This window comes from Streptomyces sp. NPDC021622 (genome assembly GCF_040640795.1).
In the GTDB taxonomy this organism is placed as follows: domain Bacteria; phylum Actinomycetota; class Actinomycetes; order Streptomycetales; family Streptomycetaceae; genus Streptomyces.
Genome location: NZ_JBFACK010000012.1, coordinates 56160 through 284536, shown reverse-complemented (window position 1 = coordinate 284536; position 228377 = coordinate 56160). Strand labels below are relative to the sequence as shown.

Annotated in this window: 207 protein-coding genes, 5 tRNA genes, 4 pseudogenes and 1 riboswitch (2 of these 217 cut by a window edge); of the genes and pseudogenes, 145 read left to right on the top strand and 71 right to left on the bottom strand. The window is 70.3% G+C overall.

The features are described from left to right. The 3 genes from AB0G47_RS24920 to AB0G47_RS24910 form a co-directional block, all read right to left on the bottom strand. Window positions 1–1034, bottom strand: the 5' portion of a protein-coding gene (locus AB0G47_RS24920; RefSeq protein WP_360773831.1) for a M4 family metallopeptidase. It extends 601 nt beyond the left edge of the window; 1034 of the gene's 1635 nt are visible here — the first part of the coding sequence; its start codon is at window positions 1032–1034; its stop codon lies beyond the left edge, outside the window. Between the two features lie 300 nt (window positions 1035–1334). Beyond that, window positions 1335–3407, bottom strand: coding sequence for a M4 family metallopeptidase (locus AB0G47_RS24915; protein ID WP_360773828.1), 2073 nt, complete (start codon window positions 3405–3407; stop codon window positions 1335–1337). 379 nt (window positions 3408–3786) lie between these two features. Then, window positions 3787–4173: a Dabb family protein gene (locus tag AB0G47_RS24910; RefSeq protein ID WP_360773825.1), complete on the bottom strand. Its 387-nt coding sequence runs from the start codon at window positions 4171–4173 to the stop codon at window positions 3787–3789. Between the two features lie 18 nt (window positions 4174–4191). On the opposite strand from AB0G47_RS24910, the gene AB0G47_RS24905 reads away from it, so the two are divergent. From AB0G47_RS24905 to AB0G47_RS24895, 3 genes are all read left to right on the top strand, one after another. Beyond that, on the top strand, window positions 4192–4800 hold the full coding sequence (locus AB0G47_RS24905) for a TetR/AcrR family transcriptional regulator (protein WP_360773822.1): 609 nt from the start codon (window positions 4192–4194) through the stop codon (window positions 4798–4800). Between the two features lie 174 nt (window positions 4801–4974). Beyond that, entirely contained in the window at window positions 4975–5829 is an 855-nt protein-coding gene (locus AB0G47_RS24900; protein WP_360773819.1) for a hypothetical protein, read from the top strand. A 79-nt stretch (window positions 5830–5908) separates the two neighbouring features. After that, window positions 5909–7174, top strand: a complete 1266-nt coding sequence (locus AB0G47_RS24895) for an MFS transporter (protein ID WP_360773816.1) — start codon at window positions 5909–5911, stop codon at window positions 7172–7174. A gap of 67 nt (window positions 7175–7241) precedes the next feature. On the opposite strand, the gene AB0G47_RS24890 is transcribed toward AB0G47_RS24895, so the two are convergent. After that, on the bottom strand, window positions 7242–9434 hold the full coding sequence (locus AB0G47_RS24890; RefSeq protein ID WP_360773814.1) for an ABC transporter ATP-binding protein: 2193 nt from the start codon (window positions 9432–9434) through the stop codon (window positions 7242–7244). Further along, a complete protein-coding gene (locus AB0G47_RS24885) occupies window positions 9431–11449 on the bottom strand; it encodes an ABC transporter ATP-binding protein (RefSeq protein WP_360773811.1) in 2019 nt (672 codons plus the stop codon). Before AB0G47_RS24885 ends, AB0G47_RS24890 begins: the two co-directional genes overlap by 4 nt. A gap of 184 nt (window positions 11450–11633) precedes the next feature. Between AB0G47_RS24885 and AB0G47_RS24880 the strand changes: the two genes are divergently transcribed. Genes AB0G47_RS24880 through AB0G47_RS24865 form a run of 4 tightly spaced genes read left to right on the top strand, consistent with a single transcriptional unit; the run spans window position 11634 to window position 15216 of the window. Continuing rightward, window positions 11634–12536: an ABC transporter ATP-binding protein gene (locus tag AB0G47_RS24880; RefSeq protein WP_360773808.1), complete on the top strand. Its 903-nt coding sequence runs from the start codon at window positions 11634–11636 to the stop codon at window positions 12534–12536. Then, the gene (locus AB0G47_RS24875) at window positions 12533–13276 is read left to right on the top strand and encodes an ABC transporter permease (RefSeq protein WP_360773805.1); all 744 of its coding nucleotides are present in this window, start codon (window positions 12533–12535) and stop codon (window positions 13274–13276) included. The genes AB0G47_RS24880 and AB0G47_RS24875 overlap by 4 nt, the downstream gene beginning before the upstream one ends. Before the next feature lie 46 nt (window positions 13277–13322). Next, window positions 13323–14582, top strand: a complete 1260-nt coding sequence (locus AB0G47_RS24870) for a sensor histidine kinase (protein ID WP_360773898.1) — start codon at window positions 13323–13325, stop codon at window positions 14580–14582. Continuing rightward, window positions 14575–15216 carry a response regulator transcription factor gene (locus AB0G47_RS24865; protein WP_360773802.1) on the top strand — a complete coding sequence of 214 codons (642 nt, stop codon included), beginning with the start codon at window positions 14575–14577 and terminating at the stop codon, window positions 15214–15216. The genes AB0G47_RS24870 and AB0G47_RS24865 overlap by 8 nt, the downstream gene beginning before the upstream one ends. Before the next feature lie 252 nt (window positions 15217–15468). On the opposite strand, the gene glgX is transcribed toward AB0G47_RS24865, so the two are convergent. Beyond that, window positions 15469–17826, bottom strand: a complete 2358-nt coding sequence (gene glgX / locus AB0G47_RS24860) for a glycogen debranching protein GlgX (RefSeq protein ID WP_360773799.1) — start codon at window positions 17824–17826, stop codon at window positions 15469–15471. Window positions 17827–18119: 293 nt separating this feature from the next. Here glgX and AB0G47_RS24855 point away from each other — a divergent pair, with 293 nt between their 5' ends. From AB0G47_RS24855 to AB0G47_RS24825, 7 genes are all read left to right on the top strand, one after another. Further along, window positions 18120–19238, top strand: a complete 1119-nt coding sequence (locus AB0G47_RS24855) for an Ig-like domain-containing protein (protein ID WP_360773796.1) — start codon at window positions 18120–18122, stop codon at window positions 19236–19238. 171 nt (window positions 19239–19409) lie between these two features. Next, on the top strand, window positions 19410–20654 hold the full coding sequence (locus AB0G47_RS24850; protein WP_360773793.1) for an Ig-like domain-containing protein: 1245 nt from the start codon (window positions 19410–19412) through the stop codon (window positions 20652–20654). 63 nt (window positions 20655–20717) lie between these two features. Beyond that, window positions 20718–21488, top strand: coding sequence for an enoyl-CoA hydratase-related protein (locus tag AB0G47_RS24845; protein ID WP_266870938.1), 771 nt, complete (start codon window positions 20718–20720; stop codon window positions 21486–21488). Window positions 21489–21668: 180 nt separating this feature from the next. Beyond that, window positions 21669–22277, top strand: coding sequence for an ATP-binding protein (locus AB0G47_RS24840; protein WP_360773895.1), 609 nt, complete (start codon window positions 21669–21671; stop codon window positions 22275–22277). A gap of 394 nt (window positions 22278–22671) precedes the next feature. After that, a complete protein-coding gene (locus tag AB0G47_RS24835) occupies window positions 22672–23451 on the top strand; it encodes a polysaccharide deacetylase family protein (protein ID WP_360773789.1) in 780 nt (259 codons plus the stop codon). Then, window positions 23451–24638, top strand: a complete 1188-nt coding sequence (locus AB0G47_RS24830; protein WP_360773786.1) for a PQQ-binding-like beta-propeller repeat protein — start codon at window positions 23451–23453, stop codon at window positions 24636–24638. Before AB0G47_RS24835 ends, AB0G47_RS24830 begins: the two co-directional genes overlap by 1 nt. A gap of 108 nt (window positions 24639–24746) precedes the next feature. Beyond that, window positions 24747–25298 carry a glycoside hydrolase family 25 protein gene (locus tag AB0G47_RS24825; RefSeq protein WP_360773783.1) on the top strand — a complete coding sequence of 184 codons (552 nt, stop codon included), beginning with the start codon at window positions 24747–24749 and terminating at the stop codon, window positions 25296–25298. A gap of 10 nt (window positions 25299–25308) precedes the next feature. Here AB0G47_RS24825 and AB0G47_RS24820 read toward each other — a convergent pair whose 3' ends face one another. Continuing rightward, window positions 25309–26064, bottom strand: coding sequence for an NAD(P)-binding domain-containing protein (locus AB0G47_RS24820; RefSeq protein ID WP_360773892.1), 756 nt, complete (start codon window positions 26062–26064; stop codon window positions 25309–25311). Next, window positions 26061–27068 (bottom strand): zinc-dependent alcohol dehydrogenase family protein, encoded by a 1008-nt coding sequence (locus AB0G47_RS24815; RefSeq protein ID WP_360773780.1) that lies wholly within the window; start codon window positions 27066–27068, stop codon window positions 26061–26063. The genes AB0G47_RS24820 and AB0G47_RS24815 overlap by 4 nt, the downstream gene beginning before the upstream one ends. Before the next feature lie 101 nt (window positions 27069–27169). On the opposite strand from AB0G47_RS24815, the gene AB0G47_RS24810 reads away from it, so the two are divergent. From AB0G47_RS24810 to AB0G47_RS24800, 3 genes are all read left to right on the top strand, one after another. Next, window positions 27170–28090, top strand: coding sequence for an AraC family transcriptional regulator (locus AB0G47_RS24810; RefSeq protein ID WP_360773777.1), 921 nt, complete (start codon window positions 27170–27172; stop codon window positions 28088–28090). A 64-nt stretch (window positions 28091–28154) separates the two neighbouring features. After that, on the top strand, window positions 28155–28841 hold the full coding sequence (locus tag AB0G47_RS24805; RefSeq protein WP_360773774.1) for an RNA polymerase sigma factor: 687 nt from the start codon (window positions 28155–28157) through the stop codon (window positions 28839–28841). Further along, window positions 28838–29983 (top strand): CU044_5270 family protein, encoded by a 1146-nt coding sequence (locus AB0G47_RS24800; protein WP_360773771.1) that lies wholly within the window; start codon window positions 28838–28840, stop codon window positions 29981–29983. Before AB0G47_RS24805 ends, AB0G47_RS24800 begins: the two co-directional genes overlap by 4 nt. On the opposite strand, the gene AB0G47_RS24795 is transcribed toward AB0G47_RS24800, so the two are convergent. Together AB0G47_RS24795 and AB0G47_RS24790 are read right to left on the bottom strand one after the other, a co-directional pair. Next, a complete protein-coding gene (locus AB0G47_RS24795; RefSeq protein WP_360773768.1) occupies window positions 29947–30414 on the bottom strand; it encodes an ABA4-like family protein in 468 nt (155 codons plus the stop codon). The two genes, AB0G47_RS24800 and AB0G47_RS24795, sit on opposite strands and share 37 nt — an antisense overlap. Further along, complete coding sequence (locus AB0G47_RS24790) at window positions 30411–31385, bottom strand: hypothetical protein (RefSeq protein ID WP_360773765.1); 975 nt, start codon at window positions 31383–31385, stop codon at window positions 30411–30413. Before AB0G47_RS24790 ends, AB0G47_RS24795 begins: the two co-directional genes overlap by 4 nt. Window positions 31386–31518: 133 nt before the next feature. Between AB0G47_RS24790 and AB0G47_RS24785 the strand changes: the two genes are divergently transcribed. Further along, the gene (locus AB0G47_RS24785; RefSeq protein ID WP_360773762.1) at window positions 31519–32205 is read left to right on the top strand and encodes a MerR family transcriptional regulator; all 687 of its coding nucleotides are present in this window, start codon (window positions 31519–31521) and stop codon (window positions 32203–32205) included. Window position 32206: 1 nt separating this feature from the next. Here the strand turns inward: AB0G47_RS24785 and AB0G47_RS24780 are convergent, their stop codons facing one another. Continuing rightward, the gene (locus tag AB0G47_RS24780; protein WP_360773759.1) at window positions 32207–32899 is read right to left on the bottom strand and encodes an FCD domain-containing protein; all 693 of its coding nucleotides are present in this window, start codon (window positions 32897–32899) and stop codon (window positions 32207–32209) included. 244 nt (window positions 32900–33143) lie between these two features. Here AB0G47_RS24780 and leuA point away from each other — a divergent pair, with 244 nt between their 5' ends. Further along, a complete protein-coding gene (gene leuA, locus AB0G47_RS24775; RefSeq protein WP_360773890.1) occupies window positions 33144–34856 on the top strand; it encodes a 2-isopropylmalate synthase in 1713 nt (570 codons plus the stop codon). Further along, a complete protein-coding gene (locus AB0G47_RS24770) occupies window positions 34853–35644 on the top strand; it encodes an ATP-binding cassette domain-containing protein (RefSeq protein ID WP_360773756.1) in 792 nt (263 codons plus the stop codon). Before leuA ends, AB0G47_RS24770 begins: the two co-directional genes overlap by 4 nt. A 77-nt stretch (window positions 35645–35721) precedes the next feature. On the opposite strand, the gene AB0G47_RS24765 is transcribed toward AB0G47_RS24770, so the two are convergent. From AB0G47_RS24765 to gcvT, 5 genes are all read right to left on the bottom strand, one after another. Beyond that, entirely contained in the window at window positions 35722–35934 is a 213-nt protein-coding gene (locus tag AB0G47_RS24765; RefSeq protein ID WP_360773753.1) for an EF-hand domain-containing protein, read from the bottom strand. A gap of 369 nt (window positions 35935–36303) precedes the next feature. Continuing rightward, window positions 36304–37674, bottom strand: coding sequence for an L-serine ammonia-lyase (locus tag AB0G47_RS24760; protein ID WP_360773750.1), 1371 nt, complete (start codon window positions 37672–37674; stop codon window positions 36304–36306). A gap of 187 nt (window positions 37675–37861) precedes the next feature. After that, window positions 37862–39124 carry a serine hydroxymethyltransferase gene (gene glyA / locus AB0G47_RS24755; RefSeq protein ID WP_266870962.1) on the bottom strand — a complete coding sequence of 421 codons (1263 nt, stop codon included), beginning with the start codon at window positions 39122–39124 and terminating at the stop codon, window positions 37862–37864. Between the two features lie 20 nt (window positions 39125–39144). Continuing rightward, entirely contained in the window at window positions 39145–39522 is a 378-nt protein-coding gene (gcvH, locus tag AB0G47_RS24750; RefSeq protein ID WP_360773746.1) for a glycine cleavage system protein GcvH, read from the bottom strand. Between the two features lie 81 nt (window positions 39523–39603). Further along, entirely contained in the window at window positions 39604–40728 is a 1125-nt protein-coding gene (gene gcvT, locus AB0G47_RS24745; protein ID WP_360773743.1) for a glycine cleavage system aminomethyltransferase GcvT, read from the bottom strand. A gap of 147 nt (window positions 40729–40875) precedes the next feature. Beyond that, window positions 40876–40993: riboswitch (glycine riboswitch) on the bottom strand. 141 nt (window positions 40994–41134) lie between these two features. Here gcvT and AB0G47_RS24740 point away from each other — a divergent pair. The 12 genes from AB0G47_RS24740 (at window position 41135) to AB0G47_RS24685 (ending at window position 55556) form a co-directional block, all read left to right on the top strand. Continuing rightward, complete coding sequence (locus AB0G47_RS24740) at window positions 41135–41821, top strand: AAA family ATPase (protein WP_360773887.1); 687 nt, start codon at window positions 41135–41137, stop codon at window positions 41819–41821. 87 nt (window positions 41822–41908) lie between these two features. Then, complete coding sequence (locus tag AB0G47_RS24735; protein ID WP_360773740.1) at window positions 41909–42721, top strand: enhanced serine sensitivity protein SseB; 813 nt, start codon at window positions 41909–41911, stop codon at window positions 42719–42721. Window positions 42722–42912: 191 nt separating this feature from the next. Further along, a complete protein-coding gene (locus AB0G47_RS24730; protein WP_360773737.1) occupies window positions 42913–43686 on the top strand; it encodes an enhanced serine sensitivity protein SseB C-terminal domain-containing protein in 774 nt (257 codons plus the stop codon). Window positions 43687–44019: 333 nt separating this feature from the next. After that, window positions 44020–45024: an ABC transporter permease gene (locus AB0G47_RS24725; RefSeq protein WP_266870969.1), complete on the top strand. Its 1005-nt coding sequence runs from the start codon at window positions 44020–44022 to the stop codon at window positions 45022–45024. Between the two features lie 104 nt (window positions 45025–45128). Then, window positions 45129–46895: an ABC transporter substrate-binding protein gene (locus tag AB0G47_RS24720; RefSeq protein ID WP_360773734.1), complete on the top strand. Its 1767-nt coding sequence runs from the start codon at window positions 45129–45131 to the stop codon at window positions 46893–46895. 121 nt (window positions 46896–47016) lie between these two features. Beyond that, window positions 47017–48018, top strand: a complete 1002-nt coding sequence (locus AB0G47_RS24715; protein WP_360773731.1) for an ABC transporter permease — start codon at window positions 47017–47019, stop codon at window positions 48016–48018. Further along, window positions 48015–49115, top strand: coding sequence for an ABC transporter ATP-binding protein (locus AB0G47_RS24710; RefSeq protein ID WP_360773728.1), 1101 nt, complete (start codon window positions 48015–48017; stop codon window positions 49113–49115). Before AB0G47_RS24715 ends, AB0G47_RS24710 begins: the two co-directional genes overlap by 4 nt. Before the next feature lie 65 nt (window positions 49116–49180). Beyond that, the gene (locus AB0G47_RS24705) at window positions 49181–50437 is read left to right on the top strand and encodes a dipeptide ABC transporter ATP-binding protein (protein ID WP_360773885.1); all 1257 of its coding nucleotides are present in this window, start codon (window positions 49181–49183) and stop codon (window positions 50435–50437) included. Between the two features lie 109 nt (window positions 50438–50546). After that, complete coding sequence (locus tag AB0G47_RS24700) at window positions 50547–51938, top strand: M1 family metallopeptidase (RefSeq protein WP_360773725.1); 1392 nt, start codon at window positions 50547–50549, stop codon at window positions 51936–51938. A 59-nt stretch (window positions 51939–51997) separates the two neighbouring features. Then, complete coding sequence (locus tag AB0G47_RS24695; RefSeq protein ID WP_360773722.1) at window positions 51998–52666, top strand: trimeric intracellular cation channel family protein; 669 nt, start codon at window positions 51998–52000, stop codon at window positions 52664–52666. Window positions 52667–52833: 167 nt separating this feature from the next. Continuing rightward, on the top strand, window positions 52834–54627 hold the full coding sequence (locus tag AB0G47_RS24690; protein WP_360773719.1) for a coagulation factor 5/8 type domain-containing protein: 1794 nt from the start codon (window positions 52834–52836) through the stop codon (window positions 54625–54627). Window positions 54628–54686: 59 nt separating this feature from the next. Continuing rightward, window positions 54687–55556 carry a thioesterase family protein gene (locus AB0G47_RS24685; protein ID WP_360773716.1) on the top strand — a complete coding sequence of 290 codons (870 nt, stop codon included), beginning with the start codon at window positions 54687–54689 and terminating at the stop codon, window positions 55554–55556. Window positions 55557–55795: 239 nt separating this feature from the next. Here AB0G47_RS24685 and AB0G47_RS24680 read toward each other — a convergent pair whose 3' ends face one another. The 4 genes from AB0G47_RS24680 to AB0G47_RS24665 form a co-directional block, all read right to left on the bottom strand. Further along, window positions 55796–56827: a putative sulfate exporter family transporter gene (locus AB0G47_RS24680; RefSeq protein ID WP_360773713.1), complete on the bottom strand. Its 1032-nt coding sequence runs from the start codon at window positions 56825–56827 to the stop codon at window positions 55796–55798. After that, a complete protein-coding gene (locus AB0G47_RS24675; RefSeq protein WP_360773711.1) occupies window positions 56827–57399 on the bottom strand; it encodes a cysteine dioxygenase family protein in 573 nt (190 codons plus the stop codon). Before AB0G47_RS24675 ends, AB0G47_RS24680 begins: the two co-directional genes overlap by 1 nt. 102 nt (window positions 57400–57501) lie before the next feature. Then, a complete protein-coding gene (locus tag AB0G47_RS24670) occupies window positions 57502–58407 on the bottom strand; it encodes a LysR family transcriptional regulator (protein WP_360773708.1) in 906 nt (301 codons plus the stop codon). Between the two features lie 96 nt (window positions 58408–58503). Further along, window positions 58504–59100 (bottom strand): TIGR03086 family metal-binding protein, encoded by a 597-nt coding sequence (locus tag AB0G47_RS24665; protein WP_360773705.1) that lies wholly within the window; start codon window positions 59098–59100, stop codon window positions 58504–58506. Between the two features lie 129 nt (window positions 59101–59229). Between AB0G47_RS24665 and AB0G47_RS24660 the strand changes: the two genes are divergently transcribed. Next, window positions 59230–60234 (top strand): YafY family protein, encoded by a 1005-nt coding sequence (locus AB0G47_RS24660; RefSeq protein ID WP_360773702.1) that lies wholly within the window; start codon window positions 59230–59232, stop codon window positions 60232–60234. Here AB0G47_RS24660 and AB0G47_RS24655 read toward each other — a convergent pair. Further along, on the bottom strand, window positions 60179–61036 hold the full coding sequence (locus tag AB0G47_RS24655; RefSeq protein ID WP_360773699.1) for an alpha/beta hydrolase: 858 nt from the start codon (window positions 61034–61036) through the stop codon (window positions 60179–60181). The two genes, AB0G47_RS24660 and AB0G47_RS24655, sit on opposite strands and share 56 nt — an antisense overlap. 10 nt (window positions 61037–61046) lie before the next feature. Beyond that, window positions 61047–61667: a TetR family transcriptional regulator gene (locus AB0G47_RS24650; protein WP_360773696.1), complete on the bottom strand. Its 621-nt coding sequence runs from the start codon at window positions 61665–61667 to the stop codon at window positions 61047–61049. Between the two features lie 118 nt (window positions 61668–61785). Here AB0G47_RS24650 and AB0G47_RS24645 point away from each other — a divergent pair, with 118 nt between their 5' ends. The 4 genes from AB0G47_RS24645 (at window position 61786) to AB0G47_RS24630 (ending at window position 65078) form a co-directional block, all read left to right on the top strand. Next, window positions 61786–61956, top strand: coding sequence for a hypothetical protein (locus AB0G47_RS24645; RefSeq protein ID WP_360773693.1), 171 nt, complete (start codon window positions 61786–61788; stop codon window positions 61954–61956). Between the two features lie 29 nt (window positions 61957–61985). Beyond that, on the top strand, window positions 61986–62270 hold the full coding sequence (locus AB0G47_RS24640; protein WP_360773691.1) for a DUF4190 domain-containing protein: 285 nt from the start codon (window positions 61986–61988) through the stop codon (window positions 62268–62270). Between the two features lie 48 nt (window positions 62271–62318). Beyond that, complete coding sequence (locus tag AB0G47_RS24635) at window positions 62319–63482, top strand: cysteine desulfurase family protein (protein WP_360773882.1); 1164 nt, start codon at window positions 62319–62321, stop codon at window positions 63480–63482. Between the two features lie 306 nt (window positions 63483–63788). After that, window positions 63789–65078 carry a cytochrome P450 gene (locus tag AB0G47_RS24630; RefSeq protein ID WP_360773688.1) on the top strand — a complete coding sequence of 430 codons (1290 nt, stop codon included), beginning with the start codon at window positions 63789–63791 and terminating at the stop codon, window positions 65076–65078. A gap of 13 nt (window positions 65079–65091) precedes the next feature. Here the strand turns inward: AB0G47_RS24630 and AB0G47_RS24625 are convergent, their stop codons facing one another. Further along, window positions 65092–65769: an N-acetylmuramoyl-L-alanine amidase gene (locus AB0G47_RS24625; protein WP_360773686.1), complete on the bottom strand. Its 678-nt coding sequence runs from the start codon at window positions 65767–65769 to the stop codon at window positions 65092–65094. Between the two features lie 61 nt (window positions 65770–65830). On the opposite strand from AB0G47_RS24625, the gene mnmA reads away from it, so the two are divergent. Further along, the gene (gene mnmA / locus AB0G47_RS24620) at window positions 65831–66964 is read left to right on the top strand and encodes a tRNA 2-thiouridine(34) synthase MnmA (RefSeq protein WP_360773683.1); all 1134 of its coding nucleotides are present in this window, start codon (window positions 65831–65833) and stop codon (window positions 66962–66964) included. On the opposite strand, the gene AB0G47_RS24615 is transcribed toward mnmA, so the two are convergent. Then, a complete protein-coding gene (locus tag AB0G47_RS24615; protein ID WP_360773681.1) occupies window positions 66961–67332 on the bottom strand; it encodes a DUF427 domain-containing protein in 372 nt (123 codons plus the stop codon). The genes mnmA and AB0G47_RS24615 overlap by 4 nt on opposite strands. Here AB0G47_RS24615 and AB0G47_RS24610 point away from each other — a divergent pair. From AB0G47_RS24610 to AB0G47_RS24535, 16 genes are all read left to right on the top strand, one after another. Continuing rightward, complete coding sequence (locus AB0G47_RS24610) at window positions 67331–67870, top strand: TIGR00730 family Rossman fold protein (protein ID WP_360773679.1); 540 nt, start codon at window positions 67331–67333, stop codon at window positions 67868–67870. The genes AB0G47_RS24615 and AB0G47_RS24610 overlap by 2 nt on opposite strands. 31 nt (window positions 67871–67901) lie before the next feature. Beyond that, window positions 67902–68591 (top strand): SDR family oxidoreductase, encoded by a 690-nt coding sequence (locus AB0G47_RS24605; RefSeq protein WP_360773676.1) that lies wholly within the window; start codon window positions 67902–67904, stop codon window positions 68589–68591. Further along, the gene (locus AB0G47_RS24600; protein WP_360773673.1) at window positions 68588–69592 is read left to right on the top strand and encodes a methionine synthase; all 1005 of its coding nucleotides are present in this window, start codon (window positions 68588–68590) and stop codon (window positions 69590–69592) included. The genes AB0G47_RS24605 and AB0G47_RS24600 overlap by 4 nt, the downstream gene beginning before the upstream one ends. 30 nt (window positions 69593–69622) lie before the next feature. Then, entirely contained in the window at window positions 69623–71806 is a 2184-nt protein-coding gene (gene ligA / locus AB0G47_RS24595) for an NAD-dependent DNA ligase LigA (RefSeq protein ID WP_360773670.1), read from the top strand. A gap of 201 nt (window positions 71807–72007) precedes the next feature. Beyond that, entirely contained in the window at window positions 72008–74383 is a 2376-nt protein-coding gene (locus AB0G47_RS24590; protein ID WP_360773667.1) for a bifunctional diguanylate cyclase/phosphodiesterase, read from the top strand. 320 nt (window positions 74384–74703) lie between these two features. Next, the gene (gene gatC, locus AB0G47_RS24585) at window positions 74704–75000 is read left to right on the top strand and encodes an Asp-tRNA(Asn)/Glu-tRNA(Gln) amidotransferase subunit GatC (protein ID WP_010984178.1); all 297 of its coding nucleotides are present in this window, start codon (window positions 74704–74706) and stop codon (window positions 74998–75000) included. A gap of 5 nt (window positions 75001–75005) precedes the next feature. Further along, on the top strand, window positions 75006–76511 hold the full coding sequence (gene gatA, locus AB0G47_RS24580; RefSeq protein WP_360773663.1) for an Asp-tRNA(Asn)/Glu-tRNA(Gln) amidotransferase subunit GatA: 1506 nt from the start codon (window positions 75006–75008) through the stop codon (window positions 76509–76511). Window positions 76512–76516: 5 nt separating this feature from the next. Next, the gene (locus AB0G47_RS24575; protein WP_360773879.1) at window positions 76517–76750 is read left to right on the top strand and encodes a hypothetical protein; all 234 of its coding nucleotides are present in this window, start codon (window positions 76517–76519) and stop codon (window positions 76748–76750) included. 16 nt (window positions 76751–76766) lie between these two features. Beyond that, a complete protein-coding gene (gene gatB, locus AB0G47_RS24570) occupies window positions 76767–78278 on the top strand; it encodes an Asp-tRNA(Asn)/Glu-tRNA(Gln) amidotransferase subunit GatB (RefSeq protein WP_360773660.1) in 1512 nt (503 codons plus the stop codon). 191 nt (window positions 78279–78469) lie between these two features. Then, window positions 78470–80572, top strand: coding sequence for a phosphocholine-specific phospholipase C (locus AB0G47_RS24565; RefSeq protein ID WP_360773658.1), 2103 nt, complete (start codon window positions 78470–78472; stop codon window positions 80570–80572). A gap of 214 nt (window positions 80573–80786) precedes the next feature. Then, window positions 80787–83126, top strand: coding sequence for an MMPL family transporter (locus AB0G47_RS24560; RefSeq protein ID WP_360773655.1), 2340 nt, complete (start codon window positions 80787–80789; stop codon window positions 83124–83126). Then, window positions 83095–83697, top strand: a complete 603-nt coding sequence (locus AB0G47_RS24555; protein WP_360773652.1) for a GNAT family protein — start codon at window positions 83095–83097, stop codon at window positions 83695–83697. Before AB0G47_RS24560 ends, AB0G47_RS24555 begins: the two co-directional genes overlap by 32 nt. Before the next feature lie 35 nt (window positions 83698–83732). Continuing rightward, window positions 83733–84359, top strand: coding sequence for a hypothetical protein (locus AB0G47_RS24550; RefSeq protein WP_360773649.1), 627 nt, complete (start codon window positions 83733–83735; stop codon window positions 84357–84359). Between the two features lie 171 nt (window positions 84360–84530). Then, on the top strand, window positions 84531–84716 hold the full coding sequence (locus AB0G47_RS24545; protein ID WP_360773646.1) for a hypothetical protein: 186 nt from the start codon (window positions 84531–84533) through the stop codon (window positions 84714–84716). Window positions 84717–84805: 89 nt separating this feature from the next. After that, window positions 84806–87934 carry an AAA family ATPase gene (locus AB0G47_RS24540; protein WP_360773644.1) on the top strand — a complete coding sequence of 1043 codons (3129 nt, stop codon included), beginning with the start codon at window positions 84806–84808 and terminating at the stop codon, window positions 87932–87934. Window positions 87935–88019: 85 nt separating this feature from the next. Continuing rightward, complete coding sequence (locus AB0G47_RS24535) at window positions 88020–88238, top strand: DUF6191 domain-containing protein (protein WP_360773641.1); 219 nt, start codon at window positions 88020–88022, stop codon at window positions 88236–88238. Between the two features lies 1 nt (window position 88239). Here AB0G47_RS24535 and AB0G47_RS24530 read toward each other — a convergent pair whose 3' ends face one another. Both AB0G47_RS24530 and AB0G47_RS24525 read right to left on the bottom strand, forming a co-directional pair. Beyond that, window positions 88240–89415 carry a PQQ-dependent sugar dehydrogenase gene (locus tag AB0G47_RS24530; RefSeq protein ID WP_360773876.1) on the bottom strand — a complete coding sequence of 392 codons (1176 nt, stop codon included), beginning with the start codon at window positions 89413–89415 and terminating at the stop codon, window positions 88240–88242. A gap of 148 nt (window positions 89416–89563) precedes the next feature. Then, window positions 89564–90556 (bottom strand): aldo/keto reductase, encoded by a 993-nt coding sequence (locus AB0G47_RS24525; RefSeq protein ID WP_266871004.1) that lies wholly within the window; start codon window positions 90554–90556, stop codon window positions 89564–89566. A gap of 95 nt (window positions 90557–90651) precedes the next feature. Between AB0G47_RS24525 and AB0G47_RS24520 the strand changes: the two genes are divergently transcribed. From AB0G47_RS24520 to serA, 6 genes are all read left to right on the top strand, one after another. Beyond that, a complete protein-coding gene (locus AB0G47_RS24520) occupies window positions 90652–91602 on the top strand; it encodes a 2-hydroxyacid dehydrogenase (RefSeq protein WP_360773638.1) in 951 nt (316 codons plus the stop codon). 432 nt (window positions 91603–92034) lie between these two features. Next, window positions 92035–94911 (top strand): EAL domain-containing protein, encoded by a 2877-nt coding sequence (locus AB0G47_RS24515; RefSeq protein WP_360773873.1) that lies wholly within the window; start codon window positions 92035–92037, stop codon window positions 94909–94911. Window positions 94912–95145: 234 nt separating this feature from the next. Further along, window positions 95146–96996 carry an acetolactate synthase large subunit gene (locus tag AB0G47_RS24510; protein WP_360773634.1) on the top strand — a complete coding sequence of 617 codons (1851 nt, stop codon included), beginning with the start codon at window positions 95146–95148 and terminating at the stop codon, window positions 96994–96996. Window positions 96997–97025: 29 nt separating this feature from the next. After that, a complete protein-coding gene (gene ilvN / locus AB0G47_RS24505) occupies window positions 97026–97553 on the top strand; it encodes an acetolactate synthase small subunit (protein WP_266871008.1) in 528 nt (175 codons plus the stop codon). A gap of 100 nt (window positions 97554–97653) precedes the next feature. After that, window positions 97654–98652, top strand: coding sequence for a ketol-acid reductoisomerase (gene ilvC / locus AB0G47_RS24500; protein WP_360773631.1), 999 nt, complete (start codon window positions 97654–97656; stop codon window positions 98650–98652). Between the two features lie 275 nt (window positions 98653–98927). Beyond that, entirely contained in the window at window positions 98928–100532 is a 1605-nt protein-coding gene (serA, locus tag AB0G47_RS24495) for a phosphoglycerate dehydrogenase (RefSeq protein ID WP_360773628.1), read from the top strand. A gap of 104 nt (window positions 100533–100636) precedes the next feature. On the opposite strand, the gene AB0G47_RS24490 is transcribed toward serA, so the two are convergent. Next, a complete protein-coding gene (locus AB0G47_RS24490; protein WP_360773626.1) occupies window positions 100637–102193 on the bottom strand; it encodes an MFS transporter in 1557 nt (518 codons plus the stop codon). A gap of 96 nt (window positions 102194–102289) precedes the next feature. Here AB0G47_RS24490 and AB0G47_RS24485 point away from each other — a divergent pair, with 96 nt between their 5' ends. Further along, entirely contained in the window at window positions 102290–102883 is a 594-nt protein-coding gene (locus AB0G47_RS24485) for a TetR/AcrR family transcriptional regulator (protein ID WP_360773623.1), read from the top strand. Between the two features lie 68 nt (window positions 102884–102951). Here the strand turns inward: AB0G47_RS24485 and AB0G47_RS24480 are convergent, their stop codons facing one another. From AB0G47_RS24480 to AB0G47_RS24470, 3 genes and pseudogenes are all read right to left on the bottom strand, one after another. Beyond that, window positions 102952–103326 (bottom strand): hypothetical protein, encoded by a 375-nt coding sequence (locus AB0G47_RS24480; RefSeq protein WP_360773620.1) that lies wholly within the window; start codon window positions 103324–103326, stop codon window positions 102952–102954. A 108-nt stretch (window positions 103327–103434) separates the two neighbouring features. Beyond that, window positions 103435–103776: pseudogene (locus AB0G47_RS24475) on the bottom strand (response regulator transcription factor); the annotation flags it as partial. 34 nt (window positions 103777–103810) lie between these two features. Further along, a complete protein-coding gene (locus tag AB0G47_RS24470; RefSeq protein WP_360773617.1) occupies window positions 103811–104101 on the bottom strand; it encodes a hypothetical protein in 291 nt (96 codons plus the stop codon). Between the two features lie 689 nt (window positions 104102–104790). On the opposite strand from AB0G47_RS24470, the pseudogene AB0G47_RS24465 reads away from it, so the two are divergent. Continuing rightward, a pseudogene (locus AB0G47_RS24465) lies at window positions 104791–105949 on the top strand (alpha/beta hydrolase). Here the strand turns inward: AB0G47_RS24465 and AB0G47_RS24460 are convergent. Next, complete coding sequence (locus AB0G47_RS24460; protein ID WP_360773615.1) at window positions 105938–107125, bottom strand: helix-turn-helix domain-containing protein; 1188 nt, start codon at window positions 107123–107125, stop codon at window positions 105938–105940. The pseudogene AB0G47_RS24465 and the gene AB0G47_RS24460 overlap by 12 nt on opposite strands. 180 nt (window positions 107126–107305) lie before the next feature. Between AB0G47_RS24460 and AB0G47_RS24455 the strand changes: the two genes are divergently transcribed. Together AB0G47_RS24455 and pruA are read left to right on the top strand one after the other, a co-directional pair. Then, window positions 107306–108232 (top strand): proline dehydrogenase family protein, encoded by a 927-nt coding sequence (locus AB0G47_RS24455; RefSeq protein WP_360773612.1) that lies wholly within the window; start codon window positions 107306–107308, stop codon window positions 108230–108232. A 41-nt stretch (window positions 108233–108273) separates the two neighbouring features. Then, window positions 108274–109905 carry an L-glutamate gamma-semialdehyde dehydrogenase gene (gene pruA, locus AB0G47_RS24450; protein WP_360773610.1) on the top strand — a complete coding sequence of 544 codons (1632 nt, stop codon included), beginning with the start codon at window positions 108274–108276 and terminating at the stop codon, window positions 109903–109905. 104 nt (window positions 109906–110009) lie between these two features. On the opposite strand, the gene bla is transcribed toward pruA, so the two are convergent. From bla to AB0G47_RS24430, 4 genes are all read right to left on the bottom strand, one after another. Next, complete coding sequence (gene bla, locus AB0G47_RS24445) at window positions 110010–110897, bottom strand: class A beta-lactamase (RefSeq protein ID WP_360773607.1); 888 nt, start codon at window positions 110895–110897, stop codon at window positions 110010–110012. Between the two features lie 190 nt (window positions 110898–111087). Then, complete coding sequence (locus AB0G47_RS24440; RefSeq protein ID WP_360773604.1) at window positions 111088–111384, bottom strand: hypothetical protein; 297 nt, start codon at window positions 111382–111384, stop codon at window positions 111088–111090. Then, window positions 111369–111614, bottom strand: coding sequence for a type II toxin-antitoxin system prevent-host-death family antitoxin (locus AB0G47_RS24435; RefSeq protein ID WP_360773602.1), 246 nt, complete (start codon window positions 111612–111614; stop codon window positions 111369–111371). The genes AB0G47_RS24440 and AB0G47_RS24435 overlap by 16 nt, the downstream gene beginning before the upstream one ends. Before the next feature lie 84 nt (window positions 111615–111698). Then, window positions 111699–112070, bottom strand: coding sequence for a MerR family transcriptional regulator (locus AB0G47_RS24430; RefSeq protein WP_266871025.1), 372 nt, complete (start codon window positions 112068–112070; stop codon window positions 111699–111701). Window positions 112071–112156: 86 nt separating this feature from the next. Between AB0G47_RS24430 and AB0G47_RS24425 the strand changes: the two genes are divergently transcribed. Continuing rightward, on the top strand, window positions 112157–113251 hold the full coding sequence (locus AB0G47_RS24425; RefSeq protein WP_360773599.1) for an alkene reductase: 1095 nt from the start codon (window positions 112157–112159) through the stop codon (window positions 113249–113251). 7 nt (window positions 113252–113258) lie between these two features. On the opposite strand, the gene AB0G47_RS24420 is transcribed toward AB0G47_RS24425, so the two are convergent. From AB0G47_RS24420 to AB0G47_RS24400, 5 genes are all read right to left on the bottom strand, one after another. Next, the gene (locus tag AB0G47_RS24420; RefSeq protein ID WP_360773596.1) at window positions 113259–113966 is read right to left on the bottom strand and encodes a nitroreductase family protein; all 708 of its coding nucleotides are present in this window, start codon (window positions 113964–113966) and stop codon (window positions 113259–113261) included. 71 nt (window positions 113967–114037) lie between these two features. Next, window positions 114038–115294 carry a lysophospholipid acyltransferase family protein gene (locus AB0G47_RS24415; protein WP_360773593.1) on the bottom strand — a complete coding sequence of 419 codons (1257 nt, stop codon included), beginning with the start codon at window positions 115292–115294 and terminating at the stop codon, window positions 114038–114040. A 14-nt stretch (window positions 115295–115308) separates the two neighbouring features. After that, the gene (locus AB0G47_RS24410) at window positions 115309–116172 is read right to left on the bottom strand and encodes a phosphatidate cytidylyltransferase (protein WP_360773590.1); all 864 of its coding nucleotides are present in this window, start codon (window positions 116170–116172) and stop codon (window positions 115309–115311) included. After that, entirely contained in the window at window positions 116169–116447 is a 279-nt protein-coding gene (locus AB0G47_RS24405; protein ID WP_360773587.1) for a hypothetical protein, read from the bottom strand. Before AB0G47_RS24405 ends, AB0G47_RS24410 begins: the two co-directional genes overlap by 4 nt. Then, window positions 116444–117043 carry a CDP-alcohol phosphatidyltransferase family protein gene (locus AB0G47_RS24400; RefSeq protein WP_360773585.1) on the bottom strand — a complete coding sequence of 200 codons (600 nt, stop codon included), beginning with the start codon at window positions 117041–117043 and terminating at the stop codon, window positions 116444–116446. Before AB0G47_RS24400 ends, AB0G47_RS24405 begins: the two co-directional genes overlap by 4 nt. Before the next feature lie 76 nt (window positions 117044–117119). Here AB0G47_RS24400 and AB0G47_RS24395 point away from each other — a divergent pair, with 76 nt between their 5' ends. The 4 genes from AB0G47_RS24395 (at window position 117120) to AB0G47_RS24380 (ending at window position 121850) form a co-directional block, all read left to right on the top strand. Beyond that, entirely contained in the window at window positions 117120–117647 is a 528-nt protein-coding gene (locus AB0G47_RS24395; RefSeq protein ID WP_360773583.1) for a GNAT family N-acetyltransferase, read from the top strand. Window positions 117648–117872: 225 nt separating this feature from the next. Continuing rightward, window positions 117873–118676, top strand: a complete 804-nt coding sequence (locus tag AB0G47_RS24390; protein WP_360773580.1) for a glucose 1-dehydrogenase — start codon at window positions 117873–117875, stop codon at window positions 118674–118676. Between the two features lie 171 nt (window positions 118677–118847). Then, the gene (locus tag AB0G47_RS24385) at window positions 118848–119768 is read left to right on the top strand and encodes a PP2C family protein-serine/threonine phosphatase (protein ID WP_360773578.1); all 921 of its coding nucleotides are present in this window, start codon (window positions 118848–118850) and stop codon (window positions 119766–119768) included. Window positions 119769–119795: 27 nt separating this feature from the next. Next, window positions 119796–121850 (top strand): regulator, encoded by a 2055-nt coding sequence (locus AB0G47_RS24380; RefSeq protein ID WP_360773575.1) that lies wholly within the window; start codon window positions 119796–119798, stop codon window positions 121848–121850. Between the two features lie 28 nt (window positions 121851–121878). On the opposite strand, the gene AB0G47_RS24375 is transcribed toward AB0G47_RS24380, so the two are convergent. Beyond that, window positions 121879–122883 carry an NADP-dependent oxidoreductase gene (locus AB0G47_RS24375; protein ID WP_360773572.1) on the bottom strand — a complete coding sequence of 335 codons (1005 nt, stop codon included), beginning with the start codon at window positions 122881–122883 and terminating at the stop codon, window positions 121879–121881. Window positions 122884–122984: 101 nt separating this feature from the next. Between AB0G47_RS24375 and AB0G47_RS24370 the strand changes: the two are divergent. Both AB0G47_RS24370 and AB0G47_RS24365 read left to right on the top strand, forming a co-directional pair. Beyond that, window positions 122985–123802: pseudogene (locus tag AB0G47_RS24370) on the top strand (LysR family transcriptional regulator). Between the two features lie 212 nt (window positions 123803–124014). Next, window positions 124015–124143 (top strand): hypothetical protein, encoded by a 129-nt coding sequence (locus AB0G47_RS24365; RefSeq protein ID WP_360773569.1) that lies wholly within the window; start codon window positions 124015–124017, stop codon window positions 124141–124143. On the opposite strand, the gene AB0G47_RS24360 is transcribed toward AB0G47_RS24365, so the two are convergent. Continuing rightward, on the bottom strand, window positions 124137–125768 hold the full coding sequence (locus tag AB0G47_RS24360) for a metallophosphoesterase family protein (protein ID WP_360773566.1): 1632 nt from the start codon (window positions 125766–125768) through the stop codon (window positions 124137–124139). The two genes, AB0G47_RS24365 and AB0G47_RS24360, sit on opposite strands and share 7 nt — an antisense overlap. A 151-nt stretch (window positions 125769–125919) precedes the next feature. On the opposite strand from AB0G47_RS24360, the gene AB0G47_RS24355 reads away from it, so the two are divergent. Next, a complete protein-coding gene (locus tag AB0G47_RS24355) occupies window positions 125920–126969 on the top strand; it encodes a 3-isopropylmalate dehydrogenase (protein WP_360773563.1) in 1050 nt (349 codons plus the stop codon). Window positions 126970–127217: 248 nt separating this feature from the next. After that, window positions 127218–128309: a branched-chain amino acid aminotransferase gene (locus AB0G47_RS24350; protein ID WP_360773870.1), complete on the top strand. Its 1092-nt coding sequence runs from the start codon at window positions 127218–127220 to the stop codon at window positions 128307–128309. A gap of 57 nt (window positions 128310–128366) precedes the next feature. On the opposite strand, the gene AB0G47_RS24345 is transcribed toward AB0G47_RS24350, so the two are convergent. After that, window positions 128367–129827, bottom strand: coding sequence for a cytosine permease (locus tag AB0G47_RS24345; protein ID WP_360773561.1), 1461 nt, complete (start codon window positions 129825–129827; stop codon window positions 128367–128369). A 163-nt stretch (window positions 129828–129990) separates the two neighbouring features. On the opposite strand from AB0G47_RS24345, the gene ureA reads away from it, so the two are divergent. The 9 genes from ureA to AB0G47_RS24300 all read left to right on the top strand — a co-directional run bounded on the left by ureA (window position 129991) and on the right by AB0G47_RS24300 (window position 140141). After that, on the top strand, window positions 129991–130671 hold the full coding sequence (gene ureA, locus AB0G47_RS24340; protein ID WP_360773559.1) for an urease subunit gamma: 681 nt from the start codon (window positions 129991–129993) through the stop codon (window positions 130669–130671). Beyond that, window positions 130668–132365 carry an urease subunit alpha gene (locus tag AB0G47_RS24335; protein WP_360773556.1) on the top strand — a complete coding sequence of 566 codons (1698 nt, stop codon included), beginning with the start codon at window positions 130668–130670 and terminating at the stop codon, window positions 132363–132365. Before ureA ends, AB0G47_RS24335 begins: the two co-directional genes overlap by 4 nt. Before the next feature lie 28 nt (window positions 132366–132393). Beyond that, window positions 132394–133407: an agmatine deiminase family protein gene (locus tag AB0G47_RS24330; protein ID WP_360773553.1), complete on the top strand. Its 1014-nt coding sequence runs from the start codon at window positions 132394–132396 to the stop codon at window positions 133405–133407. A gap of 15 nt (window positions 133408–133422) precedes the next feature. After that, window positions 133423–134049: a TetR/AcrR family transcriptional regulator gene (locus AB0G47_RS24325; RefSeq protein WP_360773550.1), complete on the top strand. Its 627-nt coding sequence runs from the start codon at window positions 133423–133425 to the stop codon at window positions 134047–134049. 143 nt (window positions 134050–134192) lie between these two features. After that, on the top strand, window positions 134193–135233 hold the full coding sequence (locus tag AB0G47_RS24320) for a protein TolB (RefSeq protein ID WP_360773547.1): 1041 nt from the start codon (window positions 134193–134195) through the stop codon (window positions 135231–135233). 51 nt (window positions 135234–135284) lie between these two features. Continuing rightward, window positions 135285–135467 (top strand): hypothetical protein, encoded by a 183-nt coding sequence (locus AB0G47_RS24315; protein ID WP_360773544.1) that lies wholly within the window; start codon window positions 135285–135287, stop codon window positions 135465–135467. Between the two features lie 56 nt (window positions 135468–135523). Then, window positions 135524–136783, top strand: coding sequence for a hypothetical protein (locus tag AB0G47_RS24310; protein ID WP_360773541.1), 1260 nt, complete (start codon window positions 135524–135526; stop codon window positions 136781–136783). 341 nt (window positions 136784–137124) lie between these two features. Next, window positions 137125–138729, top strand: coding sequence for a citramalate synthase (gene cimA, locus AB0G47_RS24305; RefSeq protein ID WP_360773538.1), 1605 nt, complete (start codon window positions 137125–137127; stop codon window positions 138727–138729). Window positions 138730–138797: 68 nt separating this feature from the next. After that, window positions 138798–140141, top strand: coding sequence for a hypothetical protein (locus tag AB0G47_RS24300; protein ID WP_360773535.1), 1344 nt, complete (start codon window positions 138798–138800; stop codon window positions 140139–140141). Here AB0G47_RS24300 and AB0G47_RS24295 read toward each other — a convergent pair. Next, window positions 140138–140710, bottom strand: a complete 573-nt coding sequence (locus AB0G47_RS24295; RefSeq protein ID WP_360773532.1) for a GNAT family protein — start codon at window positions 140708–140710, stop codon at window positions 140138–140140. The two genes, AB0G47_RS24300 and AB0G47_RS24295, sit on opposite strands and share 4 nt — an antisense overlap. Window positions 140711–140778: 68 nt before the next feature. Between AB0G47_RS24295 and AB0G47_RS24290 the strand changes: the two genes are divergently transcribed. Beyond that, window positions 140779–141384: a TetR/AcrR family transcriptional regulator gene (locus AB0G47_RS24290; RefSeq protein WP_360773529.1), complete on the top strand. Its 606-nt coding sequence runs from the start codon at window positions 140779–140781 to the stop codon at window positions 141382–141384. 95 nt (window positions 141385–141479) lie between these two features. Here AB0G47_RS24290 and AB0G47_RS24285 read toward each other — a convergent pair whose 3' ends face one another. The 3 genes from AB0G47_RS24285 to AB0G47_RS24275 form a co-directional block, all read right to left on the bottom strand. Continuing rightward, window positions 141480–141812 (bottom strand): SDR family NAD(P)-dependent oxidoreductase, encoded by a 333-nt coding sequence (locus AB0G47_RS24285; RefSeq protein ID WP_360773525.1) that lies wholly within the window; start codon window positions 141810–141812, stop codon window positions 141480–141482. A 29-nt stretch (window positions 141813–141841) separates the two neighbouring features. Continuing rightward, a complete protein-coding gene (locus AB0G47_RS24280) occupies window positions 141842–142387 on the bottom strand; it encodes a hypothetical protein (protein WP_360773523.1) in 546 nt (181 codons plus the stop codon). Between the two features lie 136 nt (window positions 142388–142523). Beyond that, window positions 142524–143135, bottom strand: a complete 612-nt coding sequence (locus AB0G47_RS24275) for a YceI family protein (protein ID WP_360773520.1) — start codon at window positions 143133–143135, stop codon at window positions 142524–142526. A gap of 277 nt (window positions 143136–143412) precedes the next feature. Between AB0G47_RS24275 and AB0G47_RS24270 the strand changes: the two genes are divergently transcribed. The 3 genes from AB0G47_RS24270 (at window position 143413) to AB0G47_RS24260 (ending at window position 149279) form a co-directional block, all read left to right on the top strand. After that, window positions 143413–147213, top strand: a complete 3801-nt coding sequence (locus AB0G47_RS24270) for an endo-alpha-N-acetylgalactosaminidase family protein (protein WP_360773517.1) — start codon at window positions 143413–143415, stop codon at window positions 147211–147213. Between the two features lie 249 nt (window positions 147214–147462). Next, window positions 147463–149055 (top strand): acyl-CoA carboxylase subunit beta, encoded by a 1593-nt coding sequence (locus AB0G47_RS24265; protein WP_360773514.1) that lies wholly within the window; start codon window positions 147463–147465, stop codon window positions 149053–149055. A gap of 32 nt (window positions 149056–149087) precedes the next feature. Continuing rightward, window positions 149088–149279, top strand: a complete 192-nt coding sequence (locus tag AB0G47_RS24260; protein ID WP_266871063.1) for an acyl-CoA carboxylase subunit epsilon — start codon at window positions 149088–149090, stop codon at window positions 149277–149279. A gap of 151 nt (window positions 149280–149430) precedes the next feature. On the opposite strand, the gene AB0G47_RS24255 is transcribed toward AB0G47_RS24260, so the two are convergent. The 8 genes from AB0G47_RS24255 to AB0G47_RS24220 all read right to left on the bottom strand — a co-directional run bounded on the left by AB0G47_RS24255 (window position 149431) and on the right by AB0G47_RS24220 (window position 159963). After that, window positions 149431–150015: an ATP/GTP-binding protein gene (locus AB0G47_RS24255; protein WP_030361923.1), complete on the bottom strand. Its 585-nt coding sequence runs from the start codon at window positions 150013–150015 to the stop codon at window positions 149431–149433. Further along, on the bottom strand, window positions 149996–150595 hold the full coding sequence (locus AB0G47_RS24250) for a DUF742 domain-containing protein (RefSeq protein ID WP_360773510.1): 600 nt from the start codon (window positions 150593–150595) through the stop codon (window positions 149996–149998). Before AB0G47_RS24250 ends, AB0G47_RS24255 begins: the two co-directional genes overlap by 20 nt. A 93-nt stretch (window positions 150596–150688) precedes the next feature. After that, on the bottom strand, window positions 150689–151102 hold the full coding sequence (locus tag AB0G47_RS24245) for a roadblock/LC7 domain-containing protein (protein WP_135330751.1): 414 nt from the start codon (window positions 151100–151102) through the stop codon (window positions 150689–150691). A 10-nt stretch (window positions 151103–151112) separates the two neighbouring features. Beyond that, window positions 151113–154178 (bottom strand): nitrate- and nitrite sensing domain-containing protein, encoded by a 3066-nt coding sequence (locus tag AB0G47_RS24240; RefSeq protein ID WP_360773507.1) that lies wholly within the window; start codon window positions 154176–154178, stop codon window positions 151113–151115. A gap of 475 nt (window positions 154179–154653) precedes the next feature. Continuing rightward, on the bottom strand, window positions 154654–155238 hold the full coding sequence (locus AB0G47_RS24235) for an ATP/GTP-binding protein (RefSeq protein ID WP_266871066.1): 585 nt from the start codon (window positions 155236–155238) through the stop codon (window positions 154654–154656). Continuing rightward, a complete protein-coding gene (locus AB0G47_RS24230) occupies window positions 155219–155623 on the bottom strand; it encodes a DUF742 domain-containing protein (protein WP_135330730.1) in 405 nt (134 codons plus the stop codon). Before AB0G47_RS24230 ends, AB0G47_RS24235 begins: the two co-directional genes overlap by 20 nt. Before the next feature lie 131 nt (window positions 155624–155754). Beyond that, complete coding sequence (locus AB0G47_RS24225; protein ID WP_030787430.1) at window positions 155755–156168, bottom strand: roadblock/LC7 domain-containing protein; 414 nt, start codon at window positions 156166–156168, stop codon at window positions 155755–155757. Window positions 156169–156177: 9 nt separating this feature from the next. Beyond that, window positions 156178–159963 carry a nitrate- and nitrite sensing domain-containing protein gene (locus AB0G47_RS24220; protein ID WP_360773504.1) on the bottom strand — a complete coding sequence of 1262 codons (3786 nt, stop codon included), beginning with the start codon at window positions 159961–159963 and terminating at the stop codon, window positions 156178–156180. Window positions 159964–160540: 577 nt separating this feature from the next. On the opposite strand from AB0G47_RS24220, the gene AB0G47_RS24215 reads away from it, so the two are divergent. The 9 genes from AB0G47_RS24215 to AB0G47_RS24175 all read left to right on the top strand — a co-directional run bounded on the left by AB0G47_RS24215 (window position 160541) and on the right by AB0G47_RS24175 (window position 164470). Next, window positions 160541–160741 carry a hypothetical protein gene (locus AB0G47_RS24215; protein ID WP_360773501.1) on the top strand — a complete coding sequence of 67 codons (201 nt, stop codon included), beginning with the start codon at window positions 160541–160543 and terminating at the stop codon, window positions 160739–160741. Between the two features lie 74 nt (window positions 160742–160815). Beyond that, entirely contained in the window at window positions 160816–161604 is a 789-nt protein-coding gene (locus AB0G47_RS24210; protein ID WP_360773498.1) for a fumarylacetoacetate hydrolase family protein, read from the top strand. Next, the gene (gene gltX / locus AB0G47_RS24205) at window positions 161597–163087 is read left to right on the top strand and encodes a glutamate--tRNA ligase (RefSeq protein WP_360773495.1); all 1491 of its coding nucleotides are present in this window, start codon (window positions 161597–161599) and stop codon (window positions 163085–163087) included. Before AB0G47_RS24210 ends, gltX begins: the two co-directional genes overlap by 8 nt. Window positions 163088–163150: 63 nt before the next feature. Next, on the top strand, window positions 163151–163879 hold the full coding sequence (locus tag AB0G47_RS24200; protein WP_360773492.1) for an HAD family hydrolase: 729 nt from the start codon (window positions 163151–163153) through the stop codon (window positions 163877–163879). Between the two features lie 88 nt (window positions 163880–163967). After that, window positions 163968–164039 (top strand) — tRNA-Gln (locus AB0G47_RS24195). Between the two features lie 21 nt (window positions 164040–164060). Next, window positions 164061–164133 (top strand) — tRNA-Glu (locus AB0G47_RS24190). A 62-nt stretch (window positions 164134–164195) separates the two neighbouring features. After that, window positions 164196–164268 (top strand) — tRNA-Glu (locus tag AB0G47_RS24185). Window positions 164269–164294: 26 nt separating this feature from the next. Further along, a tRNA-Gln gene (locus tag AB0G47_RS24180) sits at window positions 164295–164366 on the top strand. A 31-nt stretch (window positions 164367–164397) separates the two neighbouring features. Then, a tRNA-Glu gene (locus AB0G47_RS24175) sits at window positions 164398–164470 on the top strand. 51 nt (window positions 164471–164521) lie between these two features. Here the strand turns inward: AB0G47_RS24175 and AB0G47_RS24170 are convergent. Beyond that, window positions 164522–165178 (bottom strand): MerR family transcriptional regulator, encoded by a 657-nt coding sequence (locus AB0G47_RS24170; protein ID WP_360773489.1) that lies wholly within the window; start codon window positions 165176–165178, stop codon window positions 164522–164524. A 101-nt stretch (window positions 165179–165279) separates the two neighbouring features. Between AB0G47_RS24170 and AB0G47_RS24165 the strand changes: the two genes are divergently transcribed. Further along, a complete protein-coding gene (locus AB0G47_RS24165) occupies window positions 165280–165765 on the top strand; it encodes a DUF4188 domain-containing protein (protein WP_360773486.1) in 486 nt (161 codons plus the stop codon). 94 nt (window positions 165766–165859) lie between these two features. Here the strand turns inward: AB0G47_RS24165 and ndgR are convergent, their stop codons facing one another. Further along, complete coding sequence (gene ndgR, locus AB0G47_RS24160; protein ID WP_010984119.1) at window positions 165860–166576, bottom strand: IclR family transcriptional regulator NdgR; 717 nt, start codon at window positions 166574–166576, stop codon at window positions 165860–165862. 181 nt (window positions 166577–166757) lie between these two features. On the opposite strand from ndgR, the gene leuC reads away from it, so the two are divergent. The 4 genes from leuC (at window position 166758) to AB0G47_RS24140 (ending at window position 170092) form a co-directional block, all read left to right on the top strand. Then, window positions 166758–168182, top strand: a complete 1425-nt coding sequence (leuC, locus tag AB0G47_RS24155; RefSeq protein WP_360773482.1) for a 3-isopropylmalate dehydratase large subunit — start codon at window positions 166758–166760, stop codon at window positions 168180–168182. Between the two features lie 5 nt (window positions 168183–168187). Next, complete coding sequence (leuD, locus tag AB0G47_RS24150) at window positions 168188–168781, top strand: 3-isopropylmalate dehydratase small subunit (protein WP_360773480.1); 594 nt, start codon at window positions 168188–168190, stop codon at window positions 168779–168781. Window positions 168782–169019: 238 nt separating this feature from the next. Continuing rightward, entirely contained in the window at window positions 169020–169256 is a 237-nt protein-coding gene (locus tag AB0G47_RS24145) for a hypothetical protein (RefSeq protein ID WP_360773477.1), read from the top strand. Window positions 169257–169429: 173 nt separating this feature from the next. After that, the gene (locus tag AB0G47_RS24140; RefSeq protein WP_360773474.1) at window positions 169430–170092 is read left to right on the top strand and encodes an HU family DNA-binding protein; all 663 of its coding nucleotides are present in this window, start codon (window positions 169430–169432) and stop codon (window positions 170090–170092) included. A 92-nt stretch (window positions 170093–170184) separates the two neighbouring features. On the opposite strand, the gene AB0G47_RS24135 is transcribed toward AB0G47_RS24140, so the two are convergent. Both AB0G47_RS24135 and cofC read right to left on the bottom strand, forming a co-directional pair. Next, window positions 170185–170388 (bottom strand): hypothetical protein, encoded by a 204-nt coding sequence (locus tag AB0G47_RS24135; RefSeq protein ID WP_266871080.1) that lies wholly within the window; start codon window positions 170386–170388, stop codon window positions 170185–170187. Window positions 170389–170401: 13 nt separating this feature from the next. Beyond that, window positions 170402–171037 carry a 2-phospho-L-lactate guanylyltransferase gene (cofC, locus tag AB0G47_RS24130; protein ID WP_360773470.1) on the bottom strand — a complete coding sequence of 212 codons (636 nt, stop codon included), beginning with the start codon at window positions 171035–171037 and terminating at the stop codon, window positions 170402–170404. A 145-nt stretch (window positions 171038–171182) separates the two neighbouring features. On the opposite strand from cofC, the gene AB0G47_RS24125 reads away from it, so the two are divergent. The 3 genes from AB0G47_RS24125 to AB0G47_RS24115 are packed head-to-tail and all read left to right on the top strand — an operon-like array spanning window position 171183 to window position 174185. Then, window positions 171183–171962 (top strand): lysophospholipid acyltransferase family protein, encoded by a 780-nt coding sequence (locus tag AB0G47_RS24125; RefSeq protein WP_360773467.1) that lies wholly within the window; start codon window positions 171183–171185, stop codon window positions 171960–171962. Next, complete coding sequence (locus AB0G47_RS24120) at window positions 171959–172969, top strand: NAD(P)H-dependent glycerol-3-phosphate dehydrogenase (RefSeq protein WP_266871084.1); 1011 nt, start codon at window positions 171959–171961, stop codon at window positions 172967–172969. The genes AB0G47_RS24125 and AB0G47_RS24120 overlap by 4 nt, the downstream gene beginning before the upstream one ends. A gap of 34 nt (window positions 172970–173003) precedes the next feature. Further along, window positions 173004–174185: a D-alanine--D-alanine ligase family protein gene (locus AB0G47_RS24115; protein ID WP_360773464.1), complete on the top strand. Its 1182-nt coding sequence runs from the start codon at window positions 173004–173006 to the stop codon at window positions 174183–174185. 12 nt (window positions 174186–174197) lie between these two features. Here the strand turns inward: AB0G47_RS24115 and AB0G47_RS24110 are convergent, their stop codons facing one another. Both AB0G47_RS24110 and AB0G47_RS24105 read right to left on the bottom strand, forming a co-directional pair. Then, entirely contained in the window at window positions 174198–174680 is a 483-nt protein-coding gene (locus AB0G47_RS24110; RefSeq protein ID WP_360773866.1) for a DUF3515 domain-containing protein, read from the bottom strand. A gap of 26 nt (window positions 174681–174706) precedes the next feature. Next, window positions 174707–174940, bottom strand: a complete 234-nt coding sequence (locus AB0G47_RS24105) for an Lrp/AsnC ligand binding domain-containing protein (RefSeq protein ID WP_016642988.1) — start codon at window positions 174938–174940, stop codon at window positions 174707–174709. Between the two features lie 209 nt (window positions 174941–175149). Between AB0G47_RS24105 and AB0G47_RS24100 the strand changes: the two genes are divergently transcribed. Beyond that, window positions 175150–176115: a thiamine-phosphate kinase gene (locus tag AB0G47_RS24100; protein WP_360773461.1), complete on the top strand. Its 966-nt coding sequence runs from the start codon at window positions 175150–175152 to the stop codon at window positions 176113–176115. Between the two features lie 2 nt (window positions 176116–176117). Further along, window positions 176118–176921 carry a bifunctional hydroxymethylpyrimidine kinase/phosphomethylpyrimidine kinase gene (gene thiD, locus AB0G47_RS24095; RefSeq protein WP_360773458.1) on the top strand — a complete coding sequence of 268 codons (804 nt, stop codon included), beginning with the start codon at window positions 176118–176120 and terminating at the stop codon, window positions 176919–176921. Window positions 176922–177007: 86 nt separating this feature from the next. Here thiD and rpmB read toward each other — a convergent pair whose 3' ends face one another. Next, window positions 177008–177193 carry a 50S ribosomal protein L28 gene (gene rpmB / locus AB0G47_RS24090; RefSeq protein ID WP_064070327.1) on the bottom strand — a complete coding sequence of 62 codons (186 nt, stop codon included), beginning with the start codon at window positions 177191–177193 and terminating at the stop codon, window positions 177008–177010. Window positions 177194–177445: 252 nt separating this feature from the next. Between rpmB and AB0G47_RS24085 the strand changes: the two genes are divergently transcribed. The 9 genes from AB0G47_RS24085 to mutM all read left to right on the top strand — a co-directional run bounded on the left by AB0G47_RS24085 (window position 177446) and on the right by mutM (window position 186445). After that, window positions 177446–179101 (top strand): DAK2 domain-containing protein, encoded by a 1656-nt coding sequence (locus AB0G47_RS24085; protein ID WP_360773455.1) that lies wholly within the window; start codon window positions 177446–177448, stop codon window positions 179099–179101. A 71-nt stretch (window positions 179102–179172) separates the two neighbouring features. Next, a complete protein-coding gene (gene recG / locus AB0G47_RS24080; RefSeq protein WP_360773452.1) occupies window positions 179173–181404 on the top strand; it encodes an ATP-dependent DNA helicase RecG in 2232 nt (743 codons plus the stop codon). Window positions 181405–181475: 71 nt separating this feature from the next. Next, window positions 181476–182069 carry a 16S rRNA (guanine(966)-N(2))-methyltransferase RsmD gene (rsmD, locus tag AB0G47_RS24075; RefSeq protein WP_360773449.1) on the top strand — a complete coding sequence of 198 codons (594 nt, stop codon included), beginning with the start codon at window positions 181476–181478 and terminating at the stop codon, window positions 182067–182069. A 26-nt stretch (window positions 182070–182095) separates the two neighbouring features. Beyond that, window positions 182096–182575, top strand: coding sequence for a pantetheine-phosphate adenylyltransferase (gene coaD, locus AB0G47_RS24070; protein WP_266873143.1), 480 nt, complete (start codon window positions 182096–182098; stop codon window positions 182573–182575). A gap of 60 nt (window positions 182576–182635) precedes the next feature. Then, on the top strand, window positions 182636–183667 hold the full coding sequence (locus AB0G47_RS24065) for a cell division initiation protein (RefSeq protein WP_360773446.1): 1032 nt from the start codon (window positions 182636–182638) through the stop codon (window positions 183665–183667). Window positions 183668–183824: 157 nt separating this feature from the next. After that, window positions 183825–184469, top strand: coding sequence for a DUF177 domain-containing protein (locus AB0G47_RS24060; RefSeq protein ID WP_266873144.1), 645 nt, complete (start codon window positions 183825–183827; stop codon window positions 184467–184469). Window positions 184470–184471: 2 nt separating this feature from the next. Beyond that, window positions 184472–184645 (top strand): 50S ribosomal protein L32, encoded by a 174-nt coding sequence (rpmF, locus tag AB0G47_RS24055; protein ID WP_003965982.1) that lies wholly within the window; start codon window positions 184472–184474, stop codon window positions 184643–184645. Window positions 184646–184652: 7 nt separating this feature from the next. After that, window positions 184653–185495 (top strand): ribonuclease III, encoded by an 843-nt coding sequence (gene rnc / locus AB0G47_RS24050; RefSeq protein WP_360773444.1) that lies wholly within the window; start codon window positions 184653–184655, stop codon window positions 185493–185495. 89 nt (window positions 185496–185584) lie between these two features. Continuing rightward, window positions 185585–186445, top strand: coding sequence for a bifunctional DNA-formamidopyrimidine glycosylase/DNA-(apurinic or apyrimidinic site) lyase (gene mutM, locus AB0G47_RS24045; RefSeq protein WP_360773441.1), 861 nt, complete (start codon window positions 185585–185587; stop codon window positions 186443–186445). Here mutM and AB0G47_RS24040 read toward each other — a convergent pair. Next, on the bottom strand, window positions 186418–186825 hold the full coding sequence (locus AB0G47_RS24040) for a helix-turn-helix domain-containing protein (RefSeq protein ID WP_266871095.1): 408 nt from the start codon (window positions 186823–186825) through the stop codon (window positions 186418–186420). The genes mutM and AB0G47_RS24040 overlap by 28 nt on opposite strands. An 80-nt stretch (window positions 186826–186905) precedes the next feature. Next, the gene (locus AB0G47_RS24035; RefSeq protein ID WP_360773438.1) at window positions 186906–187862 is read right to left on the bottom strand and encodes a CAP domain-containing protein; all 957 of its coding nucleotides are present in this window, start codon (window positions 187860–187862) and stop codon (window positions 186906–186908) included. A 130-nt stretch (window positions 187863–187992) separates the two neighbouring features. On the opposite strand from AB0G47_RS24035, the gene AB0G47_RS24030 reads away from it, so the two are divergent. Together AB0G47_RS24030 and AB0G47_RS24025 are read left to right on the top strand one after the other, a co-directional pair. After that, complete coding sequence (locus AB0G47_RS24030) at window positions 187993–188274, top strand: acylphosphatase (protein ID WP_266871097.1); 282 nt, start codon at window positions 187993–187995, stop codon at window positions 188272–188274. A gap of 383 nt (window positions 188275–188657) precedes the next feature. Continuing rightward, window positions 188658–188861, top strand: a complete 204-nt coding sequence (locus AB0G47_RS24025) for a hypothetical protein (protein ID WP_135333243.1) — start codon at window positions 188658–188660, stop codon at window positions 188859–188861. Window positions 188862–188872: 11 nt separating this feature from the next. Here the strand turns inward: AB0G47_RS24025 and AB0G47_RS24020 are convergent, their stop codons facing one another. After that, window positions 188873–189109, bottom strand: coding sequence for a hypothetical protein (locus AB0G47_RS24020; RefSeq protein ID WP_360773433.1), 237 nt, complete (start codon window positions 189107–189109; stop codon window positions 188873–188875). Between the two features lie 36 nt (window positions 189110–189145). Between AB0G47_RS24020 and AB0G47_RS24015 the strand changes: the two genes are divergently transcribed. Next, on the top strand, window positions 189146–193267 hold the full coding sequence (locus AB0G47_RS24015) for an AAA family ATPase (protein WP_360773430.1): 4122 nt from the start codon (window positions 189146–189148) through the stop codon (window positions 193265–193267). A 228-nt stretch (window positions 193268–193495) separates the two neighbouring features. After that, complete coding sequence (locus tag AB0G47_RS24010; RefSeq protein WP_360773428.1) at window positions 193496–194920, top strand: sugar porter family MFS transporter; 1425 nt, start codon at window positions 193496–193498, stop codon at window positions 194918–194920. 44 nt (window positions 194921–194964) lie between these two features. Here the strand turns inward: AB0G47_RS24010 and AB0G47_RS24005 are convergent, their stop codons facing one another. Both AB0G47_RS24005 and AB0G47_RS24000 read right to left on the bottom strand, forming a co-directional pair. After that, entirely contained in the window at window positions 194965–195945 is a 981-nt protein-coding gene (locus AB0G47_RS24005) for an LLM class flavin-dependent oxidoreductase (protein ID WP_360773426.1), read from the bottom strand. 90 nt (window positions 195946–196035) lie between these two features. Beyond that, the gene (locus tag AB0G47_RS24000) at window positions 196036–197478 is read right to left on the bottom strand and encodes a cytosine permease (RefSeq protein WP_360773424.1); all 1443 of its coding nucleotides are present in this window, start codon (window positions 197476–197478) and stop codon (window positions 196036–196038) included. A 197-nt stretch (window positions 197479–197675) separates the two neighbouring features. Here AB0G47_RS24000 and ftsY point away from each other — a divergent pair, with 197 nt between their 5' ends. Further along, on the top strand, window positions 197676–198896 hold the full coding sequence (gene ftsY, locus AB0G47_RS23995) for a signal recognition particle-docking protein FtsY (RefSeq protein WP_360773862.1): 1221 nt from the start codon (window positions 197676–197678) through the stop codon (window positions 198894–198896). 143 nt (window positions 198897–199039) lie between these two features. On the opposite strand, the gene AB0G47_RS23990 is transcribed toward ftsY, so the two are convergent. Continuing rightward, window positions 199040–199702: a bifunctional DNA primase/polymerase gene (locus AB0G47_RS23990; protein WP_266871104.1), complete on the bottom strand. Its 663-nt coding sequence runs from the start codon at window positions 199700–199702 to the stop codon at window positions 199040–199042. Window positions 199703–200120: 418 nt separating this feature from the next. On the opposite strand from AB0G47_RS23990, the gene AB0G47_RS23985 reads away from it, so the two are divergent. The 6 genes from AB0G47_RS23985 (at window position 200121) to ftsH (ending at window position 209873) form a co-directional block, all read left to right on the top strand. Further along, window positions 200121–201596 carry a hypothetical protein gene (locus tag AB0G47_RS23985; protein WP_360773420.1) on the top strand — a complete coding sequence of 492 codons (1476 nt, stop codon included), beginning with the start codon at window positions 200121–200123 and terminating at the stop codon, window positions 201594–201596. A gap of 298 nt (window positions 201597–201894) precedes the next feature. Further along, window positions 201895–203259 carry an ammonium transporter gene (locus AB0G47_RS23980; protein WP_360773417.1) on the top strand — a complete coding sequence of 455 codons (1365 nt, stop codon included), beginning with the start codon at window positions 201895–201897 and terminating at the stop codon, window positions 203257–203259. Next, a complete protein-coding gene (locus tag AB0G47_RS23975; RefSeq protein WP_135333252.1) occupies window positions 203256–203594 on the top strand; it encodes a P-II family nitrogen regulator in 339 nt (112 codons plus the stop codon). The genes AB0G47_RS23980 and AB0G47_RS23975 overlap by 4 nt, the downstream gene beginning before the upstream one ends. Before the next feature lie 51 nt (window positions 203595–203645). After that, window positions 203646–206117 carry a [protein-PII] uridylyltransferase gene (locus AB0G47_RS23970; RefSeq protein ID WP_360773414.1) on the top strand — a complete coding sequence of 824 codons (2472 nt, stop codon included), beginning with the start codon at window positions 203646–203648 and terminating at the stop codon, window positions 206115–206117. 156 nt (window positions 206118–206273) lie between these two features. Beyond that, window positions 206274–207827 carry a signal recognition particle protein gene (gene ffh / locus AB0G47_RS23965; RefSeq protein ID WP_360773412.1) on the top strand — a complete coding sequence of 518 codons (1554 nt, stop codon included), beginning with the start codon at window positions 206274–206276 and terminating at the stop codon, window positions 207825–207827. 108 nt (window positions 207828–207935) lie between these two features. Beyond that, window positions 207936–209873, top strand: coding sequence for an ATP-dependent zinc metalloprotease FtsH (gene ftsH, locus AB0G47_RS23960; protein WP_360773409.1), 1938 nt, complete (start codon window positions 207936–207938; stop codon window positions 209871–209873). Here ftsH and AB0G47_RS23955 read toward each other — a convergent pair. Beyond that, window positions 209870–210496, bottom strand: coding sequence for a maleylpyruvate isomerase family mycothiol-dependent enzyme (locus tag AB0G47_RS23955; protein WP_360773407.1), 627 nt, complete (start codon window positions 210494–210496; stop codon window positions 209870–209872). The genes ftsH and AB0G47_RS23955 overlap by 4 nt on opposite strands. 70 nt (window positions 210497–210566) lie before the next feature. Here AB0G47_RS23955 and AB0G47_RS23950 point away from each other — a divergent pair, with 70 nt between their 5' ends. Beyond that, window positions 210567–211469 carry a LysR family transcriptional regulator gene (locus AB0G47_RS23950; protein WP_360773404.1) on the top strand — a complete coding sequence of 301 codons (903 nt, stop codon included), beginning with the start codon at window positions 210567–210569 and terminating at the stop codon, window positions 211467–211469. Here the strand turns inward: AB0G47_RS23950 and AB0G47_RS23945 are convergent. After that, window positions 211466–212326, bottom strand: coding sequence for an SAM-dependent methyltransferase (locus AB0G47_RS23945; protein ID WP_360773401.1), 861 nt, complete (start codon window positions 212324–212326; stop codon window positions 211466–211468). The two genes, AB0G47_RS23950 and AB0G47_RS23945, sit on opposite strands and share 4 nt — an antisense overlap. Window positions 212327–212544: 218 nt before the next feature. On the opposite strand from AB0G47_RS23945, the gene proS reads away from it, so the two are divergent. The 18 genes from proS (at window position 212545) to AB0G47_RS23855 (ending at window position 227137) form a co-directional block, all read left to right on the top strand. Continuing rightward, a complete protein-coding gene (proS, locus tag AB0G47_RS23940) occupies window positions 212545–213960 on the top strand; it encodes a proline--tRNA ligase (RefSeq protein ID WP_360773399.1) in 1416 nt (471 codons plus the stop codon). Window positions 213961–214186: 226 nt separating this feature from the next. Beyond that, window positions 214187–214783 (top strand): hypothetical protein, encoded by a 597-nt coding sequence (locus AB0G47_RS23935; RefSeq protein ID WP_351165389.1) that lies wholly within the window; start codon window positions 214187–214189, stop codon window positions 214781–214783. 198 nt (window positions 214784–214981) lie between these two features. Next, complete coding sequence (rpsP, locus tag AB0G47_RS23930) at window positions 214982–215419, top strand: 30S ribosomal protein S16 (RefSeq protein WP_135334708.1); 438 nt, start codon at window positions 214982–214984, stop codon at window positions 215417–215419. Between the two features lie 2 nt (window positions 215420–215421). Then, window positions 215422–215661, top strand: a complete 240-nt coding sequence (locus AB0G47_RS23925) for an RNA-binding protein (RefSeq protein WP_030361979.1) — start codon at window positions 215422–215424, stop codon at window positions 215659–215661. Window positions 215662–215774: 113 nt separating this feature from the next. Beyond that, on the top strand, window positions 215775–216338 hold the full coding sequence (rimM, locus tag AB0G47_RS23920; RefSeq protein WP_360773395.1) for a ribosome maturation factor RimM: 564 nt from the start codon (window positions 215775–215777) through the stop codon (window positions 216336–216338). Further along, window positions 216338–217159, top strand: coding sequence for a tRNA (guanosine(37)-N1)-methyltransferase TrmD (gene trmD, locus AB0G47_RS23915; protein ID WP_135334710.1), 822 nt, complete (start codon window positions 216338–216340; stop codon window positions 217157–217159). The genes rimM and trmD overlap by 1 nt, the downstream gene beginning before the upstream one ends. Window positions 217160–217291: 132 nt before the next feature. Further along, window positions 217292–217642 carry a 50S ribosomal protein L19 gene (gene rplS, locus AB0G47_RS23910; protein WP_135334711.1) on the top strand — a complete coding sequence of 117 codons (351 nt, stop codon included), beginning with the start codon at window positions 217292–217294 and terminating at the stop codon, window positions 217640–217642. Window positions 217643–217687: 45 nt separating this feature from the next. Continuing rightward, window positions 217688–218407, top strand: a complete 720-nt coding sequence (lepB, locus tag AB0G47_RS23905) for a signal peptidase I (RefSeq protein ID WP_360773390.1) — start codon at window positions 217688–217690, stop codon at window positions 218405–218407. Further along, complete coding sequence (gene lepB / locus AB0G47_RS23900) at window positions 218400–219488, top strand: signal peptidase I (protein ID WP_360773387.1); 1089 nt, start codon at window positions 218400–218402, stop codon at window positions 219486–219488. Before lepB (AB0G47_RS23905) ends, lepB (AB0G47_RS23900) begins: the two co-directional genes overlap by 8 nt. Next, entirely contained in the window at window positions 219373–220344 is a 972-nt protein-coding gene (gene lepB / locus AB0G47_RS23895; RefSeq protein ID WP_360773384.1) for a signal peptidase I, read from the top strand. The genes lepB (AB0G47_RS23900) and lepB (AB0G47_RS23895) overlap by 116 nt, the downstream gene beginning before the upstream one ends. Window positions 220345–220424: 80 nt before the next feature. Beyond that, window positions 220425–221192 (top strand): signal peptidase I, encoded by a 768-nt coding sequence (gene lepB / locus AB0G47_RS23890; protein WP_360773381.1) that lies wholly within the window; start codon window positions 220425–220427, stop codon window positions 221190–221192. Then, the gene (locus AB0G47_RS23885) at window positions 221182–221685 is read left to right on the top strand and encodes an NUDIX hydrolase (RefSeq protein WP_360773378.1); all 504 of its coding nucleotides are present in this window, start codon (window positions 221182–221184) and stop codon (window positions 221683–221685) included. Before lepB (AB0G47_RS23890) ends, AB0G47_RS23885 begins: the two co-directional genes overlap by 11 nt. Window positions 221686–221740: 55 nt before the next feature. Then, window positions 221741–222049 (top strand): DUF2469 domain-containing protein, encoded by a 309-nt coding sequence (locus AB0G47_RS23880; protein WP_003965949.1) that lies wholly within the window; start codon window positions 221741–221743, stop codon window positions 222047–222049. Between the two features lie 106 nt (window positions 222050–222155). Further along, window positions 222156–222533: a YraN family protein gene (locus AB0G47_RS23875; RefSeq protein WP_360773375.1), complete on the top strand. Its 378-nt coding sequence runs from the start codon at window positions 222156–222158 to the stop codon at window positions 222531–222533. Next, complete coding sequence (locus AB0G47_RS23870) at window positions 222533–224152, top strand: YifB family Mg chelatase-like AAA ATPase (RefSeq protein ID WP_360773372.1); 1620 nt, start codon at window positions 222533–222535, stop codon at window positions 224150–224152. Before AB0G47_RS23875 ends, AB0G47_RS23870 begins: the two co-directional genes overlap by 1 nt. After that, window positions 224149–225309 (top strand): DNA-processing protein DprA, encoded by a 1161-nt coding sequence (gene dprA, locus AB0G47_RS23865; protein WP_360773369.1) that lies wholly within the window; start codon window positions 224149–224151, stop codon window positions 225307–225309. The genes AB0G47_RS23870 and dprA overlap by 4 nt, the downstream gene beginning before the upstream one ends. A 297-nt stretch (window positions 225310–225606) precedes the next feature. Beyond that, on the top strand, window positions 225607–226449 hold the full coding sequence (whiG, locus tag AB0G47_RS23860; RefSeq protein ID WP_135336563.1) for an RNA polymerase sigma factor WhiG: 843 nt from the start codon (window positions 225607–225609) through the stop codon (window positions 226447–226449). 130 nt (window positions 226450–226579) lie between these two features. Beyond that, a complete protein-coding gene (locus tag AB0G47_RS23855) occupies window positions 226580–227137 on the top strand; it encodes a TetR/AcrR family transcriptional regulator (protein ID WP_266873145.1) in 558 nt (185 codons plus the stop codon). A gap of 323 nt (window positions 227138–227460) precedes the next feature. On the opposite strand, the pseudogene AB0G47_RS23850 reads toward AB0G47_RS23855, so the two are convergent. Continuing rightward, window positions 227461–227937 (bottom strand): annotated as a pseudogene (locus AB0G47_RS23850) (M23 family metallopeptidase); the annotation flags it as partial. A 335-nt stretch (window positions 227938–228272) separates the two neighbouring features. Here AB0G47_RS23850 and rpsB point away from each other — a divergent pair. Next, a protein-coding gene (gene rpsB / locus AB0G47_RS23845; protein WP_360773365.1) for a 30S ribosomal protein S2 crosses the window boundary here: on the top strand, window positions 228273–228377 show its start. 816 nt of this gene lie beyond the right edge of the window; only the first 105 of its 921 coding nucleotides appear in the window; its start codon is at window positions 228273–228275; its stop codon lies beyond the right edge, outside the window.

The window sequence follows — 228377 nt, the reverse complement described above, 5'->3', positions numbered from 1 at the left end:
CCCTCGCCGTCGCCGTACGTCATGCAGAAGCAGCTGTCGTCCCAGAAGGCGTTGACGTACGCCTTGCCGTAGTGGACCCGCGAGGTCGCGCCCTTGCCGTCGCCCTTGATGCCCTCACGGCCGTGCACGGACTTGTAGTAGTCCCAGGTCAACTGGGCGCCGTAGGCGGCGTCGACGGCGGCGGTCTGGGCGTCCTCCGGCTTGCCGGTGCCCCACGTGTCGTCGTCGTCCGTGACGATCTTGCCCTCGCCGCTCTCGCTGTGGTCGAGGTCGTACGTCGAGTGGCCGCCGCGCGAGTCGTCGGTCAGGTCGAAGCCGTTCGAGCCCTTCTTGGAGCCGACCTCGACCTTGCCGCTGTACTGGCTGTGGCCCGCGCCGTTCTCGATGGCCTGGTACTGGAAGAGCTTCTTGCCGGTGGCCGCGTCGGTGATGACGTGCAGCTTGCTCGGCGTGCCGTCCTTCTGGACGCCGGTGACCACGGTTTCGTGAGCCAGGACCGGCTTGCCCGATGCGGCCCAGACGACCTTGCGGGGCGCCTGTGCGTCCGCCTTCTTGGTGTCGCCGGTCTTCGCGGCGGTCGACTCGGCGGACTTCGCGGCCGACTTGGTCGCGATCTTCGCGGAGGTGGAGGCGACCTTGATGGTGGCCTTGGCCGCCTTGGTCACGCTCTTGACCTTGCCGCTCTTCGCGGCGTGCACGACGAGGTCGCCACCGAGGACGGGCAGGCCGTCGTAGGTGCGCTCGTAGCGGGTGTGCGTGGTGCCGTCACGGTCCTTGACGACATCGCGGACGACGAGCTTTTCCTTGGAACCCAGGCCGATCTTCTCGGCGGTGGCTGCCTTGTCGGCGTTCGCGTCCTGCAACAGGTCCGCGCGGGCCGGCGCGGAGAGCGAGACCGGGGACGCGGCGGACGCGCCGGCCTGGTCGGGCTGTGCGGACGCGCCGGTGGTCAGGCCGGCGGCGAGCAGTGCTCCGGCGGCAACAGCGGTGGCTATGGCCAGCGTTGAGCGCTTCCGGGATATGTGGGGGGTCACGCATGCTCCTTCTGTGGGGGGCCCGGACGGTATGGGGACTGTCCGGGCTGAAAGATGCGGTGCGGGCGAACTGGTGTGCCGTGCGAGGGAAGAGTGCCAGTTGAGCCAGGTTCATGTCAGGTCCTTGGCCATAGGTTGGCCAGAAATGGTCCGTTGAGCGAAGGTCCATGTACGCAATGCGAACGACGGCGTACAGGCGGCGGACATGGGTGCGCCGCTCCGGGGAGTTGAACCACCCGGAGCGGCGCCGTCTCTCATTTCACAGAAGACCTGAAGTGGCCTGCGGGAGGCCCGGTCGGCTTACGGGAACGTCAGCTTCCAGCTGTTGATGCGGCCGACGTCCTGCGCGGCCACGTCCTGAACCTTCAGCTTCCACGTCCCGTTGGCCACCTCGGACGACGCGTCGACCGTGTACGTCGCCACGATGTTGTCCGCGGAATCCGATGAACTCGAGTTCTTCAGGCGGTAGTTCGTGCCGTCCGGCGCCACCAGGTCGACGACCAGGTCGCCGCGCCAGGTGTGCACGATGTCGACGCCGACCTTCAGCGCGCTGGGCGCGTTGCCGGTGCGTCCGGTGACGTTGACCGACGAGGTCACCGCCGCACCGTTGTCCGGAATGGCGACATCTGTCGTGTTCTCGAAGTCCGTGCCACCGCCGCCGCCGGGCCGCGAGCCGACGTTGACGCCGGCCCACGCGTGGGCCACCGCCGCGTACTCGGCGCTGGTCGTGCCGTACAGCTCACCGGCCACGGCGAGCGTCCCGGTGCGGGCCGCCGCGTAGTTGGTGGTCGTGGTGAACTTCGTCGTCAGCGCCTTGAACCAGATGAGCGACGCCTTGTCACGACCAATTCCGGCCACAGGCAGGCCGTCCGAGGTGGGCGAGTTGTAGGAGACGCCGTTGATCACCTTGGCGCCGCTGCCCTCGCTCAGCAGGTAGTAGAAGTGGTTGGCGACACCGGACGAGTAGTGGACGTCGATGTTGCCGATGCCCGAGTACCAGGAGTCCTTGGACGAGCCGTCCTTGCTGGGCTTGTCCATGTAGCGCAGCGGGGTGCCGTCGCCGCGGATGTCGATCTTCTCGCCGACGAGGTAGTCGCCGACGTCCTGCGCGTTGTTGGCGTTGAACTCGACCGCCGCCGCGAAGATGTCGGAGGTCGCCTCGTTCAGACCGCCGGACTCGCCGCTGTACGTCATGTTGCCGGTGGCCGCGGTCACGCCGTGCGTCATCTCGTGGGCCGCCACGTCGATGGACGTCAGCGGCTTGGCGTTGCCCGCGCCGTCGCCGTACGTCATGCAGAAGCAGCTGTCGGACCAGAAGGCGTTGACGTAGTTGTTGCCGTAGTGGACCCGCGAGTACGCGCCGACGCCGTCCCCGCGGATGCCGGAGCGGCCGTGCACGTTCTTGTAGTAGTCCCAGGTCAGCGCGGCGCCGTAGTGGGCGTCGGCGCCCGCGGTCTCCAGGTTGGAGGCCTGGCCGTTGCCCCACACGTCGTCGGCGCCCGAGAAGAGCGTGCCGGAGCCGGAGGTGCCGCGGTTGAGGTTGTTCGTCTTGTGGCTGCCCCGGGCGGTGTCCGTCAGGGTGTAGTTGGACCCCGACTGCGCCGTCCCGAGGGTGACCTGACCGCTGTACTGGGTGTTGCCCGTGCCGTTCTCGATGCCCTGCCACTGGAAGAGCTTCTTGCCGGTGGCCGCGTCCGTGACGACGTGCAGTTCGTTCGGCGTCCCGTCGTGCTGCAGCCCGCCGACCACCGTCTCGTACGCGAGAGTCGGCTCGCCCTTGGCCATCCAGACGACCTTGCGGGGCGCCCGGTCCGCGTCGGTCTTCTTCGACCCCTCGGCCTTCGCGGCCCCGAGCGCCTGCTTCTCGGCGGTCGACGCCTTCACGTCGGCGCTGGTGTCGATGCCCTTGAGCTGCGCCTTCGACGCCTTGGTGACGCCCTCGGTCTTCCCCGACTTCGCCTCGTCGACCACCAGGTCGCCGCCGAGTACGGGCATTCCGTCGTAGGTGCGCTCGTAGCGGGTGTGCGTCGTGCCGTCGCCGTCCTTGGTGACATCACGGACGACGAGCTTCTCCTTGGCGCCGAGGCCCAGGTCCTTGGCGGTGTCCGCCTTGGTGGCGTTGGCGTCCTTGATCAGCGCGGCGCGCTGGGCGGGGGAGAGCTTGGCCGGCAGCGAACCCGGGTCGGCCTTGCCGATCTTGGGGGCGGCCGCCTTGGTGGACGGCGCCTTGGCCGGGTCGTCGGCGGTTGCCGGGCCGGTCTGGACGGCCACCGCGATGAGCGCCGCGACGGCGGTCAGGGCACCGGCTGCGGCACCCCGTCGGGAGGAGATGGATCTGCGGGACGCGGATCTGTGGGAGGTGGATCTCAACACGGACTCCTTCTGCGTGGCCGCGGCGTGCGCGGCCAGGGAGGCCGGGCGGCGCGGTCGTGCCGTCCGGGCAGAACAAGGCAGAACGTGGAGCGCAGAACAGCAGAACGTGGAGCTGGGAATCGAACGTGGAGCTGCGAATTGAGGGGAAGAGTGGCACCAGGCCGGGCCCTTTGTCAGGGTTGCATCAATAGTTGGCCGGAACTGGTCCGCTGCCCGGTAGGGCACGTTCGATATGCGGAGCGGGCGGACAGGCCCTGGGGCTGCCCTCTTGTTCGAGGGCAGCCCCAGGTACTGCCTCAATTGTTCGATCCTGTACCGCCTGCCCGGCGTCGGGCGGCGGGTGGCCGGATCTGGCCCCTGAACTAGACGTGTGGCACGCTCAGTTGGGGATCGAGTTCAACAACTGGCCCCACTCGGGGTACTTCTCGACCTTCTTCTCGTGCAGGGCCATCACCTTCGCGCTCAGCTCGGGGTCCGGGTCGTCGGAGAGCCGCAGCGCGGAGAGCCGCCCCAGGTGCGGAATGATCACGAAGTCCCCGGCGAGGTGCACCGGATCGTGCATGTACCGCTCCAGTGCGTCCAGGTCCTCGACGCCCACGCAGTAGGTGTGGGTGAAGCCGTCGTCGGGCAGCCGCAGATCCTGGCCGACCGTCCCGTACGCCGCCGAATCGACGGTCGAGGTGCGGCGCATCGCGGCCAGCACCTCGGCCTTCTCCTCCTCGGTCGTGCCGTCCTTGAAGCTGAAACGCAGGATGTTGACGATCACGTGCAATCTCCTTGCCGCATGGCGGAGTTGGCAGACAAGCGGCAGGCGATCCTGGAGGCCGCCTTCACCGTCTTCGCCCGCCGGGGCTACGCACAGGCCTGCGTGAAGGAGATCGCCGAGGAGGCGGGGGTCGCCAAGCCGACCGTCTACAACCACCTCGCCGACAAGGAGAACCTCTTCCGGCACGCGATGGAGGCCGCGGCCGACGCGGTGCGTGCCGAGAACCTCGCCGCCGTCGAGCGGATGCGCGACCCCGGCGGCGATCTGCGCGCGGCCATGGAGGACGGCGCGTACCGGCTGCTCCAGGTGTGCTGCGGCGAGCGCGCCCGTGCGCTGCGCTGGCTGACGTACGCGCAGGTCGCCGGGTTCCCCGACCTGATCGATGTCGTCCAGGGGCGTACGTCCGACGGGCTGAGCGACGCGCTCGCCGACCGCCTTGCCCGGCTCGTGCTCTCCGGACGCCTGCGCCCGTGCGACCCCGCCCTGGCGGCCGAGCAGTTCCTTGCGCTGCTCACCGGCCCGCTGGAGTCGCGCTCACGGCTCGGCACGCGCAAGGTCCCGGCGGCGGAGGTCCGTGAGGTGGCGGCCGCCGCGACGGACACCTTCCTGCGGGCGTACGGGGCGTAGGCGGTCGGCAGGGGCTGGGGCCGGCTCCTCTCGCGAGATTTCGTTCGGCGGTTTTCTCTGACCCGGGAATACCCCCCGGGGGTATATGGTTATGATCGATGTCCCGGCAACGGGCAACGCCGGAAGGCACGCCACAAGGCATGCCGGAAGGCGCATCACACCGAGGGAGACGCCATGAAGAACCACTCCGGCCACCACCAGTCCCAGCACGGCGGGCACGCAGGCCACGGCGGCCACGGCGGAGCCACGCCCGGCGGTCTGTCGGTCTCCGAGAACGGGTACACCCTCGAACTCGACTCGACGATCGTCACCGGCGGCGTCCAGCCGGTCACCTTCCGGGTGATAGGCCCCGACGGGCAGGCCGTCACCGAGTTCACGCCCGAGCACGAGAAGGCGCTGCACTTCATCGCCGTCCGGCGCGACACGGCCGGGTTCCAGCACGTGCACCCCGTGATGGACGAGAAGGGCACCTGGAGCGTCGAACTGGCCCTGGAACCCGGGGACTGGAGGTTCTTCGCCGACATCCACCCGGCAGGCCACGACGGAACCATGACGCTGGGGATCGATGTCGCGGTCGCCGGGCAGTACGACCCGCGTCCGCTTCCCGAAGTCACCCGGGCCGCGCGGGCCGACGAGTTCACCGTCACCCTCGACGGCGAACTCCTGCCCGGCGCGGCGAGCGAGCTGACCCTCGCCGTCAGCCGGAACGGCCGGCCCGTCACCGATCTGCAGCCCTACCTGGCCGCGTACGGACACCTGGTGGCACTGCGGGTCGGCGACCTGGGCTACCTCCACGTCCACCCGGAGGGCGAGCCCGGCGACGGCACCACCGCGCCGGGGCCCGAGATCGCCTTCGCGGCGACCGCGCCGTCGGTCGGCACCTACCGCCTGTTCCTGGACTTCCAGCACGACGGCGTCGTCCGGACGGCCGAGTTCACGGTGCGGACCGCGACGAGCCCCGGCTCGGACACGGCATCCCAGGCCGCACCCGCCGAGCACCCGAGCCACCACCACGCACACCACCACTGACCAGCGGGCCTCGGCTCGCGGGGGCACGGACTCCGCCCCGAGGCCGTGCCCCGCCGCATGGACCCGGAAGGAACACGCCATGAGCCTGTTCGCCATCCGCGACTACCGCCACCTGTTCAGCGCCCAGGTCATCGCCCTGTTCGGCACCGGTCTCGCGACAGTGGCCCTCGGACTGCTCGCCTACGATCTCGCGGGACCGCGCGCAGGCGTGGTCCTCGGCACCGCTCTCACCATCAAGATGGTCATGTACGTGGTCATAGCCCCGCTCGCCGCCGCGTACGTCGACCGGCTCCCCAGGAGAGCCTTCCTGGTCTTCCTCGACGTGGTGCGCGCCGCAGTGGTCCTCGCGCTGCCGTTCGTCACCGAGGTCTGGCACATCTACGTCCTGATCGGCCTGCTGCAGGCCGGATCCGCGGCATTCACCCCGACGTTCCAGGCCGTCATCCCCGACATCGTCACGGACGAATCCGACTACACACGCGCCCTGTCCGCCTCCCAGGTCGCCTACACCATGGAGAGCCTGCTCAGCCCGGTACTCGCAGCGGTCGCCCTGGCGTTCATGAGCTTCAACCTGCTTTTCCTGGGCACCTCCGCCGGATTCGCCGTCTCCGCCCTCCTCGTCCTGTCGACGCGCATCCCCGACGCCCGCCCCAACGCCCACGCCAAGGCATGGGACAGGGCAGCGGCAGGGATCAGGACCTTCCTCAGGACACCGCGGCTGCGCGGCATCATGGCGCTCAACCTCGTGGTCGCGGCGGCAGGGTCGATCGTCGTCGTCAACACCGTCAACTACGTGCGTGACGAGCTCGGCGGCTCGCAGTCGGACGTCGCATGGATGCTCGCGGCCTCCGGCGGCGGAACCCTCCTCGCGGCCCTCGCGCTTCCCCGCATCCTCGACCGGATCACCGCCCGCACCGTCATGGTGACCGGCGCCGGAGTCCTCCTCGGCGGCACGATCGCCGCGGTCGGTCTCATGACGGCCGGCCTGACCACATGGACCGGTACGGCGATCAACTGGACCGTGATCGGCATCGGCATGGCGCTCGTCGTCACACCGACCGGAAAGGTCCTGCGTGCCTCCGTCGCGCCGAACGCGATTCCCGGGGCCTTCGCGGCCCAGTTCTCCCTGTCGCACCTGGCCTGGCTGATCACCTACCCCATCGCGGGATGGCTCGGCACGAACGCCGGCTTCGCGCTCGCCTGGTCCGTCCTCGCGGCCCTCGCAGGGGCGGGCACCGTCGGCGCCCTGCTCCTGTGGCCGCGCCACGACGGACGAGGGGCCGTGACGGAGCCCGACACGACCGCACCTCTGCTGGACAGGTCCACCCTGTCCAAGGCCGCGTGAAGCGTCGCAGGGCCTGGAAAGCGCGACCCGGAAGGCGCGACCCGGTAAGCGCGCCCCGGAAAGCGTCCTACCCCACCACGCTGTCCCGCCAGGCACGGTGCAGATCCGCGAACGAACCGCTGCCCGCGACGAGTTCGTCCGGAGTGCCGTCCTCCACGACCCGGCCGTGCTCCATCACGAGCACCCGGTCGGCGATCTCCACCGTGGAGAGCCGGTGGGCGATCACGACGGCCGTGCGGCCGCGAAGCACCGTGTGCATGGCGCGCTGCACGGCCCGCTCGCCCGGGATGTCCAGGGAGCTGGTCGCCTCGTCCAGGATGAGCACAGCCGGGTCGGCGAGCAGCGCCCGCGCGAAGGCCACCAACTGCCGCTGACCGGCGGAGATACGGCCGCCCCTCTTGCGTACGTCGGTGTCGTAGCCGTCCGGCAGCGAGGCGATGAAGTCGTGCGCGCCGATCGCCTTCGCCGCGTGCTCGATGTCCTCGCGGGTGGCGTCCGGGCGGCCGATGGCGATGTTCTCCGCGACCGTGCCGGAGAAGAGGAAGGCCTCCTGGGTCACCATGACCACGCCGCGCCGCAGTTCGGCGTTGGCGAGGTCGCGCAGATCGACCCCGTCGAGGAGGACCCGGCCGTCGGTCGGGTCGTAGAAGCGGGCCAGGAGCTTGGCGAGCGTCGACTTGCCCGCGCCGGTCGAGCCGACGACGGCGACGGTCTGCCCGGCGGGCAGCGTCAGGTCGAAGCGGGGAAGGACCTCGCCGCCGGTGCGGTAGGCGAACCGCACGCCGTCGAAGCGGACCTCGCGGCCCGGGTGTTCGGAGGCGAGGGCGGGCAGCCGGCGCGCGGACTCGGCCGGAGGTTCCGGTACCGAGGGGGTCTGGGCGAGCAGGCCCGCGACCTTCTCCAGGGACGCGGCCGCCGACTGGTAGGAGTTGAGGAACATGCCGAGCCGGTCGATCGGGTCGTAGAGGCGGCGCAGATAGAGCACCGCGGCGGCGAGGACCCCGAGCGCGAGCGTGCCGTCGGTGACGCGGTAGGCGCCCCACAGGACGATGCCGGCGACAGCCGTGTTGGCGACGAGCCGGGACCCGACGACGTAGCGGGCCATCTCCAGCATCGCGTCGCCGTTGCTGCGCTCGTGACGGTGGTTGAGCACGGCGAACTCGGCCTCGTTGGCGCGCTCGCGGCGGAAGGCGCGGACCGGGCGGATGCCGTTCATCGTCTCGGCGAACTTCACGATGACGGCGGCGATCGCGGTGGAACGCTTGCCGAACAGCGGGCCCGCGCGGCGCTGGTAGCGGCGTACGAGGAGGTAGAGCGGCACGAACGACACCATCGCGGCGGCGCCGAGGCTCAGGTCGAGCCAGAGCAGCATCACCGAGATGTAGACGAAGGACAGGATGACGGTGATCAGCTCCTGCAGGCCCTCGCTGAGCAGCTCCCGCAGGGATTCCACATCCGTGGTGGAACGCGATATCAGTCGCCCCGATGTGTACCGCTCGTGGAAGTCCACGCTGAGCGCCTGCGCGTGCCGGAAGATCCGCCCGCGCAGATCGAGCAGCACGTCCTGGTTCACCCGCGCCGAGGCGACGATGAACGCGTACTGGAACCCGGCGGACGCGGCAGCGCACAGCAGATAGCCGAGGCCGACGGCGATCAACGGCCCGTAGTCGTCGCGGCGTACGGCCGGCACGCCGCTGTCGATGGCGTACGCCACGAGCAGCGGCCCGCCCTGCACGGCGGCCTGCTGCAACAGGAGCAGCACGGTCGCGAGCACGACCCGCCTGCGCAGCGGCGCGAGCAGCGAACGGAGCAGGACGGCGGTGGCGCCGGGCGCGGTGGGGAGCGTGTCCTTGTCGAAGTCGTCGGTGGGGGGCGTGGGTTCGGTGGGCCCACCCGCCTCCGGGGCGGGGAAGCCGTTGAGGGGGGTGGGTGTGGGGCGTGGAGAGTGCGATGGGGTGGTGCCAGTGCCAGTGCCAGTGCCAGTGCCAGTGCCCGGGGCCGGGTCCGGGTCCGCGGCTGCGACCGCGGCGTCCGCGGGTCGGTTGTCCGGCACCGGTTCTGCCAGTCGGCTGTCCCGTCCGGGGTCCGCCGGACGGCCGTCCGGCCCCGCATCGGTGCGGGCCCCAGCACCGGAACGGAGTCGCCGCCCGGCCGGCGCGTCCGCTCCCGGGTGCTGCTCGTCGCCGGGGTGGCGACGGCCCTCCGGCTCTTCCTCCCCGCCCGGCCCCGTGGTCCGTGACGCCGGTGTCGATGCCGTCATCGTGCCGTCTCCCCCTCCGCGGACGTGTCGTCCGCCTTTTCCCGCGCGGAAGCGGGCTCCGCCCCCGACATCAGCCACGCGTACTCCGCGTTCTCCCGCAGCAGTTCCTGGTGCGTGCCCACCGCCGTGATCCGGCCCCCGGACAGCAGGGCGACGCGGTCGGCGAGCAGGACCGTGGACGGGCGGTGCGCCACCACCAGGGCCGTGGTGTCCCGCAGGACGCGGCGCAGGGCCGCCTCCACCAGGGCCTCCGTGTGCACGTCAAGGGCGGACAGCGGATCGTCGAGGACCAGGAAGCGGGGGCGGGCGACCACCGCGCGGGCCAGGGCGAGGCGCTGGCGCTGGCCCCCGGACAGGCTCAGGCCCTGCTCGCCCACCTGTGTGTCCGTGCCCTGCGGCAGCGCGTGCGCGAAGTCGGCCTGCGCAATGTCGAGAGCGCGCGCCAACTCGGGCTGCCCGGCGGCCGCTTCGGCCCCCATCAGGACGTTCTCGCCGACCGAGGCGGAAAAGAGCGTCGGCTCCTCGAAGGCCACGGCCACCAGCGTGCGCAGCCGCTCGCGGTCCATCTCCGCGATGTCCGCGCCGTCCAGCGTGATGCGGCCCTCGCTCACCTCGTGCAGCCGCGGCACCAGCGCCGTCAGGGTCGTCTTGCCGCTGCCCGTCGCACCGACGAGGGCGAGCGTCTCACCGGTGCGTATGTGCAGATCGATGCGGTCGAGCGCGGGCGGCGCGTCGGGCGGGGCATCGGGATAGCGGAACCGTACGCCGTGAAAGCGGAGCCCGGCTTCCCCGGAGCCGGACCGGGCCCCTGGGCCTGTGGCGGACCCGGCGGCGGTGGCGGATCCCGCCCCGCTCCTGGCCCTGCCCCCGGCGCCGGACTTGGACCCGATCCCCGAGCCGACGCCGATGCCGACTCCAGCCTCAGCCCCAGCCTCAGACCCAGCCTCAGCCCCAAGCCCGCCCCCGACCGGTGAGGTCTCCGGCTCCGCGTCCATCACCTCGAAATACCGCTCCGTGGCCGTCGCCGACTCCTGGCTCATCGCGAGCAGGAAGCCGATCGACTCCACCGGCCAGCGCAGGGCGAGGGCCGTCGAGAGGAACGCCACCAGCGTGCCCGTGGACAGGTCGCCGTCCGCCACCTGCACCGTGCCGAGCACCAGCGCCGCGCCGATCGCGACCTCCGGCAGCGCCATGATCACCGCGTAGATCGCGGCGAGCAGCCGCGCCTTGGCGAGTTCCGTGCCCCGCAGCGTGTGGGAAAGATCGTGGAACGCCCGCGCCTGACTGCGGTGGCGGCCGAAGCCCTTGATGATGCGGATGCCGAGCACACTCTCCTCGACGACGGTCGTCAGATCGCCGACCTGGTCCTGCGCCCGCCGCGCCACCGCCTGGTAGCGGCCCTCGGAGTACGCGCAGAAGATCACCAGCGGGAGGAGCGGGGTCAGCAGCACAAGCCCGAGCGCCCAGTCCTGCGCGACCAGGATGACCATGCCGACCACGATCGTCGCGCCGTTGACCACCAGGAACGTCAGCGGGAAGGCGAGGAACATCCGAAGCAGCATCAGATCCGTCGTGCCGCGCGAAAGCAGCTGGCCCGACGCCCACCGGTCGTGGAACGCCACCGGAAGCCGCTGCAGATGGCGGTAGAGATCCGCCCGCATCGCCGCCTCGACGGAGGCGAGCGGCCGCGCCACCAGCCACCGCCGCAGGCCGAAGAGGAGCGCCTCGGCGATGCCGAGCAGCAGCAGGAGCAGCGCCCCGAGCCACACCCCGCCCAGGTCCCGCTCGGCCACGGGACCGTCCACGAGCCACTTCAGTACGAGGGGGAAGACCAGCCCCGTACAAGAGGCGAGGACGGCGACAAATGCCGCGCTGAACAGGCGAGTTCGTACGGGGCGGACATAGGGCCACAGACGCAGCAGGGTCCGCGCGGCGGACCCTCCCGAGTGTTCCCCCGCTGATCGCCCCGCTGATTCCTTCGCTGCTTCCTTGGTCGGTGCATCTGGTTTCGGCATCAGGAGCGAGCCTACGGATGGCCACTGACAGCGCCCACCGAGTTTTGGCCCGGACGCGCTCGTCCGCTGGTCCTAAGACCCACCGCCACCGGCGAGGTCGTACCCGCCATCAACCGATCGGCTGATGCCGCTTCGAGCGCGATGGGCGATGCCCGCGCCCCCGCCCACCGGCGAGGCTCGACCCATGCCCATCATCGAAGTGCGCGACCTGCACAAGGCCTACGGCGGACGTGCCGCCGTCGACGGCGTCTCCTTCGCCGTCGAGGAAGGCGAGATCTTCGGAGTCCTCGGACCGAACGGCGCGGGCAAGACCACCACGGTGGAGTGCGTCGAAGGCCTGCGGATCCCCGACACGGGGACGGTCCGGGTGGCCGGGCTCGACCCCGTCGCCGACCACGACCGCGTCACCCGGCTCCTCGGCGCCCAGCTCCAGGAGAGCGAGCTGCAGGCGAAGCTCACCGTCCGCGAGGCGCTCGAACTGTACGCCGCCTTCTATCCGCACCCCGCCGACTGGCACCCCCTCGCCGAACGCCTGCGCCTCACCGACAAGCTGGACAGCCGCTTCGGCAAGCTCTCCGGAGGGCAGAAGCAGCGCCTGTTCATCGCGCTCGCACTGATCGGCAACCCGAAGGTCGTCGTCCTCGACGAGCTGACCACGGGACTCGACCCGCGCGCCCGCCGCGACACCTGGCAGCTCATCGAGGACGTACGCGACAGCGGAGTGACCGTCCTCCTGGTCACCCACTTCATGGAGGAGGCCCAGCGCCTCTGCGACCGCATCGCCGTCATCGACCAGGGCCGGATCGCCGCGCTCGACACCCCCGCGGGCCTGATCAGCCGGGCCGCCGGATCCACCGTCATGTCGTTCACGCCGTCCGCGCCGCTCGACGAGCGGGAACTCGCCGCGCTGCCGCAGCTCACCTCCGTCGAGGAGCGGGACGGCCGCTACACGATCAACGGCACCGACACGACCGTCGACGCGGCCATCACGCTGCTCGCCCGGCACCACATCACCGCCCGCCAACTGCGGGTCTCCGACGCCACGTTGGACGACGCGTTCCTCGACCTGACAGGAGCGAACGCATGAGCGCCGCCACCACCGCCGTCGTGAAGAGCGAGTTCCGCCTCTTCACCCGCGAACCAGGCGGGATCTTCTGGATCCTGGCGTTCCCCACCATCCTCCTGGTGATCCTCGGCTCCATCCCGTCCTTCCGGGAGGCCGACGACTCGCTCGGCGGGCTTCGCATGGTCGACGCGTACGTACCCGTGACGGTGCTCCTCGCCATGATCATGGCGGGCGGCCAGTCCATGCCGCCCGTCATCACCGGCTACCGCGAACGCGGCATCCTGCGCCGGATGTCCACCACCCCGGTGCGCCCCACGTCGCTGCTCGCCGCGCAGATGGGCCTGCACGGCGCGGCCGCGCTGCTCTCGGCGCTGCTCTCGCTCGTGGTGGGCCGCATCGCCTTCGACGTACCGCTGCCGCGCATGGCCTTCGGATACGTCGTCGCCCTCGCCCTGGCGATCTGCGCGGCCCTGGCCATGGGCGCCCTGGTCTCGGCGCTCTCCCGCACATCGAAGATCGCCACCGCGATCGGCTCGGCGGTCTTCTTCCCCTCGATGTTCACCGCGGGCGTCTGGCTGCCGGTCCAGTCCATGCCCGAAACCCTCGCCCGTATCGTCGAGTTCAGCCCCTTCGGCGCGGCCTCGCAGGCCCTGTACGAGGCGGCGGCGGGGGACTGGCCGGGGTGGGCGCACCTGGGCGTGCTCGCCCTGTGGACGGTGGCGCTGACGTACGGCGCGGCGCGTTGGTTCCGCTGGGAGTGAGGGCATGGGCCGGGCGGTGCCCGTCGACGACACTGGGGCCATGACCATGAGCACGTCGGACGCCGCGAAGATCATCGAGCAGCGATGGGGTCTCTTCAACCGCTGGGGCCCCTACGTCCTGCTCGGCTTCGGGCTTCTCATGGCGCTCGCCACCTCCGGCGTCGTCGGCATGAGCCGGGGCGAGTGGTACGCGTCCTGGGCCCTCGTGGGCGCCGGGCTCGCGCTCCAGCTGTGGTGGAGCGCGGCTGCCGGAAGCCGTCCGGGCCCCTCGGCCGCCGGCACCGTCTACTACGCCGTGCGCTGGGCGCTCGCCTTCGCCCTCACCTGGTTCAACCCGTTCTTCGCGTTCTACGCCGTCGTCGGCTACTTCGGCGCCGAACGGCTGCTGCCGCCGCGCCTGGTGAAGCCGGGCTTGTTCGCCACGGCCGTCATCATGGCAGGATCCCAGTCCGGCGGTCTGCCGCCGCACGACGAACTCGGCTGGACCGTCTTCGGCGCGCTGCTCGCCGTGAACGTCGCCCTGCTGATCGTCTTCGCACACCTCGCGGCCCAGGAGGACGAGCGCAACCGCATCGCCGTCTCCACCATCGTCGAACTGGAGCACGCCAACACCGCGTTGCAGCAGGCCATGGACGAGAACGCCGCCCTGCACTCCCAACTCCTGGTCCAGGCAAGGGAGGCGGGGGTGGCCGACGAGCGGCGCAGGCTCGCCGCCGAGATCCACGACACCATCGCGCAGGGCCTGACCGGCATCATCGCCCAGCTCCAGGTCGTCGCCAACGCCTCCGACGAGACGCTGGCCCGCGAACACCTGGGCCGCGCCGCCGATCTCGCCCGGCACAGCCTGGGCGAGGCCCGCCGCTCCGTCCACAACCTCTCCCCGACGGCCCTGGAACACGACGAGCTGCCCGAAGCGCTGAAGAAGACGGTCACGGAGTGGGCCGAACGCACCGGCGTCCGCGCCGAGGCCACGGTCACCGGACCCGCCGAGCCCCTGCACGAAGAGATCGAGGCGACCCTCCTGCGCATCGTCCAGGAGGCACTGTCCAACGCCTCCCGGCACGCGGCCGCCACCCGGGTCGGGGTCACCCTCTCCTACATGGACGGCGAGGTCACCCTCGACGTGCGCGACGACGGCAGCGGCTTCGACCCGCTGACGCTCGTCAAGCGCAGCGGCTCCGGAGGCTTCGGCCTCGACGGCATGCGGGCCCGCGCCGAGCGCATCGCCGGCTCCTTCACGGTCGAATCGGAACCGGGCGGCGGCACCGCACTGTCGGCTCGCGTACCGTTGGTCCGCCATGGCTGACGTGATCACTCTCCTCATCGTCGACGACCATCCCGTCGTACGCGACGGACTGCGCGGCATGTTCCAGTCCGACCCGTGCTTCGAGGTGCTCGGCGAGGCCGCCGACGGCGTCGAGGCGGTCGCCCTTGCCGAACGCCTCGACCCGGACGTCGTCCTGATGGACCTGCGCATGCCCGGCGGCAACGGCGTCGACGCGATCGCCGAGCTCACCCGGCGCGGCGCCCGCTCCCGGGTCCTCGTCCTCACCACGTATGACACGGACTCGGACACGCTCCCCGCGATCGAGGCGGGCGCGACGGGCTACCTCCTCAAGGACGCACCCCGCGACGACCTGTTCACCGCGGTCCGCGCGGCCGCCGAGGGCCGCACGGTCCTCTCCCCGGCGGTGGCCTCCCGCCTGGTCTCGGCGGTCCGCACCCCGTCGACGACATCAGGCAACGACCAACTGTCGGCCCGCGAACGGGAGGTCCTCGTCCTGGTCGCCAAGGGCACGTCCAACCGCGAGATCGCCCGCGAACTCTTCATCAGCGAGGCCACGGTAAAGACCCACCTCACCCACATCTACGCCAAGCTGGACGCGAAGGACCGCGCGGCGGCGGTAGCGGTGGCATACACCCGAAAAATCCTGAGCTGACCCCCAGGCTCGATCCCGCCGCTCCGCGGCGAATCTTTCCCGCCCGCCCACCCGAATCTCCGCAGCTGCCCGCCCACCCCGTCAGTAGGTCTTCCACCCCGTCGGAGGCCCTCCAGCCCGGCCGCAGTTCTCCTTTCAGCCTGTCCGGCGTTTGAGGACGAACTCGCCGAAGGCGGTGATCCACGGCCACCTCGCGGCCGGCGCAGCCGGAATTGATTCGGGTAGGGGTGGGGTTGGGGAAAGGAAACCCCCTCACCCACACACCCGCAGCAGAACAACCGTCCGCCCCGCCACAGTCACCGCACCCCCCGCCCGACAGACATCCCCCGGCGCCACCCCCTGCTCCTCCAGGGAGGTGTCCACCACCACCTCGTACGCGCCGGCCCACGGCTCACCCGGCAGCACAAAACTCACCGGCCCTTCCCCCGCGTGCAGCACCGCGAGGAAGCTGTCGTCCACCACCGGCACCCCCCACGCGTCCCGCCCGGGAATGTCCCGCCCCGACAGATACATCCCCAGCGTCGCCGTGGGCGCGTACCAGTCCGCCTCTGTCATCTCCGCACCCCGCGCGGTGAACCACGCCAGATCCCGCAGCCCGTCGGCGGAGTGCGCACGGCCGGAGAAGAAGGCCCGCCGCCGCAGCACGGGATGCGCGTGCCGCAGCGCGATCAGCCGGGACGTCAGGTCGAACAGCGCCCGCCACCCCGGATCCTCGAGCAATCCCCAGTCGACCCAACTGACCTCGTTGTCCTGGCAGTACGCGTTGTTGCTGCCCCCCTGCGTACGCCCCATCTCGTCGCCCGCGACCAGCATCGGCACCCCGGTGGAAAGGAGCAGCGTCGTCAGCAGATTCCGCAGCTGCCGGCGGCGCACCTCCGCCACCCGCGCATCATCCGTCTCGCCCTCCGCGCCGCAGTTCCAGGAGCGGTTGTCGTCCGAGCCGTCCCGGTTGCCCTCGCCGTTGGCCTCGTTGTGCTTGCGCTCGTAGGAGACCAGGTCCCGCAGCGTGAACCCGTCGTGCGCCGTCACGAAGTTCACCGACGCGTACGGCCGCCGCCCGCCCCAGGCGTAGAGGTCGCTCGACCCGGAGAGCCGGTAGCCCAGGTCCCGCACATCGGGCAGCGCGCCCCGCCAGAAGTCCCGTACGGCGCCCCGGTAGCGGTCGTTCCACTCCGTCCACAGCGGAGGGAACGCCCCCACCTGATAGCCCCCGGACCCCACGTCCCACGGTTCGGCGATCAGCTTCACCCGCCGCAGGACCGGGTCTTGGGCGATCACCGCGAGGAACGGCGACAGCATGTCCACGTCGTGGAAGGAGCGAGCCAGCGCCGCCGCCAGATCGAAGCGGAAGCCGTCCACTCCCATTTCCGTCACCCAGTACCGCAGCGAGTCCGTGATGAGGCGCAGGACGTGCGGCTGGACGACCTGGAGCGTGTTCCCGCACCCCGTGTAGTCCGCGTACCGCCGCGCGTCGGACGGCTGGAGCCGGTAGTAGCCGCGGTTGTCGATGCCCTTCAGGGAGAGCATCGGGCCCAACTCGCCCGCTTCCGCCGTGTGGTTGTAGACCACGTCCAGGATCACCTCGATCCCGGCCTCGTGCAGCGCCCGCACCATCCGCTTGAACTCGCCGACCTGCTGCCCCGTCGTCCCCGACGCCGCGTACGCCGCGTGCGGTGCGAAGTAGCCGATCGAGTTGTAGCCCCAGTAGTTCCTCAGGCCCCGGCTCAGCAGATGGTCCTCGTGCGCGAACTGGTGGACGGGCAGCAGCTCCACCGCCGTCACACCCAGGCGTACGAGATGGTCGATCGCCGCCGGATGCGCCAACCCCGCGTACGTACCGCGGAGTTCCTCCGGTATCCCGGGGTGCAGTTTCGTGAAGCCCCGGACATGCACCTCGTAGATGACCGAGTCCGCCCACGGTGTCTTGGGGCGCCGGTCGTCCGTCCACTCGTCGTCCGGCGCGTCGTCGTGCACGACCACGCCCTTGGGGACGTACGGCGCCGAGTCCCGGTCGTCCCGCACCGTGTCGGCCACCTGCTGCTGGGGCCAGTCCCGCACATGCCCGTACACCTCGGGCGGCAGCCCGCGCGCCCCGAAGTCGCCGTCCACCGCGCGCGCGTACGGGTCGAGGAGCAGCTTCGCCGGGTTCCAGCGGGCGCCCGTCCAGGGGTCCCAGCGGCCGTGCACGCGATAGCCGTAACGCTGCCCCGGACGGACTCCCGGCACGAAGCCGTGCCAGATCTCGTGCGTCAGCTCGGTCAGCGGACAGCGTGTCTCGACGCCGCCCCCGCCGGCACCGCCGCCCCCGTCGTCACCGTCGTCGCTGTCGTCGAAGAGACACAGCTCGACGGCCTCCGCACCGCCCGCCCACAGCGCGAAGTTGGTGCCCGCGACGCCATCGGGCCCCACCCTGAACCGAGCCCCGAGCGGCGTCGGCGCCCCCGGCCACACCGGCGGCCGCCGCGCCTCGGCGGCCGCGTCCCGCGCCGGAGCGCGCACGGCGGGCGCACCCGCCGATGTCCCGTTCACGGCGGCGGGCTGCCCGGCCACGGCCGCGCCCGTCCCGCGCCGCCCACCCCGCAGTGCTTCCTGTTCGGCTGCGCTGGACACCCACTCGCCTCCCGCGGCTCGACCCCCGCCGCGTCCCGGCGGCCGGGGCTTACCAGACCGGACGACGCGAGCGGACCCCAAGGCTCCCCGCGCCGTCCTCCCCACTGTTCTGCCCAGCGGGTGCGTCGCACTCACGTTTCCCCAGGAGGGGGACGGTCGTTGGGACGGACGTGAGACAGGTAGCGAGGCGCGCACGGCGCGCAGGGGCCGCGCTGGCCGCCGTAGTGACATGGGCAGGACTGCTGGCCGCAGCCGCGGGATGCAGCGGTGACTCAGGCGGCATCGACCGCCTCATGGGCAAGCCGCGCTCGCCCGCCGACACGATCCGGGTGACCCCCGACGACGGCAGCAAGGGCGTCAAGGGCGACGAACGGCTCCAGGTGAAGGTCCCCGACGGACGCCTCGAATCGGTGAAGGTCAGCCGGGTGCAGGACGCCCAGGAAGTCCCGGTCCCCGGCCGCATCGACGAGAGCGGCACGACCTGGAAGCCGCTGGACGACGGCGACCTGGCGCTCGCCGCGAAGTACTCGGTGCACGCCGTCGCCCTCGACGGCCACGGCCACCGCTCCGCCCGGCACACGACGTTCACGACGTACGTACCCGACGAGCGGTTCATCGGATACGTGACGCCGGAGAACCGCTCCACCGTCGGCACCGGCATGATCGTCTCCCTGGAGTTCAACCGGGAGATCGAGAACCGCGAGGCCGTCCAGCGCGCCATCCACGTCACCGCCGAACCGGCCGTCGACGTACGCCCGCACTGGTTCGGCAAGACCCGCGTCGACTTCCGCCCCGAGAAGTACTGGAAGCCCGGCACCAAGGTCACCGTCGGCCTGCGCCTGCGCGACATCGAGGCCGCCCCCGGCGTCTACGGCCTCCAGGACAAGAGCTTCGCCTTCACCGTCGGCCGCAGCCAGCATTCCCTGGTCGACGCCGCCGAGCACACGATGGAAGTACGCCGCGACGGCGAGCTCCTCTCCACGGTGCCGATCACGGCAGGGGCCCCGAAGACGACGACGTACAACGGGAAGATGGTGGTCACCGAGATGCTCGAGGTGACCCGCATGAACAGCCGCACCGTCGGCTTCGGCGGCGAGTACGACATCCCCGACGTCCCGCACGCCATGCGCCTGACCACGTCCGGCACCTTCCTGCACGGCAACTACTGGTCGCCGGACGCCCCTGGCAACACCAATGTCAGCCACGGCTGTGTGGGCCTGCGCGATGTGAAGGGCGGCAGCTCACAGACCCCGGCGGGCTGGTTCTTCGACCGGAGTCTGATTGGTGACGTCGTGGAAGTTGTCAACAGCCATGACAAGAAAGTCGCTCCTGACAACGGGCTCGGTGGCTGGAACATGGAGTGGAAGGACTGGACGGCACCGCCCGGCACCAAGCCTGAGGCCAGGCCCTGAGCCAGGAGTTGAGGTGGGGACCGCACTGCATGCGCAGTTGGGACTGAACAGTGACATTGGCGGGGAGTCATCGGTCAGGACCGTGTGGTTATCTAGCGCGGGGCGCGTGTCGGCACGCGCCAATGCACTGGGGTGCGGGCCTGACCAGGCCGTGTGAGGGGAGACAACATCGTGAACGGGCGACCGATATCGGGGCCGTCGGTTGGTGCGCGGGGGAGCGCACGGCGGCGGGGGAGCAAGGGCCTCTTTGCGGTGGCATCGGGTGTGACACTGCTGTTGGTCACGGCCTGCGGCGGGGGCGGCGGCTCGGACTCGGGGGACGACGGCAAGGGCAAGGCGGCCGACAAGAACGCGCCGTCGACGGCCGTGGTGACCGTGGCCCCGAAGGACGGCGCGGAGTCGGTGGCCACCAGCGGGGCCCTGAAGATAGCCGCCGACAAGGGCAAGCTGTCCCAGGTCAAGGTCGAGGACAGCAAGGGCAATCCGGTCCCCGGCAAGATCACTTCGGGTGGCGCGACATGGACGCCCGCGCACCACCTCGCGGCCTCCACGAAGTACAAGGTCCACGCGATAGCCAAGGACTCCGAGGGCCGTGAGTCCGCCAAGGACACGTCGTTCACGACGCTGACCCCGAAGAACACCTTCGTCGGCCAGTTCACTCCGGAGGACGGCTCGAAGGTCGGCGTCGGGATGCCGTTCTCCGTCCACTTCAACCGCGGGATCACCGCGCCCGAGGACGTCGAGAAGGCCATCGAGATCAAGACCGAGCCGTCCGTGCCGGTCGAGGGTCACTGGTTCGGCAACGACCGCATCGACTTCCGCCCCGAGAAGTACTGGAAGGCGGGCACGAAGGTCACCGTCAACCTCAACCTCGACGGCGTCGAGGGACGGCCCGGCGTGTACGGCGAGCAGGCCAAGACCCTGAAGTTCACCATCGGCCGCAGCCAGGTGTCCACCGTCGACGCCAAGTCCCACCAGATGAAGGTCGTCCGGGACGGCAAGCAGATCAAGAAGATCCCGATCACCGCGGGCGCCCCCGGCACGACGACGTACAACGGCCAGATGGTCATCAGCGAGAAGCTTCAGGTCACGCGGATGAACGGCGACACGGTCGGCTTCGGCGGCGAGTACGACATCAAGGACGTCCCGCACGCGATGCGCCTGTCCAACTCGGGCACGTTCATCCACGGCAACTACTGGTCGGGCGGCGCCTTCGGCAACACGAACGCCAGCCACGGCTGTGTCGGCCTGAGCGACGTACGCGGCGGATACAGCAAGAAGACGCCCGGAGGATGGTTCTTCAACAACTCCCTCGTCGGGGACCTGGTGGTCGTGAAGAACTCGGCGGACAAGACGATCCAGCCCGAGAACGGCTTCAACGGCTGGAACATGTCCTGGGAGAAGTGGAAGGCCTGACAGGCCCGCCGGGATTCCCGGCCGCATGTCGCTGTCATGCGGGGCACGGCTAACGTGCCTCGCATGACATCTGTGCATCTCGAAGTCGCCGAAGGCGTCGGCACGATCCGCCTCGACCGCCCCCCGATGAACGCGCTCGACATCGCCCTCCAGGACCGGCTCAAGGAACTGGCCGAAGAGGCGACCCGGCGCGACGACGTACGCGCCGTGATCATCTACGGCGGCGAGAAGGTGTTCGCGGCGGGCGCGGACATCAAAGAGATGCAGGACATGGACCACGCGGCGATGATCGTGCGGTCCCGTGCCCTGCAGGACTCGTTCACCGCCGTCGCCCGCATCCCCAAGCCGGTCGTCGCCGCCGTCACCGGCTATGCCCTCGGCGGCGGCTGCGAGCTCGCGCTCTGCGCCGACTTCCGCATCGCCGCCGACAACGCCAAGCTCGGCCAGCCGGAGATCCTGCTCGGCCTGATCCCCGGCGCGGGCGGCACCCAGCGCCTGTCCCGTCTGGTCGGCCCGTCCAAGGCCAAGGACCTCATCTTCACCGGCCGCATGGTGAAGGCCGAAGAGGCGCTCACCATCGGCCTGGTGGACCGCGTCGTGCCCGCCGCCGAGGTGTACGAGCAGGCGCACCAGTGGGCGGCGCGGCTCGCGCAGGGGCCCGCGCTCGCGCTGCGCGCCGCCAAGGAGGCCGTGGACGCGGGCCTGGAGACGGACATCGACACCGGGCTCGCGATCGAGCGCACCTGGTTCGCGGGTCTGTTCGCCACGGAGGACCGCGAGCGGGGCATGCGCAGCTTCGTCGAGGAAGGTCCCGGCAAGGCGAAGTTCCTCTGACGTACCCCTGAAGTGCCCCTGGAATGTGATCAGTTGAGGGCGCGTCAGCACGCGTGTCCCCCGAAGGGGCGGATTATGCGAGCCTTAAGAGAGCCTTAAGCCTGCCTGCTTCGGGGCTGTTGGTGATCACTCGTAAGCGGGCAGTCATCGCAGGTCGGACGGGCTGTCGCAGGGTCCTAACTGCCACTGGCATATGCCTACTCGACCCCCCGGAATGGTTGGTTCCGGGGGGCTTATTCCTTCGGAACGGCCCCGGAGGGCGCTCGGGGCGGCCATGATGGGGGCATGGCGGGGCTGGAGGGTATGGAACAGCCGCGGCGGCACGGGAGTGCGACCGCGGCGCGCTGGTCGCCGGCGGTTGAGGACGAACACGCGCTCAAGGCGCTCGAGTTGTTCGGCAATCCGACGGACGCAGAAGTACCGCTGCCGTCGCGCCCGGAGTCCGCCGCCATCGCGCGCCGGCTCGCGCAAGTCGTCGTGCTCCGCCACTGGGGCCTCTCCCCGAAAATGACCGAGGACGTGGTCCTCCTCGTATCCGAACTCGTCGGCAACGCCGTGCGGCACACCGGCGCCCGCGTCTTCGGCCTGAAGATGGCGCGGCGGCGCGGCTGGATAAGGATCGAGGTGCGCGACCCCTCGCGCGGACTGCCCTGCCTGATGCCCGTCCATGAGCTCGACCTCAGCGGCCGCGGGCTCTTCCTCGTCGACAAGCTCTCCGACCGGTGGGGCGTGGACCTGCTGCCGCGCGGCAAGACGACCTGGTTCGAGATGCGGGTCGCGGACCGCTGAGGCTTCGCCGGGTCCTGGGTACACGAAAGCCCCCGGTTGCCGGAGTGCGGCGCTGCGGGGGCCTTCGTGAAGCGTCGTGGACGAATGGGGTGTGGTCCACGGCCGCTGAAACGACCTGAGCCCGGGTCAATGGGGGTCGTGGCACCGACTATGGCAGACGGGGGCCAGCGATCCAAAAGTCCCTATCCGTGCATAACGCCTCAAACCGGGACACTGTAAAAGTGAATCCTTGGTGAGATGGGACACCTGCCTGGTAAACGCTGGTTAAGCGCAGGCTGTGACAGGTGTTCCGCAAGGGTCGCCCAGGTGTCCTGAGGGTTCGCGGCCCCGACCCGCGGAGGTCCCGAAGCGGGCAATCGGCATCTTTCGCCCGCTTTGCCTATTAAATGGGCGCGTGATCGAGACCGACCGCCGAGGAGCCCTGCGTGCGGGCGCCGGCCTGGTCGTCACCGGCGCGCTCGCCACCGGATGCGCCACGACCGGCACCGCCCCCACGCGCGACCGCCCGCACGCACCGCCCGGCGCACCCCACGCCGCCCCGGCGGCCGCCCCCGCACCCCGCCGCTTCCCCGGCCTCCCCGACCAGATCGCACACAGCCCCCGCGGCCGCCCCCAGGTCGCCCTCACCTTCCACGGCCAGGGCGACCCCGCCACCGCACGGTCCCTGCTCACCATCGCCGAGAACGCGGACGCCAAGATCACCGTCCTCGCCGTCGGCAGCTGGCTCGACCAGCACCCGAAACTCGCCCGCCGCATCCTCGACGGCGGCCACGACCTCGGCAACCACACCCACCACCACCTCACCGTCAACGACATGACCGAGGCCGACGCCCACGCCGAGATCACCGGCTGCGCCGAACGCCTGCACCGCCTCACCGGCTCCATCGGCACCTGGTTCCGCCCATCCCGCGCCCAGCGGGCGACCCCCCTCGTCGCCCGCCTCGCCCACCGCGCCGGCTACCCGCACGTCCTCTCGTACGACGTCGACTCCCTCGACTTCACCTCGCCGGGCGCCCCGGCCGTCACCCGCAAGATCGCCTCAGAGGTGCGCGCGGGCTCCGTCGTGAGCCTGCACTTCGGGTACGCGGACACGGTCGCCGCGCTCCCCGCCGTCCTGGAAGACCTCGACCGCCGCGGCCTGCGCGCGGTGACGACCACGGAGCTGCTGACCTGATGACCCTCCACCTCGACCTCACCCGCCGCACCTCGGCACTCATCGCCGCCGGTGCCGTCGTCGCCGCCGCACTCGCCGGCTGCGGAACCGACACCCGCCAGGACGAAGCCCACGGCACCAAGGGCATCCAGAAACCCGCCAAACCCAAGGCGGCGCCGGGCCTCCCCGGCATGCCACCGGTCCTCGACCCCAAGGACGTCTACGCCGCAGACCGCCCCAACAAGCTCTCCCCGGTGGTCAAGGACTTCCCCTCCCGCGTCTACGTCCCCAACACCAACTCCAACACCGTCTCGGTCATCGACCCCAAGACGTACCGGGTCATCGACACCATCGACGTCGGCATCCAGCCCCAACACGTCGTCCCCTCCTGGGACATGAAGACCCTCTGGGTCAACAACAACCGCGGCCACACGCTCACGCCCATCAACCCCAAGACCGGCAAGGCGGGCAAGCCGGTCGACGTGCACGACCCCTACAACCTCTACTTCACGCCCAACGGCAAGTACGCCATCGTCATGGCCTCCATGGACCGCGAACTCGTCTTCCGCGACCCGCACACCATGAAGAAGGTCAAGACCGAACCGGTCAGCTGCTACGGCGTCAACCACGCCGACTTCTCCGCCGACGGCCGCTACTTCATCGTCTCCTGCGAGTTCTCCGGCGAGCTGTTGAAGGTCGACACCGAGAAGATGAAGGTCATCGGCCAGCAGAAGCTGCCCTTCGAGGGCGCCATGCCGCAGGACGTCAAGGTCTCACCCGATGGCAAGACCTTCTACGTGGCCGACATGATGGCCCACGGCATGTGGGTCCTGAGCGGCGACAAGTTCGACAAGCCGAAGCTCCTGCCCACCGGCAAGGGCACCCATGGCCTGTACGTCAGCCGCGACTCACGCGAGATGTACGTCTCCAACCGCGGCGAGGGCACCGTCTCCGTCTTCGACTTCCCCAAGAACAAGCTCACCAAGAAGTGGAAGCTCCCCCAGGGCGGCAGCCCCGACATGGGCGGCGTCTCCGCGGACGGCAACACGCTCTGGCTGTCCGGCCGTTACGACTCCGAGGTGTACGCCATCGACACCCGCACCGGAGTCCAGATCGCCCGCATCCCCGTCGGCGGCGGCCCGCACGGCCTCGCGGTCTACCCGCAGCCGGGCCGCTACTCCCTGGGGCACACGGGGATCTTCCGCTGAGTTCACCGAGCACCGAGCCCGAGTCATTCAACGGTTGACGACCGCGGCCACCGGGAACGGGGAGGTTAGATCCACCGCCCCGTTCCTCTGCCCCACAGGAGGCCGCGCATGATCCGAGGCATCGACGTCAGCTCGTACCAGTCCACGTTCGACACGGACGGCCTCTCCTTCGTCATCATCAAGGCGACAGAGGGCCGTTCGTACATCAACCCGAGACTGACGGCGCAGACGAAGCTGGCACGGGACGGCGGCTGCGTGGTCGGCTTCTACCACTTCCTGTGGCCCGGCAACATCACGGCCCAGGCGGAGTATTTCGTCAGCAAGGCCCCTGAGAAATCAGGGGACTTGCTGGCGGTGGACTGGGAGTGGACGGGGGATCATACGGCCGCGTCGAACGCCGAGAAGGACCGCTTCATTCGGGAGGTGAAGCGGCTGCGGCCGTCACATAAGGTTCTGTTGTACGCGAACCGGGATTTCTGGCTAAATCGGGACACCACGTCCTACGCGGGTGACGGCCTCTGGATCGCCGACTACGTGACGGCGGGCAAGCCGCGCATCAAGGCGAAGTGGCGGATCCACCAGTACACGTCGACGCCGCTGGACAAGAATGTGGCGGATTTCGAGAGCGAGCAGGCGCTGCGGGACTGGGCGAAGCCCTAGTCCACGGGCCTCAGGCCCGCCACTCCGCCGTGCGCTCCGGGGACGCCTCGGACAGGGCCTTGGTGACCGCGTCCACGTCCGCCGCGAGGCCGTAGACCGCGGTGCCGGGCTGCTGGCGCCACGACTCGTCCTGGCCGCCCGTGTCGACGGTGTCGAAGCCGATCTCGTCGAGCAGATCGCGTACGACCTTCTTGGCGGCCTCGTCGTCGCCGGACACCGGCAGTGCGACGCGGCCCGGGGTGCCCTTGGCCCGGGGCTTGTCGAGGATGTCGTGGGCGTAGGTGCCGTTGAAGGCCTTGACGACGGGGTGGCCGATCTGCCGCTCCGTCCAGCGGCTCTCGGTGAGGCCCTCCTCGATCTCGGCGATCTTCCCGTCGCGCTGCTGCGGGTAGTAGTTGCCGGTGTCGATGACGGCGACGCCGTCGGCCGCGCCGTCCAGGAAGCCCGACGGCAGGTTCGGCACTGCCTTCAGGGGGATCGTGACGACGACCACCTGGGCGTCGCGTGCGGCCTCCTCGACCGTCACCGGCGTCGCGCCGGTCTCGGCGGCGAGCTCGGTGAGGGTCTGCGGGCCGCGGGAGTTCGCGACGGAGACGTCGTGGCCGACGGCCGTGAAGCGACGGGTGAGGTTGCCGCCGATGTTGCCCGCGCCGATGATGCCGATCTTCATGACTTGCCCTTCCGGGGGTTGGTTCGCCGGTCTCGTAGCGGAGCCAACCTCCGGAACGGGTGAGGTATTCCGAACGGAGTGGGTCGGCCTTCTCAGACCTTCACCACGATCTTGCCGGTATGCGTGTTGGACTCCATCAGGCGGTGGGCGTCCTGGATGCGGTCCAGGCCCTCGAAGACCTCGGCGATCACCGGGCGGAGCGTGCCGTCGGTGAGGCCCGAGTTGATGTAGGCGGCCGCGCGGTGGCGGCCCTCCTCCGTCTCGGTGACCATCGGGTTCCCGTATCCGTGGACGGACAGGGGCCAGTTCATCGGGAGGGTCGTGGGGCGGGTGTCCAGCCAGCCGTAGATGACGAGCTTGCCGTTGCGGACCACCGCCTCGCCCAGGTCCTGGAAACCCGGGCCGCCGATCGCGTCGAGCACGATGTCGGCGCCCCGGCCGCCGGTGAGGCGTTTGGTCTCCTTGATCACGTCCTCGCGCTCGCTGACGATGACGTGCTCGGCGCCCAGGTCCAGGAGCTGCTGCCGCTTGGCCTCGGTGCGGGTGGTGGCGATCGGTACCGCGCCCGTGCGGCGTACGACCTGGATGGCCGCGGTGCCGACGCCGCTGGACGCGCCGGTGATCAGGACGTGCTGGCCCGGCAGCAGCCCGGCGGTCTGGAGCAGCGCGCCGTACGCGGTGGAGTAGGTGACCCAGATGGCGGCCGCGGTGACGGCGTCCACTTCGGCGGGGCGTGGGACGACGGCGGTCTGCGGCAGCAGGACCAGCTCGCCGTACACGCCGTGCGCGCTCAGTTCGGTGTTCGCCGCCGTGAGGACGGTGTCGCCGGGGGCGAAGGCGGTGACGCCAGCGCCGACGGACTCGACGGTGCCTGCGGCCTCGTAGCCGTTGCGGGATGCGGGCAGGGTCGGCTGGTAGTAGTAAGTGCCCGCGCGGAGCAGGGTTTCGGCGCGGTTGAGGCCCAACGCCTCGACGCGGATGCGGACGTCGCCCGGTCCGGGGGCGGGGATCTCCACGTCGTGGATCCGCATGACCTCGGGGCCGCCGATCTCGTCAAAGAGCACGGTGCGAGCGGTGGTTGACGCTGTAGTTGTTGTCATGCAGGAGACGCTAGGTGGGCTGCGCGAGACGGACCATGCCTGCTGCTCTCGCTTTTATACCCGTACGTCTTGCGGGGTGCGGCGCGCGCTACGGTACGGCCATGGACGTACTCAGCGACGCGATAGCCGCCATGCGGACGGGGCGGCCGCATTCCTCCCGTACGTACAGGCACGCGCCTTGGGGCATGCGGTTCGCCCCGTCGAACGGTGCCGGGTTCCATGTGGTGCTCCAGGGTTCCGCCTGGCTGCTTCCGTCCGGTGACGGGGCGGAGCCGGTGGCGCTCGGGCCCGGGGACGTGGTTTTCCTTGCGCACGGGCGCGGGCACGGTCTGGCGAGCGCGCCGGATGTCCCGCTGGAGGATTTCGCCCTCGCCCCGGACGGCTCCTGGCCGAAGACGGAGGGCGACCGGGAGGCGAGCACCGTGCTGCTGTGCGGGGCCTACCAGTTGGACCGGGCGCGCGCCCATCCGCTGCTCGCCGAGCTGCCGGAGGTGGTGCATCTGCCGGCCAGGGTCGGGGAGCACGCGTCGCTGCGGTCCGCCGTGGAGCTGCTCGGTGCCGAACTGGCCGACGCGCAGCCGGGGTCGGACGCCGTGATTCCCGCGCTGCTCGACACGATGCTGCTGTACATCCTGCGGGCGTGGTGGCTGCGCGAGCAGAGCGCGGGGCATGCGACGGGCTGGGCCGCAGCGCTGCGGGACCCGTCGGTGACGGCCGCGCTGTACGCGATCCATGACGACCCCGCGAGGCCCTGGACGGTGGAGGAGCTCGGGGCGCGGGCGGGGCTCTCCCGTGCGGCGTTCGCCCGCCGGTTCGCGGCGTCGGTGGGGGCGAGCCCGCTCGCGTATCTGACGTGGTGGCGGATGACGACGGCGGGCCGGCTGCTGCGCGAGGAGGACCTGCCGCTGCGGCAGGTCGCCGAACGGGCGGGCTACACCTCGGAGTTCGCCTTCTCCAGGGCGTTCAAGCGGGAGTTCGGGGTGGCGCCTGGGCGGTACCGGAGGATGCGGGCCGCCGGGTAGGGCGTACGCGGAATCGTGTGTGTGACGAGGGGCACAGGAACTCTCCCGGGGTCGCGGAGAGGTCATGGGTGTGAGTCCTACTGAACTGGGAGACGGCATCCATGCACGGATACGGGCCGGGGAGCGGGAGGCGTTCGGTGAGCTGTACGAGGCGTACGCGCGGACGGTCTACAACCATGCCCTGCGGCTGACCGGCGACTGGTCGACCGCCGAGGAGGTCATGTCCGAGACGTTCCTCGCGGCCTGGCGCACCCGGGAGCGGCTCGATCCGGACCGCGGTTCGCTCAAGCCGTGGCTGCTCGGCATCGCGACGCACAAGGCGCAGAACGCCAACCGCGGTCTGCGCCGGCGGCTCGCCTTTCTGTCCCGGCAGCCGTCGCCGCCCCAAGTGGCGGACTTCGCCGAGGAGTCGGCGGGCCGCCTGGACGACGCGCGGCGGCTCGCGGCGGTGCACGGCGCTTTGCGCCGGCTGCGGCGTCCGGAGCGTGAGGTGCTCGTGCTGTGCGTGTGGTCGGGGCTCGACTATGCGCAGGCCGCCGAGGCGCTCGGGGTGCCGGTGGGCACGGTGCGGTCGCGGCTCTCGCGGGCGCGGGCGCGGCTGCGGCGGCTGAGCGAGGACGCGCTGGGCGCGGAGGCGGAGGCGGGAGAAGTGACCGGTGTGAGGGAAGTGACGGAACCGCTCCGTGGTCGCGGAGAGGTAGAGAGTGAGGCCGCGTTCGCGGCCCTGCCCCTGCGGGAGGAATTCCGATGAACGCCGCCACCCCCTCTCGGGGAGAGGCCGAGGCCGAGGTCGAGGAACTGGCCGGTCTTCTGCCGGAGTCGGCCGAGGAGGAGTGGGAACTTCCGCCGGGCCGTCACCTTCACCACAAGGATTTCCTGATGCAGCAGATCGACCGTGACAGCAGTCCCGCCACCGACCACCCGCGCTCCGCCCCAGCCTCGCCCCGGCGCCGGTTCCTGCGCCCGGCCGTTCTGCTGCCCGCCACCGTGCTCGCGCTGACGGGCGGGATCCTGGCCGCCACGCTGACGTCCGGTGACGCCGGTGGTGTGCGTGACATGGGGGCGGGCCCGGCCGTCGCGAACGGCGCCCCGAACGGCGCCGCAGGCACGCTCGGCCGGATCGCGAACGCGTCCCTGAATGCGGACACGAAGCCGGTGAAGGACGGCCAGTTCGTCTACGTACGCAGCCTGGTCCGGGAGAACAAGGGGGAGTTCGACGGCCCGGTGAAGCTCGGCGCCCCGCACAAGCGGGAGGTCTGGATGTCGCAGAACCCGGCGCCCGTCACGGACATCGGGATGATCCGCGAGAGCGGGAAGGGCGTGCCGATGCCGGGGCAGGACGTGCCGATCGAGGCGTCCGGCGTGGACGGCACGGACGACACCGGCGCGATCCCCGCGGGGCCCGACCGTCCCACGTACGCCTGGCTCGCCTCGCTGCCCACCGATCCCGACGCCCTCTTGAAGAAGCTGTACGCGCAGACGCGGGTGAGTGATGAGCGGGAGACGAAGGCGCAGGCGGTCTTCGGCAAGATCGGCGAGCTCCTTGAGGGGACGATCATGCCGCCGGAGAACGCCGCCGCCCTCTACAAGGCCGTCGCGAAGCTGCCCGGGGTGACCGAGGTGCCCGACGCGGTGGACGCGGCGGGCCGCCGTGGGATCGGCATCACCCTTGAGCAGTCGTCGTATGCGACGCGCGATGAGTGGATCTTCGATAAGAAGACCTTCGCCTACCTCGGTTCACGGGCGTACATGACGAAGGACCACAAGCCGGACAAGGCGGGCGGGCAAGGGGGCGGGCCGCGCAATGGCGAGGTCCTGCTCGGCAGCAACGCGGTCCTGGAGCGCGCCGTCGTCGATCAGCGCGGCATGGAGCCCGCCGCGGGGCGCGGCTGATCGTGACTCCGGGCGGGGGCCGGTTTCACCGCCCGGAGCAGCAGGAAGAGCAGCAGCCCGAACGGTGAGAGAAGAATCGTCAGGACCAGGAGGGGGCCCATCACCAGGGGGTGTACGCCGATTCGGCGCGCCTCGCGGTACATCCACTGCCCGATGAGCAGGTCCCAGGCGATGACCTGGGCCCAGATGGCGCCCGCCCCGTTGGCGTGGACGAGCAGTTCACGGAAGCCGTCGATGTCCGGGCTGCTGACCGCGGCCCAGAGTTCGGGGAAGACGGGCAGGGCCATCGCGGCGTACACGGCGAGGACCGGGACGACGGTGAGGGGTGACGCGGCGATGCGGTCGGTCGTCCGCCACCCCGGCGCGAAAATCATGAGCAGCCAGACCGGGGCGGCCAGATAGAAGGAGAATTCGAAGAGGAAGCCGGTCATGCCACGAGCTCCTTCGTGTCGTTCGTGTCGTCCGGATTGTTAACTGCCGTGTCCTGGGCGGCTGTTGCGGGGGCAGAACGCAGTACCCCGTACGCGCCCGCGGCCGTGGCGGCGACGATCAGTGCCGTCGCCGCCAGCGTCGCGCCGTCCGGGTGGATCAGCGGCTGGCCGCGCAGCGCCTGCCAGGCGAGCAGGGCGAAGACGGCGGCGTAGGCGCCCGCGGCGACGAGGACGAGGCGCAGCCGGACCCGTTCATCCGCGAGGCGGGTGAAGCGCGGGGCGAGCGCGAGAAGCCCCATGAGCAGCAGCGGGAGCACCTGCAGCGCGTGCATGCCGAAGAAGTGCGGGATCCGCAGGTCGCCGCCGGTGGTGGACCAGCCGGTCAGCGGCATCGAGGGACCGCCGTCGGGCACGCCCACGCTGTGCGCGCCGACGATCGACGAGTCCCGCACCTGGTCGGGTGTCGGCTGCGTCATCCGGAACCCGATGGCGGCGCCGGCGAGCGCGAGGGTGATCCCGCACCGCATCGCCCAGGCGGAGGCGCGGTCGGCGAAGCGGGCGCGCAGCAGCAGGACGGCGATGCCCAGGGTGGCGAGCCACAGGGTGACGATGCTGACGGCCATCACGTTGAACAGCGCTTCGTCGAACGGGGTCTGGTGGTTGAAGTGGCTGCGCTTCCCGCGCACCACCTGCCCGGTGATGATCACCATCTCGACGAGGAGGGTCAGGGCGACCACCGTGCCCGCCCACCAGCCCGCCCTGCGGCCCCGGTCGAGCAACGACAGCATCCAGGCGAGCGAGAGCCCGTAGGCGATGAGCGAGACCGAGAACTTGAACGGCTTGGCCCAGATGGGCGAGCCCACCAGGACCCGGTCGTCGACGACGAGTCCCACCGCGGAGACGGCGGCGAGTAAGACCATCGACGCGGAGAACATCACCAGTGGCCGGTGCCATGAACGCCATGAAGACATAGGGGTCCCCTTGCTGGGAGGGTGGTTCTACGAAATATGGATAGCAGCGCTGTCCGCTATCCGATAGCGCCACTATCTATGATGGGTGGTGAAGATGGCAAGGGCGGCAAGGGGCGAAGAGAGTGGACAGGCCGTGCGTATTGGTGAGTTGAGCCGCAGGACCGGCGTGCCGGTGCCGACGATCAAGTACTACGTCCGTGAAGGGCTGCTGCCACAGGGCGAGTTGAGCAGCCCCAACCAGGCGCACTACGGCGAGGCGCACGAGCGCAGGCTGCGGCTGATCCGCGCGCTGCTCGATGTGGGCGGCCTGAAGGTGGCTGCCATCGCGGAGGTGCTCGGCGCGGTCGACGATCCGGGGCGCCCGCTGCACAAGGTGCTCGGCGCGGCGGCGGACCGGCTCGGCACGGCGGGCGCCGCCGACGACGACGCCGAGGCGCAGGCCGCGCAGACCGCCGTCGGGGAACTGATCGCGCGGCGCGGCTGGCACGCCCATGAGTCGAACCCCGCGGCCGACGACCTGTCACGCGCCCTTGCCGCCATGGGCCGGGTGGGCCACGGGGCGTTCACGGAACTCCTCGACGAGTACGCCGACGCCGCCGAGATGGTGGCCCGCGCCGACCTCGGCTATGTGAACCGCCGGGTCGCGGTCGAGGACCTGGTGGAGAGCGTGGTGATCGGAACGGTCCTGGGGGAGGCGGTGTTCAACGCCATGCGGCGGCTCGCGCACGTGGACGCGTCGGCGCGGTTGTACGGGGTCGATGGCGCGGGGCGGGGCGAGGCCGAGGGGCCGGGGGGCGGAGGGTCGGGGGGCGGGGGCTGACTCAGCCGAGGGTCGGCAACCGCCGCAGGGTTTCCTGGAGTTCGGCCTGGGACACCCGCGCCGCTTCCTCCGCGTCCCGCGCCTCGACGGCCCGTACGAGGTCGGCGTGCGCGGCGTCGCCGGGGTTCGGCTCGTCGGCGCGTACGCCGGTGAGGTGCAGGAGGCTGATCAGGCCTTCCCGCAGTGCGGGCATGAACTCGGCGAAGAGGTCGGTGAGGACGGGGTTGTGGGCCGCTGCGACCACCGCCGCGTGCAGCGCGATGTCGGCGTCGATGAACGCGGCGTCGGCCGCCGCGGACGCGGCCCTGCGCGCTTCGAGTGCGGCCCGCATCGCCGCGATGTCCTCGTCGGTGCGGCGCAGCGCGGCGAGCCGCGCGGCCTGCACCTCCACCAGCATGCGTACCTCGTAGGTGTCGGTGACCGCCGCCTGCCGCAGCCGCGTCGGCCAGTCCCTGACCTCTTGTGTCGCGATGACGAAGACGCCGGAGCCCTGGCGGGGCTGCACGAGCCCGGCGCCGGCGAGCGCGCGCAGGGCTTCGCGGACGGTGGAGCGCCCGATGCCGAGCTCCTTGGCGAGGGTCGTCTCGCCGGGGAGCTTGCTGCCGACGGGCCAGTCGCCGCCGGTGATCTGTTCGCGCAGGCGGGCGGCGGCCTGTTCGACGAGCGGGCTGGGGTGGAGGGAGTTCAGAGGCATGGCGGGGCACCCGGTAGTTGTCTGAGGACCACTTGTCTGAGGAGTACTTGTCTGAGGACCTGAGGTGTGGCTAGTGTAGCCGTGTGATCTTCTGCGGTCTCCTTCTTCTCGGCTGCCGCGGCGGGGCCTGAAGCGACCGGCACCCCGCCGCGGGGTGTCGTGCTGCCGGTCGGCCGACCGACCGAGCCGAGAGGCCACCGTGAACTCCTCCGCGTACCCGTGGAATCCCCAGCGCCCGAGCGTCATGCCGTCCCACCGCTACCGCCCCTACCAGGATCGCGTCAACGTCCCGTCGCAGGAACGGAGTTGGCCCGCCGCCCGCATCGAGCGCGCACCCCTCTGGGTCCCCGTCGACCTGCGCGACGGGAACCAGGCGCTCGCCGAGCCGATGGACCCGGAGCGCAAGCGGCGCTTCTTCGATCTGCTCGTCTCGATGGGCTTCAAGGAGATCGAGGTCGGCTATCCGTCGGCAAGCCGCGCCGACTTCGACTTCGTGCGCGACCTGGCCGCACTCGCCGCGCGCGGCGGGATCCCCGACGACGTCAGCATCGTCGTCTTCACACCCGCCAGGCCCGAGCTGATCGACCGCACCTTCGCCTCGATCGAAGGGCTGCCCCGCGCCGTCGTGCATCTCTACATCGCCACCTCGCCCGTCTGGCGCGACGTGGTGCTCGGGCGGTCGCGCGCGCAGGTGTACGACATCGCCGCCGAAGCCGCCGCCTACATGGCGCGCCTCGCCGACGCGCGGCCCGGCGCGGACATCCGGTTCCAGTTCTCGCCGGAGACCTTCAATCTGACCGAGCCCGACTACGTACTCGAACTCTGCGACGGCATCAGCGAGTTGTGGGACGCGAGCCCCGACAGGCCCGTCATCCACAACCTGCCGGCGACCGTCGAGATCGCGACGCCGAACGTGTACGCCGACCAGATCGAGTATCTGCACCGCAACCTGTCCCGGCGCGAATCCGTCATCCTCTCCGTCCACCCCCACAACGACCGCGGCACCGGCGTCGCCTGCGCCGAACTCGCCGTCCTGGCCGGTGCCCAGCGCGTCGAGGGCTGCCTCTTCGGCAACGGCGAACGCACCGGGAACGTCGACCTGGTGACCCTGGCCCTCAATCTCCACGCCCAGGGCGTCGACCCGATGGTCGACCTCTCCGACATCGACGCCGTGCGCGAGGTCGTCGAGCACTGCAACCGGCTGCCCGTGCACCCCCGCCACCCCTACGCCGGCGACCTCGTCCACACCGCGTTCTCCGGCACCCACCAGGACGCCATCAGCAAGGGCTTCGCCCATCACGCCCGCCGGGCGGCCGAGTTGGGCGTACCGGAGAGCGAGGCGCCCTGGGAGGTGCCGTATCTGCCGATCGACCCGGCGGACATCGGCCGCACCTACGAGGCCGTCATCCGGGTCAACTCCCAGTCGGGCAAGGGCGGAATGGCGTACCTCCTGAAGACCCGGCACGGGCTCGACCTGCCGCAGCGCATGCGGCCCGACTTCTCGCGCGTCGTGCAGGACGCCACCGACGACAGCGGGCGAGAGGCGAGCGCCAAGGAGCTGTACGAGCTGTTCGAGACGGCGTATCTCGCGCCGGGCCGGGACGGCGACGTGACGCTCGAGGCGTGGACCACCGACCGCGCCCCCGACGGCGCGCACCGCTTCGTCTGCACGCTCCAAGTCGGCGACAGGGCAGGGGACTTCGAGGGTGTGGGCAACGGCCCGCTGTCCGCGTTCGTCGAGGCGCTCGCCGCGGCCGGCATCACCGTCGACATCCTCGACTACTCCGAGCATGCCGTCGAGGCGGACGCAGGCGTGACCAGCGGCGAGGCCGTCGCGTACGCGGAGTGCCGGGTCGGCGGCGTCACCTGCTGGGGCGCGGGCCTGGACACCTCGGTCCTGACGGCGTCCGTACAGGCGGTGCTTTCGGCCGTGAACCGGGCAGGGGTCGCCCGATGACCCCGCAGCCGGTGCTGCACGCGAACGACGTCACCGTCGTCCGCGACGGGCGCCCCATCCTCGAAGAGGTCACCCTCACCGTCCGCCCCGGCGAGCACTGGGCGCTGCTGGGCGCCAACGGCGCGGGCAAGTCGACCCTGCTCGGCCTGTGCGGCGCCGTCACCCACCCCACGCACGGCACGGTCGAGGTGCTCGGCCGCCGCCTCGGCACCGTCGACCTGCGCGAACTGCGGGCGTACGTCGGTCACGTCAACCCGCGCCATCCGCTCCGCTCGCCCCTGCGTGTCCGCGACGTCGTCCTGACCGGGCTCACCAACAGCGTTGAACCACTGCCCCGTTGGCACCCCACGCCCGAGCAGCGGGAGCAGGCCGACCGCCTCATCGCCCTGCTGGGCCTCGCGCACCGCACGGATGCGCGCTGGCCCACGCTCTCCCAGGGCGAGCGCGGCCGAACCCTCATCGCGCGCTCCCTGATGCCGACGCCGCGCTTCGTCCTGCTCGACGAACCCGCCACCGGGCTCGATCTCGCGGGCCGCGAACGCCTCCTCGACAGCCTGGACACCCTGCGCGAGAGCCACCCCCAACTCGCCACGGTCCTGGTCACCCACCACCTGGAGGAACTCCCGGCCGGCACGACGCACGCCCTGCTCCTCAGGGACGGGCGCGCGCTCGCCTCCGGCGCCGTCGACGACGTACTGACGAGCGACCAGATCGGCAAGTGCTTCGACCATCCTGTGCACCTCGAACGCAGGGAAGGACGGTGGAGCGTACGGGCGGCGCGCCGCTGAACAAGAGCGGCTGAACATGACGATGGGGCCCGGAGCGCTTCCGCGCTCCGGGCCCCATCGCCGTCATCCGTCGACGCCTACTTGTTCAGGCTCGCCCAGAACTCGTCGAAGGAGAGGCGCTTGTCCGCGTCGGTGTCCTTCGTGCCGATCACGGCCTCGGCCACCGTCTCGGTGACGTAGAAGTCCCCCATCTGCGCCATGGCCGACTTCCACTCGGCCGCCGTGATGAAGCCGTCGCCGTCCGCGTCGAACCGCTCGAACGTCTTGCGCGCTTCCTCGATGTCCGCCACCGGATCCACCCCTTCTTGGTGCACTACTGAGACGGCTCAGGGTATCGGCCGTCGCATGCCCCGATCACAGGGAGTACGCCCATGGCCAGCAGTACCTCCCGACCGTTGCGACGCGGCCGGGTTTCGATTCGGTCCGCGATTTTCCCGGTGACCTCTTGACGCGGGCCATATTGGGAGGAAACTGGTCATTACACCAGAAATCCGGAGAGTCGCACCGTCGGTGGAGACGTCTACCGAGAAGAGATTCCCGCAGGCTCTGGCCAGGCCCCCGAAGCCCCTCGCTACCGGAGCCTCAGCGACGACTGAGGCAGATGGCAACGGTGAGGACTCCGGGGACTGTTTTGTGCGGCGGAGCGCCCCGTCGAGCCCTCAGCACTCGATGATGTTCACCGCGAGCCCGCCCCGAGCGGTCTCCTTGTACTTGACGCTCATGTCGGCCCCGGTCTCCTTCATGGTCTTGATGACCTTGTCGAGGGACACCTTGTGGCTGCCGTCGCCGCGCATCGCCATCTTCGCGGCGGTCACGGCCTTCACCGCCGCCATGCCGTTGCGCTCGATGCAGGGGATCTGGACGAGGCCGCCGACGGGGTCGCAGGTCAGGCCGAGGTTGTGCTCCATGCCGATCTCCGCGGCGTTCTCGACCTGCTCGGGGGAGCCGCCGAGGACCTCGGCGAGCGCGCCCGCCGCCATCGAGCAGGCGGAGCCGACCTCGCCCTGGCAGCCGACCTCGGCGCCGGAGATCGAGGCGTTCTCCTTGAAGAGCATGCCGATCGCGCCGGCCGCGAGCATGAAGCGGACCACGCCGTCCTCGTCGGCGCCGGGCACGAAGTTCATGTAGTAGTGCAGGACCGCCGGGATGATGCCCGCGGCGCCGTTCGTCGGGGCGGTCACGACCCGGCCGCCCGCCGCGTTCTCCTCGTTCACGGCCATCGCGTAGAGCGTGATCCACTCCATGGCGAGGGCCAGCGGGTCGCCCTCGGAGCGGAGTTTGCGGGCCGAATTGGCCGCGCGGCGGCGGACCTTCAGGCCGCCCGGCAGGATGCCCTCGCGGGACATGCCGCGGGACACGCACGACTGCATGACACCCCAGATGTCGAGCAGCCCCGAGCGGATCTCCTCCTCGGTGCGCCAGGCCTTCTCGTTCTCCAGCATCAGCGCGGAGATGGAAAGGCCGGTCTCGCGGGTGAGCCGCAGCAGCTCGTCACCCGTGCGGAAGGGGTGCTTAAGCACCGTGTCGTCCAGCACGATCGGGTTCTCGCCCGCGACCGCGTCCTCGTCGACGACGAAGCCGCCGCCCACCGAGTAGTACGTCTTCTCCAGGAGGAGGGTGCCTTCACGGTCGTACGCGAAGATCGTCATGCCGTTGGCGTGGTACGGCAGGGCCTTGCGGCGGTGCAGGATCAGGTCGTCGTCGAAGTCGAAGGCGATCTCGTGCATGCCGAGCAGGTTGAGGCGGCCGGTGGTCTTGATCTGCTCGACCCGGTCGTCGGCGGTCTCCACGTCCACCGAGCGGGGGGACTCGCCCTCGAGGCCGAGGAGCACCGCCTTGGGGGTGCCGTGCCCGTGGCCGGTCGCGCCGAGCGAGCCGAACAGCTCGGAGCGTATGGAGGTGGTGTGGGCCATCAGGCCCTCGTTCTTCAGGCGGCTCGCGAAGATGCGGGCCGCGCGCATCGGGCCCACCGTGTGGGAGCTTGACGGGCCGATGCCGATCGAGAACAGGTCGAAGACCGAGAGGGCCACGGGAACTCCAAGGGTGGTTGGTAGACGCCGTTGTCTGCCGGGGTGACGCAGAAGAACAAGGCGGTGCAGGAAGTACGAGTACGGTCACGCGGTGCGGGGCACCGCGCACACTGTCCTCACTGTCCAGTGTGCGGGGTGCCCCGATGTTTCGTACGTACGAACAAAAGCGTACGCAAAGGGTACGAAACTACTTCAGGCCGGGGTACAGCGGGTGCTTGTCGGCCAGCGCGGTCACGCGGCCCTTGAGGGCCTCCGCGTCGAAGCCCGGCTTCAGGGTCTCGGCGATGATGTCGGCGACCTCACGGAAGTCGTCCTCCTGGAAGCCACGGGTCGCGAGCGCCGGCGTACCGATCCGCAGACCCGAAGTGACCATCGGGGGGCGCGGGTCGTTCGGGATCGCGTTGCGGTTGACCGTGATGCCGACCTCGTGGAGACGGTCCTCGGCCTGCTGGCCGTCCAGGTCGGAGTTGCGCAGGTCCACCAGGACCAGGTGCACATCCGTGCCGCCGGACAGGACGGAGACGCCGTGCTCGGTGACGTCGTCCTGCACCAGGCGCTCGGCCAGGATGCGGGCGCCGTCCAGGGTGCGCTGCTGGCGCTCCTTGAACTCCTCCGAGGCCGCGACCTTGAAGGAGACGGCCTTGGCGGCGATCACGTGCTCCAGGGGGCCGCCCTGGAAGCCGGGGAAGACCGCGGAGTTCAGCTTCTTCGCGAACTCCTTGCTGCGGGCCAGGATGATGCCGCCGCGCGGGCCGCCGAGCGTCTTGTGCGTGGTGGAGGTCACCACGTCCGCGAACGGCACCGGGTTGGGGTGCAGACCGGCGGCGACGAGCCCGGCGAAGTGCGCCATGTCGACCCACAGGTACGCGCCGACCTCGTCGGCGATCCGGCGGAACTCGGCGAAGTCGAGCTGGCGCGGGTAGGCGGACCAGCCCGCGATGATCACCTTCGGGCGGTTCTCCTTGGCCAGGCGCTCGACCTCGGCCATGTCGACCAGACCGGCCTCGTCGACGTGGTACGCGACCACGTTGAACTGCTTGCCGGAGAAGTTCAGGCGCATGCCGTGGGTGAGGTGGCCGCCGTGCGCCAGGTCCAGGCCGAGGATCGTGTCGCCGGGCTTGGCGATCGCGAAGAGGGCGGCCTGGTTGGCGGAGGCGCCGGAGTGCGGCTGGACGTTGGCGTACTCGGCGCCGAACAGGTCCTTGACCCGGTCGATCGCGATCTGCTCGGTGACGTCGACGTGCTCACAGCCGCCGTAGTAGCGGCGGCCGGGGTAGCCCTCGGCGTACTTGTTGGTGAGGACCGTGCCCTGGGCCTCCATGACGGCGACCGGAGCGAAGTTCTCCGAGGCGATCATTTCCAGGGTGGACTGCTGGCGGTGGAGCTCGGCGTCGACGGCGGCGGCGACGTCCGGGTCCAGCTCGTGGAGAGGGGTGTTGAGAAGCGACATCAGGTGGTCCCTAAGGGTCTTTAGTTGCCTGCGAGCTCGGTGTACTGGTCCGCGGAGAGCAGGTCCTCCGGCTCCTCCGCGATGCGCACCTTGAACAGCCAGCCGCCCTCGAAGGGCGCGGAGTTCACCAGCGACGGGTCTTCCACGACGTCCTGGTTCGACTCGACGACCTCACCGGTCACCGGCGAGTACAGGTCGCTGACGGACTTCGTCGACTCGAGCTCACCGCAGGTCTCGCCCGCGGTCACGCTGTCGCCGACCGCCGGGAGCTGGGCGAAGACGACGTCACCGAGCGCGTTGGCCGCGTGCTCGGTGATGCCGATGGTGGCCACACCGTCCTCGGCGGGCGAGAGCCACTCGTGCTCCTTGCTGTAACGAAGCTGCTGGGGGTTGCTCATGACCTGAATTCTCCTGTACGCGGATGGGTGCTGCGGAACGAGAAAGATGTGCGTGACGTCACTGCCGACGCCCGCGGGGGGTCACTTCTGGCGCTTGTAGAACGGCAGCGCCACGACCTCGTAGGGCTCGTGCGTGCCGCGGATGTCCACGCCGACACCCTCGGTGCCGGGCGCCGCGTGCGCGGCGTCGACGTACGCGATGGCGATCGGCTTGCCGAGCGTCGGGGACGGGGCGCCGGAGGTGACCTCGCCGATGACCTTGCCGTCGGCGACCACGGAGAAGCCGGCGCGCGGTACGCGGCGACCCGAAGCGATCAGGCCGACCAGCTTGCGCGGGGGAGCGGTCTCGGCGCGCTCGGCGGCGGCCGCGAGCGCCTCGCGTCCCACGAAGTTCTCGGACATCGAGGTCTTCTCGAACTTCACGACCCGGCCGAGGCCCGCGTCGAACGGCGTCAGCTCGGCGGTCAACTCGTGCCCGTACAGCGGCATGCCCGCCTCCAGACGCAGCGTGTCACGGCAGGAGAGGCCGGCCGGGACCATGCCGACGGGCGTGCCCGCCTCCATCAGCGCGCCCCACAGCTTCTCCGCATCACCGGGGGCGACGAAGAGCTCGAAGCCGTCCTCGCCGGTGTAGCCGGTGCGGGCGATCAGCGCGGGCACGCCCGCGACCGTGCCGGGCAGGCCCGCGTAGTACTTCAGGCCGTCCAGGTCGGCGTCCGTGAGGGACTTCAGGATGCCGGGGGACTCGGGACCCTGGACGGCGAGCAGCGCGTACGCGTCGCGGTCGTCGCGGACCTCGGCGTCGAACTCCTCGACGCGGTTGCTCAGCTCGTTAAGCACGTTCTGGGCGTTGGAGGCATTGGCGACGACCATGTACTCGGCCTCGGCCAGGCGGTACACGATCAGGTCGTCGAGGATGCCGCCGTCCTGGTCGACGATCATCGTGTAGCGGGCGCGGCCGACACCGACGGAGCCGATGTTGCCGACCAGCGAGAAGTTCAGGAAGTCCACGGCCTCCGGGCCGGTGACGGTGATCTCGCCCATGTGGGAGAGGTCGAAGAGACCGGCCTTGGTGCGGACGGCGATGTGCTCTTCGCGCTCGCTGCCGTACCGCAGCGGCATGTCCCAGCCCGCGAAGTCGGTCATGGTCGCGCCGAGCGCCCGATGCACCGCATCGAGGGCTGTCAGACGGGGGGCGGTACTCATACGTAGAACTCCCAGGGCATGACGGGCGAGGTAGATCCTCCCCATCTGTCATCGGAACCTGAGAGGTTCACCACGACCCGTACGTATGGGGGGTCATGACTTGCACCTTGGGTGGAGCCGCCGTGGCGGCCCGCTTTTCAGATGTGCCTCGCCCGCGCGGTACGGGGCCTGAGAGATTCAAGGGAGGGACTTGCTCCTTCGGCGCCCCGGTGTGTCGTACGAAGTGTCGGACGACGGTGACCGGGAACTCTCCCGCGCGGATTCAAGCGGCCTGTATGGAGTTTGCGGGCACATCATTGCACGGGGCTCCGTCACAGGGCAGTGCCAGTCCAGTAATGCCCTTGTGCCGCATTACCTTCTCTTTACACTTGCCGGGGAAGCTGCGGTAAGCAGGTACGTGACCGCTATGGGGAGGCTGATCACGGTGCGCAGGACCAGTGTCTACGCGACCAACACAGGGGTGGCCCTGCCCAAGCAGGAAGCCGCCGCCATCAGGGAGAGCTGTGGCCCCCTGCCCGCGGCCGTCGTCCGGGACCTGAGGCAGCGGATGGGCCACAGCCCGCACCGGCTTACCTTCGGCGGCGGCGATCTGATCGTCGTCTCCGGGCTGCCGGGCAGCGGAAAGTCCACGCTGATGCGCAGAGCCGTCGCGGGCCCGCGCATCGACTCGCAGGACACCCGCGACCGCTGGGCCGGCCGCATGCCGCGCTTCCTTCCGTACGCGGTCTACCGCCCCCTGGTCCGCATCGCGCACTACGCGGGCCTGCGCCGGGCCCTGCGCTCCGGCGAGGGAGTCGTCGTGCACGACTGCGGCACCCAGGCCTGGGTGCGCCGCTGGCTGGCCAGGGAAGCGGCACGGCGGGGCACGACCCTGCATCTGCTGCTGCTCGACGTGCCACCGGAGACGGCCGTCGAGGGGCAGCTCGCGCGCGGCCGCGGCGTCTCGCGGTACGCCTTCGCGCGCCACCGCAGAACGGTCGGCCGGCTCGTCGGCGCCGCCGAGCGGGGCGATCTGCCGCGCGGCGTCGGCTCGGCGCTGCTGCTCGACCGGACGGCGGCGGGCGCGCTGCGGGCGATCGGCTTCGGAGACTGAGGGACTGAGGGGACCGACCCGCGCGCGGTGGCGTGCCGCGTTAGGGTTCGAGCCGCAGGCAGAGCGGGACGAGCAGGGGTAAGACAGATGGACATTCCGGCGCAGGCGCACGCCCATCCGTACGGAGGATGGCCGGGCAATGAACTCGAAGAGGTGCTCGCGGCGGCCCTCGGCACCGGCGGCGGTCCTCAGACAAGCACAGCCTCCGCGGGGGCCCGGATCGTCGAGGTCCTCGGCCGCAGCCACATCTGGGTCCCGCTGCCGAACGGCGGCGACGGTGCCGGCGGCACGCTCGACCTGCCCACGCTGGAGATCGAGGGCCAGGCATACGTGCCCGTCTTCAGCTCCGAGCAGCAGTTCCAGCAGGTCACCGGCGGCCGGATGAGCTGCACCGTGGCGCCCGCCGTGGAGTTCGCGCGCGGACTGCCCCCGCAGCTCGGCATCGCGGTCAACCCGGACGGCACCGTCGGCGTGCCGCTGCCGCCGCCCGCCGTCGCCGAGCTCTGCCGGGCGGGACGCACCCCGCTGGACGGCCCCGCGAGCGGCGGCCGCGTCCGTCTCTTCGAGCCGGACTGGCAGCAGGACCCGGTGGACTTCCTGTCCGCCGCGGCCCGTGAGTTCGAGGCCACCGGAGTGGTGCTGAGTGCCCGCCGCTGCCTGGCCAGCGTCGAGGGCGACGACCCCTCCCTGTTCATCGGCGTCGAACTGTCCTCCTGGGAGGGCGACGCCCGTGACCTGCCGATGGCGGCCGTGGGCCGTGCGCTCGGCCTGGTCCCGGTGCCCTGGCCGGTGAACCTGGTGCTGCTCGACGTGGCCCAGGACCCGGTGGGCGACTGGCTGCGCGCAAGGGTGCGGCCCTTCTTCGGGCAGAGCCACCAGCACGAGCACGGACGTGTGTAGAGATACGAGCACGGAGGTGTGGAGAGACATGCGCACCGGCGGGTGTGACCACGCCGTACGTCAAGTCGGTGTCAGGATCGCCGCTTAAGCTGGTTTCATGACCCGGGCGGGTTACGGCCGTGCCGGCCGGGTCCGTTGCGGATCATTCGGATCATCGGGGTCGTCGGGTCATCGCGAAGGGGCGGTTAAGGGTGAGTGCGTCGGGCACGGCTGCGGCCGGGCAGGTCGAGCACATGCTGCGCCAGGTGACGCCGGGGCGCTACGACGCCTACGAGGCGCTCCTGCGGGCGCTCGCCGCCGACCAGGTGTGGATGCTGCTCTGGCACGGCCAGGCCGGATCCCCCGACGCCCAGTACGGAAACATGGAGGTCGAGGGCCTCGGCTACGCGCCGTGTGTGACCTCCGCCCAGGAGCTCTCCGCCAGCGGCTGGAACCGCTCGTACGAAGTGGTCGCAGGTGTCGACATCGCCCGCACCCTCTACCCCGACCAGTATGGCCTCTGGCTCAACCCGCACGCCCCCGGCGGCGGCGTCGGCATCCCCTGGCTGGATCTGCGCCGTATCGCATCGGGCCTCGACCTGCTGCCCGCGGGGCCGCTGCGGCTCACCGAGCCGGCCATCGAGATCCCGCAGTTCTACGCCCTGCTCACGCAGAACGCGCACCGCACCCCGGCGGTCCGCGCACTGCGCCGCGCCTGGGTGCAGCCCGCGCTCGGCGCCCCGTATCTGGCCATCGGTCTCGATGTGTACGACACGTCGCCGCCCTCGGTCGACGCCGTGCGCGCGATGATGCAGCAGTCGATCGCCGCCGTGCCCGACGGCCTGCCCGTGTCGACGGTCGCGATGTCCGACGCGTACGACCCGGTCGCCATGTGGCTGCGCGCCAACGCCAGGCCGTTCTACGACCGCGAGGCCCAGGCGGCCCCGGCCCCCGCGGGCGGCTACGGCTACCCCGCGCAGTACTGAACCAGGTCCTGAAACCGGCCACCGCGGCTCATATACCTGGCCTGACCGCCACAATGTCCGTTCTGATGGCGGAGGGGCTCTATGGGCCCCTGTGACTCCTTGCACCCCAACTGCCCCGCGTTCGCCCCTCGTTCACCCGAGTCCGGATAACGGAACACTCCGATCAGCATCACGGTTGCGCATCCTTTCCCCAACAAGGCTGGTAACAGATCGTGGCCCCGATGAAGACTCCCGCACCAGGGGCGGTTCGCCCCTGTGTACGACGGACTGATCACGTCGCTACAGCGGCAAGTGCGGGCCGGTCACCACCGGTTGAGAGGGGTCCCTGCCACGATGACGGCACCATTGCATGACACACCTGCGGACGCGGACCCGACCGAGGACGTCGCCCCCGCAGCTGGTGCAGGGGTGAAGAAGGTCGAGGGGCGGTCCCTCAAGCAGATCGCCTGGAACCGCCTGAAGCGGGACAAGGTCGCCCTGGCCGGCGGCATCACCGTGCTCGTCCTGGTCCTGGTCGCCGTCTTCGCGCCCCTGATCGTCTCCCTGCTGGGCCACCCGCCCAACGAGTTCCATCAGGAAGAGCTCGAAGACCTCACGAACCTGCCCAAGGGCGCCTTCGGCGGCATGAGCTGGGACTTCCTCTTCGGAGTGGAGCCCAACAAGGGCCGTGACGTCTTCAGCCGGATCGTCTACGGAGCGCGGATCTCGCTCCTCGTGGCGTTCCTCGCGGCCGTGGTCGCCGTGGTGCTCGGCACCTTCTTCGGCATCATCGCCGGCTACTTCGGCGGCTGGATCGACGCCCTGATCAGCCGGGTCATGGACGTGCTGCTCGCCTTCCCGCAGCTGCTCTTCGTGATCTCCCTGGTCTCGGTCCTCCCCGACGACCTGCTCGGGCTCACCGGCAGCGGCGTACGCATCGCCGTACTGATCCTGGTGATCGGCTTCTTCGGCTGGCCCTACGTCGGTCGCATCGTGAGAGGCCAGACCCTCTCGCTGCGCGAACGCGAGTACGTGGAGGCGGCCCGCAGCCTCGGCGGCGGTCAACGGCACATCCTCTTCAAGGAGTTGCTGCCGAACCTGGTCGCACCGATCACGGTGTACGCGACGCTCATGATCCCCACCAACATCCTCACCGAAGCGGCGCTGAGCTTCCTCGGCGCGGGTGTGCGTCCGCCCACCGCCTCCTGGGGCGGCATGCTCCGGGACGCGCTGGCGACGTACGAGCACGACCCGATGTTCATGGTCTTCCCAGGCCTGGCGATCTTTGTGACCGTGCTCGCCTTCAACCTCTTCGGTGACGGGCTGCGCGACGCCCTGGACCCCAAGGGAACTCGGTAAACAGCTCCAACTGGCTTGCCCCTGCCGCAGCGTCAGGTGGCTCTTCCCATGGTTCTCAAGGCAGTCAAACGCCAAAGGACCACGAATCTCGGAGGATGCGAGAAATGCCCACAGGTTCCTCTCAACGACGGCTCACCGCTGGCGCGGCCCTCGTCGTAGCGGCGCTGGTGACCACCACGGCGTGCGGCGGCGGCAGCGACGACGAAGACAGCAAGGGCGCCGGCTACAACGCGGCCATCGGCAAGGTCGCCAACAAGTCGACGAAGGCGGGCGGCACGCTCAAGTTCGTCGCCAAGCAGGACCTCGACTCGGCCGACCCGCAGCGCGCCTACTACGGCATGACGTGGGACTTCATGCGGTACTACACCCGCACGCTGATCACGTACGACACCAAGCCGGGTGCCGCGTCCAACAAGCTCGTCCCCGACCTCGCCGAGTCCACGGCGAAGATCAGCGACGACGGCAAGACCTACACGTACAAGCTGCGTGATGGTCTGACGTGGGAGGACGGCTCCAAGCTGACCTCCAAGGACATCAAGTACGGCATCGAGCGCATCTGGGCGACCAAGGTCATCACCGGTGGTCCCGCGTACCTGAAGACGACGCTTGACCCCAAGGGCGAGTACAAGGGCCCCTACGAGGACAAGTCGAAGGACAAGCTGGGTCTGAAGGCGATCGAGACGCCGGACGACAACACCATCATCTTCAAGCTGCCCAAGAAGAACGGCGACTTCGAGCAGATGCTCGCGATGCCGTCGGGCACCCCGGTGAAGCAGTCCGAGGACACCGGCGCCAAGTACACCCAGCGCCCGTTCTCCTCCGGTCCGTACAAGTTCCAGAACTACAGCGCCGGCAAGAGCATCACGCTGGTCCGCAACAAGAACTGGAAGAAGTCGTCGGACCCGGTCCGTCCCGCGCTGCCGGACAAGATCACGGTCACCATCTCGGCGAACCTCGAAGAGAACGACAAGCGCCTGATGGAAGGCGACTACGACATCGACATGAATGGCACCGGCATGACCCAGTCGGGTCGTACCAGCGCCATGACCGACCACAAGGACAATGTCGACAACATGCAGACGGACTTCGTCCGTTACGTCGCCCTGGTGACCAAGACGAAGCCGTTCGACAACGAGAACTGCCGCAAGGCCGTCTTCTACGCCACGGACTTCGCGGGCCTGCAGAAGACCCGTGGCGGTGAGATCGCCGCCGGTGAGATCGCCACCAGCGTCTTCCCGAAGTCCATCAAGGGCAACGACGACTACGACCCGTACGGGATCCTGAAGCGCAAGGGCAAGCCGGACGCCACCGCGGCCAAGGCCGAGCTCAAGAAGTGCGGCAAGCCCAGCGGCTTCGACACCAAGATCTCGGCCCGCACCAACCAGCCGGGCGAGGTGGACGCCGCCACGGCGCTCCAGGAGCAGCTGAAGAAGGTCGGCATCAACGCCGAGGTCGACCAGATCGACGGCGCCGACTCCTCCAGCATCACCGGTTCCCCCTCGGTGGTGAAGAAGCGCGGCATCGGCATGACGATGGCGGGCTGGGGTCCGGACTTCCCGACCGGCCAGGGCTACGCGCAGCCGCTGTTCGACAGCCGCTTCATCGCTGAGAACGGCAACTACAACGAGTCGCAGATCGAAGAGCCGAAGATCGACAAGTACTTCGACGACGCGATCGCCACGGTCGACCCGAACAAGGCCGGCGAGATCTACACCGAACTGGGTCACGAGATCGTCGACAAGGCCTACTGGATGCCCTTCATCTACGAGAAGAACATCTCGTGGCGCGGTTCGCGGGCGACCAACGTCTACTCCTCCGCCGCCTACAGCGGCCGCTACGACTACATCTCGCTCGGTGTGAACGAGAAGTAGTCCCGCCGCAAGGCCGTCCGTCCCACCGCCGAATCCCGCCAGTCCGAAGGGCAGGTGATGGCCCCGGGCGGTGGCCGGGATCCCTCACAAGGGGGTCCCGGCCACCGCCGGGCCGCGCACAGTGCTTGCTTATCTCATCCGGCGCCTGATCGCCGTTGTCGTCATGGTGCTGGTCGTACTGCTCGCGACCTTCACCGTCTTCTTCATGCTGCCCAAGTGGGCGGGACAGGACATCGCCGTCCTCTTCGCCGGGAAGTCGTCCGGTGCCGAGCAGCTCGCGGGCATCCGGATCAAACTGGGCCTGGACGACCCGCTGCTCGTCCAGTTCTGGGACTTCATCAAGGGCATCCCGATGGGGCGTGACTACGCCAACGGGGCCGACGTCACCCACTGCCCGGCGCCCTGCTTCGGCTACTCCTTCCGTACCGAGGCGCCCGTCTGGGAGACCCTCAAGGACGCCCTGCCCGTCACCGCGGCGCTCGCCGCCGGTGCCTGTGTCCTGTGGCTGGTCGCCGGTGTCGCCACCGGCGTGCTCTCCGCGCTCAAGCGGGGCACCGTCTGGGACCGTTCCGCGATGATCACCGCCCTCGGCGGCGTCTCGCTGCCGGTCTTCTTCACCGGCATGATCGCGATGGGGCTCTTCGTCCACACGCTCGGCTGGGTGAAGATCGAGGACACCCTCACCACGGAAGACCCGATCAACATCTGGTTCGAGACGCTGATCCTTCCCTGGATCGTGCTCGCGTTCCTCAACGCCGCCATGTACGCGCGCCTTACCCGCGCCACCATGCTGGAAGTGCTCGGCGAGGACTACATCCGCACCGCGCGCGCCAAGGGGCTCGGCGAGGCCGTCGTCATCAGGCGGCACGCGCTGCGCTCCGCCATGACGCCGATCCTCACGGTCTTCGGCCTCGACCTCGGTGTGCTCATGGGCGGTGCCGTCCTCACCGAGTCCACGTTCAACCTGCCGGGGCTCGGCCTCGAGGCGGTCAAGGCCATCAGCAACAAGGACCTGCCGGTGATCCTCGGCGTCACCTTGTGCGCGTCGCTCGCGATCGCCCTCGCCAACCTCGTCGTCGACCTTCTGTACGCCGTCATCGACCCGCGAGTGAGGCTGGGATGACCGATCTGCACAAGACCGGAGCGGCGGTCGGAGAACCCGTCGCCACTGCTTCGGCCGCTCCCACCGCCTTTCTCGAAGTACGCGATCTCAAGGTGCACTTCCCGACCGACGACGGCCTGGTCAAGTCCGTCGACGGGCTCAGCTTCCAGCTGGAGAAGGGCAAGACCCTCGGCATCGTCGGCGAGTCGGGATCCGGCAAGTCCGTCACCTCGCTCGGCATCCTCGGCCTGCACACCGCCGGTCAGTACGGCCGCCGCAGGGCGCAGCTCTCCGGCGAGATCTGGCTGAACGGCACGGAGCTGCTCACCGCGGACCCCAACGAGGTGCGCAGGCTGCGCGGCCGCGACATGGCGATGATCTTCCAGGATCCGCTGTCCGCGCTGCACCCGTACTACTCCATCGGCAAGCAGATCATGGAGGCGTACCGGGTCCACCACGACGTGGACAAGAAGACCGCACGCAAGCGCGCCATCGAGATGCTCGACCGGGTGGGCATTCCCCAGCCGGACAAGCGGGTCGACAGCTATCCGCACGAGTTCTCCGGCGGTATGCGCCAGCGCGCGATGATCGCGATGGCCCTGGTGAACAACCCCGAGCTGCTCATCGCGGACGAGCCGACGACCGCCCTGGACGTCACCGTCCAGGCGCAGATCCTCGACCTCATCCGGGATCTGCAGAAGGAGTTCGGCTCCGCGGTCATCATGATCACGCACGACCTGGGCGTCGTCGCCGAGATGGCGGACGAGCTGCTCGTGATGTACGGCGGGCGCTGCGTCGAGCGCGGCACCGCGGAGAAGGTCTTCTACGAGCCCCAGCACCCCTACACCTGGGGCCTGTTGGGATCGATGCCGCGCATCGACCGCGAGGAGATGGACCGTCTCGTACCGGTCAAGGGCTCCCCGCCCAGCCTGATCAACCTGCCGCAGGGCTGCGCCTTCAACCCGCGCTGCCCGTACGCCGACATCCCCAAGGACCAGATCACCCGCCGCGAGCGCCCCGATCTGCGCGAGGTGGCCCCGGGACACTTCACCGCCTGCCACATGGCGCAGGAGGAGCGCACCCGCATCTGGACCGAAGAGATTGCGCCGAAGCTGTGAAAGACGAAGCGAAAGACCAGGCGAAAGATCTGGCGAAAGATCCGGTGAAGGGCAAGGGCCAGGAGATGACGATCCCGGCGCAGTCGAAGAGCTCTCCGGAGTCTCCCGAGCCGCTGCTCAAGGTCGAAGGCCTGGTGAAGCACTTCCCCATCAAGAAGGGGCTGCTGCAGCGCCAGGTGGCGGCGGTGCAGGCCGTCGACGGTCTCAGCTTCGACGTACGCCCCGGTGAGACGCTCGGCGTCGTGGGCGAGTCGGGCTGCGGCAAGTCGACGATGGGCCGGCTGATCACCCGCCTGCTCGAACCGACCGCGGGCCGCGTGGAGTTCGAGGGCGTGGACATCACGCACCTGGGCACCGGCAAGATGCGGCCGCTGCGCCGCGACGTCCAGATGATCTTCCAGGACCCGTACTCGTCGCTGAACCCGCGGCACACCATCGGCACGATCGTCGGTGCGCCGTTCAAGCTGCAGGGCGTCAAGCCCGAGGGCGGCCTGAAGAAGCACGTACAGGAGATGCTGGAGCGCGTGGGGCTCAGCCCCGAGCACTACAACCGCTACCCGCACGAGTTCTCCGGCGGTCAGCGCCAGCGCATCGGCATCGCCCGCGCGCTCGCGCTGCGGCCCAAGCTGGTCGTGGCCGACGAGCCCGTCTCCGCCCTGGACGTCTCCATCCAGGCGCAGGTGGTCAACCTCCTGGACGACCTCCAGGACGAGCTCGGTCTGACGTACGTGATCATCGCGCACGACCTCTCGGTCATCCGGCACGTCTCGGACCGCATTGCGGTGATGTACCTCGGCAAGATCGTGGAGCTCGCGGACCGCAAGGACCTCTACACCAAGCCGATGCACCCGTACACCAAGGCGCTGCTCTCCGCGGTGCCGGTGCCCGACCCCAAGCGGCGCGGGGTCAAGAGCGAGCGCATCCTGCTCCGCGGTGACGTCCCGTCGCCGATCTCCCCGCCCACCGGCTGCCGCTTCCACACGCGGTGCTGGAAGGCGACGGAGCTCTGCGCGAAGACGGAGCCGCCGCTGATCACCCTGGAGACGGGCCACCAGGTGGCGTGCCACCACCCGGAGAACGCCGAGGACCAGGCGCCCGAGGACACCAAGCTGCTGCAGGTCGCCAAGGAGGCGATCGAGGTGGTGTCGGTGGTGAGCAAGGCGGAGGAGACGGCGGAAGAGGAGCCGGCGCCGGCTGCGGAGGTCAAGACCGTGTCGAAGGACGAAGCTCCCGAGGCCACCTCGAAGGACGAAACCCCCGAGACCGTCTCGAAGGATGCCCCGGAAATGGAAGCCAAGGGTCAGGCGTCAACTGACCAGTAGCTCCTGATGACTTGGTAAAAATCAGTCACCAGGTCATGTACACGCCCATACGGGAGAGTGCAGAGTCTGCGTGTCCGTTTCATCGGAACACGCGCGAAAGGGATGACTCATGGCACTCTCCCGTTCGGCACGTCTGGGGGCACTGGCCACAGCCACTGCCTCCTTCTGCTTGATCGCCGCCGCACCCGCACCGCACCCCGGCTCGGACGGCGTCGGCGACCCGTACTTCCCGCAGCTCGGCAACGGCGGATTCGACGTACGCCACTACGGCCTCGACGTGGCGTACAACCCTGACACCGACCGCCTCGACGGCCGCACCACGATCACCGCGCGCGCCACCCAGAACCTCTCCTCCTTCGACCTCGACCTCCAGAAGCTGGAGGTGACGAGAATCGAGGTGAACGGAAGACGGGCGCACTTCACACGCGAGGGCGACGAGATCCGCATCAGCCCGCGCGACCACCTGCGCAAGCACAAGACGTTCACCGTGACCGTCACCTACGGCGGCGTCCCCGAGCCGCTGAGCGGCCCCATCGTCTTCGGCTCCGACTACGGCTGGATGAAGACCACCGACGGAGTCTTCGTCGCCTGCGAGCCCAATGCCGCGTCGACCTGGTTCCCGTCCAGCGACCACCCGGGGGACAAGGCCGCCTTCGACATCCGCATCAAGGCCCCCAAGGGGCTCACCGGGGTCTCCAACGGCCGCCTCGTCGACACGTACGACAAGGGCGGCCAGACCGTCGCCCACTGGCGCGAGTCCAAGCCGATGGCGACCTACCTCGCCACCGCCACGATCGGGAAGTTCGACGTGAAGCAGGGCAAGACCCCGGCGGGGACCCCGATCTACGTCGCCATCGACCCCGTCCTCGAGAACAGCAACAACGTCGACGTGTACGGCGTCACGGCCGAGATCACCGACTACTGGTCGAAGGTCTTCGGTCCCTACCCCTTCGAGGAGACCGGCGCGATCGTCGACGACATGCCGCAGGCCGGCTTCTCGCTCGAGACCCAGACCAAGCCGGTCTACTCCGCCATCCGCAGCGAGTCGACCATCGCCCACGAGCTGGCCCACATGTGGTTCGGCGACTCGGTCACGCCGGAGAAGTGGAACGACATCTGGCTCAACGAGGGCTTCGCGACCTACTCCCAGTGGCTGTGGAGCGAGCACAAGGGCATCCGCTCGGCCCACGACTCCTTCATCGCGGGGTACGACTCGCGCCCCGCCGACGCGCCCTTCTGGCAGACGGTCGTCGGCGACCCGCAGCGCGACACGATGTTCGCCTCCGCCGTCTACCAGCGCGGCGCGATGACGCTCCAGGTCCTGCGCGAGCGCATCGGTGACAAGGCGTTCTTCAAGCTGCTCCCGGCCTGGACCCAGCAGAACCGGTACGGGAACGCGAACACCGCCGACTTCATCCGGCTCGCCGAGAGGATCTCGGGCAAGCAGCTCGACGGGCTCTTCGAGACGTGGCTGTTCACGAAGGGCAAGCCAGCCCTGTAAGCCAGCCCTGTAGGCCGGGCCTCGTCGGGCCGGTGTCGGCGGGCAGGTAAGAATGTCGCGTGATTCAGGATCTGTTCAGTCCCTCCGTCCAGCACGCGCTCGACATCGTCGGGATCTTCGTCTTCGCGATCTCCGGCGCCCTGCTCGCCGTACGCAAGAACTTCGACGTCTTCGGCATCGCCGTGCTCGCCGAGGTCACCGCCCTGGGCGGAGGGATCCTGCGGGACCTGGTCATCGGGGCGGTGCCGCCCGCCGCGTTCACCGACCTCGGGTACTTCATCACCCCGCTGTTCGCCGCCGCCCTGGTGTTCTTCCTGCACCCCGAGGTGGAGCGCACCCAGGTCGCGGTGAACGTCTTCGACGCGGCGGGGCTCGGCCTCTTCTGCGTCACCGGCACCACCAAGGCGTACGACTACGGCCTCGGCCTCACCGCGTCGGCGGCCCTGGGTCTGGCCACCGCGGTGGGCGGCGGCGTACTGCGCGACATCATCGCCAACGAGGTGCCGTCGCTGGTGCGTTGGGACCGCGATCTGTACGCCGTGCCCGCGATCGTCGGCTCCGCGATGGTCGCGCTCTGCATCAACTACGACATGGTGAACGGCTTCACCAGCGGCCTCGCCGTGGTCACGGCGTTCGTCCTGCGGCTGCTCGCGATGCGCTACCACTGGCGTGCGCCGCGGGCCTGGCACCGTCGTTCGGCGGCGGTGGAGGCGGAGGACGGGGCGTAGGAGCGGCGCGTGGTGCTGCCGCGTCACCAACTGCCCGCACTCCTCCACTAGTTGAACGCCATCGGCCCCTCCTGGCCCCTTGACGCGTTACTTCCTCACGAGTTAACTCAAGCACTGAATTAAGTCTGGACCAACCTTCCCTTCCCCCCCACGTTCTGGAAGGCCCCATGAATCTCCCCCGCAGAAGGCGCGGTCGCGCCCTCCCGATGGCCGCCGCGCTCGCACTCGCCGCGGGCACGCTCGGGCTCATCACGATCCAGAGCGCCGACGCAGGTCAGGCCCCCGCGACGTCGAAGCGCACGACCGCGACCGTCGCCGCCGACGCCCCCGACCTCGGCCCGAACGTCGACATCTTCGACCCGTCGATGTCGCACGACACCATCCAGGGCCGCCTCGACGAGGTGTTCAAGCAGCAGGAGACCAACCAGTTCGGCGGCGAGCGGCGCGCGCTGCTCTTCAAGCCCGGTTCGTACGACGACATCGACGCGAACATCGGCTTCTACACGCAGATCGCCGGGCTCGGCCTCTCCCCGGACGACACCGGCATCAACGGCGCGGTGCACGCCGAGGCCGACTGGTTCCAGGGCAACGCCACCCAGAACTTCTGGCGGGGCGCGGAGAACCTCGCCGTGACCCCGAAGGCCGGGGAGGACCGCTGGGCGGTGTCGCAGGCCGCGCCCTATCGGCGCATGCATCTGAAGGGCGATCTGCGGCTCGACGACGGCGGCTGGTCGAGCGGCGGACTGCTCGCCGACACCAAGGTCGACGGGCAGGTCGACTCCGGCTCGCAGCAGCAGTGGCTGTCCCGCAACACCGACTGGGGCGGCTGGCAGGGCTCCAACTGGAACATGGTGTTCGTCGGCGCGAAGAACGCGCCCGCGGGCGACTTCCCCAACCCGCCCTACACCAGGGTCGATCAGACCCCCGTATCGCGCGAGAAGCCTTTCCTGTACGTCGACGACGGCGACGCCTACAAGGTGTTCGTGCCCGGTGTGCGCAAGGACAGCAGCGGCACCAGCTGGTCCGGCGGCGCCCCGGCGGGCGAGTCCCTGCCGATCGACGACTTCTACGTCGTGAAGCCGGGCGCGAGCGCGTCCGACATCAACGGCGCGCTCGCGGACGGCAAGAACCTCCTGGTGACGCCGGGGGTCTACCACCTCGACCAGACCCTGAAGGTGACCAGGCCCGACACGGTCGTACTCGGTCTCGGCCTCGCCACCTTCATCCCGGACGGCGGGCGGACGGCGATGACCGTCGCCGACGTGGACGGCGTGAAGGTGGCGGGGGTCCTCTTCGACGCGGGGACGGCGAACTCGGACACGTTGATGGAGGTCGGCGGCGAGGGTGCGAACGCGGACCATGCCGCCAATCCGACCTCCCTGCACGACGTCTACTTCAGGGTCGGGGGAGCGGCCGTGGGCAAGGCGACAAAGAGCCTTGTCGTCAACAGCTCGGACGTCATCGGCGACCACACCTGGATCTGGCGGGCCGACCACGGCGACGGCGTCGGCTGGAACACGAACACGGCGGACACGGGCCTGGTCGTGAACGGCGACGACGTGACGATGTACGGCCTGTTCGTCGAGCACTACCAGAAGCATCAGACGATCTGGAACGGCGAGGGCGGCCGGACGTACTTCTACCAGAACGAGATGCCGTACGACCCGCCGGACCAGGCGGCCTGGATGAACGGCGGCACGAAGGGATACGCCGCGTACAAGGTGGCCGACTCGGTCACGCAGCACGAGGCGTGGGGGCTCGGCTCCTACTGCTTCTTCAATGTCAGCAAGTCCGTCGCGGCCGAGCACGCCTTCGAGGTGCCGCAGCGGGACGGGGTGCGGTTCCACGACATGGTGACGGTGTCGCTGGGCGGCACGGGCACGATCCATCACGTGATCAACGGGACGGGCGGGCCTTCGGACGCGCAGAACAATGTGGCGAATCTGGTGAGCTACCCCTAGCGGTACTGGTCCGGCAGAAAAAGCTACCGCTCAGTAATTTCATGTTGTACGTTGCTGGCATGGCAGAGGCAGCATCCATACCGGCAGCGGTGCCCGCGAGCATCGGCGACAGCGAGTTCGACCGCGACACCGCGGTCACCCGGCGGGAGCCCGGCGTCTACGACATCGAGCTCTCCGCGGGGTGGACGATCATCAGCGCCGTCAACGGCGGCTATCTCCTCGCGGCGATCGGCCGCGCACTCGGTGACGCGCTGCCGCACGCGGACCCCTTCACGATCTCCGCGCACTATCTGACGGCGTCGCAGCCGGGCCCCGCGGTGATCCGCACGGACGTGGTGCGCGGCGGGCGGACGCTGTCCACCGGGCAGGCCTCGCTCTTCCAGTACGACGAGGAGGGGCGCGAGGTGGAGCGGATCCGCGTGCTCGCCTCCTACGGGGATCTGGGCGCACTGCCGGACGACGTCAGGACCTCGGCGAAGCCGCCTTCGCTGCCGCCGCTGGAGCAGTGCTTCGGTCCGCAGGACGCGCCGGACAACATGCCCGTGCCCGGCAGCTCGGCGATCAGTGACCGGCTCTTCCTGAAGCTGGATCCGGCCACCTTGGGGTGGGCCCTCGGGCAGCCGTCCGGCAAGGGGGAGATGCGGGCCTGGTTCGGCCTCGCGGACGGCCGCGACGCGGATCCGCTTTCGCTGCTGCTCGCGGTGGACGCGCTGCCGCCGACGGCCTTTGAGCTGGGCCTTTCCGGCTGGGTCCCGACGGTCGAACTCACCGCCCACATCCGCTGCCGCCCCGCACCGGGTCCGCTCCGGGTCTCCATCACCACGCGCAACCTGGCCGGCGGCTTCTTGGAGGAGGACGCGGAGGTCTGGGACACGGAGGACCGCCTGGTCGCCCAGTCGCGCCAGCTGGCCCGGGTCCGCCTTTCCTGAACCGCCGCTTCGCGGCGGATCTTTCCCGCCCGCCCACCCGATTGCCCCGAAGTTGCCCGCCCACCCCGTCAGTAGGTCTTCCCCCCCGTGGGTGGGCCCTCCGGCCCGGCTGCAGTTCTCTTTTCAGCCCGTCCGGCGTTTGAGGACGAACTCGGCGGAGCCGGTGATTGTCGGCCACCTCGCGGCCGGCGGAGCCGGAAGGGATTCGGGTAGGGGTGGGCTTGGGGAAAGGAAACCCCCTAGCCCACCCACAGCACGCCCACGTACGAAACCCCCGCCACCACCACCCACGCACACAGCCCAAGCGCCGCCACCCGCCCCCCAGTACGGGTGAGCGACGGCAAGTCCACCGCGGCCCCGAGCCCGAACAGGGCCGCGGCCAGGAGCAGTTCCTGGGCGTGGCCCGCCAGGTCCAGTACGGAACCGGGGACCCAGCCCGTGCTCCGTACCGCGACCATCCCGATGAACCCCGCCACGAACAACGGAACCACCGGCGGGCGCCGCTTCCCCGCCCCGCGCGCGGCGGACCGTGCCCGCAGGGAGAGCCCCACCGCAGCCACCAGCGGCGCAAGCACCGCCACCCGCATCAGCTTCACGAGGACCGCGTCACCCAGCGCCCCCGCCCCGGCGGTCTGCGCGGTGGCCACCACCTGCCCCACATCGTGCACGCTCGCCCCGGCCCACCGGCCGAACTCCGCGTCGCTGAGCCCCAACGGCCCCTGAAGCAACGGGAGTACGGCGATGGCCAGCGTCCCGCAGAGCGTCACGAGCGCCACCGAGACCGCCGCGTCCCGCTCCTCGCTCTCCGTCACCTCGCTGACCGCCCCGATCGCCGACGCGCCGCAGATCGAGTAGCCGGTGGCGATCAGGAGCGGCTGATCGCCGGGCAGCCCCATCCGGCGGCCGAGCCACCACGTGCCGAAGAACGTCGCAGCGACCACCCCGAGCACCATCACCACCGTCGCCCAGCCGAGGCCAAGGACATCGTCCAGGCTCAGCTTCAGGCCCAGCAGGACGACGCCGAGCCGCATCAGCCGCTTTCCGGCGAGGGAGAGCCCGGCCTTGCCCCGGCCTCGTACGACAGCGCGCACACCCGGCACATGCGCCGCCGCGAGGCCGAGCACCACCGCCGCCGTCAGCATCGGCACGGCGGGGAGCAGCGCGTGCACCGCACCGGCCGCCGCGACACCGAGCGCGGCCAGGGCGAGCCCCGGCAGCGGGCGGCCCGCGGCCGGCGCCACTCCGCGCGGCCGCTGGCCAAGGAGCGTCATCAGCGGTCGGCCGGCAGCTCGTACACCCGGCGCACGCTGGTGCCGAGGCGGGAGATGTCGGCGCCGTACACATGGAGGGAGATCGCCGTCTCCGTACCACCGTTCCACACCCGGTGGATGTCGCCGGGCGGCGCGAATCCGCAGACCGTGCCCCGCAGGTTGACCAGGTCCTCCGTGGCGACGAGCCGCGCCGCGCCGCCGGGCGCGGCCGCCGGGACCAGGCGGTAGCGCCGCTCGTGCTCCGCGCCCTCGTGGACGCCGGTCACGCACCAGGAGACGTGGTCGTGGACGGGCGTGTGCTGCCCCGGCAGCCAGACGAGGCCGACCACGGAGAAGCTGCCGTCGTGCTCGGCGTGCAGCAGATGCTGCCGGTAGCGCTCGGGGTCGCCCTCGCGCTGCCTGTCCGTGAGCAGGTCGGCGGAGGTGATGTGCGGGGCGAGACATTCGCCGACCAGGTGCGCCGTCAGGTCCGGCGGTAACCCGCGGCCGACGGCCTCGCGTATGTCGGCGACGAGGGCGTCGAGGCGTTCGGTGGTGCGGTCGGCTCGGTACGCGGTGGTGGAGGTACTCATACGGGCAGCGTCCTGCCGCCCATCCATCACGTCCAACGACAGTTGTTAAGCGGTACCCCAACTCCTGCTTATGGATCGCTGCTTGCGAGCGCTGCCGTGCCCTCAGCACCCCATCCTGTTCGCCGCCACCGCCTTCAGTTCGTCAAGGACCAGTGCCGTCGCCGGGATCCGCAGATGCTCCCGGAGCGCGTACGCCGAGACCTGCCGCCGCGACGCCGGATCGAGCGCGCGTCCCGTCACATCGCGGTGCCGCAGGAAGTTGAGGACAAGGCCCGGCATCATCGCGATGCCGAGGCCCTCGGCGACCAGGCTCTGGATGACGAGATTGTCGTCCGTGGTGAACGCGATGTCCGGGGCGAAGCCCTGCTCGGCGCACTCGTGCAGGAAGTTGGCGCGACAGCGCAGACAGCCCGCGATCCAGCGCTCCCCGGCGAGATCGGCGAGCTTCACCGAACGGCGCCGCGCGAGCGGGTGCCGGGACGGCAGGAGGACCGTCAACTGGTCCTCCATGAGCGGGATTTCCACCACCTCCGCCGGAACGGCCTCGTGCAGTCCGGGATAGTGGAAGGCCAGCGTGATGTCGCAGTCGCCGTTCACGAGCCGCTGGAGCGACTCGGGCGGTTCGTTCTCCTGCAGTTCGACGCGTACGCCGGGATGTCCTGCCGCGAGCCGGGCGAGCGCCTCGGGGATGAGGGTCGCGGTGGCGCTGGGGAAGGCGCAGACGCGTACCCGCCCGGTGCGCAGGCCCGTGATCGCGTTCATCTGCTGCTGGGCTGCGCTGATGTTGCCGAGGATGATCCCCGCGTGCCGGGACAGCGCCTCACCCGCCTCGGTCAGCCGCATGCGCCGGCCGACCCGCGTGAAAAGCACCGTGCCGACGGACCGTTCGAGCGCCTTCATCTGCTGGGTGATCGCGGGCTGCGTATAGCCGAGCGAGCGGGCGGCGGCGGAGTAGGAGCCGGTGCGCACCACTTCATGGAACGATCTGATGTGCCGTGAATCGAACACGCCTGAATCATAAGCAGGATTTGGGATGCGCGGACAGGGCGTTCCCCGGCCTTTTGGATGCCTTCTGGATCGGCCGGTGTCCGGATCCAGACAGGATCAGTCGGCCGCGCTCGCAAGCGGCACGCGCCCGAGCCAGGCCGCCAACTCCCCATAGGCGTCCGCCCCTTCGGGTGCCTCCTGCACCGTGCCGAACGGCACACCCTCGCCACGTCGCTCCGCGGGCAGCGCCTGGTGCGCGAAGGCCAGCGCGAACCGCGCCAGTTCCTGGTCGAGTTCGAGCGGCCGCCCGAGCGCCTCGGACAGATCCCAGGTGTGGGTCACGGACTCCATCACGTATCCGGAGAGCGCGATCCGCCCCGGAGCGTCGCCCCACGGCACCCGCACCGGCGCGTCGAGGCGCGCGTCGTCCGCCCAGGCGTCCAGCGTGGCCGCCCTGACCTTCTCGTAGGCGGCGCCGAAGCCGTCGTCCGGCACGTCGTCGGCGAACGACGTGACCGCGAGACCGTCGCCGCCCTCACCGACGACCTGGATGCGCCGGGTGCCGCCGACGATGTGCGAGAGGAGCCTGCGTACGTCGTACTCGTCGCAGGGCGTGGCGGCGTCGAGCTGCTCGGGGCGCACGGTGGCGATGAGCGTCGCGATCTGCTCGGTGGCGCGGGCGAAGACGGGGCGGGGGTCGGGGGAGGCGTTCATGGCTGACTTCTTTCGTCCGTCGGTTCGGTCTCTGTGCGGCGCGCCCATCGCGCGGCCGCCGCTGACGGAGGAGACTCTCGCCGCATAACCTGACACCTGCCGTCAGCTTTTTCCGTCATCCTTGGCGACGTGAAATCCGACCGGCTCCTCTCGATCCTGCTGCTGCTCCAGACCCGCGGCCAGGTCCCCGCGCATGAACTGGCCGACCGCCTCGAAGTCTCCGTACGCACCATCTACCGCGACATCGAGGCGCTGTCCTCGTCCGGCGTCCCGGTGTACGCCGAGCGCGGCCGGCACGGCGGCATCGCGCTGCTTCCCGGCTTCCGTACGGACGTCACGGGGCTGACGCAGGACGAGTCGCGGGCCCTGTTCATCCTCGCCGCGCAGGGCGCGCACGCCGCGCTCGGACTCGACGCGGCGCTCGGCTCCGCGCTGCGCAAGGTCATGGCCGCGCTGCCCGAACCGCACCGTCCCGCCGCAGAGTTGACGAGCCGTCGGATTCTCGTCGACTCGGCGCGCTGGATGCCGGGAGCCCGCGGGTCCGGTCCCGCCGTGGTCGACCTGGACGTGCTGCAGGACGCCGTCTTCGCCGACCGGCGGCTGCGCCTTCGCTACCGGCACAGCGGCGACGCGGAGCCGAGCACCTACACCGTGGACCCCTACGGCCTCGTGTCGAAGGCGGGCGTCTGGTATCTGGTCGCGGACCGGCGCGGCGCCCCGCAGCTGTTCCGCGCCGACCGTGTGCAGTCGGCGACCCGCACGGACGCGCCCGTCAAGCGCCGTCCCGGCATCGAACTGGCCGACATCTGGGGGGTGTTGAAGCGTCAGGTCGAGGACCGTCCGGTCGGCGTCGACGTGACGGCGCGGGTGGCACGGGACCGCTTCGCGCTGTTCCTGCGCCTCAACGGCCATCGGGTCGCCGCACACCCCGAGGACGACGGGGAGAGCGAGTGGATCACTGTCCGTCTCGGGTACGGAGTCCTGGGCGAGGTCCGTACGCTGCTTCCGTTCGCCGACGGAGTGGAAGTCCTCTCGCCGCCCGAGGCGCGCGCGGAGCTGGCACAGGCCGCCGCGGCCGTCACGGAGCTGTACCGGGACGTTCCGGACGCAGGAAACGGCTCAGCTCGCCGGTGAGTTCGGCGGGCGCGTCCTCCTGTACGAGATGTCCCGCGCCCTCGATCAGGCGCAGCTCGGCGCCGGGGATCAGCTTGGCCAGCTCATGGCCGCGCCGGACGGGGATCCAAGTGTCGTCGGTGCCCCAGCAGATGAGGACGGGCAGCGCCAACTCCCCGTACCGGCCCTGGATCTCGTCGGTGAACCGCTGGTCGTTCTGCTCGATCTGCCGGTAGAAGGCGGGCCTGCCCTCGTCCGTGCACCAGGGCTCGACGAGCCGGTCGAGCACCGCAGGGTGCAGCCCGCGGTGGCTCGCCGATGCGACGTACTCCCGTACCAGCGCCTCGTGCAGGGCGGGCGGCAGCTGGGCGAAGACGTCGGCGTGCGCGCCGAGCAGGCGGTAGGTGGGGGAGCCCCAGGGAGCGAGCGCCACCGGGTCGACGACGGCGAGGCGGTCGTAGCGGGCGCCGTGCAGGAGGTGCGCGCGCAGGGCCACGCAGCCCCCGAAGTCATGCGCCACGACGGCGGGCCGCCGCAGGCCCCAGTGGGCCAGGAGTCCGGTCAGGACGCGGGCCTGCGCGGCCAGGGACACGTCCTGCCCCGCGGTCATCTCCGAGGTGCCGTAGCCCGGCAAGTCCCAGGCGTACACGCGGTGTTCGCCGGAGAGCGCGCGGGCGACGCCGCGCCACACGTACGACGAGAAGGGAGTGCCGTGGACCAGGACGACCGGTGGTGCGTCCTCGGGGCCGACGGCGGTCCAGCGGACGGCGCCGGTCGGTCCCGCGAAGGTGTGGTCGAGCGTCCAGTCACGGTCGGTCGTCATGGGCGCAAGGCTAGTCGTCCAGCCAGTGGTGGCGTCCGATGGACACCAGGCGCAACTGGCGGCGGGCCCGGTCCGCGACCCGCTCCTGGGCGTCGGGTGCCGCTTCCAGGAGTGCGGACGCGGTCATCACCATGTGGTCGACGTACATACCGGCCAGCATCAGGAGGTCGTCGTCGTCCCAGCCCGCCGCCTCCGGCTCCTGGGCGAACTGGTCCTTCACCTCCTGTGCGAACAGGGCGAGTTGATCGCCGATGGCGGACCGCACCGCCTGTACGCCGCCGTGCAGCTCGCGGGAGATGAAGCGGACGTGGGCGGGGTGCGTGCGCACATAGGTGACGATCAACTCGACCGCTGCCGCGATGCGTTCCTCGCCGTCACCGGTCGCCGAGAGCAGTGCGGAGAGAGTCGTGTGCAGGCTGCCGAGTGCCTCCTCGACCAGGGCCACGCCCAGGTCGTCCATGTCGCGGAAGTGCCGGTAGAAGGCGGTGGGTGCCACGCCCACGGCACGGGTGACCTCGCGCAGGCCCAGGCTGCTCAGGCTCTGCTCCTCGAGCAGCTGGAGCGCCGCGTCGAGGAGGGCCTGCCGGGTCTTCTGCTTCTGGGCCTGCCGGATGCCGAGAGTGTGACTCATGCCATGCAGTTAACAACTGTTCTCTGAGATTGGGAAGCCGGTGGGAGTAGTAGACTCCCAAGTCAGTGAACAGTTGTAACCACAAATGTTCACCGAAATCTCACACGAGAGGCATCCCATGCTGTTCCTCGTCGCCGCTCTTCTTCTGCTCGGCGTCGCCATGGGCTCCGTGGCGCACGCGCCGCTGCCCGTCACCCTCGTCGCCGCGGCTGTCATCGGCGTATGGCTCCTGGTGTTCGCGATCCGCGAGCGCCGTGGGCAGCACCGCTCGCACCCGAGCCACCACTGATCCGTACGACACCTGCAAGGAGTCGCACCATGGAACTCACCAGCACTCGCACCAGCACGGTTACCGCCCCGGCAGCCCGGCGCGAGGCCGACGGGATGGCCGTCGCCTCGTTCGTGCTCGGCCTGCTCGGGCTGCTCGTCCTCAATCTCTTCCTCGGTCCCGTCGCGATCGTCCTCGCCGGCCTCGCGCTGCTGCGCGGCACCAGCCGGAAGGGGCGTGCCCTGCTCGGCCTCGGGCTCGGCGTGGCCGATCTCGTCGTCCTCGCCGCGCTCATGTCCATGGACAACACCGTGTCGTGGGGTCTCGCCGGCTGACACCGCTTGGACGCGGGCGGTGCCATGGCTCGTAGAATCGTGCGCACCATGGCCTACCTCGACCACGCAGCGACCACTCCGATGCTTCCGGAGGCGATCGCGGCGATGACCGCCCAGCTCGCCGTCACCGGCAACGCCTCCTCATTGCATGCCGCTGGGCGCCGGGCGCGACGCACCGTCGAGGAGGCCCGCGAGACGCTCGCCGAGTCGCTCGGCGCGCGCCCCAGCGAGACCGTCTTCACCGCGGGCGGCACCGAGGCGGACAACCTCGCCGTGAAGGGCCTCTACTGGTCCCGGCGCGACGCCGAACCCGCGCGCACCCGTGTGCTCGCGAGCCCCGTCGAGCACCATGCCGTCCTGGACGCCGTGCACTGGCTCGGCGAACACGAGGGTGCCACCGTCGAGTACCTCCCCGTCGACCGGTACGGGCGCGTGCACCCCGAAGCCCTGCGCGAGGCGATCGAGCGCGACCCCGCCGATGTCGCGCTCGCCACCGTCATGTGGGCCAACAACGAGATCGGCACGATCCAGCCGATCCGCGAACTGGCCGACGTGGCAGCGGAGTTCGACATTCCGTTGCATGCCGACGCGGTGCAGGCCTTCGGGCAGGTGCCCGTCGACTTCGGGGCGTCCGGGCTCGCCGCGATGACCGTGTCCGGCCACAAGATCGGCGGTCCGTACGGCATCGGCGCGCTGCTCCTCGGCCGCGAGTACAGCCCCGTCCCCGTCCTGCACGGCGGCGGGCAGGAGCGCCATGTGCGTTCCGGGACGCTGGACGTGCCCGCGATCGCCGCGTTCGCCGTGGCGGGACAGCACGCCGCCGCCCAGCGCGAGTGGTTCGCCCGCGAGATCGGCGCCCTGCGCGACGAACTGGTCGCCTCGGTGCGCGCGGCGGTTCCGGAGGCGATCCTCGGGGGCGACCCCGTCGACCGGCTGCCCGCCAACGCGCACTTCACCTTCGCCGGTTGCGAGGGCGACTCCCTGCTTCTGCTGCTCGACGCCCAGGGCATCGAGTGCTCCACCGGCTCGGCGTGCACGGCGGGCGTGGCCCAGCCCAGCCACGTCCTGCTCGCCACCGGCACCGACCCCGACCTGGCCCGTGGCACGCTCCGTTTCTCCCTGGGGCACACCTCCACGAAGGCCGACGTCGACGCGGTGGCGCGGGCGATCGGCCCGGCGGTGGAGCGGGCGCGGACGGCGGGGCTGAGCTAGGCCGCCCCGATCCGATCCGATCCGCTTCGATCCCCCTGGATCCGCTCCGGCCGAACGGGGCTGTATCCGGCCGAATTGAGCCGAACCGTGTGGTTCCGCGTCGATCCGGCCCGATGCGGACCGAGCGGGAGCCGGATAGGTCACATCCTTGGAACCACCCTGGAATCCGGCCCGAGTTGATGGCGTTCTGGGTGGATATGGAAGTGGCCGACCGTCGGAGCGCGATACGACGCAGACATTCCACCGATCTATGCTTGCCGCTCGCGAGTCCGCTCCGCGCGTTCGGGGCTGCACGACGACCCCCTCATGGAGTTCACATTGAAGGCGAACCTCCGCTCTCGTATCGCCGCGCGGCTCGGGCGCATCTACCTGTCCCGGATCCAGCGGAACGGGATCAGCTCATCGACGATCGCGCGGCTGCCCGAGCCGCTGCTCGCGCCGATGCGCCGCGACGGTCTCGACCCGGTGCCCGGTCTCACCGCCAAGCAGGCGGAGCAGCCGATCTACCAGGTGCCGCTGCCGTTCGGCATGGACGCCTGGGTCGTCACGGGCTACGACGAGGTCAAGGCCGTGCTCGGCGAGACCGACGGGTTCAGCAACGACTTCACGAACCTCGCGGGCAACGCGGGCGTCTCCGAGGAGCAGAACCCCGGCGGCCTCGGCTTCAGCGACCCCCCGGTCCACACGCATCTGCGGCGCATCCTCACGCCCGAGTTCACGATGCGCAGGCTGCGGCGCCTGACGCCCCGGATCGACGCCATCGTCGAGGAGCGGCTGGACGCGATGGCCGCGTCCGAAGGGCCCGTCGACCTCGTGGAGGCCTTCGCGCTGCCGATCCCCTCGCTCACGATCTGCGAGCTGCTCGGCGTGCCCTATGAGGACCGCCACGACTTCCAGCAGCTGGCCATGGAGCGCTTCGACCTCTTCGCCGGGGCGACCGCGCCGTTCGGCGCCATATCCGCCTCGCTGTCCTACTTCCGGGACGTCGTCAAGAAGCAGCGCGAGAACCCGGGCGACGGGCTCCTCGGCATGATCGTCAAGGAGCACGGCGACACGGTCGACGACGAGGAGCTCGCGGGCCTCGCCGACGGCATCCTGACCGGCGGCTTCGAGACCACCGCGAGCATGCTGGCCCTCGGCTCGCTGCTCCTGCTCCAGCACCCCGACGCCGCCGCACGGCTGCGCGACGACGACGCGGCCGCGTCCCCCTTCGTGGAGGAGGCGCTGCGCTATCTGACCGTCGTCCAGGTGGCCTTCCCGCGGTTCGCCCGCGAGGACATCGAGATAGCCGGGGTGCGCATCCCCAAGGGCGACCTGGTGCTGTGCTCCCTCAGCGGCGGCAACCGCGACGCCAAGTACACCGCGGACGGCGGCGGCTTCGACCCGGACCGCAAGGCTTCGGGGCATCTCGCCTTCGGGTACGGCATCCACCGCTGCATCGGCGCCGAACTGGCCCGCATGGAGCTGCGCGCCGCCTACCCGGCCCTGGTGCGGCGCTTCCCCGAGATGCGCCTGGCGGTCGCCCCCGACGACCTCGCGTTCCGCAAGCTGTCGATCGTCTACGGCGTGGAGTCGCTGCCCGTACACCTTCGGTGATGGCGGTCGGAAGTCAGGCGAGGGCGGTGCGGGCGTCCCGCACGAGCCGTATGTACCGGTCCCAGTCCCAGTGCGGACCGGGATCGGTGTGGTCCGTGCCCGGCACCTCCACATGGCCGACGATGTGCTCCCGGTCCACGGGGATGTCGTACCGCTTGCAGATTCCTGCCGTGAGCCGCGCCGACGACGCGTACATGGCATCCGTGAACGAGGACTTCTTGTCGACGAAGCCCTCGTGCTCGATGCCGATGCTCCGTTCGTTGTAGCTCCTGTTCCCCGCGTGGAACGCGACGTCCAGCTCGCGGATCATCTGGGCGACATGCCCGTCCTTGCGCACCACGTAGTGCGCGGCCGCGCCGTGCGCCGGATCCTTGAACACCCGCAGCGCCGTCGCGTACCCGCCCTGGACGACGTGGATGACGACCATGTCGATCTCGTAGTCGTCGGGCCGGTCCGCGCGCCGCCAGTTGTAGTCGGACGCGGCGATCCACTGCGCGCCCTTGGCGTCGACCTCGCCCTCCTTGCGCTTCTTGACCACGCCGGGCAGCCGCCACCACAGCCGGCCGAGCTCGTCCGCGGCGAGCGCGGCCGTGCCGACGGCCGCCGCCGCGCCGCCGATCAGGAGCGTCCGCCGATTGACGCCCCGGCGCCCCGGCTTCTGCACCGCCGTCGTGTCCTTTTCTTCCCCCATGTGATCGTCAACGCTTACTCACGGGCGCCTGGTTCCCGCGGCCCCGTACCCTGTTAGAGCTATGACTGAGACCCAGACCCCGCAGCGCCCCCGCCCCCTTCGCGTCCTCGCCGCCATGTCCGGCGGCGTGGACTCCGCCGTTGCCGCCGCCCGGGCCGCCGAAGCAGGGCACGACGTGACCGGAGTGCACCTGGCGCTCTCGGCGAACCCGCAGTCGTTCCGCACGGGCGCGCGAGGCTGCTGCACCATCGAGGACTCGCGTGACGCCCGCCGCGCCGCCGACGTCATCGGCATCCCGTTCTACGTCTGGGACCTCGCCGAGCGGTTCCGCGAGGACGTGGTCGACGACTTCATCGCCGAGTACGAGGCGGGGCGCACTCCCAACCCGTGCCTGCGCTGCAACGAGAAGATCAAGTTCGCCGCGCTCCTGGACAAGGCGCTCGCGCTCGGCTTCGACGCGGTCGTCACGGGCCACTACGCGAAGGTGATCACGCACGAGGACGGCACCCGCGAACTGCACCGGGCCTCCGACATGGCCAAGGACCAGAGCTACGTCCTCGGGGTCCTCGACGACCGCCAGCTCGCCCACGCGATGTTCCCCCTCGGTGACACGGTCACCACCAAGGAGGAGATCCGCGCGGAGGCCGAGGAGCGCGGCCTGGCCGTCGCCAAGAAGCCCGACAGCCACGACATCTGTTTCATCGCCGACGGCGACACCCAGGGCTTCCTCGCGGACCGCCTGGGCAAGGCCGAGGGCGACATCGTGGACGCCGACGGGAACAAGCTGGGCACCCACGAGGGCGCGTACGGCTACACGATCGGCCAGCGCAAGGGACTGCGCATCGGCACCCCCGCCCCCGACGGCAAGCCCCGCTACGTCCTGGACATCTCGCCCGTGAACAACACGGTGACGGTCGGCCCGGCCGACGCCCTGGACGTGACGGCCCTGACGGCCATCAAGCCCCGCTGGTGCGGCGTGGCCCCCTCCGGGCCCGGCACGTACACCGCGCAGCTGCGGGCCCACGGCGGCGAGACGGAGGTGACCGCCGAGCTCGTCGACGGCACCCTGCACGTCTCCTTCGACGAGCCCGTACGCGGCGTGGCCCCCGGCCAGGCGGTCGTCCTCTACGACGGCACGCGCGTGGTGGGGTCGGCGACGATCGCGGCCACGGAGCGGGCCGCCGCGGTGGCCTAGTCGGTCGTCACCTCGTAGAAGCAGAGGTGGTCCTTGATCTGGGCCACCGCTTCCTTCGGCTCCGGATAGGCCCAGACCGCGTCCTTCGCGTCGGGGAGCGACCAGTAGGAGGCCGTTCCCTTGAAGGGGCAGTAGGTGGTGGTCTCCGAAGGCGTCAGCAGGTCCGTGCGGACGTCCTCCGGAGGGAGGTAGTAGCGCACCGGGTAGCCCGTCTCGCGCAGCAGCAGGGGGCGCCGGCTCTCCGCGACGACCTGGCCATCGCGCACCACGCGTACGTGCTCCGTGCCCTGTTCGACGGTGATCTCGTGTCCTGCGGTCACAGTGGTCTCCTTCTCGGGGCCGGGGTTCGGACCGTACCGTGAAGCCATGAACATCTGTGTCTTCCTCTCCGCGGCCGACCTTCCCGAGCGCTACACCGGGCCCGCCCGTGACTTCGCCGAACTGCTCGGCAAGGGCGGCCACACGCTGGTGTGGGGCGGCTCCGAGAGTGGCCTGATGAAGGTCGTCGCCGACGGCGTGCAGGAGGCCGGCGGCCGCCTCGTCGGCGTATCGGTCGACTTCCTCGCGGCCAAGGCCCGTACGAACGCCGACGAAATGGTGATCGCCAAGGACCTCGCCGAACGCAAGGCGCTGCTCCTGGAGAAGGCCGACGCGGTCGTGATCATGGTCGGCGGCACGGGCACGCTCGACGAGGCGACCGAGATCCTGGAACTGAAGAAGCACGGCAGGACCGACAAGCCGGTGGTCCTGCTCAACTCGGCCGGTTTCTACGACGGGTTGAAGGAGCAGTTCCGGCGGATGGAGGACGAGGGATTCCTGCCGGTGCCGCTGACCGAGCTGGTCTTCTTCGCCGAGGAGCCGGTGGGCGCCCTCGCCTACCTGGAGGAGTCCATGGGCACGCGCTGAGCCGCGTCCGCCGGGGTGGGACCATGGGCCCATGGCTACACATGTGATCACCGGGGCGGGCTCCGGCATCGGCGCGGCCGTCGCGCGCCGCCTTCACGCACGCGGCGACGCCCTCGTCCTGCACGCACGGGACGCCGGCCGCGCCAAGGACCTGGCGGCGCAGTTCCCCGGAGCGGCCACGCTCGTGGGCGACCTCTCCGACCCGGACAGGCTCTCCTGGGCGTTCGGCCACCAGGCCCTGCCCGACCGGGTGGACTCCCTGCTGCACATCGCGGGCGTGGTCGACCTGGGCCGGGTCGGCGATCTCACCCCCAAGTCCTGGCGCCACCAGCTCAACGTGAACCTCATCGCCCCCGCCGAGCTCACCCGCCACTTCCTGCCGCAGCTCCGACTGGCCCACGGGCACGTGGTCTTCGTGAACTCGGGCGCAGGACTGAACGCGCACGCCGACTGGTCCGCCTACGCCGCCTCCAAGCACGGCCTCAAGGCCCTCGCCGACGCCCTGCGCGCCGAGGAGCACGGCAACGGCATCCGCGTCACCTCCGTCTACCCGGGCCGCACGGCGAGCCCCATGCAGGCCAAGGTCCACCGGCAGGAGGGCAAGGAGTACGACCCCTCCCGTTTCGTCGACCCGGAGTCGGTGGCCACCACGATCCTGACGGCACTCGACCTGCCGCGTGACGCGGAGATCAACGACCTGACGGTGCGGCCGGGACGGTGAGCGAGTTCAGCTTCGGCCCGGCCACCGGCGTCGGGTCCATGCCCGGCGGCGACGCGCGCGAGGCCGCGAAGACGGTCACCGGCAGCTTCGAGACGTTCCCCTACCTGGCGGAACTGCCCGCGCGGGGGCCCGGCGCCGACATGATCGGGCGGACCGCCGGGCTGCTCGTCGACCTCTACGCGCGCGTGGAGCCCAGCGGCTGGCGCATCGGCGACCGGCCAGGACGGGACACCCGGCGGGCCAGGGCGTGGCTCGGCGAGGACCTCGACGCGCTCGAAGAGTTCACCCAGGGGTACGAGGGGCCGGTCAAGGTGCAGGCCGTGGGGCCGTGGACGCTTGCCGCCGCCCTCGAGCTGAAGAACGGCGAGGCCGCGCTCTCCGACCCCGGCGCCTGCCGCGACCTGGCCGGATCGCTGGCGGAGGGACTGCGCGCCCACCTCGCGGACGTACGCCGTCGCATCCCGGGCGCCCAGGTGGTGCTCCAGCTCGACGAGCCCTCGCTCATCGCCGTACTGCGCGGGCAGATCAAGACCGCAAGCGAGTACCGCACCCACCGCGCCGTGGACCGGCAGGTCGTCGAGAACACCCTGCGGGACGTCATCGGCGTCCAGGGGGTCGACGGGGGGCCCGCCGTCGTGCATTCCTGCGCGCCCGATGTCCCGTTCGCACTCCTGCGGCGGGCCGGCGCCGACGCCGTCTCGTTCGACTTCTCACTCCTCACCGAGCGTGACGACGAGGCGATCGGAGAGGCCGTCGAGGCGGGCACGAAGCTCTTCGCCGGTGTCGTGCCGGGCGTGGACGGCCGATTGTCAGACCCGGCCGGTAGCGTCATGGGTGTCAGGACGCTGTGGCGCAGGCTGGGGCTGAATCCGGGTTCTCTTGCGGAGTCGGTCGTGGTCACTCCGTCGTGCGGCCTCGCGGGGGCTTCTCCCGCGTACGCACGCGCGGCGCTCGCCCATTGTGTCCGGGCGGCGAGATCACTCGCGGACAACCCTGAGTAATTGGGTATGACGTAACGGGAGGACGAAACGGTGGCTGTCGAACAGCAAGGCTCTGTGCCCGCCGAGGCACGGGATCAGCATGCCCAGCTGGCCGAACAGATCGAGGAGCACCGCTTCCGGTACTACGTGAACGACCAACCGGTCGTCAGCGACGCCGAGTTCGACAAGCTCCTTCGCTCGCTCGAGGCCCTGGAGGAGCAGTACACGGAGCTTCGTACGCCCGATTCGCCCACCCAGAAGGTCTCCGGGGCGTACGAGACCGACTTCACGGCGGTGGAGCACCGCGAACGCATGCTCTCCCTGGACAACGCCTTCGACGACGAGGAGCTCGCCGCCTGGGCCGAGCGCGTCGCCAAGGACGTCGGCACGAGCGACCACCACTTCCTGTGCGAGCTGAAGATCGACGGCCTCGCCGTGAACCTCACGTACGAGGACGGGAAGCTCACCCGCGCGGCGACGCGCGGCGACGGCCGGGTCGGCGAGGACATCACGCCGAACGTCCGCACGATCGCGGACATCCCCGACCGCCTCAAGGGCGACAACATCCCCGCCCTCGTCGAGATCCGCGGCGAGGTCTTCTTCCCCATGGAGAAGTTCGAGGAGCTCAACGCCCGTCTCGTGGAGGCCGGCGACAAGCCGTTCGCCAACCCGCGCAACGCGGCGGCCGGTTCGCTGCGCCAGAAGGACCCCAGAGTCACCGCAACGCGCCCGCTGCACATGGTGGTGCACGGCATCGGCGCCCGCGAGGGCTTCGACATCGACTGCCTCAGCCACGCCTACGAACTCCTCCACGGCTGGGGCCTGCCCACCGCCCAGCACAACAAGGTGGTCCAAGGCCTCGACGGCGTACGGGAGTTCATCGCGTACTTCGGCGAGAACCGTCACTCCGTGGCGCACGAGATCGACGGCGTCGTCGTGAAGCTGGACGAGATCCCGCTCCAGGGCCGCCTCGGCTCGACCTCGCGCGCCCCGCGCTGGGCGATCGCCTGGAAGTACGCGCCCGAAGAGGTCAACACCAAGCTGGTCAACATCCGCGTGGGCGTCGGCCGCACCGGCCGCGTCACTCCGTACGCGCAGGTGGAGCCGGTCACCGTCGCCGGATCCGAGGTCGAGTTCGCGACGCTGCACAACCAGGACGTGGTGAAGAAGAAGGGCGTCTTCATCGGGGACACGGTCGTCCTGCGCAAGGCGGGCGACGTCATCCCGGAGATCCTCGGCCCGGTCGTCGACCTGCGCGACGGCACGGAGCGGGAGTTCGTGATGCCCGCCGAGTGCCCCGAGTGCGGGACGCCGCTGCGGCCCATGAAGGAGGGCGACATCGACCTCCGCTGCCCCAACGCCCGGTCCTGCCCGGCCCAGTTGCGCGAGCGCCTGTTCTACCTGGCGGGCCGCAAGTGCCTGGACATCGAGAACTTCGGATACGTGGCGGCGGCCGCCCTCACCAAGCCCCTTGAGCCGTCCGAGCCGCCGATCCTGGACGAGGGCGACCTCTTCGACCTCACCATCGAGCGGCTCCTGCCCATCAAGGCGTACGTACTCGACCAGGACAGCGGACTGCCCAAGCGCGACCCGAAGACCGGCGAGGAGAAGGTCGCCACGGTCTTCGCCAACCAGCAGGGCGAGGCGAAGAAGAACGCCGTGTCGATGCTGGAGAACATCGCGGCGGCCAAGGAGCGCCCGCTCGCCCGCATCATCACGGGCCTCTCGATCCGCCACGTCGGCCCGGTCGCGGCGGAGGCACTGGCCCGCGAGTTCCGGTCGATCGACCGGATCGAGCAGGCCACGGAGGAGGAGCTTGCCGCCGTCGAGGGGGTCGGGCCGACCATCGCGGCCTCCCTCAAGCAGTGGTTCGAGGAGGAGTGGCACCGGGAGATCCTGCGCAAGTGGCGGGCGGCCGGGGTCCGTATGGAGGAAGAGGGCGGGGGAGAAGACGAAGGACCGCGCCCGCTGGAAGGTCTCACCGTTGTCGTCACCGGAACGCTCGAGCACCACACAAGGGATGGCGCAAAAGATGCGCTGCAGACCCTGGGTGCGAAGGTGACCGGTTCCGTTTCGAAGAAGACGGCATTCGTCGTCGTCGGCGACAACCCGGGATCCAAGTACGACAAGGCCATGCAACTGAAGGTTCCGGTTCTCAACGAGGAAGGCTTCGGCGTCCTGCTGGAAAAGGGACCGGACGCGGCGAAGGAAGTCGCGCTTCCGACCGAGGAGTAGCGGTTGAAGGCCACCCGTTCAGCGCATACCAGATGCATACGGGTGGCCGGGTCGCATTCGGGCAACCGTTGTGGACCGCTGCCCGTGGAAGCCTTCTGCGGCCTACTGTTGAGGTGTGCGCCTGCCGTGGCATTCAGACGCGGCTGACCGCTGGACCAAGTCCACGTGGCGTGTGCACCGCCGGCTGTGAGAGGGACGGGAATGGAACCGACCGAGAGCGCCGCCCCGGACTCCCGGCTGCGCGCGCGCCTGCGGCGCGGGCCGGGCGCGTGGTTGAGCAGACGCCGGACGCCGAGCGAGGCGGAGAGCGGCCGCGCCGCCGCGCCGGACACCACGGTCGAGCGACGTGAACGGGCGTGGAGCACGGTCGCCGGTTGCACCACCCAGGAGGTCGGCTCCGCCGGCCGGGCCAATGCGGGCGAGTCCGTCAGGGACACGGCGGGCCAGGACGCAGGCGGCGGCCGGCGCCCGCAGTCGTGGGGGAGCGCCGACGAGCAGGGCACGGACCGCACTTCGGGCGACCGCTGGCCGGTGCTTCCGGTCGCCGTGGTGACGACGGCCGCCATGGTGCTCGGCGCCGGCTTCTTCCACGCGTTCACCGGGCACCACGCGCTGTTCCCCTCCGGCACCGTCGGCTGGTCCCTCGCCGTCCTGACGGGCCTGATCGTCGGCCACCTCGTCGCGCTCGGCCGCGACCGCTGGTGGGGCGGCACCGGCTCGGGCGGCGCGCTCACCGTCGCCGTCCTGCTGCTCTACGGCTGGCTGCCTGCCGGGATGGTCAGCCTCACCGTCGTCGTCCTGGTCGGTGTCGCGCGCCGCCATCGCTGGCGCCAGGGCATCCTGCACGGCGCGGTCGACATCCTCGGCATCGGCGCGGGCGCCCTCGCAATGGCCGCGTTCGGCACGGTGCCGACGGCGGAGTCGCCCTGGCTGCCCGAGACCTGGGACGTGTACTCGGCTCCCGAGGTCGCGCTGGCCGCCGTCGCCTATCTCGCGGTCACCCGCGTCCTGTTGTGGTACGTCCACGCGCCGAGCACCGGCGCGCTGCCCACGGTCACCCGCACCGCCCTGGTCCGCCAGGGCCTCGTCGGCGTCGCGCTGCTCGGCATCGCCCCGCTGATCTGCGTGGTCGCCGCATCGACGCCGCTTCTCCTGCCGCTCTTCGCGATCCCCCTGGTCGCGCTCGACTCGACGCTGTGGATCGCCCGCGCCAGGGCCGAGGAGCAGCTGCGCGACCCGCTCACCGGACTGCCCAACCGGCAGTGGCTGTTGGAGCGCACCTGGACGGCTCTGGACGATGCCGAGCGGATCGGGGCGCGGTCCGCCCTGATGCTGATCGACATGGACCGCTTCCGTTCGGTGAACGACACCCTCGGTCATCTCGCGGGCGACCGGCTGCTGTTGCAGATCGCCGACCGGCTCCGGCTCGCCCTGCCGCGTGGTGCGGAGGCCGCGCGGCTCGGCGGTGACGAGTTCGCCGTACTGCTCCCGATCGCCGACTCCACGACATCGGCCACCCGTGTGGCCCGCAACCTGGTCGCGGCGCTCGGCTCACCCCTCGATCTGGACGGCCTGACCCTGGTCCTGGAGGCCAGCGCGGGCCTCGCCGTCTTCCCCGACCACGCGCTCGACGCGGAGGGTCTCCTTCGCCGCGCGGACGTCGCGATGTACCAGGCCAAGCGCGACCGCACGGGCGTCGAGGTGTACGAGTCCAAGCGGGACTCCAACACCCCTGACCGCCTGGGCCTGTTGGGCGATCTGCGGCGCGCCCTGGACGCCGGTGACGTCGAGCTGCACTACCAGCCCAAGGTCCGCTTCGACGGCAAGGTCGCGGGGCTCGAGGCGCTGGTGCGGTGGGTGCATCCGGAGCGCGGGAAGGTGCCGCCGGACGAGTTCATCGCCATCGCCGAGTCGTCGGGGCTCATGCCGCACCTGACGGAGTACGTCCTGGAGACGGCGCTCGGGCAGGTCGCGAAGTGGCAGGCGATGGGCCTGAAGGTCCCGGTCGCGGTCAATGTGTCGCCGCGCGACGTGCACACCCCCGGTTTCGCCGGCGCTGTCGCCGCACGCCTGGCCCGGCACGGGGTCCCCGCGGGGGCGCTGCAGCTGGAGATAACGGAGCACGTACTCCTCGAGGACCCGCAGCGGGCCGCGGACACCCTGGCAGGCCTGACCGGCCACGGCGTGAAGATGTCCCTCGACGACTTCGGTACGGGGTACTCGTCCCTGGTGCACCTGCGGCGGCTGCCCGTGAGCGAGCTCAAGATCGACCGCTCGTTCGTGGCCCGCCTGGCCGTGGACAACGAGGACGCGGAGATCGTCCGCTGCACCGTCGACCTCGCCCATTCCCTCGGCCTCCTCGTGGTCGCCGAGGGCGTCGAGGACGACGAGACATGGGAGCGCCTGCGGGACCTGGGCTGCGACGCCGTACAGGGCTGGCTGGTGGCCGCGGCGATGCCGGCCGGCGAAACGACGGCATGGCTGCAGGCACGCGGGCCCCGCGGCTGGCGCCGCCCCGTGGACATCGCGGCGGAGGAACAGGCGGCGGCGGAGGCGGGCGCGGACATCGCGAAGTAGCTCCTGGGGCGGTCGGCGCAGGCCGGCGTGGATGTGGCGGGGCGTCCGGCGGGGCCATCCGGGCAGGGGGCGCGGACGCCGAGACGTGACCCGCGGCGTGATCCGGGTGGGGCCCGATTAGGGCCACGAAGCCGCCGGGCAATCGGGTGGGCGGGCGGGAAACCCGCCGCGGAGCGGCGGAGACGCCCCCACCGCCGGGGGCGAAGAGGACCGCCCAAGCCCTCCGCATGGAGACCGGCAGGGAATCCGTTTCACGGGCATGGGGTGCGGCCCCATAGGATTGGGCCACAAACCGCACACTCACCCCTGAGGATCGCCGCATGCCTGGCATCACGCGCGAGGAGGTCGCCCACCTCGCCCGCCTTGCACGTCTGGAGCTGAAGGCCGAGGAGCTCGACCACTTCGCCGGACAGCTCGACGACATCATCGGCGCGGTCGCCCGCGTCTCGGAGGTCGCCGACCAAGACGTACCGCCGACCTCGCACCCGCTGCCGCTGACGAACGTCATGCGCGCGGACGAGGTCCGTCCGTCGCTCACCCCCGAGCAGGCGCTCTCTGGCGCCCCGGCCCAGGAGCAGCAGCGTTTCAAGGTGCCGCAGATCCTGGGGGAGGACTAATCACCATGACGGACAGCAAGATCGACATCATCAAGCTCACGGCTGCCGAGATCGCCGCGAAGATCGCCGCCGGTGAGCTCACCGCCGTCGAGGTCACCGAGGCCCACCTGGCCCGTATCGAGGCCGTCGACGAGAAGGTGCACGCCTTCCTGCACGTCGACCGCGATGGCGCCCTCGCGCAGGCCCGCGCCGTCGACGCCAAGCGCGCCGCAGGCGAGAAGCTCGGCCCGCTGGCCGGCGTACCGCTCGCGCTCAAGGACATCTTCACCACCGAGGGCGTACCGACCACGGCCGGTTCCAAGATCCTCGAGGGCTGGATCCCGCCGTACGACGCGACACTGACGCGCAAGCTGAAGGAAGCCGACGTCGTCATCCTCGGCAAGACCAACATGGACGAGTTCGCCATGGGGTCGAGCACGGAGAACAGCGCGTACGGGCCCACCGGCAACCCGTGGGACCTCACCCGCATCCCCGGCGGATCGGGCGGCGGCTCCTCCGCCGCCCTCGCCTCCTACGAGGCCCCGCTCGCCATCGGCACGGACACCGGCGGCTCCATCCGCCAGCCCGCGGCCGTCACCGGCACGGTCGGCGTCAAGCCCACCTACGGCGGCGTGTCCCGCTACGGCATGGTCGCCTTCTCGTCCTCCCTCGACCAGGGCGGCCCCTGTGCCCGCACGGTCCTGGACGCCGCGCTGCTGCACGAGGCCATCGCCGGGCACGACGTGCTCGACTCGACGTCCATCGACGCCCCGGTCCCGCCGGTCGTCGAGGCGGCCCGCAACGGCTCCGTACAGGGCATGCGCGTCGGTGTCGTGAAGCAGTTCGCGGGCGAGGGCTACCAGGCCGGTGTCGTCCAGCGCTTCCAGGAGTCGGTCGCCCTGCTCAAGGAGCTCGGCGCCGAGATCGTCGAGCTCGACTGCCCGTCCTTCGACCTGGCGCTCTCCGCGTACTACCTGATCGCGCCGAGCGAGTGCTCGTCCAACCTGGCCCGCTTCGACGCCATGCGCTACGGCCTGCGCGTCGGCGACGACGGCACGAAGTCCGCCGAGGACGTCACCGCGCTGACCCGCGAGGCCGGCTTCGGCGACGAGGTCAAGCGCCGCGTCATCCTGGGCACGTACGCACTGAGCTCCGGCTACTACGACGCGTACTACGGAAGCGCCCAGAAGGTCCGCACCCTGATCACGAAGGACTTCGAGAAGGCCTTCGAGCAGGTCGACGTGATCGTCTCGCCCGCGACGCCGACCACCGCCTTCCCGATCGGCGAGCGCGCCGACGACCCGATGGCGATGTACCTCGCGGACGTGTGCACCATCCCGTCGAACATGGCGGGCAACGCCGCCATGTCGCTGCCCTGCGGCCTCGCGCCGGAGGACGGCCTGCCCGTCGGGCTGCAGATCATCGCCCCCGCCATGAAGGACGACCGCCTGTACAAGGTGGGCGCTGCCGTAGAGGCCGCCTTCGTGGAAAAGTGGGGCCACCCGCTGCTTGAGGAGGCTCCGTCGCTGTGACTGCCATGGCAAAGAAGGCCAAGAACTTCAAGAAGTCCAAGACCGGCGTCTATGTCTCGCTGGCCAGCACCGCCTTCGGCGCGATCAGCGTCGTGAAGCAGGCGAAGATGGCACGCAACGACAACGACACCCTGCGTCTGATCGACGCCGCCGTGTCCGCCGCCGCCATCGCTACCGGCCTGGCGATCCTCTACCGGGAGCTCAAGCGCCTGGGCGACGACGACGTCCTGCTGGGCTGAGAGGGAAAGTTTCACCGTGACTGTCACGACTGACCTGGTGTCGTACGAGGAAGCCCTCGCGACGTACGACCCCGTCATGGGCCTCGAAGTCCATGTCGAGCTCGGCACCAAGACCAAGATGTTCTGCGGCTGCTCCACCGAGCTCAAGCAGGGCGCCAACAGCCAGACCTGCCCGACCTGTCTCGGCCTGCCCGGCGCTCTGCCGGTGGTCAACGAAATCGGCGTCGAGTCCGCGATCAAGATCGGCCTCGCGCTGAACTGCGAGATCGCCGAGTGGTGCCGCTTCGCCCGGAAGAACTACTTCTATCCGGACATGCCGAAGAACTTCCAGACCTCTCAGTACGACGAGCCGATCGCCTTCAACGGCTATCTGGACGTCCAGCTGGAGGACGGCGAGATCTTCCGCGTGGAGATCGAGCGCGCCCACATGGAGGAGGACACCGGCAAGTCCACGCACGTGGGCGGCGCGACGGGTCGTATCCACGGCGCATCGCACTCCCTCCTGGACTACAACCGCGCGGGCATCCCGCTCATCGAGATCGTCACCAAGCCCATCGAGGGTGCGGGCGAGCGGGCCCCCGAGGTCGCCAAGGCGTACGTCGCCGAGCTGCGCGAGCTCATCAAGGCGCTCGACGTCTCCGAGGCCCGGATGGACAAGGGCCAGATGCGCTGCGACGTGAACCTGTCGCTGCGGCCGCACGGGCGCGAGGAGTTCGGTACGCGCTCGGAGACGAAGAACGTCAACTCGCTCCGTTCCGTGGAGCGCGCGGCCCGCTTCGAGATCCAGCGCCATGCCGCGGTGCTGAACTCGGGCGGCACGATCATCCAGGAGACCCGTCACTTCCACGAGGACGACGGCTCCACCACCTCGGGCCGCATCAAGGACAACGCGGAGGACTACCGGTACTTCCCGGAGCCCGACCTCGTCCCCGTCGCCCCGGCCCGCGAGTGGGTCGAGGAACTGCGGGCCGGACTCCCCGAGATGCCGCGCGTACGCCGCAACCGTCTCCGCGAGGAGTGGGGCGTCAGCGAGCACGACATGCAGTCGATCCTCAACGCCGGTGCGGTCGACCCGATCGTCGCCACCATCGAGGCGGGCGCCGACGCGGCCGCGGCGCGCAAGTGGTGGATGGGCGAACTGGCCCGCAACGCCAACGAGTCGGGCAAGTCCCTGGACGAACTGCCCGTCACCCCGGCGCAGGTCGCCCGGGTCGCCGAGCTCGTCGCCAAGGGCGACCTGAACGACAAGCTGGCCCGCCAGGTCTTCGAGGGCGTCCTCGGCGGCGAGGGCACGCCGGACGAGGTCGTCGAGAAGCGCGGCCTGAAGGTCGTCTCGGACGAGGGCGCGCTGACGACTGCCGTCGACGAGGCCATCGCAGGGAACGCGGCGATCGCGGACAAGATCCGCGGCGGCAAGGTCCAGGCGGTCGGCGCGCTGGTCGGTGCCGTCATGAAGGCGACTCGGGGTCAGGCAGACGCGGCACGCGTCAAGGAGCTGATCCTGGAGAGGCTGGGCGTGGAGGGCTAGGCCTTCCGAGTACCAAGGCCCTCCGGGTACGAACAGGTAGGGGCGGCACGCCGGTTGGCGTACCGCCCCTACGTGTGTTCACCGTGACTTCCGTCCGCGGCCTTCACACCGATACCAGACGTCGCTACCGTCCCAGCCGAGCAAGCCAATGGATCAGCGGAGAACCATTGGCCGTCGACTGGAGGTCGTACGTGTCCCCGGAGATATCGCGCAGGCGGCTGATGGCGGTCGGCGGTGGCGCGCTCGGTGCCGCCGCCGTCGGATCCTTCCTGCCGCCGTCGTTGCAGCAGGCATTGGCGCAGGACCGGCCCAGGGGCGGCGGAGGGCTCGACTCGATCGAGCACGTCGTCATCCTGATGCAGGAGAACCGGTCCTTCGACCACTACTTCGGGGCCCTGCGCGGCGTACGCGGCTTCGGTGACCGCAACGCCGTCCAACTGCCCGGTGGCAAGAGCGTGTTCGAGCAGCCCGGCGTGCTGCGCACCATCCTGCCCTTCCCGGTCCGCGAGGCCGCCGCGGCGCAGAAGAAGGACCTGCAGTACATCGGCGCCCTCGACCACTCCTGGGGCGGCGGCGCCAAGGCCTGGCACGACGGCTGGATGGACGGCTGGATCACCGCCAAGACGGCGGCCTGCATGGCGTACTACACGCGCGAGGACATCCCGCTGCACTACGAACTCGCCGACACCTTCACCGTCTGCGACGCCTACCACTCCTCGATCCACACCTCCACGAGCCCCAACCGCAACCACCTGTGGAGCGGCAAGACGGGATATGAGGCGAACGGCAAGCGGGCCGTGGAGAACGACGCGTACGACGAGGGCAAGCACCCCGGCTACGACTGGGGGACGTACGCCGAGCGCCTGGAGAAGGCGGGCGTGAGCTGGCAGACGTACACGGAGTGGGAGAACTTCACCGACAACCAGATCGAGTTCTTCACCACCTTCAAGGCGATCGCCAAGAAGGTCCTCGCCAAGACCGGCCTCACCTTCATGGAGGCCTTCTACGCCAAGGTCCGCGACGCCAAGGACGAGGCTGAACGCGCGAAGCTGCTCGCCACCCTTGAGGAGGGCGTCGCCACCCTCACCAAGGCGGAGAAGTCGCTGTTCGAGCGCGGCCTGCGGCGCGTGCCGACGGGGAAGCTCGCCGAGACGTTCGCCAGGGACGTCGCGGACGGCAAGCTCCCGAAGGTCAGCTATCTGGTGCCGTCCGCCCTTGACTCCGAGCACCCCAGCGTCTCCTCGCCGATCCACAGCGCGACCATCGTCTACAAGGTCCTCGACGCGCTCGCCTCGCACCCCGAGGTGTGGCGCCGCACCGCCGTCTTCATCAACTACGACGAGAACGACGGCTTCTTCGACCACGTCCCGCCGCCCGTCCCCGGCGGGGACTCGGCAGAGGAGAAGGAAGAGCGCTGGGAGGGCCGCCCGACCGGGCTCGGCGTGCGCGTGCCGATGCTCGTCGTCTCGCCGTGGACCGTCGGCGGCTATGTCTGCTCCGAGGTCTTCGACCACACCTCCGTGGTGCGCTTCCTGGAGAAGTGGACCGGCGTGAAGGAGCCCAACATCAGCGCCTGGCGCCGCAAGGTCACCGGCGATCTCACCGGCGCGTTCGACTTCAGGCGCGGCCACCGGCAGCCCGACGTCGAGCAGCCCGGCGCCATCCCGGAGTTCAGCGGCCGCTGGGCCCCGCAGCCGCCCCTGAAGCAGTCCATGCCGGTCCAGGAGCCGGGCAGCCGGCGCGCCCGCCCGCTGCCGTACCAGCCCGACGCGGACGCGAAGCCGGGCGAGAGCGGTGCTCTCACGGTGCGCCTTCGTAACGGCGGCAGCTCCAGCGCGCACTTCGCGCTCTATCCCTACGCCGACGAGTTCAAGACCCCGCTCCACCAGGACGTCGTACGCGAGGGCTCCTGGACCGTGCCGGTCGCCAAGGACGCGTACGCCTTCACGGTCACCGGGCCGAACGGCTTCCGGCGCGAGTTCGCCGGCGGCAAGGACGGCAGCGCGCAGCTCGCCTCCGCGATCACCCGCCGCGAGATCCACCTCACCCTGGCCAATCGGGGCCGCGAGCAGCTCGTCTTCACGGTGAAGCCGCTCGGATACGTCGACGAGGCGGACGTCAGGTCGCGGACGCGAACCGTCCGGGTGAAGGCGGGCAGCAGCCGCACCGTCGCCTGGCCGACCGGTGACGAGCACGGCTGGTACGACGTCGAGATCACGGCCGCGGGCGAGCCCGCCTTCCGGCGGCGGCTCATGGGGCACATCGAGAACGGGCGCGCGAGCGTGTCCGGCTGACAGCGGGGCGTGAGGGCGCAGGGGAGCTCGAACGGGGCTCCCGTGCGCTCCACATGCCCGTGTGAGCATCGCCACGAAAGGGACAAAAGATCTCTCCTGGCTGACAAGGTGACCGCGGTGCTTATGTCACCGCTCATGCGTTCTTTGCGGGCTGTTCGTTTGATTCACGGCTGTTCCCGATAAAGATCCACGAACCTTCCCAGGGAGCCAGTCAGTGGCAGCACTCGCACGGTGGTGCGTCAAGCACCGTCTCCTCGCAGTACTGCTGTGGCTCGTGGCTCTCGGCGGCGCCGCGACCGCCGCGGCCGTCGCCGGATCCGCGTACTCGAACAATTACGAGGTGCCCGGCACCGAGTCGGGCCGTGCGACCGAGCTCCTGAACCAGGGATTCGACGGCATCGGCGGCGACAGCGACACCGTCGTCTGGAAGACCGAAGCGGGCACATCGGTGCGCGCGGCCGCCGTCGAGCAGTCGATGACCGGCGCCCTCGACAAGATCTCCGAGATGCCCGCCGTGGCGTCCGTGATCAGCCCGTACACCGGGCAGGGCGCCACCCAGATCAGCTCCGACGGGCACATCGCGTACGCGACCGTCACCTTCCACGAGCAGGCCGACGCCATCGACAAGGCGGACGCACAGGCCGTCGTCGACACCGCGAAGGCCGCCGAGTCGGACGGCCTCGACGTGGAGCTCGGCGGCACCGCCGTCGGCCTCACCGAGTCCAAGAGCGCCCAGACCGCCGAGATCGTCGGTGTCGCCGTGGCCGCCGTCGTGCTCTTCCTCGCCTTCGGCTCGCTCGCCGCGTCGATCCTGCCCATCGCCACCGCCCTGGTCTCGGTGGGCACGGCGTACGCGGGCATAGTGCTGCTCGGCCACTTCATGACCGTCGCGGACTTCGCGCCGATGCTGGGCACCCTGATCGGGCTCGGCGTCGGCATCGACTACGCGCTGTTCATCGTGACCAGACACCGCAAGGGCCTCAAACAAGGGCTGCCGGTGGCCGTCGCCGCCGAACGGGCGGTCGCCACCACCGGGCGCGCGGTCGTCTTCGCGGGCGCCACCGTGTGCATCGCGCTCCTCGGCATGCTCATCCTGCGGCTCAGCTTCCTCAACGGCGTCGCGATCGCGGCCTCGCTGACCGTGCTCCTCACCGTCGCCGCATCAGTGACCCTGCTTCCGGCCCTCCTCGCCTGGATAGGGCCGCGCGCGCTCAGCCGCCGCGAGCGGCGCCGCCTCGCCGAGCACGGCCCCGCCCCGGAGCTGCCGACCGGGTTCGCCGCCCGCTGGTCCGCCTTCGTGGAGCGCCACCCCAAGCTGCTCGGCGTCGTCGCCATCGCCGTCATGGCGGTCCTCGCGCTGCCCACGCTCTCCCTGCACCTGGGCACATCCGACCAGGGGAACAACCCGGCGACGGCCACCACACGGCAGGCCTACGACCTGCTCGCCGACGGCTTCGGGCCCGGCGTGAACGGCCCGCTGACGCTCGTCACCGACGTGCAGACGGCGGGCGACCGGCTCGCCGTCGACAACCTCGGCTCCACGCTCGAGGGGACCAAGGGCGTCGCCTCCGTCAGCCCCGTCACGTACGACGCGGACGGCACGGCCGCCTTCCTCACCGTCGTACCGGATTCGTCCCCGCAGTCCGAGCGGACCAGCGACCTGGTCGACCGGCTCCGTGACGACGTGCTGCCGCGGGCCGAGACGGGCACCTCGCTCGATGTGCACGTCGGCGGCGTCACCGCGAGCTACGACGACTTCGCGGAGATCATCGTCGGCAAGCTGCCGCTCTTCGTGGGGGTGGTGATCGGCCTTGGCTGCATCCTGCTCCTGCTCGCCTTCCGCTCGATCGGCATCCCGCTGAAGGCCGCCGCGATGAATGTCGCCGCCGTGGCCTCCGCCTTCGGGATCGTCGTCGCGATCTTCCAGTGGGGCTGGGGGAGCGAGCTGCTCGGCCTCGGCTCGGCGGGCCCCATCGAACCCTTCCTGCCCGTGATCATGGTGTCCGTCCTCTTCGGGCTCTCCATGGACTACCAGGTCTTCCTGGTCAGCCGGATGTACGAGGAGTGGCTGGAGACCGGTGACAACCGGCGGGCCGTCCGGGTCGGCCTCGCCGAGACGAGCCGGGTGATCAACTCGGCGGCCGTGATCATGATCTCGGTCTTCCTGGCCTTCGTCCTGAGCGGCGACCGGGTCATCGCGATGTTCGGCATCGGCCTCGCCGCAGCGGTCGCGCTCGACGCGTTCGTGCTCCGTACGCTGCTGGTGCCGGCGCTCATGCACATGCTGGGCGGCGCCAACTGGTGGCTGCCGCGCAGCCTCGACCGGTGGCTGCCGCGCATCAGCATCGAGCCTCCGGAATGTCGTTCGAATCCGGCCGACGTGCGTGAAAAGATCGCGGAGATCGCGGAGATCGCGGCGGTCGCGGTTATCCCCGGACAGCGGGACTCGCACGGCGAGCGCATGGACGGGTCCGCGGACGGTTCCGCGTCGGAATCCGCACCGGATCGGCCGAAGGAGCAGGATGTTCGGGATATCGCTGGGCGAGGGCGCTGAACTGCGGCCCATCGAGCCGTGGCAGGCGGAGGAGTTCCTCGGCCACATCGAGCGGGCGCGTGACTTCGCGGGCCCCTGGGTGCCGCTGACCGCGCTCGTGACGGACGTCGTATCGGCGCGCGAGCGGCTCCAGGCGTACGCCGACAAGCAGGCCGCCGACACCGGCCGCCTCTACGGAATCTGGCTCGACGGCACGCTCGTCGGCGGCGTCCTCTTCCGGATCTTCGACACCGCCACGGAGTCCTGCGAGGTCGGGGTCTGGCTCGAACCCTCGGCGACGGGCCGCGGCCTGATCTCCAAGGCGGCGCGGATCCTCATCGACTGGGCGGTCGACGAGCGCGGCATGCACCGCGTGGAGTGGATGGCGTCCTCCGCGAACCACCGCAGCATCGCGCTCGCCGAGCGCCTGGGCATGACCAAGGACGGCGTGCTCCGTGAGAGCTTCCCCTGGCAGGGAGTGCGGCACGACATGGAGGTGTGGTCGGTGCTCGCGCCGGAGTGGCGGAAGGCGCGCGAGGCCCGCGACGCGGAGGGCGCCGGGGCCTCGGCCGGCCGGGCCGCGACGCGTTAAGAAACTTCTCAGACTCCGTCCGTACCGTGCGGGGCATGGGAACCAAGACTGAGGACGAGACCGCGGCCGAGTCGGCCGCAAAGCCCGCAGAGCCGGAGGCCGACGAGGCCACCGGGCAGGAGGCCGCGGACACCACGGACGGCACCAAGGTGGACGTGGAGAAGAGCGCCGCGTCCGACGTGGAGAAGAGCGCCGCGTCCGAGGAGATCGACGACGCCGATGAGCTCGACATGGCCGACGAGGCCGACGAGGCCGCTCCGGCCAAGTCCAGTGGCGTCTTCCAGGGTGCCGCGGCCGTCGTCTCCGCCGCTCTCGGTGTGATCGGCCTGTCCGGCGGCTGGCTCGGCACGGTCGCCGCGGCCCGCTCGAACATCGTGGGGCAGCTCGAGACCAAGCAGTCGGCGAGCGTCGCCGACCAGATCCAGGCTCTGTACGGCGACTCCTGGCAGGTCACGGCGCTGATAGCCGGGACCTTCGCGCTCGCCGCGCTGGTCGTCGGGTTCGTCGTCCTGGTCAGGCCCGCGTTCGGCGCGCCCGACCAGGAGCAGGCACCGTGGATCAAGTCGGTGGCCTGGGCGGGAGTCGCCCTCGGCGTCATCGGCCTGCTGCTCGCGATCGCCAAGTACTCGGATCTGATCTACGGGCTGCCGTCGGCGAGTTGACGGTAGTGGGGGCCTTAGGGGTGGGGATCCCTAAGGCCCCCTCCCGCTCCCTAAGGCCCCCCACCCCCTCAAGATGCGGCACTCTCCCGATGTGCCGACCCTCCCTGGCAGACGAAAGTAAGGGCATCGCAGAAAGCGAAGCCCACACCGGAAGTCAGCCAGGGAGTCGACATGTTCGAGTACGAGATGCACCAGCTGCGCGCCGCGGACCTCACCCGTGAGGCCGACCGCCGCCGCCTCCTCCGCGTGGCCCGCGAGGCCAAGGCGGACCGTGCCGAGCGGCGCTCGGTACGCCACGAAAGCGAGGGGCGGGTGAGTTCGGGCCTGCGGCGGGCCGGATTCACGCGGGCCGCGTGACGGGCATGGGAGCAGCCGCCGTGAGGAGCACGGGGGCATCTGCCCAGGGCAGAGGGATATCCCCTGCCAGGTCGGCCGCCTCCTGTGCGATGCTCACGCCTGTGGAGACCAGGTCCGTAAGCCCCGTGTTCGTCGGCCGCTCCGACGAACTGGGCGTTCTGAACGACGCACTCGCCCGTGCCAAGGGGAGCACCCCCGGCACGGGCGAGCCGCAGGCGTTGCTGCTCGGCGGCGAGGCGGGCGTCGGAAAGACGCGCCTCATCGAGGAGTTCACCGCGGCGGCGTGCGCGCAGGGCGCCGTCGTCGCGATCGGCGGCTGCGTCGAGATCGGCGCGGACGGACTGCCGTTCGCGCCCTTCTCCAGCGCTCTGCGCTCCCTGCGCCGCCAGTTCCCCGAAGAGTTCGACGCCGCGGCCGCCGACCAGGAGGGCGAGCTGGCCCGACTGCTCCCGGAGCTGGGGGAGGCCCCGCAGCGCCGCCGCGGCACCGACGCCCAGCACGACGAGGAGGGCATGGCCCGGCTCTTCGAGCTGACCGTCCGCCTCCTGGAGCGCCTGGCAGCCGACCGCCCGGTCGTCCTTCTCCTGGAGGACCTGCACTGGGCGGATGCCTCGACCCGCCACCTCCTCGCCTATCTCTTCCGCACGCTGCGCAGCGGCAGCCTCGTCGTCGTCGCGACCTACCGCGCCGACGACATACACCGCCGCCACCCGCTGCGCCCCCTGCTCGCCGAACTCGACCGCCTGCGCACCGTGCGCCGCATCGAACTCGCCCGCTTCAGCAAGAAGGAGGTCGCCCGCCAGATGGCGGGGATCCTCAGCGCCGAGCCCGAACAGTCCCTGGTGGACGACATCTTCGACCGCTCGGACGGCAACGCCTTCTTCGTCGAGGAACTCGCCGTCGCCTCGCACGGCAGCAGCTGCGCGAGCCTCACCGAGTCGCTGCGCGATCTCCTTCTCGTACGCGTCGAAGAGCTGCCCGAGGACACCCAGCGGGTGGCGAGGATCGTCGCCGAGGGCGGCTCGACCGTCGAGTACCCGCTGCTCGCGGCGGTCGCGGAGCTCGCCGAGGACGACCTGATCGAGGCGCTGCGGGCCGCCGTCGGCGCCAACATCCTGCTGCCTTCGCCCGACGGCGACGGCTACCGCTTCCGGCACTCCCTGGTCCGCGAGGCCGTCGGCGACGATCTGCTGCCCGGCGAGCGCTCCCGGATCAGCCGCCGCTTCGCCACCGCCCTCGAAGCCGACCCCGCGCTCGTCGCCGCCGACCAGCGCGCCACCCGCCTCGCCAGCTACTGGTACCACGCGCACGACGCGGCGAAGGCGCTCCCCGCCGTGCTGTGCGCCTCCGTCGAGGCCCGCCGCCGCTATGCGTATTCCGAGCAACTGCGCCTCCTCGAACGGGCGATGGAGCTGTGGGACGACGCCCCCGAAGACGTACGCCTCGAACTGCGCCCCCTCGATTACGCCGAGGTCTACCCGGCCTGCGGCTGCGATCCCGCCACCACCCCGCTGCGCTATCTCGACCTCATGGCGGAGGCCGCCGTCGCCGGCCGCCTGTGCGGTGAGCGCGAACGCGCCCTGAAGATCACCAAGCGGGCGCTGCGGCTCCTGGAGGGGGAGTCCGACCCCCTGCGCTCCGCCTGGTTCTGGATCCAGCGCTCCCGGCTCACCTCCACCCTCGGCCGCGGCGACGGCTGGGCGGAGATCGCCACCGCCCAGGAGCTTGTACGCGGCCTGCCCCCGTCGGAGGTGCACGCCGAGGTGCTCACCAACGTCGCCTCCTGGGGCATGCTCCACGACCCCGGCGAGGAGACCCTGGCGGCGGCCCAACGAGCCGTGGAATACGCCCGGATGGTCAAGGCCGAGGAGATCGAACTCAACGCCCGGCTCATCCTCGGCGGCCTCCTGGTCGACGCGGGCGACGTCGATGAGGGGTTCGCCGAGATGTACGCGGTCAGGCGGCGCTGCATGGAGCCCCCGGCCCTCGTCTCCCGGATCCCGCACATCCATATCAACTTGCCGTCCGTCCTCGAAGGCGCGGGCCGCTCCCTGGAGTCCCTGGAGATCGGCGACCAGGGCATCGCCCTCTGCCGGAAGTACGGACTCACCGACGCCGAGAGCTGGGTCCAGGTCAACAAGGCGGAATCCCTTGTCTCGCTGGGCCGTTGGGACGAGGCGATGGAGGCTGCCGAGGCCGCCCGCCGTGGTGCGCTCAGCGTGAAGCCACGGGCCGGCGCCGCCCACCAGCAGGCCGTCATCGCCCTCGGCCGCGGCGATGTGCCCGAAGCTGCCGCCCAACTGGCCGCCGCCCGCGCCCACTACGGCACCCACGACCACATGCCCCAGTACACCCTGCCCGTGGCCACCGTCGCCGTCGGCATCGCGGCGGCCGACCCCGACCCCGCCTCGGGCATCACCGCCGCCCGTACGGAGCTGGAACAGGCCATCGCCACCGGCTTCCCGCCCGGCACCCAGCGCTACGCCTGGCCATTGCTGCTCGCCGCCACCACCGCCGAGGCCGACACCCGAGGACTGCCCGCCGCCGGGCCCGGCCGCGCCGAGGCCATCGAACGCATCCGCCTGGCCGCCAGAAGCCTCCCCGCCCCCATGCCCGTCTGGGCCGCCTACGAGCAGTGGGTACGCGCCGAACTCCTGCGCGCCGAGGACCGCGACACCCCCGCCGACTGGTCCGCCACGGTCACCGCTCTCGAACCCCTCGACCGCCCCTACGACCTCGCCCGCGCCCGTCACCGCCTCGCCGAGTCCCTCCTCGCCGCCTCCTCCGCCAGGGGCGCGGGAGCCGCCGGCGCGGACGCCGACCGCGAGCGCGCCGCCGCGCTGCTGCGACAGGCCCGCGAGGTCGCCGAACGCCTGGCCGCCCACCCCCTCGCCGAGGCCGTCACCGGGCTCGCCCAGCGCGCCCGCCTGCCCCTGAGCCCCGAAAGCGCCGCGGCGAGCACACGCACCCCCCTCACCCCCGTCGACCCCGCCGAGGCCCTCGGCCTGACCAGCCGCGAGCGCGACGTCCTGCGCCGCGTCGCCGCGGGCCGCAGCAACCGCCAGATCGCCGAGGAGCTCTTCATCTCCCCGAAGACCGCGAGCGTCCACGTCTCCAACATCCTCGCCAAGCTGGGCGTCACGGGCCGGGGCGAGGCAGCGGCCCTGGCCCACCGCCTGCGCCTGTTCCCACCGGCTGACGAGCGGGCCGCCGGCTAGCTGACCTGCCCCTTCTCCCGCCCCGGCCGGTTTCCGGCGGCCTCGCCTACGCTTGACTGCAGGATCTCGGCTCCAGGGAGGCACAGTGTTCAACGCGATCGAGGCATTGTTCGCACCAGGGCGCAAGCACACCGACGACGAGCAGAAGCGCCTGGAGATGACCCGCGTCGACCTCAATGACGGCGACCCTGGGCGAGGGCCGATAGACCTGACGTCGGGCAAGGTGGTCGTACGCCCACCCGTGCCGTCGCCGCGTGCGGACGAGAGCCCCGCCCCTGATGAGACTCCTGGCTCTGAGAGCTGAGCTACTTCACCTCCACCTCAAGGATCTTGTCGTCCCCCTTCTCCGGTGTGCCCCGTGAGTCCGTCTCGTTGGTGAGCAGCCACAGCTTGTCGCCGCCCGCCGCGAGCACCGTGCGCAGCCGGCCGTGCTCACCCTTCAGGAAGGACTGGGGCTCCACCGTTCCCTGCACGCCGAGCACCGGGATCCTCCAGAGCCGCTCGCCGCGCAGGCCCGCCATCCAGATCGAGCCCTCGGCGTACGCGATGCCGCTGGGGGAGGCCTCGGAGGTCTTCCACTGGGCCACCGGGTCGTGGAAGCCGTCCCCTTCGTCGCCGTCCGCCTTGCCCTCGACCTTGGGCCAGCCGTAGTTGTCACCGGCCTTGATCTCGTTCAGCTCGTCCCAGGTGTCCTGGCCGAACTCCGCGGCCCAGAGCCGCTTCTCCTCGTCCCAGGCCAGGCCCTGCACATTGCGGTGGCCGTACGAGTACACGGGGGAGCCGTCGAAGGGATTGCCGGGGGCCGGGTCGCCGTCCGGCGTCAGGCGGAGAATCTTGCCGCCCAGCGACTTCTTGTCCTGGGCCAGATCGGTGTCGCCCGTCTCGCCCGTGCCCGCGTAGAGCATCTTGTCCGGACCGAAGGCGATCCTGCCGCCGTTGTGGATCATCCCCTTGGGGATGCCCTTGAAGACCGTGTCGGGAGCGCCGAGCTGCTCCCCGGACGGCTTCTTCTCGTCGTACAGCATGCGGGCGATGCGGTTGTCGGACTCCGTGGTGAAGTACGCGTACACCATGTGGTCCGACGCGTACGAAGGAGAGAGTGCGAGGCCCATCAGGCCGCCCTCGCCGCCGGGGGCGACGCCGGGCACCTCGCCGAGCCCGGTCTTCTTGCCCGTCTTCCCGTCGACGCGGGTGATCGTCCCCTCGTCGCGCGATGAGACCAGGAGGTCTCCGCCGGGGAGGGCCGCCAGGCCCCACGGCGACTTCAGGTCCTCGGTGAGCGTCTTGGTGACTTTCGCCGCTCCCTTCTCCGGAGGGGCGTCGGCGCGCGGCTTCCCGGTCGGGGTCCCGCTCGCCTTCGCGGGGCTCGACTCGGCGCTCTTGCCTTCGTCAGGCGCATCACCGCCGGACGAGCATCCCGCCGCGAACACAAGGGCGGCAGCGGCCAATAGGGCGGTCACAGCAGGTCGTTGCACGATCAGGTTCCCTTCGACGCGGCGCTTCTCCTGTTCATACACCGCTCGGCCCTCGCAGGTTCCCACCTCACCCGCACGAGATCGCGGACGCCGGGCCCGCCGGATCAGCGGACGCCCGCCCCAACGCCCGCCCGCACCGGACCTGACGTCGCCCTCAGTCCCACGACCCCAGCGCCGCGGGCAGCGCCGCGATCTCCGCCAGGTCCGCCGCGGTGAGCCGCACCGCTGCCGCCCCCGCGTTCTGCACCGCCCAGCGCTCCCGCTTGGCCCCCGGAATCGGCACCACGTGCGGCCCCTGCGCGAGCACCCACGCCAGCGCCACCTGTGCCGGCGTCGCCCCGTGCCGCTCGGCCACCCGGCGCAGGCCCACCACCAGCGGCTGATTGGCCGCCATCATCTCCGCGGTGAAACGGGGATGCCGGGCCCGCAGATCGTCCGGCTCGAAGCCCTGCCCCGGCGTCAGCGTCCCGGTGAGGAAACCGTTCCCCAGCGGCATCGCAGCCAGGAAGCCGATCCCTCGCGCGCCGCACCAGGGCAGCAGGGTCTGCAGCGCCTCCTGTGACCACACCGAGAGCTCGGCCTCCACCGCGCCGACGGGGAAGACCTGCTGGATCCGTTCGAGCTGGCGGATCGTTCCCTCGTGCAGGCCGCGGCCCTCGCGCCGCGATGCCCGGGCGCCCAGCGCACACAGCCCGAGGGCCCGCACCTTGCCCGCCGCGACGAGCTCCGCCATCGCGCCCCACGTCTCCTCGATGGGCACTTCGGGATCGGCGCGGTGCAGCTGGTACAGGTCGATGGTCTCGGTCTGCAGCCGCCGCAAGGAAGCGTCGCAGGCCCGCTTCACATAGCCGGGGCGGCCGTTGGCGACGATGTGCTGCTCGCCCACCAGGAGCCCGCACTTGGTCGAGACGAAGGCCTCGGCACGGCGCCCCTTGAGCGCACGCCCCACCAGGTGCTCATTGGTGAACGGCCCGTACATGTCCGCGGTGTCCAGCAGGGTCGAGCCCTGGTCGAGCGCCGCGTGCACGGTGCGCAGCGACTCCTCGCCCCGCTGCCGCGAGCCCGTGTAGGCCCAGCTCATCGGCATGCAGCCGAGTCCGATCGCGCCCACCTCGAGCGCTGCGGCGCCGATCGTCCTGCGGTCCACCTGGCCGTGCCCCCCACCTCTGTCCTAGCGGCCACCAACGTAACCTCTGCGGCCCCGGACCCGGCGTGCGGCCTGTGCGCATTAGCCTCCTGACCATGACGACAGATGTATGGCTCCCCTTTCCCGCCGACGAGATCGCGGGTCTGCCGGGCGCGTCCGACACCGGGCTCAACTACCGCTTCTGGGACGGCGGCCCGGAGTTCCCGGCGGATCCTGCCGACTGCGTCTTCTACGTGGTGCCTTACATGAAGGCCACCGAGATCGCCGTGCGCCCGCTGCCCGCGATGGCGTCCCTGCGCGTCGTGCAGACGCTCACCGCGGGCATCGACCACGTGGAGCCCGGGCTCAAGTTCCTCGCGCCCGGCGTGCGGTTGTGCAATGCCAAGGGTGTCCATGAGGCCAGCACGGCGGAGCTCGCGCTCGCCCTGACCCTCGCCTCCCTTCGGGGCATTCCCGGATTCGTGGAGGGTCAGCGGCAGGAGGAATGGCGGTCCGGGTTCTATCCGGCGCTTGCCGACAAGTCCGTGCTGATCGTGGGATACGGATCGATCGGTTCCGCCATCGAGGACCGGCTCGCCCCCTTCGAGTGCGCGCGGGTGGCGCGCGTCGCGCGCTCCGCCCGTGCCACGGAGCGCGGCCGCGTGCACCCGCTCGCCGACCTGCCGTCGCTGCTGCCCGAAGCCGACGTCGTCGTGGTCTCCACGCCCCTCACCGACACCTCCCGTGGCCTGGTGAACGCCGACTTCCTGGCCCACATGAAGGACGGCGCACTCCTGGTGAACGTCGCCCGCGGCCCCGTCGTCGACACCAAGGCGCTCCTCACCGAACTGGAGAGCGGCCGCATCACCGCCGCCCTCGACGTGACCGACCCGGAACCGCTGCCCGCGGGCCATCCCTTGTGGCACGCTCCTGGAGTGCTCATCAGCCCGCACGTGGGCGGATCGACCTCCGCCTTCGAGCCCCGCGCCAAGCGTCTGCTCGCCGCGCAGCTGACCCGGTACGTGTCCGGGGAACCTCTCGACAACGTCGTACTGACAACCCAGTAAAGGGCGTTGACGAAACCATTCGAGCACGCTCCGCACCCGTGTGCGTGCGCCCCGTGTTCGCACAGCCGGTGACAGTCACTGAGCGTAGAGAGACTATGTCCCTGAGTGACGAGACTGGTGTATCGTCCCGACAGGGGCTGCGCCGTGGACCGTTCGGCGCCGGGGACGAGACATCAGAGTGTGAGGGGGGCGACGGGCGATGCACGGCCAATGGGCGAATGATCCGACGCGGCGAGGCCGCCGGCGGCGACTCTCACGCGCACCCGCTCGCATGCGGACGCGCTGCCGCCACACACACCACGACCCGCGGTCCCGCACCCACGGGAGGCGGACGGACACGGCGGAGGCGGCGCGGACCAGGGCGGCCCGGTGAGCACCCGCCCGTCCCCCGCCACCCTCCTGGAGGCCGGCGCAGGCGTGGCGACGGCGCCCCTGCCGCCCCGAGCGCCGCTGACCCGCCGCCCCGCACCCGGTGCCGGCTCGGGCCTGGTCTCGCAGATCGTGCTGCTCGTGGTCTGCGGCGGGTACGCGACGGGGGCCGCGCTCGGCTGGGGGTCGACCCGGGCCGCCCTGGTCATGGGCGACTTCGGACTGAGCGTCGCCGCCGCGACCGCCGCGGTCTCCTGCTTCCGCTACTCCCGCACCCGGCGCAGCCGCTTTCGACCCGCGTGGCTGCTGTTCGCGCTCTCCTCCGCGATGGCGGCCCTGGGCAACGCCGTGTGGGGCTGGTACGAGGTCGTCCTCGAGGAGCCCGTGCCGAGTCCGGGCCTCGCGGATCTCTTCTTCCTCTGCTTCGCGCCGCCCGCCATCATCGGACTGCTCGTGCTGGCCAAGCGCCCGGTGACCAGGGCCGGTTGGGTCTGCCTCGCGCTCGACTCCTGGCTCATCGGCGGCTCACTGCTCACGCTCTCCTGGAGCCTGGCGCTCGCGCACACCGCACAGTTCGAGGGCCAGAGCGTCGCGCACGCCGCGCTCTCGCTCGCCTATCCGCTGCTCGACATCGCGCTGGTCAGCATGGTCCTCGCGCTGCACTTCAGGCGATCGTCCACCAACCGCACGGCGGTGAACACGGCGATCGGCGCCCTCGCGCTGACCGTCATGTGCGACGCGATGTTCACCTCGCCGCTGCTGCACGCCAGTTACCGCTCGGGGCAGATGCTCGACGCCGGCTGGTTCGCCGGGTCGCTGCTCCTGGCGTACGCACCCTGGGCGACGCCCCGGCACCGGCAGGGGGGCGACGGGCACCACGCGCGCGTGGAGTGCGACGGCGCCCCGAAGGCGCCGCGGGTGCCCGCCACGCGTCCCATCGCCGGATCGCTGGCCGCGCTCACGCCGTATTTGGCCGCCGCCGTCTGCACGTTGGGGATTCTCTACAACGTGCTCAGCGGCCGCAGCGTCGACGAAGTCGTGCTGCTCACCGCGGGCACGGTCGTCCTCGCCCTCGTCGTGCGCCAGGGCATCATGCTCCTCGACAACATCACCCTCACCCAGGAACTGGCCCAGAAGGAGAACCACTTCCGCTCCCTGGTGCAGGGTTCGAGCGACGTCATCATGATCGCCGCTCCGAACGGCATACTCCGCTACGTCAGTCCGGCCGCCGCGGGGGTCTACGGCCGGGAGGCCGATGAACTCGTCGGCTCCGAACTCGCCTCGCTCATGCACCCCGAGGACCTGGGCCGTGTGGTCCACGAGGTCCGCAGATTCCTCGCCGCGAACCCTCTCGAAGAGCCCACGACCCGCATCGAGTGCCGCTTCAAGTCCGGCGACGGCGACTGGCTGAACGTGGAGTCCACGGTCAACCGCCACCAGGGCGGGCTCATCTTCAACAGTCGGGACGTCACCGAACGGGTGCGCCTCCAGGCGCAGTTGCAGCACAACGCCGAGCACGACCCGCTGACCGACCTGCCCAACCGCGCCCTGTTCACCCGGCGTGTGGGCCAGGCGCTGACCGGCCGCAGAGTGACCGACCGCGGTACGGCCGTGCTCTTCATCGACCTGGACGGCTTCAAGGCGGTCAACGACACCATCGGCCACCAGGCAGGCGACGAGCTGCTCATCCAGGCGGCCCGCCGCCTTCATGAGGCCGTCAGGTCGGGTGACTGCGCGGCCCGGCTCGGCGGCGACGAATTCGCCGCGCTGATCGTCGGCGACGGCACGCGCGACCAGGCCGCACGCGAGCAGCACATCTACGAACTCGCCGACCGCCTCAGAATCACCCTTTCCCAGCCCTACGCCATCGACGGCAACGACGTGCGGGTTGCGGCGTCCATCGGCGTCGCCTTCGCCGAACCAGGCATCGGCGCGGGCGAGTTGCTGCGCAACGCCGACCTCGCGATGTACCGCGCCAAGGCCGCCGGCAAGGGCCGCGTCGAGCTGTACGCACCGCAGATGCAGGCCGATGTCGTACGCAAGGCGGAGCTCGCCACGCGGCTGCGCACCGCCCTGCACGACGGCGAGTTCGCGCTGCTCCACCAGCCCGTGGTGTCCCTGGACGACGGGCGCATCACCTGCGTCGCCGCCCAGGCCCGCTGGCGCTCGGCACAGGGCATCCTCTTCACGCCCGCCGAGTTCCTGCGCGTCGCCGACACCACGGACGGCCAGGAGGGCGCCCGCACCGCCGAGCTGGGCCGCTGGATGCTCGAGGAGGCCGTCGAGCAGGCCGCCGAGCGGGGCCACACGGGTCACGCGACGCCCATCGCCGTCCGGATGAGCGCGCGCCGCCTGCTGGACCGCTCGATGCCGCTCGGCTCCATCGAGGCGCTCCTGACCCGGCACGGCCTGCCCTCCGGGGCGCTGATCATCGAGCTCGCCGACAGCGACCCCCGGGTGCCGCTCGACGAGCTGGAGCGGCGGCTGACCACGCTGCGCAGGCTCGGCGTACGCATCGCCCTGGACGGTTTCGGCAACGGCTATGCCGCGATCACGGCACTGCGCAGGCTCCCCGTGGACGTACTGAAACTGGACCGCAGCCTCATCGAGGGTGTCGTCGAGTCCGCGCGGCTGCACAAGATCACATCCGGACTGCTCCGTATCGCGAGCGACCTTGGTCTGCTCTCCGTGGCCGACGGCGTCGATCTGCCGGAGCAGGTCATCGCCCTGCGCGCGATGGGCTGCACGCATGGACAGGGCATGGCGTTCTCGGGCCCCCTCGACGAGTACCGGCTGCGCCGCGCGCTGTCCCTCGGGCGGTATCCGGTGCCGCACGGGCCGGTGGAGCCGGTCTTGGCGGGCGGCCCTTCGGGCGTCTTCGTGGGAGGTGCCGAGTCCTACGCCCGCTCACATAATGAGACCCCCGTCCCACCTACTTGACAGGCACAGCGTGCCGGGGAGAGGGTCAGTGCCATGCGCACCCGAATTCTCGTACTTGGAAAGCGCGTCGGCTGAAGCTGGGACTCACCGGTCCGAACACCGGAATCCCTGCGACCGCTCCCGACGCGCTCCCCTCGCTTGCCTCACGGCACGAGGGGTTTTTTGTTGCACTGGCACCCGCCAAACCACCGCAAACACCCCGCAAAAACCCTCAGCTTCGAGAAGAGAATGCCGATGACCGAGCAGGCCACCGGGGCCCACCATCCGCAGCCGCGGCCCCGTTCCGGAGGACAGCAGTCCGCCCCCGTCGAGCACGTCACGGGTGCGCAGTCCCTCATTCGTTCTCTCGAGGAAGTCGGGGCCGACACGGTATTCGGCATCCCCGGCGGCGCCATCCTTCCCGCGTACGACCCGATGATGGACTCCACCCGCGTCCGTCACGTCCTGGTCCGCCACGAGCAGGGCGCCGGCCACGCGGCCACCGGTTACGCGCAGGCCACCGGCAAGGTCGGGGTGTGCATGGCGACGAGCGGCCCCGGTGCCACCAACCTCGTCACCCCGATCGCCGACGCCCACATGGACTCCGTGCCCATGGTCGCGATCACCGGCCAGGTCGCCTCCAAGGCGATCGGCACGGACGCCTTCCAGGAGGCGGACATCGTCGGCATCACGATGCCGATCACCAAGCACAACTTCCTGGTCACCAAGGCCGAGGACATCCCGCGCACCATCGCCGAGGCCTTCCACATCGCCTCGACGGGACGCCCGGGCCCGGTCCTCGTGGACATCGCGAAGGACGCGCTGCAGGCGCAGACGACCTTCTCCTGGCCGCCGCAGCAGGACCTGCCCGGCTACCGCCCGGTGACCAAGCCGCACGCCAAGCAGATCCGCGAGGCCGCGAAGCTGATCACCGCGGCCAAGCGCCCGGTCCTGTACGTCGGCGGCGGCGTCATCAAGGCGCACGCCACCGCCGAGCTGAAGGTCCTGGCAGAGCTCACCGGAGCGCCCGTCACCACCACCCTGATGGCGCTCGGCGCATTCCCCGACAGCCACCCGCTGCACGTGGGAATGCCGGGCATGCACGGTGCGGTCACCGCCGTCACCGCGCTGCAGAAGGCCGACCTGATCGTCGCCCTCGGAGCCCGTTTCGACGACCGTGTCACCGGAAAGCTGGACAGTTTCGCGCCGTACGCGAAGATCGTCCACGCCGACATCGACCCGGCCGAGATCGGCAAGAACCGCGCCGCGGACGTGCCGATCGTCGGGGATGCCCGCGAGGTCATCGCCGATCTGATCCAGGCCGTCCAGGCCGAGCACACCGCGGGCCAGAAGGGCGACTACACCGCCTGGTGGAAGGACCTCAGCCGCTGGCGCGACACCTACCCCCTGGGCTACGACCAGCCCGAGGACGGCTCGCTCTCCCCGCAGCAGGTCATCGAGCGCGTCGGCAAGCTCGCTCCCGAAGGGACGATCTTCGCGGCGGGCGTGGGCCAGCACCAGATGTGGGCCGCCCACTTCATCGACTACGAGCAGCCCGCCACCTGGCTCAACTCCGGCGGCGCCGGAACGATGGGCTACGCGGTCCCGGCCGCGATGGGCGCCAAGGCCGGACAGCCCGACCGCACGGTCTGGGCGATCGACGGCGACGGCTGCTTCCAGATGACCAACCAGGAGCTCACCACCTGCGCCCTGAACAACATCCCGATCAAGGTCGCCATCATCAACAACGGCGCCCTGGGGATGGTCCGCCAGTGGCAGACGCTGTTCTACAACCAGCGCTACTCCAACACCGTGCTGCACGCGGGCCCGGAGGGCGACACTCCGCCCAACAAGGGCACCCGCGTCCCGGACTTCGTGAAGCTGTCGGAGGCCATGGGCTGTGTGGCCCTGCGCTGTGAGCGCCCGGAGGACCTGGACAAGGTCATCGCGGAGGCCAACGCCATCAACGACCGCCCCGTCGTGGTCGACTTCATCGTCCACGAGGACGCCCAGGTCTGGCCGATGGTCGCCGCCGGCACCTCCAACGACGAGGTCATGGCCGCCCGCGGGGTCCGCCCCGACTTCGGCGACAACGAAGACGACTGAGACCGAGAGCGAAAGAGAGACCCAGAGTCATGTCCACCAAGCACACGCTCTCCGTCCTGGTCGAGAACAAGCCCGGTGTCCTCGCCCGGATCACCGCCCTGTTCTCCCGCCGCGGCTTCAACATCGACTCCCTGGCCGTGGGCGTCACCGAGCACCCCGACATCTCCCGCATCACCATCGTGGTGAATGTCGAGGACCTGCCGCTCGAACAGGTCACGAAGCAGCTCAACAAGCTCGTCAACGTCCTGAAGATCGTCGAACTCGAGCCGGGCTCGGCCGTCCAGCGCGAGCTGGTGCTCGCCAAGGTCCGCGCCGACAACGAGACGCGCTCGCAGATCGTCGAGATCGTCCAGCTGTTCCGCGCCAAGACCGTGGACGTCTCCCCGGAGGCCGTCACCATCGAGGCGACGGGCAGCAGCGACAAGCTGGAGGCGATGCTCAAGATGCTGGAACCCTTCGGCATCAAGGAGCTCGTCCAGTCCGGCACCATCGCGATCGGCCGCGGCTCCCGCTCCATCACGGACCGCAGCCTGCGGGCGCTCGACCGGTCGGCCTGAAACCGCTCCCGGGCGCGCCCGCATAGCGAGACCTGAAAACTTTCCTCCCCCTGCCCGCCGTACGGTGGGTCGCAACACCAGCACACATAGGAGATTCCCAGTGGCCGAGCTGTTCTACGACGACGACGCCGACCTGTCCATCATCCAGGGCCGCAAGGTCGCGGTCATCGGATACGGCAGCCAGGGCCACGCCCACGCGCTGTCGCTCCGTGACTCGGGTGTCGACGTCCGCGTCGGTCTGCACGAGGGCTCCAAGTCCAAGGCCAAGGCCGAGGAGCAGGGCCTGCGCGTGGTGACGCCCGCCGAGGCCGCCGCCGAGGCCGACGTCATCATGATCCTGGTCCCGGACCCGATCCAGGCCCAGGTCTACGAGGAGTCCATCAAGGACAACCTCAAGGCCGGCGACGCGCTGTTCTTCGGCCACGGTCTGAACATCCGCTTCGGCTTCATCAAGGCCCCCGAGGGCGTCGACGTCTGCATGGTCGCCCCGAAGGGTCCGGGCCACCTGGTCCGTCGTCAGTACGAGGAGGGCCGCGGCGTTCCGTGCATCGCGGCCGTCGAGCAGGACGCGACCGGCAGCGGCTTCGCGCTGGCGCTCTCGTACGCCAAGGGCATCGGCGGCACGCGTGCGGGCGTCATCAAGACGACCTTCACCGAGGAGACCGAGACCGACCTGTTCGGCGAGCAGGCCGTGCTCTGTGGCGGCACCGCCGCCCTGGTCAAGGCGGGCTTCGAGACGCTGACCGAGGCCGGCTACCAGCCGGAGATCGCGTACTTCGAGTGCCTCCACGAGCTGAAGCTCATCGTCGACCTCATGTACGAGGGCGGCCTGGAGAAGATGCGCTGGTCGGTCTCCGAGACCGCCGAGTGGGGCGACTACATCACCGGCCCGCGGATCATCACGGACGCCACCAAGGCCGAGATGAAGAAGGTCCTCGCGGAGATCCAGGACGGCACGTTCGCCAAGAACTGGATGGACGAGTACCACGGTGGTCTGAAGAAGTACAACGAGTACAAGACCCAGGACGAGAACCACCTCCTGGAGACCACGGGCAAGGAGCTCCGCAAGCTGATGTCTTGGGTCAACGACGAGGACTGACGCACCCCGGGGCCGGGGCACCGCCACGGGGCTCCGCCCCGGACCCCGCTCCTCAAACGCCGGAGGGGCTGACCCCCCCTCCGGCGTTGTCCATTGCGTCCAGCCACGGACGAGTGATCCTTCCGCGGAGGCGTAAGAAGTCCTCCGTAGCGCCACTACACTTCTTTCAACATTCGCGTCAGGCCCACAGCGTCGTGCGTCTTCCACGCGGCTAGCACCCTCCACCGCCTGCGGCCGTCGGGACGGCCGTCCGCATTGGACTTGTGAGGACTCACGTGAGCACTGCTGCCAACGGCAAACCGGTCGTACTCATCGCTGAAGAGCTGTCGCCCGCCACTGTCGACGCCTTGGGCCCGGACTTCGAGATCCGTCAGTGCAACGGCGCGGACCGCGCCGAGCTGCTGCCCGCGATCGCCGACGTGGACGCGATCCTGGTCCGCTCCGCGACCAAGGTCGACGCCGAGGCCATCGCCGCCGCCAAGAAGCTGAAGGTCGTCGCCCGCGCGGGCGTGGGCCTGGACAACGTGGACGTGTCGGCCGCCACCAAGGCCGGCGTCATGGTGGTGAACGCGCCCACCTCGAACATCGTCACCGCGGCCGAGCTCGCCTGTGGCCTGCTCATCGCCACCGCGCGCAACATCCCCCAGGGCAGCCAGGCGCTCAAGGCCGGCGAGTGGAAGCGCTCGAAGTACACGGGTGTCGAGCTCGCCGAGAAGACCCTCGGTGTGGTGGGCCTCGGCCGCATCGGTGCTCTCGTCGCCCAGCGCATGAGCGCCTTCGGCATGAAGGTCGTCGCGTACGACCCGTATGTGCAGCCCGCGCGCGCCGCGCAGATGGGCGTCAAGGTCCTCACCCTCGACGAGCTGCTCGAGGTCTCCGACTTCATCACCGTGCACCTGCCCAAGACCCCCGAGACGGTCGGTCTGATCGGCGACGAGGCCCTGCACAAGGTGAAGCCCGCCGTCCGCATCGTGAACGCCGCGCGCGGCGGGATCGTCGACGAGGAGGCGCTGTACTCGGCGCTGAAGGAGGGCCGCGTCGCCGGCGCCGGTCTGGATGTGTACGCGAAGGAGCCCTGCACGGACTCCCCGCTGTTCCAGTTCGACCAGGTCGTCTGCACGCCGCACCTCGGCGCCTCGACGGACGAGGCGCAGGAGAAGGCCGGTATCGCCGTCGCCAGGTCGGTGCGCCTCGCCCTCGCGGGCGAGCTGGTCCCGGACGCCGTGAACGTCCAGGGCGGTGTCATCGCCGAGGACGTGCGTCCCGGTCTGCCGCTCGCCGAGAAGCTCGGCCGGATCTTCACCGCCCTCGCGAGCGAGGTCGCCGCGCGGCTCGACGTCGAGGTGTACGGCGAAATCACCCAGCACGACGTGAAGGTGCTCGAACTGTCCGCGCTGAAGGGCGTGTTCGAGGACGTCGTCGACGAGACCGTGTCGTACGTCAACGCGCCGCTCTTCGCCCAGGAGCGCGGCGTCGAGGTCCGCCTCACCACGAGCTCCGAGTCGCCCGACCACCGCAACGTGGTCACGGTGCGCGGCACGCTGACCGGCGGCGAGGAGATCTCGGTCTCCGGCACGCTGGCCGGGCCCAAGCACCTGCAGAAGATCGTCGGCATCGGCGAGTACGACGTGGACCTGGCGCTCGCCGACCACATGGTCGTGCTGCGGTACGCGGACCGTCCCGGTGTCGTCGGCACGGTCGGCCGTGTCCTCGGCGAGGCGGGGATCAACATCGCGGGCATGCAGGTCGCTCGTGCTGACGTGGGCGGGGAGGCGCTGGCCGTTCTCACGGTGGACGACACCGTGCCGCAGCCTGTCCTGAACGAGTTGAGTGCGGAGATCGGGGCCACGTCCGCGCGGTCCGTGAACCTCACGGACTAGGGTTCCGGAGCCTCGGGCGCCGTCATCACCGGCTTCGCCGAGTTCGTCCTCAAACGCCGGACGGGCTGGAGAGATCCAGCCCGTCCGGCGTTTGGCGTTCGGTGTCAGACCAGTGCCTTTTCCGGCTCGGGCTCCGCCGGGGCCACCGTGGGGGTGACCCGGCGGAGTGTCGCCGCCGCCACGACCGCTGCGATCAACAGCACCGCCGCCCCGCTCAGCGCTGCGACATGCATGCCGCTGGTGAACGCCTCCCTTGCCGCTTCGACCAGCGCGGAGGCCGCCCGGTCCGGCAGTTGCCGGGCCACCGCGAGTGCGCCGCCCAATGTCTCCTGGGCCTCGGCCGGGGCGGAGGCGGGGATCTGGTCGCGGTAGACCGCGTTGCCGATCGAGCCGAGCAGCGCCATGCCGAGCGCGCCGCCGAACTCCTGCCCGGTCTCCAGGAGCGAGGACGCCGAGCCCGCCTTCTCCGTGGGGACCGAGCTCAGGGCCAGGTCGGTGAGCTGTGAGCCGATGACCACCGCGCCGCAGGCGAGAAGCGCGGCCGCCGCGAGGACGGTCCACAGTGCGTCGGTGCCGGTCAGGGTCAGCAGGCCGTAGCCGCCGGCCGAGACGACGAAGCCCGTGGCGACGACGTGCGCTCGGTTCATCCCGCGCTGCACAAGCGCTGTGGCCACCGGCGCCGCGAAGCCGATGAGGACCGAGGGCAGCAGCGCCCACAGCGCGGCCTCCATGGCGCTCTTGCCGAGGACCGACTGCAGATACTGCGTGGTGAAGTAGGCCGAGCCCATCATCGCCAGCGATGAGACGAGGTTGAGGAGGACCGCGGGGGCGAAGCCGCGGCCCCGGAACAGCGCGGGGGAGATCAGCGGGGACGCCGTGGTGCGCTGGCGGTGGACGAACAGGGCGGCGAAGCCGAGCCCCACGGCGAGCGAGACGACGTACGCGCTCTGGAGTCCCTCGGCGGCGATCTCCTTGAGGCCGTAGACGACCGGCAGCACGGCGGCCAGGGACAGCGGGACGCTCAGCAGGTCGAAGCGGCCCGGGTTCGGGTCCCTGGACTCCGGGATGAGGACCGGCGCGAGGAGCAGGAGCAGGACCATCGCGGGCAGGTTGACCAGGAAGATCGAGCCCCACCAGAAGTGCTCGACGAGGATCCCGCTCATCACCGAGCCGAGCGCGATGCCGGCGACCATCACTCCGGACCAGATGCCGATGGCCTTCGCGCGCTGCCCGGCGTCGCGGAACATCGTGCGGACGAGCGCCATCGTGGACGGCATCAGGGTCGCGCCGCCGATGCCGAGGACCGCGCGGGCCGCGATCAGGAGCTCGGCGCTGTTCGCGTAGGCGGCGGTGAGTGAGGCCGCGCCGAAGGCCGCAGCGCCGAACAGCAGCAGCTTGCGGCGGCCGATGCGGTCGCCGAGCGAGCCCATCGTCATCAGCAGGCCGGCGAGCACGAACGCGTAGATGTCGAAGATCCACAGCTGCTGGGTGCCGCTCGGATCGAGGTCCGCGCTGATCGCCGGGACCGCGAAGTACAGGACCGAGACGTCCATCGAGACCAGGAGCAGCGGCAGCATCAGGACGGCGAGCGCGGTCCACTCCTTGCGGCCTGCGCGCTCCGGAATCCGTGAAGGCGTTTGTTCGTGCGTCGAGTTCGTCATGTGCAGGACTGTACGGACGTCTTAAACGCTTGTCTAGTACGAGTGTGTAAAACGCTGGTCTGGGACGTCCGTATGGATCGGCGGTAGGCTGCCCGCATGGGACACCGTGAAGATCTGCTCGAAGGCGCCAAGCGCTGTCTGCTGGAGAAGGGCTTCGTGCGCACGACGGCCCGCGACATCGTGAAGGAGTCGGGGACGAATCTCGCGTCGATCGGCTACCACTACGGCTCGAAGGACGCGCTCCTCGTCGAGGCGTACGTCGCGCTCGTCGAGCCGATGGGTGACGGCTTCGAGGGTGCGGTCGGCCAGGGGAAGAGCCTGGAGCGGGGTGGACTCGACCGCTTTCAGGAAGTGTGGGAGAACATCATCCGCTCGATCCCGGAGTCCCGGGCCATCTGGATGATGACCCTGGAGGTCATCACGCAGGGCGAACGCCTCGCGGGCGTCAGGGAGTTGCTGATCAAGGCCCAGGTGGAGGGGCGGCGCGGGATCGCCGCGACGGTCATCGGCATGCAGGAGAGCGAGCTGACCGACGACGTGGTGGAGACCGAGGGGCGCCTCTATACGACGCTGCTCAACGGCCTGATGGTGCAGTGGCTGTTCGACGAGGACTCGGCCACGGACGCCGCGCAGCTGACCGAGGGGCTGCGGCGGATGATGGCGCGGGTGTCATCCGCCTCGGGGGAGTGAAACACCGGCGGTGCGGGCGGCTTTGTGTCGCCCGCACCGCCGGTGGTCATGCGGTTCTCAGCCCTCAACTACCGCCAGTCGGTGCAGTACTGAGGGACGTAGCCCTCGATGTTCTTGTCGTACGGCCTGACGTAGAGCCACTTGTTGCTCGTCTTGCCGCACTTCGTGTACCACTTGCCCGTGATCGGCTTTCCGTCGTTGCAGACGTAGCCCCTCTTGCCCTTGTCCCACGTGCCGACGGCGGTGCCGCTCGTACTCGCCGACTTGCGGACGTTCATCGTCTGCAGGGCCTTGACGTAGGTGATGCCGCTGAGACAGCTGGGCGCCGCGGCGGCCTTGGCTATCAGCGTCGAGTGCGTCTGGGCCACGGCGACGCCGCCGGTGAGGGCGGTGCCGACGAGGGCCGTGGTGACGATGGCCGGTCCCAACAACCTGAGTTTCATCGGGTGTTGTGCTCCCCTGTACAAGGTGTAGATGGTCGAGGGAAACGTTACCCGCTCATGATCATCCGCCCGTGGCCGTCCTTATGGGTATCGCGACTTTGTTGCACGTCAGCCGGTGAACCCCGGTACCACCAGGCCTGATTCGTACGCGATCACCACCGCGTGGGTCCGGTTCTGCGCGCCGAGCTTGGTCAGCACGTTCCCGACGTGCGTCTTCACCGTCTCCAGGCTCACCATGAGCGACTGCGCGATCTCCGGGTTGGACAGGCCGGTGGCCATCAGCCGCAGCACCTCCTCCTCGCGCTCCGTCAGCGCCGCCTTCGGCAGCGCCTCGGCGGAGCCCAGCGGGCGGGCGGCGACCATCCGGCGCAGTGCCGCCGGGAAGAGGATCGCCTCGCCCGCCGCCACCACGCGTACCGCCTCGGCGATCTGCCGGACCGGAAGCCGCTTGCGGGGGCACTGGCCGGGCCAGCGTCGGAGCCGGTCATGCCGACACCCGTACCGGCAGCCGGACCGCCAACCGCCAGTGTCGCGGTCCGTCCGGGCCGGCCTCGATCTCACCGTGCAGCAGCCGCACGCGCTCGGCAAGGCCGGGCAGGCCGTGCCCGGACGTCCGGAAGACACCCGCCCCCGCACGCATGCCCGCGCCCGCTCCGTTGACCACACCGAGCTCAAGACGGTCCGGCAGGGACGCCACCCGGACCTCGATCGGACCGCCCGTCCCGTGCCGCAACGCGTTCGTCAGACTCGTGGGCCAGCTTGTTGCGTTCGGCAAGGCGCTGCTCCCGCTCGGCCATCAGCGCGAGCCGCTCGGCCGACGAAGGACCCAGAAGCCTGGGCGCCAGCCACCGCAGCACGCTCGTCACCACCACGCACACGACCGCCGCAAGGAGCAGGCAGCAGAGCGCCAACGCCCAGCTCTGCCGGCCGCCGTCGGACCGCAGCGACCGGCCGAACAGGCTCAGCCCGGCTTCGGCATCGAGCCAGTTCCCCGGGGGGGGCGATCCCCATGAGGATCAGCACGCCGCTCGTCAGTGCCCCGTCCATCCCAGCGCCACGTGGTGCGGGCCAGGCCGGCCGAGCCGATCAGTGCTGCCCAGATCAGGAGGACCAGGACGGTCTGCATTCCGTAGGGAGCGGATGGCCACGCCAGTGTCGGCAGCAGTGCGAAAGGCAGCAGCGGAAGGCTCGCCAACGCGCCGCAGCAGGCGAACAGCATGCCCGAATACGTGGAGCCGCGCAGCAGCGGTCGAATTCCCCTGATCATGATCGCCCCAGTATGGCCGGGCGGCTCACCGGTGGCCTCCCCCGATCGAGGGAGCGATTTCTCCCGCCTTCCCGCGATGTGTATCCGCGACCCCGAAGTCACGATCGTGCCCTGAGCAGTTGACCGGAGGACGTCTGATGAACACGTACGGAATAAGGGCGAGCAGCACTGTGCGAAACGCGCGAATTGCCTCTCTCATGGCCGTCGGCGGCGCCGTGACGGCTTTCCTTCTGGCACTTACACCTGCAACGGCCCCTGCTGGATCTGAGGCATCCGTGGCCAAGGATCCGCTGCGGCAGTACACGCAACAGACCCCGCGGTGGCAGCGCTGCGACGTGAAGCACCCCGCCGCCTATCAGTGCGCGACACTCAAGGTGCCGCTGAACTACGGCAATTCCGGAGGCAAGAAGACGGACATCGCGATATCCCGGATCAAGGCAAGCAGTGCAAAGGAACGTCGCGGCGTTCTGCTGCTCAACCCCGGCGGCCCCGGCGGTCCTGGAGCGCCCGTACAAGACCGGGACCTTCGCGAAGGACGTGCAGTGGGCCCGCACGGTGGCCGACAAGTGCCGGGCCGAGGAAGGTGACAGGCTGCGCCACCTCACCACCCGCAACACCGCTCGCGACATGGACGTCATCCGCGCCGTGCTTGGCGAGAAGAAGATCTCCTACATGGGGTTCTCCTACGGCACCTACCTCGGCGCCGTCTACGCGCAGATGTTCCCCCGGCGAACCGACCGGTTCGTACTGGACAGTGCGGTCGATCCCGCGCGGTACGGGCGGGGCATGTTCCAGGCGATGGGGGAGAGGGCCGAGCCCGCCTTCACGCGGTGGACCCGATGGACTGCCCGGCGGCACACGACGTACGAACTGGGCCGTACCCCGGCCGAGGTCCGCACGACGTTCTGGGACGCCCGTGACGTCCCCCCGGACAATGAAACCGCGAGCGCCTGGGCCGTCCTGTGCGCCGACACCCGCACGTCGTGGCCGCGCGACCCCGAGCGGTACCGCCGCGACGCGATCCGCGACAAGGCCCGCTATCCGCTGTCCGGCGACTTCGAGTCCGGCATCAAGCCGTGTGCCTTCTGGAAGCCGGGCAGCGAGCCCAGGACGACAGTGACCAACAGCGTCCGTGCGCTCATCCTGCAGAACGAGTGGGACCCGTCGACGCCCCTGGCCGGCGGTCAGGCCATGCACCGGGCCCTGCGCGGATCCCGGATGGTCGCCGTCGCCGGCGGAGAGGGGCACATCGTCAACGGCACCAACTCCTGCGCGGACAACAGCGCCACGGTCTACCTGACCACGGGTCGACTCCCGGTCAGGGACCTGACCTGCCGAGCGCGCTCACAGCCGTGACGACTTCAGGACCATGTGAAGCAGCAGCCGGTCCTCGCCGTCGTCCAGGTCGAGGCCCGTGAGCTGCTCCACGCGCGACAGGCGGTAGTAGAGCGTCTGCCGGTGGATCCCCAACTCCGCCGCGGTGCGCCCGGCTTGGCCCGCGCAGTCGAGGAACACCTCGGCGGTGCGGGCCAGTTCGCGGTGTGCGGGGGAGAGCAGATCGCGGGCCACCGGGTCGTGTGCGGCCTCCGCGGGCAGGGCGGTGAGCAGGCGGTAGGGGCCCATGTCCGACCACTGGGCCACCGGGGCGAAGCGCGGTTCGGCGCGGGCCGCGCGGGCCGCCGACGACGCCTCCCACCAGGCGGCGCCGAGCTCGTCGAGGCCGTGCCGGGGGTTCGCGATGCCGGCCGCGGCGGGGCCCGCCGTGCTCGCGGCCCCCGCCGACTCCAGGAGCCGCGTGGCCGCCGACTCCGCCGGAGTCAGCACATCGGCCGAGCGCAGCCGGACCAGGACCGCGAGGCTCTGGCCCGTCGTGCCCCACGGCACCGTGCACAGGGCGGTCGCTCCCTGCACCGTACCGACCGAAGGGGCGTCGTCCGGGTTGGCGGACGGCCAGGGGGCTACGCACACGACCGCATGCAGGCCCTCGCCGCGCGGGCCGAGCGCCGTGCGCAGGTCCGCCACCGCCATGTCGCGCTGCCAGCCCCGCTCGGCGGTCAGGACCGCGCGGAACTCGCGGGTCAGATCGGCGCCGGCCTGCGCCTCGTCGGCCAGCAGCGCGCCGATCCGGGTGGCCACCTCCATGGCCGCGCCCAGCTGGGCGTCCGTGGGCCCCGGCTCGTCGTCGAGCAGCCACACGTACCCCAGGACGAATCCCCGATGGCGTACGGGAAGACAGATCCGGCCGCGGTAGACGCCCGCGTCCGCGGCGGGCGGGATGCGCACCGGGGCCGTCGCGCGGGTGATGCCGAAGCCCTCGAACCAGGCGCGGACCCCGGCCGTGGAGCGGCGCGTGAGGATCGACCGGGTGCGGACCGGGTCGAGGGCCGCCGCGTCGAAATCGCTGTCGCCCCCGCTGTCGTGCGCGCCGAAGGCAATCAGCTCGAAGTCGCGGTTCTCCAGCGTCGCGGGGGCGCCGAGCAGGGCCGAGATCTCGTCGACCAGTTCCTGGTAGTCGCCTTTCACGCTGTCCATTCTGACGCAGTTCGCCCTTGCCTTCAGACAGATGTCTGAGATCCAGGGCACGGATGCGTGACAGGTGTCGATGGCCCAGGATCGGAGGGATCCTTAAGTTTCACGGTGGTTCTCCGTGCCGTACCGGTTCGTTACGCATATCCAGGTACGGCCATCGCTCTATTCCCCGTGGAGGTGCCCGTGCTGGGTCCCGTGATCCTCGCCGCGTCGCGCAGCGACAAGATGCGCCGTTTCGTATCGGCGGCCCCCGGCACCAAGCAGGTCGTCGACCGCTTCATCGCCGGCGAGACGGTGGACCAGGTCGTGCCGATCATCACGGACGCCGTCGACAAGGGCCTCGAGGTCACCCTCGACGTCGTCGGCGAGGACATCACCACGCCCGAGCAGGCCTCCGCCGCCCGCGACGCCTACCTGGAGCTCGTCGAGCGCCTCAAGGACCTCGGCCTCGGCACCAAGGCCGAGATGTCCATCAAGCTGTCGATGTTCGGCCAGGCGCTTGAGGGCGGCCACGAGCTGGCCCTCGCGAATGTCCGTCCCGTCGTCGAGGCCGCCGCCGCGATCGGCACCACGGTCACCCTGGACGCCGAGGACCACACCACCCTCGACTCGATGTTCGCCATCCACGAGGAGCTGCGGAAGGACTTCCCGCAGACCGGCTGCGTCATCCAGTCCTACCTCTTCCGCACCGAGGACGACGCCCGCCGCCTGGCCGAGAACGGCAGCCGCGTACGCATCGTGAAGGGCGCCTACAAGGAGCCCGCCGAGGTCGCGTACCAGGACAAGGCGGAGATCGACAAGGCGTACGTCCGCATCCTGCGCATCCTGATGGAGGGCGAGGGGTACCCGATGATCGGGTCCCACGACCCGCGGTTGATCTCCATCAGCCAGGAGCTCGCGCGCCGCGCAGGGCGCAAACTGGATGAGTACGAGTTCCAGATGCTGTACGGCATCCGCAGCGACGAGCACCTGCGGCTCGCGGCCGAGGGCCACCGGATGCGCGTCTACACCGCCTACGGCACCGACTGGTACGGATATTTCATGCGCCGCCTCGCGGAGAAGCCGGCCAACCTGCTCTTCTTCGCCCGCTCCATCCTCACCAAGGGCTGAGCTCCCTTTCCCCCGACCCCCCTTAAGGAGATACGGAACTCATGGACTCTGTGACCCAGGTCCCCGCGCCGGTCAACGAGCCGGTGCACGGCTACGCCCCCGGTTCTGCGGAGCGTGCCCGCCTCGAGACCAAGCTCAAGGAGCTCTCCGAGAACCCCATCGAGCTGCCGATGACCATCGGCGGCGTCAAGCGCCTCGGTGGCGGTGAGCCCTTCCAGGTCGTGCAGCCGCACAACCACCAGGCCGTCATCGGCAACGGCCGCGGCGCCAACCAGCAGGACGCCCAGGACGCGATCGACGCCGCCCTCGCCGCCGCCCCGGCGTGGCGCGCGATGTCCTTCGACGACCGCGCCGCGATCATCCTGCGCGCCGCCGAGCTGCTCTCCACGACGTGGCGCGAGACGCTCGCCGCGTCCACCATGCTCGGCCAGTCGAAGACCGCCCAGCAGGCCGAGATCGACACTCCCTGCGAGCTGATCGACTTCTGGCGCTTCAACGTCAAGTACGCCCGTGACCTGCTCGCCGAGCAGCCCGTGGCGAACTCGACCGGCGTCTGGAACCGTCTGGACCACCGCCCGCTCGAGGGCTTCGTCTACGCGATCACGCCGTTCAACTTCACCGCGATCGCCGGCAACCTGCCGACCGCCCCGGCCCTCATGGGCAACGTGGTCGTGTGGAAGCCGTCCCCGACGCAGACGCACGCCGCCGTGCTGCTCATGCAGCTCCTGGAGGAGGCGGGCCTGCCCAAGGGCGTCATCAACCTGGTGACCGGCGACGGCATCGCCGTCTCCGAGGTGGCCCTGAACCACCGCGACCTGGCGGGCATCCACTTCACCGGCTCGACGAAGACCTTCCAGCACCTGTGGAAGACGGTCGGCGAGAACATCGCGAACTACCGCACGTACCCGCGGCTGGTCGGCGAGACCGGCGGCAAGGACTTCGTCGTCGCGCACCCCAGCGCCGACCGCGCCATCCTCAAGACGGCCCTGACCCGCGGCTCCTTCGAGTTCCAGGGCCAGAAGTGCAGCGCGTCCTCGCGTGCCTACGTCCCGGCCTCGATCTGGAACTCCGGCTTCAAGGAAGAGTTCGCGGCCGAGGTCGACGGCATCAAGATGGGTGACGTCACGGACCTCTCCAACTTCATCGGAGCGGTCATCGACGAGCGCGCGTTCGCCAAGAACAAGGCGGCCATCGACCGCGCCAAGGCGGACGACACCTGCACGATCGTCGCGGGCGGCACGTACGACGACTCGGTGGGCTACTTCGTCCGTCCGACCGTCGTCGAGTGCTCGGACCCGGCCAATGAGGTCTTCACGACCGAGTACTTCGGCCCGTTCCTGGCGATCCACGTCTACGAGGACGACAAGTACGAGGAGATGCTGACCCAGATGGAGTCGGCTTCGGACTACGCCCTGACGGGTTCGGTCATCTCCAACGACCGCGCGGCAGCGGCGTACACGATGGAGAAGCTCCGCTACGCCGCGGGCAACTTCTACATCAACGACAAGTCGACCGGCGCCGTCGTCGGCCAGCAGCCCTTCGGCGGCGGCCGCGCGTCCGGCACCAACGACAAGGCGGGCGCCCCGCAGAACCTGCAGCGCTGGACGCTGACCCGCGCCATCAAGGAGACGCTGGTCCCGCCGACGGACTACTCGTACCCGCACATGGGCTGACGCCCCCCTCGGGCTTCGCCGCCCGTCCCCTGAACCCCGCCTCCGATCTGGGCCCCACCCCGATCGGAGGCGGTGTTGTTTCCGCTGGCGGTCAGGAGGGGCGGTCAGGAGAGGGCGTCGACGACGATGCGGGTGATGTCCTCGGCGATCCGGTCCTCGCCGGGGGTTTCCGGGTCGAGGCGGGTCGTGTACACGGAGATGACCAGGGGCGCCCGGTCCGGCGGCCAGGTCACGGCGACGTCGTTGACCCCGCCGTAGGCGGGCGTACCGGTCTTGTCGCCGACCCGCCAGCCCTTCGGAAGGCCGGCCCGGATCCGCTTGTCCCCTGTGGTGTTCTCCAGGAGCCAGCGGGTCAGCTGCCCGCGGTCGAGCGGGTCGAGGGCGTCACCGAGGACGAGCTTGTCGAGGTTCGCGGTCATCGACGCGGGGGTCGTGGTGTCGCGCGGGTCGCCGGGGATGTTGGTGTTGAGCTCGGGCTCCCACCGGTCGAGCCGGGTACGGGAGTCGCCGAGCGACCTCGCGAACGCGGTGATGCCGGCCGGGCCGCCCATCCGCCGCATCAGCAGATTGGCGGCGGCGTTGTCGCTGTAGGTGATGGTCGCGTCGCACAACTCCCGTACGGTCATGCCGGTTTCGAGGTGCAGCTCGGTCCTCGGCGATGCCGAGACGAGGTCCTCACGCGTGTACTCGATGAGTACGTCGAGCAGACCGGGCTCCTTGTCCCGCGCCCTGCGCAGGATCTCCGCGGCGGCGAGCACCTTGAACGTCGAGGCGATCGCGAAGCGTTCGTGCTCGCGGTAGCCGATGGACGCGCCGGTGCCGGTGTCCACGGCGTGGACGCCGATGCGGCCGGGGTAGTCCTTCTCGAGCTCGCGCAGTCGCCGCCGCGCGTCGGGGAAGGCGCTCGCGCCCGCGGTGCCGGGCACGGAGAGGAAGACGGGAGTCAGGGCCGCGGCGCCGATGAGCGTCCTGCGGGAGAGGGATAAGTTCATGATCCCGACGGTACCGGCGTGCTGACCCGCCGGGCGAGGAAGCCGTCGATCAGCGCGCCGATCTGCGCGGCGTGCGTCTCCAGGGCGAAGTGTCCTGCGGGCAGCAGATGTCGTGCCGGGGTGCCGTTGCCGGCGGGGCTTCACTCATTTTGCGGGCGCCGTGCCCAGTCTGGGCCGCCCGGGCACGGCATCAGTGGGTCGTCGACCGGACACCGGGCAAGTCGTCGAATGCAGCCTTGCCGTCCGTGGTGAGGAGTTCCCTCGCGGTGGTCGCCGCAGTGGCCGCGATGATCAGGTCGTGTGCCCCTCGGGGTTTGCCCTCCCGCCGTACGTGCGCGAGCAGGCGGGCGTGCACTCGTGCCACATCGGCTGTGTAGTCCTCGATCGGGATCAGGGCGCGTACCCCGTTGAGGAGACCGGCCAGAGCGCCGCCGTCACGTTCGGCGCCCATAAGCAGGCCGGTATCCAGGATCAGGCGTCGGGCCACGTCGCCCCCAACTCGTCGGTGGCGATCTCGCGAGCGGACAGCACGTCTTCCGCGAAGCTGTCGTCGATTGGATGGGCGGCGAGGAAATCCTTGAGCGCCGCGCCGTTACCGGCAGACACCGGAGCGAGTATGGCCAGCCGGCGACCACCTCTGGTGATCACGATGGTCTCGCCGTGCTCCGCGCTGTCGAGTACGGATGCGAAGTTCCGGGAGACCTCTGTCGCAGTCATCGTCCTCATGGAATCAGGGTGCCTGACTTCCCCTGCTCAGGATCGTGAACCGAGTGCCAAGGGCAGCGGAATCCGCGCAGCGCGTCACCCCGCTCGCGGGCTCCCGGCCGCCGCCGTGATCACCTCGTCCAGTACCTCCCGCGCCCGCAGCAGATCCGCCACCTGGCGGTCGATCCTGGCCCGCTCCTCGGTCAGCTCGTCGACCAGCCACGGCGTCGCCGTCTCCGACGGGCCGCCGTCCTTGTCCCGCATGCACGGCAGGAGCTGGACGATCTTCGCGCTGCACAGGCCCGCCGCGAACAGCTCCTGGATGTGCACCACGCGGTCGACCGCCGCTTCCGGGTAGTCGCGGTGGCCGCCCGGGGTGCGGTCCGCGTACAGCAGGCCCTGCTTCTCGTAGTAGCGCAGGGACCGCTCGCTCACGGCGGTACGCTGCGCCAGCTCGCCGATCCTCATGCCTTCTGAACCTCCACGCCCGAAGAACCTCCGCGCTCGAATCTCCGCTTGAATCTCACACCGGTGTCAGCTTTTACCGTTCCGGCATGACGAACACCTCGCTTCTCGCCCCCTATTCCGCAGGCCGCATCGGCCACCTCCCCAACCGCATCGTCATGGCCCCCATGACCCGCGCCAGGGCGGCCGACGACGGTACTCCGCTGCCGGTCGTCGCCGAGCACTACGCCCAGCGCGCGAGCGCGGGCCTCATCGTCACCGAGGGCATCTGGCCCAGCAGCCGTGGGCAGAGCGGCTGGCGCTACCCGGGGCTGCAGACCGCCGCGCACATCGAGGGCTGGCGCCGGGTCACCGACGCCGTGCACGCCGCCGGTGGCCGGATCTACGCCCAGCTGATGCACGGCGGCCGCAACGGCCACCCGCTGGCCCGCATCGACGGCGACCTGCCGCTCGCGCCGTCGGCCGTGACCCCGCCAGGCCATGCGCACGGCCCGGACGGCAGCAAGCCCGACTACGTCGCCCCGCGCGAGATGAGCGTCGACGACATCCGCACGGCGGTCCAGGACTTCGTGGACGCGGCCCGCAACGCCATCGCCGCGGGCTTCGACGGGGTCGAACTGCACGGCGCCAACAGCTACTTGATCCACCAGTTCCTCGCGGACAACACCAACCTCCGCGACGACGCGTACGGCCGTGGCTCGATCGCCGACCGCATCCGCTTCGCCGTCGAGGTCGTGCGCGCCGTCGCGGATGCGGTCGGCGCCGAGCGGCTCGGGCTCCGGCTCTCCCCGGGCAACCCGCAGTTCGGCATGGCGGAGGCCGACCCCGGCCCCGTCTACCGCGCGCTGCTCGACGAGATCGACGGCATCGGCCTCGCCTACCTCCACCTCACCGACAACGACCGCTACCCGGCCCTCGCCGACCTGCGCCCCCACTGGCACGGCACGCTCATCGGCAACGTCGGCGAGAACGGCGACCCGACCACGCGGGAGGCGGGCGAGGCGGTCCTCGCGTCCGGGGTCGTCGACCTCGTCTCGTACGGGCGCGCGTTCATCTCCAACCCCGATCTGCCGGAGCGGTTCGCGGCGGGCGCGGCGCTCCAGGAGATCGACGAGGCGCACCTCTACACCAACGGGGCCGAGGGATACACCGACTACCCGTTCCTGGAGCGCCAGTTGGCGTAGTGCCTTCTCAGACCTCCACGAGGACCTGGTCAAGGGATTTCCGTACGAGATCGGGGACCCTGCAGTCCTCCGCCGGATAGCCCACGGGGATCACCGCGAACGCCTTCTCGTTCTCCGGGCGGCCGAGCACCTGGGAGAGGAACCGCATCGGGCTCGGCGTGTGGATCAACGCGGCCAGGCCCGACAGGTGCAGGGCGGAGAGCAGCATGCCGACCGCGATGCCGACCGACTCGTCGACGTAGTAATGCTTGTGCTTGGTGCCGTCCTCGCCGAGCCAGTAGCGCTGCTGGAAGACGACGATCAGCGCGGGCGCGTCCGTGAGGTGCGGTTTCACCTCGTCCGTGCCGAGCGGGCGGAGAGCCGCAAGCCATTCCTCACCCAGCCGTCCGTCGTACGAGATCTGCTCCTCGTGCTCGGCTGCCTCGCGGATGCGGCGGCGGATGTCCGGGTCCTGGACGAGGGCGAACGTCCACGGCTGCTGGTGCGCGCCGGACGGCGCCGTCGCCGCGCACGCGATGGCGTCCCGCACGACCTGCACGGGCACGGGGTCCGGCGCGAACTGCCGCACCGTGCGCCGCTCCCGCATCCGTGCCCGCAACTCGGCCGCGTGCGCGAGGGATTCGGCCTCCGGCATGCGCTCCGGGCGGTACGGCACGGAGCGGTAGGGCTCGCCGTGGATGGGGGTCCATGCTTGCTGCTGCTCGGTCTCAGACATGGTCCGATTCTGCGGCGTGGGCCGTCGCCCGCGCCATGGTGCAGACCAACTGCGGGAGCAGAGCGGCCTGTTCAGCTCCATCCCGCCACGATGAGGGAGAGCCCGATGGTGAATCCGGCGCCGAGGAGCGCAAGGTACAGCCCGTAGAAGCGTCGAAGCCGGTGCACCAGGAAGCCGAAGGCTCCGAAGGCCAGGCCCACGGTGAGGGTGCGGGAGCCGCGCGAGAGGGCCGAGTGGGTCAGCCAGTCGGATGGGGCGACGTCGGCGCGGCCCGCCTCGCGTGCGTACACCTTGAAGGGGATGCCGTTCCAGGGCTGGTGGCGGACGGCCGCGGCGGACTCGACGGCGAGCTCGGCGCGCACCTCGGCGCGCATCCGGTCCGTCGTGAGCGGCTGCGGCAACTGTGCGCCGGACGCGGCCAGTTGGAGGGCCAGCAGGCCGCCCGCCAGACTGCCGGCGAGGGCCGTGAGCGACAGCTTCAGGGCGCGGCGCGGCATGGCCACGCAGGCGATCGCGAGGAACAGCTCCGGCATCAGCGGCCAGCTCAGCGCCTCCGCGAAGGCCCAGGCGAAGGCGAGCGGCAGCCCCCAGCGGGAGGCCACGACCGCCGCGGTCCGCTTGCGCGCGGCGGAGTCCCTGAGCGGTTCTCCGGTCGTACGGCGATGCAGTGCCGCCACCGCGTCGCGGGCCTCCTCGGGGGTGGCCGACGCGGGCAGCGGATCACCGACGGCGACCCGTACGAGGGCCGGGCGTAGCCTGCCGTGCTTGGGCAGCAGACGGTCCGTGCCCGCGATGGCGACCGGCACGACCGGCACGCGCGCGTGCTCAGCGAGGACCACGGCGCCTCGGTGGAAGGCGCCGAGCTCGCCCGCCCGCGCGCGGGTTCCCTCCGGGAAGAGGACGACGGCCCGGCCCGCGCGCAGGTCGTCCGCCTTGGCGATGAGGTCGTCCATGCCGCCTCCCGTGCGGCGTACGGGGAAGCCCGCGGCCAGCCGGCTGCAGATGCGCCTGCGCCAGGGGGAGGCGAACCAGTAGTCGGCGGCCGCGCCGATCGCCGGGGCGTGGCGGGCGTCAAGCGCCGCGAGCAGGGCGGCGGTGTCCGCGTGGGAGGAGTGGTTCGCCACGACGACGCAGCCGCCGGGCGGCAGTTGCCCCTTCCGCTCGACACCTCCGGTGAGGGTGAGCAGGGTCCACCAGAGCGCCCGGCGCAGGCCGGCCGCGGGTCTGCGGGCGGCGGGCACGTGGCTCGGCCGATCACCGGCTCCGCCGCGTCCGTCCTCAACCGCCGGACGGGCTGAAAGCGCCCACTTGCGGCTCACGGTCCTCACGGTCCTCACGGTCCTCATAGCGTCACCACCATCGTCAGCAACAGAGCCACCAGCAGCGAATCGATCCGGTCGAGCAGCCCGCCGAACCCCGGCAGCCAGCTCCCCGCGTCCTTCACGCCCGCCTCGCGCTTGACCATCGACTCCAGGAGATCCCCGAGTACGCAGCCGACGAGCACGGCGGCCCACAGCACCGCGGAGAACGCGCCGACCGCGGCCAGCGCGGCGGCCGTCGCCGCGGCGGCGCCGGCGACGCCCGCCCAGGTCTTGTTGGGGGAGAGGGGAGAGAGCGGGCGGGCCAGGACCCCTCGGCGGCCGAGCGCCGTGCCGCCGCACCAGGCGCCCACATCGCCGAACGCCACAGCCACCCCCACGGCCACGGCCGTATCGCCGAGCAGCACGAGCCCGCTGAGCGAGACGGGGATCCAGAGCATCCCGAAGACGGTCCGGCACGCGCGCGTGAAGCCCTGCGAGGCGTCTCCGGAGAAGAGGGCCACCCCCGCGGCGGCGATGAGCAGTACCCCTGCCGTCCGCAGGTCAAGGGCGCCGGGCGCGGCCCAGGCGACTCCCGGCACCGCCACGGCGGCCGCCCCGAGCACCAGCCGCTCACCCCGAGGCAGCCCCGCCATCCGCGCGTACTCCCCGACGGCGATGACCCCGAGCGCGGCAGCGAGCGCGAACGCACCCGCCCGCCCCACGAAGAACGCCCCGAGAAACAGCGGCGCGGCCACGGCCCACGTCCGCCACCGCTTGCGCAACTCACCCCGCGTCCGCACCCGCGAGGGCAAGGCCGCAACAGCGACCCCACCCGCACCAAGCACCCCGGCGACAACGGGCACGGCCCGCCCGGCAGCTTCGCCGGCGATGAACGCGACGCTCATCGCGCGTCCCCGATCTCAGGCGAGGCACCCAACTGCTGTGACAGCGGGGCCAATGCTCGCGACGGCAGCTTCGCGCGTGCGTCGCCGCGCGCTGCGGCGGCGACGGGCAGGGTGCGTCGGACGGTCTCGCGTGCGGTGAAGTAGATCTGGGTCGTGCCGGTCGTCGGCTTCCGCGTCTGCGGGGCCGGCGCCCGCGAGGGCAGCGGCGCGACGGCGAATCCGTCCGCACCGCGCGAACTCCCGGCGGCTTCGCCTGCGGTGAACGCGGCGCTCATCGTGCATCCCCCATCCCCGGCACAGTCCCCAACTCCCGCCACAGCCGTGCCAGTCGAAGCCCCGCCGTGAGCGCCGAGCCCGCCGCTATCACCGCGAGCACCGGTACGACCCAGCCCGACGCCGCCGCCACCACGACCAGTGCGCAGCGTTCCGTCTTGCCCACCGGGCCGCCGTTGAGGCGGCCCGCGCCTGCCGCCGCGCCCGCCAGGGACACCCAGGACGGCAGCGTCGCCGCCAGGCCCGCCGTCGCCACCAGCCACAGCGGGGCAAGCGGCAGGAAGCCTGCCAGGACGATCAAGTCGGCCGCGCGGTCGCCCAGTTCGTTCAGGAGTGCGCCCCTGCGCGTCGTGCGGCCCGTGTCGCGGGCCAGTGCGCCGTCCAGGTTCGCGAACGCCAGGCGCGCCGCGAGCAGTGCCGCGACCAGCGGCGCCGAGATGCCGAAGGGCAGCCAGGCGAGCGCGGCCGCGGCGCCCGCCGCGCACACCACGCCCGCCGCAGTGAGCGTGTCGGGCGACACCTCGCGGCGGACGAGCGCGGCACGCACGCCGGAGAGCCGGTCCGCGTACCAGGGCTTGAGAGCGTAAAGGCCGTTCATGGGACCGACTCTGCCGCCGGGCGGGCGCCGGGAAATCGGTGTGCGTACTCATATCCGGGCTGAGTACGGTGGTGAGGTGACCACCCTGCGTACAGCCCACACCAGCGATCTGACGGCGGTCGAACTGCGCGCCGCCCGTGCCCTGCTCGACGAGGCCTTCGACGGCGACTTCAGTGATCAGGACTGGGATCACGGCCTCGGCGGCGTCCACGCCCTCATGTATGACGAGGCCGGCGCACTGCTCGCCCACGGCTCCGTGGTGCAGCGCCGGGTCCTGCACAACGGCCGTTCCCTGCGGGTCGGTTATGTGGAGGCGGTCGCCGTCCGGCCCGCCATGCAGCGGCAGGGGCTCGGCGGACAGGTCATGGGCGCCCTGGAGCGGGTCATCGACGGGGCGCATGCGCTCGGCGCGCTCTCCGCGTCGGACGAGGGCGAGCGGCTCTACCTGGCCCGCGGCTGGGTGGAGTGGAAGGGCGGGGTCGGGGCCATCGGCCCGGATGGTGTCGTTCAACTGCCGGACGAGGACCCGCCGTTGCTCTGGGGCGCCGACCTGGACCCCTCGTACGAGCTGCTCTTCGACTGGCGCGACGGCGACATTCTCTGACGCCGCGGCCTCCGCCGGGTGAGTGACGGGGACTTCTGCCGCCGGAATGGGCCAATCGGCAAAGGGGCTCATCCTACCAACTTCCCGATTCCTTCCGGGAGTTGTCGCGGTGGGCGGCTCCGGTGGGCGGTGCGGCCTTCTAGGGTGTGCCGCGCGTCAGGCAACCGCCCCAGGGCGGACGTGCGTGGCGCCGTCGCAGCAGCCGCCCCGCAGGAGGAGATTCCCGTGAACGTGTACGACTTGGAGGGGCGCAAGGCCCTGGTGAGCGGGGGCGCGCAGGGGCTCGGCGCGGGGATGGCCGAGGCGCTCGCCCGCGCCGGTGCGGCCGTCGTCGTCGCCGACATTCAGGAGGACGCGGGCCGGGCCACCGCCGAGAACTTGCAGAAGGCGGGCGGCAACGCGGCGTTCGTACCCCTCGACGTGACCGACGACGCGAGCTGGGAGTCGGCCGTCGCCCACGCCGTGGATGAGCTCGGCGGCCTGGACATCGTCGTCAACAACGCCGGCATCGAGATCTCCGGCCTGGTCGTCGACCTCGACCCGCAGGACGTCCGCAGGATGCTCGACGTGAACGTCCTCGGCGTCGCGCTCGGCACCAAGCACGCCTTCCGCGCGATGCGGCCCGACGGCCCGGCCGGCGGGGGCGGCGCGGTCGTCAACGTCTCGTCGGTGGCCGCCACGATCCCCTTCCCCGGCATCGCCGGATACTCCGCGACGAAGTCCGCGGTCGACCGGCTGACCCGGGTGGCCGCCCTGGAGTCCGGCAAGCTCGGCTACGGCGTACGGGTCAACTGCGTCTACCCCGGCCTCGTACCGACGGAGATGGGGATGCAGCTCGCCCAGGACATGGAGACCATGGGGCTCTGGCCGAGCGCCGAGGCCGCCGTCGGCCACGTCGTCGGACTGACCCCGCTCGGGCGGCTCGGCGAGGTCGCCGACATCGCCGACGCCGTGGTCTTCCTCGCCTCCGACGCCGCCCGTTTCATCACCGGCGCGGGACTTCCGGTCGATGGCGGCCTGGGCATGTGAGGAATTCGGGACGGTGGATGACGGTGGTGCAGGTAGTCGTTCGGAGTTATTCGAATATGCCAAAGGCGCCTGTCCCGCGCCGTGCCGTGCCCTAAAATCCCGGAGACGCCTCCGGTGAACAGAGCTGGCACAGCGATGAAGATTCCTCGGGAACATGTTCGGTGCCTATGGGTGTGCGCGGGCGCCGCGGTCACCTTCGCCGGTATCGCGTGGCGGCTCGCCGACGGCCCTTTAGGCACCCTCTGTCTCGCACCGTTGACTCTCCTTGCCGCTGTGGCGGCCGTGGTCCTGTGCCGCCAGGCGCGTGCCATCACCGCGCTGCGGGTGGTGGCGCGCACCCTCCAGGAAGGGATGCTCCGGCCGCTCCCGAGCCGCGTCGGCGGACTGCGCACCGAGGTCCGCTATGTGGCCGCGCAGCCAGGGGCCCAGGTCGGCGGGGACATCTACGACGTCGTCAGCACCCCCTTCGGCGTACGGCTGATCATGGGCGACGTCATGGGCAAGGGCATGCAGGCGGTCGGTACCGCCATGGACGCCCTCGGCGCCTTCCGTGAACTCGCCCGGTGCGAGGCCAAGTTGCCCATGGTCGCCCAGCGCATGGACGCGGCCCTCGCGCACCGGGAGAGCAGCGAGGACTTCGTCACCGCCCTGCTGCTCGGCACGTCCGACGGCGACGGCAGCGTGGACCTTGTCTGCTGCGGCCATCCGCCGCCCCTGCTGATCCGCGCGCGCCGCGCCACCTTCGTGGACGCCCTGCCGCCTTCGCCGCCGCTCGGCCTCTTCGGGCTGCAGGACGAGTGGTGCCGGTCCAGTTCGGTGCCGCTCGTCTCGGGCGACCGGCTGCTGCTCTACACCGACGGCGTCACCGAGGCGCGGGACGACGCGGGCGATTTCTATCCGCTCGAAGAACGGGCCGTGGCTCTTTACGACGAGGATCCCGGCGTATTCCTCGACGCGCTCTCCGCCGATCTGACCCAGCACACGAAGGGCCGGCAGATAGACGACGCCGCTCTCCTCCTGGTCGATTTCGGAGATATTCGATCCCATTCCGAGCAACCGCATTCAGAAACTCCGCGGTCGCTCCGGATCTGACCAAGAAAAGCAAGAGAAGAGGCGACCGTGGCCGGCAATCTGCCTACGGAGCACACCCCCTTCGTCGGCCGCCGCCGCGAACTCACCCTGCTCCGCCAGCTCTGCACCCACTCCCGCACGGTGACCGTGACCGGCCTGGGCGGCATCGGCAAGACCCGCACCGCACTGCGCGCCGCCGCCGACGTGGCGGACGGGTTCGCCGACGGCGTCTGGTTCGTCGAGCTCTCCGGCCTCCAGGACGGCGCCCTCCTGGTGCACGCGGTCGCCACGGCGTTGCGCGTCACCGACCACACGGCCAAGCCGCAGCGCGACGTCCTCGCCGGACACCTCGCCGACAGGCGTCTGCTGCTCGTCCTCGACACCTGCGAACACCTCGTCGACGCCTGCGCGGAACTCGCCGCGCAGCTGCTGCAGGCGGCCCCCGGACTGCACATCCTCGCCACCAGCAGGCAGCCCATCGGCATCCTGGGCGAGCAGGTCTTCGCCCTGGAGCCGATGTCCGTCGCGGCCGACGCGGCGCGACTCTTCGAGCAGCGCGCCCGCGCCGTACGCCCCGACTTCGCGCTCACCGCCCGCAACAGGCCCACGGCGGAGCAGATCTGCGCCCGCCTCGACGGCATCCCCCTGGCCATCGAACTCGCCGCCGGGCGCCTGGGCGACGAACGGCTCGGCGATCTCCTCGGCCGCCTCGACGACCGCTTCCAGCTGTGCGCCGACACGCCGGGCCGCACCACCCGGCACAGCACACTGCGTACGACGATCGGCTGGAGCCACGAACTCTGCCCGCCCGCGGAGAGGTTGCTGTGGGCCCGCCTCTCCGTCTTCGCGGGCAGCTTCACCCAGGAGGCGGCCGAGGCGGTCTGCGCCGACGACGCCCTTGAGCGGGCCGGGATCGGCAGGCTGCTCGCCGGTCTGGTCGACAAGTCCCTGCTGGTGCGGGAACAGGAGCCCCAGGGCGAGCGCTTCCGGCAGCTCGACACCGTGCGCGCGTACGGCGCCGAGTGGCTGCGGCGGCTCGGCGATGAGCTGCCGGGGCGCGGCCGTCACCTCGCCTGGTGCCAGGAGTTCGCCGAGCGGGGCGAGGCCGACTGGTTCGGGCCCGGCCAGGCCGCCGTCTTCCACGCGACGCGGAGCGAGCACACCCAGCTCTTCGCCGCCCTCGACTTCGCCCTGTCGACGCCGGGCCACGGGCAGGCGGGCGCGCGGCTCGCCGGGACGCTCTGGTTCTACTGGGTCGGCTGCGGGCTCCTCGGCGACGGCCGCTACTGGCTCGACCGCGCGCTCGCCGCGGCCCCCGACCTCAGCCGCGCACGGCTCAAGGCGCTCTGGGTGGGCGGCTATGTGGCCATCCTCCAGGGCGACACGCGGGCCGCGGCCGCCATGCTCGACGACTGCAGGGCCGGCGCGCTGCGCAGCGACGACGACACGGCGTACGCGTACTCCACGCACCGCCTCGGCTGCGCAGCGCTGATCCGGGACGAACACGCCGTGGCGGAGCGGTACTTCAAGGCGTCGGTGACCGGCTACGCGGAACTCGGCGAGCTCAACAGCAACGTGATGATGGCGCGCATCGAACTGGCCATGGCGCTCGCTTTCCAGGGAGATCTGGAAGCGGCCGTCGCGCTCTGCACGGAGGCCCGCGCCACCTGCGAGGCACACGGCGAGCGCTGGGCCAAGGCGTACGCCCTCTATGTGCTGGCCTTCGCCGCCTGGGCCGGCGGCCGCACGGACGAGGCGGCGCGCCTCGCCAAGGAGTGCCTGCTGATCAACTACGAGTTCCGCGACCTCGTCGGAATCGTCCTGCCCATCGAGGTCATCGCGCTGCTCCGGGCCTCCGCGGGCCACTGCGAGCAGGCCGCCGTCCTCCAGGGCGGGGCGCGGCGGATCTGGCAGCGCGTCGGCCTGCCGCTCTTCGGCTCCGCATACTTCAACGCACCGCACGACACCGCCGTCGCGCTGGCCCGCGAAGGGCTCGGAGGCCAGGGCTACGAAGCGGCGTTCGAGCGCGGCACCGGCCTTGGCCTCGACGAGGTGGTCGCCGCGGTCCTGGACGGCACGCACGAGCCGCTGCGGATCCGCTGACCGGCCACACGGCGGGGCGCTTGGCCCGTCACACCTCCGCGCCGCTCGCCCGGACGATGATCTTGCCGAGGTTCTCGCCCCGCAGCATCCCCAGGAACGCGTCCACGATCCCGTCGAAGCCCTCCACCACGGTCTCGTCGAGCCCGATGCGCCCGCTCTGCAGATGCGGCACTACGAACGCGTTCAACTCCTCCTGCACATCACGGTGGTTGGCGACCAGGAAGCCCTCCATGCGCAGGCTCTTCTCGACGATGTCGGGGAGATTGCGCAGCGCGTACGGCGCGCCGGTGGCGTTGTACTGCGCGATCGTGCCGATGCGTACGATCCGCCCGTACTCGCGCAGCGAGGAGATCGCGGCCTCCAGGTGCTCGCCGCCCACGTTGTCCATGTAGAGGTCGATGCCGTCGGGCGCCGCCTTCGCGAGCAGCTCGGCCGTCGGGCCCGAGTGGTAGTCGAAGACCTCGTCGTAGCCGACGTGTTCGGTGAGGTACGCCGCCTTCGCCGCCGTCCCCGCGCTGCCGACGAGCCGCCCCGCGCCCATCAGCCGGGCGAGCCGCCCGGTGGCCGTGCCCACGCCGCCGGCCGCCGCCGAGACGAACAGGTCCTGCCCTTCCCGGAGTTGGGCGATGCGGGTGAGCCCGACGTACGCGGTCAGGCCCGTGCCGCCCAGGATGCTCAGGTGTGCGGAGAGGGGTACGCCGTCGAAGCGGGGGACGCGGCGGGCCTCGTCGGGGGTGACGACGGTGTGGGTGCGCCAGCCCTGCCGGTGGAAGACGATCTCGCCCTCGGGGAGCGCGGGGTCGCGGGACTCCACGACGCGGCCCAGGGTGCGGCCCTCCAGCGGGGCGTTCAGCGCGAAGTCGCCGTCCATCATTTCGCGGTGGTAGGGGTCGACGGACCAGTAGAGGTTCTCCACCAGGGCCGTGCCGGGGCCCGGCACCGGCGGCGCGGACTCGACGAAGGCGAAGTGGCCGGGGGTGGGGAAGCCGTGGGGGCGGGCGGTCTGCTGCACGGTGAGCGCGGTGTCGGTCATGTCCGTGACCGTACGGAGGAATGACCTGGCCGGGCAGAGGGTTGCGCTCATGGAACGGCCCGAACCATGAGGGGCCCTCATAGAAGCAGGTGGGAGCCCTGATGGACGCCGCTGAAACCGCCGGAAAGACCGCTTCGGCCGACCTCGCCCCGCACGAGCTGCGCATCCTCGTGGCCGTCGACGAAGAGCGCGGCTTCTCCGCGGCGGCCCAGGCGCTCGGCCTGACCCAGTCCGCGGTCTCGCACTCCGTCCGCGGCACCGAACGCAAGGTCGGAGCGGTGCTCTTCGAGCGGGGCCGCAAGGGCGCGACGCCGACCGGGGCACGGTCGAAGGCCCCCTGCGCATCGCCGCCTTCCGCAGCGTCGCCCTGCATCTGCTCCCGGCAGCCCTGGAACGCCTCACCGCCCGCCACCCCGGCATCGAACCGGAGGTCCGCGTCGTCCGCGAGCTGGGCGCGGGCACCGCGGGCGAGGTCGCCGGTGGCCGCACCGACGTGGGCATCGCGACGATCGGCGGCAGCTCGCCCGTGCCCGCGGGGCTCATCGGCGACGTACTCCTCGAAGAGCCCTACGCGCTGGTGCACCCGGCGGGACACCCCGACCCGCGCTCGCTGCCGCTGGTGGACTGGCACGAGAACTGCGGCTCCTACACCCGGGAGTGGTGGCGCAGACAGGACTGGATCCCCAAGGCGACCGTCCTGACCGAGGACGACGGAGCAGTGCTCTCGATGGTGAGCAACGGTCACGGCATGGCGATCATGCCCGCGCTCTCCCTGACCGGAGCACCGGACACCGTCGAGATCACTGATCTCGGAACGGAGCGCCCGACCCGCTCCGTGGGCTATGTCACCACCCCTGAGCTGGCCTCTTCCACCGCCGTACGCGCCCTGATCCGCGAGCTCAGAGCGGTGCGCGCGTAAGGCCCGTCTCAGATAGTAGGAAGTCCGAGTAATTGTGGAGACAGATGCTCCGTCCTCACTTAGCTTTGTAGAAGCCGAACGTCTCGCTCGATCAAGCGAATGGCGGTCGTGAGCCGGAGCCCCACGCAGGCAACCCCTGCCGCTCCACCGCTCCCCGCCCCTTTCCGGCGTCTCGAAATCACCCTGCTCTTCCCTCAAGGAGTGGATCTCCCATGGCCGAGACGACCGCACGCCGAGTCCGCCACGCCTCCCGCACGAACGAGTCCGAGCGCAAGAACGCCGCCGCCGCCCTGCAGCGAGCTCTCGACCGCAGGGACAACGGCGGCGCGACGGGTCACTGACCCGAGCGTCCTCGTACCACCTCGAAATGGTCCACGCGCTCCCCGCTCTCGGCGAGCGCAGAGACCGTCAGCTTTGGGCTCGCCCCGGCCGTCACCTCGACTGCGAGGAACGAGAAGCCGGTGTACCGCACCCGTGACCACTCCACCGTGTCCGGATCCGGGAGGCGCAGCTTCGTCCAGTGGAACGACAGGATCGAATCGCGGTCGTCGACGTTCCCCTCGTAGCTGTCCTTCACCCCGGGGCCGAAGCTGTAGAGGTCCTTGCCCGCGCCGCCCGCGGTGACGTACACGATGCCGTCGCGCGTCGGATCGGTCGTCGCGCCGACCGGTACGGGCTTGCCGACCTCGCCCCCCTTGATCGCGTCCGTGCGCTCGTAGACGTGGTTGTGGCCGTTGATCACCAGGTCCACCTGGTGCTTGGTGAACAGCTCGAGCCACGCGTCGCGCACGCCGCCGTCCGATGCGTGGGTCGCCGTCGAGTACATGCAGTGGTGGAAGAAGACCACGATGAAGTCGATGGAGTCGTCCGCGCGCAGTGCGGCGAGGCGCTTGTCCAGCCAGGCCGTCTGCTTGCCGTCCGTGTAGCCCTTGTTGGCGGGGATCTCGTACGAGACGTCGTTCGCGTCGAGCGCGACGACGCCCACATTTCCGTACGTGAAGGAGTAGACGCCCGGCGCGCTCGATGCGTCGAAGCCGTTCTCGGGCAGCGACCAGCGGGCTGACTGGCCGCCGTAGCCGTTCGGCGAGTACCAGGCCTCCATGTCGTGGTTGCCGGTCGTCACCATCCACGGGACGGACTTCGCCACGGACTCCGTCTGCGCGAGGAAGGTGTCCCAGACGCGCGCGTCGTACGTGTCGGACTCTTTCCCGTGTCCAGTGCTGTCCGCGTAGCAGATGTCGCCCGCGTGCAGATGGAAGGACGGGTTCTGGCCCAGGATCAACTGGTCGTTGGCGAGGGCGTCATAGCTCACACCCTGGTCGCCGAAGGCCGTGAAGACGAACTTCTCCGCCTTGGCCGGGGCCGTGCGGAAGGAGCCGATCGTCGCCATCCGCTCGGGCGACGCCGGGTCGAAGCCGTCGTGCCCGACGCCGTAGTAGTACGTCGTGCCGGGCTTCAGGCCGTCGAGCGCCGCGTGCAGGTAGTACTGCTCGACCGCGGGCAGCTTCTTCGACAGGGACGGGGTGTGCAGGTCGCGCACCTCCGCCTCGACCTTCTGGCTCAGCTCCCAGGGCTTCAACCCCACCCGCAGATAAGGGGACTTGACGGCGAAGGGCACCTGCCAGGAGACGCGCATCTGGGTCTTCGGGTCGGCCCCGAAGGCGAGATGCCTGCCGAAGGGCGCCACCAGCTTGCCGTCGACCTTGACGGGCGCGGCCGGCGCGGCGAGCGGCCGTGATGCCGAAGCGCCCTCGCCGTGCGCGCTGCCCGAGCTGCCCGCGAGCAGGCCGATGCCGCCGACCGTGCCGGCCGTGGCGAACGAACTGGCAAGGACCTTGCGGCGGGAGAACTTCTTGCGCAGGTACTCGTGCTGCTCCGGCATGCTCATCTCGGAGGCGAGCTGCTCCGGTATGCCGACATTGGGGGTGGGGGGTCCGGGGGGTGTCCCCCTGGAAGGTGCAGTCATGGTGGGAGAACTTCCCAGTAACTTCCAACTCCCGCCAGGCCTGAAGGTGAAGAGAGGGTGTCCATGTCATGGCGCCCCCGTGGCGTGACCAGGGGTGTCCGCATGCCGGACTGCGAGTGTCATCCCCTGGGACGAAGCGTAGGCTGCTCGCATGTCGGCAAGTTCTCGCATCCTCAATCTCGCAGTGATCCCCGGTGATGGAATCGGCCAGGAAGTCGTGGCCCAGGGGCTCAAGGTCCTCAATGCCGTCCTCCCGCAGGATGTGAAGCTGGAGACCAAGGAGTTCGACTTCGGCGCCAAGCGCTACCACGCCACCGGTGAGACCCTCACCGACGCCGACGTGGAAGCCCTCAAGCGGTACGACGCGATCCTCCTCGGCGCGATCGGCGACCCCTCGGTCCCGTCCGGCGTCCTGGAGCGCGGCTTCCTGCTGAAGCTCCGCTTCCTCTTCGACCACCACGTCAACCTGCGGCCGTCCAAGCTCCTCCCGGGCGTCTCCACCCCGCTCGCCGGGCAGCCGGAGATCGACTTCATCGTCGTACGCGAAGGAACCGAGGGCCCCTACACGGGCAACGGCGGCACCATCCGCCAGGGCACCGAGCACGAGGTCGCCACCGAGGTCTCCGTGAACACCGCCTTCGGTGTCGAGCGCGTGGTCCGTGACGCCTTCGCCCGCGCGCAGGCCCGGCCGCGCAAGAAGCTGACCCTCGTCCACAAGAACAACGTCCTCGCGTACGCGGGTCACCTCTGGACGAACGTCTTCAACAAGGTGGCCAAGGAGTTCCCCGAGGTCACCACCGACTATCTGCACGTGGACGCGGCGACGATCTTCCTCGTCACCGACCCCGCGCGGTTCGACGTGATCGTCACCGACAACCTCTTCGGCGACATCATCACCGACCTCGCGGCGGCCGTCTCCGGCGGCATCGGCGTCGCGGCGTCCGGGAACATCAACCCCGCGCGTGAGTTCCCCTCGATGTTCGAGCCCGTGCACGGCTCGGCCCCCGACATCGCGGGCCAGGGCAAGGCCGACCCGTCGGCCACCGTCCTCTCCGTCGCGCTGCTCCTGCGCCACCTCGGGTACGAGGACGAGGCCGCCCGCATCGAGACCGCCGTCTCCGCCGACCTGGCCGAGCGCGGCGACTCGGCCCGCACGACGGACCAGATCGGCGACGCGCTCGCCGTACGAGTAGCCGGCTGACCCGGCAGCTCACTCACCATCGACGAGAAGCCGCCGGGTCCACATCGGACACCCGGCGGCTTCTCGTATGCGGCTCCGGGTGCCACCATCGACCCCTGGGCCGCAATCACGCTGTTCCTTCCACCGGTTCCCCCGAGCGATAATCGAACGTGGGGCCGCGGAATGCAGGGAAGCTCGGACGTCCTAGTACCGGAAGTACAGACGTGAGCGCGGTCCGTCACCATCACACCGTGAAGGACGAAGCACTCATGACGACGACGCCGACCATCGAGCTCAAGCCCTCCTCGAACCCGCTGTCCACAGCGGAGCGCGAGGCGATCCTGGCCAATCCCGGGTTCGGCCGCCACTTCACCGATCACATGGTGACGATCAAGTGGACGGAGGGCCGGGGCTGGCACGACGGCCAGCTCGTTCCGTACGGCCCGCTCGCCCTCGACCCGGCGACGAACGTCCTGCACTACGCCCAGGAGATCTTCGAGGGCCTCAAGGCCTACCGGCAGCCCGACGGCTCGGTGGCCTCCTTCCGCCCCGACGCCAACGCCCGCCGCTTCCAGGCCTCCGCACGCCGGCTCGCGATGCCGGAGCTGCCCGTCGAGATGTTCATCGAGGCGTGCGACGCGCTGGTCAAGCAGGACAAGGACTGGGTGCCCGCGCACGGCGGAGAGGAGTCCCTCTACCTGCGCCCCTTCATGATCGCGACCGAGGTCGGCCTGGGCGTGAAGCCCGCCAACGAGTACATGTTCATCGTCATCGCGTCGCCCGCGGGCGCGTACTTCCCCGGCGGGGTCAAGCCCGTCTCGATCTGGCTCTCCGAGGACCGGGTGCGCGCCGTGCCCGGCGGCGTGGGCGACGCCAAGACCGGCGGCAACTACGCGGCGTCGCTGCTCGCGCAGGCCGAGGCGGCGGAGAAGGGGTGCGACCAGGTCGCGTACCTCGACGCGGTCGAGCACAAGTGGGTCGAAGAGCTCGGCGGCATGAACCTGTACTTCGTGTACGGCAACAAGATCGTCACCCCCACGCTGACGGGCTCGCTCCTCGCCGGCATCACCCGCGACTCGCTCCTCACGGTCGCCCGTGACCTCGGCTACGAGTCAAAGGAGGCCCGGGTCTCCATCGACCAGTGGCAGGCGGACTCCTCGGACGGCACCCTGACGGAGGTCTTCGCCTGCGGCACCGCCGCGGTGATCACTCCCGTCGGGACGGTCAAGTGCCGGTCGGGGGAGTGGGAGCAGAGCGGCGGGCGGCCGGGCGAGGTCACCATGAAGCTGCGGGACGCGTTGCTGGACATTCAGCGGGGTACGGCCAAGGACGTCCATGGCTGGATGCACGACCTCGGCTGAGGGCTTTGGCGGTGTGAAGGCGGGCCCGGCGATGTGTCGCCGGGCCCGCCTTCGTTTTCAGTGCTTTGCGGTCTGTGGTTCGGCTGCCGGTTCGTCGTGGCTTGTCGCGCAGTTCCCCGCGCCCCTGAGGGGCGCTCCCGGCAGCCTGCGTTCCATAGCTGCGTACGCCAGGCCGCCCACAAGGCCCGACAGCAGGAAGCTGCAGTCCACCCCGCCCGTCAGGGGCAGCAGCGGGCCCTCGTACGTGGGGAGGGCGACCGCGGCCACCCCGACCACCGCGCCCAGCGCCCAGGACACCGTCGCCGGGACGTTCCAGCCGGCGCGGTACCAGTAACTCCCGCCCTTGGAGCGGCGGTTGAAGACCTGGAGGGCGTCCGCGTCGTACACGCCCCCGCAGCGGGCGAAGCCGATGAGGGTGATCACGGCCCACGGCGTACCGATCGCCGTGAGGAGCAGGACGAAGGACGTCATCGCGTCCGCCGCCTCCCACGCGAAGTGCCCCACGAAGACGCACGCCGTCGCGACGACGGCGACCGTGTACGTGGCCCGGGCGCGGGACGCCCGCGGCAGGATCGCGTCCAGGTCGAGGCCCATCGAGTACAGCATCAGACCCGCGTTGCCGACCGATCCCGCGGACGCGGCCAGCAGGAGCGGGATCAGGTACCAGCCGGGGGATGCGGACACCAGCGGCCCCGCGTAGTCGAGCGCCGCCCGCGCCGCGTACGCCGTGAACGTACCGAAGAGCTGCGGCACCAGAAGCCCGGCGAGCAGGCCGACCCACGCAGCCCGCAGCACCGAGCGCGAGCTGTGCCGCTCGGGGGAGATGTAGCGGGTGTAGTCGCCGAGGAGGGTGATGAAGGCGATGGGTCCCGAGAGGCCCGCCGCCACCAGCGCCAGGAGCCAGGTCGGCCAGAAGGAGCCGAGCAGATAGCCGCCCGCGTCGGGGAGCGCCGAGGTGGTGAAGTCGGGGGCGAAGGCCACGGTCCCGAGGATCAGGAGGGCGGTCATGCCCACCGCCAGGATGCGGGAGAGCCGCAGCAGCACCCGGTAGCCGTATATCGCGCCCGCCACGGTGGCCGCGGCGAGCAGCGCGTACACGATTCCGTACGAGAGGCCGCCGACCGGAAGGCCGACGAGCCGGTGCAGCGTGCCGACCATGACGTCGCCGCCGATCCAGATCGTCAGCGCGGTGTAGCCGAGGGAGAGCAGCAGGCCCACGATCGAGCCGACCAGGCGGCCGCGCACGCCGAACTGGGCCCCGGAGGACGTGGACAGGTTCGTTCCGGTGCGGAGCGAGACGAGGGCGAGCGGCGCGGTCAGTGCCGTGCCGATCACCGTGCCCGCCACCACCGCGCTGACCGAGGCCCACCAGCCCAGGCCGAACGAGACCGGCAGCCACCCGAAGATGATCACTCCGAGGCAGAGATTGGATCCGAGCAGGATCGAGATGAGATCGCGAGGACCGCTGGTGCGTTCCTCGTCCGGGATGGTGTCTACTCCGCGCTGTTCTATCGGCATGAGGGTGCCCCTGACGCTCGAGGGTGGCGGCCTGCGCACACAGGGTCGCCGTTCGACTGTTTGAGTGCCGCTCTATGTGACCTGAGTCAAGCTCGCCCGTCAATGTTTCCGTGGAATGAATCTCATGGTTAGAGTGATGCTCTAAAGACGGAGGTGTGGTGTCGTGCGACTTACCCCCACGGAACGCGACCGGCTGCTGCTCTTCGGGGCCGCCGAGCTCGCCAGGGCCCGCAAGGCGCGCGGCCTCAAGCTCAACGTCCCCGAGGCGACCGCGCTGATCGCGGACACGGTGTGCGAGGCGGCCCGCGACGGGGCCAGGCTCGCCGAGGCCATCGAACACGCGCGTGCGGTCCTGGGCCCGGACGACGTGCTGCCGGGTGTGGCGGACGTGGTCACCGAGGTGCATGTGGAGGCCGTCTTCGACGACGGCTCCCGGCTCGCCGTCGTGTCCCAGCCGATCGGGGCGGGCCTCGGCGGCGAGGCGCCGGGCGCGCTGCTGCCCGGGCCCGAGCACGCGGATCTCGCCCCCGCCGTGACGCTGACCGTGCACAACACCGCAACCGTGCCCGTCTCCGTCACCTCGCACTTCCACCTCTTCGAAGCCAACCCGCGGCTCGACTTCGACCGGGCTGCTGCCTATGGCATGCGGCTTGCGGTGCCCGCCGGGTCCTCCGTGCGTTTCGGGCCGGGCGAGAGCGTCGAGGTGGGGCTCGTGCCGATCGGCGGCGACCGCGTCGCGATCGGCTTCGCCGGCCTGGTGGACGGCGCGCTCGACGCGCCCGGCGCGAAGGAAGAGGCCCTGCGCAGGGCCAGGGCCTGCGGCTACCTGGGAGCTGACCGATGACCGGACAGAACATCGATCCGTACGCGTACGCCTCCACCCATGGGCCCCGCGCGGGCGACCGGGTCCGGCTCGGCGACTCGGGCCTGACCGTGCGTGTGGAGTCCGACGCGCAGAAGTACGGCGACGAGTTCCTGGCGGGCTTCGGCAAGACCGCCCGCGACGGGCTGCACCTGAAGGGCGCGGCGGTCCGCGAGACCTGTGACGTCGTGATCAGCAATGTGCTGGTGATCGATGCGGTGCAGGGCATCCGCAAGGTGTCCATCGGGATCAGGGAGGGCCGCATTCACGCCATCGGGCGGGCCGGCAACCCGGACACGCTCGATGGGGTCGATGTCGTGGTGGGTACGGGCACGTCCATCGTGTCCGGTGAGGGGCTGATCGCCACCGCCGGTGCCGTGGACACCCATGTCCATCTGCTGTCGCCGCGGATCATGGAGGCGTCGCTTGCCTCCGGGGTGACGACGATCATTGGCCAGGAGTTCGGTCCTGTGTGGGGGGTGGGGGTCAACTCGCCCTGGGCGCTGCGGCATGCGTTCAATGCCTTCGACGCCTGGCCGGTCAACATCGGTTTTCTGGGCCGGGGTTCGTCCTCGCACGACGCGCCGCTGATCGAGGCGCTCGCCGAGGGCGGCGCGTCCGGTTTCAAGGTGCACGAGGACATGGGCGCGCACACCCGCGCCCTGGACACGGCGTTGCGGGTGGCCGAGGAGCATGACGTCCAAGTCGCCCTGCACAGCGACGGGTTGAACGAGTGTCTCTCCGTCGAGGACACCCTCAAGGTCCTGGAAGGGCGGACGATTCACGCCTTCCACATCGAGGGGTGTGGCGGCGGGCATGTGCCGAACGTGCTGAAGATGGCGGGTGTCCCGAACGTCATCGGGTCCTCCACCAATCCGACGCTGCCCTTTGGGCGGGACGCGGTCGCCGAGCACTACGGGATGATCGTCTCCGTCCATGACCTGAAGACGGATCTGCCGGGCGACGCCCACATGGCGCGTGACCGGATCCGTGCCGGGACGATGGGCGCCGAGGACGTGCTGCACGACCTGGGCGCGATCGGCATCACTTCCTCGGACGCGCAGGGCATGGGGCGCGCGGGTGAGACCGTACGCCGGACCTTTGCGATGGCCGGGAAAATGAAGGCCGAGCTGGGCCCGATGGAGGGCGACGGCGAGCACGACGACAACGCGCGCGTCCTGCGCTACATGGCCAAGCTGACCATCAACCCGGCCATCGCGCATGGTCTGGCGCACGAGGTCGGTTCCCTCGAGGTCGGCAAGATGGCCGACATCGTGCTGTGGCGCCCGCAGTTCTTCGGGGCGAAGCCGCAGATGGTCCTCAAGTCCGGCTTCCCCGCCTACGGGGTCACCGGGGATCCGAACGCCGCCACCGACACCTGCGAACCCCTCGTCCTGGGGCCGCTGTTCGGCGCTCATGGTGCGACGCCCGCCGACATCTCGGTCGCCTTCGTCGCCCAGGCCGCCGTCGATCAGGGCAACGACACGATGACCACCCGGCGCCGCCGTGTCGCCGTTCGTGGCACGCGTGGCATCGGGCCCGCCGATCTGCGCCTCAACTCCCGTACCGGCGCCGTGGACGTCGATCAGCGCTCCGGCCTGGTCACGCTCGACGGTGACCCGCTCAGCTCCGAGCCCGCCGACTCGGTCTCCCTCAACCGCCTGTACTTCCTGTGATTCCTGTGACTCCTGTGAGGACCCCGCGATGACTTTCCGTATGCCCGCCGAGTGGGCCCCGCACGAGCGGACCTGGATGGCGTGGCCGAGCCCCAACCCCACGTTCACCAACGACGAGGAGCTGGCCGAGGGCCGCGCGGCCTGGGCGAACGTGGCCCGCGCCGTGCGCCGCTTCGAGCCCGTCACCATGGTCGTCGGCACCGGGCAGAGCGAGTCCGCCCGCGCGCTGCTCGGCCCGGACATCGACCTTGTCGAGCGCGACCTGGACGACGCGTGGATGCGTGACATCGGCCCCACCTTCGTCCGTGACGGTGACCAACTGGCCGCCGTGGACTGGGTGTTCAACGGCTGGGGCGGCCAGGACTGGGCCCGCTGGGAGCACGACTCGAAGATCGCCCGGCACGTCGCCGACATCGCGGGCGTGCCGGTGCACTCCTCGCCGCTGGTCAACGAGGGCGGCGGCATCCACGTCGACGGCGAGGGCACCGTGCTGCTCACCGACACGGTCCAGCTCGACCCGGGCCGCAACCCCGGCCTGACCCGCGAGCAGGCCGAGGAGGCGATCCACGCCCGCATCGGGACCACGAAGGCCATCTGGCTGCCGCGCGGCCTGACCGGCGACTACGGCACCTTCGGCACCCGGGGCCATGTCGACATCGTCGCCGCGTTCGCCGCGCCCGGCGTGGTCCTCGTCCACTCACAGCAGGACCCCGCCCACCCCGACTTCGAGGTCAGCAAAGAGATCATCGGGGTCCTCCGGGGGCAGACGGACGCCCGCGGCCGGACCCTGGAGATCGTCGAGGTGCCCGCGCCGACCGTCCTCACCGACGACGAGGGCTGGGTCGACTACTCCTACATCAACCACTACATCTGCAACGGCGGCGTCGTCCTGTGCGCCTTCGACGACCCGCGCGACGAGATGGCGGCGGGCATCTTCCGCCGTCTCTTCCCCGACCGGACGGTGACACTCGTGGACGCCCGTACGATCTTTGCCGGGGGTGGTGGCATCCACTGCATCACCCAGCAGCAGCCGAAGGTGTGATCTAGGAGTAACCCCATGGCCGGGACAGCCCGTGCGCGCAAGAACGCACCGCCGCGCGAGGACGTCCTTGCCGCGGCCATGGAGATGATCGCCGAGCGCGGCCTGGAGAAGCTGACCATGGCCGCGCTCGGCCGTGAGGTGGGCATGAGCAGCGGCCACCTCCTCTACTACTTCCGCACCAAGGACGAGCTGCTCCTGCGCACCCTGGAGTGGAGCGAGTCCGCGCTCGGCGCCGAGCGGAGCCGGCTGCTCGCGCGGCGCGGCACGGCCCGCGAGCGGCTCGACGCGTACGTCGATCTGTACGTCCCCGACGCCCCCGGCGACCCCCACTGGACGCTCTGGCTCGAGGTCTGGAACCGCTCCCTGAACGCCGACGAGGACGAGCGCGACCGGCAGGTCGCCATCGAGAGCGCCTGGCACCGCGACCTGGTGGCGCTGCTCGCCGAGGGCGTCTCGCGGGGCGAGTTCAAGGGCCTGGACCCCGACCGGTTCGCGACGCGGCTTCGCGCGCTGCTCGACGGGTTCTCCATCCATGTGGCGATCGGCCTTCGGGGCACGGGCCGGGACCAGATCCTCGCGCATGTACGGGAGTTCCTGGACGGTGCGCTCTCCCCGGGAACCGAGGACGCTCCGGGGGCGTAAGACCCCGCTGCCCCCGTCTAGGTTGTACGCAATCCGGCGGATTGCGTGTCTTCGCGTGGTGCGCTTGTATCCCCGTGGGCCTTCGGTACCGGTCCGGGGGGATCGACAGGTTTTGGGGGGAAGCCATGTCCACCGCTAGACGTGTGTCCTTGAGCGCCTTACTCGTCGCGGCGCTCGGCACGACCCTGTTACCGGCCGCGGCGCAGGCCGCGCCGCGACAGCCGTCGGCGCCGAAGGTGGAGCGCGTGAGCGTCGCGGCCGACGGCACCGAGGCCGACGGGGCTTCCCGTACGGCGTCCATCTCGGGGAACGGCCGTTACGTCGCCTTCTACAGCGACGCGGAGAATCTGACCGATGGTCATCAGGGGCCGTACGACTGGGCGTTCGTGAAGGACCTGGAGACCGGCGAGGTCAAGCGTCTCAAGAACTCCATGGCCGCCCCCGTGATCAGCGACGACGGGCGGTACGCGGCGCACACCGGCTGGGGCACGCACGGCATCAACGTCTTCCTCACCGACCTGAGCACGGGGGAGATCGAGCAGATCGACGGCAGGGGCTTCAAGTACAGCGCGTCATCCCCGGCCATCAGCGCGAACGGCCGCTACGTCGCCTATGACCTGCAGCCGCAACACCCCGGAGACCCCCGGCGGGTCGAGGTCTACGACCGTGAGAAGGACACCCGCGAGATCATCAGCGACGGACCGCCGGACTCGGCCCGCGACATGGTGGACCCGTCCATCAGCGCCGACGGCCGCCACGTCGCCTACGACGACAAGGGCACCGGCCAGGTCTGGCTCCGCGACCGCACCACGGGCAGCCTCACCCGGATCGACGACGGCACCCCGTCCAAGGTGGTGGAGGTCAGCGGCCGAACGGTGGCGCTGAACTCGGCGGACGGCGCGTACGTACGCGATCTGCGCACCGGAAAGGTCCAGCGCTTCGAGGGCAAGCGCGCGCAGGCCGTAAGCCCGGACGGGCGCCAACTCCTGTACCTGGACGCCGAGTCGAAGATCGCCCTGCGCGATCTCCGCAGCGGCCACGAGGTGACCGTCGGCCACGGCGGGGCGAGCGCGGGCGCGATCGCCGACAAGGGGAAGAGCGTCGTCTACAGCTCGGACGACACGGACGTGGTGCCGGGCGACACAAACGGCCTGGCGGACGTCTTCAAGTGGACGGCGCGCTGATGCCACAAGAGAGCCGTCACGGGCCTGTGCCTGACCACCGTGCTCGGCACGATGGGAGCGCTCCCTGCCCATGCCTCGGGCACCGCCGCGCCCAAGCCCCCGTGGACGGAGCGCATCGACGTCACCGCCGACGGCGGCGCGATCGTCTTTGTGTCCCGCGCGGGCAACCTGGTCCCGGACGACACGAACACGTGGTGGGACACCTTCGTGCGCCACCTCGGGCCGGGCAGTTGAACCAGCATGCAGAGCAGTTGAACGACCAACCACAAGGAACCACGGGGGACTTGATCATGTCCGGGAACCACCGCAAGCGCTTCGCCCTGACCGCTGCGGCCGTCGTCGCGGCCGTCACCGTCACCACCCTGCCCGCCGCCTTCGCCGCACCCGGCGCCGACGCCGCGCCCCGCACCGAGGGCGTCAGCGTCACGGCCGACGGCGAGGCGGCCAATGACCGCTCATCGGGCGCGGCCCTCAGCCGCGACGGCCGGTACGCGGCCTTCGACTCCGAGGCCACCGACCTGACCGCCGGCGACACGAACGGTCTTCGCGACGTCTTCGTACGCGATCTGCGCACCGGAAAGACGCAGCGCATCGCCCTTGAGGGCCGCGAGGTCAGGGGCCCGTCCCTGAGCGCCGACGGCCGCTACGTCGCGTTCGTCTCCTCGCCCGCGGGCAACTACTCGGACTCCGACGTCCGGCTCTACGACCGCAGGACCAAGAAGACCGAGCGCCTCGACGTCGAGCTGCCCGACGGCTTCGACGGCACCGGCGCCGGCGGCGTCTCGCTGAGCGCCGACGCCCGGTACGCCGTCTTCGACACCGACCACCGCGAGGACGGCAGCGTCGTCTTCCTGCGCGACCGCAAGACCGGCACGACGGAGCGGATCAGCCAGCCGAACGACACGTGGCAGCCGCGCGCCTCGCACTCGGCGACCGTCAGCGACGACGGCAGCCGCGTCGTCTACGCCCGCAACTACACCAACGGTCCGCGCGGCGACGACTGGAGCGACGTCTGGCTGCGCGACCGCAAGACCGGCGAGCTGACGGAGATCGACCGCTCCCACGACGGCTCCGAGACCGAGAAGGAGTCCCTCGACCCGTCCATCAGCGGTGACGGCCGCAAGGTCGTCTTCGAGTCGCGCGACACGCATCTCGTCCCCGACGACAACGACGCCGCCTGGAACGTCTTCGTGCACGACATCGCGTCCGGCAAGAACCAGCGGATCCACGGCACCCAGGGCGGCCCCGGCGAGGCCTACACGCGCTCGCCCGCGATCAGCGCGAACGGCCGCCGGCTCACCTTCACGACGGAGCTGGCCGAGCCGGGCTCCGAGTACGGCAAGGAGTGGCCCGCCTACCTGCGGGACCTGAAGACCGGCACGACCACACTGATCAGCCCGGACACCACGGGCGGCACGGCATCGGCCAAGGTCGCCCCCGGCGGCATCTCGGCGAGCGGCGCGCGGATCGCCTTCTACTCCGCCGACGCGACCCTGCTGAGCGGCGACACGAACGACGGCTACGACGTCTTCGTACGCCACATGCGCTGACGCCTCAGGGTGACGCTTCACTCATGCGGGCGACGTTCGGACATGTCGCCCGCATGGTGAGACGGGGCAGCGCGGTGTGTGCGGGCTGTGGCAGGCTGCCACCGTGCTCTCGTTCGCCATGATTATTGGCAGCAGGCGCGCCGGTCCGCAGTGACCGTCTCGTACCACCATGTACGGGCGGACACCGTCGTCTTCAGACCCGCGCGCAAACCTCTCGTACCCACGAGGGGTTTTTTCGTTTCCTGGCCCAACTGCAGCCGGACGCGGAGCGCGAGGGATCATTGAGGCGGTGGAGCCGGTCATTCCGGTAGACCGAGATCCGACACAGGAGCCAGATCAGCATGACGGAAACCAGCACACCCGACGATGCGTTCCACGTCTTTGACACCACGCTGCGCGACGGCGCGCAGCGCGAGGGAATCAACCTGACCGTCGCGGACAAGCTGACCATCGCCCGGCACCTGGACGACTTCGGCGTGGGCTTCATCGAGGGCGGCTGGCCGGGTGCCAACCCCCGCGACACCGAGTTCTTCGCCCGCGCACAGCAAGAGATCGACTTCCGGCACGCCCAGCTCGTCGCCTTCGGCGCCACCCGCCGCGCGGGGGCCAAGGCCGCCGATGACCCGCAGGTCAACGCGCTCCTCGACTCCGGCGCCCCCGTCATCACGCTCGTCGCCAAGTCCCATGACCGGCACGTCGAGCTCGCCCTGCGCACCACCCTTGAGGAGAACCTGGAGATGGTGCGCGACACCGTCTCCTACCTCGTCTCCCAGGGGCGGCGCGTCTTCGTCGACTGCGAGCACTTCTTCGACGGCTACCGCGCCAACCCCGAGTACGCCAAGTCCGTCGTACGCACCGCCGCCGAGGCCGGCGCCGACGTCGTCGTCCTGTGCGACACCAACGGCGGCATGCTCCCCGCGCAGATCCAGGCGATCGTGGCGACCGTCATCGCCGACACCGGCGCCCGGCTCGGCATCCACGCCCAGGACGACACGGGCTGCGCCGTCGCCAACACCCTGGCCGCCGTGGACGCGGGCGCGACCCACGTCCAGTGCACGGCCAACGGCTACGGCGAGCGCGTCGGCAACGCCAACCTCTTCCCCGTCGTCGGCGCCCTGGAGCTGAAGTACGGCAAGAAGGTGCTGCCCGAGGGCTCGCTGACCGAGATGACCCGCGTCTCGCACGCCATCGCCGAGGTCGTCAACCTCACCCCCTCCACGCACCAGCCCTACGTCGGCGTCTCGGCCTTCGCCCACAAGGCGGGCCTGCACGCCTCCGCGATCAAGGTCGACCCGGACCTCTACCAGCACATCGACCCGGACCTGGTGGGCAACCGGATCCGCATGCTCGTCTCCGACATGGCTGGCCGCGCCTCCATCGAGCTCAAGGGCAAGGAGCTCGGGGTCGACCTGGGCGACGACCGCGAGCTGGTCGGCCGGGTCGTGGAGCGGGTCAAGGAGCGCGAGCTCCAGGGGTACACGTACGAGGCCGCCGACGCCTCCTTCGAGCTGCTGCTGCGCGAGGAGGCGGAGGGCAGGCCCCGGCGCTACTTCCGCGTCGAGTCCTGGCGGGGCATCGTCGAGGACCGGCCCGACGGTACGCACGCCAACGAGGCGACGGTCAAGCTGTGGGCCAAGGGCGAGCGCATCGTCGCCACGGCGGAGGGCAACGGCCCGGTCAACGCCCTCGACCGGGCGCTGCGGGTCGGCCTCGAGCGGATCTACCCCCAGCTCGCCAAGATGGAACTGGTCGACTACAAGGTCCGCATCCTGGAGGGCAAGCACGGCACGTCCTCCACGACCCGCGTACTGATCTCCACCAGCGACGGTGACGGGGAGTGGTCGACGGTGGGCGTGGCGGAGAACGTGATCGCGGCGTCGTGGCAGGCGCTGGAGGACGCGTACACCTTCGGCCTGCTGCGGGCGGGCGTCACGCCCGTGGAGTAGCTATGACGAAGTGAAAACAGTCGGGCTCCGGACGTCCGTCCGGGGCCCGACTGAGTTAGCTTCGAAGTATGAGGAAGAATGGGACGAAGCGCATTTTTGTCGCGTTGTCCGGCCTTCTCGTCTCCTTGGGGGCCGTGTCACTCACGGCCGCGCCCGGAGCCGCGGCGGCCACGAGCGTCCCGGTGGTCGCGGAGGCCTGGGAGAAGAGCCCGGTGTACGTCGATCCGGCCGCATCGGACCAGCTGTCCGGGGCCGAGGCGGACGCCATCGCGGACAAGATCACGGACGCCGACAAGCCGGTCTTCGTGGCCGTGCTGCCCGCCGACTTCCCCCAGCAGGACCTCTTCCAGAAGCTTCGCACCGAGACCGGAGTGACGGGTGTCTACGGCATCCGGCTCGGTGACAAGTTCGACGCCAAGGCCGACAGCCAGGTCCTGAGCAACGCCGCGGTCTCGAACCTGGTGACGACGTTCGGGGACGAGCCCGACACCAAGACCCAGCTCAACGACTTCGTCGACCAGGCGGTCAAGGACGCGAACGGCTCGGCACCGTCGTCCTGGGCCGACGCGGGATCCGAGGACGGCGTCTCCGTGGCCGCGCTGATCGGCGTCGGCGCGGTGCTCGTGGCCGGTGCCGGCGCGACGTACGCGGTGGTCCGCAGGAACCGCCGGCGCAAGGCGGACGAGCAGCGGGCGGCGCTGGAGAAGCTGCGGGTCGTGGTCGACGAGGACATCACGGCGTACGGCGAGGAGCTCGACCGCCTCGACTTCCACCCCGCGGAGGCGGGCGCGGACGACACGATGCGAGCGGACTACGAACGGGCCCTGGACTCGTACGAGAAGGCCAAGTCCTACATGGCGGCCGCGCAGCGCCCCGAAGAGGTCCGCGGCGTCACCCAGGCCCTGGAGGACGGCCGCTTCTCGCTCGCCCTGCTCGCCGCGCGCCGGGAGGGCAGGCCCCTGCCGGAGCGCCGCGCCCCCTGCTTCTTCGACCCCCGGCACGGCCCCTCGGTCAAGGACGCCCAGTGGGCACCGCCGGGCGGCGCCGAACGCTCCGTCCCGGTCTGCCTCGCCGACGCCACCCGCCTCGCCGACGGCGAGGAACCGCTGGCCCGCACGGTCGCCACCGAGTCGGGCGAGCGCCGCCCCTACTGGGAGGCGGGCCCCGCCTACGGCCCCTGGGCGGGCGGCTACTTCGGCGGCGGCATCCTGCCGGGCCTGCTCATCGGCACGATGCTGGGCGGCATGATGGCGAGCCCCGCGTACGCCGCGGACTACGGCTCCGGATACGGCGACTTCGGGGCGGGCTCCGGGTACGACGGCGGCGACTACTCCGGGTCGGACTTCGACTCCGGGGACTTCGGGGGCGGCGGGGACTTCGGCGGGGGCGGCGATTTCGGGGGCGGGTTCTAGGCAGCCGCCGGCTGCTCGCTCTGCCCCTCGCCCCGCCACTCGTGTGCAAGGAGCGACCAGATCTCCATGTCGTGCCGGACCCCGCGGTAGAGGGACTGGTCCCGCAGGGTGCCGTCCAGGTGCATGCCCATCCGCTGGGCGACGGCCCTGCTGCGGGTGTTGCCCGCGCTGTTCCACCACTCGATCCGGTGCATCCCGCGCTCACCGAAGGCGTACGCGATCAAGTGCCGTACGCCCGCGCTGATCAGCCCGCGGCCCTCGCCCGCGGGTTCCGTCCACACGCCGATCTCGCAGTTGCCGCGCTCGGCGTCGAACTGCACGAACATCACGCCGCCGACCAGGGTGCCGTCCAGCCAGATCCCGTAGATCCGCCCGGCGTCGGCGGCCTGCTTGTCCGCGAAGGCCTGGAGCGTGGCGCGGGCGGACTCCACGTCGGTGGAGCGCGTGGCCCACGGGATCCACGGGTCGGTGTGCGGGCGGGCCCGGTCGATGTGGGCGAGGAACTCGTCGGCCTGCCAGGGCTCCAGGAGGCGGAGCTCGGCACTCTCGGTCAGCGGTATGGCGTACATGGCGGTTCCTAGGTACGAGAGGTACGGAGTACGTACGTAACGAACGTTGGGTATGTACCCTACCGGGTATGACGCCAGCCCGTGGAGACCATGACGCACGCCGGACCGAGGTCTCCGAGGCGGTGTGGCGGGTCCTTGCGGCGCGCGGATTCGGCGGCCTCACGCTGCGCGCGGTCGCCACGGAGATGGGGGCGACCACCGGGCTCCTGACGCACTACTTCCCGAGCAAGCGGGCCCTGGTGCGGCACGCCCTTGACGTGCTCGACCGCAGGTCGGCGGAGCGGCCGCGCCCCGCGACGGAACGGGCCGGGGCGGCGTCGGGCCTGGTGATGCTGCGGGCCCGGCTCCTGGACATCCTCCCTCTGGACGCGGAGAGCGCGGCGAGCAACCGCATCTGGGTGGGCTCCTGGGACGTCGCGCTCGCCGACCAGGAACTGGCCGACGAGCACGCGGCGCGCTACCGCCAGGGCCGCGAGCGGATGACCGAGCACATCGCGGAGGCCCAGCGCCTGGGCGAACTGCCGCAGACGCCACCGCCGGCGGATGTGGCGGCGGCGTCCCAGAGCTTCGTACTCGGCCTGGTGGTCCAGGCACTGTTCGCACCGGGGGAGTTCCCGGCCGAGCGCCAGATCGCGCTGGTGGACGAGTTTCTGGCGGGGCTGAGGGAGGGCTGAGGGGGACGGGGGAGACCGGGCGGCGGCCCCGGTGGCGCAGTTGGGCCGCGGTGATCTGGAGGGCCAGGGGCAAGTGGCCGCAGAGGGAGGCGAGTTCACGCACGGCCGCCGGCTCGTCGCGGGCTCCGCGATGTCGCAGTCCTGGCAGTACGCGCCGCCGGGCGAAGGTTGAGAGACCGCACCTCCACCCGCGGGACGTCGCGCAGCGCCTCGCGCGCCGTGGCGGGCCTGCGCGCCGGGACGATGAGCTGTGCGCCCGCGCGGCTCAGCGCCCGCGTGATCTCCAGACCGAGCCCGGAGCAGCCGCCGGTGACCAGTGCCGTTCTGCCCTGGAGGCTGATCCCGTCGCGTACGTCGACCGCCGGGCTGTTCGCGCCGAAACCGCTGCCGATCTTGTGCTGCTGTTGCTGCTGTTGCCGTGTGCTCATGCGGGCGACCGTAGGAACCGGAGCACCCTCTAGCGCAAGGAGCCATCGCCGGCTGCCGGTACCTGCCAGCGGCCCGAATGGCCGGGCGGGAGCGCCAGGTCGCGCCGGACCGCCGCGTAGTACTCCTCACGCGTCGCGCGCTGGCGGTCGAGCAGCCGTTCCCACGCCTCGGGATCCCGGGTGCCCTCGCGCATGAAGCGTTCCATGTCGACCACCGTCATGACCCAGACCCGTGCCGTGGCCACCACTTCCGGCGTGCCGAGCATCAGCAGCGCCTCGCCGGCCGGGTCCCGCGCACTGGCCGCCTCGGCCAGGTGGGGCTCCGCGTCGGCGGGGGACAGCGGGTGCGGATGCGGGTCGTTGCCGTGGTGGGCAGAGACGCGGTAGGTGAGGGTCACCGTCTGCTTCAGGACCCGGGCGTACTCGGTGTAGACGGTGAGCCGCCGCTCCTCCCAGCGGGCGGCCTGCTCTCGCTGGAAGCGCACGCGGTCGCCGCGCATGATGGCCGCGTACGAACCGAGGGCGCCGACGATCACGCCTATGAGGGCGGGGAGTTGCTGCAGAAACTCGGGCACGGCCTGAACCGTATCGAACCCGGATACGCCGAGCGCCCGCCCTCCCGTTACGGGGGTGGAGGGCGGGCGCGCTCAGGGAGAGCTGACGCTCATGCAGGGCTGAAGGCCCTGTCGGATGGAGGGCTCAAAGCCCCCGTCAGGCGGCGTTCTTGATCGCGGAGATGTCGAAGTTCAGCTTGATCTTGTCGGAGACCAGCACGCCGCCCGTCTCCAGCGCCGCGTTCCAGGTGAGGCCCCACTCCGAGCGGAGGATCTCCGACTTGCCCTCGAAGCCGACGCGCTCGTTCCCGAAGGGGTCCGTGGCCGCGCCGTTGAACTCCAGGTCGATGGAGATCTCCTTGGTGGTGTCGAGGATCGTCAGGTCACCGGTGATGCGGTAGTCGTCGCCGAGAGCCTCCGCCTTGGTGGAGCGGAACGTCATCTCCGGGAACTCGTCGGTCTTGAAGAAGTCCGAGCTCTTCAGGTGGCCGTCACGGTCCGCGCTGCCGGTCTCGATGCTGTCCATCTTGATGTCGATGGAGGCCGTCGAGCGGGACGGGTCCGTGCCGTCCAGGTGCAGCGTGCCGGCGACGTCCGCGAACGAGCCCTTGACGTTCGTGACCATGGCATGCCGGGCGACGAAGCCGATCGACGTGTGCGAGGGGTCGATCGTGTAGTCGCCGGTCAGGGCGGCCAGGTCCGGGTTGACCGGGGCGGGCGCCGTGGCGGTGATGGTGGCGGTGTCGTTCTTGCGGCCGAAGAGACCCATGACTGCTCCTTGGGGACGAGCTCTGCGGGCGGTGACGCCGAGCTGCGAGCTACGGGGATGTGTCTGTTGAATGTTCAACGAGATTGACTGTAACCCCATTCTGTTCAATATTCAACAGAGAGCGGAGCGTGTTCATGGGATCACGTACCGAGGTCGACGCCGCGGCGGGCCGAGGCGCCCGCCCCTTGGACTTCCGCCCGGCGGTACTTGGACTGCCGCGCCCCGTCGGGCCCGACTTCGTTGACCGGGGTGCGACAACGCGGATACCCAGGTCCGCATGCTCTCGTCCCGTTCCGGAAGACTCCGTTCCCGAAGACTCCGCGCGGCCTGCGCCATCGCCGCCGCATCGTCCGCCGTGTTCGCCCTGGCAGGACCCGCCACCGCCGACCCCACCCCGCAGGCCGCGCAGACGGTCATCGCCTCCGGGCGGCTCACCGTCGCCGTCGCCGACGACTTCCCCCGCGTCCTCTCGTACACCGACAAGGCGACCGGCGCCCGCCTCATCGGCAGCACCCGCCCGGTCACCGAGGTCACCCTGAACGGCAAGGCCTACAAGGTCCGGGTCAAGGGCGCTCCGCAGATCGACGACGCCACCGCCGCCTACACCCTGACCTTCCCCGACCTCACCGGCGTGGAGATCGATGCCCGGCTCTCGGTGCGCGGGCGCGCCACCACCTTCAAGATCACCGCGGTCCGCGACAGCGAGGCCTTCCGCGTCGGCACGATCGACATCCCCGGCCACGACCTCGTCTCCGTCGGCAGCTCGGACGGCGGCGCCGAGACCGCGTTCACCAAGCTGGACCCGGACTCCACGCGGACCGCCGACAAGTTCGCCGAGGTCACCGACGAGACTCCGGCGGACCAGGCGCCCGTCGGTGCCTCGTACGCCATCGTCAACACCGGCCGGCTCGCGGCCGCCGTCGAGTCCAATTCCACGTACGACAAGCCGAGCGGGGCCACGGGTCAGGACGGCGCCCGTTTCTGGCACCAGGCCACCAAGGGCGACGACGGCGCGACCCGTGTCGGCGTCTGGTCCGGGCAGTGGGTCAACCGGGGCGCGGGCGCCGCCGAGCCCGCGAAGGGGGACGACCTGCCCTGGGCGAAGGTCGTCGTCACGCCCGACGCCAACGGCGACAAGCGCGTCGACTGGCAGGACGGCGCCGTCGCCTTCCGCGACACCATCGCCATCAGGCCCAAGGGCGGCGAAGGCACCCCCGACCGGGTCATCTCGCACATCCCCTTCAACTTCGGGAGCCAGGCCCAGCACCCCTTCCTGCGCACCCTCGACGACGTGAAGCGGGTCTCCCTCGCCACGGACGGGCTCGGGCAGCAGGCCATCCTCAAGGGGTACGCCTCCGAGGGCCACGACTCCGCACACCCCGACTACGGCGGCAACTACAACCAGCGGGCGGGCGGCCTCAAGGACCTCAACAAGCTCCTGAAGGAAGGCAAGAAGTGGGGCGCCACCTTCGGCGTCCACGTGAACGCCACCGAGGCCTACCCGGAGGCGAACGCCTTCGACGAGAAGCTCGTCGACAAGACCAAGCCCGGCTGGAACTGGCTCAACCAGAGCTACTACATCGACCAGCGCCGCGACATCAACAGCGGTGACCTGGCAAGCAGATTCAAGGAGTTGAGGAAGGAGACCGACCCGAACCTCTCCCTCATCTACATGGACGTCTACTACGCCCATGGCTGGATCGCCGAGCAGACCGCGAAGGCCGTGAAGGGGCAGGGCTTCAACCTCGCCACCGAGTGGGCGGACAAGTTCGAGCGCGACTCGCTCTGGTCGCACTGGGCCAATGACCTCGACTACGGCCCCAAGACCAACAAGGGCCTCAACTCGCAGATCATCCGCTTCATCCGCAACAGCGAGAAGGACATCTGGAACGCCGACCCCGTCCTCGGCCAGACCGCCATCGACGAGTTCGAGGGCTGGACCGGCGAGAACGACTGGAACGCCTTCTACGCCAACATCTGGCAGCGCGACCTGCCCGCCAAGTACCTCCAGCACGAGCGGATCACCCGCTGGGACGCGAAGAGCAACGCCATCACCTTCACCGGCGGGGTGCGCGGCACCGTCGAGGACGGCAGGCGCACGTTCTACGACGACGGCCGCAAGGTCCTGAGCGACACCTCGTACCTGCTCCCGTGGGCCGGCGGGAAGAAGCTCTACCACTACAACAAGGCGGGCGGTACGACGAGTTGGGCGGTGCCCGGCAACTCGTACACCGTCTACAAGCTCACCGACAACGGCCGTGTGAAGACCGGCACCGTGCGCGCCGACGGCGGCAAGGTCACCCTCAAGGCCGAGCCGGGACAGCCGTACGTCCTCTACCCGGCCGACACCACCCCCTCCGCGACCGACCCCGCCTGGGGCGACGGCGGCCCGGTGAAGGACCCCGGATTCCATGACACGCGCCTGAGCGACTGGTCGAAGTCCGGCACGGTCAAGCGGGACACCGACAAGCTGGGCCGCCACAGCGCCGAGCTGAGCGGCGCACCCAAGGCCTCAATCGCCCAGCAGATCAAGGGACTTGAGCCCGGCAAGCGCTACACCGCGTCCGCCTGGATGGAGGTCGAGCCCGGCAAGGAACGCCGCACGACCCTCGGCATCGCGGGCACGTCCCGCTCCGTCGAGCGCTCGACCCTGCGGAACACGGACGCGGGCAGCCAGTGGCAGGGGACATATCTGCAGCGCGCCAAGGTCAACTTCACCGCGGCGGCGGACGGCACGGCGACCCTGAAGGCCGAGGCCGCCGACGGCTCGACGGCCCGGGTGCGGATAGCCGACGTACGCGTAGTCGCCAACGCCCCCACCACCAAGCCGGGCGACACGGTCGCGTACGAGGACTTCGAGGGCGTCGACCAGGGCTGGGGGCCCTTCGCCAAGGGCAGCGGGGGAGGGGTGACGGACCCGCGCACCCACATCGCGCTCAAGCACGCCCCGTACACCCAGTCCGGCTGGAACGGAAAGCTCATCGACGACGTCCTCGACGGCTCCCGCTCACTGAAGACGCACGAGGGCAACAACGGCCTCGTGTACCGCACCACCCCCGCGACCGTCCCCTTCACCAACGGACGCTCCTACGAGGTCAGTTACGACTATCAGGCGAGCCACGCCGGCTCCTTCGACTGGGTCACCGGATACGACAGGATCGCCGCGGACGGCAAGCCGGACTCGGTGGAGACGCGCCGCACCGCGCTCGGCGAGCAGCGCACGACGGGCCGCTTCGAGCAGACCGTCACGGCGGGCTGCGGCGACACCTGGGTGGGCCTGCGGATGCGGGACGACGCCGCCGGGACCGCGGACCTCGCCCTGGACAACCTCGAGGTGACCGACCTGGGACCGGCGACGGAGCAGCCCGCGTGCGCCACGCTCGGCCTCGCGAGCAAGGCGGAAACCCTCGAACCGGGCGTGAAGAACGAGGTCACCGCCACCTTCACCAACTACGAATCGACGGCGGCGAAGACCGCCGAGGCCGCGAAGGCCACCGCCACCTGGCAGGTCACACCGCCGGTGGACGCCAAGTACCAGCCCTACAGGCTGAGTTCGAAGGTGACGTACGCGATCGACGGCGAGGCCAGGGAGCTGGCCGCCGAGACCTCCGTGCGCACACTGCCGCCGCCGCCCGCGGTGGACACGTACGCCTCCGACATGGACTGGACGTCCATGGAGAACGGCTGGGGCCCGGCAGAGAAGGACATGTCGAACGGCGAGACGGCGGCGGGCGACGGAAAGCCGCTGACCGTCAACGGCACGGTCTACGAGAAGGGCCTGGGCACGGCTTCACCCGGCAAGATCCGCTACTACCTCGGCGGCAAGTGCACGTCCTTCACGGCGCAGGTCGGACAGGACGACTCGCAGGGGACGCGGGGGAGCGTGCAGTTCGGCGTGGCGGCCGACGGGACGGAGAAGGTGAAGTCCCCGGTCCTGAAGGCGACGGACGACGCGTGGTCGCTGACCGCCGATGTCACAGGCGCCAAGTACGTCGATCTGGTGACGGGGGACGGCGGCGACGGCCCCGGCAACGATCACGCGGACTGGGGGGAGGCGCGCTTCCACTGCGGGGGCTGATCGGGAAGTACGGTGGGGCGGGCGTGTTCATCGGCTGGTGCGAATCGCCGCGATCACGCTCTCCACTCCGTCACATGTGAGCTGTCTCTCACGTAGCGTTTTGTGGAATCCCTACAGCTGGACATGGCTCTGAGCAGTCACTTCGCCTGTACAGCCGAGAGCTTCTGTTCGGGGGCGCCAGGAAAACGGTCCGGAGACTGTGCAGAGTCGACGGTCCGTTTTTATGGTGGCGCTTCGTAAGGTCACTACATGACCGTTTTGGACGACACCGCTTCCCCCGAGGGCGAGCCCACCGACGCGCGCGGGCGCGTGGCCGAACTGCACGCGATCCGTGCCGAGGCGCTGCGCGGGCCGAGCGAAAAGGCGACGAAGGCCCAGCACTCCAAGGGCAAGCTGACCGCCCGGGAGCGGATCGAGCTGCTGCTCGACGCGGGTTCGTTCCAAGAGGTCGAGCAGTTGCGCCGGCACCGGGCGACCGGTTTCGGCCTGGAGGCCAAGAAGCCGTACACCGACGGTGTCATCACCGGCTGGGGCACGGTGGAAGGGCGCACGGTCTTCGTGTACGCCCATGACTTCCGCATCTTCGGCGGCGCGCTCGGCGAGGCGCACGCCACCAAGATCCACAAGATCATGGACATGGCCATCGCGGCCGGTGCCCCGCTGGTCTCCCTGAACGACGGCGCCGGCGCCCGTATCCAGGAGGGCGTCTCCGCGCTCGCCGGCTATGGCGGCATCTTCCAGCGCAACACCAAGGCGTCGGGCGTCATCCCGCAGATCAGCGTGATGCTGGGCCCGTGCGCCGGTGGCGCGGCCTACAGCCCCGCCCTGACGGACTTCGTCTTCATGGTCCGCGAGACCTCGCAGATGTTCATCACCGGACCGGACGTCGTGCGTGCGGTGACCGGCGAGGAGATCTCCCAGAACGGCCTGGGCGGCGCGGACGTGCACGCCGAGACGTCGGGCGTCTGCCACTTCGCGTACGACGACGAGGAGACCTGCCTCGCCGAGGTGCGCTACCTCATCGCGATGCTGCCGTCGAACAACCGCGAGAACCCGCCGACGCACGAGTCGGACGACCCGGCGGACCGCCGCTCGGACGTACTGCTCGACCTGGTCCCTGCGGACGGCAACCGTCCGTACGACATGGCCAAGGTCATCGAGGAGCTCGTCGACGACGGCGACTACCTGGAGGTCCACGAGCGCTGGGCCCGCAACATCATCTGCGCCCTGGCCCGTCTGGACGGCAAGGTGGTGGGCATCGTCGCCAACCAGCCGCAGTCCCTGGCGGGTGTCCTGGACATCGAGGCCTCGGAGAAGGCCGCCCGTTTCGTCCAGATGTGCGACGCTTTCAATATCCCGATCGTGACGCTGCTCGACGTCCCCGGCTTCCTTCCGGGCGTCGACCAGGAGCACGGCGGCATCATCAGGCACGGCGCGAAGCTGCTCTACGCCTACTGCAACGCGACGGTGCCGCGGATCTCGCTGATCCTGCGCAAGGCGTACGGAGGTGCGTACATCGTGATGGACAGCCAGTCCATCGGAGCGGACCTCACCTACGCCTGGCCGACCAACGAGATCGCGGTGATGGGCGCCGAAGGCGCCGCCAACGTCATCTTCCGCCGGCAGATCGCGGCCGCCGAGGACCCCGAGGCGATGCGTGCGCGCATGGTCAAGGAGTACAAGGCCGAGCTGATGCACCCCTACTACGCCGCGGAGCGAGGCCTGGTCGACGACGTCATCGACCCGGCAGAGACCCGCGAGGTGCTCATCAGCTCCCTCGCGATGCTCCGCAACAAGCACGCCGACCTGCCGTCGCGCAAGCACGGCAACCCCCCGCAGTAATCCTGCAGTAGCCCACAAGGAGAACGCTGCACATGACTAACCCCGACATCCGCGTCGAGAAGGGTCACGCCGAGCCGGAAGAGGTCGCCGCCATCACGGCGATCCTGCTGGCCCGTGCCGCCGCACAGCCCGCCGCCCCCGCCCGCCGTGGCCGCGACAAGGCCGGCTGGCGCCGCCTCGAGCGCACCCCGGGCTTCCGCGCCCCGCACAGCTGGCAGGGCTAGCCCCGCCGCCTGAGACATGCTTCTGGGCCCCGTACTCCAAGGAGTACGGGGCCTTTCGCGCTGCCGGGTAAACGGGCGGGTGGGCGGGAAACCAAAGGGCCTCGCACCGACGTAACGGTGCGAGGCCTCATCGACGTACAGGCAAGAACCGCTAACGCAGCCGAGCCATCAACGCATGCTCCACGAGCGTGATCAACGCGCTCTTCGCGTCCGCACGGTGACGCGCGTCGGTGGTGATGATCGGAGTGTCGGGGCCGATCTGCAGCGCCTCGCGGACCTCGTCCGGCGTGTAGGGCTGGTGGCCGTCGAAGCCGTTGAGGGCGATGACGAACGGCAGGCCGGAGTTCTCGAAGTAGTCGACGGCGGGGAAGCAGTCGGCGAGCCTCCTCGTGTCGACCAGGACCACGGCGCCGATGGCGCCGCGTACGAGGTCGTCCCACATGAACCAGAAGCGGTCCTGACCGGGCGTACCGAAGAGGTACAGGATCAGGTCCTGGTCCAGGGTGATGCGGCCGAAGTCCATCGCGACCGTCGTGGTCGTCTTGTCTCCGGTGTGGGTGAGGTCGTCGATGCCCGCGGACGCGGACGTCATGACGGCCTCGGTGCGCAGCGGGTTGATCTCAGAGACCGCTCCGACGAACGTGGTCTTGCCCACGCCGAAGCCGCCCGCCACCACGATTTTCGCGCTGGTGGTGGAGCGGGCTGTTGCTCCGCCGCTAGAGCTTGCGAAGTCCACTGAGCACCCTTTCGAGCAGTGTCACGTCTGGCTGGCCGCCGGCGGACTCGTCGCCGCCCGGCTGGTGGATGGCGACAAGTCCGGCCTCGGCCAGGTCGGCTACGAGGATCCGGGCGACGCCGAGGGGAATGGTGAGCAGTGCCGAGATCTCGGCCACTGACTTGATCTCGCGGCACAGGTTGCAGATGCGCTGATGCTCGGGCAACTGGCCCTGCAACTGGTGCGGTTGTGCGGTGGTGTGCACCAGCGCCTCGATGGCGAGCTGGTAGCGGGGCCTGGTGCGGCCGCCCGTCATGGCGTACGGGCGCACCAGAGGGTTGCTCGCAGAACCTGCGGGCGCCGGTTCAGGGGCGCGTCGCTGTGGTTGCACTGGCTGGATCCTGGGTGTGTGAGGCTGCTCGTACGGGTTCTGACGGGGGCCCGGCTGCTGCGGCTGCCGGTACGGCGCGCGGTGCTGACTGGGCGCGGAGGGGAAGTTGTACCGGTTCGGCGCCCCGTCGTGCGGCCCCTGTGCCTGGCCGTGGCCAGACGACCAGTTGGCCGATGACGATCCGTCCGGGGGTGTTCCTGAGCCTGCCACGTACTCCTCCTCCGACTGTGCCGGGCACCATCATTCTGGAGCCGCGTCCCGAAACCTTACGGCCACGGGACGCGGAAACGCACCGTCCGTCTATTAGTTGAGAAGGCTCCCCTGCAGCTCTGCACGCAGGTCGGGCGTGAGCACGGTGCCGGCGCGGTCGACAAGAAGCGCCATCTCGTACCCAATGAGACCGATGTCCGCATCCGGGTGGGCAAGAACGGCCAGCGAGGAGCCGTCGGAGATGGACATAAGGAAGAGAAATCCTCGCTCCATCTCCACAACGGTCTGGGTCACGGAACCGCCCTCGAAGATCCGGGAGGCCCCGGCGGTGAGGGAGGTCAGACCGGATGCGACGGCCGCGAGCTGGTCGGCCCGGTCGCGGGGGAAGCCTTCGGACATCGCCAGAAGGAGTCCGTCGGCGGAGACCACCACGGTGTGGGACACCCCAGGGGTGTTGTCCACGAAGTTGGTGATCAACCAGTTCAGGTTCTGCGCCGCCTGGCTCATCGGGCTCACACTAACGCTCCTGGTTGTAGGTGCTGTCAGGACCGCGGTGATTACCGGTGTCCTGGCCATTCGTGTCACTGCCTGCGCTGCGTCCCCGCTGGACGCCCCGGCGCAGGTTGCTCAGCCTGCCCCGTACGTCCTCGGGGTCGCGGGAGACCTGGGGGCCGCCCTGTGGGGTCTGTTCCGCCGTGCCCTCGACCAGATTGGCCTTGGGTACCCGCTTCGGGAGCCCGGACGGGGTGACCCCACCCGCCTTGGGCTCCTTCAGCTGCTCGGCGCGCTGCCAGCGGTCGTCGTTGGACGAACGCCAGCCACTGCTGTCGTTGTTGCCGAACGCGTCTTCGGCCGGGGCCGGGGCCGGTGCCGGGGCCGGAGCGCTGCCGTTGCCGGTGGCACCGTTCGAGCCGCGGCGCGGAAGGCCCGCGGCCGTGGTGTCGTGGACGGTGGAGGGGGCCGGTCCGGGACGGTCGAAGCCTACGCGCTCCGCGCCGTTCAGGGGAGCCGCCGGACCAGATTCCGCTTCCGGAGCGTACTGGTCCTGATACCCGCCCGCGTTGTTCTCGTATCCGTCGCGCGAGGGCCAGTCGTCCTGGTGAGAGCGGTCCGGGTACGCGGCGAAGGGCTCGGAGACGACACCCGTACGTGCGGCGTGATCGTTGTGACCCGCCTCCGTATAGGGGGCGTCCTGGTAGCCGTCCTGCGCCGGATAGTACGGCTCGTCGTACGCCTGCTGGGCCTGCGCGCCCTGGTTGTACTCGTCGTACGCCGGTGCCTGCTGGTCGTATCCGGGATCGAATCCGTCCTGCTGGTCGAAGGCCTGCTGCGGGTCGACCTCGTCGCGGAAGAGCGGACGACCGCCGTCGGACTGCGCCTGCGCCTCCAGAGCGGCACGCCGCTCCTCACGCATCAGCGAGCGGCCCACCGGGTCGAGCTCCGCGGCGTCGCCGTTGTCGGCGTTGTAGCGGCTGTCGTCGAAGCCGAGCTCCGCGGCCGTACGCATCGGCTGGTGGTTGAAGGCCGGCTGCTCCGGAGCCTGCTGCTCCGGCATGATCGAGGAGACCGTGAACTCGGACTCGGGCAGCTGGTGTTCGCCACCGCCACCGTGCGTGATCCCGTCCGGCAGCATGACCAGCGAGGTCGTGCCCGCCTGCTCGCCCGAGGGGCGCAGCTGGACGCGGATGCCGTGCCGGTCCGAGAGGCGGCCGACCACGAACAGACCCATGCGCTGGGAGATCGCGGCGTCCACCGTCGGCGGGTTGGCCAGCTTGTGGTTGATGTCCGCGAAGTCCTCGGCGGTGAGGCCGATGCCCTTGTCGTGGATCTCGACCATGACGCGGCCGTCGGGCAGACGGGTCGCGGTGACGCGGACCTTGGTCTGCGGCGAGGAGAACGTGGTGGCGTTCTCCAGGAGCTCGGCGAGCAGGTGCACGAGGTCGGTCACGGCCAGGCCGTGGATCTCGGCCTCCGGGACGCCGGACAGCTCGATGCGCTCGTACTGCTCCACCTCGGAGGAGGCGGCGCGCAGGACGTCGACCAGCGGGACCGGCTGGTCCCAGCGGCGGCCCGGCTCCTCGCCGGAGAGGACCAGGAGGTTCTCGCCGTTGCGTCGCATACGGGTCGCCAGGTGGTCCAGGCGGAAGAGGCTCTCCAGCTGGTCCGGGTCGGCCTCGTTGTTCTCCAGGTCGGTGATGAGGGTCAGCTGGCCCTCGATCAGCGACTGGTTGCGGCGCGAGAGGTTGGTGAAGATCGCGTTGATGTTGCCACGCAGCAGCGCCTGCTCGGCGGCGAGCCGCACGGCCTCGCGGTGCACCTGGTCGAAGGCGCGGGCGACCTCGCCGATCTCGTCCGTGGAGGAGATCGGGATGGGCTGTACGCGGGTGTCCACACGGCCCGGGTCGGTGCGCGAGAGCTGGTCGACCAGCATCGGAAGGCGCTGCTCGGCGATGCCGAAGGCGGCGGTCCGCAGCCGGCGCATCGCGTTGCTCATCTGGCGGGCCATGAGCCCGGCCAGGATGAACGCGGCGAGCAGCGCGACGACGACGCTGGCGCCGGTGATGTAGGCGTTGCGCTGGGCGTTGTCGGCGATGTCCGACGCCTCGCTCACGGCCTTGTCGGCGAGGTCGGACTCGATGGTCCGGTACGCGTCGAACTTGGCGGTGGTGGTGGCCCACCAGGCCTCGGTGGTGATGCCCTTCTCGGCGAGCGCGAGGCGGGCGCTGGGCTGCGTGCTCGGCATGCCCGCGATGCCCGCGACCATCTTCTCGGGGGACGGCGGCGGGGCGAAGGTCTCGCCCTTGGCCTTCGCGGCGGCGGCGGCCTGCTTGGCCTGCTTCTCGCCGTCGGCCTGCAGCTTCTTCTTCGCGGCCTCGAGCTTGGCGAGGTCCTCGGGGGTGCCACCGCCCCGGTACTCCTCGATGGCGATGCGCTCGAGGTAGGCGTACGAGGCGAGCGAGGTGCGCTGCGTGGCGAAGGACGAAGCGGTGGGGCCGGGCTTGACCATCAGGTGCGTACCGATGGAGCGCTCGAGGGAGAGCGCGGCCTTGGTCAGCGAGATGGCGTAGACGGTGCGGCCGTAGCTGGTGATGTTTCCGGTGCCCAGGCCCAGCTCGTTGGCGAACTCCATCAGCGGGTGCTGGATGGCGACGTAGCCCTCTTCGGTCTTCGAACCGGAGAGCTTGGAGGTGTACGCGGCCTGGCGCAGCGCCTGCAGACCCGGCTCCACCTTGTGGAACCCGTCGAGGCGGCGCTTGAGGCCTTCCTTCTGGGGCATGTTCTCGGCGGCGGCGTCGAACTCGGCCTTGGCGGCGTCGGTGGCCTTGCGGGCGCTGACGACGGCGGGGTCGTTCTTCTTGCCGCGCAGCAGCGGTGCCGCGGAGATGTCGCGCTCTTCGATGAGGCGGTTGCCGTAGTCCAGGGACGCCCGCACCAGGATGGCGGTGTTCTCGGCGTCCTGGGCCTCGCTCCAGGTGTCGATCGAGGCCTTGACCTGGAAGCCGCCCATGACCAGACCGACGAGCACGGGTATGAGGAGGATCGCGTTCAGGCGGGTCGGCACGCGCCAGTTGCGCGGGGACATTCTGCCGCCGGAGGGGGCCGGCGGTTCATGGCCCTGCACATCTGTGGGGGACGCCGCTGCGCGCGGCGGCGGGGTGAAGTTGCCCCGCGTGTCCCGCGTCTGCGGCGGTGCGGGGCTCGTCTTGCTTCGCCTCACTCGACCAACAACCTCTCGGCGGCGGGGCCCGCATCGGCCCCGCTGTCGTCTCCAAGGCCCGTGCTACTGGGCAGTTCAGCGCATTCCAGCACGTCAGGGGGTCCTCTTCCAAACAGTGGGAAGCGGAAGTTCCGAGTGGTGTAAGCCTCAGATAAAACGGTCAAAAAGAGCGAGCCCCGCCAAAAGGCGGGGCTCTTGTGAGCGCAGCGACACCAGATGACCGCGACGCGTGGCGGCGTCCGGCGAATTCTCTGTCGAAACGTTATGAACAGAGCGGTCAGTGGTGTCAAAAGACACAGACCGCTCTGTTGAATCTACGGCAACTGCCGTACTCCCTCGTCTACTTGAGTCGTGCCATAAGTGCGTGCTCGACCAGTGTGATCAGGCCGCTCTTTGCGTCCGCACGGTGTCGAGCATCGGTCGTGATGATGGGCGTCGCGGGGCCGATCTGCAGGGCTTCGCGCACTTCATCGGGGGTGTAGGGCTGGTGGCCGTCGAAGCCGTTGAGGGCGATGACGAACGGCAGGCCGCTGTTCTCGAAGTAGTCGACGGCCGGAAAGCAGTCGGCGAGACGGCGGGTGTCCACAAGCACGACGGCGCCGATGGCACCCCGTACGAGGTCGTCCCACATGAACCAGAAGCGGTCCTGACCGGGCGTACCGAAGAGGTACAGGATCAGGTCCTGGTCCAGCGTGATGCGGCCGAAGTCCATGGCCACCGTGGTGGTGGTCTTGTCCCCGGTGTGGGTGAGGTCGTCGATGCCCGCGGACGCGGACGTCATGACGGCCTCGGTGCGCAGCGGGTTGATCTCGGAGACGGCGCCGACGAACGTGGTCTTGCCGACACCGAAGCCGCCCGCCACCACGATCTTTGCGGACGTGGTGGAGCGGGCTGTTGCTCCGCTGCTAGAGCTTGCGAAGTCCACTGAGCACCCTTTCGAGCAGTGTCACGTCAGGCTGACCGCCGGCGTTCTCGTCGCCGCCGGGCTGGTGAATGGCGACGAGCCCGGCCTCGGCCAGGTCGGCCACGAGGATGCGGGCCACGCCGAGCGGCATGGAGAGCAGAGCCGAGACCTCGGCCACCGACTTGACCTCGCGGCACAGGTGGCAGATCCGCTGGTGCTCGGGGAGCAGCCCCATCAGCTGGGCCGGGTCGGCCGTCGTGCTCACCAGCGCCTCTATCGCGAGCTGGTAGCGGGGCCTGGTCCGGCCGCCGGTCATCGCGTAAGGACGCACCAGCGGCTGGTCGCCTTCCATGCCGTACGAGGCTTGCGAGCCGTACGGGTCGTGAGAGGCGTTGGGCGGGGTCATGGATCCTCCGGGCGGGACAGCAGATGGTCTGCGTGCCGTCGAATAGAGCCGGTGGGGGGCACCAGTGGCGGCCGGACGGTTGGTCAGTACGTTCGGACGGTGGGGCGGCCGAGGGGATATCTAGCGGATATCTAGTGGAGCAGGCTGCCCTGCAATTCGGCGCGGAGGTCGGGGGTGAGGACGGCGCCCGCACGGTCGACAAGGAGCGCCATCTCGTAGCCGACGAGGCCGATGTCGCACTCGGGGTGTGCGAGCACGGCCAGCGACGAACCGTCGGACACGGACATGATGAAAAGGAACCCCCGCTCCATCTCGACCACGGTCTGGGTGACGGTGCCGCCCTCGAAGATCCGGGAGGCGCCGGCGGTGAGTGACGTGAGCCCCGACGCGACCGCGGCGAGCTGGTCGGCGCGGTCACGCGGGAAGCCTTCGGACATGGCCAGAAGGAGTCCGTCTGCGGACACCACGACGGTGTGGGACACCCCGGGGGTGTTGTCCACGAAGTTGGTGATCAACCAGTTCAGGTTCTGTGCCGCCTGGCTCATCGGACTCAACTAACGCTCCTGCTGGTGAGTGGGGAAGCTGCCGGTCTGGCCGGTACCGGCCTGGCGACCCTGCTGGATGCCCCGACGAAGATTGGTCAGCCGGCCGCGTACGTCGTCGGGCGCACGCGAGACCTGCGGACCTGTGCTGTCCTGCTGCTGCTGTGCCGTGCCCGCGACGAGGTTGGCTCGCGGGACGCGGCGCGGCAGGCCGGATGTGGTGACGCCACCGGCGGACGGCTGCCGGACGCGCTCGGCCTGGCGGCCGAGCTCGTCGTTCGGCGAGGTGCGCCAGGCGGCGCTGCTGCCGTTCGTGACGTTGGCGCTGTTGCCGCCACCGCCGGCCTGGTTGGCGGCGGGTGCGGCGGCCGGTCGTGGGGGACCGGCCGGGGACTGCGGCTGCTGGGCCTGCGGCCGCGAGGGGGGCTGCGGGCGCTGGGGGCGCCGCGGCTGCTCGGGGGCGGCGGGCTCGGCGGGACGGTTGCCACCGGAGTTGCCACCGGACTGCGGGGCGCCACCGGACCGCTGGGCCTGCTGCTCCTGCTGCTGCTGGAACCAGTTGGTCTCCAGCGTGTCGAACAGCGGGGTGCGGCCGTCGCCGGGACCGGCGGGCGGCAGCTCGTCGGGCTGCGAGGGCTGCACGGGCCGCTGGGACTGCTGCGGCTGCTGCGGCTGCGAAGGCTGCTGGGACTGCGGAGGCTGCGGCGGAACGCCGAGCTGGCCGCCGCCCTGACCGGGACCGCCCTGGCCCTGGCCCGGACCGCCCTGGCCCGGACCCCGGCGCGGCGCACTGGTGCCGGGCCGCTCGAACTGACCCGTGCCGGAGGAGTCCTGGCCACCGAAGACATCGGGACGCACGAACTGACCGGTGCCCTGCTGGTTCTGCTGACCCTGCTGGCCCGCGCCGGGCGGCGAACCGGCGCCGGGCGGCGGCCCGTTGAAGTCGGGACGCGCGAACTCCGCGGTCGAACCAGGACCCTGCGTCGCGCCACCGGCGGCCGGCTGCGCGAACTGGCCCGTGGACTCCGGCTCCTCGTGACCGCGCGGGGCGTCGAACGGCTCGCGCGAGACCTGCGGCTGCGCGTTCTCGTCGCTCCAGCTGGGCACGCGCGGCTGCGGGTTGCCACCCGGAAGCTCGGCACGCGGACCGCCGCGCGGCGGCAGCTGCGGCCTGCGGCCCTGGTCACCGGCGTCGTTCGAGGCGCCCGCGGGGTTCGGAACGTTCCCCGCGGGGTTCACCGGATTCGTACGCTGCTGGGGCACGGGAGGCTGCGGCGCGGAGCCCGCGCCGGGCCTGCCCCCGAAGAGGCTGCCATTGCCGCCCTGCTGGGAGCCCGTCGCCCCGACCGGAGCCGAAGGCGAACCGGCCCGCGGTCCCTGGCCCTGACCCTGCCCGGGCGCCTGGCCAGGACCCGAGTCCCGCGACGGCAGCGCGGCCCGCGGCCCCGTTCCCGTGACCTGGCCACGCGGCGCACCGGCACCGAGCCGTCCGGCGGAACCCGCGGGTCCTGCCGAGCCGGGTCCGCCGTTCCCTGCGCCGACACCGCGACGCGCGGCGGCGACACCGCCGGCGGCCTGCGCTGCGGCCGGGCCACCGCTCTGGCCGGGGGCACCGGGCTTGCCCGGAACCTTCTTGCCGCCCTGGGCGACATCGACGGGCAGCATGACCAGCGCGGTCGTACCACCGGAGTCGGACGGACGGAGCTGGATGCGGATGCCGTGACGCTGCGACAGACGACCGACCACGAACAGACCCATGCGGCGCGAGACCGAGACGTCCACGGTGGGCGGCGACGCGAGCCGCTCGTTGATCGCCGCGAGGTCCTCGGGCGACAGACCGATACCGGTGTCGTGGATCTCGATCAGCACACGGCCGTCGGGCAGCGCGTGACCGGTGACCTTGACCTTCGTCTGCGGCGACGAGAAGGAGGTGGCGTTCTCGAGCAGCTCGGCGAGCAGGTGCACGAGGTCGTTGACGACGCGTCCCGCGACCTCGGTGGTCGGCACCGAGGCGAGCTCGATGCGCTCGTACTGCTCCACCTCGGAGGCGGCGGCGCGGAGCACGTCGACGAGCGGGACGGGCCGGGTCCACCGGCGACCGGGCTCTTCACCGGCGAGAGCGAGGAGGTTCTCACCGTTACGGCGCATGCGGGTCGCGAGGTGGTCGAGCTTGAAGAGCGAGGAGAGCTGATCGGGGTCGGCCTCACGCGACTCCAGCTCGGAGATCAGAGACAGCTGGCGCTGGATGAGACCCTGCGAGCGGCGCGAGAGGTTGGTGAACATCGCGTTGACGTTGCCTCGCAGGAGGGCCTGCTCGGCGGCGAGGCGGACGGCCTCGCGGTGCACGTCGTCGAAGGCCGCGGCCACCTGGCCGATCTCGTCCCGGGAGTGCACACCGACGGACTCGACGGAGGTGTCGACGTCCTGCGGGTCCGACTCCGAGAGCTGCTTGACCAGCTCGGGCAGACGGTCCTGGGCGACCTTGGTCGCGGTGTCCTGCAGCCGCCGCAGCGAGCGGATCATGGACCGGGCCACGACGAAGGCGCCGACGAGCGAGACACCGAGAACGAGCAGGATCAGCGCACCGTTGAGGATGGCCGTCTGCTCGGACTCGTTGCGCAGCTCGCGGGCCTTCTGCTCCATCTCGTTGAGCAGCGTGAGCTCGATCTTGGACATCGCGTCGATCTTGGTGGTGTCGTTGTCGACCCAGTCCTTGTACGACCGCTTGTCCTGAAGCTTGATGCCGCCCTCCTGCTCGAGCACGCGCTTGGCGTAGGAGTCGGCGCCCTTGATGGAGGCGTTGCCGCCGTCGATGGGCTTGGTGAGCTCGTCGGGGTTACCGGCGTAGATGCCCTTGAAGGCATCCAGCTCGGAGTTCTCCTTGTCGAGCGCGGAGAAGCCGTAGCGCCGGTCGGTCTCGGAGATCTTGCCGAACGAGGAGTCGCCCGCCGGCAGCGCGGCCGCGATGATCGCGCGCTGCACCGAGGCGTACTCCTTGGCGGAGGAGAACGCCGTCAGCGCACGGGTGCGCTGGATCATGTCCGGGTTGCTGGTCGCCTGCGCCATGTCCGAGGAGAGCGCGAGCAGCTGCTCGATGAGCTGGCTGTAGGCGTCGACCGTCTGCGACGTCGAGGTCGGGTCCTTGTACGCGTTCTTGCGTACGTCGTTGATCTTCTGGAGCTGCTGGGTGATCTCGACGGTGTTCGCCCGGACACCGAGCAGACCCTTGTCGCCCTCGGTGTCGTCGAGGTCCTGCGTCCCCTGGAGGAAGCGGTTGTACGCGCGGTCGGTCTTCTGCCGGGCGCCCTTGACCACGTAGTCCGAGGGCTTCGCGCCGTGCGCGAGGGGGCCTGCCGAGCGGTCGCGCTCCTCCTGGAGCGCGGAGGCCAGCTCGGTGGCCTGCTTGGTCATGTCGGTCAGCAGCTTCATGTTGTCGAGCTGCTGGATCTCGTCCATCGACTCGTTGATACGAAGCGCGCCGAGAGAGGTCGCGGTGATCACGGGGAGCGCGAGCAGCGAGACCAGGCGGGTGGAGATGCGCCAGTTGCGCAGGGCTATTCGCGAGCCGGGCCCGCTGGGCGACTTGCCGCCCGGCTTCCCGCCCGAAGCGCCGCTCGCCTTCGCCGCGGCCGGGGGCAGACTGCCGCCACCCGCTGCGCGTGCGGCGCCCTGGCCGCTGTCGCCGGACACCGCAGGTCCGCTGTTCTGGGCGTGCTGGGCCGAGGAGCCGCGGTCGGTTCCGCCGCGCTCCGGCTCTGCCGCAGCGCCGCTGCCATCCCTCTTGAAACGTCCCTGCACTAGCGTCGCAACCTCTGGACCAGGCGTCCTTCCGCATGAACGGACGGACGGTGTCGGCGTCGTGGGGCACTGAGCGCGCCCCATGGTGGTCGTGAGTGAGCCGGCGCTGCTCCCCTTTCCCGCCGCCACTCGGCGCTGCGTTGCGCCCCTGCGCGCCGGTTCGATCCCGCGGCGGTCCCGGGAATTCCAGCACAGTGCAGGATCTCCAACAAGGCCCGTGTGTCGCGCCGGGGTTTCCGTGACAGGGCGTGAGTGGGGCGTCACGAGATGTAGAAGGTTATCCGGGGCAAAAAGGCCCATTAGCGGCAGAACACCTACGGGTCGAGGGTGTCCCAGTCTTCATGATCGGGAGCGGAATGATGCCTTCAGTGGCTGAATGTCCGATTCCAACAGGGCCTTCACGAGCCGGAATTGACCCTTTTGCCCGCTAGCTCGTGAGCAAACTCACATCAAGATCATGGCCTCAAAAGGACTTTGGCCGGGAATTGGATGTTTAGCCTGACGCTTTACAGGGATGGCGAATCCGACAACCCGCGTCCACCCCGCGACGCCCCAACTGACAAGGCCTGAACAACAGATGAAGACTGTGAAGTCGGCGATGTTCCGCAACATAGCCAACCCGCGCCGCACCACTCTGGCCCACCTCACGGACGCCGACGAGTTCCAGGCGGCCCCCGAGCAGCCGGAGCACGCGCTGGAACTGCCGACGCAGACGGCCAACCCGAAGCGCACGATCCTCATGGACGCGCCGGAGCAGCCGACGCCGGTCGCGGGCTGACGCGCGAAGCCGACCCCTCCCGTTAGCCTGGAGCGTCAGACTCCACCCACATTCATCAAGGGGCCAAGGCTCACGTGCGCATCGCCAGGTTCTCCATCGACGGCAACGTCGCCTTCGGCGCGGTCGAGGGTGACAAGCCCGACGAGCTAGTCGTCGACATCATCAAGGGCAGCCCGTACGTCGCCGAGTTCGAGCTGAGCGGTGTCAAGGTCCCGCTCGGCAAGGTCCGGCTGCTGCCCCCCGTCATCGGTCACAAGATCGTGGCGTTCGGCCGCAACTACGCGGAGCACGCGAAGGAGCTCGGCAGCGACGTCCCCGACGTCCCGTTCGCCTTCTTCAAGCCCGCGACCTCGATGATCGGCTCCGGCGACGCCATCGCGTACCCGCCCTTCTCCGAGGAGCTGCACCACGAGGCCGAGCTGGCCGTGGTCATCGGCCGCATGTGCCGCGAGGTCCCGCGCGAGCGCGTCAAGGACGTGATCTTCGGCTACACCTGCGCCAACGACGTCACGGCCCGTGACGTGCAGCGCCGTGAGAAGCAGTGGGCCCGCGCCAAGGGCTTCGACAGCGCCTGCCCGCTCGGCCCCTGGGTGGAGACGGACATCGACCTGGCCGCGGCCAACGACCTCACGATCCAGTGCACGGTCAACGGCGAGCAGCGCCAGCTCGGCCGCACCAGCGAGATGGTCCACTCCATCGAGGACCTGATCGTGAACATCACCGAGGCCATGACGCTGCTCCCCGGCGACGTCATCCTCACGGGCACCCCGGCAGGGGTCGGCCCCCTCAACGTCGGCGACGAGGTCGCCGTCACCATCGAACGCATCGGCACTCTCACCAACAAGGTGATCAAGCGTGGCTAACGCGACGAACGTACGCGTACGTTTCTGTCCCTCCCCGACCGGCAACCCCCACGTGGGCCTGGTCCGCACCGCCCTCTTCAACTGGGCGTTCGCCCGGCACAACGAGGGCAGCGGGGCCCAATTCGTATTCCGCATCGAGGACACCGACGCGGCTCGCGACTCCGAGGAGTCCTACGAGCAGCTCCTGGACTCGATGCGCTGGCTGGGCTTCGACTGGGACGAGGGCCCCGAGGTCGGCGGCCCGCACGCGCCGTACCGCCAGTCGCAGCGCATGGACATCTACCAGGACGTGGCGCAGAAGCTCCGGGACGGCGGCTACGCCTACCCCTGCTACTGCACCACGGAGGAGCTGGACACCCGCCGCGAGGCCGCCCGCGCCGCCGGCAAGCCGTCCGGCTACGACGGCCACTGCCGCGACCTGACCGCCGCGCAGATCGAGGCCTACGAGGCCGAGGGCCGCAAGCACATCGTGCGCTTCCGGATGCCGGACGAGGCCACCACCTTCACCGACCTGGTCCGCGGCGACATCACGGTCCAGGCGGAGAACGTCACGGACTACGGCATCATCCGCGCGAACGGCGCCCCGCTCTACACGCTCGTCAACCCGGTCGACGACGCCCTGATGGAGATCACCCACGTCCTGCGCGGCGAGGACCTGCTCTCCTCCACCCCGCGCCAGATCGCCCTCTACAAGGCGCTGATCGAGCTGGGCATCGCCAAGGGCATCCCCGAGTTCGGCCACCTGCCGTACGTCATGGGCGAGGGCAACAAGAAGCTGAGCAAGCGCGACCCCCAGGCGTCGCTCAACCTCTACAGGGAGCGCGGTTTCCTCCCGGAGGGCCTGCTCAACTATCTCTCCCTCCTGGGCTGGTCGTTCTCCGCGGACCAGGACGTCTTCTCGATCTCCGACATGGTCGCCAAGTTCGACCTCGCGGACGTGAACGCCAACCCGGCCCGCTTCGACCTGAAGAAGGCCGAGGCGATCAACGCCGACCACATCCGCATGCTGGACGTGAAGACCTTCGCCGAGGCCTGCGAGCCCTGGCTGAAGGCCCCGCACGCCAACTGGGCCCCCGAGGCGTTCGATCAGGCGGCCTGGGAGGCCATCGCCCCGCACGCCCAGACCCGTATCAAGGTGCTCTCCGAGATCACGGAGAACGTGGACTTCCTCTTCCTCGACGCGCCCGTCGATGACGAGGCGTCCTGGACGAAGGCCATGGGCAAGGGCGACCCGGCCGCGCTCCTGACGACGGCCCGCGCCAAGCTCGAGGCCGCCGACTGGACCTCCCCCGAGTCCCTCAAGGAGGCCGTCCTGGCCGCCGGCGAGGAGCACGGCCTGAAGCTCGGCAAGGCCCAGGCCCCGGTCCGCGTGGCCGTCACCGGCCGCACGGTCGGCCTGCCGCTCTTCGAGTCCCTGGAGATCCTGGGCAAGGAGAAGTCCCTGTCCCGCATCGACGCGGCCCTGACGAAGCTCGCAGCCTGATCCGCACACCCGAAGGGCCCGGAAGCCACCACGGCTCCCGGGCCCTTCGCGTACGTTCGAGACATGCCGATCAAAGCCGTGGTCTGGGACATCGATGACACGATCTTCGATTACGCGCAGGCCGACTCCGCCGGTATGCACGCGCACCTCGCCGCCGAGGGACTCCTGCAGCGGTTCGGGTCCGCCGAGCGTGCGCTGACGCTCTGGCGTGAGATCACCCACCGCCACTGGGCGCGCTTCAGCGAGGGGCTGCGGGACTTCCAGGACCAGCGCCGCGACCGGGTACGCGAGTTCCTCGACACACCCGCCCTGGACGACACGGACGCCGACGCCTGGTTCGACCGCTATGTGGGCCACTACGAATCCGCCTGGGCCCTCTTCCCCGACACCGTGCCCGTCCTGGACGCCCTCGCCGACGACTACCGCCACGCGGTCCTCTCCAACTCCGCCCTGGTCGTCCAGGACCGCAAGCTGCGCGTCCTGGGCGTGCGCGACCGCTTCGAGTCCGTCCTGTGCGCCGCCGAACTCGGCGTCTCCAAGCCCGCGGCCGAGGCCTTCCACGCGGTCTGTACGACGATGGGTCTGGCGCCGGAGGAGATCGCCTACGTAGGGGACCAGCCGGAGATCGACGCCAGGGGCGCGCGGGACGCGGGTCTCGTCGGGATCTGGCTCGACCGCAACAGTGCAGCCCAGGAAGGCCCGTCGGGCGTCCACCGCATCACGCGGCTCACCGAGCTGCCGCCGCTGCTCCGCGCCGATACCCGTTTTGGAGCGCCGTCCACCTTCGGGTAATGTTCTTCCTGCGCCGCCCGAGAAGGCCGAAAGGTCCGGCAGGGAAGCGTAAGTCGAAGCAAAACTCCCGCAAGGGGTTGCGTCTCGATGGCCTATGGTGTAATTGGCAGCACGACGGTTTCTGGTTCCGTTAGTCTAGGTTCGAGTCCTGGTAGGCCAGCTCGCAGAGCTTATCTGCAACGCCCCCGTTGTGTAGCGGCCTAGCACGCTGCCCTCTCAAGGCAGTAGCGCCGGTTCGAATCCGGTCGGGGGTACAGATCCTTCCCATGGAAGCAGTCCGGGTCGCACCCACTGCTGCCGATGCAGGATCGCTAGGGCCCCCGTTGTGTAGCGGCCTAGCACGCCGCCCTCTCAAGGCGGTAGCGCCGGTTCGAATCCGGTCGGGGGTACGCAAGGTCTAGCTGGTCTAGACCAGTGGGCTATGGTGTAATTGGCAACACGACGGTTTCTGGTTCCGTTGTTCTAGGTTCGAGTCCTGGTAGCCCAGCGCAGTACAAGCAGTGCAGATGGACAAGCTAGCCCCCGTTGTGTAGCGGCCTAGCACGCCGCCCTCTCAAGGCGGTAGCGCCGGTTCGAATCCGGTCGGGGGTACGCGAGTGGAGGGGCCTTCCCGCAAGGGAGGGCCCCTTCGTCGTTCCCGCGTCACGCCTCCGAACCCGCCTGGCCGTAACGCCGGTTGGACTCCTCGGCCTGCGCCATCCTGCGCAGCGCGAGCAGCACCGGCTCGTACAGGACGGTGAGCGCGACCGCCGCCTCCAGCTGCTCGTCGGGCGATTCGTAGCGCTCCACCAAGTCCAGGTCGGCGACGGCCAGTTGGCCCGCCGAGCGGGCGTAGGGCGCCAAGTCGTCGACGGCGCACGGGTATCCGAGCCGGGACAGCGTGCCGACGGCCGTCACCAGCATCCGGTACGCCGGCGAATCCGCCCCGTACGCCTGGGCGTTCGCCCAGCCGAGCCGCCGGAGCAGTGCGTCGACGGTGTGCCCTGCCGCGTCCGTCGCCGGATCGTCCGCGGTGGTCTGCGGGCCGTGCGGCAGCGCCCATACCGCTGTGCCCAGGCGGGAGTTGTGGTCCAGGGACTCGTCCTCCAGGGCGGTGAGCACCTCGCGGGCCGACGCGATCGGCACCCGGCCCACCTGGATGAGCGCCCGGACCAGCCGCAGCCGCTGCAGATGGCCCTCGTCGTACTCGGACTGCGTCGCCGTGACCCGGCGGCCCGGCGGCAGCAGTCCCTCGCGCAGGTAGTACTTGATCGTGGCCGTCGAGACCCCGCTGCGCGTGCTCAGCTCCGCCAGTCTCATCGGCTCGTCCCTCTCCTGCGCCTTGCGCCTTCACTTGGTGAGTGGCACTATCCAATCATGGATAGCAAAGCTATCCAATGCTCTCTGAAGGGGGACCCATCATGAGCAGCAAGCCGATCGAAGGGCGCATGACCGCCGACGCGCAGGGCGGCGTGACCGTCTTCACCATCGGGATGCGCATCAACAACTTCCGTGCCGTGCGCAGCTGGTGGCCCGTCTTCCGGGCGATGCCGCGCATGCTCAAGGAGCTGTCCAAGGACCGGGGGATCGGCATGCTGGGCTATCAGCTGCTGCTCGGCGCTCCGCGAGTGCTGTACGTCGTGCAGTACTGGGAGTCGCCGGAGAAGCTCTTGGCGTACGCGTCCGACCAGGGCAAGGAGCACCGGCCCGCCTGGGCGGCCTTCAACCGCAGGATGCGGGAGGGCAAGGGCAAGGTCGGCTTCTGGCACGAGACGTATGTCGTGCCGGCCGGCGCCCATGAGGCGGTGTACGTGAACATGCCGGAGTTCGGCCTGGGCAAGGCCATCGGCGTGGTGCCGGTCGGCCGGCGGGGAGACCGGGCCGCCGACCGTCTCAAGGCCGTCTGAGAGGCCGCACGGGCACAACAGCACAGCCGGAGGGGCCGCCGCGGCGTTGAGGCGGCCCCTCCGGCTGTGTACGTCTGTGACCGCGTCCGGCGGGTCAGCCGGTGCGGCGCAGTGCCTCGGAGAGGCGTCCTGCCGCGTCGATGACCGCCTGGGCGTGCATCCGGCCCGGGTGGCGGGTCAGGCGCTCGATCGGTCCGGAGACCGAGACGGCGGCGACCACGCGGTTCGAGGGGCCGCGCACGGGCGCGGAGACGGACGCGACGCCCGGCTCCCGCTCGCCGATCGACTGGGCCCAGCCCCGGCGGCGTACGCCCGAAAGGGCCGTGGCCGTGAAGCGGGCGCCCTGGAGGCCGCGGTGCAGGCGCTCCGGCTCCTCCCAGGCCATCAGGATCTGGGCCGACGAGCCCGCCTTCATGGTGAGCGTCGAACCGACGGGGACCGTGTCCCGCAGGCCCGAGAGGCGCTCGGCGGCCGCGACGCAGATGCGCATGTCGCCCTGGCGGCGGTAGAGCTGCGCGCTCTCGCCCGTGACGTCACGCAGATGCGTGAGGACCGGGCCCGCCGTGGCGAGCAGACGGTCCTCGCCGGCCGCCGCCGCGAGTTCCGCCAGGCGCGGGCCGAGAATGAAACGGCCCTGCATGTCCCGCGCCACCATGCGGTGGTGTTCCAGTGCCACGGCGAGGCGATGTGCCGTGGGTCGTGCGAGTCCGGTGGCCGCGACCAACCCCGCGAGGGTGGCCGGACCGGACTCCAGGGCGCTCAAGACGAGAGCCGCCTTGTCGAGAACGCCGACGCCGCTAGAGTTGTCCATGCGTCGATACTCGCGTCTCACTCTGTGAAACGCAAGTTCAATTTTCCATGGAACACGTCACTCTGTAGGTGCGGTCCGCGGACCAACGGATACGCGGCCAACGCGCGGCACGAGGGGTACGTGCGTGGGCGAACAATTCTCTAGTTGGGCCGGCCCAAGACAGCCGGTCGGAGGGAAAGCGATGGGTAGGACACTCGCGGAGAAGGTCTGGGACGACCACGTCGTCCGGCGCGCCGAAGGCGAGCCCGACCTCCTCTTCATCGATCTGCACCTGCTGCACGAGGTGACGAGCCCGCAGGCCTTCGACGGCCTCCGGCAGGCCGGCCGGCCGGTGCGGCGGCTCGACCTCACCATCGCGACCGAGGATCACAACACCCCGACCCTCGACATCGACAAGCCCATCGCGGACCCGGTCTCGCGGGCCCAGTTGGAGACGCTGCGCAAGAACTGCGCGGAGTTCGGCGTACGGCTGCACTCGCTCGGCGACGTCGAGCAGGGCGTCGTCCACGTGGTGGGACCGCAGCTGGGCCTGACCCAGCCGGGCACCACCGTGGTCTGCGGTGACTCCCACACCTCCACGCACGGTGCCTTCGGCGCCCTGGCGTTCGGCATCGGCACCTCCCAGGTCGAGCACGTCCTGGCCACCCAGACGCTGCCGCTGGCCCGCCCGAAGACCATGGCCATCACGGTCGACGGCGAACTGCCCGACGGCGTCACCGCCAAGGACCTGATCCTCGCGATCATCGCGAAGATCGGCACCGGAGGCGGCCAGGGCTACATCCTGGAATACCGGGGCTCCGCCATCGAGAAACTCTCGATGGAGGCCCGCATGACCATCTGCAACATGTCGATCGAGGCCGGCGCCCGCGCGGGCATGATCGCCCCCGACCAGACCACCTTCGACTACATCGAGGGCCGCGCGCACGCCCCGCAGGGCGCGGACTGGGACGCCGCGGTCGCGTACTGGAAGACCCTGAAGACGGACGAGGACGCGGTCTTCGACGCCGAGGTCTACATCGACGCCGCCGCGCTCTCGCCGTTCGTCACCTGGGGCACCAACCCCGGGCAGGGCGCGCCGCTCTCCGCGCAGGTCCCCGATCCGGCTTCGTACGAAGACGAGTCGGAGCGCCACGCCGCCGAAAAGGCCCTGGAATACATGGGGTTGAGCGCCGGGCAGCCGCTGCGCGACATCAAGGTCGACACGGTCTTCGTAGGTTCCTGCACCAACGGCCGTATCGAGGACCTGCGGGCGGCCGCGTCCATCGTCGAGGGGCGCAAAGTCGCCGACGGCGTACGGATGCTGATCGTTCCCGGCTCGGTCCGGGTCGCCCTGCAGGCCATCGACGAGGGCCTGGACAAGGTCTTCACCGCGGCGGGCGCCGAATGGCGGCACGCGGGCTGCTCGATGTGCCTGGGCATGAACCCCGACCAACTGGCCCCCGGCGAGCGCTCCGCGTCGACCTCCAACCGCAACTTCGAAGGCAGGCAGGGCAAGGGCGGCCGCACCCACCTGGTCTCCCCGCAGGTCGCCGCCGCCACCGCGGTCACCGGCCATCTCGCCTCGCCCGCGGACCTGTCCGACACCCCCGCGACCGCCGGAGTCTGAGAACCATGGAAGCCTTCACCACGCACACCGGCCGGGCCGTACCGCTGCGCCGCAGCAACGTCGACACCGACCAGATCATCCCCGCCCACTGGCTGAAGAAGGTCACCCGGGACGGGTTCGAGGACGGGCTCTTCGAGGCCTGGCGCAAGGACGGCGAGTTCGTCCTGAACAAGCCCGAACGCCAGGGCGCCACGGTCCTGGTCGCCGGTCCCGACTTCGGCACGGGCTCCTCCCGCGAGCACGCCGTGTGGGCGCTGCAGAACTACGGCTTCAAGGCCGTCATCTCCTCGCGCTTCGCCGACATCTTCCGCGGCAACTCGCTGAAGAACGGCCTGCTCACCGTCGTGCTCGACCAGAAGGTCGTGGACGCGCTGTGGGCGCTGACCGAGCGCGACCCGCAGGCCGAAATCACCGTTGACCTGCAGGATCGCCAGGTCCGCGCGGAGGGCGTCACCGCCGACTTCGAGCTCGACGAGAACGCCCGCTGGCGGCTCCTGAACGGCCTGGACGACATCAGCATCACGCTGCAGAACGAGCCGGACATCGCCGCGTACGAGTCGGGGCGCCCCGCGTACAAGCCGCGGACCGTGCAGGTCTGACACCTCCGCAACACCCTGATGTACCCCCAATCGTGGACGGTTGGGGGTACTTCTGTGTGCGCCTGCGCGAGATGCCCGATGACCTGAACGGGTGGTCTCAACTCCCTTGACGCGGAAGGCAGAAGAGGCTTGAAATCCCCTTGTACTCAGTCCGACCGGGTACTCTCAGGAGGGCGCTGGATGTGGGTAGTTACCCCCTGCGGAGGCGACAACTCGCCCCAGATGGCACAATCGGTGCATGGGACGTGACAGCCAACTCGAGCTCTACGGGCTTGTTGCGGACCAACTGAAGGAAGCGCACTCACGAGTGCGTGCACTGCAAGTCCCGGAGGGCGTACGGATGGCGCTGACCCGGAAGCTGCTGGTCATTACGGCCGCGGCCAAACACGATCTCGCCGATGCGGCAAGGCGTCTGGAGCGATTGATGGCGGACCTCGACAAGGTTGACGAGGGCCGATTCCCCGAAGACACCTGAGCGGCAAGGCTCAACGGGCCTGCGAGGGGACCTTCGAGGAACTCATGGACAGTCCAGTTCGTTGCGGCACAAGGGTGATTAGCCCGTTTCGTGTTTGATTTGCGGTATATATCTGCCTAACGTGCGAAAAAGCCTGGCGAATACGCTCGGGCGATGTCTCCGAAGGGGAAGACGTGAACAAGGCGCAGCTCGTAGAAGCGATTGCCGACAAGGTGGGTGGCCGTCAGCAGGCCGCCGACGCTGTGGACGCGGTTCTGGACGCAGTCGTCCGTGCCGTGGTTAGCGGAGACCGCGTTTCGGTCACCGGCTTCGGCTCGTTCGAGAAGGTCGACCGTCCGGCCCGTTACGCCCGCAACCCGCAGACCGGGGAGCGCGTTCGGGTCAAGAAGACCTCGGTTCCGCGCTTCCGTGCGGGTCAGGGCTTCAAGGACCTGGTCAGCGGCTCGAAGAAGCTCCCGAAGAACGACGTCGCGGTCAAGAAGGCGCCCAAGGGCAGCCTGACCGGCGGTGCTTCGGCGACGGTCAAGAAGGCCGCGGCCAAGAAGGCCACCGCCAAGAAGGCGACCGCGAAGAAGACCACCGCCAAGAAGACCACCGCCAAGAAGACGACGGCGACGGCGAAGAAGGCGACGGCGAAGAAGGCCACCGCCAAGAAGGCGGCGACGGCCAAGAAGGCCACGGCCAAGAAGACGACGGCGAAGAAGGCCGCGCCGGCGAAGAAGGCCACCGCCAAGAAGACCGCGCCGGCCAAGAAGGCCACCGCCAAGAAGGCGCCCGCGAAGAAGTCGCCTGCGCGCAAGACCACCGCCAAGAAGGCGACCGCCCGCAAGAAGTAAGAGGCACGAGGGCACTCACGCGCCGGGCCGGGCTCCCCGCAGGGAGCCCGGCCCGCGGCGTGTGTGGGGCCCGACGGGCCCGCTCAGGGGGTTCAGAACGTCTGCAGCGTCACCAGCGTGATGCGCCGCTGCTCGCCCTCACCCTCGACCTCGATCCGGACCCGCTGTCCGGGCCTGAGCAGCCGCAGGCCGCCCGCGTCGAACGCCGGGGGATCGAAGGGCACCGGGGTGCCGTCGTCGAGCAGCACGCTGCCGCTGTGGGTCTCGGGGTCGTACGTGTACGCGGTCGCCTGCATGGAGGCAGCGTACTCAGTCGGCGATCAGCAGTCGGGCGGCGGCCGACGCGGTGCGCGGTCCGACGCCCAGCGCGAGCGCGGCCCGCAGATCGTCGCCGGTGTCCACGTCCTGGCGTACGGAATCGACGCCGGCGAGCGGGAGTTCCACCGCCCCGGAAGCCGTGTGGCGGGAGCGGGATGCCGTGCCGAATGCGGGGCGCAATTCCGTTCCGGGTGCGGCGGACAGCAGTGTTGTTCCGATTCCTGCGGCATCGGGCAGGAATGCGCGGGGGAATTGGGCCGCCCCGTCGAGAACCCGGGCCAATTCCGCGGGGCGCAGTGCGGGCAGATCGGCATTGAGTGCCGCGACGGCCGCCGCGGGCCGCTCGGCGCGCACGGCCGAGGCCCCGTGCGCCAGGGCGGCGTTGAGGCCCCCCGGGGGCTCGTCCCGCACGATCCGGGCACCCAGGGCCGCGAGCTCGCGCCCCGCGTGGCCGTCGTCCGTGATGACCACCACATCCCGCACCGCCGCGCAGGCCGTCGCGGCGGCCACGGTGTCCTGGGCGAAGGCGAGGGCGAGCCCCGGGCGCAGTCGGTCGCCCGCGGTGTCCGCCAGCCTGCTCTTGGCCCGCGCCAGCGGCTTCAGGGGTATGACCAGGGTCCACAGCAAGGGGGCGGCTCCGTCCTTCGCGTCGGGGCCATTGTGACTTGCTGGGGGGCTTCGCCATGAGGGCGGGCGTACGGTGTTCTCGACAGACAGGCAGCCTGGGGCGACACTTGTGCGGCCGACCAGGTTCATGGAGGAAGGTGTCCGAGTGTCCCGCCGCAGAATCGGCTTCTGGTACCGCCTGGCGGCGGTCATCGCTAAACCGCCGCTGGTGGTTCTGTTCAAGCGGGACTGGCGTGGAATGGAACACATTCCGGCGCACGGCGGATTCATCACCGCCGTGAATCACAACTCGTATATCGACCCGCTCTCCTACGCGCACTTTCAGTACAACACCGGACGAGTGCCGCGATTCCTGGCAAAGGACGGCCTTTTCAAGGACGGCTTCGTCGGCAAGGTCATGAAGGGCACGGGACAGATCCCGGTCTACCGCGAGACCACGAACGCGCTCGACGCCTTCCGTGCCGCGGTCGGCGCGATCGAGCGCGGCGAATGCGTCGCGTTCTACCCCGAAGGCACCCTCACCCGGGACCCCGCGATGTGGCCGATGACCGCCAAGTCCGGTGCCGCGCGGGTCGCTCTGGAGACCAAGTGCCCGGTGATCCCGGTCGCGCAGTGGGGCGCCAACCTCGCACTTCCCCCGTACAGCAAGAAGCTCAGCCTCTTTCCTCGCAAGAAGCTCCAGGTCCTGGCGGGCAAGCCGGTCGACCTCTCGCGCTTCTACGAGCAGGAGCCCACCCCCGAGGTCCTGCGGGAGGTGACCGAGACCATCATGGCCGCGGTCACCGAACTCCTGGAGGAGATCCGGGGGGAGAAGGCTCCCGAGATCCCCTACGACCCGCGCAGGGCGCGGCTCGCACAACGACGCAAGGCGACCGGCCGCAGTGGTCTGGAAGCACCCGAGAGCACCCCGGAGGACAGCAAGTGACGAACCCCGTGAAGGCGGCCGTCTTCGGAACGGGCTCTTGGGGTACGGCCTTCGGCATGGTGCTGGCCGACGCGGGGTGCGACGTCACCCTGTGGGCCCGTCGCGCCGAACTCGCCGACGCCGTCAACTCCTCGCGCCGCAACCCGGACTACCTCCCCGAGGTCGAACTCCCCGCGAACCTCAGGGCGACCACCGACCCGGCGGAGGCCGCGGCCGGCGCCGACTTCACCGTGCTCGCCGTGCCCTCGCAGACGCTGCGCGGGAACCTCGCCGAGTGGGCGCCGCTGCTCGCCCCCGACACGGTGCTCGTCTCCCTCATGAAGGGCGTCGAACTCGGCTCCGCGATGCGGATGAGCGAGGTCATCGAGGACGTCACGAAGGTCCCCGCCGACCGCATCGCCGTCGTCACCGGGCCCAACCTGGCCCGCGAGATCGCCGCCAGGCAGCCCGCGGCCGCCGTGGTCGCCTGCCGCGACGAATCGATCGCGCAACGCCTCCAGGCGGCCTGCCACACCCCGTACTTCCGCCCGTACACGAACACCGACGTCGTGGGCTGCGAGCTCGGCGGCGCCGTCAAGAACGTCATCGGGCTCGCCGTCGGCATCGCCGACGGCATGGGCCTGGGCGACAACGCCAAGGGCTCGCTCATCACCCGAGGCCTCGCCGAGACCACCCGGCTCGGCCTGGCGATGGGCGCGGACCCGCTGACGTTCTCCGGACTCGCGGGCCTGGGCGACCTGGTGGCGACCTGCTCGTCGCCGCTCTCGCGCAACCACACCTTCGGCACCAACCTCGGCAAGGGCATGACCCTGGAGGAGACCATCGCGGTCACCAAGCAGACCGCCGAAGGCGTCAAGTCCTGTGAGTCCGTGCTGGATCTGGCCCGTCGGCACGGCGTCGACATGCCGATCACGGAGACCGTCGTGGGCATCGTGCACGAGGGCACGCCGCCGGTCGTCGCCCTCAAGGAGCTGATGTCGCGCAGCGCCAAGCCCGAGCGCCGCTGACTCTCGTCAGACCAGCGGGTACGCTCAAGCCGATATGAGCAGCGAGAACCTCCCCCAGAGCCCCAAGGCGCGCCCCGAGCAGAGCTCTGAGCTGCCGCTCCGCAAGCCGCGTGTGGCCGTCGTGTTCGGCGGCCGCAGTTCGGAGCACGGCATCTCGGTCGTCACGGCAGGTGCCGTACTGCGTGCCATCGACCGCACCAAGTACGACGTCCTGCCCATCGGCATCACGACGGACGGCCGCTGGGCGCTGACCGCCGACGCACCCGAGCGCATGGCGATCACCGACCGCAAGGTGCCGAGCGTCGCCGATCTCGCCGAGTCGGCCGACGGCGGCGTCGTCCTGCCCCTGGACCCCGGCAACCGCGAGGTCGTCTACAGCGAGCCCGGCTCCGTGCCCAAGGCGCTCGGTGAGGTCGACGTCGTCTTCCCGATGCTGCACGGTCCGTACGGCGAGGACGGCACCCTCCAGGGGCTCCTTGAGCTCTCCGGAGTGCCCTACGTGGGCGCGGGTGTGCTCGCGTCGGCGGTGGGCCAGGACAAGGAGTACATGAAGCGGGTCTTCATCTCCTTCGGTCTGCCCGTCGGCCCGTACCTGGTGATCCGGCCGCGCGAGTGGGACCGCGACGAGCAGACCGCCCGCAAGAAGATCGCGGAGTTCGCGGGCGAGCACGGCTGGCCGCTGTTCATCAAGCCCGCCCGCGGCGGCTCTTCGATGGGCATCACGAAGGTCGACTCCTTCGAAGGCCTCGACGAGGCGATCGAGGAGGCCCGGCGCCACGACCCCAAGATCCTCGTCGAGTCGCTGCTCCGCGGCCGTGAGATCGAGTGCGGTGTCCTGGAGTTCGAGGACGGCCCGCGCGCGAGCGTGCCCGCCGAGATCCCGCCCGTGCAGTCGCACGACTACTACGACTTCGAGGCGAAGTACATCGACTCGACGCCCGGGATCGTGCCGGCCCCGCTGACGCCCGAGCAGACCGCCGAGATCCAGCGGCTCGCGGTCGACGCCTTCGAGGCCACGTCCTGCGAGGGCCTGGTGCGCGCGGACTTCTTCCTCACCGAGGAGGGGAAGTTCGTGATCAACGAGATCAATACGATGCCGGGCTTCACGCCCATCTCGATGTACCCGCAGATGTGGGAGGCGAGCGGCGTCAGTTACCCCGAGCTCGTGGACCGTCTCATCCAGGCGGCGCTGCACCGCTCGACGGGGCTGCGCTAGCCCCTGGCGGTGTTACGCGATCCCCTTGGGGACCGTCTTCTTCACGGGGGCGGCGAAGTCCGTCAGCGGGCTCACGCCGCCCCCCGCGCGTTCCTCGGGCAGGGTGACCTCCACGTACGCCTTGCGCAGCGTGGAGGTGAAACGGAACGAGCCGTCGTCCTGCTCCTCGAGCAGCCAGTTGACGCCGTTCACGGTCACACCGTCCGCCTCGGCGTCGTTCATCTTCGGCGGCCGGGGGACACCGCAGCGCAGTATGATCGCCGGGTCTCCCCACCCGGCGGTCAGCGCCGACTTCGGCTCGGGATCGGCGCGCACCAGACCGTCCACCTTTTCCGGAAGCTGTTTGTCCAGGTTCCGGCACAGTTCGGTGACCTGGGCGTCCGGGGTGGGAACCGAGGCCTTCGCCGCTTCGTCTGCTGAGGAGCAGCCCGCGGTCGCGATCAGGAGTGCGATTGCGGGGCTCGAGACGAGACAACGGCGCCGGCGACGGGAAATCTTCACCGGCCAAGGGTAGACGGGGGCTACAAGTGCACGACCGGGCAGGTCAGGGTCCGCGTGATGCCGTCCACTTGCTGGACTTTGGCGACCACCATGCGGCCGAGCTCATCCACCGTGTCCGCCTGCGCGCGCACGATGACATCGTAGGGTCCGGTCACGTCCTCGGCCTGGATCACTCCTGGGATCTTGCCGATCAGCTCGGCGACGGTCGACGCCTTGCCGACCTCTGTTTGGATCAGGATGTACGCCTGTACCACGGAACCTCCAGGGCGGCCACGAGGATCATGTGGGGAGAAGGGACGCCACGGTACCGCGTCGCCGCTTCTCGCGGGGAGACCCGGGGGAGCTGTGGCGCGCACAGCGCGGTGGACGGACAACCGAAGTTGACGGTCATCTCGACCGTACCTATGACAGTGACGGCTCGCGACCGCAAGCCGAGCAGCGTGAAAGGGCATGGTGAGTCCCGGTGAAGGGAACCGTCGGCGAGTTGGGGGAGTTCGGTCTCATCAGGGAACTCACCTCACGGCTCACCTCCACCCCGGCCGTCCGGCTCGGTCCGGGCGATGACGCCGCCGTCGTGTCCGCCCCCGACCGCAGGGTCGTGGCGAGCACCGACATCCTCCTCGAAGGGCGGCACTTCCGCCGCGACTGGTCCACCGCGTACGACGTGGGCCGCAAGGCGGCCGCGCAGAACTTGGCCGACATTGCTGCCATGGGCGCCGTGCCGACCGCGCTGCTCCTCGGCCTTGTCGTCCCCGCCGAACTGCCCGCCAGCTGGCCCACCGAGCTGATGGACGGCCTGCGGGACGAGTGCCAGGTCGCGGGTGCGGCCGTCGTGGGCGGCGATGTCGTACGCGGCGACACGATCACCGTCGCGATCACGGCCCTCGGCGATCTGCGCAACCACGAGCCGGTCACGCGCGCGGGCGCCCAGCCTGGCGATGTCGTCGCCGTCACGGGCTGGTTGGGCTGGTCCGCCGCCGGGCACGCGGTGCTCTCGCGCGGCTTCCGCTCGCCCCGCGCCTTCGTGGAGGCCCACCGCAGGCCGGAGCCGCCGTACCACGCGGGCCCCGCGGCCGCCGGGCTCGGCGCGACCTCCATGACGGACGTGAGCGACGGACTCATCGCCGACCTCGGGCACATCGCCGAGGCGAGCAAGGTGCGCATCGACATCCGCTCGGGGGACGTCGACGTGCCCTCGCAGATGAACGACATCGGGCAGGCCGTCGGCGTCGACCCGCTGCAGTGGGTGCTCAACGGCGGCGAGGACCACGCGATCGTGGCGACGTTCCCCGCGGACGTGAAGCTGCCCGCACGCTGGAAGGTCATCGGTGAGGTCCTCAACCCCTCGGCGCTGCCCCAGGTGACGGTGGACGGCGCGCCCTGGACCAGCAAGGGCTGGGACCACTTCGGCGACAACCTCGAGGACTGATCATGACGGTGTCCGCACGGCCCCCTCGTGTGCTGACCGTCGCCGGCTCCGACTCCGGCGGCGGCGCGGGCATCCAGGCCGACCTGAAGACGATGCTGGCGCTCGGCACCCACGGCATGAGCGTCGTCACCGCCGTCACCGCGCAGAACTCCCTGGGCGTACAGGGCTTTTGGGAGCTGCCGGGGGAGGCGGTGCGGGCCCAGTACCGCAGCGTCGTCGACGACATCGGCGTACAGGCGGTGAAGACCGGGATGCTCGCATCGGCCGAACTGGTCGAGACCGTGGCCGAGTTGCTCGCGGGCACGGACGCCCCCGCGGTCGTCGACCCGGTCGGCGTCTCCAAGCACGGCGACTCGCTGCTCGCCGCGTCCGCGCTCGATTCGGTCCGTACGAAACTGCTGCCGGTCGCCACGGTCGCGACGCCGAACCTCGACGAGGTCGCCCAACTGACGGGCATTCACGTCGAGTCGGAGGACGGGATGCGCCGGGCCGCGGCGGCGCTCCTCGCGTACGGCCCGAAGTGGGCGCTCATCAAGGGCGGCCATCTGCCGGGCGACGCGGTGGACCTGCTCACCGACGGCTCCGAGGAGCACTGGCTGCGTGCTCCGCGGCACGACAACCGCCACACGCACGGCACCGGCTGCACCCTCGCCAGCGCGATCGCCGCGCACCTGGCGAAGGGGCTGTCCGTGCCGGAGGCGGTGGCGGCCGCCAAGGAGTACGTCACCGGGGCGATCGCGGCCGGGTTCCCGCTCGGCGGCGGGATCGGGCCCGTGGATCACGGTTGGCGGTTCAGGGAGCGGTAAGTCTGTGCGGGCATACGAAAGAGCCGGTCCCCCGAAGGGGACCGGCTCTTTCAGCAACCAGCTAGGTGGCCGCGCTTAACTTGGCGTCAGCGCGAGACCTTGCCGGCCTTGATGCACGAGGTGCAGGCGTTGAGCCGCTTCGGCGTCCCGCTGACCACGGCACGAACGCGCTGGATGTTCGGGTTCCAGCGACGGGACGTGCGGCGGTGAGAGTGCGAGATGTTGTTGCCGAAGCCCGGCCCCTTGCCGCAGACGTCGCAGTTGGCAGCCACGGGTCACTCCAAAGACTTCAGATGCACTTACGGTTAAACCCGGCATGCCGGGATCAGTGCAATGATCGTGGGTGGCGTTGCCAGGAGGAATGGCCCGATGGGTATCGGGCAACCGGAGCAGCATACAACGACTGCTTCGGTAGAACGAAACTACCATGTCTCGCCCGGGCCTCGCCTCGGGCCCGCCCCTGGCCCGCCCGCCGTCCGGGTCTACGCTGCGTCCATTCCGGATGCCTTAGAGGAGGCCAGCAGGTGCCGCAGAACGTCGACGCCGTCGCGGTGCGCGCCTGGTGCCGCCTCGCCCTGGATGCCCTGGGAGGGGCCCGCGAGGAGATCGACGCGATCAACGTCTACCCGGTCGCGGACGGGGACACCGGAACGAACCTCTATCTGACCGTGGAATCGGCGTCCCGCGCGGTTGACGCGGTGTTCACCGGCCTGGAGCCCGCACGCCCCTCGCTGGCCGAGGCCATGCGGGCGATGGCGCACGGCGCCCTGATCGGGGCCCGCGGCAACTCGGGCACGATCCTTTCGCAGCTGCTGCGGGGGATGGCGCAGGTGCTCGGCGGCGGCACGGGGGACAGCCGTGACCCGGATCACGCGGACGGGCCGACGCTGGCGGTCGCGCTGCGGCGGGCCGCCGAATCCGCCTACCAGGCGGTCGCGCACCCCGTCGAGGGCACCGTCCTCACGGTGGCCACCGCGGCGGCGGACGCGGCATCCGGCACGGGCGGGGACTGCGGGGCGGTGGCGCGGGCCGCGTACGACGGTGCCTGCCGGGCGCTGGAGGCGACGACCGGGCAGCTCGCGGTCCTGGGCAGGGCCGGAGTGGTGGACGCCGGAGGGCGCGGGCTCGTGGCGGTCCTCGGGGCACTGGTCGGGGCCCTCTCCGGGGAGACGGTGCTCCTGAAGGCGGCCGCGAGCGGGCACGCGCGCGTGGAGCCCGTCGAGTGCGCGGACACGGCGGCCGACGAGGCGGGCCCGGCCTTCGAGGTGATCTACCTCCTGGAGGCGGACGACGCGGCCGTCGGGCGCCTGCGGACGCGGCTCGACGGACTCGGCGACTCGCTCGTCGTCGTCGGCGGCGACGGCCTGTGGAACGTCCACGTCCATGTGGACGACGCGGGGGCCGCGGTCGAGGCGGGCGTCGAGGCGGGGCGGCCGCACCGCATCCGCATCACCCACTTCGGAGCGGGCGACGCGCACACCGCCGGGGCCGCGCAGCCGCCCGGGGAGCAGGAACGTACGCAGCGCGCGGTCGTCGCCGTCGTACCGGGCGAAGGGCTCGCGGGTCTCTACGCGGAGGCCGGGGCGACCACGGTGCTCACGCGTCCCGGGGAGCCGCCCGCCAGCGGGGAGCTCGTGGAGGCGATCCGGCGGGCGCACGCGCGCGAGGTGGTGCTCCTGCCGAACGACGCAGAGCTGCGCCACACCGCGGCGGCCGCCGCCGAGCAGGCCCGCACGGAGGGCGTACGGGTCGCGCTGATCCCCACCCGCTCGGCGGTCCAGGGCATCGCGGCCCTGGCCGTGCACGAAGCGGACCGCCGCTTCGACGAGGACGTCGTCGCCATGACCTCGGCGGCCGGCGCGACCCGGTACGGCGAACTGGCCGTCGCCGAGCGGCAGTCGTGGACCATGGCGGGCATCTGCCAGGCCGGGGACGTCCTCGGCCTGATCGACGGTGATGTCGCGGTGATCGGCGACGAGACCACCGACACCGCGCGGACGGTCCTGGACCGGATGCTGGCCGCGGGCGGCGAGATGGTCACGCTGGTGCTCGGCGAGAGCGTGCCCGACAGCCTCGCCGACGAGCTGGAGAAGCATGTGCGCGAGGTCCATCTCGCCGTCGACACGGTGGTCTACCGCGGCGGACGCCAGTCGGCGCTGCTGCTTATCGGTGTCGAGTAGCCGGGTGCGGCGCCATCGGCCGGAGGCGGATTCGGGGGACGTACGCCGGATTGTCAGTGGCGTGGTGTGCAATGGATCTCGTGCCCGCGCTCGATGAACCCCTGAAGAAAGTGGTCGGTCCTCCCACCGCGAAGGTGATGGCCGAGCACCTCGACCTGCACACCGTCGGCGACCTGCTGCACCACTACCCGCGCAGGTACGCGGAGCGGGGCGAGCTCACCCGCCTCGCCGAACTGCCGTTGGACGAGCACGTCACGGTGGTCGCCCAGGTCGCGACCGCCCGCGTCCTGAGGTTCAACGGGGGCAGCGGCCAGCGACTCGAAGTGACCATCACCGACGGCAGCGGCCAGCTCCAGCTGGTCTTCTTCGGCCGGGGCATCCACAAGCCGCACAAGGACCTGCTGCCGGGCACGCGCGCGATGTTCGCGGGCAAGGTGTCCGTGTTCAACCGCAAGATGCAGCTCGCCCATCCCGCGTACGAACTGCTGCGGGGCGACCCGGACGACGCAGCTGACGCGGCCGACGCGGTCGGCTCCTGGGCGGGCGCGCTCATCCCGATCTATCCCGCCACCGCCAAGCTGGAGTCCTGGAAGATCGCCAAGTCGGTGGACGCGGTGCTGCCCAGCGCCCAGGAGGCCGTCGATCCGCTGCCGCCCGCCCTCCGGGACGGCAGGGCGCTCATCCCGCTCCCCGAAGCGCTCCTGAAGATCCACCGGCCGCACTCGAAGGCGGACATCGCCTCCGCCCGCGACCGCCTGAAGTGGGACGAGGCCTTCGTCCTCCAGGTCGCCCTGGCCAGGCGGCGGTACGCGGACGCGCAACTGCCCGCGATCGCCCGCAGGCCGAGCGAGGGCGGCCTGCTCGACGCCTTCGACGCCAAGCTGCCCTTCACGCTCACCGAAGGCCAGGAGAAGGTCTCCAAGGAGATCTTCGACGACCTGGCGACCGAGCACCCGATGCACCGCCTCCTCCAGGGAGAGGTCGGGTCCGGCAAGACGATGGTCGCCCTGCGCGCCATGCTCGCCGTCGTCGACGCGGGCGGCCAGGCCGCGATGCTCGCGCCCACCGAAGTCCTCGCCCAGCAGCACCACCGCTCGATCGTCGAGATGATGGGCGAGCTGGCCGAGGGCGGCATGCTGGGCGGCTCCGAGCAGGCCACCAAGGTCACGCTGCTCACCGGCTCCATGGGCGCGGCCGCGCGCCGGCAGGCCCTGCTCGACCTGGTCACCGGAGAGGCCGGCATCGTCATCGGCACGCACGCGCTGATCGAGGACAAGGTCCAGTTCCACGACCTGGGCCTGGTCGTCGTCGACGAACAGCACCGCTTCGGGGTCGAGCAGCGCGACGCCCTGCGCGGCAAGGGCAAGCAGCCCCCGCACCTCCTGGTCATGACGGCCACGCCCATTCCGCGCACGGTCGCGATGACGGTCTTCGGCGACCTGGAGACCTCGGTCCTCGACCAGCTCCCCGCGGGCCGCTCGCCGATCGCCAGCCATGTCGTCCCCGCCCAGGACAAGCCCCACTTCCTCGCCCGTGCCTGGGAGCGCGTGCGCGAGGAGGTGGAGAACGGCCACCAGGCGTACGTGGTCTGCCCCCGGATCGGCGACGACATCGACGAACCCGCCGACCCCAAGAAGTCCGCCAAGAAGGGCGCCAAGAAGCAGTCGGCGGAGGACGAGGCGGAGAAGCGGCCCCCGCTCGCCGTCATCGAGGTCGCCGAGCAGCTAGCCCAGGGACCCCTCCAAGGCCTCAAGGTCGAGATCCTGCACGGCAGGATGCAGCCCGACGACAAGGACGCGGTGATGCGCCGCTTCGCCGCGGGCGAGACCCAGGTCCTGGTCGCCACGACGGTCATCGAGGTCGGCGTGAACGTCCCGAACGCCACCGCGATGGTGATCATGGACGCCGACCGCTTCGGCGTATCCCAGCTGCACCAGCTGCGCGGCCGCGTCGGCCGAGGCTCGGCCCCGGGCCTGTGCCTCCTGGTCACCGACATGCCCGAGGCGAGCCCCGCCCGCGCCCGCTTGGGCGCCGTCGCCTCGACGCTCGACGGCTTCGAGCTCTCCCGCATCGACCTGGAGCAGCGCCGCGAGGGCGACGTCCTCGGCCAGGCGCAGTCCGGTGTCCGCTCCAGCCTGCGCATGCTCGCCGTCATCGAGGACGAGGAGATCATCGCCGAGGCCCGCGAGGAGGCCGTCTCGGTCGTCTCCAAGGACCCGGACCTGGAGCACCTGCCCGCGCTGCGCACCGCCCTCGACGCCCTGCTCGACGCCGAGCGCGAGCAGTACCTCGACAAGGGCTGAGCGGCGGCCATGGGGAGTCGGCTGAGACACTGGGACGGCACCATCCCGTACGTACACCGACAAGGACTCAGATGACCCGCGTGATCGCCGGTACGGCCGGCGGACGCCGCCTCGCCGTCCCGCCAGGAAACGGCACACGGCCCACGTCGGACCGCGCGCGCGAGGGCCTGTTCTCCACCTGGCAGGCCTTCCAAGGCACGCTCGACGGCGCACGCGTCCTCGACCTGTACGCCGGGTCCGGCGCCGTCGGCCTCGAAGCGCTCTCCCGCGGCGCCGCCCACACCCTGCTCGTCGAGACGGACGCCCGCGCGGTGCGCACCATCAGGGAGAACGTGAAGGCGCTCGGCCTGCCCGGCGCCGAGGTGAGGGCGGGCAAAGCGGCCCAGATCGTCCAGGGCGGCACCCCCAGCGCCCCGTACGACCTGGTGTTTCTGGACCCGCCGTACGCCGTGACCGATGACGATCTTCGCGAGATCCTGCTCACACTCCGCGCGGAAAGCTGGCTCACGGACGACGCGCTCGTCACCGTTGAACGCAGTACCAGAGGCGGAGAATTCAGCTGGCCCGACGGTTTCGAAGCGCTGAGGTCCCGTCGCTACGGCGAAGGCACGTTTTGGTACGGTCGCGCCGCCTCTACGTGCGACGACTCAGTGATCGCGCCATGACCGGACCGGAGAGCGAGGGACTTCAGTTGCGCCGCGCCGTCTGTCCGGGGTCATTCGACCCCATCACCAATGGACACCTCGACATCATCGCCCGCGCCTCCAAGCTGTACGACGTGGTGCACGTCGCGGTGATGATCAACCAGTCGAAGAAGGGCCTCTTCTCCGTCGAGGAGCGGATCGAGATGATCCGTGAGGTCACCGCCGACTTCGGGAACGTCGAGGTCGAGTCCTTCCACGGCCTCCTCGTCGACTTCTGCAAGCAGCGGGACATCCCGGCCATCGTCAAGGGCCTGCGCGCGGTCAGCGACTTCGACTACGAACTGCAGATGGCCCAGATGAACAACGGCCTCTCGGGCGTCGAGACCCTCTTCGTGCCCACCAACCCCACCTACAGCTTCCTGTCCTCCTCGCTCGTCAAGGAGGTCGCGGCGTGGGGCGGCGACGTCGCGCACCTGGTGCCCCCGCTGGTCTTCGAAGCCCTCAACAAGCGCCTCGCCAGAGGCTGATCAGGGGCTACAGTCTTCCCGTCCGTCTCCCAACGAGCTGTAGAGAGTGGCGAGCACACGGTGGACGTGCAGAAGAAGATCGACGAGATCGTCGAGGCGATCGGCAGCGCCCGGTCCATGCCCATGTCGGCCTCGTGCGTGGTCAATCGCGCCGATCTGCTCTCGATGCTCGAAGAGGTGCGGCGCGCCCTGCCCGGCTCCCTCGCCCAGGCCCAGGAGCTGATCGGCGGCCGTGAGCAGCTGGTCGAGCAGGCCCGCCAGGAGGCCGAGCGGATCATCGAGACCGCGCACGCCGAACGCGGCTCGCTGATCTCCGACACGGAGGTCGCCCGCAACTCCCAGGGCGAGGCGGCCCGCATCCTCGCCGAGGCCCGCCAGGCCGCCGAAGAGGTCCGCGTCGAGGCCGACGACTACGTGGACAGCAAGCTCGCCAACTTCGAGGTCGTCCTCACCAAGACCCTCGGCTCCGTCGGCCGCGGCCGCGAGAAGCTCCTCGGCACGGGACCCGGCCTCGACGAGCAGGGTTACGAGGACGAGGACGCCCCGGAGCGCAGCCACGACCCGGAGACGCTGCGCCGGGACGCCGACGCGTACGTGGACGCCAAGCTCGGCGCCTTCGAGGCGGTCCTGGCCAAGACCCTGGAGGCGGTCGGCCGCGGCCGCCAGACGCTGCACGGCAGGGCCCCCGCCGACGACCTCGCGGGCCTGGCCCAGGGCGACGGCTCCTCCCAGGCGCACACCACCGACGCCGAGTACCTGGCGGACCTCGCGGGACCCATGGCCGCGGCGCCGCCCGCCGCCCCGCAGCAGCCCCCGGCGGCCCCCCAGATCCCGGCCCAGCAGCCCTACGCCCCGGCCGCCCAGCAGGAGCCCGATCCGTACGCGTACCAGCAGCAGGACCAGTACGCGTACCAGCAGCAGTACGCCCAGCAGGACTCGTACGGCTACCAGCAGCAGGATCCGTACGGATACCAGCAGCAGGGCTACGAGCAGCCTCAGTACGAGGCTCCCGCGGCGCTGGAGGAGGCCAGCCTCTTCGACACCGGCATGATCACCGCGGAGCAGCTGCGCCAGTACGAACAGGGTCGCTAGTACCGGATTGGGCCGAGAGCGAATGGTCCAGTATCCTGGCTCTTCGGTCGCGCGTACGTCCGCGATCCAGGCTGCCCGGCTTGTGAGAGAGCACCTAGTTCTCACTCATGGCGGGGTGGCCTCCTTGAACTTCCAGGATCTGAAAGCAGGAAAAGCCCTGAGTGCTCGCCTTGACCACCGAAACCCTCTCGTGTTCGACACACACGAGCTGGGTCGGCGTCCCGGTGCGCTGCAGCGGCTGACCCGTTCCGTCGAGGCACCCGGTTCGCCGGCGACCTTCGGCATCGAAGGGGTCATCGGAGTGCCGCAGGGCGCCCCGGTCGAGCTGAAGATCCGCCTGGAGTCGGTCATGGAAGGGGTGCTTGTCACAGGCACCGCCCGTGCATCGGCCGAGGGGGAGTGCGTAAGGTGTCTGGAGCCGCTGACGCTTGAGGTCGACGCGGATTTCCAGGAGATGTTCTCGTACCCTGACGCCGACGACCGGAGCCGCACCGCGGAACCGGCCGACGACGCCGAGGAAGATGAGGACAGGCTCTATCTCGAGGACGGCATGTTCGACCTCGAGCCTGTGCTGCGTGATGCGGTGGTGCTCGCACTGCCGATGCAGCCGGTGTGCCAGGACGACTGTCCGGGCCTGTGTTCCCAGTGCGGAGCGCGGCTCGCGGACGACCCGGACCACCACCATGACGCCGTCGACATCCGTTGGGCGGCATTGCAGGGACTCGCCGGGACCATCCAGGACGGCGAGAAGGACGAGATGAGCGGCGCCGAAGCTGGCGTCGACGAGAAGCAGGAGAAGTAGCCGTGGCTGTTCCGAAGCGGAAGATGTCGCGCAGCAACACGCGCCACCGCCGGTCGCAGTGGAAGGCTGCGGTCCCCACCCTGGTTTCGTGTGAGCGTTGCCAGGAGCCGAAGCTCCAGCACATCGCGTGCCCGAGCTGCGGCACGTACAACAAGCGCCAGGTCCTCGAGGTCTGAGCGGCTGGTGAGAGGCACCGTGTCTAGCCATAAAACGGCGGAAGACGCCAACGCTGAAAAGGCTGCAAACGCCAAGAAGCAGGCGGACAACAACACGGCCTCGTCCCACACGCTTTTGGAAGGGCGGCTCGGGTACCAACTCGAGTCCGCCCTTCTGGTGCGTGCGCTGACCCACCGTTCGTACGCGTACGAGAACGGCGGCCTGCCGACGAACGAGCGGCTCGAGTTCCTCGGGGACTCGGTGCTCGGCCTCGTCGTCACGGACACGCTCTATCGCACCCACCCCGACCTGCCCGAAGGCCAGCTGGCCAAGTTGCGGGCCGCGGTGGTCAATTCGCGTGCGCTTGCGGAGGTCAGTCGCGGCCTCGACCTCGGCTCCTTCATCCGGCTCGGCCGGGGCGAAGAGGGCACGGGTGGCCGGGACAAGGCATCCATCCTCGCCGACACCCTTGAAGCGGTGATCGGCGCGGTCTATCTGGACCAGGGTCTGGACGCGGCGGGCGAGCTGGTGCACCGGCTCTTCGACCCGCTGATCGAGAAGTCCTCGAACCTGGGCGCGGGCCTGGACTGGAAAACCAGCCTCCAGGAGCTCACCGCGACCGAGAGCCTCGGCGTGCCCGAGTACCTCGTCACGGAGAGCGGCCCGGACCACGAGAAGACCTTTACTGCTGCCGCCCGCGTCGGAGGCGTCTCGTACGGCACCGGCACCGGCCGCAGCAAAAAGGAAGCGGAGCAGCAGGCCGCGGAGTCCGCGTGGCGCGAGATTCGCTCCGCTGCGGATGAGCGGATCAAGGCTGCGGAGGCGGCTGCCGCCTCGGCCGACGGGGTTGCGGACGCACCCTCCGTCTGACCTCTGTTTTTTGGTGCCGGCCGCCTTTGGGTGGCCGGCACCAGCTTTTTCCCGCTCACCCGCCCGTTATCCCGAAATGGACAAGCGTCATGCCCGAGCTGCCCGAAGTCGAAGTCGTCCGGCGTGGGCTCGAGCGGTGGGTCGCGCATCGGACCGTCATCGAGGTCGATGTGCTGCACCCGCGTGCCGTGCGGCGGCATCTCGCGGGCGGGGAGGACTTCGCGCTCCGGCTCAAGGGGCAGCGCGTCGGTACGGCGATGCGGCGCGGCAAGTATCTCTGGCTGCCCCTTGAAGACAGCGGCACCTCGATCCTCGCCCATCTCGGCATGAGCGGGCAGCTGCTCGTCCAGCCCCAAGAGGCCCCAGACGAGAAGCACTTGAGGATCCGGATGGGCTTCGCGGACACGCTCGGCACCGAGCTGCGCTTCGTCGACCAGCGCACCTTCGGCGGGCTCTCGCTGCACGAGAACACCCCCGACGGACTCCCGGACGTCATCGCGCACATCGCCCGCGACCCACTGGACCCGCTCTTCGACGACGCGGCCTTCCACGACGCGCTGCGTCGCCGTCGTACGACGATCAAACGCGCCCTGCTCGACCAGTCGTTGATCAGCGGGGTCGGCAACATCTATGCGGACGAGGCGCTTTGGCGCGCGAAGCTGCACTACGAACGCCCGACCGCCACGTTCACGCGGCCGCGCACGGCCGAACTCCTGGGCCACGTACGGGATGTGATGAACGCGGCGCTCGCCGTCGGCGGCACCAGCTTCGACAGTCTGTACGTGAATGTGAACGGCGAGTCCGGCTACTTCGAGCGGTCGCTCGACGCCTACGGCCGTGAGGACGAACCGTGCCGCCGCTGTGGCACGGCCATGCGGCGGCGTCCCTGGATGAACCGCTCCAGCTACTTCTGCCCGCGCTGTCAGCGGCCGCCGCGCTCCGCGTCGTAACGCTCCCGCGCCACCAGTACGTCGTCCATCCGGCCCTCCATGTAGTGCACGAGGGTCATCAGGCGCTGCGCGAACTCCCGCCCCAGCGGGGTGAGTTCATAGTCCACGCGGGGCGGGTTGGTGGGCTGCGCCTCGCGGTGCACCAGGCCGTCGCGCTCCAGCGCGTGCAGCGTCTGGGACAGCATCTTCTCGCTCACACCGTCGACACGGCGGCGCAGTTCGTTGAAACGGAACGTGCCGTCGTGCAGCGCGCCCAGGGTGAGCGCGCCCCAGCGTCCCGTGACGTGCTCCAGCGTGCCGCGCGAGGGGCACTGCCTGGAGAACACGTCGTACGCCAGGTCCGGGGTCGTGGCGTCTTCGGTCCGGGTGGTCGCGTCCATGCGGACAGCATACTCGTGCACAGCGCTGACTCATGGGTTGCGCTAACCGTAAGTTAGCGCTTCGGGTCGGCGGGCTCGCCCTAGAAGCCGAAGTCCTGCGTCCACCAAGGGCCGCCCGGCGCGAAGTGCGCACCGACGCCCAGGGTCTTGTAGTCGCAGTTGAGGATGTTGGCGCGGTGGCCGGGGCTGTTCATCCAGGCGTCCATCACGGACTGGGCGTTGGCCTGGCCGCGCGCGATGTTCTCGCCGCCCAGATTCGCTATCCCGGCCTTCTCGGCGCGGTCCCACGGGGTCGCGCCGTCCAGGTCGGTGTGGTCGAAGAAGTCGCGGGTGGCCATGTCCGAGCTGAAGTCACCGGCCAGCGAGGCCAGCGAGTCGTCCGCGCGCACGGGGGAGCAGCCCACCTTGGCCCGCTCCTCATTGACGAGGGTGAGCACCTCGGCCTCGGCCGTGGCCTCCGCGGACGGCGACTTCGAGCTCGGCGCCGGCGCCGGCGGCGCCTTCGGCTTCTGCGGGGCGGTGCGCGAGGGGCTCGGCGCCTTCGTCGTCTCTTCCGGCTCCGGCTTGGGCTTCGGTGCCTGGGACGAGGGCTTCTCGGACGGCTTCGGCTTCTGCGCAGGTGTCTCGGTGGACTGCGAGGGGGACGGGTCCGGCGCTTCGGAGCGGTCCGTGCCGCGGCTCGGCGTGGCCGACTCGCGGCCGGCGTCGGCATCGGTGTCCGCGCCGCCCTGCGGCGCCACACCGGTGGGGGAGCTCGCGGAACGCACCTTGTTGGAGTCGCCGCCTCCGCCAAGCGAGTAGTTGTCGGAGCCGGGGACCAGGCCGGAGGCGATTGCCACGGCGCCCATCGCGACGGCGGCGGACACGCCGAGCAGGCCGGTGCGCACCGGTGCGGCGACACGGCCCTTGCGGCGGTGCGACACGGCGGCGGTGCGGGGCTCGGGGGCGCCCGCGTAGTCGTCGGCGTACGGGGCGGGGGCCCCAGTGGCGCGGCCGGTGGCGGCTCCCCCTGCGCCGGAGCGTCGGTGGCGTCCCATCTCTGGCCTTCCTCGTCCTAGCGGTCAACGTGACTCACCCATACGAGTGAGGCTCATCGAGTCGGGACTGTACGCGATGGCGCATGGGGGCGAAGTGCTCCGAGAGCAATTGGCCGGTTAGCGTGCACCCATGAACGAAGAAGTCAGACTCACCGCCTGGGTGCGCGGCAGGGTGCAGGGCGTGGGTTTCCGCTGGTTCACGCGGGCGAGGGCGTTGGAGATCGGCGGCCTGAGTGGTTTTGCTCTCAATTTGGAGGACGGTCGCGTACAAGTGGTCGCCGAGGGTCCGCGAGCGGGCGCCCAGGAGCTTCTCGACTGGCTGCGGGACGGCGACACTCCCGGCCGTGTCGACGGAGTCACTGAGATCTGGGACACCCCGCGCGGCATCTACGAGACGTTCGCGATTCGCTGACGGAGACTGGAAGTGCGGGCCCGCACAGGAGTGCCCAAGGCAACTGCCTCGGGCAGGAAAGACCTGGTGGTTGCCAAGAACCCCTTGCCGTGGCAGGCTCCGCAGGTAAGGATGATCGACACGCCCCCAGGGCCCCGCAGCAGAGGCAGCGCCGCAGTTTTGACGGCGCGACGCCCCCGGGTTGCCCGCCAATACGGGGCGTGATCGTGTTGACCGTCAAACTTTTTGGTGAGACTCTGGAAGCCCCGCGCACCTTAGCTGTTTGGCATGTGAGAACGGCCAGCAAGACCAGCAGGAAACAACGAGTGCCAAGCACCGCGGGTGCGATTCCCTCACGACCCACACCGCTTCGGTCGGTCACTCATTGTGGAGGACCATCCATCATGGCAAAGGCGCTTCTCGGTTACGTCGGCGGTTCCGACCCGCGACTTCTCGCCGAGATGCGACGGCTCCAGCAGCGCGTCCAGGACCTGGAATCTGAGCTCGTGAAGATCCAGGCCGAGAACGACGCGCTCGCGGCTGCCGCTTCTCACGAATCGCTCCTGGAGAGCATCGACGTACCCCAGGCGGAGCCTGCGCTCACCTGACCACTGCCACCTCAGTAAAGGCGTCTGTCCTCGCAAGGTGCTGCGTAACGATCATTGGCGTAATGATCATTGTGCGCCACGCGCTTTTCGCCTTGTGAGTTGCCTGCTAACGCACGTGGTCGGGCTGCCCATGTCAGCCGCTTGTTCAGATCGATTGTCCAGATCTGCAAGGGACGCTTCGGCGTCCCTTCTTTCTTGCCCCCGTGTCGCCCGGTTCCTTTACCGTCTGATGTGCCCTGCATCTTCATGGGTGAAACGGTCAGTGAAAGGTAGAGTCCAGCGGCGTGCACCTCAAGGCCCTCACCCTGCGCGGTTTCAAATCCTTCGCGTCGGCCACGACGCTGAAGTTCGAGCCGGGCATCACCTGCGTCGTCGGACCCAACGGCTCCGGCAAGTCCAATGTCGTGGACGCGCTCAGCTGGGTCATGGGCGAGCAGGGTGCCAAGTCGCTGCGCGGCGGCAAGATGGAGGACGTCATCTTCGCCGGCACCACCGGGCGGCCGCCGCTCGGCCGGGCCGAGGTGTCCCTCACCATCGACAACTCCGACGGTGCGCTTCCCATCGAGTACGCGGAAGTCACCATCACGCGGATCATGTTCCGCAACGGCGGCAGCGAGTACCAGATCAATGGGGACACCTGCCGGCTCCTCGACATCCAGGAGTTGCTCTCCGACTCCGGCATCGGCCGCGAGATGCACGTCATCGTCGGGCAGGGCCAGCTCGACGGGGTGCTGCACGCCGACCCGATGGGGCGCAGGGCCTTCATCGAGGAGGCCGCGGGCGTCCTCAAGCACCGCAAGCGCAAAGAGAAGGCGCTGCGCAAGCTCGACGCGATGCAGGCCAATCTCGCCCGCGTCCAGGACCTCACCGACGAACTGCGGCGCCAGCTCAAGCCCCTGGGGCGGCAGGCCGCCGTCGCCCGGCGGGCCGCCGTCATCCAGGCCGATCTGCGCGATGCCCGGCTGCGGCTCCTCGCCGACGATCTCGTACGACTCAGAGAAGCGCTCCAGACCGAGGTCGCGGACGAGGCGGCGCTCAAGCAGCGCAAGGACGCCGCCGAGGCCGAGCTGAAGAAGGCACTGCAGCGGGAGGCCGAGCTGGAGGACGAGGTGCGGCGTCTCACGCCGCGGCTCCAGCAGGCGCAGCAGACGTGGTACGAGCTGTCGCAGCTGGCCGAGCGGGTGCGCGGCACGGTCTCCCTGGCCGACGCCCGGGTCAAGAGCGCGACCGCCGCGCCGCCGGAGGAGCGCCGTGGCCGCGACCCCGAGGACATGGAGCGCGAGGCCGCGCGGATCCGTGAGCAGGAGGCGGAGCTGGAGGCGGCTCTCGAAGCCGCCGAGCACGCCCTTGAGGACACGGTGGGCCACCGCGCCGATCTTGAGCGGGAGTTGGCGGTCGAGGAGCGCCGGCTCAAGGACGTGGCGCGGGCCATCGCCGACCGGCGCGAGGGGCTCGCGCGGCTGAACGGCCAGGTCAACGCGGCGCGTTCGCGGGCGGGCTCCGCGCAGGCCGAGATCGACCGGCTCGCCGTGGCCCGTGACGAGGCGGGGGAGCGCGCCGTCGCCGCCCAGGAGGAGTACGAGCAGCTCAAGGCGGAGGTCGACGGGCTCGACGCCGGTGACGCGGAGCTCGCCGGGCGGCACGACGAGGCGAAGCGTTCCCTCGCCGATGCCGAGGCCGCGCTCACCGCCGCGCGGGAGGCGGCCACCGCGGCCGAACGCAAGCGGGCCGCGGTCGCCGCCCGGCACGACGCGCTCGCGCTGGGGCTTCGCCGCAAGGACGGCACGGGAGCGCTGCTCGCCGCCAAGGACCGGATCGCCGGGCTCCTGGGGCCCGCGGCCGAGCTGCTCACGATCGCTCCGGGGTACGAGGTCGCGGTCGCCGCCGCGTTCGGTGCCGCGGCGGACGCCATCGCGGTGAGCACCCCCGCATCGGCGGCGGAGGCGATCCGGCTGCTGCGGAAGCAGGACGGCGGGCGGGCCGCGCTGTTGCTGGCGGGGGCGCCGGACGCGTGGGACGGGGGACACGGCGGCTCGGCGGGCGCGCGCGGCGCGGATTCGGGCGGTGCGGGTCGGCGTGGTGCGGAGGTGTCCGGTGGCGGTGCGCGGGCCGGTGGAGGCAGTGCGGAGGCGCTTGGTGGTGGCGTCGGGTCGGGCGGCGCGGAGTCGGGCGGTGCGGGGGCGCGTGGTGCGGCGGTGCCCGGTGGCGGTGTGCAGGTCGATGGTGGCGGTGCGGAGGCGCTGGGTGATGGCGTCGGGTCGGATGGTGCGGGGTCGGGCGGCGCGGAGTCGGGCGGTGCGGGGGCGCGTGGTGCGGCGGTGCCCGGTGGCGGTGTGCAGGTCGATGGTGGCAGTGCGGAAGCGCTTGGCGATGGCGTCGGGTTGAACGGTGGGGAGTCGGGGGGTGCGGGCCCGCGTGATGCGGCGGTGCCCGGTGGCGGTGTGCAGGTCGACGGTGGCGGTGCGGAAGCGCTTGGCGATGACGCCGAGTCGGATGGTGCGGGTCGACGTGGCCCGGAGGCTCCCGGCAGCAGCGCCCGAGCGCAGGCGCTGCCCGCCCACCACGGCATTGCTCCCGGTGAGGCACGGGCCGAAGCCGCCCAAGGTCCGCCCTTCGTCGCCGAACTGGTGCGCGGCCCCGATGAGTTGATGCCCGCCGTGCGGCGGCTGCTGCGGGGCGTGGTGGCGGTGGGGACGCTTGAGGACGCCGAGGATCTCGTCTACGCGCGGCCCGAGTTGACCGCGGTGACCACCGAAGGTGACCTGCTCGGGGCGCACTTCGCGCAGGGCGGGTCCGCGGGTGCGCCCAGCCTCCTGGAAGTGCAGGCCTCCGTCGACGAGGCTGCGGCCGAACTCGCCGAGCTCGGCACGGCCTGCGAGCGGCTCGCCGATGAACAGCAACGCGCGGGCGAGCGGCGTAAGGAAGTGGCCGCGCTCGTCGAGGAGTTGGGCGAGCGCAGGCGCGCCGCCGACCGGGAGAAGTCGGCCGTGGCCCAGCAGCTCGGCGCGCTCGCCGGGCAGGCGCGCGGCGCCGCCGGTGAGGCCGAGCGCAGTGCCGCCGCCGCGGCCAAGGCGCAGGACGCGCTCGACAAGGCGGTCGAGGAGGCCGAGGAACTGGCAGAACGGCTGCTCGTCGCCGAGGAGGCACCGGTCGAGGAGGAGCCCGACACCGCCGTGCGCGATCGGCTCGCCGCGGATGGGGCCAATGCCCGGCAGACCGAGATGGAGGCCAGGCTTCAGGTTCGTACCCATGAGGAGCGGGTCAAGGGGCTTGCGGGCCGGGCCGATTCGCTCGACCGGGCCGCGCGCGGTGAACGCGAGGCACGCGCGCGTGCCGAGCAGCGCAAGGCCAGGATGCGGCACGAGGCGGCCGTCGCCGACGCCGTCGCACGCGGCGCCCGGCAGCTGCTCGCGCACGTCGAGGTCTCTCTCGCACGGGCCGATGCGGAGCGCGGCGCCGCCGAGCGCGCCAAGGAGGTCCGGGAGCGGGACCTCGTCGCCGAGCGGAACCAAGGCCGTGATCTCAAGGCGGAGCTGGACAAGCTGACGGACTCGGTGCACCGGGGCGAGGTGCTCGGCGCCGAGAAGCGGATGCGGATCGAGCAGCTGGAGGCCAAGGCGCTCGAGGAGCTCGGCGTCGAGCCGGCGGGCCTCGTCGCCGACTACGGCCCCGACCAGCTCGTGCCGCCCTCGCCGCCCGCCGAGGGCGAGGAGCTGCCCGACGACCCGGAGCACCCGCGCAACAAGCCCGTGCCATACGTCCGCGGTGAGCAGGAGAAGCGGCTGAGGTCGGCCGAACGGGCGTATCAGCAGCTCGGGAAGGTGAACCCGCTGGCGCTCGAGGAGTTCGCGGCGTTGGAGGAACGCCATAAGTTCCTGAGCGAGCAGCTCGAGGACCTGAAGAAGACGCGCGCCGATCTGCTGCAGGTGGTGAAGGAGGTCGACGAGCGCGTCGAGCAGGTCTTCACCGAGGCCTACCGGGACACGGCCCGGGAGTTCGAAGGGGTCTTCTCGCGCCTCTTCCCGGGCGGTGAGGGACGGCTGATCCTCACCGATCCCGACAACATGCTCGCCACCGGTGTCGATGTCGAGGCGCGGCCGCCGGGCAAGAAGGTCAAGCGGCTCTCACTGCTTTCCGGTGGTGAGCGGTCGCTGACCGCCGTGGCGCTGCTCGTTTCGATCTTCAAGGCGCGGCCCAGTCCCTTCTATGTGATGGACGAGGTCGAGGCCGCGCTCGACGACACCAACCTGCAGCGTCTGATCCGCATCATGGAGGAGCTGCAGGAGGCCTCGCAGCTCATCGTGATCACGCACCAGAAGCGGACGATGGAGGTCGCGGACGCGCTGTACGGCGTGTCCATGCAGGGCGACGGCGTATCCAAGGTGATCAGCCAGCGGCTTCGCTAGCCCGCTGCGCACACTCTTCACCGGGCCGTCACTACTTCAAGACTTGAACGAACCTCACCTCACGCGTGCCTGAAATTCACAGGAACCCAGGTATTGACTTCGAAACTTGAAGGCATAGTCTCTGCAACGTTGCTTTTACCTTCAGGTGGTGGGCGGCGTGAAGTTGTGCGCCACTTGAAGTGCTCGCCCCCACCCCCGGCAATGCAGCCGGTGGCCCGAGGAGTCCATGTGACCAGCACAACGAAGGCGCCGCAGCCCGAAGGCAGAGAGGCCAAGCCGGACCATCTCGGCCACGTCATCTTCATCACGGCGGCAGCCGCGATGGGTGGCTTCCTCTTCGGCTACGACAGCTCGGTGATCAACGGCGCGACCGTCGCCATCCAGGACCGATTCGACGTCGACGCGGACATGCTCGGCTGGATCATCGCCACCGCGCTGCTCGGCTGTGCCGTCGGTGCCGCGGTCGCCGGACGCATCGCCGACCGCATCGGCCGCATCCGCTGCATGCAGATCGCCGCCGTCCTCTTCGCGGCGAGCGCCGTCGGTTCCGCCCTGCCCTTCGCGGCCTGGGACCTGACGATGTGGCGCTTCATCGGCGGCATCGGCATCGGCATGGCCTCCGTCATCGGCCCGGCCTACATCGCCGAGGTCGCCCCGCCCGCGTACCGAGGCCGCCTCGCCTCCTTCCAGCAGGCCGCGATCGTCATCGGCATCGCCGTCTCGCAGCTGGTCAACTACGGCATTCTGAGGCTGGCGGACGACGACCAGCGCGGCGAGCTGATGGGTCTCGAGGCCTGGCAGCTGATGCTCGGCATCATGGTCATCCCGGCCGTCCTCTACGGCCTGCTCTCCTTCGTCATCCCCGAGTCGCCGCGCTTCCTGGTCGAGGTCGGCCGTGAGGCCGAGGCCAAGATGGTGCTCGGCGAGGTCGAGGGCCACAAGATCGACCTGGACGCGCGCGTCCTCGAGATCAAGGAGGGCATGCGCCGGGAGCACAAGCCCTCGTTCAAGGACCTGCTCGGCAAGGTCGGCTTCCTGCCGATCGTCTGGATCGGCATCGGCCTCTCGGTGTTCCAGCAGCTCGTCGGCATCAACGTGATCTTCTACTACTCGAACCAGCTGTGGCAGTCGATCGGGCACGACCCGAGCAGCTCGTTCCTGTACTCGTTCGAGACGTCGATCGTGAACATCATCGGCACGGTCATCGCGATGATCTTCGTCGACCGGATCGGCCGCAAGCCGCTGGCCCTGATCGGCTCCGCCGGCATGGCTCTCGCGCTGTTCACCATGGCCTGGGCGTTCTCGTACCGCACCGGATCCGGCGACACCGTCTCGCTGCCGGACGCACAGGGTCTGACCGCGATCATCGCCGCCAACCTCTTCGTGCTCTTCTTCGCGCTCTCCTGGGGCGTGGTGGTCTGGGTGCTGCTCGGCGAGATCTTCCCGAACCGGATCCGCGCGGCCGCCCTCGGCGTCGCCGCGTCCGCCCAGTGGCTCGCCAACTTCGCGATCACCAAGACGTTCCCGAGCATGTCCGAGTGGAGCCTGACCGGCTCGTACATCATCTACGGCGCCTTCGCCGCGCTCTCGATCCCCTTCGTCATGAAGTTCGTCAAGGAGACGAAGGGCAAGACCCTGGAGGAGATGGGCTAATCCCCGCTGCCCCTCCTCTGAGGAAGCTGCCCCGGTTCAAGGACCTATTCCTTGAGCCGGGGCAGTACGTTTTCGCAGAAGTGGTGCAGGCTGCGCCATCCCTCGTCGACCGGCATCCCGCCGGACAGCGGATGCAGTACGAGATTGGCGGCGCCGCCCTGTACGTACGCCACGCACTCGTCGGGCGTGAGGACGCGGTAGACGCCCTCGGCGCGCAGCTCGTCCACCGTCGTCGCGGCGGACTTCACCGCGGAGCGGATGTCCTTGGACTGCCAGGAGGCATAGGTGCGCGCCTCGTGCAGGAAGTGCTCGCCGTGCTCGGCCCAGGTGCGGTCCGGGTCGTCGGCGATGTGCAGGAGCGGGGTCTCGGCGGCGGGCATCATCGTCCAGCCCTCGGTGCCGTACTCGGCGAGGCGTTCGTTGTAGTACGCCTCCAGGTCCGGCAGATGGGCGCTCGGGAAGAACGGCAGGCCGAGCCGGGCCGCGCGCCGGGCCGCCGCCTGCGAGGAGCCGCCGACGAGGAGCAGCGGGTGCGGTTGGGTGTGCGGACGCGGGGTGACGCGCACGGTGCGGCCGCGGAACTCGAAGGGTTCGCCGGTCCAGGCCTGCAGCAGCGTTTCGAGCAGCTCGTCCTGGAGCTTGCCGCGCCGCTTCCATTCGACGCCGAACGCCGCGTACTCCTCGGGCCGGTAGCCGATCCCCGCCACCGTGACCAGACGCCCGCCGCTCAGCAGATCGAGTACGGCGATGTCCTCGGCGAGCCGCAGCGGATCGTGCAGCGGGCCGATGATCGCGGAGACCGTCACGGCGATGCGCCGGGTCGCGCCGAACACCGCGCCCGCGAACGTGAAGGGCGAGGGCAGCCAGTTGTTGCCGACGCCGTGGTGCTCCTCGGTCTGCACGGTGGAGATGCCCCGGTCATCCGCGTACGCGGCCATCTCCAGGGCGGCTTTGTAGCGTTCGCTCAGCGAGCCGGGTGTGGCCGCGGGGTCGACGAGGTTGAAACGGACGACTGTGACGGGCATGCGGAACGTCCCCCTTCACCATGGGCGGCGAAGGGGGACGTTAGTTGACGTGGTGTCAGATGGCCAGTGTCCGGCGGGAGTTGCTCCGGATCAGGCGGTGACCAGCTCGGTGTCGTCGCCCTTGCCGCCGGGCGTCTCGACGGCCGGGGTGCGCGGAAGCACCGCGTACAGGACGGCCGCGATGATGATCGTGGCCAGCCAGCCGAGGCCGTTGCGGCCGACCCAGGACGTGGCGAGCGGGCCGCTGAACCAGTCGACCTTCGTGAAGAGCAGACCCATCACCAGGGCGATCGCCCACGCGGTCATGGCCTGCCAGGCGAAGCCGGCCTTGTACCAGTAGGCGCTGGTGCGCTTGGTGTCCATCAGCGCCTCGCCGTCGTATGTCTTGCGGCGCAGCATGTCGATGCCGAAAACGCCGATCCAGGCGGAGAACGCGACCGCGAGGAGCGTCAGGAAGGAGATGAACGAACCCATGAAGCTGCTGGCCACGTTCATCAGCAGGTAGCCGAAGATCAGGCTGATGATGGCGTTGATGCTCACGGCCCAGGCACGCGGGACCTTGATGCCGAGCGTCATGGCGGTGAAGCCCGCGGAGTACATCGACATCGAGTTGATCAGCAGCATGCCGATCAGGGCCATCACCAGGTACGGCACCGCGATCCACGTCGGGAGCAGCTCGCCGAGGAAGGAGACCGGGTCGGCGGCCGACGACAGGGACGGTGTGCTGACCGCCATGACGGCGCCCATCAGGACCATCGGTACGACGACGATGCCGGCGCCACCGATCGCGTTGCCCACCAGCGCCTTGTTGGAGGCCGTGCGCGGCAGGTAGCGGGTGAAGTCCGGTCCGGTGGGGACCCAGCTGATGCCGCCGGCGGCGATCACGCCGACGCCCGCGACCATCGCAGCGGTGGAGCCCGCCGACTCGGAGAAGACGTCCGACCACGGGGTGTTGGCGATGAGGTAGATCAGTACGAGGACGCTGAACGCGCCGAAGAGGTACGTCGCCCAGGTGTTGCAGATGTGCAGCACCTTGCGGCCGAGGCCACTGATGACGAACGTACCGGCGACGAAGGCGATCAGCGTGACGACCGTCAGCCAGGTGCTGGACTTCACGCCGAAGCAGATGTCCAGGACGACGATGATCGCGTACGCGCCCGTGACCGCGTTGATCGTCTCCCAGCCCCAGCGGGCGATCCAGATCAGGGAGCCCGGGAAGAGGTTGCCGCGCTGGCCGAAGACCGCGCGCGAGAGCGTCATGCCCGGCGAGCCGCCGCGCTTGCCCGCGATGGAGATCAGCCCGACCATGCCGTAGCTGAGAACGGGGGACACGAGGGCGACGACCAGGGCCTGCCAGAAGTTGAGGCCGTTGGTCACGATGAGGCCCGCGCCCATGGTGAGCAGCAGGACGCTGATGTTGGCCGCGACCCATGTGGGGAACAGCTCGCGGGTCCTGCCGGTGCGCTCGGAGTCGGGGACGGGCTCGAGGCCGCGTGTCTCCAGGGCGCCTTCGTTTTCGGCGGTGGTGCTCATGGGGGTGGTTCCGTGCCTCTCGCTCGGATCGCAACGCTGCGAGCCGTCCGTGGGGGTGATCGCAAGGACTCTACGCGCGTTGATGCGGAGAGCTCCATCGTACTTTAGTCCGAGTAGTGCCCTCTATGGGCCTTTGTTCTTTGGAGGAAGCTACAGCCTGGGCCCAGGTTGCACCCATGACTGATACTGGGTGGGTTATGGAAATCGTCATCCTTGCTGTAGTCATCGCCGTGGTCGTGATCGGCGCGCTCGGCGGGCTCGTGATCGGCAGCCGCAAGAAGAAGCAGCTGCCGCCGCAGGCGCCGTCGACCACGCCCACCATCACCGCCCCTCCCGCCGAACCGCAGGTTGGCGACGAGGCCGAGACGCCGCGCGACGAACCGCGCCGCACGATCGAGGAGGTGGAACTCCCGGGCGCCGGAGCCGAGGCGCCGGTGGTCACCGAGGAGGCCCCCGAGGCCGCCCCGGAGATCGAGACCCCGGAGCCCACCGCAGGGCGCCTGGTCCGCCTGCGCACCCGGCTCTCCCGCTCGCAGAACGCGCTCGGCAAGGGGCTGCTCACGCTCCTCTCCCGCGACAACCTCGACGACGAGACCTGGGAGGAGATCGAGGACACGCTCCTCACCGCCGACGTCGGCGTCGCCCCCACCCAGGAACTGGTCGAGCGGCTCCGCGAGCGCGTTCGGGTGCTCGGCACCCGCACCCCGGACGAGCTCCGCGCGCTCCTTCGCGAGGAGCTCATCGCCCTGCTGGGCACGCGCGAGGGCACGGACTTCGACCGCGCCGTGAAGACCGAGTCGGGCCTGGAGACGCCCGGCATCGTGATGGTCGTCGGCGTCAACGGCACCGGCAAGACCACCACCACCGGCAAGCTCGCCCGCGTCCTGGTCGCCGACGGCCGCTCGGTCGTCCTCGGCGCGGCGGACACCTTCCGCGCGGCCGCCGCGGATCAGCTGCAGACCTGGGGCGAGCGCGTCGGCGCCCGCACGGTGCGCGGCCCCGAGGGCGGCGACCCGGCGTCGATCGCCTTCGATGCGGTCAAGGAGGGCATCGCGGAGGGCGCCGATGTCGTCCTCATCGACACCGCGGGCCGGCTGCACACCAAGACGGGCCTGATGGACGAGCTCGGCAAGGTCAAGCGCGTCGTCGAGAAGCACGCGCCGCTGGACGAGGTGCTGCTCGTGCTCGATGCCACGACCGGGCAGAACGGTCTGGTGCAGGCGCGGGTCTTCGCCGAGGTCGTCGACATCACCGGCATCGTCCTGACGAAGCTGGATGGCACCGCCAAGGGCGGAATCGTTGTTGCGGTCCAGCGGGAGCTGGGTGTGCCGGTGAAGTTGGTGGGGCTTGGTGAGGGTGCGGATGATCTTGCGCCGTTTGAGCCTGAGGCCTTTGTGGATGCGTTGATCGGGGAGTAGCGCTCCGGCTTTTCACCTGCGGGTGCGTCGTGGCTGGTCGCGCAGTTCCCCGCGCCCCTTCGGGGCGCTCATGTGCCGCGTACGAAAAAGAAATGCCCGCCCCAGGGTGCAGCCGGGGCGGGCATTTCCGTGTGCGGGCGCGTCTACGCCGGTGAGCGATGGGCCACGTACGCCAAGGTCCCGAGGACCAGCCGTGCCTGGGGTGGATGTGTTGCCGAGTCCAGGTCCGGGGCGCGCAGCCAGCGGACCGGGCCGAGGCCCGCGTGGTCGGACGGCGGGGCCGTGATGTGGCTGCCGGGGCCCCGGCCGTGCAGGTCGATGCCGGCGTCGTCCCACCCCATGCGGTAGAGCAGCTGGGGGAGTTCGGCGGCGGCGCCGGGGGCCACGAAGAAATGCGCGCGGCCGTCCGGTGTGGCCGACACCGGGCCGAGCGGGAGCCCCATGCGCTCCAGGCGGACCAGGGCACGGCGGCCCGCCGTCTCGGCCACCTCGATCACGTCGAAGGCGCGCCCCACGGGCAGCAGCACGGCGGCGCCGGGGAACTGGCCCCAGGCCTCCGCCACTTCGTCGAGCCGCGCCCCGGCCGGGACCTCGGGGGCGAAGGCGAGCGGATGGGCGCCGGGGGACGGGCAGTCGGCCGCGCCGCAGGAGCAGCGGCCGTCCAGCGCGCGCGCTCCGGGGACCGCCGCCCAGCCCCAGAGTCCGGTGTACTCGGCCACCGCGGTGCAGTCCGACGCGCGGCCGCGCCGCCGTGAACCGGTGCGGGGTTCTCTGGTCCCCCGGATGCCGCCGATCGTGAAGCCCATGCCCCCTCCAACGGGTCGAGCGCAGCGCGGTTACGTGACGGAATCGGATCGTGACCCTCTGTTTTCGGGTGGCACCCGATGGCCAGAGGGTGGTGCGCTCGATCATTCGCGCCCCTAAGTGCTCCGTTCCGCCCACTGTCGGTCGTCCACTGTCAAGTCAATCGCTTGTAGCGGGCGGGGAGTTCATTCGAAGGGGTGGCGAATGGTGGCGTTTCCGCGATCGCCCTCGCCGGAGGGGTGATCGTAGGATTACTTTCAGTGCATAAGCCCTGAGGCTCGCGCACTCGTGGGTATGCCGGAGGCAAGTCGGTTTCCTGTTCGATGGGTGACGTTCTCCGGACGGAGAGCCGCATCCCGCGGCATTCTGGTAGGGCTTGGCGTGGACCGTGCAAGTGTCTTGAGGAATGGGGGCGTTCCAGTGGGCGGCAATGCCGGAAGTGGTGCGAACGCTGAGAAGCGCCCAAACGAACTGCTCAACTCCTGGTTCGTGCGCAGCGGCTGGTCGAAGGGCGAACTCGCACGCCAAGTGAACCGCAGAGCACGCCAGTTGGGTGCGCATCACATCTCCACCGACACCTCACGGGTGCGCCGCTGGCTGGACGGCGAGAATCCCCGCGAACCCATTCCGCGCATCCTCTCCGAGCTGTTCTCCGAGCGGTTCGGCTGTGTGGTGGCGGTCGAGGACCTGGGTCTGCGCGCCGCGCACCAGTCGCCCTCCGTGTCCGGCGTGGACCTGCCCTGGACGGGACCCCAGACCGTCGCGCTGATCAGCGAGTTCTCGCGCAGCGACCTGATGCTGGCCCGGCGCGGCTTCCTCGGCACCTCGCTCGCGCTCTCCGCGGGCCCCGCCCTCATCGAGCCCATGCAGCGCTGGCTGGTCCCCGGGCCGACCACGCCGTCCGGCGACCCCGAGCCCGCCGCGCCGACGCGCAGGCCGGGGCGGCTCTCCAAACCTGAGCTCGATCTCCTCGAGTCCACGACGGTGATGTTCCGCCAGTGGGACGCCCAATGCGGGGGAGGGCTCCGGCGCAAGGCCGTCGTCGGCCAACTGCACGAGGTGACGGACCTGTTGCAGGAGCCCCAGCCCGAAGCCACCGCCAAGCGGCTCTTCAAGGTCGCGGGCGAGCTGGCCGAACTCGCCGGGTGGATGAGCTACGACGTGGGGCTTCAGCCCACCGCCCAGAAGTACTTCGTCCTCGCGCTGCACGCCGCCAAGGAGGCGGGCGAGAAGCCGCTCGGTTCGTACATCCTCTCCAGCATGAGCCGCCAGATGATCCACCTCGGCCGGCCCGACGACGCGCTCGAACTCATCCACCTCGCGCAGTACGGCAGCCGCGACTGCGCGAGCCCGCGCACCCAGGCCATGCTGTATGCGATGGAGGCCCGCGCCTACGCCAGCATGGGCCAGCCCGGCAAGTGCAAGCGGGCCGTGCGGATGGCCGAGGACACCTTCGCCGACGCCGAGGAGTTCGACGAGCCCGAGGCGGACTGGATCCGCTTCTTCTCCGAGGCCGAGCTGAACGGCGAGAACGCCCACTCGTTCCGCGACCTGGCCTATGTCGCGGGCCGCAGCCCCACCTACGCCTCGCTCGCCGAGCCCGTCATGGAGCGTGCCGTCGACCTCTTCGGCAAGGACGCCGAGCACCAGCGTTCGTACGCCCTGAACCTGATCGGCATGGCCACGGTCCACCTGCTCCAGCGCGAGCCCGAGCAGAGCACGGAGCTTGCGGGGCAGGCCCTGGACATCGCCAAGAAGGTCCGCTCCGAGCGGGTCAACACCCGGCTGCGCAAGACCGTGGACACCGCCGTGCGGGACTTCGGGGACGTAGCCGAGGTCGTCCGCCTGACCGAGCGGCTCGCCGTGGACATGCCGGAAACCGCGGAGGCGGTCTGACGGCGCCCGCAAGGCTCCGGCCGCGGCAGGACCATCCCGAACAGCCCGACTCGGCTCCCCCGCGCCAGGTCAACCGGATGGCCGTCGCGGCCGGTTTTGTGCGTTGTCGCAGGGTATGACTCCGCGTCCCGCGCCACCCGGCAGTTCATGGACGCGTAACACGCACGACCTCTTCGTCACCGGTGCGAAACATCGAGGGGCGCCCCACGAAACGGCGCTGCGCCAATCTCGTGGCGCATAACGGCCCACCCCGTACCGCCCTCCCGCACGGGCCGCATACGACGACGAGGAGACGCCGATGCCCCCAGGCATCACGATCGCCGCAGACGCCCCCGAGCTGTCTGCCGCCAACACCGGGTTCATGCTCATCTGTTCCGCCCTGGTGATGCTCATGACGCCGGGACTCGCCTTCTTCTACGGAGGCATGGTCCGCGTCAAGAGCACCCTGAACATGCTGATGATGAGCTTCATCAGCCTGGGGATCGTCACCATCCTCTGGGTGCTGTACGGCTTCTCCATCGCGTTCGGCACCGACCACGGCAGCCTCTTCGGCTGGTCCTCCGACTACGTCGGCCTCAGCGGCATAGGGCTGAACGAGCTGTGGGACGGCTACACCATCCCCGTCTTCGTCTTCGCGGTCTTCCAGCTGATGTTCGCGATCATCACGCCCGCGCTGATCAGCGGTGCGCTCGCGGACCGCGTGAAGTTCACCGCCTGGGCGCTGTTCGTCACGCTGTGGGCCACCATCGTCTACTTCCCGGTCGCGCACTGGGTGTGGGGCACCGGCGGCTGGGCCTTCGAGCTCGGCGTCATCGACTTCGCCGGTGGTACGGCCGTGCACATCAACGCCGGTGCCGCCGCGCTCGGCGTGATCCTCGTCATCGGCAAGCGCGTCGGCTTCAAGAAGGACCCGATGCGGCCGCACAGCCTGCCGCTCGTCATGCTCGGCGCCGGTCTGCTGTGGTTCGGCTGGTTCGGCTTCAACGCCGGATCGTGGCTGGGCAACGACGACGGCGTCGGCGCGATGATGTTCCTGAACACGCAGGTGGCCACCGCCGCCGCCATGCTGGCCTGGCTCGCCTACGAGAAGATCCGGCACGGCGCTTTCACCACCCTTGGTGCCGCATCGGGCGCCGTCGCAGGTCTCGTCGCCATCACCCCGTCCGGCGGCTCCTGCTCGCCGCTCGGCGCGATCGCCATCGGTGCCATCGCCGGTCTGCTCTGCGCCATGGCCGTCGGCCTCAAGTTCAAGTTCGGCTACGACGACTCCCTCGACGTCGTCGGTGTCCACCTCGTCGGCGGTGTCGCGGGCTCGCTCCTGGTCGGCTTCTTCGCCACCGGTGGCGTCCAGTCCAAGGCTCAGGGCCTCTTCTACGGAGGCGGCTTCGAGCAGCTCGGCAAGCAGGCCGCGGGTGTCGGCGCCGTCCTCGCGTACTCCCTGATCGCCTCCGCGATCCTCGCCTTCCTGGTCGACAAGACCATCGGGATGCGGGTCAGCGAGGACGAGGAAGTCTCCGGCATCGACCAGGTGCAGCACGCCGAGACCGCGTACGACTTCAGCGGCGCGGGCGGCGGCACCGCCACCCGCAGCGCTGCCGTGCCGACCCCGGTCCAGGACGCTGCGAAGGCTGCAACCGAGAAGAACAAGAGGGTGGACGCATGAAGCTCATCACCGCGGTCGTCAAGCCGCACCGGCTCGACGAGATCAAGGAAGCCCTCCAGGCCTTCGGAGTGCAGGGACTGACGGTCACCGAGGCCAGCGGCTACGGCCGCCAGCGCGGTCACACCGAGGTCTACCGCGGCGCCGAGTACACCGTCGATCTCGTACCGAAGATCCGGATCGAGGTCCTCGTGGAGGACGACGACGCCGAACAGCTCGTGGATGTCGTGGTGAAGGCCGCCCGAACCGGCAAGATCGGGGACGGCAAGGTCTGGAGCATCCCGGTCGAGACGGCCGTCCGGGTGCGGACCGGCGAGCGCGGACCCGACGCGCTGTGACGCAAACCGGCCGACTGAGCGGAACTGAGCGGGACTGACAGGAGCTGCTGGGTGACGAGTGTGGACGTACGAACCGAATCGGATTCGGAAGACTCCGGCCCCAGCGGCTACGCGGCGGCCCGGCTGCGCCTCCTCCAAGGAGAGGCGCAGTCCGGGCCGCCGCGCCGTTCGGCCCTCGCCGACCTCACGGACGACTGGCTGACCGGGCTCTTCACGGCCGCGGGCACGCCGAAGGGGACGTCCCTGGTCGCGGTGGGGGGCTACGGCCGTGGCGAGCTCTCACCGCGCAGCGACCTCGATCTGCTCCTCCTGCACGACGGCAGCGCGGACCCCGGCGAGGTGGCGTCCCTCGCGGACCGCATCTGGTACCCCGTCTGGGACCTCGGGCTCGCGCTCGATCACTCCGTGCGTACGCCGGTGGAGGCCCGCAAGACCGCGGGCGAGGACCTGAAGGTGCAGCTGGGGCTGCTCGACGCGCGGCACATCGCGGGTGACCTGGGTCTGACGGCCGGGCTTCGCACGGCCGTGCTCGCCGACTGGCGCAACCTCGCGCCCAAGCGGCTGCCGGAGCTGCGCGAGCTGTGCGAGGAACGGGCCGAGCGGCAGGGGGAGTTGAGCTATCTCCTGGAGCCGGACCTGAAGGAGGCCAGGGGCGGCCTGCGGGATGCGACCGCGCTGCGGGCCGTCGCCGCGTCGTGGCTGGCGGACGCGCCTCGGGAGGGGCTTTCCGACGCGCGGCGGCGGTTGCTGGACGTGCGGGACGCGCTGCATCTGACCACGGGACGGGCCACGGACCGGCTCGCCCTCCAGGAGCAGGATCAAGTCGCGGCGGAATTGGGCCTGTTGGACGCCGACACCTTGCTGCGTCAGGTGTACGAGGCCGCTCGCACCGTTTCGTACGCCAGTGATGTGACGTGGCGCGAGGTGGGGCGCGTGCTGCGGTCCCGGTCCGTGCGGCCGCGGCTGCGGGCCATGCTCGGGGGAGGCAAGGGGGCGGCGACCGCCGAGCGGTCGCCGCTGGCCGAGGGGGTCGTCGAGCAGGACGGGGAGGTCGTCCTCGCGCGGGCCGCCCGGCCCGAGCGTGACCCGGTGCTTCCGCTGCGGGCGGCGGCGGCCGCGGCGCAGGCCGGTCTTCCGTTGTCGCTGCACGCGGTGCGCCGGATGGCCGCCACGGTGCGGCCGCTGCCCACGCCGTGGCCCGCAGAGGCGCGGGAGCAGCTGGTGACGCTCCTCGGCGCGGGGCGGCCGACCGTCGAGGTGTGGGAGGCGCTGGAGGCCGAGGGGCTGATCACGCGGCTGCTTCCGGACTGGGAGCGGGTGCGGTGCAGGCCGCAGCGGAACGCCGTGCACACGTGGACCGTCGACCGGCATCTGGTGGAGACCGCCGTGCGGGCCGCCGATCTGACGCGGCGGGTGGGGCGGCCCGACCTGCTCCTTGTCGCGGGGCTTCTGCACGACATCGGCAAGGGGTGGCCGGGGGACCACTCGGTGGCCGGGGAGATCATCGCCCGGGATGTCGCCGCCCGGATCGGGTTCGACCGGGCGGATGTGGCGGTGCTCGCGACGCTGGTGCGGCATCACCTGCTGCTCGTCGAGACGGCCACGCGGCGGGACCTCGACGATCCGGCGACCGTGCGTTCGGTGGCCGAAGCGGTCGGCTCGACGGGGACTCTGGAGCTGCTGCACGCGCTGACGGAGGCGGACGCGCTGGCCACGGGGCCCGCGGCCTGGTCGGCGTGGCGGGGGTCGCTCGTCGCCGACCTGGTGAAGCGGGTCGCGGGGGTCCTCTCGGGGGACGAGCCCGCGGGGGCGCCGGCCGAGGACGAGGCGCCCACGGCCGAGCAGGAGCGGCTTGCGGTGGAGGCGTTCCGTACGGGAGGGCCAGTGCTGTCGCTGCGGGCGCAGACCGAGGGGGAGTCGGCCGAGCCCGGGGGCGATCCGGAGCCGCTGGGGGTGGAGCTCGTCATCGCGGTGCCGGAGCAGGCCGGGGTGCTGCCCGCCGTCGCGGGAGTGCTCGCCATGCACCGGCTCGCGGTGCGGACCGCGGAGTTCCGCGCGGTGGGTCTGCCGACCGGGGGCGAGGACTCCGTGCTCCTGCTGAACTGGCGGGTCGCGGCGGAGTACGGGTCCCTGCCGCAGGCGGCACGGCTGCGGGCGGACCTGGTGCGGGCGCTCGACGGCTCCCTGGACATCGCGGGCCGCCTCGCCGAACGTGACGCGGCGTATCCGCGGCGGCGCGGCACGGTGGCGCCGCCGCCCCGGGTGACGGTGGCGTCGGCCGGGTCGCGGCTCGCCACGGTCATCGAGGTACGGGCCCAGGACGCGCCGGGCCTGCTGCACCGGATCGGGCGGGCGCTGGAGTCCGCCGGGGTGGTGGTGCGCAGTGCGCATGTGTCGACGCTGGGGGCGAACGCGGTGGACGCCTTCTATGTGACGGGGGGAGAGGGGCGGCCGCGGGCCCCGCTGTCGGGGGAGCGGGCCGCGGGGGTGGCGCGGGCCGTGGAGGAGGCGTTGCGGGGGTAGGGGGTGGCGTGCGGGGGCGGGGTGGCCGCGCGGCCCCCTCTCAGTGCCCGGAAAAGGGGTAAATACGCAGACCCGAAGGGGCGGGGTACCCTCCAGCGCCCAGCAGATACCCTGGAGGGCGACCTGTCCCCTTCGACCCGAGGATTCGCGACCGCCGTGTTCGATACTCTCTCCGACCGCCTCGCAGCGACATTCAAGAACCTCCGGGGCAAGGGCCGCCTGTCCGAGGCGGACATCGACGCCACGGCCCGCGAGATCCGCATCGCCCTGCTCGAGGCGGATGTCGCGCTGCCCGTCGTCCGTGCCTTCATCAAGCAGGTCAAGGAGCGCGCCGCCGGAGCCGAGGTCTCCCAGGCGCTCAACCCCGCCCAGCAGGTCATCAAGATCGTCAATGAGGAGCTCATTGGCATCCTGGGTGGCGAGACGCGACGCCTGCGGTTCGCCAAGAACCCGCCCACGGTGATCATGCTCGCGGGTCTGCAGGGTGCCGGTAAGACCACCCTCGCCGGAAAGCTCGGCCTCTGGCTGAAGGGCCAGGGCCATGCGCCGCTGCTCGTGGCGTGTGACCTCCAGCGCCCGAACGCCGTGAACCAGCTCTCCGTGGTCGCCGAGCGCGCCGGCGTCGGCGTCTACGCGCCCCAGCCGGGCAACGGTGTGGGCGACCCGGTCCAGGTCGCCAAGGACTCCGTCGAGTTCGCCAGGTCCAAGCAGTACGACGTGGTCATCGTCGACACCGCGGGACGCCTCGGCATCGACCAGGAGCTGATGGAGCAGGCCGCGGACATCCGCGACGCCGTCAGCCCCGACGAGGTCCTCTTCGTCGTCGACGCGATGATCGGCCAGGACGCCGTCAACACGGCGGAGGCCTTCCGTGACGGCGTCGGCTTCGACGGTGTCGTGCTCTCGAAGCTCGACGGTGACGCCCGTGGTGGTGCTGCCCTTTCGATCGCGCAGGTCACCGGGCGCCAGATCATGTTCGCCTCGAACGGCGAGAAGCTGGACGACTTCGACGCGTTCCACCCGGACCGCATGGCGTCCCGCATCCTCGGCATGGGCGACATGCTCACGCTCATCGAGAAGGCCGAGCAGACCTTCTCGCAGCAAGAGGCCGAGAAGATGGCCTCCAAGCTGGCGAGCAGCAAGGGCAAGGACTTCACGCTCGACGACTTCCTGGCCCAGATGGAGCAGGTCAGGAAGATGGGCAGCATCAGCAAGCTGCTCGGCATGATGCCCGGCATGGGGCAGATCAAGGATCAGATCAACAATCTGGACGAGCGGGACGTCGACCGGACCGCCGCGATCATCAAGTCCATGACGCCCGCCGAGCGGCAGGACGCGACGATCATCAACGGCTCGCGCCGTGCCCGTATCGCCAAGGGTTCCGGCGTCGAGGTCAGCGCGGTCAAGAACCTGGTCGAGCGGTTCTTCGAGGCCCGCAAGATGATGTCGCGGATGGCCCAGGGCGGCGGCATGCCGGGTATGCCCGGGATGCCGGGCATGGGCGGCGGTGCCGGCAAGCAGAAGAAGAAGCAGAAGCAGGCCAAGGGCAAGCAGCGCTCCGGCAACCCGATGAAGCGCAAACAGCAGGAGCTGGAGGACGCCGCCCGCCGCGAGCAGGCGGCGCAGGAAGGCGGCGCCTTCGGCCTCCCCGCGGGCCAGCAGGACAAGAACTTCGAGCTTCCGGACGAGTTCAAGAAGTTCATGGGCTGACGCCTCGTATGTCGTACGCCGCCTGAGGCGCCCCTCTTCGGAGAGGGGCGCCTCAGGCGTTTTTCGGGAGCGAGTGCCCGGCAGGTATTTGTGTCGTAACGTCCGGATATGAGCAACCCTGTGCCGCCGCGCCGGGCGCCCGACAAGCCCTGGCGCTCCGAGGGCGCGCCCCCGCCCGAGCCCAAGCCGCCGCCCAAGAAGAAGATGCCGGGCGGGTGGGGCGGGCTCATCCTCACGGCGCTCATCGTCTATCTCGTCGCCAACCTCGTCCTCTCCTTCTTCAACGAGGGCGACGAGCCGACGATCTCGTACACGGAGTTCAGCAAGCAGGTCGACTCCGGGAACGTCACGAAGATCTACGCCAAGGGCGACGCGATCCAGGGGCAGCTCAAGAAGGAGCAGGAGAAGCCGGGTGACGAGAAGGGGAAGTACACCAAGTTCACCACCCAGCGGCCCGCCTTCGCCGACGACAAGCTCTGGGACGAGCTGACCGAGCACGACGTCACCGTCACCGCCGAGCCCGTCGTCCAGGAGCGCAGCTTCCTCGCGAACCTGCTCATCTCGCTCGCCCCGATGCTGCTGCTCGTCGTCCTGTGGATCTTCATCGCGCGGCGGATGAGATCGGGGGTGGGCGGCGCGGGCGGCATGCTCGGGCGCAAGGCGCCGCCGAAGCCGGTGGAGCTCGAACCCGGCGAGAAGCGCACCACCTTCGAGGACGTGGCGGGCATCGACGAGGTCGAGGGCGAGCTCAGCGATGTCGTCGACTTCCTGAAGAACCCCGAGGCCTATCGCACCATGGGCGCGAAGATGCCGCGCGGCGTGCTGCTCGCGGGTCTTCCGGGCACCGGCAAGACGCTCCTTGCGCGGGCCGTGGCCGGTGAGGCGGGGGTGCCCTTCTTCTCGGCGTCCGCCTCGGAGTTCATCGAGATGATCGTGGGCGTCGGAGCGTCGCGCGTACGCGAACTCTTCGCCGAGGCCAGGAAAGTCGCGCCGTCCATCATCTTCATCGACGAGATCGACACCATCGGGCGGGCGCGCGGCGGCGGCAGCGGCATGGGCGGTCACGACGAGCGCGAGCAGACGCTGAACCAGATCCTCACCGAGATGGATGGTTTCTCGGGCTCCGAGGGCGTGATCGTCCTCGCGGCCACCAACCGTGCCGACATTCTCGACCCCGCCCTGACCCGGCCGGGCCGCTTCGACCGGGTCGTCACCGTCAGCCCGCCCGACCGCGGCGGCCGCGAGGCCATCCTCAAGATCCACACGCGCGAGATCCCCCTCGCGGACGACGCCGACCTGGCCCAAGTCGCCCGTACGACACCGGGGATGACCGGCGCGGAGCTCGCCAACCTCGCCAACGAAGCCGCCCTGCTCGCCGTCAAGCGCAAGCAGAAGAAGGTCACCAAGGCCGATCTCTCCGAGGCCCTGGAGAAGGTGCAGCTCGGTGCCGAGCGGCCGCTGGTCATGCCCGACGAGGAGCGGCGGCGCACGGCATACCACGAGAGCGGCCACGCGCTCCTCGGCATGCTGCAGCCGGGCGCCGACCCGGTACGGAAGATCACGATCGTGCCCCGGGGGCGCGCACTCGGGGTCACCCTGTCGACTCCGGACGCCGACAAGTACGCGTACACGGAGGAGTATCTGCGCGGCCGTATCGTCGGCGCGCTGGGCGGCATGGCGGCCGAGCACGTCGTCTTCGGTGTCATCACGACGGGCGCCGAGAGCGACCTCGAACAGGTCACCAACATCGCCCGCGGCATGGTCGCCCGCTGGGGCATGAGCGAGCGCGTGGGCCGTTTTTCCGCCCTGCCGAACGACGGCCAGCAGCCCTACGGACTCGCGGCGGCCCCGGGCACCCTCGACGCGATCGACCACGAGATGCGCCGCATCGTCGACGAGTGCTACGAGAGCGCATGCCGCCAACTCCGGGACCACCGCGGCCAACTGGACGACCTGGCCGAGGCGTTGCTCGCGCACGAGACCCTGGAGGAGGCGACCGCCTACCGGGTCGCCGGCATTACACGGCTCACCAAGGACGCCGACTAGGCAGCCGGTTCGGTGGCGAAGCGGGACCCGAGCTCTCCCCGGAGATGCCCCGGGGGGAGCTTCCTGCCGTACAGGACCAGCAGCAGGTCCTGCGCGGCGCCGGTCAGCGGTGTGCCGCTGCCGTAGCTCCAGTCGAGGTCGTCGGCGCGCAGTTCGACCCCGGCGACGTCCGCCCCGAAGAACTTGGTGCTCTTGGGCGTGACCTTCTTAAGAAGGATGTGTACGCGGTCCAGGGGAACCCTGCGGTCGAGCCCCAGGGCGACCGAGATGTCGAGACCGTGGACCACGTCGTGCCCCAGCGCCCCCTCGATCCCGGCGGTGGGCGGCTGCCACGGGTGGTCCGCGTTGTCCCGGAGGAACGCGGCGAGCTCCCTGGGGGAGAAGGCGGCGGCGTCCTTGCGGGCGCAGCGGTCGGTCATCCGGTGCAGGCTGCCGCGCGCCTTGACGAGCTCGGCCAGGGTCCCGGGGAGCGAGTAGCGGAAACCCAGCGACATGTGCGCCGCGACCTCCCGCACCCGCCACCCCGCGCACAGGGTCGGCGCGTCCCACTGCGGTGACGGCAGGCCGTCGAGCAGGTCGGCGAGGTCTCGGCGTTCGGCGGCGATGGCGGTTCTGATGTCCACGCCTCCAGGGTCGCGAGCGCTCGGCCATAAGTCCAAGAGCTGGATCTTCTCGCGACTAGCATGCTCAGTTATGGAACTCCGGCAACTGCAGTACTTCGTGACCGTGGTCGAGGAGGCCAACTTCACCCGCGCCGCAGCCCGTCTGCATCTGGCCCAGCCGGGGGTGAGCGCCCAGATCCGGCAACTGGAACGGGAGCTCGGGCAGCCCCTCCTGGACCGCTCGGGACGGTCGGTGACCCTCACGGAGGTGGGGGCGGCCGTCCTGCCCTACGCACGGGCCGCGCTCGCCGCCGCCGATGGGATGCGGCACACCGCGGACGCGTTCACCGGACTGCTGCGCGGCCAGGTCACGCTCGGCCTCGTGTCCGGCGCGGCCACCCACGAGTTCGACGTGGTCTCCGTGCTCGCCGACTTCCACGACGCCCACCCGGATGTCGAGATCGCCCTCACCGAGGACACATCGGACCGGATGCTCGCCGCGCTGCGCCGCGGGGAACTCGACATCGCCCTGCTGGGCCTCGCGGACGAGGAGCCGCCACCGGGCGTCTCCTTCCGGCTCGTGATCGACGAACCCCTGGTCGCCGTCGTGCTCCCGGGCGACCCGCTGCTCACCCCCGCGGGCCGTACGACCGTTCCGCTGGCGGAGCTCCGGGACCGACCGCTGATCAGCCTGCCGCGGGGGACCGGCCTGCGGGGGGTGCTCGACCGCGCCTGCGCGCAGGCCGGCGTCCGGCCCCGCATCGCCTTCGAGGCGGCGGCGCCGCAGGTGCTCGTCCAACTCGTCGTCCGTGGCATGGGCGTGGCCGTGCTTCCGGCGCTCGAACCCCGTACGGCGGCCGCGTACGGGCTGCGCACCCTGGAGATCACGGATCCGCGGCCGCGGGGCCGGATCGCGCTGGCCTGGCGCACGGACGGGCCGGCGGGCCCTGCCGCCAGGGCCCTCCTGGAGCGGCTCCAGGACGCTCTGGGCTAGGGCGTACGCGCGATCAGGTACCGGAACACGTTGGGCATCCACACCGTCCCGTCCCGCCGCTGATGCGGATGCAGCGCCTCCGTCACCTCCTTCTCGACCTGCGCCCGATCCGTCGCGCCCACCGCCGCGTCGAACAGGCCCGTCGAAAGGAGGCCCCGGACCGCGCTCTCGGTGTCCGCATACCCGAAGGGGCACGCGACCCGGCCCGACCCGTCCGGCTTGAGCCCGGCCCGCTGGGCCACCTCCTCCAGGTCGTCCCGGAGCGCGGGGCGCCAACTCCCCGTACTACGGAGAGGGTCGGCGAGCTTGGTCGCCACCTTCAGTACCGAAGAGGTCGTGCAGCGCTCCGGCGGACCCCAGCCGGCGAGCACCACGGGCGTGCCGCGCCCGGCGAGCGGTGCGGCGGCCTCCAGAAGGGCGGAGAGGCCCTCGGAGTCGCCCGCCATGCAGCCGATCGGCTGGAACGCGGTCACCAGGTTGTACGCGGGTACGTCCGGCCCCGCCACGTCGGCGGGGCCGCCCTCGACGAGACGGGTGTCGCCGCGCGGGCGTGTGCCCAAGGCCGCGTCGGGCAGCAGGCGTTCGCGCGCGAGGGCGAGCCGCTCGGGCGCGGACGGGTCGACACCGGTGACGGCCGCGCCGCGTGAGGCGGCCATCAGGAGGGCGAGTCCGGAGCCGCAGCCGAGGCCGAGGAGCCGGGTTCCACCGCCCACTTCGAGTCGTTCGTACACCGCTTCATAGAGCGGAACCAGCATCCGTTCCTGGATCTCCGCCCAGTCACGCGCGCGTGCGCACCGGTCCACGCGGGGGGTCGTGCCCGCGCGGGGACGGCGCGGCTGCGCGAGTGTAGGTGTCATCGAAAGCGCCCCAATCCGCCGAGAGTTACTGGAGTGTCGTATTCAAACGGTTCGTCCGCCCCCGTGCAGTGCGCTCGCACTCCCCCCGTATGCCAGAGAACTCCGCATCCGTCGTGGAGTCCAGGGGTTGTGTGGCAATGCTTGCGTGCCACCGTTGTGCGCCCCCTGGAGCCGTAAATTCCGCGCCCTGCGGGAGGCTCCGCCGTACCATGCGCGCCATGGCCAAAGCACCCGTTCTCACGCCCCGGGCGGAAGACTTTCCGCGCTGGTACCAGGATCTGATCAACAAGGCCGAGCTGGCCGACAACGGGCCGGTGCGCGGCACCATGGTGATCCGACCGTACGGCTATGGCCTGTGGGAGCGGATGCAGCAGGACATGGACGCCCGCATCAAGGAGACGGGCACCCAGAACGCGTACTTCCCGCTCTTCATCCCCCAGTCGTATCTGACCCGGGAGGCCCAGCACGTCGAAGGCTTCGCCCCCGAACTGGCCGTCGTCACGCACGGCGGCGGCAAGGAGCTCGAGGAGCCGGTCGTCGTCCGCCCCACCTCCGAGACGATCGTCAACGAGTACTTCTCCAAGTGGGTGCAGAGCTACCGCGACCTGCCGCTGTTGATCAACCAGTGGGCGAACGTGGTCCGTTGGGAGCTGCGGCCCCGCCTCTTCCTGCGCACGTCGGAGTTCCTCTGGCAGGAGGGCCACACCGCGCACGCGACGCGGGAGGAAGCACGGGACTTCGCAGCCCGCATCCACGAGCACGTCTACGGGGACTTCATGCGCGAGGTCCTGGCGATGGACTTCGTCCTGGGCCGCAAGACCGCCCAGGAGCGCTTCGCCGGCGCCATCAACACGCTCACCCTCGAAGGCATGATGGGCGACGGAAAGGCCCTCCAGCTCGGCACGAGCCATGAGCTCGGCCAGAACTTCGCCAAGGCCTTCCACACCCAGTACCTGTCCAAGGAAGGCAAGCAGGAGCTCGTCTGGCAGACCTCCTGGGGCAGTACGACACGGATGGTCGGCGCCCTGGTGATGATGCACGGCGACGACAACGGCCTGCGGGTGCCGCCGCGCCTCGCGCCCGTCCAGGTCGTCGTCCTCGCCGTCAAGGGCGACGAAGCGGTGCTCGCGAAGGTCCGCGAGATCGGCGACCGCCTCAAGGCGGCGGGCGTACGCGTCCAGGTCGACGACCGCACGGACACGCCCTTCGGGCGCCGTGCCGTCGACTGGGAGCTCAAGGGGGTGCCGGTCCGCGTCGAGATCGGCCCGCGCGACCTGGAGAACGGCACGGCGATGGTGGCCCGGCGCATCCCGGGCGGCAAGGAACCGGTCGCGATCGACTCCCTGACCGCGCTGCTGCCCACCGTCCTCGAAGAGGACCAGAAGCTGCTCCTGGCACAGGCCCGTGAACGCCGCGAGTCCCGCACCTCGGACGTCACCACCGTCGACCAGGCAGTGGAGGCCGCTGCCGCCGGCGGCTGGGCCCGCATCCCGTGGGCCGCGCTGGGCCCGGAGGGTGAGGCAGCGCTCGCCGAGCACTCCGTCTCCGTACGGTGTCTGGTCGCGGAGGACGGGTCGGTGCCGGACGCCGATGACGCGCCCGGTAACGTCGCTGTCGTGGCCCGCGCCTACTGAGTGCGCGATTCCGGCCCGTACGCCTCTTCAGGCGACAGGGGCCCCACGGGAGCCGGTAGGACGTACGCGCTACTACGTACCGGCTTGGTGTGAGCTGCGAGGCTTCTCCGCAGATCAGCGCACCCGCCCTCGTCCGGACGCATCAATGGCAACTGACGGGTACGTGCAAATTATTTGGGATGCCCCGGAATGGAACCCCTGGGCATCCCGGCTCGTTGTTCACGACGTGAGCACGACACCACCTGTTCTCGCCGCAGAGCTGGCACAGGCGTGGGCCGACATTCAGCGGCACCACCCCGAGCTGCCAGACCTTGCCGCGCCCGAATCCCTGATCGGAGAATCGTCGTCCGCCTGCGGCGCCGAGCTCTCCTTCGAGCGACTGCTCCATGAGGCAGTCCATGGCATCGCCGCCTCACGCGGCGTACGCGACACCTCACGCGCGGGCCGCTATCACAACCGCAGATTCCTCGCGATCGCCGAGGAGCTGGGCCTCGACCACCCCGAGGAGCCGCACCCGAGCAGCGGCTTCTCACTGGTCACGCTCAACCCCGAGGCACGCAAGCGCTACCGCCCGACGATCGAGCGCCTGCAGCGTGCCCTCAAGGCGCACACCGCGGCGACGGCCGCCGACACGGCGCGCAGCTTCCGCGGCCCGGCCGCGCGGCACGGCTCCTCCGGAGGCGGAGTCCGCGTCAAGGCGGTCTGCGACTGCGGGCGCAACGTGCGCGTGGTCCCGTCGGTGCTCGCCCAGGCGCCCATCGTCTGCGGCGGTTGCGGCAAGCCCTTCCGCATCCCGGAAGTGGTCGGCGCCGCCGCCGGCTGACGCGGCTGAGCTGGACCGGGGCGACCTACCAGGTTCGGTCGTCCCGGAGGCGTATGGCACAATGGCTAGCTGTACTCGACAGCCGCATAGGAACCCTCTCGCCTCCGGCTGACGCGTCCATCGGGCACCCCGAGTACCGCAACCCCACGTGGCATCTCGTTGTGCCCAACCACGTCAAGACCAGGAGACACCACTCCAGTGGCAGTCAAGATCAAGCTGAAGCGTCTGGGCAAGATCCGTTCGCCTCACTACCGCATCGTCGTCGCCGACTCCCGTACCCGCCGTGACGGCCGGGCCATCGAGGAGATCGGCCTGTACCACCCGGTGCAGAACCCCTCGCGCATCGAGGTCGACTCGGAGCGCGCGCAGTACTGGCTCTCCGTCGGCGCTCAGCCGACCGAGCCGGTCATGGCGATCCTGAAGCTCACCGGTGACTGGCAGAAGCACAAGGGCCTGCCGGCCCCGGCGCCGCTGCTCGTCGCCGAGCCCAAGGACAAGCGCGCCGCGTTCGAGGCCTTCACCAAGGGCCTCGAGGGCGACGACGCCAAGGGTGAGGCCATCACCCAGAAGGCCAAGAAGGCTGACAAGAAGGCGGACGAGGCCAAGGCCGAGTCTGCCGAGTCGACCGAGGCCTGAGCATGCTCGAGGAGGCTCTCGAGCACCTCGTGAAGGGCATCGTCGACAACCCCGACGACGTGCAGGTCGCCTCGCGCAACCTGCGCCGTGGGCGCGTTCTGGAGGTCCGGGTACACCCCGATGACCTCGGCAAGGTGATCGGCCGTAACGGCCGCACCGCGCGGGCTCTGCGGACCGTCGTGGGCGCCATCGGCGGCCGCGGTGTCCGCGTCGACCTCGTCGACGTGGACCAGGTTCACTGAACCGCACGCAGCACCGGCACGGGCCGGGGAGGGCTTCTGGGCCTTCCCCGGCCCGTAGTCGTTGGTAGCCGCCGACGGAGGAACGCCGTGGGCACATGACAGGAGAGAGAGCAGTGCAGCTGGTAGTCGCGCGGATCGGCCGCGCCCACGGCATCAAGGGTGAGGTCACCGTCGAGGTGCGCACGGACGAGCCGGAACTGCGGCTCGGCCCCGGCGCCGTCCTGGCCACCGACCCCGCTTCCACGGGGCCGCTGACCATCGAGACCGGCCGGGTGCACAGCGGCCGTCTGCTGCTGCGCTTCGAGGGCGTACGCGACCGCACGGGCGCCGAGGCGCTGCGCAACACGCTGCTGATCGCGGAGGTCGATCCGGAAGAGCTTCCGGAAGACGAGGACGAGTACTACGACCACCAGCTGATGGACCTCGACGTCGTCACCAAGGACGGGCTCGAGGTCGGCCGGATCACCGAGATCTCACACCTGCCGTCGCAGGACCTCTTCATCGTCGAGCGGCCCGACGGCAGCGAGGTGATGATCCCCTTCGTGGAGGAGATCGTCACCGAGATCGACCTGGAGGAGCAGCGGGCGATCATCGACCCGCCGCCCGGCCTGATCGACGACCGCGCGGAGATCGTCTCCACGCGCGACGCCGAGGCCGCCCCGGAGGGCGACGCCTGATGCGGCTCGACGTCGTCACGATCTTCCCCGAGTACCTGGAACCCCTGAACGTCTCCCTCGTCGGCAAGGCACGCGCGCGTGGACAGCTCGACGTGAACGTGCACGACCTCAGGGAGTGGACGTACGACCGGCACAACACGGTCGACGACACCCCCTACGGCGGCGGCCCCGGCATGGTCATGAAGACCGAGCCCTGGGGCGCGGCCCTCGACGACGCGCTCGCCGACGGGTACGAGGCAGGCGCCCACGGGCCTGTCCTGGTCGTCCCCACGCCCAGCGGGCGCCCCTTCACCCAGGAGCTGGCCGTCGAGCTCTCCGAGCGGCCCTGGCTGGTCTTCACGCCCGCACGCTACGAGGGCATCGACCGCCGCGTCATCGACGAGTACGCGACCCGGATGCCCGTCTACGAGGTGTCGATCGGCGACTACGTCCTCGCCGGCGGCGAGGCGGCCGTCCTGGTCGTCACCGAGGCCGTGGCCCGGCTCCTGCCCGGCGTCCTGGGCAACGCCGAGTCCCACCGCGACGACTCCTTCGCCCCCGGCGCGATGGCGAACCTCCTCGAAGGGCCCGTCTACACGAAGCCCCCCGAGTGGCGCGGCCAGGGCATTCCGGATGTGCTGCTCAGCGGCCACCACGGCAAGATCGCGCGCTGGCGCAGGGACGAGGCGCTGCGCCGCACGACCCGCAACAGGCCCGATCTGATCGAGCGTTGCGACCCCGCGGCCTTCGACAAGAAGGACCGCGAAATGCTCAGCATCCTGGGCTGGCGGCCCGGTCCCGACGGCCGATTTGGGCGACACCCCGACGCCGTGGAAGAATAGGCCGCTGCTGTACGTCCAGCGTGCGCCCCTGCCACAGGGGGAACGACGCTCGCCCGACGCGATCAGCTATCGAATCCTCATCACGAATCTCCCGCTGATGACCTGTGGCATCAGTGAAGAAAGCAGACGATCATGGCTAACCTGCTCGACTCCGTCGACAGCGCTTCGCTGCGCACCGACGTCCCGGCCTTCCGCCCGGGTGACACCGTCAACGTCCACGTGCGCGTCATCGAGGGCAACCGCTCCCGTGTGCAGCAGTTCAAGGGCGTAGTCATCCGTCGCCAGGGTGCCGGCGTGCGCGAGACCTTCACGGTCCGCAAGGTCTCCTTCTCCGTCGGCGTCGAGCGCACCTTCCCGGTGCACACCCCGATCGTCGAGAAGATCGAGCTCGTCACCCGCGGTGACGTGCGCCGCGCGAAGCTGTACTACCTCCGTGACCTGCGCGGCAAGGCCGCGAAGATCAAGGAGAAGCGCGACAGCTGAGCTGGCGCACTGGTTCACATCGGAGCCGGATAGCATCTGGCTCCGATGGACACCGAAGCACAGCACACGGAGCGCGACCGCTCCTCCCCACCCACCGATTCCCAGGACGCCGAGCGCGTCGGGGAGTCCGCGGGGGCGGAGGATCGGTCGCGCTCCGCTTTTGTGTCGTTCGTCGCCTGGCTGCCGGGCGGCAGAGCCACCCTCACCCTGCTCATCTGCACGATGTTCCTGCTGCTCGTCAGCACCTTTGTGGTGCAGCCGTTCCAGATCCCCAGCCGCTCGATGGAGCCCGCGTTCCGGGTCGGAGACCGGGTACTCGTCAACAAGTTGGCGTACCGTTTCGGTTCCGAGCCGCAGCGGGGTGACGCTGTCGTCTTCGACGGCAGCGGCTACTTCGGAGATGCCGACTACATCAAGCGGGTCGCAGGAGTGGGGGGAGACCGCGTGGTCTGCTGCGACAAGCGGGGGAGGATCAAGGTGAACGGCGAACCCGTCGACGAGCCCTACCTGTACCCGGGGGACGCCCCCTCCAAGGTGCCCTTCGACGTCGTCGTACCCGAAGGCAGCCTGTTCCTTCTCGGGGACCACCGCAGCGAATCCCGTGACTCCCGCGACCACTTGGGGCAGCCGGGCGGCGGAATGATCCCCGTCGACTCCGTCATCGGCAGAGCGGACTGGATCGCCTGGCCCATCGGACGCTGGACCTCCCTGGAGCGTCCCGGCGGCTACGCGCGCGTGCCGGCACCAGGCGGCGCGCATGGGTAACCGCGGACGCACACGCGCCAGCCATCGCGCCGACACCCGACTGCCCACCGGATCCCGGCCCACCAGCGGCCCCGTGCTGCCCGGCAGGGCCGAGCGGCGCAAGCTCGCCAAGAAGGTCAAGCGGCGCAGGCAGCGCTCGGCGATCAAGGAGATACCCCTCCTCATAGGCGTCGCGCTCCTCATAGCCCTGGTCCTGAAGACCTTCCTGGTGCAGGCCTTCGTGATCCCGTCGGGCTCGATGGAGCAGACGATCAAGATCGGCGACCGCGTACTCGTCGACAAGCTCACCCCGTGGTTCGGCGCCAAGCCGGAGCGCGGCGACGTCGTCGTCTTCGAGGACCCCGGGGGCTGGCTCGAGGACGAGAAGGGCAAGAAGAAGGACGACCCCGTAGGGGTCAAGCAGCTCAAGGAGGGCCTGACCTTCATCGGTCTGCTGCCCTCCGACAACGAACGGGACCTGATCAAGCGCGTGGTCGGCGTCGGCGGCGACACCGTGAAGTGCTGTGACAAGGACGGCAAGGTCACCGTCAACGGCGTGCCGCTCACCGAGCCGTACATCCACCCCGAGGACAAGGACGAGCCGTCGTCCTTCGAGTTCAAGGTGAAGGTCCCTGAGGGGCGCCTCTTCGTGATGGGTGACCACCGCTCCGACTCGGCCGACTCCCGCTTCCACCGCACCGAGAAGTTCAGCGGCACCGTCTCCGAAGAGAGCGTGGTCGGGCGCGCACTCGTCATCGCCTGGCCCTTCGACCACTGGCGCAAGCTGGAGGAGCCGGATACGTACGCGTCGGTGCCCGACGCGCCAGCAGGATCGGACGTTGCCCTCGGACCGTCGCATAGGGTGGCTCCTGGCCATCGATACGGATTGACCGGACTCCCGACCCCTGCGGAACTCCCGCTCGTTATGGGAGTGGTGGGCCTGCATCGGATATGGGGCAGGCAGCGGCACGGACTGAGGAGTGGATGTGGGGGATGTGGCGGTCGGCGCACGGTCCGGACACGGTGGGCCCGAGGAGCAGCCAGGGCGATCAGACGAGCCGGAGGTCGAGGCCGCAGCGGACGGCGTGACCCCCGGAAGTGACACCGCGGGCGACAGGCCCGCACCCGGCGATCTGGAAGGGAAGCCGCCCAAGGGGGCGAAGAAGCCCCGCTCCTTCTGGAAGGAGCTGCCGCTCCTCATCGGCATCGCGCTGATCCTGGCGCTGGTGATCAAGACCTTCCTGGTGCAGGCGTTCTCGATTCCCTCGGACTCGATGCAGAACACCCTGCAGCAGGGCGACCGGGTCCTGGTCGACAAGCTGACACCGTGGTTCGGCTCGGAGCCCGAGCGCGGCGAGGTCGTCGTCTTCAGGGACCCCGGTCACTGGCTGGACGGCGAACCGACCCCCGACCCGAACGCGATCCAGCGGGTCCTCGGCTGGGTCGGCCTGATGCCGTCCGCCGACGAGAAGGACCTGATCAAGCGGGTCATCGGGGTCGGCGGCGACACGGTGGAGTGCAAGGGCACGGGACCGGTGAAGGTCAACGGCAAGGCGCTGAACGAGCCGTACGTCTTCGAGGGCAACACGCCGTGCAGCGTCGACGACCAGGGCGGCCAGTTCAAGGTCACCGTGCCCGCGGGCAAGATCTGGGTCATGGGCGACCACCGGCAGAACTCGCTGGACTCCCGCTACCACCAGAACCAGCCGGGCGGCGGCGCCGTCCCCGTGGACAACGTCGTGGGCCGTGCCATCGTGATCGCCTGGCCGCCCACCCGCTGGGCGACGCTGCCCAAGCCGGACACCTTCGACCAGCCGGGCATCAGCGCCGCGCTGAGCGCCGCACCGGGTGCCCTCGGGCTCGCGGGTGCCGTGCCGGTCGTGCTGTGGCGCAGGCGCCGTCTCACGGCGGCCGCGGCCGGGAGCACGAGGGTTTCTGGCGGAGGTACCGCCGGGTAGGGTGCCGTCCCAGATCGCTGATCTTCCGTACCCCTGTTCGTTGGGGCGCGAGGTCGTCTCCGACATGGGGGAGCACTGGGATGAGCAGGACACAACGTACGGACGAGGGCCGCGGGCGGCTCGGCAGCGTGCTGTCGGGACTGGCCGTGGCCCTCGGCTGTGTGCTCTTCCTCGGCGGCTTCGTGTGGGGCGCCGTCGTGTACCAGCCCTACACCGTGCCCACCGGGTCCATGACGCCGACGATCGGCGCGGGGGACCGGGTCCTCGCCCAGCGGATCGACGGGAGCGAGGTGCGCCGCGGTGACGTCGTCGTCTTCCGGCAGGCGAGCTGGGGCGACCTGCCGATGGTCAAGCGGGTGGTCGGCGTCGGCGGCGACCGGATCTCCTGCTGCACGGACGGCAAGCTGATGGTCAACGGCAAGCAGGTCGCAGAACCGTATCTCCCCGATGGCGCGGGGGCCGCGGCCACCGGGATCCCCGCCACGACCGTGCCCAAGGGCCGGCTCTTCCTGCTCGGCGACGAGCGCAGCGGCTCCCTGGACTCCAGCGTGCACCTGGGCGACGGCGAGCACGGCTCCGTGCCGCGCGGCGCGGTCGAGGGGCGGGTCGACGCGGTGGCCTGGCCGATGGGCAAGTTCGGGATGCTGGAGCGCCCCGACGGCTTCGCGGACATGTCGGGCGGCATCTCCGATCCGGGCCCGCTGCAGCTGATGGTGACCGCCGTGGTGTCCGGAGCGGTCCTCGTCCTGGGCGGCGCCGCCTACGGTCCGGTGGCCAAGCGTCTTGGCCGCGGGCGTGAGCGGGCGCGCAGCCGTGGCCGTTCGGGAGAGGCAGCTCATGTCGGCTGAGCGGACGGCGCGGCCGCTGCGCAAGGTCGCCCGGGTCGTCCTCCTCGACCCGCAGGACCGGATCCTGCTGCTGCACGGGTACGAGCCGGGGAATCCGGCGGACGACTGGTGGTTCACACCCGGCGGCGGTCTGGAGGGCGACGAGACGCATGAACAGGCCGCGCTGCGTGAACTGATGGAAGAGACGGGCATCACCGAGGTCGAGCTCGGCCCCGCCCTGTGGCAGCGAATCTGCTCCTTTCCCTTCGCCGGACGGCGCTGGGACCAGGACGAGCGGTACTTCCTGGCTCGTACGTCACAGACGGCGACCAGGGCCACGGGGCTGACGGAGCTTGAACAGCGGAGCGTGGCCGGAGCGCGTTGGTGGACGTGCCAGGAACTGACCGAGGCACATGAGACGGTGTATCCGACCAGGCTCGCCGAGTTGCTTCGCAGGCTGCTCGACGAGGGTCCTCCGGGCAGGCCCGAGATCCTCGACACGGAAATCGTGTAGGGGCTCAGGGGGCTGACGCACAATAGGGGGACGCAAGGCTGAAGGGGAACATGCCATGAGCGCCGAGGACCTCGAGAAGTACGAGACCGAGATGGAGCTGAAGCTCTACCGGGAGTACCGCGATGTCGTCGGTCTGTTCAAATATGTGATCGAGACCGAACGGCGCTTCTACCTCACCAATGACTACGAGATGCAGGTGCACTCGGTCCAGGGTGAGGTTTTCTTTGAGGTATCCATGGCGGATGCCTGGGTGTGGGACATGTACAGGCCCGCACGTTTTGTGAAGCAGGTGCGGGTGCTCACGTTCAAGGACGTGAACATCGAAGAGCTCAACAAGAGTGATCTCGAGCTGCCGGGCGGCTGAGTTCACCGCATCGGGTGAGTGGGTTATCCACAACGCGTGAGTCGTCCACCAAGATCCACAAGGCTCGGGACCGGGCCTCAATGTGGGTGTCGGAGGTGGTGCCGACATGAACGCACGGGGGGCACTCGGGCGGTACGGCGAAGAACTGGCCGCGCGGCGGCTGGGTGAAGCCGGGATGACGGTTCTGGCGCGCAACTGGCGCGGTGGCAGGACCGGCGAGATCGACATCGTGGCGATGGACGGCGAAGCGCTCGTCGTCTGCGAGGTCAAGACACGCAGGGCGGGCCTGGCGGGCTCGGCGATCTATCAGCATCCGATGGAAGCCGTGGGCCGCGCCAAGGCGGAGCGGCTGCGGCGCCTGGCCGAGCGCTGGATCGAGGAGCGCGGCGGTCCGCCGCCGGGCGGAGTCCGGATCGACCTCGTAGGTGTGCTGATCCCACGGCGCGGCGCCCCCGTCGTGGAGCACGCGCGGGGGGTGGCCTGATGGGGTTCGCGCGTACGTGTTCCGTGGCGCTGGTGGGTGTCGAGGGCGTCGTCGTCGAGGTGCAGGCCGATCTGGAGCCGGGCGTCGCCGCGTTCACGCTGGTCGGGCTCCCCGACAAGAGCCTGACGGAGAGCAAGGACCGGGTCAGGGCCGCCGTGGTCAATTCTGGGGGTGAGTGGCCGCAGAAGAAGCTCACGGTGGGGCTCAGCCCGGCTTCGGTGCCGAAGGGCGGCAGCGGATTCGACTTGGCTGTGGCCTGTGCGGTGCTCGGGGCCGCGGAGCGGATCGATCCCCGGGTGCTCGCCGACATCGTGATGATCGGCGAGCTGGGGCTCGACGGGCGGGTGCGGCCGGTCCGCGGGGTGCTTCCGGCGGTCCTCGCGGCGGCCGACGCGGGCTATGAGCAGGTCGTCGTCCCGGACTGCACGGCGGCCGAGGCGGCCCTGGTGCCGGGCATCTCGGTGCTCGGGGTGCGCAGCCTGCGGCAGCTGATCGCCGTGCTCACCGATGAGCCGGTGCCGGTGGAGGAGCCGGACGAGCCGGGGCGCCCCGACCCGCTGCTCGCCGGGCTCTGTGTCCCCGGAACGGGGGTCGGGGCGGGGCTCAGCGGCGGCTTTGACGACGCCCATGCGCTGGACCTGGCGGACGTGGTCGGGCAGGTGTCTGCGCGGACCGCCGTGGAGGTGGCCGCCGCGGGGGCACACCACCTCTTTCTGCAGGGGCCGCCGGGCGCCGGAAAGACGATGCTCGCCGAGCGGCTGCCGGCGATCCTGCCCCGGCTCACCCGCGAGGAGTCCTTGGAGGTGACCGCCGTCCACTCGGTGGCGGGCATGCTGCCACCGGGCAAGCCGCTGGTGGACGTCGCGCCGTACTGCGCGCCGCACCACTCCGCGACGATGCAGTCCCTCGTGGGCGGCGGCAAGGGGCTGGCACGGCCGGGGGCGGTCTCATTGGCTCACCGTGGCGTGCTCTTCCTCGACGAGGCGCCGGAATTCAGCAGCCAGACGCTGGACTCCTTGCGACAGCCGCTCGAAGCGGGCCATGTGGTGATCGCCCGCAGCGCGGGGGTGGTGCGGCTGCCCGCGAAGTTCCTGATGGTCCTTGCGGCCAACCCTTGCCCGTGCGGCAGGCACACCCTGCTGGGCGACGGCTGCGAATGCCCGGCGTCCGCGGTCCGCCGCTACCAGGCGCGGCTTTCGGGGCCGCTGCTGGACCGGATCGACCTGAAGGTCGAGGTGGAGCCCGTCACGCGATCCGAACTGTCCGGGTACGGCACGCGGGGCGACTCCACGCAGACCGTCGCGGACCGGGTGCGCACCGCCCGGGAGAGAGCGGCGGCCCGGCTCGCCGACACCGGCTGGCGGACGAACAGCGAGGTCCCCGGACATGCGCTGCGTACGCGGTGGCCCGCCGATCCGGGCGCCCTGGACGCGGCCGAAGTGGACCTGGAGCGAGGCTTCCTGACCGCACGAGGGCTCGACCGTGTGCTGCGGGTCGCCTGGACCATCGCGGACCTCGCGGGCCGCGACCGGCCCTGCGCACTGGACGTGGGCCTGGCGCTGCAGCTGCGTACGGGGGTGCCGCGGGGCGTGCCGATGGCGATCGGGGCGCTGGCATGACGTCCGGATCCGGCTCGGACGAGGAGCGCCTGGCCAGGGCCGCCCTGACCCGGATCCTCGAACCGGGGGACGAGGTGGGCGGGCGGTGGCTGCGAGAGTCCGGGGCCCTCGAAGTGGTCCGGCGGCTCGACCAGGGGGAGGAGCGTCTCGACGGTGTGACACCCGCGCGGTGGGAAGGGCTGCGGGCCCGTGCGGAGCGGGCGAGACCGGCGCGGGACCTGGCGGTGGCGCGGGATGCCGGGGTGCGGTTCGTCTGTCCCGGGGAGGCGGAGTGGCCCGTGCAGTTGGACGACCTCGGGGACGCCAGACCGGTCGGGCTGTGGGTGCGGGGGCGGCCCAGCCTGCGGATATGGGCGCTGCGGTCGGTGGCCGTGGTCGGCGCGCGGGCCTGCACGGAGTACGGCGCGCACATGGCGGCAGGCCTCGGCGCGGGACTCGCCGAGCGGGGCTGGGTGGTTGTCTCGGGCGGGGCCTACGGGGTGGACGGCGCGGCGCATCGGGGTGCGCTCGGAGCGGGCGGTGCCACGGTGGCGGTGCTCGCGTGCGGGGTCGACCGGCCCTATCCGCGCGGGCACGCCGAGTTGATCGGGCGGATCGCGGAACAGGGCCTTGTGGTCGGGGAGTTGCCGCCCGGGGACCATCCGACACCGAGCAGATTCATCCTCCGGAACCGAGTGATCGCCGCGCTCACCCGGGGCAGCGTCGTCGTCGAGGCGGCGTACCGCAGCGGCGCGCTCGTCACGGCGCGCTGCGCCCAGGAGCTCGGTCGCTACACGATGGGAGTGCCGGGCCCCGCCACCAGCGGCCTCTCGGCGGGCGTGCATGAACTCCTGCGCGGCGAGGGTGTTCTGGTGACCGATGCCGCGGAAGTCGTCGAGCTGGTGGGGGACATGGGCGACGTGGCGCCCCAGCGGCGCGGCCCGGTGGTGCCGCGCGATCTGCTCGCCCCTCAGGCCGCGCGCGTCCTGGCCGCGCTGCCCGCCCGCGGGAGCGCGGGGGCGCGGGAGATCGCGCTGGGGGCGGGCACGGCGGTGGACGAGGTTGTCGGTCGGCTGTACGAGTTGCGCTCACTGGGGTTCGTCGAACGACACGGCGATGGCTGGCAGTTGACACGCCAGGCGATTCTGTCGGTCTTCTCGAAGAGAGGGGGGTCGTGACGGAACGTGTTCGGCCGTCCGGATGAATCTCCGATGGCCTTGGGAATTCACGCAGTTGGCGCTCCGGGGTCGTCACGCATTGCGATGAGGGGGACTCTCCGGGGCGTCAAGCGGAACGTATCTGCGTACGCGCGATCCCCCACTCTTCGCACACTGCGACGCTCCAGTCACGCTACGCTCACAAGGATTCCGGCGCGGACAGGCAATCAGGCGGACAACCTCATTCATTTCACGCAAGTTCACCTCACGGGTCCGAGTGACTCCACCAGTACACGGCAGAACGGCTCAAGGCGACGAATGCCCCAGCACACCTCAGGGTCCGACCGGGCGGCAGTTCCCCCCGCCGCCCGTAGCGGCGAGCGGGAGCGGCCTCCCGCACCCTCGTCGCTGGACGAGCTGTGGCGGTCGTACAAGGAGACGGGGGACGGCCGGCTGCGCGAGCAACTGATCCTGCACTACTCACCCCTGGTGAAGTACGTCGCGGGCCGGGTGAGTGTGGGGCTTCCGCCCAATGTCGAGCAGGCGGACTTCGTCTCGTCCGGGGTGTTCGGGCTCATCGACGCGATCGAGAAGTTCGACATCGAGCGGTCCATCAAGTTCGAGACGTACGCGATCACGCGGATCCGTGGCGCGATGATCGACGAACTCCGGGCGCTCGACTGGATTCCCCGGTCCGTGCGGCAGAAGGCGCGCAACGTCGAGCGGGCCTATGCCACGCTCGAGGCGCAGTTGCGGCGTACGCCGTCGGAGGGCGAAGTCGCCCACGAGATGGGGATCGCGCTGGAAGAACTGCACGCGGTTTTCAGCCAGTTGTCGTTGGCGAACGTGGTGGCTCTGGAAGAGCTGCTGCATGTGGGCGGCGAGGGCGGCAACCGGCTGAGCCTGATGGACACGCTCGAGGACACCGCGGCCGACAACCCCGTCGAGGTCGCGGAGGACCGAGAGCTGCGGCGCCTTCTCGCGCGGGCGATCAACACGCTGCCGGAGCGCGAGAAGACCGTCGTCACGCTCTACTACTACGAAGGGCTCACGCTCGCCGAGATCGGCAATGTGCTCGGCGTGACGGAGAGCCGGGTGAGCCAGATCCATACGAAGTCAGTGCTGCAGCTGCGGGCGAAGCTGGCGAGTTTTGGCCGCTGAGCCCGCTGAATCGGTCCTGCCGTCGGCTGCGCCGGGCGGGGTGGGGAGCGGGCGCTCCGGAGCGTATCGACTCCCGTGTCGGCGATCGCGTCCGTAGAGTGGACGTGTGCCAAGGATTCGAGCGGCCTCTGTGGCCGAGCACCGGTCGATGCAGCGCGGCGCCCTGCTGGACGCTGCGCGGTCCCTGCTGTCCGAAGGCGGTACGGAGGCGTTGACCTTCCCCGCCCTCGCCGAGCGCACCGGGCTCGCCCGGTCCTCCGTGTACGAGTACTTCCGGTCGCGGGCCGCGGTCGTCGAAGAGCTCTGCGAGGTCGACTTTCCCGTCTGGGCGGCGGAGGTTTCGGCGGCGATGGAGCGGGCGGAGTCGGCCGAGGGCAAGGTCGAGGCGTATGTGCGGCGGCAGCTGGATCTGGTCGGGGACCGTCGGCACCGGGCCGTTGTGGCGATCTCCGCCGCTGAGCTGGACGCGGGGGCGCGGGAGAAGATCCGTGCTGCGCACGGCGGACTTGTCACCATGATCGGCGAGGCGTTGGCCTCGCTGGGGCATGCGGAGCCTCGGCTTGCGGCGATGCTGCTCCAGGGTGTGGTGGACGCGGCTGTCCGGCGGATTGAGCTGGGGGCCGCGGAGGATCCCTCGGCCATCACCGAGGCTGCGGTCGCCATGGCCCTGCGGGGCGTGCGGGGCTGAGCCCTGGTTTCTCGGCACCCGGCAGCGTGCCGCTGGGCACCGCGCCGTCATTCGGCACCCGGCAGCGTTGCGTTGTGCCCACCCGTTCCGCCGTGCGGAACGCCTGCCCACAACGGGGACGGTCTGGGTGGGGTGCCGTCTGGTGGTGCGGCTGTCCACAGCGGGGGCGGCCTGGGTGGGATGGCGCCCGGTGGAGCGGCTGCCCGCAACGGGGACGGTCTGGGTGGGGTGCTGCCCGGTGGGGTGCTTACCCACAATGCGGGCGGCCTGGGTGGGATGCCGTCATGGAGCGTCCCTGTCCAGGGCGGGGACAGCAGGCGCAAGAGAGGTGCCCCGGTCACCGGCAGGAGCCGTGACGGAGCTCTTCCCAGTAGCCGCGGTGGCAGTAGGTCCAGTGGGTTCAGGTAGGTCTTGCCTCTGCGTAAGCCCCAGTGGAGGCAGCTCTGGGGGCAGTGGTTCGTCGGGAGTTCCAGGGTGCCCAGAGAGGAGCCCGTGGTGATGGCGTCGCCCTTTTTGACCTTGGCCCGTACGGGTTCATAGGTCGTACGCAGTGGGGGATCGCCCGTGGCTTTCAGGTCCACCGAGATCACGCCCCGGCCTGCCACCCGCCCGGCGAAGGACACCGTTCCCGGAGCTGCCGCGCGGACCACCGCCCCCGGCGGTGCGGCGAGGTCCACGCCCCGGTGGCCCCGGCCGTACGCAGTCGCCGGGGGCTCCCAGCCGCGTACCACCAAGGGGCGCACTCCCACGGGCCAGCTGCCGCCCGGCTCACCGGCGGCGGCCGGGAGCGCCGCCGTCATGATCAGTACCGCCAACAGCGCCACCAGGCGCATCTCTCGTCGCATGTGAGACATGCGAGAACCGTCCCGCGCCGGGCCCCTCCGCGGGGATCTTGGACCGGATCTGTGGACTACCAGCCGGTTGTGGACAGCGGCGTCACCCGCTACCTCGCGGGTCCCGTACACTTCTTGTGGCGATCCGGGTCACCGGGTCGACTTCGCACGCCCCGACACCAGGCCATGAAAAGCCAGGTGCCAGCGCCTCTCGGTCCTTTGCGGCACGGCGCATCGCGGGCGTCAGGCGCGACCGCCGTCCGGCGGACGCGGCACAACCGAGAACACCAAGGAGTACGGCCATGGCCGTCGTCACGATGCGGGAGCTGCTGGAAAGCGGCGTCCACTTCGGTCACCAGACCCGTCGTTGGAACCCGAAGATGAAGCGCTTCATCTTCACGGAGCGC

Excerpts from the sequence above, each read along its gene's own strand:
- AB0G47_RS24905 (WP_360773822.1), top strand. The coding sequence starts at position 4,192 with ATGGCGGAGTTGGCAGACAAGCGGCAGGCGATCCTGGAGGCCGCCTTC.
- AB0G47_RS24900 (WP_360773819.1), top strand. The coding sequence starts at position 4,975 with ATGAAGAACCACTCCGGCCACCACCAGTCCCAGCACGGCGGGCACGCA.
- AB0G47_RS24895 (WP_360773816.1), top strand. The coding sequence starts at position 5,909 with ATGAGCCTGTTCGCCATCCGCGACTACCGCCACCTGTTCAGCGCCCAG.
- AB0G47_RS24890 (WP_360773814.1), bottom strand. The coding sequence starts at position 9,434 with ATGACGGCATCGACACCGGCGTCACGGACCACGGGGCCGGGCGGGGAG.
- AB0G47_RS24885 (WP_360773811.1), bottom strand. The coding sequence starts at position 11,449 with ATGCCGAAACCAGATGCACCGACCAAGGAAGCAGCGAAGGAATCAGCG.
- AB0G47_RS24880 (WP_360773808.1), top strand. The coding sequence starts at position 11,634 with ATGCCCATCATCGAAGTGCGCGACCTGCACAAGGCCTACGGCGGACGT.
- AB0G47_RS24875 (WP_360773805.1), top strand. The coding sequence starts at position 12,533 with ATGAGCGCCGCCACCACCGCCGTCGTGAAGAGCGAGTTCCGCCTCTTC.
- AB0G47_RS24870 (WP_360773898.1), top strand. The coding sequence starts at position 13,323 with ATGAGCACGTCGGACGCCGCGAAGATCATCGAGCAGCGATGGGGTCTC.
- AB0G47_RS24865 (WP_360773802.1), top strand. The coding sequence starts at position 14,575 with ATGGCTGACGTGATCACTCTCCTCATCGTCGACGACCATCCCGTCGTA.
- AB0G47_RS24855 (WP_360773796.1), top strand. The coding sequence starts at position 18,120 with ATGGGCAAGCCGCGCTCGCCCGCCGACACGATCCGGGTGACCCCCGAC.
- AB0G47_RS24845 (WP_266870938.1), top strand. The coding sequence starts at position 20,718 with ATGACATCTGTGCATCTCGAAGTCGCCGAAGGCGTCGGCACGATCCGC.
- AB0G47_RS24830 (WP_360773786.1), top strand. The coding sequence starts at position 23,451 with ATGACCCTCCACCTCGACCTCACCCGCCGCACCTCGGCACTCATCGCC.
- AB0G47_RS24825 (WP_360773783.1), top strand. The coding sequence starts at position 24,747 with ATGATCCGAGGCATCGACGTCAGCTCGTACCAGTCCACGTTCGACACG.
- AB0G47_RS24815 (WP_360773780.1), bottom strand. The coding sequence starts at position 27,068 with ATGACAACAACTACAGCGTCAACCACCGCTCGCACCGTGCTCTTTGAC.
- AB0G47_RS24810 (WP_360773777.1), top strand. The coding sequence starts at position 27,170 with ATGGACGTACTCAGCGACGCGATAGCCGCCATGCGGACGGGGCGGCCG.
- AB0G47_RS24805 (WP_360773774.1), top strand. The coding sequence starts at position 28,155 with ATGGGTGTGAGTCCTACTGAACTGGGAGACGGCATCCATGCACGGATA.
- AB0G47_RS24800 (WP_360773771.1), top strand. The coding sequence starts at position 28,838 with ATGAACGCCGCCACCCCCTCTCGGGGAGAGGCCGAGGCCGAGGTCGAG.
- AB0G47_RS24795 (WP_360773768.1), bottom strand. The coding sequence starts at position 30,414 with ATGACCGGCTTCCTCTTCGAATTCTCCTTCTATCTGGCCGCCCCGGTC.
- AB0G47_RS24790 (WP_360773765.1), bottom strand. The coding sequence starts at position 31,385 with ATGTCTTCATGGCGTTCATGGCACCGGCCACTGGTGATGTTCTCCGCG.
- AB0G47_RS24780 (WP_360773759.1), bottom strand. The coding sequence starts at position 32,899 with ATGCCTCTGAACTCCCTCCACCCCAGCCCGCTCGTCGAACAGGCCGCC.
- leuA (WP_360773890.1), top strand. The coding sequence starts at position 33,144 with ATGCCGTCCCACCGCTACCGCCCCTACCAGGATCGCGTCAACGTCCCG.
- AB0G47_RS24770 (WP_360773756.1), top strand. The coding sequence starts at position 34,853 with ATGACCCCGCAGCCGGTGCTGCACGCGAACGACGTCACCGTCGTCCGC.
- glyA (WP_266870962.1), bottom strand. The coding sequence starts at position 39,124 with ATGTCGCTTCTCAACACCCCTCTCCACGAGCTGGACCCGGACGTCGCC.
- gcvH (WP_360773746.1), bottom strand. The coding sequence starts at position 39,522 with ATGAGCAACCCCCAGCAGCTTCGTTACAGCAAGGAGCACGAGTGGCTC.
- gcvT (WP_360773743.1), bottom strand. The coding sequence starts at position 40,728 with ATGAGTACCGCCCCCCGTCTGACAGCCCTCGATGCGGTGCATCGGGCG.
- AB0G47_RS24740 (WP_360773887.1), top strand. The coding sequence starts at position 41,135 with ATGGGGAGGCTGATCACGGTGCGCAGGACCAGTGTCTACGCGACCAAC.
- AB0G47_RS24735 (WP_360773740.1), top strand. The coding sequence starts at position 41,909 with ATGGACATTCCGGCGCAGGCGCACGCCCATCCGTACGGAGGATGGCCG.
- AB0G47_RS24725 (WP_266870969.1), top strand. The coding sequence starts at position 44,020 with ATGACGGCACCATTGCATGACACACCTGCGGACGCGGACCCGACCGAG.
- AB0G47_RS24720 (WP_360773734.1), top strand. The coding sequence starts at position 45,129 with ATGCCCACAGGTTCCTCTCAACGACGGCTCACCGCTGGCGCGGCCCTC.
- AB0G47_RS24710 (WP_360773728.1), top strand. The coding sequence starts at position 48,015 with ATGACCGATCTGCACAAGACCGGAGCGGCGGTCGGAGAACCCGTCGCC.
- AB0G47_RS24705 (WP_360773885.1), top strand. The coding sequence starts at position 49,181 with ATGACGATCCCGGCGCAGTCGAAGAGCTCTCCGGAGTCTCCCGAGCCG.
- AB0G47_RS24700 (WP_360773725.1), top strand. The coding sequence starts at position 50,547 with ATGGCACTCTCCCGTTCGGCACGTCTGGGGGCACTGGCCACAGCCACT.
- AB0G47_RS24690 (WP_360773719.1), top strand. The coding sequence starts at position 52,834 with ATGAATCTCCCCCGCAGAAGGCGCGGTCGCGCCCTCCCGATGGCCGCC.
- AB0G47_RS24685 (WP_360773716.1), top strand. The coding sequence starts at position 54,687 with ATGGCAGAGGCAGCATCCATACCGGCAGCGGTGCCCGCGAGCATCGGC.
- AB0G47_RS24680 (WP_360773713.1), bottom strand. The coding sequence starts at position 56,827 with ATGACGCTCCTTGGCCAGCGGCCGCGCGGAGTGGCGCCGGCCGCGGGC.
- AB0G47_RS24675 (WP_360773711.1), bottom strand. The coding sequence starts at position 57,399 with ATGAGTACCTCCACCACCGCGTACCGAGCCGACCGCACCACCGAACGC.
- AB0G47_RS24665 (WP_360773705.1), bottom strand. The coding sequence starts at position 59,100 with ATGAACGCCTCCCCCGACCCCCGCCCCGTCTTCGCCCGCGCCACCGAG.
- AB0G47_RS24655 (WP_360773699.1), bottom strand. The coding sequence starts at position 61,036 with ATGACGACCGACCGTGACTGGACGCTCGACCACACCTTCGCGGGACCG.
- AB0G47_RS24650 (WP_360773696.1), bottom strand. The coding sequence starts at position 61,667 with ATGAGTCACACTCTCGGCATCCGGCAGGCCCAGAAGCAGAAGACCCGG.
- AB0G47_RS24645 (WP_360773693.1), top strand. The coding sequence starts at position 61,786 with ATGCTGTTCCTCGTCGCCGCTCTTCTTCTGCTCGGCGTCGCCATGGGC.
- AB0G47_RS24640 (WP_360773691.1), top strand. The coding sequence starts at position 61,986 with ATGGAACTCACCAGCACTCGCACCAGCACGGTTACCGCCCCGGCAGCC.
- AB0G47_RS24635 (WP_360773882.1), top strand. The coding sequence starts at position 62,319 with ATGGCCTACCTCGACCACGCAGCGACCACTCCGATGCTTCCGGAGGCG.
- AB0G47_RS24630 (WP_360773688.1), top strand. The coding sequence starts at position 63,789 with ATGGAGTTCACATTGAAGGCGAACCTCCGCTCTCGTATCGCCGCGCGG.
- AB0G47_RS24625 (WP_360773686.1), bottom strand. The coding sequence starts at position 65,769 with ATGGGGGAAGAAAAGGACACGACGGCGGTGCAGAAGCCGGGGCGCCGG.
- mnmA (WP_360773683.1), top strand. The coding sequence starts at position 65,831 with ATGACTGAGACCCAGACCCCGCAGCGCCCCCGCCCCCTTCGCGTCCTC.
- AB0G47_RS24610 (WP_360773679.1), top strand. The coding sequence starts at position 67,331 with ATGAACATCTGTGTCTTCCTCTCCGCGGCCGACCTTCCCGAGCGCTAC.
- AB0G47_RS24615 (WP_360773681.1), bottom strand. The coding sequence starts at position 67,332 with ATGGCTTCACGGTACGGTCCGAACCCCGGCCCCGAGAAGGAGACCACT.
- AB0G47_RS24605 (WP_360773676.1), top strand. The coding sequence starts at position 67,902 with ATGGCTACACATGTGATCACCGGGGCGGGCTCCGGCATCGGCGCGGCC.
- AB0G47_RS24590 (WP_360773667.1), top strand. The coding sequence starts at position 72,008 with ATGGAACCGACCGAGAGCGCCGCCCCGGACTCCCGGCTGCGCGCGCGC.
- gatC (WP_010984178.1), top strand. The coding sequence starts at position 74,704 with ATGCCTGGCATCACGCGCGAGGAGGTCGCCCACCTCGCCCGCCTTGCA.
- gatA (WP_360773663.1), top strand. The coding sequence starts at position 75,006 with ATGACGGACAGCAAGATCGACATCATCAAGCTCACGGCTGCCGAGATC.
- AB0G47_RS24575 (WP_360773879.1), top strand. The coding sequence starts at position 76,517 with ATGGCAAAGAAGGCCAAGAACTTCAAGAAGTCCAAGACCGGCGTCTAT.
- AB0G47_RS24555 (WP_360773652.1), top strand. The coding sequence starts at position 83,095 with ATGTTCGGGATATCGCTGGGCGAGGGCGCTGAACTGCGGCCCATCGAG.
- AB0G47_RS24550 (WP_360773649.1), top strand. The coding sequence starts at position 83,733 with ATGGGAACCAAGACTGAGGACGAGACCGCGGCCGAGTCGGCCGCAAAG.
- AB0G47_RS24545 (WP_360773646.1), top strand. The coding sequence starts at position 84,531 with ATGTTCGAGTACGAGATGCACCAGCTGCGCGCCGCGGACCTCACCCGT.
- AB0G47_RS24540 (WP_360773644.1), top strand. The coding sequence starts at position 84,806 with ATGCTCACGCCTGTGGAGACCAGGTCCGTAAGCCCCGTGTTCGTCGGC.
- AB0G47_RS24520 (WP_360773638.1), top strand. The coding sequence starts at position 90,652 with ATGACGACAGATGTATGGCTCCCCTTTCCCGCCGACGAGATCGCGGGT.
- AB0G47_RS24510 (WP_360773634.1), top strand. The coding sequence starts at position 95,146 with ATGACCGAGCAGGCCACCGGGGCCCACCATCCGCAGCCGCGGCCCCGT.
- ilvN (WP_266871008.1), top strand. The coding sequence starts at position 97,026 with ATGTCCACCAAGCACACGCTCTCCGTCCTGGTCGAGAACAAGCCCGGT.
- AB0G47_RS24490 (WP_360773626.1), bottom strand. The coding sequence starts at position 102,193 with ATGACGAACTCGACGCACGAACAAACGCCTTCACGGATTCCGGAGCGC.
- AB0G47_RS24485 (WP_360773623.1), top strand. The coding sequence starts at position 102,290 with ATGGGACACCGTGAAGATCTGCTCGAAGGCGCCAAGCGCTGTCTGCTG.
- AB0G47_RS24480 (WP_360773620.1), bottom strand. The coding sequence starts at position 103,326 with ATGAAACTCAGGTTGTTGGGACCGGCCATCGTCACCACGGCCCTCGTC.
- AB0G47_RS24460 (WP_360773615.1), bottom strand. The coding sequence starts at position 107,125 with ATGGACAGCGTGAAAGGCGACTACCAGGAACTGGTCGACGAGATCTCG.
- pruA (WP_360773610.1), top strand. The coding sequence starts at position 108,274 with ATGGACTCTGTGACCCAGGTCCCCGCGCCGGTCAACGAGCCGGTGCAC.
- bla (WP_360773607.1), bottom strand. The coding sequence starts at position 110,897 with ATGAACTTATCCCTCTCCCGCAGGACGCTCATCGGCGCCGCGGCCCTG.
- AB0G47_RS24435 (WP_360773602.1), bottom strand. The coding sequence starts at position 111,614 with ATGACTGCGACAGAGGTCTCCCGGAACTTCGCATCCGTACTCGACAGC.
- AB0G47_RS24430 (WP_266871025.1), bottom strand. The coding sequence starts at position 112,070 with ATGAGGATCGGCGAGCTGGCGCAGCGTACCGCCGTGAGCGAGCGGTCC.
- AB0G47_RS24425 (WP_360773599.1), top strand. The coding sequence starts at position 112,157 with ATGACGAACACCTCGCTTCTCGCCCCCTATTCCGCAGGCCGCATCGGC.
- AB0G47_RS24420 (WP_360773596.1), bottom strand. The coding sequence starts at position 113,966 with ATGTCTGAGACCGAGCAGCAGCAAGCATGGACCCCCATCCACGGCGAG.
- AB0G47_RS24410 (WP_360773590.1), bottom strand. The coding sequence starts at position 116,172 with ATGAGCGTCGCGTTCATCGCCGGCGAAGCTGCCGGGCGGGCCGTGCCC.
- AB0G47_RS24405 (WP_360773587.1), bottom strand. The coding sequence starts at position 116,447 with ATGAGCGCCGCGTTCACCGCAGGCGAAGCCGCCGGGAGTTCGCGCGGT.
- AB0G47_RS24400 (WP_360773585.1), bottom strand. The coding sequence starts at position 117,043 with ATGAACGGCCTTTACGCTCTCAAGCCCTGGTACGCGGACCGGCTCTCC.
- AB0G47_RS24375 (WP_360773572.1), bottom strand. The coding sequence starts at position 122,883 with ATGACCGACACCGCGCTCACCGTGCAGCAGACCGCCCGCCCCCACGGC.
- AB0G47_RS24365 (WP_360773569.1), top strand. The coding sequence starts at position 124,015 with ATGGCCGAGACGACCGCACGCCGAGTCCGCCACGCCTCCCGCACGAAC.
- AB0G47_RS24360 (WP_360773566.1), bottom strand. The coding sequence starts at position 125,768 with ATGACTGCACCTTCCAGGGGGACACCCCCCGGACCCCCCACCCCCAAT.
- AB0G47_RS24355 (WP_360773563.1), top strand. The coding sequence starts at position 125,920 with ATGTCGGCAAGTTCTCGCATCCTCAATCTCGCAGTGATCCCCGGTGAT.
- AB0G47_RS24350 (WP_360773870.1), top strand. The coding sequence starts at position 127,218 with ATGACGACGACGCCGACCATCGAGCTCAAGCCCTCCTCGAACCCGCTG.
- AB0G47_RS24345 (WP_360773561.1), bottom strand. The coding sequence starts at position 129,827 with ATGCCGATAGAACAGCGCGGAGTAGACACCATCCCGGACGAGGAACGC.
- AB0G47_RS24335 (WP_360773556.1), top strand. The coding sequence starts at position 130,668 with ATGACCGGACAGAACATCGATCCGTACGCGTACGCCTCCACCCATGGG.
- AB0G47_RS24330 (WP_360773553.1), top strand. The coding sequence starts at position 132,394 with ATGACTTTCCGTATGCCCGCCGAGTGGGCCCCGCACGAGCGGACCTGG.
- AB0G47_RS24325 (WP_360773550.1), top strand. The coding sequence starts at position 133,423 with ATGGCCGGGACAGCCCGTGCGCGCAAGAACGCACCGCCGCGCGAGGAC.
- AB0G47_RS24315 (WP_360773544.1), top strand. The coding sequence starts at position 135,285 with ATGGGAGCGCTCCCTGCCCATGCCTCGGGCACCGCCGCGCCCAAGCCC.
- AB0G47_RS24310 (WP_360773541.1), top strand. The coding sequence starts at position 135,524 with ATGTCCGGGAACCACCGCAAGCGCTTCGCCCTGACCGCTGCGGCCGTC.
- cimA (WP_360773538.1), top strand. The coding sequence starts at position 137,125 with ATGACGGAAACCAGCACACCCGACGATGCGTTCCACGTCTTTGACACC.
- AB0G47_RS24300 (WP_360773535.1), top strand. The coding sequence starts at position 138,798 with ATGAGGAAGAATGGGACGAAGCGCATTTTTGTCGCGTTGTCCGGCCTT.
- AB0G47_RS24295 (WP_360773532.1), bottom strand. The coding sequence starts at position 140,710 with ATGTACGCCATACCGCTGACCGAGAGTGCCGAGCTCCGCCTCCTGGAG.
- AB0G47_RS24290 (WP_360773529.1), top strand. The coding sequence starts at position 140,779 with ATGACGCCAGCCCGTGGAGACCATGACGCACGCCGGACCGAGGTCTCC.
- AB0G47_RS24285 (WP_360773525.1), bottom strand. The coding sequence starts at position 141,812 with ATGAGCACACGGCAACAGCAGCAACAGCAGCACAAGATCGGCAGCGGT.
- AB0G47_RS24275 (WP_360773520.1), bottom strand. The coding sequence starts at position 143,135 with ATGGGTCTCTTCGGCCGCAAGAACGACACCGCCACCATCACCGCCACG.
- AB0G47_RS24270 (WP_360773517.1), top strand. The coding sequence starts at position 143,413 with ATGCTCTCGTCCCGTTCCGGAAGACTCCGTTCCCGAAGACTCCGCGCG.
- AB0G47_RS24265 (WP_360773514.1), top strand. The coding sequence starts at position 147,463 with ATGACCGTTTTGGACGACACCGCTTCCCCCGAGGGCGAGCCCACCGAC.
- AB0G47_RS24260 (WP_266871063.1), top strand. The coding sequence starts at position 149,088 with ATGACTAACCCCGACATCCGCGTCGAGAAGGGTCACGCCGAGCCGGAA.
- AB0G47_RS24245 (WP_135330751.1), bottom strand. The coding sequence starts at position 151,102 with ATGAGCCAGGCGGCGCAGAACCTGAACTGGTTGATCACCAACTTCGTG.
- AB0G47_RS24240 (WP_360773507.1), bottom strand. The coding sequence starts at position 154,178 with ATGTCCCCGCGCAACTGGCGCGTGCCGACCCGCCTGAACGCGATCCTC.
- AB0G47_RS24230 (WP_135330730.1), bottom strand. The coding sequence starts at position 155,623 with ATGACCCCGCCCAACGCCTCTCACGACCCGTACGGCTCGCAAGCCTCG.
- AB0G47_RS24225 (WP_030787430.1), bottom strand. The coding sequence starts at position 156,168 with ATGAGCCAGGCGGCACAGAACCTGAACTGGTTGATCACCAACTTCGTG.
- AB0G47_RS24215 (WP_360773501.1), top strand. The coding sequence starts at position 160,541 with ATGAAGACTGTGAAGTCGGCGATGTTCCGCAACATAGCCAACCCGCGC.
- AB0G47_RS24200 (WP_360773492.1), top strand. The coding sequence starts at position 163,151 with ATGCCGATCAAAGCCGTGGTCTGGGACATCGATGACACGATCTTCGAT.
- AB0G47_RS24170 (WP_360773489.1), bottom strand. The coding sequence starts at position 165,178 with ATGAGACTGGCGGAGCTGAGCACGCGCAGCGGGGTCTCGACGGCCACG.
- AB0G47_RS24165 (WP_360773486.1), top strand. The coding sequence starts at position 165,280 with ATGAGCAGCAAGCCGATCGAAGGGCGCATGACCGCCGACGCGCAGGGC.
- ndgR (WP_010984119.1), bottom strand. The coding sequence starts at position 166,576 with ATGGACAACTCTAGCGGCGTCGGCGTTCTCGACAAGGCGGCTCTCGTC.
- leuC (WP_360773482.1), top strand. The coding sequence starts at position 166,758 with ATGGGTAGGACACTCGCGGAGAAGGTCTGGGACGACCACGTCGTCCGG.
- leuD (WP_360773480.1), top strand. The coding sequence starts at position 168,188 with ATGGAAGCCTTCACCACGCACACCGGCCGGGCCGTACCGCTGCGCCGC.
- AB0G47_RS24145 (WP_360773477.1), top strand. The coding sequence starts at position 169,020 with ATGGGACGTGACAGCCAACTCGAGCTCTACGGGCTTGTTGCGGACCAA.
- AB0G47_RS24135 (WP_266871080.1), bottom strand. The coding sequence starts at position 170,388 with ATGCAGGCGACCGCGTACACGTACGACCCCGAGACCCACAGCGGCAGC.
- AB0G47_RS24115 (WP_360773464.1), top strand. The coding sequence starts at position 173,004 with ATGAGCAGCGAGAACCTCCCCCAGAGCCCCAAGGCGCGCCCCGAGCAG.
- thiD (WP_360773458.1), top strand. The coding sequence starts at position 176,118 with ATGACGGTGTCCGCACGGCCCCCTCGTGTGCTGACCGTCGCCGGCTCC.
- recG (WP_360773452.1), top strand. The coding sequence starts at position 179,173 with ATGGATCTCGTGCCCGCGCTCGATGAACCCCTGAAGAAAGTGGTCGGT.
- rsmD (WP_360773449.1), top strand. The coding sequence starts at position 181,476 with ATGACCCGCGTGATCGCCGGTACGGCCGGCGGACGCCGCCTCGCCGTC.
- mutM (WP_360773441.1), top strand. The coding sequence starts at position 185,585 with ATGCCCGAGCTGCCCGAAGTCGAAGTCGTCCGGCGTGGGCTCGAGCGG.
- AB0G47_RS24040 (WP_266871095.1), bottom strand. The coding sequence starts at position 186,825 with ATGGACGCGACCACCCGGACCGAAGACGCCACGACCCCGGACCTGGCG.
- AB0G47_RS24035 (WP_360773438.1), bottom strand. The coding sequence starts at position 187,862 with ATGGGACGCCACCGACGCTCCGGCGCAGGGGGAGCCGCCACCGGCCGC.
- AB0G47_RS24030 (WP_266871097.1), top strand. The coding sequence starts at position 187,993 with ATGAACGAAGAAGTCAGACTCACCGCCTGGGTGCGCGGCAGGGTGCAG.
- AB0G47_RS24025 (WP_135333243.1), top strand. The coding sequence starts at position 188,658 with ATGGCAAAGGCGCTTCTCGGTTACGTCGGCGGTTCCGACCCGCGACTT.
- AB0G47_RS24020 (WP_360773433.1), bottom strand. The coding sequence starts at position 189,109 with ATGAAGATGCAGGGCACATCAGACGGTAAAGGAACCGGGCGACACGGG.
- AB0G47_RS24005 (WP_360773426.1), bottom strand. The coding sequence starts at position 195,945 with ATGCCCGTCACAGTCGTCCGTTTCAACCTCGTCGACCCCGCGGCCACA.
- AB0G47_RS24000 (WP_360773424.1), bottom strand. The coding sequence starts at position 197,478 with ATGAGCACCACCGCCGAAAACGAAGGCGCCCTGGAGACACGCGGCCTC.
- ftsY (WP_360773862.1), top strand. The coding sequence starts at position 197,676 with ATGGAAATCGTCATCCTTGCTGTAGTCATCGCCGTGGTCGTGATCGGC.
- AB0G47_RS23990 (WP_266871104.1), bottom strand. The coding sequence starts at position 199,702 with ATGGGCTTCACGATCGGCGGCATCCGGGGGACCAGAGAACCCCGCACC.
- AB0G47_RS23980 (WP_360773417.1), top strand. The coding sequence starts at position 201,895 with ATGCCCCCAGGCATCACGATCGCCGCAGACGCCCCCGAGCTGTCTGCC.
- AB0G47_RS23975 (WP_135333252.1), top strand. The coding sequence starts at position 203,256 with ATGAAGCTCATCACCGCGGTCGTCAAGCCGCACCGGCTCGACGAGATC.
- ftsH (WP_360773409.1), top strand. The coding sequence starts at position 207,936 with ATGAGCAACCCTGTGCCGCCGCGCCGGGCGCCCGACAAGCCCTGGCGC.
- AB0G47_RS23950 (WP_360773404.1), top strand. The coding sequence starts at position 210,567 with ATGGAACTCCGGCAACTGCAGTACTTCGTGACCGTGGTCGAGGAGGCC.
- AB0G47_RS23945 (WP_360773401.1), bottom strand. The coding sequence starts at position 212,326 with ATGACACCTACACTCGCGCAGCCGCGCCGTCCCCGCGCGGGCACGACC.
- proS (WP_360773399.1), top strand. The coding sequence starts at position 212,545 with ATGGCCAAAGCACCCGTTCTCACGCCCCGGGCGGAAGACTTTCCGCGC.
- AB0G47_RS23925 (WP_030361979.1), top strand. The coding sequence starts at position 215,422 with ATGCTCGAGGAGGCTCTCGAGCACCTCGTGAAGGGCATCGTCGACAAC.
- trmD (WP_135334710.1), top strand. The coding sequence starts at position 216,338 with ATGCGGCTCGACGTCGTCACGATCTTCCCCGAGTACCTGGAACCCCTG.
- rplS (WP_135334711.1), top strand. The coding sequence starts at position 217,292 with ATGGCTAACCTGCTCGACTCCGTCGACAGCGCTTCGCTGCGCACCGAC.
- lepB (WP_360773390.1), top strand. The coding sequence starts at position 217,688 with ATGGACACCGAAGCACAGCACACGGAGCGCGACCGCTCCTCCCCACCC.
- lepB (WP_360773387.1), top strand. The coding sequence starts at position 218,400 with ATGGGTAACCGCGGACGCACACGCGCCAGCCATCGCGCCGACACCCGA.
- lepB (WP_360773381.1), top strand. The coding sequence starts at position 220,425 with ATGAGCAGGACACAACGTACGGACGAGGGCCGCGGGCGGCTCGGCAGC.
- AB0G47_RS23885 (WP_360773378.1), top strand. The coding sequence starts at position 221,182 with ATGTCGGCTGAGCGGACGGCGCGGCCGCTGCGCAAGGTCGCCCGGGTC.
- AB0G47_RS23880 (WP_003965949.1), top strand. The coding sequence starts at position 221,741 with ATGAGCGCCGAGGACCTCGAGAAGTACGAGACCGAGATGGAGCTGAAG.
- AB0G47_RS23875 (WP_360773375.1), top strand. The coding sequence starts at position 222,156 with ATGAACGCACGGGGGGCACTCGGGCGGTACGGCGAAGAACTGGCCGCG.
- AB0G47_RS23870 (WP_360773372.1), top strand. The coding sequence starts at position 222,533 with ATGGGGTTCGCGCGTACGTGTTCCGTGGCGCTGGTGGGTGTCGAGGGC.
- dprA (WP_360773369.1), top strand. The coding sequence starts at position 224,149 with ATGACGTCCGGATCCGGCTCGGACGAGGAGCGCCTGGCCAGGGCCGCC.
- whiG (WP_135336563.1), top strand. The coding sequence starts at position 225,607 with ATGCCCCAGCACACCTCAGGGTCCGACCGGGCGGCAGTTCCCCCCGCC.